At 44.7% G+C, this 190,674-nt stretch carries 216 protein-coding genes, 1 tRNA gene, 1 other RNA gene and 5 pseudogenes (1 of these 223 running past the window's edge); 149 read left to right on the top strand and 74 right to left on the bottom strand.

Going from position 1 to position 190,674, the window contains the following annotated elements:
- Positions 1-1,014 precede the first annotated feature (1,014 nt).
- The 3 genes from JaK3_RS10720 to JaK3_RS10435 are packed head-to-tail and all read right to left on the bottom strand — an operon-like array spanning position 1,015 to position 1,918.
- Positions 1,015-1,158: a hypothetical protein gene (locus JaK3_RS10720; RefSeq protein ID WP_161484720.1), complete on the bottom strand. Its 144-nt coding sequence runs from the start codon at positions 1,156-1,158 to the stop codon at positions 1,015-1,017.
- A gap of 19 nt (positions 1,159-1,177) precedes the next feature.
- Positions 1,178-1,396, bottom strand: a complete 219-nt coding sequence (locus JaK3_RS10440; RefSeq protein WP_068324604.1) for a hypothetical protein — start codon at positions 1,394-1,396, stop codon at positions 1,178-1,180.
- A 57-nt stretch (positions 1,397-1,453) separates the two neighbouring features.
- Complete coding sequence (locus tag JaK3_RS10435; protein WP_068324602.1) at positions 1,454-1,918, bottom strand: Hsp20 family protein; 465 nt, start codon at positions 1,916-1,918, stop codon at positions 1,454-1,456.
- A 227-nt stretch (positions 1,919-2,145) separates the two neighbouring features.
- Here JaK3_RS10435 and JaK3_RS10715 point away from each other — a divergent pair, with 227 nt between their 5' ends.
- The 4 genes from JaK3_RS10715 (at position 2,146) to JaK3_RS10420 (ending at position 6,475) form a co-directional block, all read left to right on the top strand.
- On the top strand, positions 2,146-2,304 hold the full coding sequence (locus JaK3_RS10715; RefSeq protein ID WP_161484719.1) for a hypothetical protein: 159 nt from the start codon (positions 2,146-2,148) through the stop codon (positions 2,302-2,304).
- A gap of 86 nt (positions 2,305-2,390) precedes the next feature.
- Positions 2,391-4,292, top strand: coding sequence for a molecular chaperone HtpG (gene htpG, locus JaK3_RS10430; RefSeq protein ID WP_068324599.1), 1,902 nt, complete (start codon positions 2,391-2,393; stop codon positions 4,290-4,292).
- Between the two features lie 22 nt (positions 4,293-4,314).
- Positions 4,315-4,389 (top strand) — tRNA-Gly (locus JaK3_RS10425).
- A gap of 196 nt (positions 4,390-4,585) precedes the next feature.
- A complete protein-coding gene (locus tag JaK3_RS10420) occupies positions 4,586-6,475 on the top strand; it encodes a carbon-nitrogen hydrolase family protein (RefSeq protein ID WP_068324596.1) in 1,890 nt (629 codons plus the stop codon).
- Between the two features lie 32 nt (positions 6,476-6,507).
- Here the strand turns inward: JaK3_RS10420 and JaK3_RS10415 are convergent, their stop codons facing one another.
- The 4 genes from JaK3_RS10415 to JaK3_RS10400 all read right to left on the bottom strand — a co-directional run bounded on the left by JaK3_RS10415 (position 6,508) and on the right by JaK3_RS10400 (position 9,230).
- Positions 6,508-7,080, bottom strand: a complete 573-nt coding sequence (locus tag JaK3_RS10415; protein ID WP_068324593.1) for a histidine phosphatase family protein — start codon at positions 7,078-7,080, stop codon at positions 6,508-6,510.
- Positions 7,081-7,193: 113 nt separating this feature from the next.
- The gene (locus tag JaK3_RS10410; protein ID WP_068324590.1) at positions 7,194-7,583 is read right to left on the bottom strand and encodes a dihydroneopterin aldolase; all 390 of its coding nucleotides are present in this window, start codon (positions 7,581-7,583) and stop codon (positions 7,194-7,196) included.
- A gap of 23 nt (positions 7,584-7,606) precedes the next feature.
- Complete coding sequence (locus JaK3_RS10405) at positions 7,607-8,611, bottom strand: NAD(P)/FAD-dependent oxidoreductase (protein ID WP_068324587.1); 1,005 nt, start codon at positions 8,609-8,611, stop codon at positions 7,607-7,609.
- Positions 8,601-9,230: an alpha-ketoglutarate-dependent dioxygenase AlkB family protein gene (locus JaK3_RS10400; RefSeq protein ID WP_068324584.1), complete on the bottom strand. Its 630-nt coding sequence runs from the start codon at positions 9,228-9,230 to the stop codon at positions 8,601-8,603. Before JaK3_RS10400 ends, JaK3_RS10405 begins: the two co-directional genes overlap by 11 nt.
- 130 nt (positions 9,231-9,360) lie before the next feature.
- Here JaK3_RS10400 and JaK3_RS10775 point away from each other — a divergent pair, with 130 nt between their 5' ends.
- Entirely contained in the window at positions 9,361-9,537 is a 177-nt protein-coding gene (locus JaK3_RS10775) for a hypothetical protein (RefSeq protein WP_167345998.1), read from the top strand.
- A gap of 315 nt (positions 9,538-9,852) precedes the next feature.
- Here JaK3_RS10775 and JaK3_RS10390 read toward each other — a convergent pair whose 3' ends face one another.
- The 3 genes from JaK3_RS10390 to JaK3_RS10380 are packed head-to-tail and all read right to left on the bottom strand — an operon-like array spanning position 9,853 to position 11,757.
- Positions 9,853-10,230: a DUF4149 domain-containing protein gene (locus JaK3_RS10390; protein WP_068324578.1), complete on the bottom strand. Its 378-nt coding sequence runs from the start codon at positions 10,228-10,230 to the stop codon at positions 9,853-9,855.
- 17 nt (positions 10,231-10,247) lie between these two features.
- Complete coding sequence (locus JaK3_RS10385) at positions 10,248-11,108, bottom strand: oxygenase MpaB family protein (RefSeq protein ID WP_068324575.1); 861 nt, start codon at positions 11,106-11,108, stop codon at positions 10,248-10,250.
- A 4-nt stretch (positions 11,109-11,112) separates the two neighbouring features.
- A complete protein-coding gene (locus JaK3_RS10380; protein ID WP_068324572.1) occupies positions 11,113-11,757 on the bottom strand; it encodes an LON peptidase substrate-binding domain-containing protein in 645 nt (214 codons plus the stop codon).
- Between the two features lie 135 nt (positions 11,758-11,892).
- Here JaK3_RS10380 and JaK3_RS10710 point away from each other — a divergent pair, with 135 nt between their 5' ends.
- Complete coding sequence (locus JaK3_RS10710) at positions 11,893-12,039, top strand: hypothetical protein (RefSeq protein WP_161484718.1); 147 nt, start codon at positions 11,893-11,895, stop codon at positions 12,037-12,039.
- A 25-nt stretch (positions 12,040-12,064) separates the two neighbouring features.
- Complete coding sequence (locus JaK3_RS10375; RefSeq protein ID WP_068324682.1) at positions 12,065-12,493, top strand: DUF2244 domain-containing protein; 429 nt, start codon at positions 12,065-12,067, stop codon at positions 12,491-12,493.
- Here JaK3_RS10375 and JaK3_RS10370 read toward each other — a convergent pair.
- Positions 12,470-12,976, bottom strand: a complete 507-nt coding sequence (locus JaK3_RS10370; RefSeq protein WP_068324569.1) for a DUF4149 domain-containing protein — start codon at positions 12,974-12,976, stop codon at positions 12,470-12,472. The two genes, JaK3_RS10375 and JaK3_RS10370, sit on opposite strands and share 24 nt — an antisense overlap.
- 88 nt (positions 12,977-13,064) lie before the next feature.
- Here JaK3_RS10370 and JaK3_RS10365 point away from each other — a divergent pair, with 88 nt between their 5' ends.
- The 3 genes from JaK3_RS10365 to JaK3_RS10355 are packed head-to-tail and all read left to right on the top strand — an operon-like array spanning position 13,065 to position 16,352.
- Positions 13,065-13,634 (top strand): RrF2 family transcriptional regulator, encoded by a 570-nt coding sequence (locus tag JaK3_RS10365; protein WP_068324566.1) that lies wholly within the window; start codon positions 13,065-13,067, stop codon positions 13,632-13,634.
- A 55-nt stretch (positions 13,635-13,689) separates the two neighbouring features.
- The gene (locus JaK3_RS10360) at positions 13,690-15,084 is read left to right on the top strand and encodes a 3'-5' exonuclease family protein (RefSeq protein WP_068324563.1); all 1,395 of its coding nucleotides are present in this window, start codon (positions 13,690-13,692) and stop codon (positions 15,082-15,084) included.
- Between the two features lie 8 nt (positions 15,085-15,092).
- Entirely contained in the window at positions 15,093-16,352 is a 1,260-nt protein-coding gene (locus JaK3_RS10355) for a DASH family cryptochrome (protein ID WP_068324560.1), read from the top strand.
- Between the two features lie 26 nt (positions 16,353-16,378).
- Here JaK3_RS10355 and JaK3_RS10350 read toward each other — a convergent pair whose 3' ends face one another.
- Positions 16,379-17,074: an SDR family NAD(P)-dependent oxidoreductase gene (locus JaK3_RS10350; RefSeq protein ID WP_068324679.1), complete on the bottom strand. Its 696-nt coding sequence runs from the start codon at positions 17,072-17,074 to the stop codon at positions 16,379-16,381.
- Positions 17,075-17,225: 151 nt separating this feature from the next.
- Here JaK3_RS10350 and JaK3_RS10345 point away from each other — a divergent pair, with 151 nt between their 5' ends.
- The 4 genes from JaK3_RS10345 (at position 17,226) to JaK3_RS10330 (ending at position 21,701) form a co-directional block, all read left to right on the top strand.
- A complete protein-coding gene (locus JaK3_RS10345) occupies positions 17,226-17,879 on the top strand; it encodes a cupin domain-containing protein (RefSeq protein WP_068324557.1) in 654 nt (217 codons plus the stop codon).
- Between the two features lie 93 nt (positions 17,880-17,972).
- Positions 17,973-20,165, top strand: a complete 2,193-nt coding sequence (locus JaK3_RS10340) for an OsmC domain/YcaO domain-containing protein (protein WP_068324555.1) — start codon at positions 17,973-17,975, stop codon at positions 20,163-20,165.
- 33 nt (positions 20,166-20,198) lie between these two features.
- Positions 20,199-20,894 carry a nitroreductase gene (locus JaK3_RS10335; protein ID WP_068324552.1) on the top strand — a complete coding sequence of 232 codons (696 nt, stop codon included), beginning with the start codon at positions 20,199-20,201 and terminating at the stop codon, positions 20,892-20,894.
- A 231-nt stretch (positions 20,895-21,125) separates the two neighbouring features.
- Complete coding sequence (locus JaK3_RS10330) at positions 21,126-21,701, top strand: phasin family protein (protein WP_068324549.1); 576 nt, start codon at positions 21,126-21,128, stop codon at positions 21,699-21,701.
- Between the two features lie 71 nt (positions 21,702-21,772).
- On the opposite strand, the gene JaK3_RS10325 is transcribed toward JaK3_RS10330, so the two are convergent.
- The 3 genes from JaK3_RS10325 to ahpC form a co-directional block, all read right to left on the bottom strand.
- Positions 21,773-22,408, bottom strand: coding sequence for an NAD(P)H-dependent oxidoreductase (locus tag JaK3_RS10325; RefSeq protein ID WP_068324545.1), 636 nt, complete (start codon positions 22,406-22,408; stop codon positions 21,773-21,775).
- A gap of 139 nt (positions 22,409-22,547) precedes the next feature.
- On the bottom strand, positions 22,548-24,125 hold the full coding sequence (ahpF, locus tag JaK3_RS10320; RefSeq protein ID WP_068324542.1) for an alkyl hydroperoxide reductase subunit F: 1,578 nt from the start codon (positions 24,123-24,125) through the stop codon (positions 22,548-22,550).
- Positions 24,126-24,225: 100 nt separating this feature from the next.
- A complete protein-coding gene (gene ahpC / locus JaK3_RS10315) occupies positions 24,226-24,789 on the bottom strand; it encodes an alkyl hydroperoxide reductase subunit C (protein WP_068324539.1) in 564 nt (187 codons plus the stop codon).
- A 286-nt stretch (positions 24,790-25,075) separates the two neighbouring features.
- Here ahpC and JaK3_RS10310 point away from each other — a divergent pair, with 286 nt between their 5' ends.
- The 3 genes from JaK3_RS10310 (at position 25,076) to JaK3_RS10300 (ending at position 28,565) form a co-directional block, all read left to right on the top strand.
- Positions 25,076-25,879, top strand: coding sequence for a hypothetical protein (locus JaK3_RS10310; protein ID WP_240480939.1), 804 nt, complete (start codon positions 25,076-25,078; stop codon positions 25,877-25,879).
- 100 nt (positions 25,880-25,979) lie between these two features.
- Positions 25,980-26,807 carry a hypothetical protein gene (locus JaK3_RS10305; RefSeq protein WP_068324535.1) on the top strand — a complete coding sequence of 276 codons (828 nt, stop codon included), beginning with the start codon at positions 25,980-25,982 and terminating at the stop codon, positions 26,805-26,807.
- Positions 26,808-26,858: 51 nt separating this feature from the next.
- Positions 26,859-28,565: an amidohydrolase gene (locus tag JaK3_RS10300; RefSeq protein ID WP_068324532.1), complete on the top strand. Its 1,707-nt coding sequence runs from the start codon at positions 26,859-26,861 to the stop codon at positions 28,563-28,565.
- A 92-nt stretch (positions 28,566-28,657) separates the two neighbouring features.
- Here JaK3_RS10300 and JaK3_RS10295 read toward each other — a convergent pair whose 3' ends face one another.
- Positions 28,658-29,335, bottom strand: a complete 678-nt coding sequence (locus tag JaK3_RS10295) for a DUF1345 domain-containing protein (RefSeq protein WP_068324529.1) — start codon at positions 29,333-29,335, stop codon at positions 28,658-28,660.
- A 113-nt stretch (positions 29,336-29,448) separates the two neighbouring features.
- Between JaK3_RS10295 and JaK3_RS10705 the strand changes: the two genes are divergently transcribed.
- Entirely contained in the window at positions 29,449-29,601 is a 153-nt protein-coding gene (locus tag JaK3_RS10705; protein WP_161484717.1) for a hypothetical protein, read from the top strand.
- 126 nt (positions 29,602-29,727) lie between these two features.
- Positions 29,728-30,279 carry a phasin family protein gene (locus JaK3_RS10290; RefSeq protein ID WP_068324527.1) on the top strand — a complete coding sequence of 184 codons (552 nt, stop codon included), beginning with the start codon at positions 29,728-29,730 and terminating at the stop codon, positions 30,277-30,279.
- Between the two features lie 17 nt (positions 30,280-30,296).
- Here the strand turns inward: JaK3_RS10290 and JaK3_RS10285 are convergent, their stop codons facing one another.
- The gene (locus tag JaK3_RS10285; RefSeq protein WP_068324524.1) at positions 30,297-31,196 is read right to left on the bottom strand and encodes a histone deacetylase family protein; all 900 of its coding nucleotides are present in this window, start codon (positions 31,194-31,196) and stop codon (positions 30,297-30,299) included.
- Complete coding sequence (locus JaK3_RS10280; RefSeq protein ID WP_068324675.1) at positions 31,193-31,567, bottom strand: DUF2237 family protein; 375 nt, start codon at positions 31,565-31,567, stop codon at positions 31,193-31,195. Before JaK3_RS10280 ends, JaK3_RS10285 begins: the two co-directional genes overlap by 4 nt.
- 61 nt (positions 31,568-31,628) lie before the next feature.
- On the opposite strand from JaK3_RS10280, the gene JaK3_RS10275 reads away from it, so the two are divergent.
- From JaK3_RS10275 to ccmI, 18 genes are all read left to right on the top strand, one after another.
- Positions 31,629-32,039, top strand: coding sequence for a thiol-disulfide oxidoreductase DCC family protein (locus tag JaK3_RS10275; protein ID WP_068324521.1), 411 nt, complete (start codon positions 31,629-31,631; stop codon positions 32,037-32,039).
- 5 nt (positions 32,040-32,044) lie between these two features.
- The gene (locus JaK3_RS10270; protein ID WP_240480938.1) at positions 32,045-32,584 is read left to right on the top strand and encodes a chalcone isomerase family protein; all 540 of its coding nucleotides are present in this window, start codon (positions 32,045-32,047) and stop codon (positions 32,582-32,584) included.
- A 3-nt stretch (positions 32,585-32,587) separates the two neighbouring features.
- Positions 32,588-33,136 carry a DUF3833 domain-containing protein gene (locus tag JaK3_RS10265; RefSeq protein ID WP_068324515.1) on the top strand — a complete coding sequence of 183 codons (549 nt, stop codon included), beginning with the start codon at positions 32,588-32,590 and terminating at the stop codon, positions 33,134-33,136.
- Positions 33,137-33,206: 70 nt separating this feature from the next.
- On the top strand, positions 33,207-33,641 hold the full coding sequence (locus tag JaK3_RS10260; protein WP_068324511.1) for a DUF2452 domain-containing protein: 435 nt from the start codon (positions 33,207-33,209) through the stop codon (positions 33,639-33,641).
- Between the two features lie 34 nt (positions 33,642-33,675).
- Positions 33,676-34,656: a quinone oxidoreductase family protein gene (locus tag JaK3_RS10255; RefSeq protein ID WP_068324508.1), complete on the top strand. Its 981-nt coding sequence runs from the start codon at positions 33,676-33,678 to the stop codon at positions 34,654-34,656.
- Between the two features lie 75 nt (positions 34,657-34,731).
- Positions 34,732-35,145 carry a hypothetical protein gene (locus JaK3_RS10250; protein ID WP_068324505.1) on the top strand — a complete coding sequence of 138 codons (414 nt, stop codon included), beginning with the start codon at positions 34,732-34,734 and terminating at the stop codon, positions 35,143-35,145.
- Between the two features lie 112 nt (positions 35,146-35,257).
- Positions 35,258-35,677, top strand: a complete 420-nt coding sequence (locus JaK3_RS10245; RefSeq protein WP_068324502.1) for a MarR family winged helix-turn-helix transcriptional regulator — start codon at positions 35,258-35,260, stop codon at positions 35,675-35,677.
- A gap of 23 nt (positions 35,678-35,700) precedes the next feature.
- The gene (locus tag JaK3_RS10240) at positions 35,701-36,111 is read left to right on the top strand and encodes a DoxX family protein (RefSeq protein ID WP_068324499.1); all 411 of its coding nucleotides are present in this window, start codon (positions 35,701-35,703) and stop codon (positions 36,109-36,111) included.
- 53 nt (positions 36,112-36,164) lie between these two features.
- The gene (locus JaK3_RS10235) at positions 36,165-36,716 is read left to right on the top strand and encodes a flavodoxin family protein (protein WP_068324496.1); all 552 of its coding nucleotides are present in this window, start codon (positions 36,165-36,167) and stop codon (positions 36,714-36,716) included.
- Positions 36,717-36,917: 201 nt separating this feature from the next.
- Positions 36,918-37,565: a cytochrome c biogenesis heme-transporting ATPase CcmA gene (ccmA, locus tag JaK3_RS10230; protein WP_240480937.1), complete on the top strand. Its 648-nt coding sequence runs from the start codon at positions 36,918-36,920 to the stop codon at positions 37,563-37,565.
- Positions 37,562-38,227: a heme exporter protein CcmB gene (ccmB, locus tag JaK3_RS10225; protein WP_068324493.1), complete on the top strand. Its 666-nt coding sequence runs from the start codon at positions 37,562-37,564 to the stop codon at positions 38,225-38,227. The genes ccmA and ccmB overlap by 4 nt, the downstream gene beginning before the upstream one ends.
- Positions 38,224-38,994 carry a heme ABC transporter permease gene (locus JaK3_RS10220; protein WP_068324490.1) on the top strand — a complete coding sequence of 257 codons (771 nt, stop codon included), beginning with the start codon at positions 38,224-38,226 and terminating at the stop codon, positions 38,992-38,994. Before ccmB ends, JaK3_RS10220 begins: the two co-directional genes overlap by 4 nt.
- On the top strand, positions 38,994-39,182 hold the full coding sequence (gene ccmD / locus JaK3_RS10215) for a heme exporter protein CcmD (RefSeq protein ID WP_068324488.1): 189 nt from the start codon (positions 38,994-38,996) through the stop codon (positions 39,180-39,182). Before JaK3_RS10220 ends, ccmD begins: the two co-directional genes overlap by 1 nt.
- Positions 39,179-39,613, top strand: a complete 435-nt coding sequence (ccmE, locus tag JaK3_RS10210; RefSeq protein ID WP_068324485.1) for a cytochrome c maturation protein CcmE — start codon at positions 39,179-39,181, stop codon at positions 39,611-39,613. The genes ccmD and ccmE overlap by 4 nt, the downstream gene beginning before the upstream one ends.
- Positions 39,610-41,529: a heme lyase CcmF/NrfE family subunit gene (locus JaK3_RS10205; protein WP_068324482.1), complete on the top strand. Its 1,920-nt coding sequence runs from the start codon at positions 39,610-39,612 to the stop codon at positions 41,527-41,529. Before ccmE ends, JaK3_RS10205 begins: the two co-directional genes overlap by 4 nt.
- On the top strand, positions 41,526-42,053 hold the full coding sequence (locus JaK3_RS10200) for a DsbE family thiol:disulfide interchange protein (RefSeq protein ID WP_068324479.1): 528 nt from the start codon (positions 41,526-41,528) through the stop codon (positions 42,051-42,053). The genes JaK3_RS10205 and JaK3_RS10200 overlap by 4 nt, the downstream gene beginning before the upstream one ends.
- Positions 42,050-42,523, top strand: coding sequence for a cytochrome c-type biogenesis protein (locus tag JaK3_RS10195; protein ID WP_082786436.1), 474 nt, complete (start codon positions 42,050-42,052; stop codon positions 42,521-42,523). The genes JaK3_RS10200 and JaK3_RS10195 overlap by 4 nt, the downstream gene beginning before the upstream one ends.
- Complete coding sequence (gene ccmI, locus JaK3_RS10190) at positions 42,520-43,719, top strand: c-type cytochrome biogenesis protein CcmI (RefSeq protein WP_068324477.1); 1,200 nt, start codon at positions 42,520-42,522, stop codon at positions 43,717-43,719. Before JaK3_RS10195 ends, ccmI begins: the two co-directional genes overlap by 4 nt.
- 14 nt (positions 43,720-43,733) lie before the next feature.
- Here ccmI and JaK3_RS10185 read toward each other — a convergent pair whose 3' ends face one another.
- Positions 43,734-44,495: an SDR family oxidoreductase gene (locus JaK3_RS10185; RefSeq protein WP_068324475.1), complete on the bottom strand. Its 762-nt coding sequence runs from the start codon at positions 44,493-44,495 to the stop codon at positions 43,734-43,736.
- Between the two features lie 116 nt (positions 44,496-44,611).
- On the opposite strand from JaK3_RS10185, the gene JaK3_RS10180 reads away from it, so the two are divergent.
- Together JaK3_RS10180 and JaK3_RS10175 are read left to right on the top strand one after the other, a co-directional pair.
- Complete coding sequence (locus tag JaK3_RS10180; RefSeq protein ID WP_068324472.1) at positions 44,612-45,913, top strand: TAXI family TRAP transporter solute-binding subunit; 1,302 nt, start codon at positions 44,612-44,614, stop codon at positions 45,911-45,913.
- A 58-nt stretch (positions 45,914-45,971) separates the two neighbouring features.
- Complete coding sequence (locus tag JaK3_RS10175; RefSeq protein ID WP_068324469.1) at positions 45,972-46,727, top strand: 2OG-Fe dioxygenase family protein; 756 nt, start codon at positions 45,972-45,974, stop codon at positions 46,725-46,727.
- Between the two features lie 10 nt (positions 46,728-46,737).
- On the opposite strand, the gene JaK3_RS10170 is transcribed toward JaK3_RS10175, so the two are convergent.
- Positions 46,738-47,721 (bottom strand): Bug family tripartite tricarboxylate transporter substrate binding protein, encoded by a 984-nt coding sequence (locus tag JaK3_RS10170; protein WP_068324466.1) that lies wholly within the window; start codon positions 47,719-47,721, stop codon positions 46,738-46,740.
- 87 nt (positions 47,722-47,808) lie between these two features.
- On the opposite strand from JaK3_RS10170, the gene JaK3_RS10165 reads away from it, so the two are divergent.
- The 10 genes from JaK3_RS10165 (at position 47,809) to JaK3_RS10120 (ending at position 57,026) form a co-directional block, all read left to right on the top strand.
- Positions 47,809-49,044, top strand: coding sequence for an MFS transporter (locus tag JaK3_RS10165; protein WP_068324463.1), 1,236 nt, complete (start codon positions 47,809-47,811; stop codon positions 49,042-49,044).
- Positions 49,045-49,052: 8 nt separating this feature from the next.
- A complete protein-coding gene (locus JaK3_RS10160) occupies positions 49,053-51,485 on the top strand; it encodes a heavy metal translocating P-type ATPase (protein WP_068324460.1) in 2,433 nt (810 codons plus the stop codon).
- Positions 51,486-51,494: 9 nt separating this feature from the next.
- The gene (ccoS, locus tag JaK3_RS10155; protein WP_068324457.1) at positions 51,495-51,674 is read left to right on the top strand and encodes a cbb3-type cytochrome oxidase assembly protein CcoS; all 180 of its coding nucleotides are present in this window, start codon (positions 51,495-51,497) and stop codon (positions 51,672-51,674) included.
- A 165-nt stretch (positions 51,675-51,839) separates the two neighbouring features.
- Positions 51,840-53,279, top strand: coding sequence for a cytochrome-c oxidase, cbb3-type subunit I (ccoN, locus tag JaK3_RS10150; RefSeq protein ID WP_068324454.1), 1,440 nt, complete (start codon positions 51,840-51,842; stop codon positions 53,277-53,279).
- A gap of 12 nt (positions 53,280-53,291) precedes the next feature.
- Positions 53,292-53,942 (top strand): cytochrome-c oxidase, cbb3-type subunit II, encoded by a 651-nt coding sequence (gene ccoO, locus JaK3_RS10145; protein WP_068324451.1) that lies wholly within the window; start codon positions 53,292-53,294, stop codon positions 53,940-53,942.
- A 34-nt stretch (positions 53,943-53,976) separates the two neighbouring features.
- The gene (locus JaK3_RS10140) at positions 53,977-54,144 is read left to right on the top strand and encodes a CcoQ/FixQ family Cbb3-type cytochrome c oxidase assembly chaperone (protein ID WP_068324448.1); all 168 of its coding nucleotides are present in this window, start codon (positions 53,977-53,979) and stop codon (positions 54,142-54,144) included.
- Positions 54,141-55,067, top strand: a complete 927-nt coding sequence (gene ccoP / locus JaK3_RS10135) for a cytochrome-c oxidase, cbb3-type subunit III (RefSeq protein WP_068324445.1) — start codon at positions 54,141-54,143, stop codon at positions 55,065-55,067. The genes JaK3_RS10140 and ccoP overlap by 4 nt, the downstream gene beginning before the upstream one ends.
- A gap of 12 nt (positions 55,068-55,079) precedes the next feature.
- Entirely contained in the window at positions 55,080-56,537 is a 1,458-nt protein-coding gene (ccoG, locus tag JaK3_RS10130; RefSeq protein WP_068324442.1) for a cytochrome c oxidase accessory protein CcoG, read from the top strand.
- A gap of 25 nt (positions 56,538-56,562) precedes the next feature.
- Positions 56,563-56,769, top strand: a complete 207-nt coding sequence (locus tag JaK3_RS10125) for a FixH family protein (protein ID WP_068324439.1) — start codon at positions 56,563-56,565, stop codon at positions 56,767-56,769.
- Positions 56,766-57,026: a hypothetical protein gene (locus tag JaK3_RS10120; RefSeq protein WP_068324436.1), complete on the top strand. Its 261-nt coding sequence runs from the start codon at positions 56,766-56,768 to the stop codon at positions 57,024-57,026. The genes JaK3_RS10125 and JaK3_RS10120 overlap by 4 nt, the downstream gene beginning before the upstream one ends.
- Here the strand turns inward: JaK3_RS10120 and fnr are convergent.
- The gene (gene fnr, locus JaK3_RS10115) at positions 57,023-57,793 is read right to left on the bottom strand and encodes a fumarate/nitrate reduction transcriptional regulator Fnr (RefSeq protein WP_068324434.1); all 771 of its coding nucleotides are present in this window, start codon (positions 57,791-57,793) and stop codon (positions 57,023-57,025) included. The genes JaK3_RS10120 and fnr overlap by 4 nt on opposite strands.
- A gap of 76 nt (positions 57,794-57,869) precedes the next feature.
- On the opposite strand from fnr, the gene JaK3_RS10110 reads away from it, so the two are divergent.
- Positions 57,870-58,589, top strand: a complete 720-nt coding sequence (locus JaK3_RS10110) for a sulfite exporter TauE/SafE family protein (RefSeq protein ID WP_068324431.1) — start codon at positions 57,870-57,872, stop codon at positions 58,587-58,589.
- A gap of 7 nt (positions 58,590-58,596) precedes the next feature.
- Here the strand turns inward: JaK3_RS10110 and JaK3_RS10105 are convergent, their stop codons facing one another.
- On the bottom strand, positions 58,597-60,222 hold the full coding sequence (locus tag JaK3_RS10105) for a SulP family inorganic anion transporter (RefSeq protein ID WP_068324428.1): 1,626 nt from the start codon (positions 60,220-60,222) through the stop codon (positions 58,597-58,599).
- 18 nt (positions 60,223-60,240) lie between these two features.
- Complete coding sequence (locus tag JaK3_RS10100) at positions 60,241-60,642, bottom strand: DUF2177 family protein (protein WP_068324425.1); 402 nt, start codon at positions 60,640-60,642, stop codon at positions 60,241-60,243.
- An 87-nt stretch (positions 60,643-60,729) separates the two neighbouring features.
- Between JaK3_RS10100 and JaK3_RS10095 the strand changes: the two genes are divergently transcribed.
- Positions 60,730-61,170: a universal stress protein gene (locus JaK3_RS10095; RefSeq protein WP_068324422.1), complete on the top strand. Its 441-nt coding sequence runs from the start codon at positions 60,730-60,732 to the stop codon at positions 61,168-61,170.
- 90 nt (positions 61,171-61,260) lie between these two features.
- Here JaK3_RS10095 and JaK3_RS10090 read toward each other — a convergent pair whose 3' ends face one another.
- Both JaK3_RS10090 and JaK3_RS10085 read right to left on the bottom strand, forming a co-directional pair.
- Positions 61,261-62,715, bottom strand: a complete 1,455-nt coding sequence (locus JaK3_RS10090; RefSeq protein ID WP_240480935.1) for a M23 family metallopeptidase — start codon at positions 62,713-62,715, stop codon at positions 61,261-61,263.
- A 65-nt stretch (positions 62,716-62,780) separates the two neighbouring features.
- Positions 62,781-63,713: a 3-hydroxyacyl-CoA dehydrogenase NAD-binding domain-containing protein gene (locus JaK3_RS10085; protein ID WP_276203359.1), complete on the bottom strand. Its 933-nt coding sequence runs from the start codon at positions 63,711-63,713 to the stop codon at positions 62,781-62,783.
- A gap of 99 nt (positions 63,714-63,812) precedes the next feature.
- Here JaK3_RS10085 and JaK3_RS10080 point away from each other — a divergent pair, with 99 nt between their 5' ends.
- Positions 63,813-64,946 (top strand): mandelate racemase/muconate lactonizing enzyme family protein, encoded by a 1,134-nt coding sequence (locus tag JaK3_RS10080; protein ID WP_068324416.1) that lies wholly within the window; start codon positions 63,813-63,815, stop codon positions 64,944-64,946.
- Positions 64,947-65,018: 72 nt separating this feature from the next.
- On the opposite strand, the gene JaK3_RS10075 is transcribed toward JaK3_RS10080, so the two are convergent.
- From JaK3_RS10075 to JaK3_RS10060, 4 genes are all read right to left on the bottom strand, one after another.
- A complete protein-coding gene (locus JaK3_RS10075; RefSeq protein WP_068324413.1) occupies positions 65,019-67,031 on the bottom strand; it encodes a TRAP transporter permease in 2,013 nt (670 codons plus the stop codon).
- An 84-nt stretch (positions 67,032-67,115) separates the two neighbouring features.
- Complete coding sequence (locus JaK3_RS10070; RefSeq protein WP_068324411.1) at positions 67,116-68,066, bottom strand: TAXI family TRAP transporter solute-binding subunit; 951 nt, start codon at positions 68,064-68,066, stop codon at positions 67,116-67,118.
- A 31-nt stretch (positions 68,067-68,097) separates the two neighbouring features.
- Positions 68,098-69,024 carry a dihydrodipicolinate synthase family protein gene (locus JaK3_RS10065; RefSeq protein WP_068324410.1) on the bottom strand — a complete coding sequence of 309 codons (927 nt, stop codon included), beginning with the start codon at positions 69,022-69,024 and terminating at the stop codon, positions 68,098-68,100.
- Between the two features lie 15 nt (positions 69,025-69,039).
- Positions 69,040-69,969: a 2-hydroxyacid dehydrogenase gene (locus JaK3_RS10060; RefSeq protein WP_068324407.1), complete on the bottom strand. Its 930-nt coding sequence runs from the start codon at positions 69,967-69,969 to the stop codon at positions 69,040-69,042.
- An 84-nt stretch (positions 69,970-70,053) separates the two neighbouring features.
- Here JaK3_RS10060 and JaK3_RS10055 point away from each other — a divergent pair, with 84 nt between their 5' ends.
- The gene (locus tag JaK3_RS10055) at positions 70,054-70,995 is read left to right on the top strand and encodes a 3-hydroxyacyl-CoA dehydrogenase family protein (RefSeq protein WP_068324404.1); all 942 of its coding nucleotides are present in this window, start codon (positions 70,054-70,056) and stop codon (positions 70,993-70,995) included.
- A 36-nt stretch (positions 70,996-71,031) separates the two neighbouring features.
- Here the strand turns inward: JaK3_RS10055 and JaK3_RS10050 are convergent, their stop codons facing one another.
- Positions 71,032-72,237, bottom strand: a complete 1,206-nt coding sequence (locus tag JaK3_RS10050) for an MFS transporter (protein WP_068324401.1) — start codon at positions 72,235-72,237, stop codon at positions 71,032-71,034.
- A 43-nt stretch (positions 72,238-72,280) separates the two neighbouring features.
- Between JaK3_RS10050 and JaK3_RS10045 the strand changes: the two genes are divergently transcribed.
- Positions 72,281-72,961 (top strand): cytochrome b/b6 domain-containing protein, encoded by a 681-nt coding sequence (locus tag JaK3_RS10045; RefSeq protein ID WP_068324664.1) that lies wholly within the window; start codon positions 72,281-72,283, stop codon positions 72,959-72,961.
- Positions 72,962-72,978: 17 nt separating this feature from the next.
- On the opposite strand, the gene JaK3_RS10040 is transcribed toward JaK3_RS10045, so the two are convergent.
- Positions 72,979-73,431, bottom strand: coding sequence for a c-type cytochrome (locus tag JaK3_RS10040; RefSeq protein WP_068324398.1), 453 nt, complete (start codon positions 73,429-73,431; stop codon positions 72,979-72,981).
- A 68-nt stretch (positions 73,432-73,499) separates the two neighbouring features.
- Positions 73,500-74,162, bottom strand: a complete 663-nt coding sequence (locus JaK3_RS10035; protein WP_068324395.1) for a site-2 protease family protein — start codon at positions 74,160-74,162, stop codon at positions 73,500-73,502.
- A gap of 28 nt (positions 74,163-74,190) precedes the next feature.
- On the opposite strand from JaK3_RS10035, the gene JaK3_RS10700 reads away from it, so the two are divergent.
- From JaK3_RS10700 to crcB, 4 genes are read left to right on the top strand one after another with little or no spacing between them, the layout of a single operon-like run.
- The gene (locus JaK3_RS10700; protein ID WP_161484716.1) at positions 74,191-74,358 is read left to right on the top strand and encodes a hypothetical protein; all 168 of its coding nucleotides are present in this window, start codon (positions 74,191-74,193) and stop codon (positions 74,356-74,358) included.
- 44 nt (positions 74,359-74,402) lie between these two features.
- Positions 74,403-74,540: a hypothetical protein gene (locus JaK3_RS10770; protein ID WP_012358215.1), complete on the top strand. Its 138-nt coding sequence runs from the start codon at positions 74,403-74,405 to the stop codon at positions 74,538-74,540.
- Between the two features lie 9 nt (positions 74,541-74,549).
- Positions 74,550-75,329 carry a 4,5-DOPA-extradiol-dioxygenase gene (gene ygiD, locus JaK3_RS10030; RefSeq protein ID WP_068324392.1) on the top strand — a complete coding sequence of 260 codons (780 nt, stop codon included), beginning with the start codon at positions 74,550-74,552 and terminating at the stop codon, positions 75,327-75,329.
- A 10-nt stretch (positions 75,330-75,339) separates the two neighbouring features.
- Positions 75,340-75,717: a fluoride efflux transporter CrcB gene (crcB, locus tag JaK3_RS10025; protein WP_068324388.1), complete on the top strand. Its 378-nt coding sequence runs from the start codon at positions 75,340-75,342 to the stop codon at positions 75,715-75,717.
- 41 nt (positions 75,718-75,758) lie between these two features.
- Here crcB and JaK3_RS10020 read toward each other — a convergent pair whose 3' ends face one another.
- The 5 genes from JaK3_RS10020 to JaK3_RS10000 are packed head-to-tail and all read right to left on the bottom strand — an operon-like array spanning position 75,759 to position 79,620.
- Positions 75,759-76,736, bottom strand: coding sequence for a Bug family tripartite tricarboxylate transporter substrate binding protein (locus JaK3_RS10020; RefSeq protein WP_068324384.1), 978 nt, complete (start codon positions 76,734-76,736; stop codon positions 75,759-75,761).
- 17 nt (positions 76,737-76,753) lie between these two features.
- A complete protein-coding gene (locus tag JaK3_RS10015) occupies positions 76,754-77,269 on the bottom strand; it encodes a chromate transporter (protein ID WP_240480934.1) in 516 nt (171 codons plus the stop codon).
- A gap of 2 nt (positions 77,270-77,271) precedes the next feature.
- Positions 77,272-77,817, bottom strand: coding sequence for a chromate transporter (locus tag JaK3_RS10010; protein ID WP_082786435.1), 546 nt, complete (start codon positions 77,815-77,817; stop codon positions 77,272-77,274).
- Positions 77,818-77,836: 19 nt separating this feature from the next.
- Positions 77,837-78,814: a D-2-hydroxyacid dehydrogenase family protein gene (locus JaK3_RS10005; RefSeq protein WP_068324378.1), complete on the bottom strand. Its 978-nt coding sequence runs from the start codon at positions 78,812-78,814 to the stop codon at positions 77,837-77,839.
- A gap of 23 nt (positions 78,815-78,837) precedes the next feature.
- The gene (locus JaK3_RS10000) at positions 78,838-79,620 is read right to left on the bottom strand and encodes a sulfurtransferase (RefSeq protein WP_068324375.1); all 783 of its coding nucleotides are present in this window, start codon (positions 79,618-79,620) and stop codon (positions 78,838-78,840) included.
- 88 nt (positions 79,621-79,708) lie between these two features.
- Here JaK3_RS10000 and JaK3_RS09995 point away from each other — a divergent pair, with 88 nt between their 5' ends.
- The 7 genes from JaK3_RS09995 to JaK3_RS09970 all read left to right on the top strand — a co-directional run bounded on the left by JaK3_RS09995 (position 79,709) and on the right by JaK3_RS09970 (position 86,412).
- Positions 79,709-80,722, top strand: coding sequence for a tripartite tricarboxylate transporter substrate binding protein (locus tag JaK3_RS09995; RefSeq protein WP_068324373.1), 1,014 nt, complete (start codon positions 79,709-79,711; stop codon positions 80,720-80,722).
- Between the two features lie 22 nt (positions 80,723-80,744).
- The gene (locus tag JaK3_RS09990; RefSeq protein WP_068324369.1) at positions 80,745-81,296 is read left to right on the top strand and encodes a carboxymuconolactone decarboxylase family protein; all 552 of its coding nucleotides are present in this window, start codon (positions 80,745-80,747) and stop codon (positions 81,294-81,296) included.
- A gap of 21 nt (positions 81,297-81,317) precedes the next feature.
- Positions 81,318-82,172: a pirin family protein gene (locus JaK3_RS09985; RefSeq protein ID WP_068324366.1), complete on the top strand. Its 855-nt coding sequence runs from the start codon at positions 81,318-81,320 to the stop codon at positions 82,170-82,172.
- Positions 82,173-83,345, top strand: coding sequence for a methyltransferase (locus JaK3_RS09980; protein ID WP_068324363.1), 1,173 nt, complete (start codon positions 82,173-82,175; stop codon positions 83,343-83,345).
- Positions 83,346-83,628: 283 nt separating this feature from the next.
- Positions 83,629-84,066 carry an energy transducer TonB gene (locus tag JaK3_RS10960; protein ID WP_082786434.1) on the top strand — a complete coding sequence of 146 codons (438 nt, stop codon included), beginning with the start codon at positions 83,629-83,631 and terminating at the stop codon, positions 84,064-84,066.
- A gap of 3 nt (positions 84,067-84,069) precedes the next feature.
- Positions 84,070-84,249 (top strand): hemin uptake protein HemP, encoded by a 180-nt coding sequence (gene hemP, locus JaK3_RS09975; protein WP_068324360.1) that lies wholly within the window; start codon positions 84,070-84,072, stop codon positions 84,247-84,249.
- A gap of 84 nt (positions 84,250-84,333) precedes the next feature.
- Positions 84,334-86,412: a TonB-dependent receptor family protein gene (locus tag JaK3_RS09970; protein ID WP_082786433.1), complete on the top strand. Its 2,079-nt coding sequence runs from the start codon at positions 84,334-84,336 to the stop codon at positions 86,410-86,412.
- Positions 86,413-86,489: 77 nt separating this feature from the next.
- Here the strand turns inward: JaK3_RS09970 and ssrA are convergent.
- From ssrA to ompA, 4 genes are all read right to left on the bottom strand, one after another.
- Positions 86,490-86,848: a transfer-messenger RNA gene (ssrA, locus tag JaK3_RS09965) on the bottom strand.
- A gap of 60 nt (positions 86,849-86,908) precedes the next feature.
- Positions 86,909-87,589, bottom strand: a complete 681-nt coding sequence (locus tag JaK3_RS09960; RefSeq protein ID WP_068324357.1) for an HAD family hydrolase — start codon at positions 87,587-87,589, stop codon at positions 86,909-86,911.
- A gap of 8 nt (positions 87,590-87,597) precedes the next feature.
- Entirely contained in the window at positions 87,598-88,287 is a 690-nt protein-coding gene (ubiG, locus tag JaK3_RS09955; RefSeq protein ID WP_068324354.1) for a bifunctional 2-polyprenyl-6-hydroxyphenol methylase/3-demethylubiquinol 3-O-methyltransferase UbiG, read from the bottom strand.
- 96 nt (positions 88,288-88,383) lie between these two features.
- Positions 88,384-88,953, bottom strand: a complete 570-nt coding sequence (gene ompA, locus JaK3_RS09950) for an outer membrane protein OmpA (RefSeq protein WP_068324352.1) — start codon at positions 88,951-88,953, stop codon at positions 88,384-88,386.
- Between the two features lie 159 nt (positions 88,954-89,112).
- Here ompA and gyrA point away from each other — a divergent pair, with 159 nt between their 5' ends.
- The 15 genes and pseudogenes from gyrA (at position 89,113) to cysM (ending at position 106,414) form a co-directional block, all read left to right on the top strand.
- Entirely contained in the window at positions 89,113-91,821 is a 2,709-nt protein-coding gene (gene gyrA, locus JaK3_RS09945; protein ID WP_068324350.1) for a DNA gyrase subunit A, read from the top strand.
- A 26-nt stretch (positions 91,822-91,847) separates the two neighbouring features.
- Entirely contained in the window at positions 91,848-92,945 is a 1,098-nt protein-coding gene (gene serC, locus JaK3_RS09940) for a 3-phosphoserine/phosphohydroxythreonine transaminase (protein ID WP_068324347.1), read from the top strand.
- Positions 92,945-94,024 carry a prephenate dehydratase gene (pheA, locus tag JaK3_RS09935; protein ID WP_068324344.1) on the top strand — a complete coding sequence of 360 codons (1,080 nt, stop codon included), beginning with the start codon at positions 92,945-92,947 and terminating at the stop codon, positions 94,022-94,024. The genes serC and pheA overlap by 1 nt, the downstream gene beginning before the upstream one ends.
- Positions 94,025-94,066: 42 nt before the next feature.
- On the top strand, positions 94,067-95,185 hold the full coding sequence (gene hisC, locus JaK3_RS09930) for a histidinol-phosphate transaminase (protein WP_068324341.1): 1,119 nt from the start codon (positions 94,067-94,069) through the stop codon (positions 95,183-95,185).
- Between the two features lie 15 nt (positions 95,186-95,200).
- A complete protein-coding gene (locus tag JaK3_RS09925; RefSeq protein WP_068324339.1) occupies positions 95,201-96,082 on the top strand; it encodes a prephenate dehydrogenase in 882 nt (293 codons plus the stop codon).
- An 8-nt stretch (positions 96,083-96,090) separates the two neighbouring features.
- Positions 96,091-97,410, top strand: a complete 1,320-nt coding sequence (aroA, locus tag JaK3_RS09920) for a 3-phosphoshikimate 1-carboxyvinyltransferase (RefSeq protein ID WP_150114271.1) — start codon at positions 96,091-96,093, stop codon at positions 97,408-97,410.
- 14 nt (positions 97,411-97,424) lie between these two features.
- Positions 97,425-98,087 (top strand): (d)CMP kinase, encoded by a 663-nt coding sequence (gene cmk, locus JaK3_RS09915; protein ID WP_068324332.1) that lies wholly within the window; start codon positions 97,425-97,427, stop codon positions 98,085-98,087.
- 143 nt (positions 98,088-98,230) lie between these two features.
- Positions 98,231-99,904: a 30S ribosomal protein S1 gene (gene rpsA, locus JaK3_RS09910; RefSeq protein ID WP_068324328.1), complete on the top strand. Its 1,674-nt coding sequence runs from the start codon at positions 98,231-98,233 to the stop codon at positions 99,902-99,904.
- A gap of 52 nt (positions 99,905-99,956) precedes the next feature.
- Positions 99,957-100,295: pseudogene (locus JaK3_RS09905) on the top strand (integration host factor subunit beta); the annotation flags it as partial.
- Positions 100,296-100,361: 66 nt separating this feature from the next.
- Positions 100,362-101,573 (top strand): lipopolysaccharide assembly protein LapB, encoded by a 1,212-nt coding sequence (gene lapB / locus JaK3_RS09900; protein WP_068324322.1) that lies wholly within the window; start codon positions 100,362-100,364, stop codon positions 101,571-101,573.
- 19 nt (positions 101,574-101,592) lie between these two features.
- The gene (locus JaK3_RS09895) at positions 101,593-102,957 is read left to right on the top strand and encodes a UDP-glucose dehydrogenase family protein (protein WP_068324319.1); all 1,365 of its coding nucleotides are present in this window, start codon (positions 101,593-101,595) and stop codon (positions 102,955-102,957) included.
- Between the two features lie 41 nt (positions 102,958-102,998).
- Positions 102,999-103,928, top strand: a complete 930-nt coding sequence (gene rfaE1 / locus JaK3_RS09890) for a D-glycero-beta-D-manno-heptose-7-phosphate kinase (protein WP_068324316.1) — start codon at positions 102,999-103,001, stop codon at positions 103,926-103,928.
- The gene (gene rfaD / locus JaK3_RS09885) at positions 103,925-104,944 is read left to right on the top strand and encodes an ADP-glyceromanno-heptose 6-epimerase (RefSeq protein WP_068324313.1); all 1,020 of its coding nucleotides are present in this window, start codon (positions 103,925-103,927) and stop codon (positions 104,942-104,944) included. Before rfaE1 ends, rfaD begins: the two co-directional genes overlap by 4 nt.
- 88 nt (positions 104,945-105,032) lie before the next feature.
- Entirely contained in the window at positions 105,033-105,461 is a 429-nt protein-coding gene (locus JaK3_RS09880; RefSeq protein WP_150114268.1) for a ComEA family DNA-binding protein, read from the top strand.
- Between the two features lie 41 nt (positions 105,462-105,502).
- The gene (gene cysM, locus JaK3_RS09875; RefSeq protein WP_068324310.1) at positions 105,503-106,414 is read left to right on the top strand and encodes a cysteine synthase CysM; all 912 of its coding nucleotides are present in this window, start codon (positions 105,503-105,505) and stop codon (positions 106,412-106,414) included.
- On the opposite strand, the gene JaK3_RS09870 is transcribed toward cysM, so the two are convergent.
- On the bottom strand, positions 106,411-107,664 hold the full coding sequence (locus JaK3_RS09870; RefSeq protein WP_068324307.1) for a lytic murein transglycosylase: 1,254 nt from the start codon (positions 107,662-107,664) through the stop codon (positions 106,411-106,413). The genes cysM and JaK3_RS09870 overlap by 4 nt on opposite strands.
- An 83-nt stretch (positions 107,665-107,747) precedes the next feature.
- Between JaK3_RS09870 and JaK3_RS09865 the strand changes: the two genes are divergently transcribed.
- The 5 genes from JaK3_RS09865 to JaK3_RS09845 all read left to right on the top strand — a co-directional run bounded on the left by JaK3_RS09865 (position 107,748) and on the right by JaK3_RS09845 (position 113,960).
- Entirely contained in the window at positions 107,748-108,668 is a 921-nt protein-coding gene (locus JaK3_RS09865; protein ID WP_068324305.1) for a histone deacetylase family protein, read from the top strand.
- Between the two features lie 42 nt (positions 108,669-108,710).
- Positions 108,711-110,363, top strand: a complete 1,653-nt coding sequence (locus tag JaK3_RS09860) for an acyl-CoA synthetase (RefSeq protein WP_068324302.1) — start codon at positions 108,711-108,713, stop codon at positions 110,361-110,363.
- Between the two features lie 55 nt (positions 110,364-110,418).
- Positions 110,419-111,174: an electron transfer flavoprotein subunit beta/FixA family protein gene (locus JaK3_RS09855; RefSeq protein ID WP_068324299.1), complete on the top strand. Its 756-nt coding sequence runs from the start codon at positions 110,419-110,421 to the stop codon at positions 111,172-111,174.
- Positions 111,175-112,110, top strand: coding sequence for an electron transfer flavoprotein subunit alpha/FixB family protein (locus JaK3_RS09850; RefSeq protein WP_068324296.1), 936 nt, complete (start codon positions 111,175-111,177; stop codon positions 112,108-112,110).
- A 62-nt stretch (positions 112,111-112,172) separates the two neighbouring features.
- Positions 112,173-113,960, top strand: coding sequence for an acyl-CoA dehydrogenase (locus JaK3_RS09845; protein ID WP_068324293.1), 1,788 nt, complete (start codon positions 112,173-112,175; stop codon positions 113,958-113,960).
- A 68-nt stretch (positions 113,961-114,028) separates the two neighbouring features.
- On the opposite strand, the gene JaK3_RS09840 is transcribed toward JaK3_RS09845, so the two are convergent.
- Positions 114,029-114,475, bottom strand: a complete 447-nt coding sequence (locus JaK3_RS09840) for a hypothetical protein (RefSeq protein ID WP_068324290.1) — start codon at positions 114,473-114,475, stop codon at positions 114,029-114,031.
- Between the two features lie 26 nt (positions 114,476-114,501).
- Positions 114,502-115,026, bottom strand: a complete 525-nt coding sequence (locus JaK3_RS09835; RefSeq protein ID WP_068324286.1) for an META domain-containing protein — start codon at positions 115,024-115,026, stop codon at positions 114,502-114,504.
- Positions 115,027-115,250: 224 nt separating this feature from the next.
- On the opposite strand from JaK3_RS09835, the gene rpsP reads away from it, so the two are divergent.
- The 6 genes from rpsP (at position 115,251) to JaK3_RS09805 (ending at position 119,212) form a co-directional block, all read left to right on the top strand.
- Positions 115,251-115,496 (top strand): 30S ribosomal protein S16, encoded by a 246-nt coding sequence (gene rpsP / locus JaK3_RS09830; RefSeq protein ID WP_011902362.1) that lies wholly within the window; start codon positions 115,251-115,253, stop codon positions 115,494-115,496.
- 92 nt (positions 115,497-115,588) lie between these two features.
- Positions 115,589-116,155, top strand: coding sequence for a ribosome maturation factor RimM (rimM, locus tag JaK3_RS09825; protein ID WP_068324283.1), 567 nt, complete (start codon positions 115,589-115,591; stop codon positions 116,153-116,155).
- A 25-nt stretch (positions 116,156-116,180) separates the two neighbouring features.
- Positions 116,181-116,927, top strand: coding sequence for a tRNA (guanosine(37)-N1)-methyltransferase TrmD (trmD, locus tag JaK3_RS09820; protein WP_068324280.1), 747 nt, complete (start codon positions 116,181-116,183; stop codon positions 116,925-116,927).
- A gap of 133 nt (positions 116,928-117,060) precedes the next feature.
- On the top strand, positions 117,061-117,456 hold the full coding sequence (gene rplS / locus JaK3_RS09815; RefSeq protein ID WP_068324277.1) for a 50S ribosomal protein L19: 396 nt from the start codon (positions 117,061-117,063) through the stop codon (positions 117,454-117,456).
- A gap of 62 nt (positions 117,457-117,518) precedes the next feature.
- Entirely contained in the window at positions 117,519-118,256 is a 738-nt protein-coding gene (locus JaK3_RS09810) for a CoA pyrophosphatase (RefSeq protein WP_082786432.1), read from the top strand.
- Positions 118,253-119,212: a CobD/CbiB family protein gene (locus JaK3_RS09805; protein WP_068324274.1), complete on the top strand. Its 960-nt coding sequence runs from the start codon at positions 118,253-118,255 to the stop codon at positions 119,210-119,212. Before JaK3_RS09810 ends, JaK3_RS09805 begins: the two co-directional genes overlap by 4 nt.
- Here the strand turns inward: JaK3_RS09805 and rsgA are convergent.
- Both rsgA and JaK3_RS09795 read right to left on the bottom strand, forming a co-directional pair.
- Positions 119,157-120,170, bottom strand: a complete 1,014-nt coding sequence (gene rsgA / locus JaK3_RS09800) for a ribosome small subunit-dependent GTPase A (RefSeq protein WP_068324271.1) — start codon at positions 120,168-120,170, stop codon at positions 119,157-119,159. The two genes, JaK3_RS09805 and rsgA, sit on opposite strands and share 56 nt — an antisense overlap.
- 2 nt (positions 120,171-120,172) lie before the next feature.
- Positions 120,173-121,426 (bottom strand): M48 family metallopeptidase, encoded by a 1,254-nt coding sequence (locus tag JaK3_RS09795; RefSeq protein ID WP_068324268.1) that lies wholly within the window; start codon positions 121,424-121,426, stop codon positions 120,173-120,175.
- A 15-nt stretch (positions 121,427-121,441) separates the two neighbouring features.
- On the opposite strand from JaK3_RS09795, the gene orn reads away from it, so the two are divergent.
- Positions 121,442-122,038: an oligoribonuclease gene (gene orn, locus JaK3_RS09790; RefSeq protein WP_068324265.1), complete on the top strand. Its 597-nt coding sequence runs from the start codon at positions 121,442-121,444 to the stop codon at positions 122,036-122,038.
- 75 nt (positions 122,039-122,113) lie between these two features.
- Here the strand turns inward: orn and mog are convergent, their stop codons facing one another.
- Entirely contained in the window at positions 122,114-122,737 is a 624-nt protein-coding gene (gene mog, locus JaK3_RS09785; protein WP_068324262.1) for a molybdopterin adenylyltransferase, read from the bottom strand.
- A 26-nt stretch (positions 122,738-122,763) separates the two neighbouring features.
- On the opposite strand from mog, the gene pmbA reads away from it, so the two are divergent.
- From pmbA to JaK3_RS09770, 3 genes are all read left to right on the top strand, one after another.
- The gene (pmbA, locus tag JaK3_RS09780; RefSeq protein WP_068324260.1) at positions 122,764-124,110 is read left to right on the top strand and encodes a metalloprotease PmbA; all 1,347 of its coding nucleotides are present in this window, start codon (positions 122,764-122,766) and stop codon (positions 124,108-124,110) included.
- 72 nt (positions 124,111-124,182) lie between these two features.
- Entirely contained in the window at positions 124,183-125,265 is a 1,083-nt protein-coding gene (locus JaK3_RS09775; protein ID WP_068324257.1) for a TRAP transporter substrate-binding protein, read from the top strand.
- 78 nt (positions 125,266-125,343) lie between these two features.
- Positions 125,344-126,129 (top strand): sulfite exporter TauE/SafE family protein, encoded by a 786-nt coding sequence (locus JaK3_RS09770; RefSeq protein ID WP_068324645.1) that lies wholly within the window; start codon positions 125,344-125,346, stop codon positions 126,127-126,129.
- On the opposite strand, the gene JaK3_RS09765 is transcribed toward JaK3_RS09770, so the two are convergent.
- Together JaK3_RS09765 and JaK3_RS09760 are read right to left on the bottom strand one after the other, a co-directional pair.
- A complete protein-coding gene (locus tag JaK3_RS09765; protein WP_068324254.1) occupies positions 126,122-126,787 on the bottom strand; it encodes an alpha/beta hydrolase in 666 nt (221 codons plus the stop codon). The two genes, JaK3_RS09770 and JaK3_RS09765, sit on opposite strands and share 8 nt — an antisense overlap.
- A 33-nt stretch (positions 126,788-126,820) precedes the next feature.
- Positions 126,821-127,462, bottom strand: coding sequence for a hypothetical protein (locus JaK3_RS09760; RefSeq protein WP_068324251.1), 642 nt, complete (start codon positions 127,460-127,462; stop codon positions 126,821-126,823).
- A 134-nt stretch (positions 127,463-127,596) separates the two neighbouring features.
- Between JaK3_RS09760 and JaK3_RS09755 the strand changes: the two are divergent.
- The 3 genes and pseudogenes from JaK3_RS09755 (at position 127,597) to JaK3_RS09745 (ending at position 129,513) form a co-directional block, all read left to right on the top strand.
- Positions 127,597-128,826: pseudogene (locus JaK3_RS09755) on the top strand (dicarboxylate/amino acid:cation symporter).
- Between the two features lie 85 nt (positions 128,827-128,911).
- Complete coding sequence (locus JaK3_RS09750; RefSeq protein ID WP_068324248.1) at positions 128,912-129,139, top strand: hypothetical protein; 228 nt, start codon at positions 128,912-128,914, stop codon at positions 129,137-129,139.
- Positions 129,139-129,513: a hypothetical protein gene (locus JaK3_RS09745; protein WP_068324245.1), complete on the top strand. Its 375-nt coding sequence runs from the start codon at positions 129,139-129,141 to the stop codon at positions 129,511-129,513. The genes JaK3_RS09750 and JaK3_RS09745 overlap by 1 nt, the downstream gene beginning before the upstream one ends.
- Before the next feature lie 8 nt (positions 129,514-129,521).
- On the opposite strand, the gene JaK3_RS09740 is transcribed toward JaK3_RS09745, so the two are convergent.
- Both JaK3_RS09740 and JaK3_RS09735 read right to left on the bottom strand, forming a co-directional pair.
- Positions 129,522-129,740: a hypothetical protein gene (locus JaK3_RS09740; RefSeq protein WP_068324242.1), complete on the bottom strand. Its 219-nt coding sequence runs from the start codon at positions 129,738-129,740 to the stop codon at positions 129,522-129,524.
- Between the two features lie 125 nt (positions 129,741-129,865).
- Positions 129,866-130,216, bottom strand: a complete 351-nt coding sequence (locus tag JaK3_RS09735; protein ID WP_068324239.1) for an HNH endonuclease — start codon at positions 130,214-130,216, stop codon at positions 129,866-129,868.
- A 76-nt stretch (positions 130,217-130,292) separates the two neighbouring features.
- Here JaK3_RS09735 and JaK3_RS09730 point away from each other — a divergent pair, with 76 nt between their 5' ends.
- The 3 genes from JaK3_RS09730 to JaK3_RS10545 are packed head-to-tail and all read left to right on the top strand — an operon-like array spanning position 130,293 to position 132,249.
- Positions 130,293-130,556 carry a TIGR03643 family protein gene (locus JaK3_RS09730; RefSeq protein ID WP_068324236.1) on the top strand — a complete coding sequence of 88 codons (264 nt, stop codon included), beginning with the start codon at positions 130,293-130,295 and terminating at the stop codon, positions 130,554-130,556.
- Positions 130,553-132,088: a cryptochrome/photolyase family protein gene (locus JaK3_RS09725; RefSeq protein ID WP_068324233.1), complete on the top strand. Its 1,536-nt coding sequence runs from the start codon at positions 130,553-130,555 to the stop codon at positions 132,086-132,088. The genes JaK3_RS09730 and JaK3_RS09725 overlap by 4 nt, the downstream gene beginning before the upstream one ends.
- Positions 132,089-132,093: 5 nt before the next feature.
- Positions 132,094-132,249 carry a DUF2256 domain-containing protein gene (locus tag JaK3_RS10545; protein WP_082786431.1) on the top strand — a complete coding sequence of 52 codons (156 nt, stop codon included), beginning with the start codon at positions 132,094-132,096 and terminating at the stop codon, positions 132,247-132,249.
- 88 nt (positions 132,250-132,337) lie between these two features.
- On the opposite strand, the gene JaK3_RS09715 is transcribed toward JaK3_RS10545, so the two are convergent.
- The gene (locus JaK3_RS09715) at positions 132,338-132,691 is read right to left on the bottom strand and encodes a Rap1a/Tai family immunity protein (RefSeq protein ID WP_068324228.1); all 354 of its coding nucleotides are present in this window, start codon (positions 132,689-132,691) and stop codon (positions 132,338-132,340) included.
- A gap of 49 nt (positions 132,692-132,740) precedes the next feature.
- On the bottom strand, positions 132,741-133,940 hold the full coding sequence (locus tag JaK3_RS09710; protein WP_068324225.1) for a DUF3300 domain-containing protein: 1,200 nt from the start codon (positions 133,938-133,940) through the stop codon (positions 132,741-132,743).
- Between the two features lie 134 nt (positions 133,941-134,074).
- Between JaK3_RS09710 and JaK3_RS09705 the strand changes: the two genes are divergently transcribed.
- Entirely contained in the window at positions 134,075-134,677 is a 603-nt protein-coding gene (locus JaK3_RS09705; RefSeq protein WP_082786430.1) for a glutathione S-transferase, read from the top strand.
- On the opposite strand, the gene JaK3_RS09700 is transcribed toward JaK3_RS09705, so the two are convergent.
- The 3 genes from JaK3_RS09700 to JaK3_RS09690 are packed head-to-tail and all read right to left on the bottom strand — an operon-like array spanning position 134,674 to position 137,412.
- Positions 134,674-135,516, bottom strand: a complete 843-nt coding sequence (locus JaK3_RS09700) for a DUF6671 family protein (protein WP_068324219.1) — start codon at positions 135,514-135,516, stop codon at positions 134,674-134,676. The genes JaK3_RS09705 and JaK3_RS09700 overlap by 4 nt on opposite strands.
- Before the next feature lie 28 nt (positions 135,517-135,544).
- Complete coding sequence (locus JaK3_RS09695; protein ID WP_068324216.1) at positions 135,545-136,513, bottom strand: sodium-dependent bicarbonate transport family permease; 969 nt, start codon at positions 136,511-136,513, stop codon at positions 135,545-135,547.
- Between the two features lie 14 nt (positions 136,514-136,527).
- Complete coding sequence (locus JaK3_RS09690) at positions 136,528-137,412, bottom strand: LysR family transcriptional regulator (protein WP_068324214.1); 885 nt, start codon at positions 137,410-137,412, stop codon at positions 136,528-136,530.
- Between the two features lie 134 nt (positions 137,413-137,546).
- Between JaK3_RS09690 and JaK3_RS10890 the strand changes: the two are divergent.
- The 7 genes and pseudogenes from JaK3_RS10890 to JaK3_RS09660 form a co-directional block, all read left to right on the top strand.
- Positions 137,547-138,215: pseudogene (locus JaK3_RS10890) on the top strand (TerC family protein); the annotation flags it as partial.
- Complete coding sequence (locus JaK3_RS10885; protein ID WP_338091705.1) at positions 138,198-138,803, top strand: universal stress protein; 606 nt, start codon at positions 138,198-138,200, stop codon at positions 138,801-138,803. The pseudogene JaK3_RS10890 and the gene JaK3_RS10885, both read left to right, overlap by 18 nt.
- 158 nt (positions 138,804-138,961) lie before the next feature.
- Complete coding sequence (locus JaK3_RS09680; RefSeq protein WP_068324210.1) at positions 138,962-139,294, top strand: hypothetical protein; 333 nt, start codon at positions 138,962-138,964, stop codon at positions 139,292-139,294.
- A gap of 295 nt (positions 139,295-139,589) precedes the next feature.
- Positions 139,590-140,855 (top strand): TolC family protein, encoded by a 1,266-nt coding sequence (locus JaK3_RS09675; RefSeq protein WP_150114267.1) that lies wholly within the window; start codon positions 139,590-139,592, stop codon positions 140,853-140,855.
- Positions 140,852-142,198, top strand: a complete 1,347-nt coding sequence (locus JaK3_RS09670; protein ID WP_082786428.1) for an efflux RND transporter periplasmic adaptor subunit — start codon at positions 140,852-140,854, stop codon at positions 142,196-142,198. The genes JaK3_RS09675 and JaK3_RS09670 overlap by 4 nt, the downstream gene beginning before the upstream one ends.
- 15 nt (positions 142,199-142,213) lie before the next feature.
- Entirely contained in the window at positions 142,214-145,309 is a 3,096-nt protein-coding gene (locus tag JaK3_RS09665; protein WP_068324204.1) for an efflux RND transporter permease subunit, read from the top strand.
- Positions 145,306-145,629: a P-II family nitrogen regulator gene (locus JaK3_RS09660; protein ID WP_068324201.1), complete on the top strand. Its 324-nt coding sequence runs from the start codon at positions 145,306-145,308 to the stop codon at positions 145,627-145,629. The genes JaK3_RS09665 and JaK3_RS09660 overlap by 4 nt, the downstream gene beginning before the upstream one ends.
- A 38-nt stretch (positions 145,630-145,667) precedes the next feature.
- Here the strand turns inward: JaK3_RS09660 and JaK3_RS09655 are convergent, their stop codons facing one another.
- The 4 genes from JaK3_RS09655 to JaK3_RS09640 form a co-directional block, all read right to left on the bottom strand.
- On the bottom strand, positions 145,668-146,204 hold the full coding sequence (locus JaK3_RS09655; RefSeq protein ID WP_068324198.1) for an isochorismatase family protein: 537 nt from the start codon (positions 146,202-146,204) through the stop codon (positions 145,668-145,670).
- Positions 146,205-146,316: 112 nt separating this feature from the next.
- Positions 146,317-146,742 (bottom strand): universal stress protein, encoded by a 426-nt coding sequence (locus JaK3_RS09650; RefSeq protein WP_068324195.1) that lies wholly within the window; start codon positions 146,740-146,742, stop codon positions 146,317-146,319.
- 78 nt (positions 146,743-146,820) lie between these two features.
- Positions 146,821-147,057 (bottom strand): hypothetical protein, encoded by a 237-nt coding sequence (locus JaK3_RS09645; RefSeq protein ID WP_068324192.1) that lies wholly within the window; start codon positions 147,055-147,057, stop codon positions 146,821-146,823.
- A gap of 83 nt (positions 147,058-147,140) precedes the next feature.
- Complete coding sequence (locus tag JaK3_RS09640; protein ID WP_068324189.1) at positions 147,141-148,043, bottom strand: LysR family transcriptional regulator; 903 nt, start codon at positions 148,041-148,043, stop codon at positions 147,141-147,143.
- A 111-nt stretch (positions 148,044-148,154) separates the two neighbouring features.
- Here JaK3_RS09640 and JaK3_RS09635 point away from each other — a divergent pair, with 111 nt between their 5' ends.
- From JaK3_RS09635 to JaK3_RS09570, 15 genes are all read left to right on the top strand, one after another.
- Positions 148,155-149,348, top strand: coding sequence for a CaiB/BaiF CoA transferase family protein (locus tag JaK3_RS09635; RefSeq protein ID WP_068324186.1), 1,194 nt, complete (start codon positions 148,155-148,157; stop codon positions 149,346-149,348).
- Positions 149,349-149,439: 91 nt separating this feature from the next.
- Positions 149,440-150,375: a hydroxymethylglutaryl-CoA lyase gene (locus JaK3_RS09630; RefSeq protein ID WP_068324183.1), complete on the top strand. Its 936-nt coding sequence runs from the start codon at positions 149,440-149,442 to the stop codon at positions 150,373-150,375.
- 15 nt (positions 150,376-150,390) lie between these two features.
- A complete protein-coding gene (locus tag JaK3_RS09625) occupies positions 150,391-150,783 on the top strand; it encodes a VOC family protein (RefSeq protein WP_068324180.1) in 393 nt (130 codons plus the stop codon).
- A gap of 2 nt (positions 150,784-150,785) precedes the next feature.
- Positions 150,786-150,977 (top strand): hypothetical protein, encoded by a 192-nt coding sequence (locus tag JaK3_RS09620; RefSeq protein WP_068324177.1) that lies wholly within the window; start codon positions 150,786-150,788, stop codon positions 150,975-150,977.
- A gap of 77 nt (positions 150,978-151,054) precedes the next feature.
- Positions 151,055-151,924, top strand: a complete 870-nt coding sequence (locus JaK3_RS09615) for an NAD(P)-dependent oxidoreductase (protein WP_068324174.1) — start codon at positions 151,055-151,057, stop codon at positions 151,922-151,924.
- 130 nt (positions 151,925-152,054) lie between these two features.
- Positions 152,055-152,453 (top strand): DUF1924 domain-containing protein, encoded by a 399-nt coding sequence (locus JaK3_RS09610; RefSeq protein WP_068324171.1) that lies wholly within the window; start codon positions 152,055-152,057, stop codon positions 152,451-152,453.
- Positions 152,454-152,460: 7 nt separating this feature from the next.
- Positions 152,461-152,919: a diheme cytochrome c gene (locus tag JaK3_RS09605; protein ID WP_240480932.1), complete on the top strand. Its 459-nt coding sequence runs from the start codon at positions 152,461-152,463 to the stop codon at positions 152,917-152,919.
- Positions 152,916-153,554 (top strand): cytochrome b/b6 domain-containing protein, encoded by a 639-nt coding sequence (locus JaK3_RS09600; RefSeq protein WP_068324168.1) that lies wholly within the window; start codon positions 152,916-152,918, stop codon positions 153,552-153,554. Before JaK3_RS09605 ends, JaK3_RS09600 begins: the two co-directional genes overlap by 4 nt.
- A 92-nt stretch (positions 153,555-153,646) precedes the next feature.
- The gene (locus JaK3_RS10645; RefSeq protein WP_150114266.1) at positions 153,647-153,940 is read left to right on the top strand and encodes a hypothetical protein; all 294 of its coding nucleotides are present in this window, start codon (positions 153,647-153,649) and stop codon (positions 153,938-153,940) included.
- Between the two features lie 129 nt (positions 153,941-154,069).
- Positions 154,070-154,690: a DUF6803 family protein gene (locus JaK3_RS09595; protein WP_082786427.1), complete on the top strand. Its 621-nt coding sequence runs from the start codon at positions 154,070-154,072 to the stop codon at positions 154,688-154,690.
- A 171-nt stretch (positions 154,691-154,861) separates the two neighbouring features.
- Complete coding sequence (locus JaK3_RS09590) at positions 154,862-155,239, top strand: carboxymuconolactone decarboxylase family protein (RefSeq protein ID WP_068324166.1); 378 nt, start codon at positions 154,862-154,864, stop codon at positions 155,237-155,239.
- Positions 155,239-156,060, top strand: a complete 822-nt coding sequence (locus JaK3_RS09585) for a M48 family metallopeptidase (RefSeq protein WP_068324162.1) — start codon at positions 155,239-155,241, stop codon at positions 156,058-156,060. Before JaK3_RS09590 ends, JaK3_RS09585 begins: the two co-directional genes overlap by 1 nt.
- A 159-nt stretch (positions 156,061-156,219) precedes the next feature.
- Entirely contained in the window at positions 156,220-156,624 is a 405-nt protein-coding gene (locus tag JaK3_RS09580; protein ID WP_150114265.1) for a hypothetical protein, read from the top strand.
- Between the two features lie 82 nt (positions 156,625-156,706).
- The gene (locus JaK3_RS09575; protein WP_068324156.1) at positions 156,707-157,036 is read left to right on the top strand and encodes a DMT family transporter; all 330 of its coding nucleotides are present in this window, start codon (positions 156,707-156,709) and stop codon (positions 157,034-157,036) included.
- Between the two features lie 24 nt (positions 157,037-157,060).
- Positions 157,061-157,384 (top strand): hypothetical protein, encoded by a 324-nt coding sequence (locus tag JaK3_RS09570; RefSeq protein ID WP_068324153.1) that lies wholly within the window; start codon positions 157,061-157,063, stop codon positions 157,382-157,384.
- A gap of 427 nt (positions 157,385-157,811) precedes the next feature.
- On the opposite strand, the gene JaK3_RS09565 is transcribed toward JaK3_RS09570, so the two are convergent.
- Both JaK3_RS09565 and JaK3_RS10935 read right to left on the bottom strand, forming a co-directional pair.
- Positions 157,812-158,222: a group III truncated hemoglobin gene (locus tag JaK3_RS09565; protein WP_068324150.1), complete on the bottom strand. Its 411-nt coding sequence runs from the start codon at positions 158,220-158,222 to the stop codon at positions 157,812-157,814.
- Entirely contained in the window at positions 158,219-158,695 is a 477-nt protein-coding gene (locus tag JaK3_RS10935; protein WP_068324145.1) for a DUF4149 domain-containing protein, read from the bottom strand. The genes JaK3_RS09565 and JaK3_RS10935 overlap by 4 nt, the downstream gene beginning before the upstream one ends.
- A 191-nt stretch (positions 158,696-158,886) precedes the next feature.
- Between JaK3_RS10935 and JaK3_RS09555 the strand changes: the two genes are divergently transcribed.
- Both JaK3_RS09555 and JaK3_RS09550 read left to right on the top strand, forming a co-directional pair.
- Positions 158,887-159,990, top strand: a complete 1,104-nt coding sequence (locus tag JaK3_RS09555) for a patatin-like phospholipase family protein (RefSeq protein WP_068324142.1) — start codon at positions 158,887-158,889, stop codon at positions 159,988-159,990.
- Between the two features lie 82 nt (positions 159,991-160,072).
- On the top strand, positions 160,073-160,693 hold the full coding sequence (locus tag JaK3_RS09550; protein ID WP_068324140.1) for an HXXEE domain-containing protein: 621 nt from the start codon (positions 160,073-160,075) through the stop codon (positions 160,691-160,693).
- Between the two features lie 193 nt (positions 160,694-160,886).
- On the opposite strand, the gene JaK3_RS09545 is transcribed toward JaK3_RS09550, so the two are convergent.
- Both JaK3_RS09545 and JaK3_RS09540 read right to left on the bottom strand, forming a co-directional pair.
- Positions 160,887-161,378 (bottom strand): Dps family protein, encoded by a 492-nt coding sequence (locus tag JaK3_RS09545; protein ID WP_068324137.1) that lies wholly within the window; start codon positions 161,376-161,378, stop codon positions 160,887-160,889.
- 27 nt (positions 161,379-161,405) lie between these two features.
- Positions 161,406-161,830, bottom strand: a pseudogene (locus JaK3_RS09540) (organic hydroperoxide resistance protein).
- Positions 161,831-162,390: 560 nt separating this feature from the next.
- On the opposite strand from JaK3_RS09540, the gene JaK3_RS09535 reads away from it, so the two are divergent.
- Positions 162,391-163,212: a cation efflux transmembrane domain-containing protein gene (locus JaK3_RS09535; RefSeq protein WP_068324135.1), complete on the top strand. Its 822-nt coding sequence runs from the start codon at positions 162,391-162,393 to the stop codon at positions 163,210-163,212.
- Between the two features lie 336 nt (positions 163,213-163,548).
- Here the strand turns inward: JaK3_RS09535 and JaK3_RS09530 are convergent, their stop codons facing one another.
- Positions 163,549-164,613 carry an ABC transporter ATP-binding protein gene (locus JaK3_RS09530; RefSeq protein WP_068324133.1) on the bottom strand — a complete coding sequence of 355 codons (1,065 nt, stop codon included), beginning with the start codon at positions 164,611-164,613 and terminating at the stop codon, positions 163,549-163,551.
- A 68-nt stretch (positions 164,614-164,681) separates the two neighbouring features.
- Between JaK3_RS09530 and JaK3_RS09525 the strand changes: the two genes are divergently transcribed.
- The 11 genes from JaK3_RS09525 (at position 164,682) to JaK3_RS09475 (ending at position 174,479) form a co-directional block, all read left to right on the top strand.
- Positions 164,682-166,250: an ABC transporter permease gene (locus JaK3_RS09525; RefSeq protein WP_068324130.1), complete on the top strand. Its 1,569-nt coding sequence runs from the start codon at positions 164,682-164,684 to the stop codon at positions 166,248-166,250.
- Between the two features lie 167 nt (positions 166,251-166,417).
- The gene (locus JaK3_RS09520; RefSeq protein ID WP_068324128.1) at positions 166,418-167,464 is read left to right on the top strand and encodes an extracellular solute-binding protein; all 1,047 of its coding nucleotides are present in this window, start codon (positions 166,418-166,420) and stop codon (positions 167,462-167,464) included.
- Between the two features lie 9 nt (positions 167,465-167,473).
- Positions 167,474-168,052 (top strand): energy transducer TonB, encoded by a 579-nt coding sequence (locus tag JaK3_RS09515; protein ID WP_068324126.1) that lies wholly within the window; start codon positions 167,474-167,476, stop codon positions 168,050-168,052.
- Positions 168,053-168,056: 4 nt separating this feature from the next.
- Complete coding sequence (locus JaK3_RS09510; protein WP_068324124.1) at positions 168,057-168,767, top strand: MotA/TolQ/ExbB proton channel family protein; 711 nt, start codon at positions 168,057-168,059, stop codon at positions 168,765-168,767.
- A 16-nt stretch (positions 168,768-168,783) separates the two neighbouring features.
- The gene (locus JaK3_RS09505; RefSeq protein ID WP_068324122.1) at positions 168,784-169,197 is read left to right on the top strand and encodes an ExbD/TolR family protein; all 414 of its coding nucleotides are present in this window, start codon (positions 168,784-168,786) and stop codon (positions 169,195-169,197) included.
- Positions 169,194-169,409, top strand: coding sequence for a hemin uptake protein HemP (hemP, locus tag JaK3_RS10955; protein WP_068324119.1), 216 nt, complete (start codon positions 169,194-169,196; stop codon positions 169,407-169,409). The genes JaK3_RS09505 and hemP (JaK3_RS10955) overlap by 4 nt, the downstream gene beginning before the upstream one ends.
- A complete protein-coding gene (locus JaK3_RS09495; RefSeq protein WP_068324117.1) occupies positions 169,409-169,621 on the top strand; it encodes a hypothetical protein in 213 nt (70 codons plus the stop codon). Before hemP (JaK3_RS10955) ends, JaK3_RS09495 begins: the two co-directional genes overlap by 1 nt.
- Positions 169,622-169,733: 112 nt before the next feature.
- The gene (locus JaK3_RS09490; RefSeq protein WP_150114264.1) at positions 169,734-171,938 is read left to right on the top strand and encodes a TonB-dependent receptor; all 2,205 of its coding nucleotides are present in this window, start codon (positions 169,734-169,736) and stop codon (positions 171,936-171,938) included.
- A 17-nt stretch (positions 171,939-171,955) separates the two neighbouring features.
- On the top strand, positions 171,956-172,639 hold the full coding sequence (locus tag JaK3_RS09485; protein WP_068324113.1) for a Fe2+-dependent dioxygenase: 684 nt from the start codon (positions 171,956-171,958) through the stop codon (positions 172,637-172,639).
- Between the two features lie 23 nt (positions 172,640-172,662).
- Positions 172,663-173,130 (top strand): ferritin-like domain-containing protein, encoded by a 468-nt coding sequence (locus JaK3_RS09480; RefSeq protein WP_068324111.1) that lies wholly within the window; start codon positions 172,663-172,665, stop codon positions 173,128-173,130.
- Positions 173,131-173,288: 158 nt separating this feature from the next.
- The gene (locus tag JaK3_RS09475) at positions 173,289-174,479 is read left to right on the top strand and encodes an ATP-grasp domain-containing protein (RefSeq protein WP_068324109.1); all 1,191 of its coding nucleotides are present in this window, start codon (positions 173,289-173,291) and stop codon (positions 174,477-174,479) included.
- A gap of 79 nt (positions 174,480-174,558) precedes the next feature.
- Here JaK3_RS09475 and JaK3_RS09470 read toward each other — a convergent pair whose 3' ends face one another.
- Complete coding sequence (locus JaK3_RS09470) at positions 174,559-175,254, bottom strand: TetR/AcrR family transcriptional regulator (RefSeq protein WP_068324106.1); 696 nt, start codon at positions 175,252-175,254, stop codon at positions 174,559-174,561.
- Between the two features lie 187 nt (positions 175,255-175,441).
- On the opposite strand from JaK3_RS09470, the gene JaK3_RS09465 reads away from it, so the two are divergent.
- From JaK3_RS09465 to JaK3_RS10640, 3 genes are all read left to right on the top strand, one after another.
- Positions 175,442-176,314 (top strand): SGNH/GDSL hydrolase family protein, encoded by an 873-nt coding sequence (locus tag JaK3_RS09465; RefSeq protein WP_150114263.1) that lies wholly within the window; start codon positions 175,442-175,444, stop codon positions 176,312-176,314.
- Entirely contained in the window at positions 176,311-178,263 is a 1,953-nt protein-coding gene (locus JaK3_RS09460; protein WP_068324102.1) for a beta strand repeat-containing protein, read from the top strand. The genes JaK3_RS09465 and JaK3_RS09460 overlap by 4 nt, the downstream gene beginning before the upstream one ends.
- Before the next feature lie 160 nt (positions 178,264-178,423).
- Positions 178,424-179,638, top strand: a complete 1,215-nt coding sequence (locus JaK3_RS10640; RefSeq protein ID WP_068324100.1) for a tyrosine-type recombinase/integrase — start codon at positions 178,424-178,426, stop codon at positions 179,636-179,638.
- Here the strand turns inward: JaK3_RS10640 and JaK3_RS09450 are convergent.
- The 7 genes from JaK3_RS09450 to JaK3_RS09420 form a co-directional block, all read right to left on the bottom strand.
- Positions 179,635-180,183, bottom strand: coding sequence for a hypothetical protein (locus JaK3_RS09450; RefSeq protein ID WP_068324097.1), 549 nt, complete (start codon positions 180,181-180,183; stop codon positions 179,635-179,637). The genes JaK3_RS10640 and JaK3_RS09450 overlap by 4 nt on opposite strands.
- A gap of 46 nt (positions 180,184-180,229) precedes the next feature.
- Positions 180,230-180,943 (bottom strand): AAA family ATPase, encoded by a 714-nt coding sequence (locus JaK3_RS09445; RefSeq protein ID WP_068324095.1) that lies wholly within the window; start codon positions 180,941-180,943, stop codon positions 180,230-180,232.
- A gap of 76 nt (positions 180,944-181,019) precedes the next feature.
- Positions 181,020-181,796, bottom strand: a complete 777-nt coding sequence (locus JaK3_RS09440; protein WP_068324093.1) for a hypothetical protein — start codon at positions 181,794-181,796, stop codon at positions 181,020-181,022.
- Positions 181,797-182,182: 386 nt separating this feature from the next.
- Positions 182,183-182,380 carry a hypothetical protein gene (locus JaK3_RS09435; protein WP_068324091.1) on the bottom strand — a complete coding sequence of 66 codons (198 nt, stop codon included), beginning with the start codon at positions 182,378-182,380 and terminating at the stop codon, positions 182,183-182,185.
- Positions 182,381-182,382: 2 nt separating this feature from the next.
- On the bottom strand, positions 182,383-182,895 hold the full coding sequence (locus JaK3_RS09430) for an ATPase (protein WP_068324637.1): 513 nt from the start codon (positions 182,893-182,895) through the stop codon (positions 182,383-182,385).
- Between the two features lie 30 nt (positions 182,896-182,925).
- A complete protein-coding gene (locus JaK3_RS09425) occupies positions 182,926-183,492 on the bottom strand; it encodes a tyrosine-type recombinase/integrase (protein ID WP_068324087.1) in 567 nt (188 codons plus the stop codon).
- 279 nt (positions 183,493-183,771) lie between these two features.
- Positions 183,772-184,305, bottom strand: coding sequence for a hypothetical protein (locus JaK3_RS09420; protein WP_068324085.1), 534 nt, complete (start codon positions 184,303-184,305; stop codon positions 183,772-183,774).
- 323 nt (positions 184,306-184,628) lie between these two features.
- Here JaK3_RS09420 and JaK3_RS09415 point away from each other — a divergent pair, with 323 nt between their 5' ends.
- From JaK3_RS09415 to panD, 8 genes and pseudogenes are all read left to right on the top strand, one after another.
- Positions 184,629-185,069 carry a DUF6641 family protein gene (locus JaK3_RS09415; RefSeq protein ID WP_068324083.1) on the top strand — a complete coding sequence of 147 codons (441 nt, stop codon included), beginning with the start codon at positions 184,629-184,631 and terminating at the stop codon, positions 185,067-185,069.
- 167 nt (positions 185,070-185,236) lie between these two features.
- A complete protein-coding gene (locus tag JaK3_RS09410) occupies positions 185,237-185,635 on the top strand; it encodes a hypothetical protein (protein WP_068324080.1) in 399 nt (132 codons plus the stop codon).
- 4 nt (positions 185,636-185,639) lie between these two features.
- On the top strand, positions 185,640-185,786 hold the full coding sequence (locus tag JaK3_RS10765; protein ID WP_167345997.1) for a hypothetical protein: 147 nt from the start codon (positions 185,640-185,642) through the stop codon (positions 185,784-185,786).
- Positions 185,787-185,788: 2 nt separating this feature from the next.
- A complete protein-coding gene (locus tag JaK3_RS10760) occupies positions 185,789-185,956 on the top strand; it encodes a hypothetical protein (RefSeq protein ID WP_167345996.1) in 168 nt (55 codons plus the stop codon).
- A gap of 55 nt (positions 185,957-186,011) precedes the next feature.
- On the top strand, positions 186,012-187,256 hold the full coding sequence (locus tag JaK3_RS09405) for a hypothetical protein (protein WP_150114262.1): 1,245 nt from the start codon (positions 186,012-186,014) through the stop codon (positions 187,254-187,256).
- Between the two features lie 433 nt (positions 187,257-187,689).
- On the top strand, positions 187,690-189,456 hold the full coding sequence (locus JaK3_RS09400) for a retron Ec67 family RNA-directed DNA polymerase/endonuclease (RefSeq protein WP_068324076.1): 1,767 nt from the start codon (positions 187,690-187,692) through the stop codon (positions 189,454-189,456).
- A 77-nt stretch (positions 189,457-189,533) separates the two neighbouring features.
- Positions 189,534-189,644 (top strand): annotated as a pseudogene (locus JaK3_RS10530) (HU family DNA-binding protein); the annotation flags it as partial.
- A 213-nt stretch (positions 189,645-189,857) separates the two neighbouring features.
- Positions 189,858-190,226: an aspartate 1-decarboxylase gene (panD, locus tag JaK3_RS09395; RefSeq protein WP_068324635.1), complete on the top strand. Its 369-nt coding sequence runs from the start codon at positions 189,858-189,860 to the stop codon at positions 190,224-190,226.
- Between the two features lie 394 nt (positions 190,227-190,620).
- Here the strand turns inward: panD and JaK3_RS09390 are convergent, their stop codons facing one another.
- Positions 190,621-190,674 carry the 3' portion of a hypothetical protein gene (locus JaK3_RS09390; protein WP_150114261.1) on the bottom strand. 873 nt of this gene lie beyond the right edge of the window, so the window shows 54 of its 927 coding nt (coding positions 874-927); its start codon lies off the right edge, out of view — the gene reads right to left on this strand; it ends in the stop codon at positions 190,621-190,623.

The following is a 190,674-nucleotide window of genomic DNA, read 5'->3' as shown; positions in this document are numbered from 1 at the left end:
TTACTTAAAGTAACGCTTATTAATCCCTCAAAAAGTACTTTGGAACAACGAAGTGTGAAATGGTTGCTATAAAAATCCTTTGGTTTTCAAAACCAAAGAGTGAGAGACTATTCCTCAAATGATTAGTTATTTCACTACACAAAACGCTACACACCGATAATCAAGCGCTGTAACCTCTTGAAATCCTAATGGTTTTCTTTGGGCTTCTGCTCTCATAATCTAATTAAGTTTTTCGATTTATTAAAATTACTTAATTAAATCAAGTAGTTACGTGTAGTAAAAGTAGTAAAAATTGCTTCTACAGTGCTTCTACACTTTTTAGACCTAGTTAATGGCCTAGCAAGTGCAGAAGTAGTGGAGCAGGTAATGTGAAGTTTTAGGGCCCATAGCTCAGTTGGTTAGAGCAGAGGACTCATAGCGTAAGTTGTGCCTTACATGTGGAAACTGTGTAAGGGATGGTGTCAAATTCGGAGAAACCTAAAGTCGTTTAAACGAATTAGTGTATTTGTTGTTAAGTACACAAATCGTTTTAAACGAATATGGCAACGCCGAGCGAAGCTTCAACATGAAAGTGTTGTTGAACGTGTAGAGACTAGACGGCACCCATCTAAGTGCGAGAGCATATGATGAAGGCATAGTCCAGGGAGTAGTGAAAGCTACACAAACCGGAATCCTTTGGTCCCAGGTTCAAGTCCTGGTGGGCCCACCAATGAAATTAACGACTTAGGGAGAAATTCCTAAGTCGTTTTTTCTTTCTGTGTAGTCGGTGTGTAGCACATAACACTACTAAACCCCAATAGATACATGACTCTGGTTTGGAGCAACAAACCGAAAGTAGATTGTTGTGACCCTTAGATTTTCTTTAAGGTCTCTAAATACTCTACAGATTTCACCTCTGGTAATTCCTTCAAAACCCATCCTATTTCGTTTGTGAGGGGTTGTGAGCTATCCCAATAAGTTATTAAGAATCCCATTAGAAAAGTAAAAATGGCAAGGCTTAGAAGATAGATTTTGTTATTTCTCATTCTTCATTTGCTTAATGGAGTTAATGCAATCAGATACGCTGTGTTTTGGAAACTTTCCAACATTCGTTTTTTTGAGAGACTGTACACAATCAGTGAGTGTGTATCTGAGTTTTATAGGGCTTACTTGCTTCATTTATTTTCTCCTAAGGCATTCATTTTTCAATGACGACTAATTCATCTGTTTTCTGTAACTCAGAGAATTTCTCCTCTGACAAAAAAGCTGGTTCACCATTGGCTTTGGTTATTTCAATGTAGCCAGACTCAAGCTTGCGCGAAAGGTAATCATTTGCCACTAACGGAGTAAATTCCACCTCAATACCCTCCGCAGGTCGTTTCTTAGCGATGATCCCGTGATTAATACGTATCCACATAAACCTAATGTTTGAGCAGTTAGCTAGCCCAGATTGATCTGAGCTAGCTAATTTTTATTAAGCCGCTTCCTTGACTTCCTCAATTACCAGTTTAGAGTTACCACCAATCAAAATCTTGCGGGGTAGCTTCTCCTCAGGAATGACATTCTCTAACTTGATAATCAGTAAGCCATTCTCGACATCGGCAGAGCGCACAATCACAGTCTCTGCCAAGGTAAAGTCATGACTAAAGTCTCGATTGGCAATTCCCTTGTGAAGGTATTCGCCAGTCTGCTCTGCTTTAACCTTACCGATAACGGTTAGCTTGTTACCTTCGGCCGTAATATCAATCTCATCATTTTTAAAGCCAGCCACAGCAATCTCAATGGCGTAGTCGCGCTCATTCTTTTTAATGATGTTGTATGGGGGGTAGCTTTGGGCCTTGCTGAGGCTCTCCCCAGAGCTCATTTCTTCCATCGCATCAATGAGGCGATCAAAACCTACAGAGCTTAGTAATACATTTCTACCAAATGGATAAGACATCGTTTTCTCCTTAAATTTAAGCAAGTTCACAATTTCCTAGACCCCTAAGGCATCTAGTTAAGCTCTATTTAAGGATGGATTTTTTGAATTTCAAGGGGCTTGAATTTCATTTTTTTTGCCCATATGTATAAGTCAAAGAACAAAAATTCCCCATTGAAATTGGGGATATTTTTCTTTTGTCACTTTTAGGTAATTTAATAGCTAACTGATTACATGGAGAAAGCAAAATGCTCGAAACTGACCATTTAGAGCTCCAGGAAAATAACCAGGAGCCCATTACTAGGCCTAAGCTCAAGCGCTTGATTTTGGAATATCTTCAAAAAAGGAGTCGTAAAGAGATTCTTGCGGAAGACCCTTGTGATGAAGGGCATTCTTCAGTCGAGTAGCCACTTAGATGGATAGTTTGCAGGTCTTGAAATACTAAAAATTATCCCCAAATAACTGAGGTTAATCTTTTCTATGGGAAATTGAAATGACTGTTACGACTAAAGAAACCCTAGGTTTTCAGGCGGAAGTAAAGCAGCTTTTACAGCTGATGATTCACTCCTTGTATTCCAATAAGGAGATTTTCCTGCGTGAGCTAATCTCAAACGCTTCTGATGCTGCTGATAAATTGCGTTTTGAAGGTATTGCTCACCCTGATTGGTATGGCGATGACCCAGAACTAAAAATCAAAGTTGAATTTGATAAAGCTGCTAGAACGGTGACTATTTCAGATAATGGAATTGGTATGAGCCGGGAAGAAGTAATCAATAACCTGGGGACGATTGCCCGTTCTGGGACTAAGGAGTTCTTTACTAAGCTATCCGGAGATCAGCAAAAAGATGCAGCCCTCATTGGCCAGTTCGGCGTAGGCTTTTACTCTGGCTTTATTGTTGCTGACCGTATTACCGTTGAGACTCGGCGTGCAGGCTTGCCTGCTTCTGATGGTGTGCGTTGGGAATCGGATGGCTCTGGCGAATTTACGATTGAGCAAATTGATCGCCCTCAACGTGGTACATCCATCACCTTGCATTTACGTGATGGAGAGGATGATTTCCTTAGCAGCTATAAGCTAAAGTCAATTATTCGTAAGTATTCAGATCATATTTCCTTGCCGATCCAGATGCGTAAAGAGGAGTGGGATACCGATAAAAAAGAGCAGGTTGTCAAAGACGAACTCGAGAGTATCAATCAATCGTCAGCATTATGGGCTCGCAATAAGTCAGAAATTACAGAAGACCAGTACAACGAATTCTATAAGCACCTATCTCATGACTATGAGAATCCATTGTGCTATTCGCTAAATCGGGTAGAGGGTAGGAGTGAATTTACCCAGTTACTCTTTGTGCCGAGCAAAGCCCCTTTTGATTTGTGGGATCGCAATAAGCGTGGCGGTATCAAGCTGTATGTCAAACGCATTTTCATTATGGATGACGCTGAAAAGCTCATGCCAATGTATCTGCGCTTTGTCACGGGCGTGATTGATTCAGTTGATTTACCACTAAACGTCTCCCGCGAAATCTTGCAAGAGTCTCGTGATATTAAAGTCATTCGCGAAAGCTCTACCAAGCGAGTGCTGAGTATGCTTGAAGAGATCGCTAATAGCGACGATGAGGCCAAGAAAGAAAAATATCGCACGTTCTGGACGCAATTTGGCCAAGTGCTCAAAGAGGGTGTTGGCGAAGATCAAGCAAATCAAGAACGTATTCTCAAGCTCCTTCGTTTTGCCAGCACCCTTACTGATTCGGCTGAGCAGACAGTATCTTTGGCTGAATATGTCTCGCGTATGAAAGAAGGCCAAGACAAGATTTATTATGTCACGGGTGAAACTTTCAACGCAGCTAAAAACAGTCCGCATTTAGAGATTTTCCGCAAGAAAGGCGTTGAAGTCCTCTTGTTATCTGACCGTGTTGATGAGTGGATGCTTTCCTTCGTTACTGAGTTTGATGGCAAGCAATTAGCATCCGTTGCTAAGGGCGGATTGGATTTAGGAAGTCTAAGTGATGAAAAAGAAAAGAAGGAGCATGAGGAAACTGAGAAGCAATTCAAAGACTTGGTTGAGCGCATGAAAAAAGTCTTGGAAGATAAGGCTAAAGATGTGCGGGTGACCTTTCGCTTAACGGATTCTCCAGCCTGTTTGATTGCAGATGAGAATGAACTGTCTGGCAACTTGCTGCGGATGCTAAAGGCTGCCGGTCAAAATGCCCCTAATATGAAGCCTATATTGGAGATTAATCCAGAGCATCCTTTGCTATCCAAGCTCAAAAGCGATGATCAGCATTTTGATGATTGGACTAATCTCCTATTTGATCAGGCTTTATTAGCAGAGGGTGGGCAGCTCAATGATCCAGCCAGTTTTGTAAAGCGCATGAATCAATTGCTGTTGAATTAAGTTTATAAGACTCGTCTCTATTGCGGGTGTCGTATAACGGCTATTACCCTAGCTTCCCAAGCTAGAGACGAGGGTTCGACTCCCTTCACCCGCTCCAGAAACTTAACAGGCGTTACACAAGATCTCGCTTGTTCATTAAGGAATGTCCATCAAGCAAAGGGATACTAGGTGGATTCACCACATATGGATAAAGCCAGCCCTCGGGTTGGCTTTTAACCGCTGAAGAAACATCTAGCCGTTACAATTTGGATATTGTTCATTAACTGTTTCTAGCTCATATTTAAGGCTTATTCATGACCAAAATCCCAGCATTTTTACTCGCAGCATTTACCTTCCTGCCATTTGCCGTACAAGCAAAAGAGATTAAAGTTGCCGCTGTTGAGTTTGCTGCAAAATCACCTGGTTTTGATGTAAACCTTCCTGGAATAGTAGATGCGGTTACAGTTGCAGCCAAAAATGGCGCAAAGTTAATTGTCTTGCCTGAAGGTGCTACAACTGGATTTGCTTACACGGATGCAAAATCTCTGATGCCTTATGCAGATACAGTGCCTGGCAAAACTACAGCCGCACTTTCAAAAGTAACCCAACAATACAATGTCTATGTAGTGGTAGGCATGATGGAGAAAGATTTAATTACCAAAAAAATCTATAACGCTGCAGTATTAATCGGGCCAAAGGGGTACATCGGCAAGTACCATAAAAATACCTTGGCAACTGGTGAGGGTGTTGCAGTAACCCCGGGTAAATTAGGTTTTCCTGTATTTGATACGGATATTGGCCGCATTGGATTAGTAATTTGCTTTGATGATACTAATCTTCAGAATCTTCTGCTGCCGGTATTAAGAGGCGCAGATATTGTGGCGCAACCAATTGGCTCTAATAAGATGGCTAGTATTTATGCTGCGAGCTATACAAATCATTCAACGATGGCCAATATGTCAACCGCAGTGAGTTGGATGGCATCAAATGTGATTTCAAGTAATTCGACTGGATCTGAGGGATTTGGTCCAGTGCAGATTGATTTTTTTGATGGAGCCTCATCCATTTGGGATAACTCAGGTAAGCGCCTAATTTCAGCGCCTCTATCTTCGCCAGCCAACCCAACCAAACCACAAACTATTTACGCAACGATTAATCTTGCTAAGAAGAGCGATCAAAAATCATACTGGTTTAAACATCGTCGTCCGGAGCTGTATCAAGATATTAATAATTACCGTTATCCAGATGATGGGGCTGCAACCTATGCCCCAAAACAGGTTTCAGCTGCGCTGATCCAATACGAGCCTAAGCTAGGTAATGTTGATGAAAACTATAAAAAGGTTGATCAACTTATTCGGGAGCGTTCTGGCGTTTTTAACTTAACAGTTCTACCATTTAACTCATTCTTGGGGCCTGTAGGTCTGAATAAAAGTAACGTAGCCCAATACGCAGAAGAGCTCAATGGCAAGAGCTATCAGATGGCTGCAAGTTTGGCAAAGAAATATAGCTCTTACGTTTTATTTTCTATGCCTGAGAAAAGGGGTGACAAGTACTATGAAACTGCCATTCTATTTAATGGAACTGGTGCACAAGTTGGCCTCTATCGTAAGTCGCATTTAAATGATGTTGAAAAATCTTGGGCAACTGCAGGAGACGAGCTCCCTATTATTAGAACCTCTGATTTTGGCAATATTGCAATCATGTTGGATGATGAAGTGCGTATTCCAGAGTTAACTCAAATGTATGGCATCTACCGAGCAGACCTCATATTGGTACCCACTGCTTATAACCAAAAAGATTATGGTGGGCCTGTTGATATACCAAAAGGTGTGGTGCTAGATGCTAGCAATAAGGGGATGTCGATGTGGTACAACATTGCGAAGTATGCTCAGGCTTACACTTTGGTGGCTAACTACATTGGTGGCGAACATCGTGATATTGGTGATAGTGCTGTTTATGCCTTGACCCCTGAAGTGGGCTACTATCCACCGAATATTGCGCCTAAAAAAGAGCTTGCTCACCTGGTTGATTTCACAACGCATGCCAATAACACCGTATACATTGATCAGGAACGTTTAATTGCTAGCCGTCGTTGGGATGAGGCAGCCCCTTTAGCTCTGGATATGGATAGCGCTTGCTTTAAAGAGTGGAGAGCAAATCCTGAAAGCAAAGAGTTATGCCCTAAGGCTATGGGCATTAAATAAGCTCTGGGTGCAAGCGACTGTCATTTAAAAAATTAAAAGCTAGGGCTTGGATAGATTTGTTGAGATAAGAACTTGCCATTTTTATCTACTTTAGCTAGCACCATATCACCAACGTTAACAACTTTCCCAGTAAAGGCTTGGATATTCACGTGGTGTGTGACTAGGATGATGGGTTTCTTGGGATTCTCGTTTAACTGAGCTTGAATGAGTTTTTCTAGATTTCGAGTTTGCTCTTTTTCCATGCTCATATCGTCAAAGAAAGAGCCGAGTGCGGGGGCGATGGTAACTTGCCCCTTGTTCAGTAGTTTTGCAGTGTCAATACAGCGACACCAGGGGCTGCTCAACACTTTTGCAGAAGTAATCCCTTGATTACTCAACCACTGGCCTATCAGTATTGCCTGCTTCTTGCCTCGATCACCCAGATTTCTTTGGGTAGAGCACCTATCTAGTTGATAGCCCGCAGGATCTCCATAGCCAGGCGCATCAGCATGACGCATCAGTAAAACATGCTGTCCATCGCTAAGGCTACTTGCAAGGTTTGCACTTGCTGGCATGGCGACAATGGCAAGTAATGCACCTATAAAGAAGTAGAAGAAAATTTTCATGATGATTAATTTTAAAGAGAATCGCTTAAGATGGTGGACATATGAAATTAGTCCGCAAAATTCGAGAGCTTTATGATGAGATTCTCAGTTTCATACGAGCTAATTTACGTTAGTCAGCTCTTATCCCTCATGCTCCTGAGGGCGGTGTTGTCTAAGGAGAGTCGAACGCCTAGTGAACCAGATCCTGCGCATACAGGCAGTTTTCTGAGTCCAATTTCAAGAGACTCAATTTCGGGGTATTTAGAGCAGGCTTGAGCGATTCGAGTCATCAGTCTTTCTTGCGTTTCATAATGACCATCGCCTGCTAATCGATCAATCTCAACGACTAAGGGGTCATAGTCAAATACATTTTCCATGGCATCTTCTGCGATAAGCACAAGTTTTGGATCTATCCAAAGAGTTAAGTCGAGAAGATGCTGTTTTGGAATAATAGCGCCTGGACCATAGGTCCCGATTTGCGTTTGCAGTTTAAGATCTTTTAATTCAATACATGCTATAGCCATCTTTTTTCCCTTTGGGTAATAGATTATTTCTGAAGTATTTCAATTTGGGAGGCTAGTTCATAGCCACTCAGCCAGGCGCCCTCGACCCTTCCTCCGCGAAGCCAGTCACCACAAAATCCTAACTTGAGATCTTGATTGATGATGGGGCAGGAGGCAGGATTAACGTGGCCACTTGCGTAACGCCAGCGATGTATAGAGACTTTAGAGTCACCAAAGTCTAGACCAAGTTTTTTTGCACAATCTAGAATCAGTTTTGCTGCTGCATCCCTATCTAACTCAATCCATTCCTGGCTCCATTGAGGATTGGCGTGAATTATCCATACTTCACGACCGATACGATTTGGCTTAGAGTTATTCCTAGAAATCCAACTAATGATCTCGTTATTGACAAACGCAGCATCAAAATCAGTATTGAGATTTTGATTAGGACTAACAATCACGGTCCAGCAGCCCTGCATATTGGCATTTGATACCCAGCCCTTAATTTTCAAGTCCATTTGTTGCGTGAGGGCTAATGCCTGAGGCGCAGGTAGCGCTAAAACAAGCCAGTCAAATTTTTTCTGAATGTCACCTCCCTCTATGCTATGCAGTGACCATTTACCTTTTTTAATGGCAATTTGATCAATAGTTTGGTTGAGCTGGATAGAGAGATTTCTGGCTAAAAATTTTCCCGGCGCAGTCATATTGGGGGTGCCAACATAGCGATTTTCAGAGCTGATACTGTCGTGCCACTGGCCTTGTTTATAAACTTTTAGACATGGATTCCAGATACTCGCTGCTTCACTCTGAATCCAGTGATTAAGCTCTTCAATGAAAAGGGGATCTCTTGCTGTGAAATATTGAGCTCCATGGTCTGCATTCCAACCATCTCCATTGCGAGTGCTCATGCGCCCACTAACTCCGCGACTTTTCTCATAGACCTCAACCTCAAACCCAAGTTTTTGTAAACGAGTAGCGCAGCTGAGGCCAGAAATACCTGCGCCGATGATGGCAATACTGATCTGCTTTGAGTGGGTTTTACTGGTCATTGGGAGTAATATTTCTGAAGGTCAGATTAATCCGAGGTTCATCAATCTTTTTGGTTTTAAGTAGGGCATGGTGCCAATGCTCTTGGGTGGGGGAATGCATGATGAGAGCGCTGCCATTTTCTAATAAAAGAGAGTGTGTTGTTTTGTCTTTCTTATGTCGAAAAGCAAACTTTCGTGTGGCGCCAAGACTAAGGGAGGCAATGGGCGATTTTGCATCCAATTCTTTTTCATCATCGCTATGCCAGCCCATGCCATCAAGGCCATCATGATAGAGATTGAGTAAGCAGGAATTAAATTTTGACTTCGTGAGATCCTCAAGTTGACCCTTAACCAAGAGTAGTTCGGCAGTCCATTTTTGGGACTGTCTCTTGATTCCAGAATAGGTATAGTCACATTTAGGGTCACCAATCCAAACTACTTTTCGACGAGTGGTTACCACTTTACCGAACATCAATAATCGATCTTCCTCCCAGGGCAGTGACTCTACGAGTTGTGTCATTAATTTAGCGCTACTGTGGTGACTTATAAATTCTGGGTAGTAATGGGCAGCCCCATCCTTAGGTAATAGGTTCTGCCTAGACTGCATTGGATCTGCACGAAATAACGAGCTTTGCTTCATTGAGGGGGTTTGACGGTAAGCGCTAATTGAATAAAAACTCTAGAATAGCGTTAATTCCTATTTGTGTTGTGGAGGCCATCAGAACCAAAACAACTTACACAATATTCGTTCTCTTAACAAAGGCTTGATTATGAAATCTCCAGATAAGCGTTGCTGTGGATCAGGCGTCTGCATTATTAATGATGCGGGTGAGTGTTGGTGTGGCCAAGTTTGGGATGGTGAAAAAATGGCAGCCCCTAGCCTGAATTTGCAGTCAGCCAAAGATAAAAGCCCAGCAACGAATTCTGATGAGCCTAAGTCTGAGTAGTAGACCCGGGTTTAAGACAGGCTTTACTGGCTGAATCTTCTGCAGATTTAAGCCATCTTGGTGATTTATTACCTTTGCTCAATTCTTCTAATTGCGTCGAGCTAAGATTGCTCACGAGTTGTTTCGCAGTGCATTCGCAATACGCTCGGAAATCATTTGGGGCAATCTCCTTAATCTTCTGATGTGCCTGAACCTGGCTTTGAATACAGCTTTCAACATAGCTTGGGTTCAAAGATTTGCCTGCATTGGTCTGAGCGCTGACCGGGCCTGCAATGATTATGGATAGCAAGGCAAAATAAATTAGATTTCGTATTTTCATGATGAGATCACCAAAAGATAGATAAAAGAAACGAGTTGGAATAGGTTGATGACAACGCTGGCGCCATGAAGCACATGAAACTGTCTATTTTGACCGCTATCTTTGGCGTGATTAATTTTTCCGGTGAGATAAAACAGAGTAAAAGCAAATAATGCCGCGCAGATTGCAAGCAATAATTTGTTGCTTGAGTCTTGTTCGGTAAAGATGCAAATTAGGGTGACGAGACCCAGAGTAGCGTAATACTTTGGGAAAAAGTTTCTAACATATTTGCTTGACCATTCCACTGGCAAAACTTTAAAAACGGTTGGCGCAACAACTACTGTAAAAAACAGCATGATGCCAACCATGCCGGACAAGAGGTAATTAGTCATCATGTTCACTTTCTAAAAAATCATCCATAAACTCTACGAAGGGAATGGGCAGCAACCCCATCCTTCAGGGCTTCACGCACAGGGTATGCGATGAGGTCGATACTCTTCCGAACTGCAAGACGCTCTAAATAAGTGGGCGTTGGTTTTTTAATAATCGGGTACACCCAGTCAGGAAGATTCAGAAACCCTGCACGACTAATGAGTTTGATAAAGGGTTTAGCTGCTACATTGCTTGGGAAATGATCGAGCAAATCAATAATGCTTTTAGCTCGGTCGCCAAAATAGAGCTCTGGTATGTAGGCTTTAATGGCGCTCTCAGTCTCCGCATAAGTGTTTGGAATACCAGTGGCGCCCATTCTTTCGCCAAGAGATTTCATTTCTAAAAAATATTGATCTTTCTCTTTTGGGCTTAATTTTTCCTTACGATAAACCTCAAAAGAGCTCATGAAGCTGCGCGTTTCTGTGAGATGCACCCAAGCTAGTAAATGTGGATCAGTGGCTGAGTATGGTTTTCCAAATTCATCGAGGCCAGTAATTTTGGTATGAATCTGATTAACCTTCTGAATGATGTTGTCTGCCATATCGGTAGGACCGTATGTAGTAGCTGCAATAAAAAAGGCCGTTCTACCAAGGCGACCCTTTAAGTCTTTTCTAAATGAGGAGTGATCCCAAACTCCGGCTAAGGCTTGTGGATGCAGAGCCTGCAAAATCAATGAGCTGATACCGCCAATCATCATGGAAATAAAGTCTGCATGTACCTTCCAGGCTATTGATTCGGGGCCAAATAAACCACGATCACCTTTGGGGGCTAAGAATGCTACTGGTGGGCCGCTACCGCCCACCATTTCTCGAATCGTTTTCCGAATCAGCTCATCCAACATGTGCTTAGTGCATCTTCAGATTTCTTAAATCATCATCCTCGATGATTTCGGTAATGAGATCGAGCCTAATCCGTGGATTGGTTTGGGCTAAGAGGTGATTCTTTTGTGCAAGAGAAATTGGTAAGAGTTCAGCAAGGCGATTGGACACCCAGCCGCAATCATCAGTCTTAAATGGCTTTTTGAAAGGGGCATCACCTAACAAGTCTTCACTTTGAATGACCGAAATAATCTCATTGAGTAATTTAGCGACCCCTTGATGTTCTTGAGGAATAGGCATGAGTGGATCTTTATCCAGCAGCTCTACTTCACCAACCCATAGACCATTGTTTTGTTGGGTGCTATTTAGTAACTTAAAGCGCTGTGTGCCGCATGATTTAGTCATGTACAGGGCGGGCTGCACAGGGTCAAAGTCTTCGATCAACGCTAGGGTCCCAATGCTGGCAAAAGTAGGGGGTTCGCTGTCATTGGCGTTATTGGTATTTTTGATGATGCTAACCACGCCAAACTCAGTCTTCTCGCGCAAGCATTGTTTAATCATGTCCAGGTAGCGGGCTTCAAAAATTTTGAGGGCGATAACGCCGTCCGGGAAAAGTACTGTGCCCAGGGGAAATAACGGGATTTTTCGTGGGGCGGAGTTAGGTTCAGTCATGTATTCAATGTAATGGATTTGGATGCTTTTTGCTGATGACCAACTCACTGCTGAAATCCCCTCATGTTTGTATCCACGGCCAGCAATAAACCCAATTTCCGTTTACATTAGACATTCAATTCTTGGAGATCCAAAATGGTTCAAAAACTACGCATTAAGCTCGCCCGCTGGATATTGGGGAAGCATTGCCCGTGCTATCAAATGGGTTACCACAGCATGGTTGATTTTCAGCAAAGAAGTGCTGACCAGCTTGCAAAAGCCCAAGAGCGAAAAAACAAATAATTCATCTCCTGTAATTGAGTTTGCTATGAAGATTTGGCAAATGCGCAGAAATTGCGCCTTGACTCCGAAGCAGCTACTGCAGTTTTACATTGTCTTGGTATGTCTATCTTTTGTAGTGGCAATTGGATTTTTATTAGCAGGCGTCTGGGTTATTCCAATTTTTACGATTGTTGAGATAGGTGCGGTAACGATCGGATTTTTGATTTATTGCAGGCATGCGCTTGATAGCGAGACGATTGAGATTGATGGCAAACGTCTGATTGTTAAAAAGTTTATCGGCTACAAAGAAAAGGTTTATGAATTCAACACTCAGTGGGCAAAAATAGAAACCCCTCTTGAGGATGCAAAAACCTTCTTTATTAGCCAATCAAACTTACGTGTGGAGATTGGCCAATTTATCAGGCAAGAGCAGCAGTTACCACTGATTGCTTCAGTAAGGCGCCACCTGGGTTGAGCGGGGTTTGCTAAGGCGCCATGCCATTAACCCGCAGCAAATCATCTGAGTGGCTACCGAGACAAAAGTTAGTCCATTCAAGATTGCAAAATAATTGGCAAACGGTGAGAGTGCTACGGGCATGCCATCTAGTAATGCAGTCTCTCGCAAGAAATCCATTCGAGGTATTAATAGAAAGCTGCTTGTTGCGGTGACTAGGATCAGTACAAGAGCCGGCATACGAATTACCCTGAGACCATATTGCTCTCTTTTGATAAGAACATTGGCAAGACTTAAAGCAATAAAAGTGCAGCCCAATATGTAATAAGACAAGTGCTGTATCAGTATGTGCGCTAGCATACCTGCTGCTTGTGAATCGCTAATGATCAAATAGGCACTTAAGCAGCTAAAAAATTGCGCAATGACTCCGCCTAACAATAGGTATGAGCTGAATCGTAAAATTCGGTAAGCTAGGCGATATTGATCTTGAAAAGTTTCAACCATGAGCTAAATAGGGTTAAGAAGTGCGCTGCAGCAAAAAAATGAATTCAGTCTGATACTAGTTGTAATCTAACATTTCTGCTAAGTTCAAATGGACCTCAATAAAGCAGCAAAAGCGGCTCTCAATACTCTGGTAGACATAGCCAGTCATTCGGTTAACGGCCAACCAGTGCCTGTTCCTGAGCTTGCTAAAAGGCAAAATTTATCCATCAGTCGGATTGAGCTTTTGTTGCGACCATTAAGGGAGTCAGGTTTTGTTAAGGGCACTAAAGGTCGCAGAGGGGGTTACGTATTATCTCAAGATCCTGGCTTGATTACGATAAAGGATATCGTACTTGCCATGAATCTCATTAAAAAGCGCAAGGTAGAGTTATCCGATATTGCCAAAGAGCTTTACCAATCCTTAGAGGCCTATATGCTCAGTTGTATGGCCAACGTCACCTTGGCATCCACTATTAAAGATTACGTTCCCAGCTTTAGCGATCTTAAAAACGCTCCCGAGCGAACTATTTACGCCCCTCTTGATCCGAAAAAAGAAAAGAGACAAAAGGGTGAGGTTCAAAAAGTGGTCAAGGCGCAATTTAAAAAAGTGGAAGATGTCCCGCGTGGGCCTAATTCTGTATTTGACTTTGCAAACTTCCTGGATCGTAGTCCAAGTTAAAGCTTAGGTTGAAGGGCTTTAATCTAGAGGCCCCATCATCCGATTCTCTGATTTTATGAATAAGCAATCGATCGATTATCCAACTCTTGCTTTTATTGATATCGAGACAACTGGTTCAAATTTTGACAGAGATCGTATTACAGAAATAGGCATTAAAACGCTTTCTAATAACGGGGTATCTATCTGGGAGAGCTTAATCAACCCCCATTTATATATTCCGCAAAATATTCAAAGACTCACTGGGATCTCCCCGCAAATGGTCTCTGACAAGCCTAGCTTTGAAGAAATTGCCAGAGACCTAAAAGCAGAGCTCGAAGGTAAGATATTTGTTGCCCACAATGCGCGCTTTGATTATGGATTTATTAAGGCCTCTTTTAAAAGAATGGGTGTGGATTTCAAGCCCAAGGTCTTATGTACCGTCAAACTCTCAAGACTCCTATTTCCCAACCAAGCTCGCCACAACCTAGACACCATCATTCGTGAGCATGGTTTGACTGTCAGTGCTAGACATAGGGCGCTTGGCGACGCAGACTTACTTTTTCAGTTTTGGCAAATTTGTGAGAGAGAAGTTGGTAAAGAGCGTTTGCTAGAGGCTCTCAATCAGTTGGTTGGAAATGCAAGTCTACCGCCAAATATCGATCAGGAATTAATTGACTCGATACCTGATACGCCTGGGTGCTACATCTTTTATGGAGAAAATAGAACCCCTTTATATATTGGGAAAAGTATTTCCCTGCGCAGTAGGGTGATGGGGCACTTTCAAGGCTCGTTAACGCAGCGCAAGGAAATGAAATTATCTTTACAGGTAAGAGATATTGACTGGATTGAAACGGGTGGAGAGCTAGGGGCTTTAATATTGGAGTCTAAGCTTATTAAAGAGCGCATGCCCAGTATGAATATTAAGCTTCGACGATCAAGAGATCTTTGTGCGTGGAGTCTCAATAAAGATGCTAATGGGGCGCTAAAGCCAACGCTTGTGAACCACAAAGATCTCATGCCGGGCCTGCAAGACAATCTTTTTGGTTTGTTTTATAACAAAAGAGAGGCTAACTCCTATCTAAAGGCGATTGCAAAAAAATATCGCTTATGCGAGGTATTGCTGGGGCTTGAGAAAGCGGTTGATGGAAAAGCCTGCTTTGGATATCAAGTGAAACAATGTAGTGGCGCATGCATAGGCATCATGCCTACTGAAATGCATAATCTGCAATTAAGGACGGCAATGGAGTTATATCGGGTGCAGGTTTGGCCTTACAAGGGCCCAATAGCCATCAAAGACAATGGAGAAATGATTGTCTTGGATAAATGGTGCTACTTGGGTACTGCCATTAATGAGGATGAGTTGACTGAACTCAAAAGTGCTGGCGATGCTGAATTCGATCTTGATATTTATAAGATCGTTAAAAAAGCATTAGCCGGACAATATCAAAACCAAGTGATTCATCTTAGTTAAGAAGCGCTATGTCTACCATCGTCTATTGGTTTAGGAATGATCTTCGTTTGGAAGATAACCCCGGTTTTAAAGAAGCATGCGCATCAGCTAAGCATCTTTTACCAATTTATATTCATCCGGATAGCAATGATGATTTAACCGGCTGGGGATTCCCTCGATTTGCTAATCACTCTAGAGAATTTTTACAGCAATCGTTAGATGAACTTCGTCATCAATTAATTGCTAGGGGCTCTAATTTGCTAGAGCTCAGTGGCGAGCCATCAAAGGTTTTTCAATTAATAAGAGACCAAACTGCATTTGACCTCATTTATTGCGAGCAAATCCAAGCGCCAGAAGAGCTTGCAGAGGTAGATGTAATCAAGAATCTGGGTTTCAATGTCAGGCAATTTTGGCAATCAAGCATGCTTGATCCCAAGGACTTGCCATTTGATTTGCAGGAGATGCCGGATGTATTTACTAAATTCCGACAGGAGGTTGAACGTAGAGGTCTTTTCTATGCGGAACCGATTTCCACTCCAGATCACATTCCTCCATTGCCGTTGATGAGTATTGCGACTAAGCCAAAGGAAGCCTTATTTCCCAAGCAAGTCGAATCGCTTTTTAGTGGTGGAGAGCTGAGTGCTTTAGCCCATTTAGATCAGTACTTTAAGAGACGCTTGCCGGATACCTACAAGCAAACTCGTAATCAATTGACCGGCATGGACTATTCCAGTAAGTTTTCTCCATGGTTGGCTTTTGGCTGTTGCTCGGGAAGAACAATCGTGCAGAAGCTAAAAAATTATGAGTCAACATACGGAGCTAATGACGGAACTTATTGGCTGTGGTTTGAATTATTGTGGAGAGACTATTTCCGTTTTCTACATTTTAAGTATGGAGACAAGCTTTATCGACCTCATGGTTTGATTGATAAAGAGATCAATAGCTTTGATAAAAAGAAATTTCAGCAATGGATTTCTGGTTGCACAGGTGAGAACTTTATTGATGCTGGCATGCGCGAGCTCCAGCAAACCGGATTTTTATCCAATCGTATGCGTCAAGTAGTGGCGAGCTATTGGATTTATGACATGAAAGGCGATTGGCGCGCTGGAGCTGCTTGGTTTGAATCTCAGTTGGTTGACTATGATGTGTATAGCAACCAGGGTAATTGGCTATACATAGCAGGAAGAGGTACAGATCCACGCGGAGGGCGCCCATTTAATGTGAAGAAGCAAGCTCAGGATCATGATCCTGATGGCGCTTATCGATCGAAGTGGTTAAATGCGCCCTAAAGTTTAAAAGGGGGGCGTTTATTCCGTTACCAAGGCAGCTTTTCACCCGAATAAGTCAGAAAGCTTCCTGTGTCTTCTTTGTTAAGTTGTTCAATCACATTAAACATCTCAGCTGCAGCTTGATCTGCAGGCCTGCCAATCTGCTCACCACGAAATGGCTTTGAGAGTCTAGAGTTCACAGTGCCGGGATGCATTGCGATTAATGCGGTATTCGGTTTTGTGCGTCCCCATTCGATCGATGTTGTCTTCACCAACATATTGAGTGCAGCCTTAGAGGCGCGATAGCTATACCAGCCGCCAAGACGGTTATCTTCAATGCTGCCTACTTTTGCTGATAGAGTCACCATGACGCTATTTTTGGGATCTAGTAATTTTGAAAAGTGACGAATGGTTAGTGCTGGCCCAATGGCATTGACTGTCATGAGTTCCATGAGTTGCTCGGCATTGAGGTCTTCTAGCCTTTTTTCAGGCATCCACTGATTCGTGTGTAAAACCCCGATGGTATTAATGATGAGTTGAAAAGGCGCCACTTGAGAGAGTGCAGTTGCACAGGATTCAATAGATTCCAGATTTTGATAATCGATTGGAAATTCAGTATGGCGATGAATGCCGACAACCTCTGAGCATGCGGGGTTGGTTTTCAAAAGATCCATGAAGGCAGAGCCTATGGTTCCGGAAGAGCCAATAACTAGTGCGCGAAAGGGGCTGGGAAGTAAGCTCATGTTGCTCTGTTGAAGAAATTCAATAAATGGGGTGGATTGAAGAGACTTTAGCGCAGATCGCGCATGAGCGTACGCGGCAAAATTTTCTTTCAAGCAAACCCTTCATTTGCTTGCTATGCTTACTCCTGTTTATAAATCAGAAATGCAATAAGTGAATATCCACTCCGATTACAGTAAGAGAGTTGTCATCAACCACCATGACCTACCTTGGGTTCCTAGCCCAGAGGTAGGGATCGAGAGACGTATGCTTGATCGCATGGGTGATGAGGTAGCAAAGGCAACCTCAATTGTTCGCTATCAACCGGGATCTAAATTTCAAACGCATACCCATGAATTTGGTGAAGAGATCTTTGTTTTAGATGGCGTCTTTAGTGACGAGACAGGCGATTATCCTGCTGGCACTTATATGATGAACCCGCCTGGATCTTCCCATGCGCCATTCAGCCAGTCTGGCTGCACTCTTTTTGTGAAGTTGCGACACCTTGGCTCAGATCAAGTCGAGCGAGAGATAGTCAATACGAAAACTGCTCCTTGGTTTCAGGGAATGGTACCCGGTCTTAATGTCATGCCGTTGATGACACAGGGTAGCGGATCGACTTTAGTGCGATGGGCGCCTCAAACTTATTTCAATCCTCATAAGCATTATGGTGGCGAGGAAATTTTTGTGGTGGATGGCGTATTTGAAGATGAGCATGGGCGCTACCCGGCTGGCTCCTGGATTAGAAGTCCGCATATGAGCCTGCATCAGCCCTTTAGTAAAGAGGGCTGCACTATTTTTGTAAAGACTGGTCATTTATTAGGCTGATTTCAGAGTCTTGATCTAGCGGCTGCGCTTGAATGGCATTGCGATGGATAATGGTGCTCACATCATTATTTGCACTATTTTGGAATCATTCCCATGGAAATTAAGGTCAATTTTCTCGACAAGCTGCGTCTTGAAGCTAAGTTCGATGACTTTACGGTAATTGCCGATCAACCCATTCGATACAAGGGTGATGGTTCTGCGCCAGGACCGTTTGATTATTTCTTAGCTTCATCGGCGTTGTGCGCCGCTTACTTTGTGAAGCTGTACTGCGAGACTCGTAATTTATCTACTGAGAATATTCGCCTATCGCAAAATAATATTGTTGATCCAGAGAATCGCTATAAACAGATTTTTAAGATTCAAGTTGAATTGCCAACAGATATTTCTGCTGCAGACCGCCAGGGTATCTTGCGTTCTATCGAGCGCTGCACAGTTAAGAAGGTAGTGCAGGAAGGGCCTGATTTTGTTATTGAAGAGGTCGCAAATCTAGAGGCCGATGCGCAGAGTCTACTGACCCTAAAACCCAATGCAGGAGCTAGCACCTATATTGTTGGTAAAGATCTTCCTTTGGAGGAGACGATTGCCAATATGTCGGCATTGCTCGCAAATCTCGGCATCAAGATTGAAATTGCCTCATGGCGCAATCTCATTCCCAATGTCTGGTCCCTACATATACGTGATGCACATTCACCAATGTGCTTTACCAATGGCAAAGGCTCAACCAAGGAAAGTGCACTGGCATCTGCTTTGGGCGAATACATTGAGCGTCTAAGTAATAACCATTTTTATGCGGGTGCTTACTGGGGTGAGGATATTGCTAATGCAGAATTTGTGCATTACCCCAACGAACAATGGTTTAAGTCTGGTAAGAAGGATGCGTTGCCGACAGAAATTTTGGATGAGTACTGTCTAAAAATCTATAACCCAGACGGTGAGTTGCGCGCATCCCATTTGGTGGATACCAATTCTGGAAATGTACAGCGCGGTATCTGTTCATTGCCTTATGTGCGTCAATCCGATGCCAAGACAGTCTACTTTCCGTCGAACTTGATTGAAAATCTCTTTGTGAGTAATGGCATGAGTGCAGGCAATACACTTGCCGAAGCCCAAGTTCAATGTCTATCAGAAATCTTTGAGAGAGCAGTTAAGCGAGAAATTCTGGAGAGTGAAATTGCGCTTCCAGATGTGCCGCAGGAGGTGTTAGCTAGGTATCCCGGCATTTTGGCGGGCATACAAAGTCTAGAAGAACAGGGCTTCCCAGTGTTGGTAAAGGATGCATCGCTTGGCGGCATCTACCCAGTGATGTGTGTCACGTTGATGAATCCCCGCACAGGCGGCGTATTTGCCTCTTTTGGTGCGCACCCTAGCTTAGAAGTTGCTCTAGAGCGAAGTTTGACGGAGTTGCTACAGGGCCGCAGCTTGGAGGGTTTGAACGATTTGCCACCACCTACATTTGCAAGTGAAGCAGTAACTGAGCCTAATAACTTTGTAGAGCATTTTATTGACTCTAGTGGCATCGTGTCCTGGCGCTTCTTCAGCGCAAAATCCGATTATGAATTTGTTGATTGGGATTTCTCGAGCAAGGGTGAGGATTCCAATGCTAAAGAAGCCGAAACTTTATTTAGCATTCTCAAAGAGCTTGGTAAAGAAGTCTATGTAGCTGAATATGACGAGTTAGGGGCAATTGCCTGCAGAATTTTGGTGCCAGGATATTCTGAGGTCTACCCAATCGAAGATCTTGTCTGGGATAACACCAACAAAGCATTGTTATTCCGTGAAGATATTCTGAATTTATCGCGCTTGGATGATGCGCGCTTAGCATCCCTGCTCGAGCGCTTAGAAAATAATGAGCTTGATGAGTATGGCGATATCGCTACGCTCATTGGAATCGAGTTTGATGAGAATACCGTTTGGGGTCAGTTAACGGTACTTGAATTAAAGCTTCTGACTCAACTCGCTTTAAAGCAATATGAAGAGGCGCATGACTTAGTGGGCGCCTTTCTGCAGTACAACGACAATACGGTCGAGCGCAAATTGTTTTACCAAGCAATGGATGCAGCCTTGGAAGTCTTGCTAGATGATGAGCTTGAAATGGCTGATTACGAAGTGAACTTCCGCCGGATGTATGGCGATGCGCGTATGGATGCTGTGCTTGGCTCTATCGATGGCAGCGTTCGCTTCTTCGGATTAACGCCAACTAGCATGCAGTTAGAAGGGCTTGATAGGCACCATCGCCTAATTGACAGCTATAGAAAGCTGCATCAGGCGCGGGCCAAGAGTCTTTAAGCAATCAATATATTTAACCTTCAAAGGTCAGTAATGAAAGAAATAACTCCAGCTGAAGCAATTACATCGCGCATGTCAGTGCGTGCATTCACAAAAGAGGGTGTTTCAAAAGACATCATTCTCAAGCTACTCAATATCTCTGCGCGCGCACCTTCTGGAACTAATACTCAACCTTGGAAAGCTTATGTCATAGAAGGGACTGCTCTCAAAGATCTATGTACAAAAGTATGTGCGGCGTATGACAGTATTGCCGCCAATCCAGAGTTAGCAAAAGAATATCAACCTGCTTATGAGTATTACCCCGCCAAATGGTTTAGCCCCTACATCGATAGGCGTCGTGAAAATGGCTGGGGCTTATATGGGTTGCTAGGAATTACTAAGGGCGATAAAGACAAGATGCATGCACAGCATCGCAAAAACTTTGAAGCATTTGGCGCTCCCGTATGTTTATTTTTCACAATCGACAAGGAGCTTGGTAGAGGCTCAATGCTTGACTATGGAATGTTCTTGCAAAACATCATGGTCGCCGCAAGAGGTGAGGGTTTGGATACTTGCCCGCAGGCAGCTTGGAATGATTACGCAAAGATCATCTTGCCCGCTATTGGCGCCAAGGAGAATGAGATGCTGGTGTGCGGTATGGCACTAGGGTATGCCGATAAAAATGCCTTGGTGAATACCTTTCACACCCCCCGAGTGGCTGCTGAGGAATTCACTACCTGGGTTAAATAGAGTTATTTAGCTCAGGAGTTCTTGCCACTGCTGGCGATTTCTGCCTAATTATTAGGCAATTAAATCTAAAGAGCTTATATCTAAGTTATTGATATACCTCATTTAAAGCCTTGAAATGCGGTTTGGTAAAAAATATGTTGCTTTGCAACAAAAATATATTGCTTTTGGAAAATGTGGCTCTTAAAATGGTGCATCGCAATAAAAAACCATTTATTAAATAAAGGATAGATCATGTTCCAAGCTCAATTAAACGACCAATTCGCTGCTGCACAAGCAAAAGCTATCGAAAACGCTAAACATTTGGCACAAGTTGCTGTTGAAAGCGCTCAAGAATTAGCTGAAATCAACCAAGCTGCTGCTAAAGACGCTTTGGTTGCTGCTCAAGATACAAGCTCACAATTGTTAGCAATCAAAGATCCACAACAATTGGCTAAATTGGCTCAGCCAGAAGCTGCTCAAGAAGCTGCTAAATACGCCGCTGCTTACCAAGCTAAAGTAAACCAAGTAGTTCGTAACGGTAACAAAGAAGTTGCTCAAGTAGTTGACGCTTCTATTGATGACGCACGCGCTGATTTGGTTAAGTTTGTTAAAGAAGCTACTAAGACAGCTCCTGCTGGTTCTGAGGCATTTGTTTCTGCATTCAAAACTGCATTTGAGTCTTCACTCCAACAGTTCGACCAAGTTCGCGCATCTGCAACTGACGCATTTGCTAACTTTGAGAAGAGTGTTGATGCTGCTATGGCAAACATTCAAGGTCAATACGCTGTTGCTAAGCCAGCTGCTAAAAGCCGTAAAGCTTCTGCTTAATTAGCTGCTTAGTTTTAGTGTTAAAAAAAGCCACCTTCGGGTGGCTTTTGTTTTTCCAGGAATGAGATTACTTATTCAATCCAAGTAATAAAACTTTCCTTGGGCTTTCTGACTTTTTTCAGGCTCACCAACCAATCCTCATCGGCTTTTCTGTAGCCTAATGGCAGCATGACCACGCTGCGCAGACCCTTTTCTTTGAGGTTTAGGATTTCATCTAGAGCTGCAGCATCAAATCCCTCCATTGGCGTGGAGTCTACTTGCTCATAGGCGGCTGCAATGAGTGCAGTCCCCAATCCAATATAGGCTTGTTTTGCTGCATGGGTGTAATTGGTTTCAGCATCACGAGAGGTGTAGCCACTGAGTAACTTTTGACGATAGATATCACCTGCTTCACTTTTGAAGTTACGAATCTTCTCGGTCATATCAAATGATTGATTAATGCGATCTGCTGTGTAGGTATCCCAGGCTGCAAAAACTAGCAAATGAGAAGAATCAACTATTTGAGTTTGGTCCCAAGCAATCGCCTTAATCTTTTCACGAATAGCTTTATTGGTAATGACTAGCACCTCATATGGCTGTAATCCGCTGGAGCTCGCAGTTAGCCGAATAGCTTCTAAAATTTGCTCAACCTTTTCTTGGGGTACGGCTTTTGTCGGATCCATTTTTTTAGTTGCGTAACGCCACTGTAGATTCTCAATTAAGCTCATTCTGATTCCTTTAAGATTGGTGAATATATAGATGGTTCAGTGTAATTTATATCTTGATAGTCTCAATAACTGGCAATTCATTTGCATGTAAAAAGGGGCCCTAAGACCCCTTTTTTAACTACAGATTCTCTTGATTCTATTAGGCAGCTAAGGCCTCTTCAGGCTCAGTAACTGATGAGCGGATCAGGTAATCAAATGCGCCGAGAGAAGCCTTGGCACCTTCGCCCATGGCGATGATGATTTGCTTGTAAGGAACAGTCGTGCAATCACCCGCTGCAAATACTCCAGGTAAAGAAGTTTCACCTTTTGCATCCACAATGACTTCGCCATGTTTTGACAAATCAAGAGTACCTTTGAGCCAATCCGTGTTTGGCAATAAACCAATTTGCACAAAGATGCCTTCAAGCTCAAGAGTATGCTCAGAATTATTGGTGCGATCTTGGTAGCGCAAGCCATTGACTTTGCCACCTGCACCCAATACCTCTTTGGTAAGAGCGCTCATGATGACGGTTACATTTGGCAGGCTAGCCATTTTCTTCTGAAGCACTGCATCAGCACGTAATTTGCTATCAAACTCAATTAAGGTGACGTGGCTCACAATGCCGGCCAAATCAATTGCAGCCTCAACGCCAGAGTTACCACCGCCAATGACGGCAACACGCTTGCCTTTGAATAAAGGGCCATCGCAGTGAGGGCAGTAGGCAACACCTTTGCCACGGTACTCTTGTTCGCCAGGAACATTCATTTCTCTCCAGCGAGCACCAGTGCTCAAGATAACGGATTTGCTTTTCAGTACCGCACCATTAACCAATTCCACTTCAAGACCATTGGCAGTTTTGCGCAATGCATTAGCACGCTGCAAATTCATGATGTCGACTTCATAGCTCTTTACATGTTGCTCAAGCGCTTGAACCAATTTAGGCCCCTCAGTCTCTTTAACAGAGATGAGGTTTTCAATGCCCATGGTATCCATGACCTGGCCGCCAAAGCGCTCTGCCACGATGCCGGTACGGATGCCTTTACGTGCTGCGTAGATTGCCGCCGCTGAACCAGCAGGTCCACCGCCGATAACTAAAACGTCATATGGATCTTTGGCGGAGAGCTTTGCAGCCTCTTCTTTAGGGCTTGCAGTATCGAGCTTAGCCACAATCTCTTCAACACTCATGCGGCCTTGTCCAAACACTTCGCCATTCAAGATCACGGTTGGTACCGCCATGATTTGGAATTGATCTACCAATTCTTGATAGAGGGCGCCGTCAACCATTTCATGGGTAACGTTTGGGTTTAGGGCAGCCATGAGATTGAGTGCTTGCACAACATCAGGACAGTTATGGCATGACAAGGAAATAAAAGTCTGGAAGTTGAGCTTGCTATCAAGCTTAATGATGCGATCAATGATCTCTTGCTCTACTTTTGCTGGATAGCCGCTGGCTTGCAAAATGGCCAAAATGAAAGAGGTCATTTCATGGCCCATTGGTAGGCCCGCAAAGATAATGCGCGCTTCTTGATCGAGCTTGCTTACAGTGAAGCTAGGAGTATGCGTAGCTTTACCATCTGTTTTGACGGTAATCTTGTCAGACTGCTCAGCCACTTCATTTAAGAGTTCAAGCATCTGCTTTGAACTGTCGCCTTCATCTAGGCTTGCTACGAGAACGATAGGGCTAACAATCTTTTCAAAATACACTTTTAACTGAGATTTGATATTGGTATCGAGCATGGTAATTTCCTTGGGTAATTTTTTTAGGTGAGTCTATTGGGCAGGATGTTGTCCTCTCCAATAGACTCTCCGAAGAGAGTCTATGGATTAGAGCTTCAGCTTAGATCTTGCCTACGAGATCCAAAGAAGGAGTCAATGTTGCGGCGCCCTCTTTCCACTTAGCTGGGCAAACTTCGCCTGGGTGTGCAGCTGTGTACTGTGCAGCTTTTAGCTTGCGCAATGTTTCAGAAACGTCACGTGCGATTTCGTTAGAGTGAATTTCTGCAGTCTTAATCACACCTTCTGGATTGATGATGAATGTGCCGCGCAATGCCAAACCTGCTTCAGGAATGTGAACGCCAAATGCATTTGTTAATGTGTGTGTTGGATCGCCAACGAGTGGGAACTTTGCTTTACCAACAGCAGGAGATGTCTCATGCCAAACTTTGTGTGAGAAATGTGTATCAGTTGTCACGATATACACTTCAGCACCCATCTTTTGGAATTCTGGATAGTTCTCAGCCGCATCTTCAATTTCTGTTGGGCAGTTGAAAGTAAATGCTGCTGGCATAAAAATCAGAACTGACCAATGACCTTTGAGGGTTTCGTCAGTAATCGTTACAAACTTGCCGTTATGGAAAGCTTCGGTTTTAAATGGTTGAACTGCAGTATTGATGATGGACATCTGTGCTCCTTGTTTTGGTTAATCAATCTTTTTAGTAGCTAATGCAACTGAGTGGATTTTGAACCTCAGTTTTTTATTTGTCTAATGAATAAATTTGATATTTATGATCGAATTTATTGATAATAGGCTCTAGGGGCTTCATTCGCCCTCAGGGTGGCCTAAATAACGCTATTTGGTGGAATTGACCTTTTGGAGTTTTAAAGGATCTAGGTACATCTTTGGGCTATAGTGCCCCATTAAAGAGATAAATGTAAAAAAGCGCCAGTATCGAGCGCCATCACCTTTTATGAAATTGTTTTTATTTTTCCTTTTCACTCTTTTCGTTTCGGCTAGCCATGCAGAAGAATTGTTTGTGCCACTCTCGCAGTTCGACAATGATTCTCAGCGCTTGACTAACAATAAGGTTCTGGAGTTTTGGGGTTATCACAATTACGACAATAACGATAATTATCAAAATGTTTTGAAGTTACGTTACTACAATCCTCTCGAAGCGGGCGATTGGCAAGGGCGTATCCGTTTAGATACTTCTTATGCCTCCAGTTACAACTCGATTTCTTCAGCCAATAATGCAGGGCAGTACAGTGCCGGTAACACCATGGTCACTATCTGGGGGCAGGACAAAACTTTTCTGAAGCCTTTGGGTGCTTTGGTTGGTGGGCGCGTCATATTTCCATTTGGCAACAATGGACAGTGGGCAGTGGGGCCGCAATTGAACTGGTCGTTTGTACCTACAGTTAATAGTCTTTTGGGTCTGACAGATTTCTCTCCGCTGATTCGGTATATGTACGGCTTTGATACCAAAAATAATAGTCTTGTTGTGAATCCAACTCAGCCAGCATTAATGCGAAGCTTGCAGCTTTATCCAACCGTTGGCTTCCAGTTATCCCCCAATACCATGCTGCGTTTTTGGGACGAAAACGGCGCTGTTTATAACTCTGCTGGCGGAGGCTGGTTTGTGCCAATTGATGCGATGGTGACACATCGTCTAACAAAAAACTGGGTATTTGCTATAGGCGGAAGCAAGCAGGTGGTACAAACCTATCGCCAGTATGACTGGTCCACCTATGCGAAGATTTCTTATAACTTTTAGGCACCAATGCTCCCTTGGATATTGGCTCTGCAGTCTATAATTTCTTTCAAAATTAGTAGTAAATATTACCCAATCAGCATCGATCCCCAATAGGGCTTTTATGAAGAAAAAAATTCTGGCGTCATTCCTCTCAGTTTCAGCAATCTTGACTACCGCGAGCGTTGCTCATGCTGATCAAGATTTATCGCCACTCCCCAAAATTGCAGATGAATGGCGCTTCGAGGTTACTCCTTATTTGTGGGGCTCCGGAGTAACCTCTTCACTCTTTTATAACGACCGCTACCTTAATACAGCCACGCTTTCTACGAGTAATGTGCTGGGTGATCTGAAATCAGGCGGCATGATTACTGCCGAAGCGCATTACGGTAAATGGGGCATCTTCGGCGATCTCGTCTCTGCAACTCTTCAAACAACAGGTAATTCAAATGTTTCTGTGAAGCCGCCTTCATTGGGTGGCGCAGTAGTACCGGTTAATGTCGCAGATAAGGTCACGTTGCAACAAAATATAATTACTGGAGCGGCAACCTATACGGTCCTCAGCAATCAGAATATTTACCTGGATGGGTTATTAGGTGCGCGCGGCATCATGGCAACTGCTACTGTCTCGGCAGACTTGTCTGCATTTGGATACTCGAGAGGTGTGGTTGACTCTAAATCTGTCTCCACTCTTGATCCCATTGTCGGCTTTAAGGGTCGCTATCGTATTGCTGACTCCACTTGGTACATTCCCTTTTATGCGGACATCGGCGGCGGTGGCGGCACTACCAATATGACTTGGCAGGGTGTTCTTGGCGTGGGTAAAACATTTGAAAAATGGGTGGACGTATCGCTTGCCTATCGTACCTTGTACTACGACATGAATGGTGATGGGCTTTTGCAGAAAACTACCTTTAAGGGTCCGCAGATAGCTGCAACATTTAAGTTTTAAATACGCCGACCACTCATACTGGATTAATCAATTAAGCGCTGGGACAAAAACATGAAACTCGCACCAAAACTACTTTCCGCACTGTTAATGGCGCAATGCGCAGTCACCTTTGCTAAAGGCAATGCCGATACGATTTTTTATGGTGGTCCCATTGTGACAGTGAATGCTAAGAACGAAGAAGTTCAGGCGCTCGCAGTACAAAATGGCAAGATTGTTGCAGTCGGCACTAAAGATGCGGTTACTAAAGAATGGCAGACTGAATCTACCAAAGTGATCGATCTAAAAGGTCAAACTTTGATGCCAGGTTTTGTAGAGCCTCATGTGCATATCCTGGTGACCTCAGTGTTCGAAGGCTTGGGCTTGAATTTAAGTAACTTTACTTTGCCTTATGACACCAAAGAAACATTGATTAAGAAAATGAAGGCCGCCCTCAAAGACGTGCCTGCTGGCGGATGGCTTTTTGGCTTTGGTGTTGATCCATCACGCACCACACCTTTTATGGCTGAGCTCACTGCGGATGATTTAGATACGGTTTCGAAAGATGTTCCCATTTTTATCGTGAATCAATCCGGTCATATTGGCTATGTAAATCACAAGGCTTTGGAGTTAGCTGGCGTTACAGATAAAACACCAAATCCTCCAGGTGGCGGTATTTATGTGAAGGATGCTAAAGGCAAGCTGACAGGCAAATTAGTAGAGCCACCTTCTTACTTGCCATTTATGGCAAAGATGCCAGCTCCTACCGAGGCTCAATTATTTGGCGCTATTCAAGGCACCATGAAAAAAATTGCCTCAACCGGTGTAACTACTGCTTCTGAAATGAGTGTTGGCGGGAATTTCGGCGTTGATAAAGAGGTTGCAATTTATAAGGCTATTTTTGCTAAAGATGCAGCACCTATTCGAGTGCGCGGCTATTTATTTAGCGAGGCTTTACCTACAGGCAAAACCTCTGTTAAGCCAAATGAGGGCGATGACAAATTGCGCTTTATTGGTATTAAATATATTTCAGATGGTTCTACTCAAGGTTTAACGGCCGCTCTAAATGCACCTTATACCTATCCAAAAAACTCCAAATGGAGCGGAGCGTTGAACTTTAAAGATGCTGAAATTTATGCGTCCATGAAGGGGTTCTTTGATCAGGGCTGGCAAATTTCTACTCACTCTAATGGTGATAAGGCAATTGATCAAACTCTTGCGAGCTATTCAAAATTACTTGCCGGTAATCCTAAGCCTCAAGATCGTCGTTTGCGTATGGAGCATTTCACTGTTAATACTGAAGCCCAAGTAAAGCAGGCAGCCAAGTTAGGAGTGGTGCCTAGCTTCACTATTGGCCACGTAGATTATTGGGGCGCTGCATTTAACGATCATATTATTGGACCAGAGCGTGCTAAGCGTATAGATCCAGCAGGAGACTTCAAACGTGCAGGCGGTAAATTTACATTGCATAGTGATTCACCCGTTTCAAATGTGGGTCCTTTGAATTACGTTAGCGAAGAAGTAACGCGCTTATGGCAGTTGCCACCCCAAAAGGTTTTAGGGCCTGATCAAGCGGTTTCGGTTGACGATGCAATACGTGCCATCACCATCGACGCTGCCTATCAAATTTTTGCAGACAATATCGTGGGCAGCTTAGAAGTAGGCAAACAAGCCGACTTAGTTATTTTGGAAAAGAATCCTCGTCAAACAGCGCCAACTGATATTCGTAATATTAAAGTAAAAGGTACGTGGATTGATGGCAAGCCAGTTAGCCTGCAGTAAATATCTCTTAATTGTTGTCGGTATTTAATAAAGACACTCGCTGATGCGGGTGTTTTTATTTGCCTACAACAACTTAGAAAACTAAACTGAGCTTAAGTAAATGCCACAACACCAGCAATAAGATTAATCGCTAGTGCAAGCAGGGAAGCGTTAAACACAAAAGCAGTCATTCCCTGGATCATGACTAAAAACCGGATTCTGGAGCTGGCAATGTTGACGTCAGCAGTCTGGCAAGTCATACCAATTACCATAGAAAAGTAAAGAAAGTCTACATAGGTAGGCCTTTGCTTGCCGGCAAATAGCAAAGGGGCTTCTTTGGTTTTCTCAAACTCTTGATAGTAGGCGTGAGCGTAATGCAGGGCAAAAGCTGTATGTACAAATAACCAAGAGATCGCATATGTGCTTAGCACTAGGCAAACGTGACGAATAGCCAAATGAATAGGAAGGGTTTTAATGCCCGAGAGAATGATCACGATAGTGATCAGGCTTGCAGCTGCTGCCAAAATAATGATGAGCAGGATGATTGCAGCGCCATCATCCTCTTTCTTTGAAAGCCACAAGATATTTTCTTGGGTTGAATAGAACATCATGATGTAGGTAAGAGCCAAGTAAAGACTTCCTGCTAGCGCCCAAGAGAGGGCTAGGCTAATGGTGGAGGAAGACTCAGAGGAGAGCAGAAAAAATGCCCCAAAGCCAGCAATGGCGACAATAATCAGTCTTGATATGGCGCTGATGTGGTGCCAGTGTTGTGTCCAGTGTGTCGCTTTCATAGTGATACTAGTATGCACTTAAAATAAAGTCTGACATCTCCAGGATTGCACTTCTTTGTGATTGAATGGTGATAGACAGTACTAACAAGCTTAATTAAGTGGAGGGCCGCAAAGTGCGTTCAAATATTAGAAGTTGGAGCTTAGTAGCGGGCGCACTCATTATTTTGGCCGCCTGCATTTTTGCTTATTTATCGACAAGGCTCGCTGAGGCTGATTTAGCAAGTTTGATTAACATGCTTACCCCATCTGTTCGCTGGGCTGCATAAGCTAGTTTATTCAAATATCTGGTGCCTATCTTGCTGCAGGGGGCTCCATCTACTGGTATTTCTCTATAGAAACCCATCCTTAGTGGAGTAGATTGGTATCTGACATTACCCATCTGAAAGGTTGATATGAGCAAGAAACCATTTGATATGAAAGCTATGCCGGGACAACAAAGTGCTGTTGATGCAACCAGAGCCGCCGGACGTGTGGCGATAGAAAGTGCTCAGGCGATTACGCAGATCAATCAGCAAGCTACACAAGAGTTGGCTGCGATGATTCAGAAGCGGGTGTCTGAGCTCATGAAGACTCAAGACCCTAAATCTGCTTTCGAGTATGTTCATGCTGAGGTATTGCAGGATGCGGCTAAAGAGATTGCTCAATATCACAATCAGTTATTGCAAGTATTAAAGAGTGGTAATCAGGAGTTGACTGATATTGCTGAAACAATGATTCAGGAATCTAAAGCAGACCTCATTCACTTTGTAAATGAAGCTACTGATAACGCGCCAGTTGGCAGCGAGGCTTATGTATCCGTATTTAAAACATCTTTCAATAACGCGTTACAGAATTTTGAATTGATTCGTGCTGCAATGGCTGACTCATTCACTAATTTTGAGAAGAGCGTTGAGAATGTCAGCAATCTTTCAAGCCAAAAAGGCTCTTCAAAAAAGAAGGGTTGAGCCTTTAAGGTTGTAGTTCAATATTGTTTCTGAAATTGCAGGGCGATTTTGATAGTCTGAAAATGAATATCGACAGTAGATTCAATTTCTTTGCCGTAGCCGCCCGCCATTGAGAATGCAATAGGCAGCTGCCGATCTAGTGCGTATTGAAACACCATTTCATCTCGCAGACGCATCCCATCCTTGCTGATATTCAGTCTTCCGAGTCGATCGCCCTCATGTGGGTCGGCGCCAGCCAAGAAAATCAGGCAATCTGCCTTAAATCGTGAATCTAATTGATCAAGGGCTGTACTCAATGAGTGCAAGTAGACTTCATCATTGCTGCCATCAGCCAGGCCCACATCCAGATCACTTTGCTCTTTCTTAAAGGGAAAATTATTTTCCCCGTGAATGGATAGAGTGAAGATGGAATCATCATTTTGCAAAATGGCTGCAGTGCCGTTTCCCTGATGAACATCCAAATCAATCACAGCAACTTTTAGGGATGGGTTAATTTCTTTTTGCAGAGTCCGTGCTGCGATAGCGGAATCATTAAATACACAAAATCCACTTCCGGTATCGCGATAGGCATGATGAGTGCCTCCAGCTAGATTGGCGGCGATACCTTCTTGGATAGCCGTTTTGGCTGCGGCTACAGTGGCGCCTGCTGAACGTCGTGAGCGCTCAACCATTTGACTGCTCCAGGGAAAGCCGATTTCTCTTTGCTCTTGTGCTGAAAGTGTTCCCTCTATCACTTTAATGAGGTAGCTTGGATCATGAGCATACAAAATTTGCGTATCTGTTACTGACGGCGCTTCAACCAGCTCAATACCTGCTTGCGATCCCACTAAATCTCGCAAGCGTGAGTACTTCTCCATCGGGAAGCGATGCCCTGCCGGTAACGGCAATACAAAATGGTCGGTATAAAAAGCCTTCAAACTTCTCTCGCGTATTCCTTGAGGATGTTCATCGGCACTGTTTCCAGCGCCTTAATGTGTGTACTTTCTAGCTTGATATATGGAGCGCAATTGGCGTTTAATGCCTCAACCCAGCGATTGATACATAAGCACCATTGGTCACCCGCAAGTAAACCAGGGAATCGATACTCTGGTCTGGGGGTAATGAGATCGTTCCCCTTTTGCAGGCTAAATTGCAAAAAGGCATCTGTAACGATGGCGCATACCAAATGACTACCCACATCTTCTTCGTTGGTTTTGCAGCAACCATCTCTAAAAAACCCTGTTAGAGGATCAAAGGAGCAGGGAATCAGTGGCTCTCCAAATACATTCAGTGCAATCTCATTTTGCATAACAACCTTAATAGTATTAGTGCCAACCAGTTTATTGAATAAGCCGTAAACTTGCTTAACCATGACTCAACTAGAGAAACTCACTTTGTTCTATGATGGCGCTTGCCCACTATGTCAGGCGGAGATTCTTTTTTTGTCAGGACGCAATCAAGCTAACTTATTGGACTTTGTTGACATTAATTCTGAGCGGTTTGACCCTCAAAAATTGGGTGTCTCATGTGAGGCTGCCCTAGCAGCCATGTATGGCCAATTTGCTAGCGGAAAATTAATACAAGGCGTTGCTGTATTTCCTGAGGCTTATCGCCGAGCGGATTTGCCGCGTCTTGCCTGGTTCTTTTCAAGAAAGTCTTTGCAGCCATTCCTAAAATTGGGGTATATGTTTTTTGCTAAAAATAGACATGCAATCTCTAGTCTTTTTGGGCCGGCCGCACTTCGTTTAGTCAAATCCAAATCAGGGGTGATTCCGTCATGAAGAGGATGCCATTATTTCTGGTACTGACTTTGTTGACCGTGTTCTTAACAAATGGCTTTGCTCGCGAGCCAATTGAATTACCTCCAAATATCAGTTCTGCAAAATTGCAGGGTAGCGGTCGACTAACTTGGTTTGGTCTCCATGTGTATGATGCCGCGTTTTATCGGGTTGGCTCACTTTCCTCGCCCGATTTCGCGTTGAATTTACGCTACCAAAAATCTTTTTCAGGAGCATCCATTGCCAATCGTAGCGCTGAAGAGATGAAACGCATTGGGGTGCCAGAGGCTCAGGCAGTGCTTTGGGGGAGAGAGTTAACTACTTTCTTGCCGAATGTTGAGTCTGGACAAACCTTAACAGCAATATATTCCCCCAAGCAAGGGACAACTTTTTATCACGACGGCAAGCAGATCGCTCAAGTACCAGGGGCTGAATTTTCAAAAGCATTTTTTGGGATTTGGCTTGACCCAAAAACAAGTGCTCCTAAGTTGCGTACTGAGTTACTTGGACAATCCTGTCCCCCACCCATTTTTAGTGAGGCTTGTTAATTCATGAAATCCCTTCTTTCCCGAATCATCACATTAGCATTCTTTGGGCTATTTTTGGTGTCATGCTCAACGCCACAAGTTTCTCAATACGCCAATGAAAAACCCGTCCTCGATTTGAGCGAATATTTTTCTGGAACGATCGATGCCTATGGCATCTTTACTGACCGCAGTGGTGAAGTAAAGAAACGCTTTACGGTATTAATCAAAGCAAATTGGACAATGGTTGATGGAAAAAAAGTAGGCACCCTAGATGAAAGCTTTGAATATTCTGATGGCACTAAGCAAAAGCGTATTTGGACACTTACAGAGCAGTCCCCGGGAAATTACATTGGTAGAGCGGATGACGTGGTGGGAGACGCGCAGGGTCAATTGGCTGGCAATGCCCTAAATTGGACTTATACCCTTGCTTTGCCAGTTGATGGCACTATTTACAACGTTCAATTTAATGATTGGATGTATCTAGTTACGCCTAAAGTAATGCTCAATAAGGCCAAAATGAGTAAGTTTGGCATTGAGCTCGGCGAAGTAACCTTGAGCTTCTACAAGCGCTAAGCAAAAGCATGGGATTTGTGTCACACTTTCCGCGAACATCATTTATTAATTTAGAAATACAGGGCATTTCATGAGAATCGAAGATACCGATCCAGCGCGCCATGCAGGGATTGAATATCCAATGGAAGTGGGTGCCCCTGTATTTGCGCCTATCAAGGTCACCGAAGAAAAAGACAAGGCTGTTAACGTAGCGCGCCAGAATGCGAAGTTGGAGTACGACCGCATTATGGAGCAAGCTGAAGTCTTAATGAAGCAAGCAAAAGCCTTGCAAGCAAGGCTTGATGCTACCGAGATGGTGCATGGTGCCAAATTTAGCTTTAATCCAATCCACGGAAAAATTTACCACCTCTATTACGACAGCAGAAATAGCGTCAATGTCTTAATTCAGAATGGTCCAAGAGAATGGAGCTGCGGTATTCCAGATGGTTGGACCTATTCGATGGCGGTGAAGAAGTTAGGTGACAGTACCTGGGCAGTAATTGAAGAAGATGCCCTTACTGTATGATTATTTTCTCTCTATAAAAACAATAAGGTGACACGTGACAAAAGCTCGAGTTGTTAGTCTGACTGAACTAGGTAGCGCAGACGTAATCAAAGTAATAGACAAAGAACTGCCTCCACCAGCAAAAGGTGAAGTGCAAATTCGTCAAACCGCGATTGGTTTTAATTTCATTGACGTTTATCAGCGCTCTGGTGTTTACCCTCTAGAGATGCCTACTGGCCTTGGCCATGAAGCTGCAGGCGTTGTTGAAGCTGTGGGTGATGGTGTCACTGACTTTAAGGTTGGCGATCACGTGGTTTATATGAACGCTGGTATCGGTGCATACGCAAGTGCACGTAATGTTGCGGCGGATAAGTTGGTGTCAATACCAAATGGTATTTCTGATGAAGTAGCTGCAGCCGTTTTCTTCAAGGCAATGACTGCGCAATATCTTGTCCAGAAAACATACAAAGTAAAAGCTGGTGATGTGGTGCTTGTGCACGCAGCTGCAGGCGGCGTTGGTCAGATTTTGGCGGGCTGGGCGAAAGCCTTAGGCGCCTTTATTGTTGGTACAGTAGGCTCTCCTGCAAAGTTTGCTGCCGCTAAAGAGGCGGGCTGCGATGCGGTTGTCGACTACTCACAGCCTAATTGGGTTGAGGAAGTCATTAAAGCGACTGGTGGCAAAAAAGCCAATGTAGTTTATGACTCTGTTGCAAAGACTACTTTCTTGGGCTCATTGGATTGTGCCGCTCCATTTGGCACAGTTGCTTTATTCGGCGCTGCATCTGGACCGGCTCCAGAGATTCAGCCAGAAATCTTAAACAAGAAAGGCTGCCTGTTTTTAACAAGACCTTCTGTGTTTCCTCACAACGCAACTGCAGCCTTATTAAAAGAAAATGCTAAGGCAGTATTTGATGCAATTGCTAAAGGGCAGGTCAAAGTACAAATTGGTGCTAAGTTTTCTTTAGAGCAAGCAGCAGATGCACATCGCGCTGCTGAAGGTAGAAAAGTTTCTGGTGCAATTGTGATGACACCATAGGCTTAAGTGTCTAACGTACAAAAGCCCCGTCTATCGGGGCTTTTTTTATAACTCAATCGGGCGTAGGATAGGAGTATGAAAACACTTTTAAAAATAATCCTATCTACCCATTTGGTTTTAATGAGTACCTTGTCTCTGGCGCAAATTCCGGAGACGCAGTACTCACAAGGAATTTCCTATATCACTGGCGGTGTTGGTGAGGGTGAGACGGTAGCCATTCTTGCTGAGGCTAAGCAATGGCCATTGCTTTTGGAGATGTCTCAAATTGAGAATGGCAGGGGCGTCTGGATATTTGGCGCAACCATCAAAATCATGAGTGCAGCTAAAAAGCAAATAGTCTTTGATGCTCAAGCAGATGGACCTTATATGCTAGTTAACCTAGTGCCTGGCGATTACCTGATTGTTGCCGTTTATGGAGGTGTAACTCAAAAGCGATCCGTCTCCATAAAGGCTGACTCAACCCAAAAGATCTCACTCTTCTGGAAATGAAATCCTTCAATTCTGCTTAAAACCCACTTAAAAGTGGGTTTTTATTGCTCACTCTTGCATTTAGTTCTTATTAGTACTAAACTAGTTCTAATTAGTACTTTATAAAAGACAAATGAACTTTTTACCAACCCTTCGTAATCTGGTTTCCGCCTACCAATCATTTGAGAGATATTCGGCTCCCGACGTCAAAGCAATGGGATTGACTACGACTCAGTTTGATGTGATTGCAACATTGGGTAATCAGCCACCAATGACATGCAAAGATTTAGGGGAAAAGACTTTGGTAACCAAGGGCACTCTTACTGGTGTGCTAGAGCGTTTAGAGGTCAAGGGAATTTTGGAGCGCAAGTTAAATCCAGAAGATGCCCGCAGTCAAATGATTGGTCTAACTAAAGAGGGGCAAGCTTTATTTGAGAGAGTTTTTCCAATGCACCTTCAGCATTTAGAAAAAGCATTTTCAAAACTATCTGAAAAAGAGTTGGCAGAAGTGACCAAGTCTTTGCAAGTGATTAACCATATTTTTACAAATTAAATTATTCAAGACGGAGAGAGAACATGAACTCAGCATCTAAACTCTTAGCCTTGGTTGCCAGAATATTAATGGCATCTATTTTTATTTCAGCGGGATTTTCCAAGGTGTTTGGATTCGATGGAGTTACTGCTTATATTGCATCCAAAGGATTGCCAATGCCAATGATCATCGCTGGGCTCACAGTTGCCTTAGAAATTCTTGGCGGTCTTGCGATCATTATTGGCTATAAAGTCCGTATTGCCGGCTTACTTCTAGGTTTATTTTCTATCCTGGCAGCCTTTATATTCCATAACTTCTGGACATTTCCTCCAGAACAGGTTTACCTGCAGAACATCATGTTTATGAAGAATCTGAGTATGGCAGGCGGTTTATTTCTGTTAACTGTATTTGGGGCTGGCGGATACTCTATTGATGCCAGACTCGAAATGAAGTAACAGCGTTTTAAAGAAAAAATGATTGACAAGTTAAATGTGAAAAGGAGATTCTGATGACAAAAATTGCAGTGGTATTTCATAGTGGCTATGGTCACACAGTAAAACAGGCGGAGGCAGTTGCAAAAGGTGCGAATGCTACATTGGTGGCAATTGATGCTGAAGGTAATTTGACGGATGCACAGTGGGTAACTTTAAATGAAGCTGATGCCATTGTTTTTGGTTCACCAACTTATATGGGAACTGTAAGCTGGCAATTTAAAAAGTTTGCTGATGCAAGTTCTAAGCAATGGTTTTCACAGCAGTGGAAAGATAAAGTATTCGGTGGCTTTACTAATTCAGCCACGATGAATGGTGATAAGCATTCCACCTTGCATTACTTCTTTACTCTAGCAATGCAGCACAATGGCATATGGGTTGGAACTGGGTTGATGCCCTCCAACTCTAAAGCTGCCAAGCGTGATGACATTAACTACGTTGGCTCATCTGCTGGAGCGATGATGCAGACCCCGTCTGACGCAAGTGCGGATGAGGTTAATGCGGGCGACTTGGAGACCGCCAGACTCTATGGCCAGCGTATTGCAGAAATTACCAGGCGCCTAAAGTGATTTCAGTGTGAGCTAAGTAATTGATTTAATAGAGAAAACCACCTTCGGGTGGTTTTTTTGTTCTTGGTCGAGTCGGTTTATAATTTCATAAGTAATTGAATTGAAAGGGATTATTCCCTTAATTCCACTTTTTCTGGTTTGTCAGCGCCAATAGGTTCTTAGACAATGCCTGGGGTGGTTTGAATCAAGCCATTGCCCTACATGACAGTCAATATATCTTCCTCCTCCAGCAATCCAGCTTTGATGCTTGAAGCGCGAGCTCTTGCATGCGTGCGTGGTGAGAGAAGATTATTTGAGGGGCTCAACTTAACAGTCTCTAGTGGAGAGTGTCTGCATGTACGTGGTGAGAATGGCGTTGGAAAAACCAGCCTACTAAGATTGTTGACGGGTTTATCTAAGCCGGAGACAGGTGAGATTTTATGGGGAGGACTATCCATTAATAAGGATGTCTCTACCTTTCATCGTGAGCTTTTATTTCTGGGGCATCGTGATGCCTTAAAGGAAGACCTCACTGCGCTAGAAAATTTACAGCTCTATGCTGCTCTAGATGATGTTCATTTGCCGGATGAGAAAGCGTTATCTGCTCTCTGGCGTTTTGGTTTGCGCGGGCGCGAACACTTGCCAGTCAGTTGCTTGTCGGCCGGTCAAAAGCGACGCGTCTTGATGGCTCGTATGTTGACGCGTCAAGCAAAGCTGTGGATTTTGGATGAACCATTCAATGCTTTGGATGTACATGCGGTACAAGCTTTGCAAGACCTTATTGCTGAGCATGTGGAATTTGGCGGCTTAGTGGTTTTGACTAGCCATCAAGAGGTAACGCTTCCTAATGTCAGGGTGCTGGATCTATGAAGGCTTTACTGGCAATCATTCACCGCGATTTGTTGTTGGTTATGCGCCGCAAGAGTGAGGTGCTGACAGCCTTATTCTTTTTTGTCGTTGTGACTAGCTTATTTCCTTTGGGGATAGGTGCTGATGCTGCCTTGTTGCGCAAAATTGCGCCGGGTGTTCTATGGGTGGCAGCCTTGCTATCTACCTTGCTGGGCTTGCATCGAATGTTTGCAGCTGACTATCAAGACGGTTCGCTAGAGCAGCTGGTTTTGTCACCTCAACCCTTGGCATTGCTCGTGACTGGAAAAATTATTGCCCACTGGATTGTGTGTGGTCTACCGCTAGTGCTCTTAGCCCCAATTATTGGCATTCAGTTTGATTTGGATGCCGGCTCTTTGTATGTGCTGATGGGCACTCTACTATTGGGTACTCCAGTGCTATCCTTGCTGGGCTCAATAGGCGCTGCATTGACCCTAGGAGTGAGGGGTGGCAGCGTGTTACTAAGCTTATTGATATTGCCTTTATTTATTCCGGTCCTTATTTTTGGTGCTGGCGCTGTATATGCTCATAGCGTTGGTTTAGATACATCAGGTCATTTTTCATTGTTGGGCGCATTATTGATTTTGGCTTTAGCATTTGTCCCTTGGGTAAGTACTGCCGCCGTAAAGATTGCAATCGAATGAGTCAGATAAATCACTTTTCTAACCACCGCTTGATTAACTGGTTTAAGTTATCGAGCCCCAGCACCTTTTATCCGGTGGCAGGTAAGCTCATCCCATTTTTCTGGGTTTTAACGTTCCTGTTTGGTGCCGTCGGTTTATGGGTTAGTTTTTTTGTTGCTCCAGTCGACGCTGTTCAAGGGCAGGGCTATCGAATAATCTTTATTCATGTGCCAGCCTCATGGATGTCGATGTTTATCTATTTAGTGATGGCTGCTTGGGCGGGGCTTGGACTTGTTTTTAATACCCGCTTGTCTGCCATGATGGCGCAGGCGCTTGCGCCAATAGGCGCCTGGATGGCATTTCTGTCTTTATGGACGGGTGCATTCTGGGGTAAGCCAATGTGGGGTACATGGTGGGTATGGGATGCACGACTCACATCAGAGCTGATTCTATTGTTTCTCTATTTGGGCTTTATTGCCCTACGAGCCTCTATTGATGATCCGCGCCGCGCTGATAAAGCTAGCGCTATCTTGGCTTTGGTAGGTGTAGTAAACGTGCCGATTATTTATTTTTCAGTGAAATGGTGGAATACCTTGCATCAAGGCGCATCCGTTTCATTGACCAAATCGCCAGCTATGGCCCAAACCATGCTCTGGGCAATGTTATTAATGGCCCTATGTTTCTGGATGTACACGATTGCAGTTACCTTAATGCGAGTGAGGGCAATCATTTTGGAGCGTGAAGCCCATGCGGATTGGGTGAGACAATCAATTGAGGTGAAAAGCTGATGTGGAATAGTCCTTCCGAGTTTTTTGCCATGGGCGGTTACGCACTTTATGTGTGGAGCAGTTTTGGCATTTGTGCCCTGGTTTTGATATTGGAGCCTCTATTTGTGCGCGCCCGCTTTAGGGCAGTAATCCGCAGATTGAAGCAACAACAACTGGCAGAGCAGTTTGATAAAGAGATTAGTAAGTGAAGCCTAGACATAAACGCGCATTGATTATTGTTGCCGCACTCCTAGCGATTGGAGTTGCTGCGATGTTGATCTTGAATGCACTTAACAGCAATATAGCTTTATATGTCACGCCAAGTGAGGTTGCGGCAGGTAAGGCGCCTCAGGGTCAAGCTTTTAGGATCGGCGGCATGGTGAAGGAGGGCTCGGTAAAACGTGACGGCCTCACTGTCCACTTTGAGATCACTGACCTTGTGAAAGACATTCCAGTCGCATACACCGGCATTCTTCCTGATTTATTCAAAGAAGGTAAGGGTGCAGTAATTCAAGGTCGCATGAATGCGAATGGTGAATTTATTGCCAGCGAAGTACTTGCGAAACATGATGAGAATTACATGCCTCCTGAAGCCAAACACGCGTTAGACCAGGCGCAAAAAAACGGAAGCGCTAAATGATTCCTGAGTTTGGGCATTACGCATTAGTTTTGGCGCTTTGTATTTCTCTCGTGCAAGGGGTTTTGCCCTTAGTAGGCGCCCACTTTGGTCGCCGAGACTGGTTAGTTCTGGCAAGACCTACCGCTCAGACTGTTTTCTTATTATTGGCGATCGCCTTCGGAATACTGGCATGGAGTTTTTACAGTAACGATTTTTCTGTGCTCTATGTTGCTGAGCATTCCAATTCACAAATGCCGGTGATCTATCGATTAGGTGCGGTATGGGGTGGTCATGAAGGATCACTGTTGCTGTGGGTTTTCTTGCTAGCTACATGGACTATATTGGTAGCGCAACTTTCTAAGGCCTTGGATGATTTCATGGTGGCCAGAGTAATTGGTGTTTTAGGACTGGTCACTAGTGGTTTGTTGTTATTTGTACTAACTACCTCAAATCCTTTTGAGCGTTTGTTGCCAGCCGCTCAAGACGGTCGATCTTTAAATCCACTTTTACAAGATCCTGGTTTGGTATTTCATCCACCAATGTTGTACATGGGTTATGTTGGTTTTTCAGTAGCTTTTGCTTTTGCAATTGCTTCTTTGTTGTCAGGCAGATTAGATGCAGCATGGGCGCGTTGGTCACGCCCATGGACAACAGCTGCCTGGGTTTTCTTGACCCTCGGTATTGCGCTGGGCTCTTGGTGGGCCTACTACGAATTAGGTTGGGGTGGTTGGTGGTTCTGGGATCCCGTTGAGAATGCTTCATTTATTCCTTGGTTAGTGGGCACCGCCTTATTGCATTCATTAGCTGTTACTGAAAAGCGTGGTGGCTTTAAAAGCTGGACCGTATTATTAGCGATTACCGCGTTCTCCTTGTCCTTGCTAGGCACCTTCCTAGTTCGATCTGGTGTATTGACCTCAGTGCATGCATTTGCAACCGATCCAAGACGCGGTATTTTCATTCTGATCTTTTTATCGTTAGTTGTTGGATCATCTTTAGCGCTTTACGCTTGGCGAGCACCAAAGAGCACTATGGGCGGTAAATTTAATTTGAGCTCTAGAGAAACATTTATCTTGCTTGGAAATGTATTTTTAGTTGTTTCAGCCGGATCTGTTTTGCTCGGCACACTCTATCCTCTATTGATAGATGCTTTGCATCTTGGCAAGATTTCTGTAGGCCCTCCTTATTTCAATAGCGTCTTTGTTCCCATCATGGTTCCTTTATTGGTATTGATGGGCATAGGCCCTTGGGCAAGCTGGAAGCAAAGCAACTTACTCAGCATCATTAAGCGCTTATGGCTTGCGGGCGCGGTTGCTTTGGTTGCGGGAGTTGCAATTCCGTTAATCATGGGACAATTTACTTGGCTTGCTGGTATGGGCTTCATGTTGGCTTTTTGGGTGATTGCATCAGGCTGCATGCAAATTGTTCGCCAAGCAAAGGCAGGTAAACCAACTCGCTCCTTTATTGGTATGCAGGTAGCCCATCTAGGTATTGCGGTATTTGTCATTGGCGTCACGATGGTAGGTGCCTACCAAGAAGAAAAAGATGTGCGCATGTCAGCTGGCGATACGGTGACGGTTGGTGGTTATCAAATTCAATTGCAGGGTGTTAACGCTGCTCGCGGCCCAAATTATCAAGCAATGCGCGGCACATTCTTATTGTCAAAAGATGGCGGTTCTCAGACCAGTCTTTATCCTGAAAAGAGAAGCTATTTTTCATCCACAATGCCAATGACTGAAGCGGCCATTGATGCTGGACTTACCCGCGATATTTATGTATCTCTTGGCGAGGAGTTGGGTGACCAGTCATGGGCCGTGCGTGTTTACTACAAACCTTTTGTTGATTGGATCTGGGGCGGCTGCTTGCTAATGGCCCTAGGTGGCGTATTGGCGATGTCGGATAAGCGTTATCGAATGAAATTAAAGAACAAGTTCGCATGAAAGCAAAATTTTTAATTCCACTCGTTTTATTTGTAGGTCTAGTAGTTTTTTTAGCTATCGGCCTCAATCGCGATCCTCATGAAGTGCCATCACCATTAATCAATAAGGCTGCCCCAGCATTTGAGGTTCCTCAATTGGCTGAGCCTAATAAAACATTTTCACCAGAAAGCATGAAGGGTCAAGTATGGGTCCTCAACGTTTGGGCATCGTGGTGCGTAGCTTGTCGTGAAGAGCACCCAGTATTGGTGGAGCTAGCAAAATCTCAAATGGCCCCAGTGATTGGTTTGGACTACAAAGACAAGCGTGAAGATGCCTTGGCAATGTTGGCAAAGCAAGGCAATCCCTACGTACTTTCTGCTTTTGATGGCAATGGCCGCGTTGGTATTGATTACGGAGTCTATGGGGTTCCCGAGACCTACATTATTGATAAAGCGGGCGTGATTCGCTTTAAGCATATTGGTCCATTGACTATGAACTTATTGAATGAAAAAATTTACCCCAAGCTGAACGAGCTTAAAAAATGATGAAGCGGATTTTTTTAGCTACATTGACCGCGTTAAGCCTTGGCAGTGTATTTGCCAGAGACGCTGCGCCTCTTGCGGATGACCCTGTAACAGAGCAGCGCTTGATTAGTATTTCAGAAGAGATGCGCTGCTTGGTATGTCAAAACGAATCCTTGGCGGGCTCGCGCTCAGATTTGGCAAATGATTTGCGCCGTGAAATTCGAATTCTGATTAGTGAAGGTAGGTCGGACGATCAAATTCGCTCTTTCATGGTTGAGCGTTACGGCGATTTCGTGCTCTATCGTCCGCCAGTTAAACCGGTGACCTGGTTGCTTTGGATTGGCCCATTCGTCATCCTGGGTATTGGCATTGCAGGCCTCTTAGTGTATTTACGCCGTCGCAACAGTAGCGTTCCTAATGTTGTTCTGACTGATGCAGACAATCAAAAAATTGATGCATTGCTCAATGCAGCCGATAAGAAAGAAGGATGAATTTAGTGACTAGCTTTTTGATTCCCGCCTTTCTACTCTTGGTTCTAGTGTTAGTGCTGGTGTTGCGACCTTTTATATTTCCTGCAAAGAGTGCAGCAACATCTCGTCGCCAGATGAATGCTGCCATTTATCGAGAAGAGCTTGATAAATTGGAAGCAGAGCATCAGGCTGGTGTAATCAATTCTGTTGACTATGAAATTGCTCATGCTGAAATGCGGCAACGTCTTTTCCAGGATACGATCGTAGAGGATGATCGTGAGGTAGCGGGTTCTACGAAAAAGACCGCTATTGGCTTATGTATTTTTATTGTCGTGCTTTCATCGGGACTCTATTTTTCATTGGGAGATGTAGTCCGTGTAGCGCAAAAAAATTCTGAGACACCGGTTACCCAAGAAGGCGTTGAAAAAATGGTGGCTGAATTTGCCATCAAGATGGAAAAAGATCCTAGCAACTTGAAGGGTTGGGCAATGCTAGCTCGCTCTTATCGTATCTTGGGTCGCAATGAGGATGCCGCTAAGGCATATGGACGTGCTGGCGACTTTATTAATTCTGATCCTCAATTATTAGCCGACTATGCAGATGTATTGGCTACCAATGCTGACGGTAACTTTGCCGGAAAGCCTTTGCAGTTAATTAATCAGGCTTTAAAGCTGGATCCTGATAATTTAATGGCGCTATGGCTTTCGGGCACTGCAGCGTATAGCTCTGGCAATTACAAAGCGGCTGTACAGACTTGGGAGAAATTAGCAAAACAGATACCAGCAGATACCGATGAAGCGCGCGCTATCCAGGGTTCGATTGCTGAGGCTCGCTCTAAGGGTGGACTTTCTTCGCAAGCTCCTACTTCAGTGGCTGGTAAATCGATTAGCGGCAAGATTGAATTAGCACCAGACCTGAAGTCTAAGATTAAGTCGGGTGATATTGTGATGGTCATTGCCCGCAAGCCTGGTGAGCGTATGCCGGTAGCCGTCTTAAAGGTTGCTATTAGTGATTTCCCAATGAGCTTTACCTTGAATGATTCTTTGGCAATGAATCCAAGCTCACCGCTCTCTCAATTATCTGAGGCGAGTATCGAAGTGCGCATCTCCAAAACTGGAATGGCTAAACCAGAGGCGGGAGACTTAATTTCATCAGCCCAGACGGTTAAGGTTGGTGCAAGTAGCGTTCGCCTGCTGATCGATCAAGTGCGCCAGTAGTCCAAAAGACTGCTTTAGCCTCTACCTACAAATGGCATATTGGTAGCCATAATTGTCATCGATAGAATATTGCTTTCTAGCGGGAGTTGAGCCATATGAAGCACGGCTTCTCCGACGTGATCAACATCCATACGCGGCTCTACTTTAGTAGATTGATCAGCTTGCAGAATGCCGGCAGCCATACGTTCAGTCATTTCGGTTGCGGCATTGCCGATATCAATTTGACCGCAGGCAATATTAAATGGACGCCCATCCAATGCAATCGTTTTAGTTAAGCCGCTGATCGCATGTTTTGTTGCGGTATATGGTGCAGACATGGGTCGTGGTGCATGAGCAGATATAGAGCCGTTGTTAATAATTCTGCCACCTTGAGGGGATTGCGCCTTCATCATGCGAATCGCTTCCTGTGAGCATAGGAATGCGCCACAAAGATTGGTATTCACGACATTCATCCACTGCTCATAGCTAAGTTCTTCCATGGGAATGGCGGGGGCGCCCATGCCAGCGTTATTAAATAAAATATCTATGCGACCAAACCGATTGCTTAGTGCGGTAAATAACTTTTTGACCTCATCTGGTTTGCCAACATCACAAGATACGGCAAGGCAGTTGCTCTGATCGCCGCCAATATCAGCAATGGCTTTTTCTAATTTATCGAGATTGCGGCCTGTCAGCACCACTTGATAGCCGCCTTTGAGTAGGGCCTTGGCAGCGGCCTTCCCGATCCCAGTTCCTGCGCCTGTCACTAGGGCCACCTTGGTTTTTGCTGAATTCATAATGGTCTTTAGGGCTTTTAAAAAGCATCATCTTATCTTGATTTGGGTGATTGGATTTGAAAGCTTTTCCTTGCGCCATGGTCGGGGCATAATGCAAAAAACATGAAGAGACTTTAATGAATTTCATCAAAAGACAGATCTATAACCCCTTGGCTCTAGCAGCCTCCTTTTTTGCGCTTTTAATTATCCTTTTTGGTGTGCTTTGGATCTTAATTCCGCCGCCGCCTAAATCGATTGAAATGGCAACGGGATTCCCGACTGGTTTGTACTACCAGTTTGGGGAACGCTTAAAGGCTGATTTAGCTAAGGAGGGTGTCAATCTCAAGGTTCGCTCTACTGGCGGAACTATTGATAACCTGGCTCTCTTAAATGATCCAAAATCTGGAGTGGATTTTGCGATGGTTCAGGGTGGTGTGGCTAACGTTAGCGATTACCCTAAATTGGTCTCAATAGCGGGCATGTTTTATGAGCCTATTTGGGTTTGGTATCGCGAAGGCGCATTTAAAAGCGATGGTGGCCAACTCAAGATATTGAGTCAGTTAAAAGGAAAAAAAGTTTCCATTGGAAATGAAGGCAGTGGTACTTTGGCTCTGACTAAAGATTTATTGCAGGCCAGCGGCATTACCGATAAAGAAATTGGCGCACAGAGACTTAAACCAGATGAAGCCATTGCCAAATTAAGTAGTGGTGAGTTAGATGCAGTATTTATCGTCGCCGCAGCTGAGGCCCCAATCCTGAGAAAGTTTTACTCTGTTCCAGGGATTCGTTTGATGAACTTTGATCAGGCAGATGCTTATACCCGCAATCTCACGTATTTGTCTAAAGTGACAGTGCCCAGAGGGTTATTGAGCATTCAGCATGATCAGCCACGTCAAGACATTCAAGTCATGGCTGCTACAGCCACATTAGTTGCGCATGAGGATATCAATCCAGCATTGGTTTCTCTGGTGCTTGGAGCTTCATACGATATTTTGAAATCGTATTCGCGCTTACAAAAAGTGGGTGAGTTTCCATCAAGCGCTGGATTGGATTTTCCTTTGCATGTAGACGCAGAAATTTATTTAAAAGATGGACCTTCATTCCTGCATCGTCATCTTCCATTTTGGACTGCAGTTTGGGCGGGTCGCTTTGTCAAAATTGTTATTCCATTGTTGGTAATTTTGATTCCGTTATTTACTTACATCCCTTCAGCCAAGAATTTCTTCTTGCGACTGAAGTTAGCTCAGGTATACGAAGAGCTTAAGGTGATTGAGAGAAATGCTCAAAACCCCGAGCTTAAGGAAAAGAACTTTAAAGATCTCGAGGCTATCGAAAGACGGGTTGGCAATATCAAGGTTTCTATGTTGGATGCCAAAGAGCTATATGACCTAAAAGGGCATGTGGGTGAGGTACGCGGGCGCTTAAATCTAGTGCATTGAGATGAAATGCTGGATAACAGGCCAAACCCGATTCTGCCATCTGCCCTAAAATAAGCAGATGACTATTGCCGGCCTTGCGCCTTCGCTGACCCCTCTTAAGCAGATTGACCAGGCTTTGCGTGAAGATGGTTTCGCGGTGGTGTCTGCTGAGACTGTGGCTCAATTTAGTCATGTGGATCTGACCAATCTTCAAAGCCTCGTCAAGTTCTGGGGGGATTTGCCCCGTGATCCTTATTTAAAGGACGGTGGTCGATATCGTTTCCGTCGCCACGCTAGTTATGAAATTAAGGGTGATGAATTGACCTTGGTGCCACATCGAGCACATTGGCAATCACTCGACTACAACGCGCTTCACGGCGGCATTGAACGTTGGTTTGAGCCCATTCAGAAGGAGTTGTTAGGTGACCCTGCTTGGCAATCGTTATTACTAGGGCTTGCACATATTTTGAATGGCTTAAAACAAGTCAATACTTGGTTTGTGGAGGCGCATCAATTTCGGATTGATACAACTGACGGTATTGGGCGTCCCACGCCTGAGGGCGCTCATCGTGATGGCGTAGATTTTGTAGCGGTCTTCTTGTTGGATCGTTCAGGTATCAAAGGTGGTGAGACCAGAATATTTGATGCTTCTGGTTCTGCGGGCCTACGCTTTACTCTCACACAGCCTTGGTCTTTGCTGTTAATGAATGATCAACGCATGATCCATGAATCAACGCCTATTCAGCCATTAGCGGATTACGGATACCGAGATACATTGGTCTTAACCTACCGCTCTAACGGTTTCCAAGACGCACCTAATCGTAGCCAGCAATAAGTCCAAGGACTTACTCTGGTTGCATACCTGCTTCTTTAATGGCCTTAGCCCATTTAGCGGTTTCAAGTTTAATTTTTTGACCGAGTGCCTCAGGCGTGCCAGGTTGTGTTTCAAAACCATTGGCAGAAAGTCTCTCAACTAAATCTTTTGATTTAGCGGCATTGTTTATGGCCTGATTGAGTTTGAGGACCGCGTCTTTGGGCATGCCGGCTGGTCCAAATGCTGCAAAGAAGGCGATAAGTTCATAGCCTTTGATGCCTAGCGCTTCATTTACAGTGGGTAATTCTGGAATCACGGGCGAGCGTTTCAAGGAGGTCACGGCGAGACCGCGAATCTTGCCTGACTGCACTTGAGGTAAGGAAACTCCAAAGTCAGATGTAAACATATTGACCTGGCCGCCGATTAAATCTGTCATGGCATTGGGTCCGCTCTTATATGACACCCCAGTCATTTGAATGTCGGCAAAGCTTGCAAGCATTTCTGAGGAAACGCGCTGCGATGTACTTGCGTAAGCAAAAGTCATTTTTCCAGGGTTTGCTTTGGCAAGCGAGACAAATCCATTCAGTGATTTTGCGGGCACATCATTGTTGATTGCAACAATCAGTGGAGCCGATCCAAAATATCCAATCGGAGTGAATGCCGTATCTTGGTTGTACGGTAAATTTTTGACTAAGCTTTTAAGTGCAGCATTGGTGCTATTGGTCCCAATCAGAATGGTGTAACCATCTGCAGGCGCTTTGGCAACAAAATCAGCACCAATTAAGCCATTGGCTCCGGGCTTATTTTCAACGACAACAGGTTGACCCAAGGTTTCTGACATCTTTGCAGCAAATGCACGTCCAATTTGATCTGTTGTGCTGCCTGGGGCAAAGGGAACAATTGCCTTTATGGGTTTGGATGGGTAGGTATCGGCAATTGCCAAGGGGCTATTAAGTCCGACAAAGAGGCTGGCGCCAATTTGCAGGAGTCTGACGGTTAGTGACTTGGTATTCATGTTGCCTCCATCTTGTTTTTTTATTAGTGTAGCGGGTCAATTTTGATCTGGGCGAGTAGAATGAGTTCACGTTTCTACTGACTATTTATGCGCTTTCGTTCAGCTGGTTATACCCCTCTTATGCTTTTGGCACAAACCTGTGCCTTATTGGGCTTTGCTTGCTACGCAGTAGTACTAACTGCCCTTCAAGAAGAGTGGCGCCTCAGTAATTTGCAATCTGGTTTGATTGCTAGTGCTTTTTTCTTTGGCTACATGCTAGCGGTTCCATTAGCAACTGCATTGACTGATCGGGTTGATGCGCGCAAAGTTTACTTAGTTGGCGGTCTTATTGCTACTTGCGGACTTCTTGGTATGGGTCTGTTGGCATATAACTTTTGGACAGCACTATTGTTTATGGCATTAAATGGGGCTGGCCTTGCTGGCACCTATATGCCGGGCCTCAAAATTTTGTCTGATCGGATTCAGTCTGGCGAACTAACACGACACATTGCTTTTTACACAGCCTTCTTTGGGATTGGTACAGGGTTTTCTTACTTATGTTCCGGTTGGATTTTGAGTGCGCTAGGTTGGCATTATGTATTTAGCCTGATTGCATTAGGCCCATTAGCTGCATTTTTGATTGTCTTGATATTTATTCCGGCATTGCAGCATGACAAGTGGAGGGGACCAATCAATATACGTCTGCACGATATCTTCCCAGTGGGTAAATGGAAACTGGTTTTGCAAGATAAAAATGCCTCTGGATTTATTTTTGGCTATACCGCTCATACATTGGAGCTCTTTGCATCTAGAAGTTGGATTGTTGCCTTTTTCGCTTTTTGTGCGGCGGCATCAGGAGAGACCTTTTTTCTAGCGGCAACGACCTTGGCTGGAGTGATTAATTTCTTTGGTGTACCTGCTTCAATATTAGGTAATGAGATTGCCTTAAGAGTCGGACGTCAGAAGTGGGTTTGTATTGTGATGCTGACTAGCGCTGTATTAGGTATTGCATTTGCTTGTTCAACGGGGCAATCATGGTGGTTGATTGTTGCTCTTGCTATTGGACATGCTATTTTCATCATGGCGGATTCATCAACACTTACCGCCGGCTTGGTCATTAGTGCCCAGGAAAATATTAAGGGCGCAGCGATGGGTTTGCACTCGCTAATGGGATTTGGCGGCGGTTTATTGGGTCCCGCAATATTTGGTTTCGTTCTAGATATATCGGGTTCGCGCTCTTCTCAAGCCGCCTGGGTTTGGGCATATGTTGCCGTGGTGATATGGGGCGTTTTGTTCGTCATTTACGAGCGTCGTAGAGGTTGGGGTGGCTCAGAGCGTGCATGAGTAATTGAATGAATAAATCGAATTCTTTAGTTTGTTATCACTGCTCAAGCCAGATCCTTCCAAGTGATTTAATTGAAGCAGAATTAGGCGGTCATATTAGATCATTTTGCTGTCCAGGTTGCATGGCTATTGCCCAAACCATCCACGGTGAGGGCTTAGAGGTTTTCTATGCCAGGCGCTCGCAGTCTGGTGAGAAGCCAGCTGCCTATCTTGCAAGTAATGAAATTCCAGAAAAACTTAAGCCTTACGATGATCCATCTTTGCGTGGTCGCTTTACTCGACCATCTGGAGATGGGGATAGTTTAGAGACCACTCTACGTTTAGAAAAAATTCGTTGCGCAGCTTGTGTATGGCTATGTGAACAGCATTTGCGTCGTAATGTAGGCGTGCGGGACGTACAAATTAATTACGTCACCCAAAAGGTGATGGTACGTTTTTCCCCAGTCAAAACAAGCTTAGCGCGATTACTATTTGAAATTGAACGCATTGGTTACGAGGCTTGGCCATTCGAGCCATCTCAATCTTTGGATAGGGCAAAAGTTGAGAGACGTAAATTGCTCATGCGCCTGGGTGTTGCAATGCTTGGCATGATGCAGGTCATGATGTATGCATGGCCAACCTATACTGGTGCTGACATTACACCTGAGTTTGAGTTATTGATGGGTTGGGCAAGTTGGGCTCTCACTGTCCCTGTAATAGTTTATTCAGCTGGACCCATATTCCAGGCATCTTGGCGCAGTATTCAGTCGGTCAAGCAGACGCATATGCTTGGGATGGATGTTCCCATAGCCTTGGCTTTAGCCTTAGCCTTTATTGCGGGCACTATTAATTTAGTAACAGGGTCTGGAAAAAGCTATTTTGACTCCATCACGATGTTTGTGGCGTTTATTTTGGCCGCAAGATATGTTGAGTTATTGGCAAGGCAAGATGCGCAGGGTGGTGCAGAGGCGTTAGCAAAACAATTGCCCGCTACCTGTGAGCGCGCATTTAATTACCCTGCAACACAAGAGATCGAAGTTGTGCCAGTAGTCAACTGCAATCCTGGTGAAGTGTTGCGAGTATCTCCGGGTGAGGTGGTTCCTGCAGATGGTGTCTTAATTGAAAATGCAAGTGCATTAGACGAGTCATTGCTCACCGGTGAATCTAAGCCGGTAGAGAAAAAAATTGGCGATCACGTATATGCAGGAACGCATAATATTCTTAACCCATTATTGATGCGAATTGAAGCAGTAGGCCAGTCAACTCGTATTGCAGGCATTGCATCTCTACTTGATCAAGCATTGCTAGCAAAGCCGGTAATGGTGAGTCTTGCAGAAAAATGGACAGCATACTTTGTCACTTTTTTATTGCTAAGTGCATTTACTTCCTCAGCAATTTGGTTTTACTTTGATCCTAGTCGCGCATGGACAGTTTTAGTTTCGGTTCTTGTTGCCAGCTGTCCTTGTGCCTTATCGTTAGCTGTACCTACTGCCATGGCAGCTGCTCAAGGCGCTGTAACTAAATTAGGCTTGCTGATCGTACGCGGACACGTGATGGAGGGCTTGGTAAGGGCAACTGATTTAGTGTTAGATAAAACCGGCACCTTAACAATGGGCCAGCCAGAGCTACAGGAAGTTATCAATTTGCGCTCCGGTTATCACCGTGAGGATGCCTTAGCATTGGCAGCGGCATTAGAGATTGGGCAGAGGCATCCATTAGCACTTTCATTGTTGCGTGCTGCAGAAAGTGAAAAACTCACACTACCTTTGTTAAGCGAACCTGTTATTAATCTTTTGGGTAGAGGTTTAAGTTCTGGACCTTATCGGCTGGGAAGCGCGCTATGGTTGGGTGTAGATCAAGGCGCTCAACAGGGGCAATATGGGCAGGTGCATTTAGCTGACGAACAAGGATTAATCGCTAGCTTTGTTTTCTTGGATACACCAAGGGTGGGTCTAGAGCAATTCTTAAAAGTAGTGAAGTCTAGAAATATTGCCGTGCATTTGGTTTCAGGTGACGATCGTGAGACGGTTGCTTGGTGGGCTCATCATGTTGGTATAGAGCACTATCAAGGCGGCTGCACCCCCGAGGATAAATATGATTACATTGAGCGCTTACAAAAAGAAGGGCGCTTTATATGGGCCATTGGCGATGGTGTAAACGATGCGCCTTTACTTGCGCGTGCAGATATCTCAATAGCTGTTGGAGCGGGTGCGCCATTAGCAGCAGCTGGAGCTGATGCCATTCTCACTGCTGCCTCACTAGAGCCTTTGGCAAAAACATTGCTATTAGCGGATAAAACGCAGGCAATTATTAAAGAGAATTTATTGTGGGCTCTGATCTATAACCTACTTGCCATTCCGGCTGCGATGATGGGCTGGGTCAATCCATGGGTTGCTGGAATCGGCATGTCACTTTCCTCGCTTGCAGTGACCTTAAATGCTTGGCGTTTGCGAAAGGCTTAGACTATAGGAATGGAAAGTCTCTATCTCCTCATCCCTTTGTCGCTGGTCCTTATTGGTCTTTTGGTCTGGATTTTGAACTGGTCGATTAAGAGTGGTCAGTTCGATGATTTGGATGGTCCAGGCCAAGCAATTTTGATGGATGACGATGTGCCTAGACCCAAAGAAGTTAGTAAGCACTCTCAAAAATAGTCATATATTTAAAGAGATCTAGGAAATAATCCATTTTCTTTCCCTGCTTCCTGAATTTGCCCCACCCTTTTTGATATAGATCAAACCCCCTTGGGGGCCTTACTTTGATAATCGATCCAGTCTATTTGGATTATGTCGCTGTTTGGTCACAAAAAAGGAGAAACCATGGGACTTACCGTGGGGAGTAATCAAGATACCTTCAATTACAAGGTTGTCAGCCAATTTGCCATTGTTACTGTGCTCTGGGGAATTGTTGGCATGCTCGTGGGAGTTATTCTCGCAGCCCAGCTCATCTGGCCTGATATCACTTTTAATATTCCTTGGTTAAGCTATGGTCGTTTGCGTCCACTGCATACCAATGCGGTGATTTTTGCTTTCGGTGGCTCGGCGCTGTTTGCAACGTCTTATTACATCGTGCAGCGCACAAGTCAGGCACGCTTATTTTGTGACAAGTTAGCGGCGTTTACTTTTTGGGGTTGGCAGGCAGTGATTGTTTTAGCTGCAGTGACATTGCCATTAGGCATTTCAACATCAAAAGAGTACGCTGAACTTGAGTGGCCAATTGATATTTTGATCACCTTAGTTTGGGTGGCCTATGCAGTAGTGTTCTTTGGCACGATCATGAAGCGCAAGACGAAACATATTTATGTTTCCAACTGGTTCTTCGGTGCTTACATTCTGACAATCGCCATTTTGCATATTTTCAATAACTTGGAAATGCCTGCGACATTGTGGAAGTCATATTCAGCATATGCTGGCGTACAAGATGCGATGGTGCAGTGGTGGTATGGCCACAACGCGGTAGGCTTCTTCTTGACTACTAGCTTCTTGGGCATGATGTACTACTTCATTCCTAAGCAAGCAGAGCGTCCAATCTATTCGTATCGTTTGTCCATTGTTCACTTCTGGGCTTTGAACTTTACTTACATGTGGGCTGGTCCTCACCATTTGCAGCACACCTCTTTGCCTGACTGGACCCAGTCTCTCGGAACCGTATTCTCTTTAATCTTGTTGGCGCCATCTTGGGGCGGCATGATTAACGGCATCATGACTTTGTCAGGCGCTTGGTACAAACTCCGTCGTGACCCTATCCTGAAATTCTTAGTTGTAGCTCTGTCCTTCTACGGTATGTCTACCTTTGAAGGTTCCATGATGTCAATTAAGACTGTAAATAGCTTGTCACATTACACAGACTGGACCATTGGCCACGTTCACTCAGGTGCTTTAGGCTGGGTTGCCATGATTACGATTGGCTCTCTCTACTATTTGATTCCACGTTTGGTTGGTCAAAAAGAGATGTACAGCACTAAGTGGATCGAATTGCATTTCTGGATCGCCACTATCGGTGTCGTTTTGTACATTGCCGCTATGTGGATTGCAGGCGTAATGCAAGGTTTGATGTGGAGAGCATTTGAGCCTGATGGGACATTGACATATAGCTTCGTTGAGTCCGTTAAAGCAACTTATCCTTTCTACATGATTCGTTTGTTGGGCGGCTTGTGCTACCTCAGCGGTATGTTCTTGATGGCGTTCAACGTCTTCAAAACTGTGCAAGGTAAAACTTTTGTAAATGCGCCTATTCCAACGGCCGTTGCTGAACACTAAAAGGAGAAGAAAATGTCTAGCGAAAATAAATTCTTTTCCCACGGAACACTTGAGAAAAACGTTGGCTGGTTAATTATTGCGACGATCATTGTTGTATCGATTGCAGGCTTAGTGCAAATCGTGCCACTCTTTTTCCAACACACTACAACTGAGCCAAGTCCTGGCGTAGAGCCATATACAGCTTTACGCTTGGCGGGACGTGATATCTATCAGCGCGAAGGTTGCGTTGGTTGCCATTCGCAACAGATTCGTACTTTGCGCTCTGAAGTTGAGCGTTATGGTCCTTATTCTTTGGCTGGCGAATCTGTCTATGATCATCCGTTCTTATGGGGTAGCAAGCGTACTGGCCCAGATTTAGCTCGTGTAGGCGCTCGTTACTCTGATGATTGGCATCGTATTCACTTGCGCAATCCGCGCGATGTGGTTCCCGAGTCCAATATGCCTGGATATCCTTGGTTGCAGAAGAATGCTGCAAATGCTTCCACTATTCAATCTCACATGATTGCGATGACTCGCCTGGGTGTTCCTTACACCGAGGAAATGATTGCTAATGCACCTAAAGAGTTAGAAGGTAAAACTGAAGAGGATGCATTGATTGCTTATCTTCAGGGCCTTGGCGTAAATCGTAGATACATCGTTGTTGATGAAGTGGTGGCCAAGTAAAGGCTGGGATTTTAATTAGAACGACATAAATCAAATGGAACAGATCACACCCTACCTCTCTGCTTTTTCTACAGTAATTGGACTTATTTTCTTTGTAGGAATTGTTTGGTGGGCTTGGTCTCCTGGTAGAAAAGAAGCAAACCAGGAATCAGCAGAACTTCCATTTGATCTTCCGGATGAATTCAGTAAGGATAAATCATGAGTGACTTTTTTAGCAGCGGTTGGAGTAGCTACATCGCCCTAGTTTCATTAGTGGGTATTGTTTGGTGTGTATGGCTATTATTTTCACAGCGTAAAGCTAAAGTTGTACATACAGCTGATGGCGCTGTAGCTGATACTGGCCATGTTTGGGATGGCGACTTACGTGAACTCAATAATCCGCTCCCACGCTGGTGGATGTGGATGTTCTTACTATCCTGCGTGTTTGGTTTGGTTTATTTGGTTTTATTCCCTGGTCTCGGCTCTTTCCCCGGTGTGTTGGGTTACAGTACCGATGGCTCGCTCATGAAATCCATGACAACTGCGAATGAAGAGTTAAAGCCCGTTTATGCTAAATACGTCACTATGGATATTGAGCAAGTTGCTGCTGATCCTAAGGCGCGTGAAATGGGTCAACGTTTGTTCTTGAATTCTTGTGCACAGTGTCATGGTTCAGATGCCGGTGGTGCTAAAGGCTTCCCGAATTTGACTGATGGCGACTGGCTCTATGGCGGCTCACCAGAAAATATCAAGACAACTCTTATTAACGGTCGTGCAGGTGTAATGCCTCCATTCCCGCAATTGGATAGCAAGCAAATTGTGGATGTTGCTAACTACGTTCGTAGCCTTTCTGGCTTACCTGCAGATGATCTCAAAGCGGCTCGCGGTTCTGAAGTTTACAAATCGAATTGCGCAGCATGTCACGGCCCAGAAGGCAAAGGCAATATTGTTTTAGGCGCTCCAAACCTTACAGATAAAGTTTGGTTATATGGTGGCTCAGAGGCAACAATTGTTGAGACTGTAACTAAGGGCCGTATGGCAATGATGCCTTCTCAAGATAAAGTCTTGAGTCCTGAGAAAATTCATTTATTAACTGCATATGTATGGGGTTTATCTAACAATAAACAACCTGCAGCGGCAAAATAAGAAAAGTATTTAGTGGCAGCTCTTCCGCCGGGTGGTAAACCTATTCCGATAGAAGTTATTGAGGAGTCTCTTTACGAGGTCCGGCGAAAGATTTACCCGCGCTCTGTTACGGGCTTATTTGCCCGTTGGCGTTTTATCCTCGTTTTTGCAACCCAGCTACTGTTTTATGGTTTACCGTGGGTTAGCTGGAATGGTCGTCAGGCCGTTCTCTTTGATTTAATTCAGCGTAAGTTTTATATCTTCGGCATTGTTTTATGGCCGCAGGATGTGATTTATCTCACACTCCTATTAATTCTTTCTGCTTTAGCACTATTCCTCTTCACTGCGATTGCTGGTCGACTATTTTGTGGGTACGCTTGTCCGCAAACGGTATATACCGAGATCTTTATGTGGATCGAGCGCAAGGTGGAGGGTGATCGTTTTGCTCGCATTCGTTTAGACGGTGAGGAGTGGCCCTGGGGGTTTAGAAAGTGGCGCCTTAAGATCACCAAACATTTCCTTTGGTTGTTGATCGCATTCTGGACTGGCTTTACTTTCATTGGTTATTTCACACCAATTAGCACTCTGGGATCTGCATTAATTCACTTGTCGTTGGGTCCTTGGCAGACTTTCTGGTTATGTTTTTATGCCTTTGCTACTTGGGGTAACGCAGGTTTTATGCGTGAACAAGTTTGTAAATACATGTGTCCCTATGCACGCTTCCAAAGTGTAATGGTGGATAAAGATACCTTCTTGGTGACATATGACAAGGTACGTGGCGAGCCTAGAGGCAGCCGTAGTAAATCTGCAGACCATGAGTCTCTGGGTTTAGGTGATTGCGTTGACTGCAGTATTTGCGTGCAAGTTTGTCCTACTGGCATTGATATTCGTGATGGCTTGCAATACATGTGTATTGGTTGTGGCGCCTGTATTGATGCATGCGATCAGGTAATGGAAAAAGTAGATTATCCAAAAGGATTGATTCGATATACGACTGAGCGAGCTATTGAGGATCGAGAATCGAATCAAAGTGCTATTCGTCATATCTTGCGCCCACGCGTTTTAATCTATACAGCTTTCATTACTGTGCTTACTGGTGCCTTCTTGGTTTCTTTGGCTACTCGTAATCCATTGAGGGTTGACGTGATGCGTGATCGCGGAGCTTTAGCACGCGAGGTTGAGGGCGTGCGAATTGAAAATATTTACCGTATTCAGATCATGAATGCATCTGAAAATAATATGAACGTGCAAGTGAAGGCCCTTGGTTTGGATGGTCTAAAAGTGCTTAATTCTCAAGGTCAGGTCGTCACTGAGATTGAGGTGGCGCCTGCAAGTAACTTGCTAATGCCAATTAAGGTGAGCACTGAAACTGGGGTAAATCAGCCGGGTAATTACCCAATTCATTTTGATGTGATTGCTCGCGAATTGTCTGGAAATGAAATAATCACCAGAACGCGTGATGAAAAATCGACTTTTATTATTCCCCGTTAAGCTAAAAGTAATGGAGAGGATGTATATGACAGAACAGCAAAATACTAAACCTTGGTTTAAACAATTGTGGCCATGGTTATTGATCAGTGGGCCGGCAGTTGCGATGATCGGTTGCATCATCACCATTTATTTGGCAATTAACTATCAAGCTGATAAACCTTTGCGCGATGGTGTAGTTAAACGCGGACTAAAGGTTGAGCAGCAGCTTAAAGATACGCAGGTTCAAAAATGAAGTACCGCTTGCTGATCTGGATTTTGTGGCCTTCCTTTTTGGTGGCTGGCATGGCAGAAGGCTTGTTGTTCACCATAGTGCATCCACAGGATTTGCTATTTTTTGGTCATCACCCAGATATCTCGGATGAGGGTATCTATACCATTGGATTTTTTGCTATTTGGATCTTTTGCGCTGCATCTAGTGCGCTGACAGCTTATATCCTGCCTGGTATTGAGTCACCAGATAGCAAAGATGTAGATCGTGGCTTAATTTAAGCCTGTTTGATCGGGATTTCTGGGGTAGAGCAGCCCTGGCGGTCAGGGTTTGGAATGCCTGCCAATTCATATAGACCGTTCATATCGATCAGTTTGATATGACGTTGCTTAATTTGAATCAGACCTGATTCAGCAAAGCGCGATAGCATGCGGCTAACAGTTTCAATTTGAATGCCAAGATAACTGCCGATGTCATTACGACTCATGCGTAAATCAAATTCATTATTCAGATATCCGCGCGCTGCTAAGCGTTGAGAGAGACTTAATAAAAATGCAGCCAATCTTTCCTCCGCACGCATTGTGCCCAGAGAAAGTAGGTGTCGTTGGTCTTGAGTCAGTTCGCGACTCATGATCTTGTGAAACTGATTTTGCAATACTGGAATTTGACGCGCTAAATCTTCAAAGGCTTCGTAGCGAATAATACAAACTTCACTCTCTTCCAATGCAATTGCATCGGATTGATAATAGCCTTCACCAATCCCATCTAAACCTAAGATTTCACCGGGAAGATGAAAGCCAATGACTTGTTGTCGACCATCTTGGAGGCAAAATTCGGTTTTGAGGGTACCAAAGCGGACGCTGTATACAGAGCTGAGTGGATCGCCATGGCGATATAAGCTTTCTCCTTTTTGTAGGTGGACTCGCTCTTTAACCAGGCTGTCAATTTTTGAGACTTCACTACTGTTTAGACCAACCGGTAGGCAAAACTGACCCAGTACACATACTGAGCATTTGCTGGTTGGGGTGTCGGTAGGTTTGTAATTCATATTGGAACTAATTATGCAGTCAGTTTATTCTATATGGGTAATGAATCCCGTTTTTTAACCTTTATTTCGATAGCGGATGCTAACTTCTAGCCTACTGATTGCCATATTTTTAGGCGCTCTTGTGAGCGGCTGGCACTGCGCCCTGATGTGCGGGGGTATAGCTGCAGCCATCGAGAGACCCATTGCTTTGGAGACCCCATTAAGGCCCAAATCCGAGCTTTTTTACCTGCAGTTAATCATGCATTTGGGACGCGTAACTACTTATGTTCTCTTGGGTGCTCTTGCCGCTGCCTTGGGGGTTGTGGTTTGGCAGCAAAATCTGATTCCCATTCAGCGACCCTTGTTTGCTCTAACCTCTCTTATTTTGATACTGATGGGCATTCGTCTTTTAAAAGCGGGCTCATCAGAAGGTTTGCTGGGAGGTAAGTGGATCAGCTCCAAAATTGCCGCTTACTGGGCTAAATACTTGGGGCGTATGGCAAGCGGTCCGTCGCGTTGGTTTAGCGGCATGCTTTGGGGTTTAGTGCCGTGTGGATTGGTCTACAGCGTTTTGCCTCTGGCGTTTTTATCAGGCGATGTGCTCACTGGTGCTGGGCTGATGTTGGCCTTTGGATTGGGGACCTTACCTAACCTATTATTGATCTCTAAATTTTCTGCAGCACTCACCCAGTTTGGACAATATCGTTGGGTGCGTTATTTAGCTGCCTCGCTTTTGCTCATTGCGGGAGGCTTTGGTTTATACCGCGCTTGGGTTTTGCCAGAAGCTTTATTAAAAGGTGGCTTCTGTATTTCTTAAGCCGCCTTTAAGTTGTCGCCGCTTCAATTCCAGAAATTAGGTCAGGGTAGAAAGAGTCAGGCGGAAGCGTAGCAATGAAGTTGCTGCGTTCAGCCATCTCAAGCGGTTGATGTGCCAAGCCACAAATGAGCAAGCGGATATCGCGAATCTTGCATAGATGCGCAAGCTCCATGATCGTATCCATGCCTGAAGTGTCGATATAGATTACATTTTTCAAATCAAGTAAGAGGGTGTCAGACGGTAAGTTTGTCTCAATCTTTTCTAGCAGTTTGACTGCGCCAAAAAAGATTGCCCCATGAATGCGGTAAGCATCAATGCGGCCTTGCTGGTTACCTAGTCCAGGGAAATCGCTCGCTAAAGCAATCTCACAGCGCGATAGGCTAGAGATCCGGTAAATAAAAGTGATAAAAGCCAAAAGCAGACCAACCTGAACGGCGATGGTGAGATCCAGTACAACTGTAAGAATAAAGACGCTGAGAATGGTGATTCGGTATGGTAGTCGGAACTGCTTGAGATCAATAAACTTTCTCCATTCACCCATATTCCAGGCGACATACATCAAGATGGCGGCAAGACTAGCTAGTGGAATATTTTTAGCGAGCGGTGCAGCAAACAAGACGATGATCAGCAAGGTTGCGGCGTGAACAAGACCGGCAATCGGAGTAGTGGCACCGCTTTCAACATTGGTAACGGTGCGCGCAATCGTGCCAGTTGCTGGCATGCCACCAAAGAAGGGGATGGTGAAATTGGCAATACCTTGCGCAACTAATTCTTGATTTGATTCATGGCGATCATGAATGAGACCATCAGCAATACGGGCACAAAGCAAAGATTCAATTGCGCCCAGTAACGCTAGTGTTAAGGCTGGTGCAACCATGTATTGCGCGTTATCCCAGCTGACCGGTAGCCATTCAAAAGAAGGAAGTCCAGAAGGGATGCCGCCAAAGCGACTGCCAATAGTATCGACCGGCAAGTTAAAAGTGCTGGTAACAATAGTCGCCACAACCATGGCTACTACTGTGCCGGGAAGATGCGATAGCCATCCCAGGCGATTCTGAAACAACTTCCAAAAGATTAATAAAGCAAGGCTGCCACTGGCCAAGCCAAGAGCTACAGGATTAAAAGTATCGGCAGCTAAATAGAGTGTATGAATAGATTGGAAAAATTGGGCAGGCATTTTTTCAATCTGGAGTCCGAAGAAATCTTTGATTTGAGATAAGCCAATCAAGAAAGCAATGCCATTCGTAAAGCCAATAATGACTGCTATAGGAATAAAGCGCACTAGCGTTCCAAGTCGAAACACACCCATCAGAAATAAAAATACTCCCGACATAGCAGTTGCTAGTAATAGATTCGGCACACCGTAGCGTTCGACGATGCCATAAACAATCACAATGAAGGCACCTGCTGGACCGCCAATTTGAACGCGGCTGCCGCCCAACAGTGAGATGAGGCCGCCAGCAATAATGGCGGTAAAAATACCGGCCTCTGGTTTGAGTCCGCTGGCAATTGCAAAGGCCATGGCTAATGGCAGCGCAACAATACCAACCGTCAGACCGGCCAGTACATCCTTGGTGAAAAGGGTGCGGTTATATCCGTTAAATGCGTCTAATAGTCGAGGGCGAAAAAACATAAGCTCAATATAAATGCACTATGAGAGACGGCTACCAACCCAGTAGGCAATACCTGAACATACAGCTGTTACAAAACTGCCCCATGCAATATCAATCAAAGCTAATTGTGTTGGAAAGTTTCTAATGACTGCAAGATTGGTAAGGTCGTACGTCATGTAGCAGAACAACCCAAAAAGGGCGCCATATTGCAGTGCATATATCAAAGATTGTTTTGAGAGCGCTGGAACTATGACAAAAATGCAGACCCCAATGGCATACAGTAGGTAGAAAGCAAGTCCAGCTATAAGCTTGGGTTCGTTAGCCATTAAGTCACCCATTTGATCTCGATAGAGATTCTTTGCAATACCTAAAAGCCATATCAAATCAATTGCGATTAGGGTGACTAAAAATGAGGCGTAGATAGCAAAATTCTTGAGCAATTAAGTTACCTTTTTTCTTTTATAGGCTAATAATAAGCATTATGATGGAAAGAATAGGTTAGTAGTCCAATTTAGGGGGAGGTAAACATGTTTAAGCATTTATTAGTACCTGTAGATGGTTCGGATGTCAGCAAAAAATCCTTGAAGAAGGTTGCTGCACTTGCTAAGGCAGATGGCGCCGCAGTAACTCTTGTTTATGTTTCTGATCCCCTGCCTCCAATGGTCTACTCAGACAGCACCATGGGCTATGGAATTTCACAAAAAGAGCATGCTAAGGTTTGCGAGGCTTATGCAAAAGATGTATTTAAGAAGGCAACGACGGCACTTGGTGCTGGTATCAAGGTAAAGAGTCTTCATATTGCAAATAGCAACCTATCCGAAGGTATTTTGGATGGGGCAAAAAAGGCGAAGGCAGATGTGATTGTGATGGCTTCCCATAAGCGTACAGGTATCAAGAGTGTCTTGTTGGGCAGCGAGACTCACGAAGTCATTGTTCACTCAAAATTACCAGTATTAGTTTTGGGTTAATCCACCCAACACTCAGTAAAAAGGGTCCGTAAGGACCCTTTTTGTTTGGCTGAAGTAAATTAAATTTAAACCACTAGCCAGCAATCTTACTTAGTTATTTTTAATGGGGCTGCCAAGTAATAATATTTCTCTGGTGAGTTGTCCACTTTCGTTATCACGCATAGACCATAAATCAAGTTGAGTCTTCGGCGCATAAGGATCAACGTATATACCATTTTTTCTCAGTTCGAAATGCAGATGCGGTCCAGTTGATCTGCCGGTAGATCCAACATAACCAATCTCTAATCCGCGACGCACTTCATTGCCTAATTCGAGCTCGACGTTGTAGTTACTTAAGTGAGCATAGTAGGTATGGTAATTGCCTGGATGCTCCAAAATAATCAAGTTACCAAATGCGCCGCTGTAGCCAATGTGAGCAACTCTGCCATTGGCGACACTAAAGACAGGCGTGCCAGTTGGCGCAGAGTAATCAATGCCCATATGGGCGCGATAACGTTGCTTAGGAGCGGGTGCGGGGGTTGCAGGCGCAGATTTGGTTGCTGCTGCAGGTGCTTTGCTACGCTTGCCTGAAGATGCTCTTACCATGCCAACGCCCCGAGAGATGCGGCGATAGCTTAAGGGGTTAGTCCAGAAAGAGCGCTCAAGAGATTCCCCTGAGCCAGTAAAAAATCCACCCGGGATGTCATTACGCTCTACCCAAAAAGCGTTTGCATAAACTTCTTTAGTGGCAGGATCAATGATTTCTGCAGCCCAAATCTGAGCCCATTTTTCACGATCACCAAAATCTACAATTAAGCGCACAACGCTATTGGTATTTTCGAGAGAATTATTTTCTTCTGGATAAATTTGTTTAATTAGAGAATTCAATTCCCAAACCAGTTCAACTGGTAGTTGGTCGCTTACTTTGCGGGGATCGTATAGAACGTCTCTTAAGGGAATGCGAATCTCCGTTAAACGCTTAGATTCATCTTTAAGTAAGTCTTGTTGAATTAAAAATCCACCAACTGCTGAGGGTGTAAATGTCCATACTTCAGTCTTACTGTCTTGAATTGGGCCATTCATGATGCTGAGCGAGTCAAAGCGATTGCGACTACCGAAAGCAACCGCATAAGGGATGCAGTCCCCACGCATGTGATCAAAAAATGTTTTGGTCTGATTCTTAAAGAATTCAGCAAATTGGTTGTTATTGATGCCAATACTTGCGGGAAGACTATCTTCGGTAAAGCTTCTTCGTAAACAACCTTGCGCTACGCGATAGTCAAGATTGGCATCGCTATCGAGCATGAGCTCATCTGGCGCTTTGCGTTGAAAGAGGGCTGGATTAAGACTCATGCTACTAGTTTTAGAGTTCGAGCCCGCAGATTTATCCTTCAATCCAACTTGCTTGGAGGTTTGAACTGTGATCTTGTTGCGGGTCTGGCCAGTACTTTGAGTTTGCTTGCTCTGTGCATAAGCTAAGCCCGGTGTTGAGCTTAGAAAGGCGCAGCCAGACAAAATAATGACAGCCCTGCTGAACAGGGAGCTAAAAGATGCTTTTGTATTCACCCCTCAATTATCTAATAATGTGAAAGCGTGGGCGAATAAATATGCTGTGCTGCAACAAATTAGATTTAATCTTGGTCTGGCGCGATCTTCAGAACTTCAAAGGCGGCTTTTAGCCTTTTTTCGTACTTCTGCTTCATTAGGTTTGCCTCATGAGTCGGCCAGTCTTTAAAGCCAGCGCCCTTAGCGATGCCAGTTTTGCCACTTTTAACTAAATTGGTCACACAGTTTGGTGGTTGAGTAATATTAGACAGGGAGGGGTATATCAATTCTGCGGCTAAGGTCATGCCTTCCCAGCCGGAGATTTCTTTTTGAGTCATGGGCCCAACTGCAGCGTAGCGAAATCCAAAGCTATAGCGAACCGCGGTATCGATATCATCAGGAGTGGCGACACCTTCTTCTACAAGCGAGAGTGCTTCACGCATTAATGCATGCTGAATGCGATTTGCCAAAAACCCCGGGATATCTTTTTTAACTAGCACCGGCTTCTTGCTGTGGGTGCGATAAAACTGACAGAGCTTTTCTGCCAAGGCTAAATCAGAACGTTTCCCTGTAACAATTTCTACCAGTGGCACGATATGTGCAGGCATAAAGTAGTGGGCATTAAACATGCGATGTGCTGTTGCTAGATCATTTGCAATATCGCTGATAGGAAAGCCAGAACTATTGCTACCAATGGGAATGTGAGGCGGAACACGTTGGTCTAGCAGGGCAAAGATGTCCTGCTTTAATTGCAGTTGCTCGGATACTGTTTCAATCACAAAATCCACATCATCCCAGTCTTGCCAGATTTCAATGTCACCGCTTTGTAATGAGAGATTTGTCTTGGACCAGTCGGTGTTAATTGAATCTGCACATGACCTAATGGAGTCGAGGCAGGACAAAGCCTTCTCTGGGGTGCGACCCAGCATGACAATGTTGGCGCCACTGGCTAAAAATCCAGCAGCAATGCCAACACCCATAGTTCCCGTTCCGATGACAACCACTTTGCTCATTTTCAACCTGCGTATGCTATTAGGAATGAGTCGATTATTCCTTATTTAGACCCCTGCCGGCAATTTAAATTCTGGATACAATCATTTTTTGATTAAGGAGTTTAGATGCCGATTATTGAATCCATCCAAGTTGCTTCTGTAGCGGTACCTTTAGACAAGGTCACCTCATTTTCTACTCGCACCGTTTCTGAGCGTCATTATTGTCTAGTGAAAGTTCGCGGCAAGGATGGAAATGAAGGGATTGGCTTTTGTTATGTTGGTAGCGCTGGCGGAGATATCGCCAAGGTTGCCGTAGAGCAATTATTGGCTCCAAAACTGATTGGTCAAAATAGTCACCGCAGTGAAGGTCTCTGGATGGAGATGTACAACGAATCCATCTTGCAGGGACGCACAGGGGCAGTAATGCGTGGAATCTCTATTTTGGATACAGCTCTGTGGGATTTAAATGCACGATCAGTGGGCTTGCCCTTGCATCAATACCTCGGTTCAGTGGTGGATGATCGCGTGCCGGCCTATGCTAGTGGCGGCTACTACCTTGAAGGAAAGACTCCGGCTAAGCTTGGCAAAGAGATGGAGTCTTACGTCAAACAGGGCTTTAAGGCAGTGAAGATGAAGGTAGGTCGCCTATCTCCATCCGAAGAGGAGGCTCGAGTTAAAGCGGCTCGTAAAGCGGTGGGTGATGATGTTTTGCTTACTTTGGACGCTAACAATGCTTGGCGTGATCTACCAACCGCTCTTGAGTACGTGCGTCGTTTTGAAGCTTATAACCCTTACTGGATCGAAGAACCTTTTTCACCAGATGCGATCGATCTGCATGCTGCATTAGCTCGTCAAACGAAGATTAACGTTGCTACTGGTGAAATGGAAGCGGGACGTTGGCGTTTTAGAGAGCTTATTGATGCAGGTGGCGCTGCTATTTTGCAATCTGATGCTGCAGTGTGTGGCGGTATTACCGAGTGGAGAAGAATCTCCGCATATGCAGATTTAAAAGGCGTCATAGTCTGCCCGCACTGGATGCATGATTTACATGCGCCCTTGGTAGCCGCTACCCCAAATGCTCGTTTTGTTGAGTTCTTTTTGGATGACCAGGTTCTCAACTTCCGTAGATTAATTAACAAGCAGCTCACCTTTAAAAATGGGGATCTGATATTGCATAAAACCCCGGGCCTAGGATTTGAGTTTGATGAAGCGGCTGTAAAGAAGTACGCAGGCAAAGCTGCTTGGACCAAGATCTCGTAAGTAGAGTTGTACCTTCTTGCTTAAAAATAAAGCCCGCTAGTGCGGGCTTTATTGTTTTCAAGAGAGAGCTTCTTAAGATGATCGCGGATTGAGTTTGAAATGCGTAATGGTTTGAGTAACCAGAACCAAACCAAATCCGATGAAGCCAATCAAGTCTGCCTCAGTAGAGGGGTAGGCAAGAGCAACTCCAGAGATCACCATAATCACGCGTTCAAAGATTTTGGTTTTCTCGATGAACCAGCCCTGTAGTCCTCCAGCCAAGCAGATGATTCCGACTACAGCTGTAAATGAGACCCAGGCGATTTGCATCCAGTCTGCTTGCTCAAGTGCAGTAGTAGATCCCATCAACAATAAGCTGACACCAGACTTGTCTAATACAAACATGAATGGCACTAGGATGGCTGGAGCAACATACTTCCAAGTTTGCAAAGTGGTCTTATAGGGATTGCCTTTGCATATCGCCGCTGCTGCAAATGGAGAGAGTGCAGTCGGTGGCGATACTTCAGAAAGTACGGCGTAATAGAAGATAAACATATGAGCAGCAAATGCAGGTACGCCCAAATTAATGAGAGCAGGCGCTGCAATCACGGCGCAAATAATGTAAGAAGCTGTCACTGGAACAGCCAGACCAACCACCCAAACCACTAAAGCGGTAAAGATCGTTGTTAGCAGAAGAGATCCGCCAGCGTACTGAATCACAATCGAGCTAAATTTCAGACCAAGACCTGTCAGAGTGACGGTACCGACGATCAAGCCAGCCCCAGCACAGGTAGCAGCAATCGCTAATACACCGGTTGATCCAGAGGCAAGCGCCTTCGTGAGGTTCGAGTTGTAGAGTCCTTTAAGAATGGGTTCTTTCCCCTTAAACCATGCCCAAGGAATGATTGCGGTATCTTCGCGCAACATGCTGGATAGTGCAGAAACTACGGTTGCCCAAAATACCGACATGACTGGAGAGAAGCCCATCAACATAAAAACGACGATGGAGATGAGTGAGAAAAAGTGGAACCAATATTTTTTAGTAAGTTGCCACGCAGTTTCGGCTGAAGAAAACTGAATGCTCTTCATGCCATATTTACGAACATCAATCTCTACCATGACAAACAAGCCAAGATAAAAGAGAATCGTTGGGATGGTTGCCATCAACAACACATCTAAATAGGAAATCTTCAAAAAGTCAGCAATCAAGAAGGCTGCTGCACCGAGTACTGGTGGTGAAATGATTGCACCTAGACCGCCAGCCGCCAAAAGTCCACCAGCTGCATTCTTTTCGTAACCCACCTTATCTAACATTGGAGCTGCAACTGAGCCAACGGTAACCGTTGTAGCAACGCCTGAGCCTGATGGGCCACCCAATAAGAATGAGGACATCACGATGGTTCTGCCTACGCCAGAAGATTTGCCGCCCATTGCTGCAAATGAGAAATCAATAAAGAATTTACCTGCGCCTGTGAATTGCAGGAAGGCGCCAAAAATGGTGAACAGAATAATGAGGGTTGCAGAGACATCTACAGCAGTGCCATAAATACCTTCTAGGGTCATATACATGTAACCCACCAAACGATCGAGGCCATAGCCTTTGTGTGTCCAGGGTGCTGGTAAGTAGTTGCCGAATAAGGCATAGAGCAAGAACAGAACAGTAACGGTCACCAACACCATGCCATTGGTTCGGCGCACGCTTTCTAGGATCAGCAAAATCAAACCGATACCAATAATCACATCAGTAGAGTTAGGAGCAGTATTTCTGTCCATGAAATCATCGCCACCGCCTAGGATGTAATAGGCGATTGCTACAGATCCAAGGGCGAATAGCACGTCCCAGATCATGAGGCGATTTTTAAAACGAGCTGCTATCGGAAAACTTAAGAAAACTAAAAATAGTACGAGGGCAACGTGAATCACACGAAGCTGCTGGGTCGGAACAATCGAGTAGGCCGCATAAAGATGAAATAAAGACATACCTACTGCAACTAGGGTGATGAACTTGGCCAGTAGACCCTTGTAGTCGTTAGAGTCGCCTTCCTCTTGCTTGATGAAGGCATCTAATTTTTCCTGGGTTTCGTTATCGATAACGTTTTGATTCATGTCTCAACCTATATATTTATATTTATGCGCTACTTTAAAACAAAAAAGGGTGAGTTTGACTCACCCCTGACTACAAATGCTGGCTTAGTTTACTTTGACACCCTTTTCCTTAAAGTACTTTAAGGCACCTGGATGGTATGGAACTGGCGTTGCATTTGCTTTTTGAGCATCCAGTTTGACGTTGCGGTATTCAGCATGTGAACGAACTAACTCGAGTTGGTTGTCAAAGACAGCTTTTACAATTTTGTAAGCCTCGTCATCTGACATAGAGGCATTTACAACCAATAGGTTTGCAACTGCAGCAACATTATTGTCTTTGGCCATGCCGCTATAAGTCTGCTTAGTAATGAGGGATGGGAAATACAAGTTGCCATATTTCTTATTCATTGCTGGAACTTCAGCTGATGTGTCGACCATGACAATTTTCATGCCAGGGCTATTGGCTAAATCAGTTACCGCTGCAGTAGGTAGGCCGCCAACCCAGAAGAATGCATCAATCTTGCGGTCCTTTACTGCGTTCACAGATTCAGCAACGCTTAAGCGCTCGCGCTTGATGTCTTTAGTTGGGTCGATGCCTGCTGCTTCAAGAAGACGGAATGCCATGACTTCTGTAGCGCTGCCAGGAGATCCAGTGCTTACGCGTTTGCCTTTGAGATCAGCCATAGTTTTGATGCCAGTCGATTCAACTGTTGCAACATGCATCAAGTTTGGATAAAGAATTAGCAAAGTACGTACTTCAATTGGCTTATCTTTGAACTTATCAACACCGCTAGTGGCATCTTTAGCAGCATCAGCCATTGAGAAACCAACATAAGGCTTGCCCGTGCCAATCAGTTTCAGGTTGTCAACAGAACCACCAGTGACTTCTGCTGTGGCAGACATGCCAGGAACTTTGCTGGAGAGTACTGAGGCAAGTCCGCCACCCATAGGGTAGTAAACACCGCCTGTACCGCCTGTTGCAATAGAAATGTTTTGAGCATTCACGCTTGCGCATAAAAAGCTCAGTGATAAAGCAATGACTTTCAGTAGTTTCATTGTTGTCTCCTAGTTAATTATATTATTTGTATTACAGGCCCGGCATGCTGAATTTGATTTGTTGCAACTCGCTGAGCAATTGAGCTTGTTGCTCGGGGGTTAGCTGCATGAGTGGTGGACGAACTCTGAGCCACTCAGGATCTTTACTGTAATGAGCGACAGCAGTCTTCATGCCAGCAATCATTTGGTATTTAGCAAAAATTCCACGTACTTGATCTAGACTGGCTTGACGCTCATCAGCATTAGACTCTCTCCAGTGCGCAGCTAAATCGGCAATTGCTTTCGGGTTCACGTTGGCAGTAGCAGAGATGCAGCCCACACCACCAGCACGCAAGGCGCGCATTAAGAATACTTCGCTACCTGCATATACGCGGAAGCCATGCGGCGCCAATAATTTAATAACAGACTCTGTATAAGACCAATCGCCAGAGCTATCTTTCATGCCAACAATGGTCTTTGGATACTCTTTTGTTAAGCGCTCTAACAAAGAGAGGCTTAAATTAATTTTGGTGACAGGTGGAATGTTGTAGATATAGATCTGTAGTGCAGCACTGCCAACTTTTTGAATCACTTCAGAGAAGTAAGCAAATAGGCCATCATCAGAAACGTCTTTGTAATAGAAGGGAGGCAACATTAATACGCCTGCACATTTATGATTTACAGCATGGCGTGTCATGTTGACTGTGGCATCGATCGATGTGGCGCCAGTTCCAGGCATCAAATGCTCAGGACTTAATCCACCCTCAATAAGTGTTGTCAGAGTGCTCATCTTCTGAGGGGCGGACATCGAGTTGGCTTCTGAATTTGTGCCAAAGATGGCCTGACCAACACCATTGGCTTCTAACCATTTACATTGCTTCAATAACTTTGGAGCATCGGGGCTGCCATCTGCCTTAAATGGTGTAAGTACAGGGGAAAGCACCGCAGGTAAGGTTGATGGGTGCAGAGAGATCGTCATGCTGGCTCCGTTTTTCTAGTTATTAACTTCCGATGGAAGAGGTTGTTGTTTAAAGAAGGCTTCTAAATTATCTACAGCTAATTGGGTCATTGCTATCCGTGTTTCCGAGGTGGCGCTACCAATATGTGGTGTCAACAATACATTATCAAGATTTAAAAAGTCTTTGTTTGGATTGGGCTCATTTTCAAAAACATCTAAAGCAGCGCCAGCAATCTTTTTATGTTGCAGTGCATATAAAAGAGCATCCTCATCCACCACGCTGCCACGAGCGATGTTAATTAAATAACCGGTAGTACCTAGAGCCTCAAGTACCGCAGCGTTCACCATCTTGTTCGTTTCAGGAGTAGCAGGACAAGCTAAAAATAGGATGTCACAGTCTTTCGCTAAATCCTTGATTTCTCGATAGTAAGTGTAAGGAAGTGATTTTTTGTTCGGCCCTGAATAGGCGATTTCTACCTTAAAAGGCTTTAAGCGTTCGGCCAAATCTTGACCAATTCGACCCATGCCTGCTATCCCCACACGCTTGCCAGCCAGGGTGGTGGTGATTCTGAAGGGCGCCTTCGACCAAGCAGCGCTCTTGACGTATTCCTGAGCCTCTGGAAGTTGGCGCAAAAGTGCAAGCATCATGCCGACTGCTAGTTCGCAAACTGCGTCGTTTAAGACGCCTGGCGTATTGCTTGCCTTAATGCCGTTTGCTTTTAAATAGTCTAGAGGAAGGTTGTCGTAACCAACACCACAGGTTGCAACCATGCGGATACTAGGGATTTGTTTAACCAGCGCTTCCGGAAGCTTCGTATTGGAGCGAATCAAAATCGCTTGAAAGTTTCCAGCAGGAGCGGGAGCTTGCGGATCGGGATGATGAATAGGGGTAAAGCGCCGATCTATCTCAGCCTGCATAATTTCAGGGAAATGGCCGACCTGCAGCACCGAATTGACGGGGATCATGTCTCACTAGCTTTTTTATTGAAATAATGACCCCATTGTAAGAGTAATTTTCAGAAAAAGTCGGCACCCTTTAGGAGAGCATTCATGTTATTTACACCAGCCGAAACCAAAGTGGTGATAGTCGGTGGCGGCACTATGGGTGCAGACGTTGCAGCAGTATGTGCGCGTGGTGGTTGTGCTGTGCAGGTAGTCGAGCCAACAACCGAAAGACGCGCGCTGTTGCCCGACTACTTCGCCAACACGATGGCTGATTTGGGATACGAGCATCGTACCCATTTACTCACTGTTGCCGGAACTCTAGAAGAGGTTGATTGGACGGACATCGATCTGGTGATTGAATGTGTGCCAGAGCGCTTAGATATTAAGCGCGAGCTATTTGCCAAGTTAGAAAAATATGCAAAGCCAGAGGCAGTATTGGCTAGCAATAGTACAAGTTTCCCTATTAGCGAAATCGCGAGCGGCTTGAGAACCTCTGCCAGAATGATCGGCCTACATTTTTTTATGCCCGCACATTTAGTGCCCTGTGTGGAAGTAGTTTATGGTCAAAAGACTTCCCCGATGGTTGGTGAGAGTCTTTCGCGATTAATGACTGCTTGCGGCATGGTGCCGGTGACTGTGAAAAAAGATCTCCCTGGATTTTTAGCAAATCGCTTGCAACACGCTTTATCGCGTGAGGCTTTTGCTATGGTTGATGAGGGAATATGTACGCCTGAAGATATTGATAAAGCTGTGCGCTTTGGCTTTGGCTTTCGTTATATTGCAGCAGGACCGGCTATGCAAAGAGATCACGCTGGTCTTGAGGTGCATGGCGCTGGCGGAGCAACAATTTACCCCACTCTAAATAATTCACCTACCATTGCGAAGTGTTTGAGCGACCGTATTGAAAGCGGAAAGTTTGGAATGAAAACTGGTGAAGGCTTTTTCACATGGACTGCTGAAACGATTAAAGCAGAGCGTGAGCGCTATCAAGATGCCCTGCGTGCTGGCCTGAAGATTATTCAGAAAGATTTGCCTGAGATTAAATAGTGGCAAGTTAGCAATTCAGTAATGCATCAAATTACTTTAAGCGATATCTTTTAAATGTAATCTACTCAGGTGTGGCGCAAGGCGATGTGTAATCAATACGATTGCAATCGTGGCCACCCCACCAAATACGATAGATGGTACTAGGCCCATCATGCTGGCGGCAATGCCAGATTCAAGTGCGCCTAATTCATTAGATGAACCAATAAAGATTCCGTTGATGGCACTAATTCTGCCGCGCATATGATCCGGTGTTGTCAGTTGCATGATGCTTCCTCGGATCACGACTGACACAGAATCAAAGCATCCAGAAATAAATAAGAAGAGGGCACATAGCCATAAATTGCTAGAGATACCAAAGGCAATGATGGCCGCTCCAAATCCAGCAACTGAGATAAGAAGATATTTGCCAGAATCCGTCAGAATCGGGCGTCGAGCTAAGTAGATTCCGGTAATCACAGCGCCTGCTGCGGGTGCGGCACGCAAAATCCCCAAGGTCTCTGGCCCCGCGTTCAAAACTTCTTTAACAAATGCGGGCAGGATAGAAACGGCGCCACCAAAGAGAACGGCAAACATGTCGAGCGCCATGATGCCCAAAATGAGCTCATGTTTTCTGACGTAATGAAAGCCCTCCAAAAAACTCTTCAAGAAGTGACCAGATAGGTTGCTGGACTTTTCTTGTAAGGCGTTAATTAAGGTGATTCCGTATAAACCGACTGCTCCACAAAATGCAGCAAGTAAGTAAGTCCATTCGAGACCCGCAAAGCCAATCATGAGTCCACCCAGTCCTGGGCCGGCCACTACACAAATCTGAAAAGCAGAGGATGCATAGGCTGTGTATCTGGGTAGTTGATCTCTTGGAATGATCTGGCCAAACAGCGCTTGATAGGATGGCCTTAAGAGGGCTCGCCCAACACCAATAAATGCAACGGCGGTGTAAATCAATGGGACTGGTGGAGAAAGCCAACCTAGCGCAATGCAGGTTAAAAATAAACCTACTGCAATATGAATCAGGCAGGCAATGGCCGCAATCCATTTGCGCGAATAGTGATCAACTGCATGTCCTGAATAAAGGGCAAGTGCAAAGTAGGGTACAAGCTCTGCAAGACCAATGAGTCCAAGTGACACCACGCTATTGGTGATTTCATAAAGATGCCAACCTACCGCTACCATCGTAATTTGGTAGCTGAGTGTTGCACCGATGCGGTACAGCAGTAAGGTTCTAAAGGCTTTGCCGGGATTCATGAATTCTCAGCATTTTAAGGGAGAAGCGAGTTATCCTTTAAACATGAAGAAAATCATTCGCGTCTGGGATTTGCCAATTCGTTTATTTCACTGGTTGTTAGTGCTCTGCATTATTGGCAGTTTTATTAGCGTCAATATAGGTGGCAATGCCATTCAATGGCACGCCTATTTTGGCTACAGCATTTTATGCTTATTGATCTTCAGAATAATCTGGGGTTTCATTGGCTCTACTCACGCGCGTTTTGTCTCCTTCTTTCCGAGTAAAAAGGCGATTCTTGCTTATTTGCAAGGGAGTTCACCTCGCGTGCTTGGTCATAATCCAGTTGGTGCATTGTCTGTGTTCGCATTGCTTTTTGTATTGTGCGTGCAAGTTACAACGGGTTTGTTTGTGGATGATGAGATTGCCTTTCAGGGTCCGCTAGCAAAATATGTATCGAGCTCGGTAAGCTCATTTCTGTCCCAGATTCATGAGGGCAATCAGGTGGTGATCTATACATTGATTGCCATTCATGTTGCGGCAATCTGGTTCTACAAAAAATTTAAAGGTGAAAATCTTATTAAACCAATGATCAGCGGCGACAAAGAAATTGACCCAAGCGAAGAGGCTAAATACTTGCCTGCTGACTTGGGTCGAGCCTCCAATGACGGAGGGCTACAGCGCGGTTTTGCTTTACTGCTCTTTAGCTTAATCGCGGTAGTAGTGGGTTACTTTATTACGAAGTAAATACCAATAAAGTTAGGTTATTTCTTTTTGAAGTCGTCATGACAACCTTTGCAAGTTGCGCCAGCTGCGCCGAAGGCTTTCTTGATACTTTCGAGATCGCCAGACTGAGCAGCTTTATTAAGATCTACTACTGCTAACTGCATCTTGTCACCTGCAGCCTTGAATTTGGCGTTATCAGACCAGACAGCTGGTTGTGCTTTGCCGCCTTCGGTGCCAGGACCAAAGGCTTGCCATGGCAAAGTAGACATCATCGCAACAATGGCAGCATTCTTAGCAACTTCATCTTTGTTGTAAGGCGCTTCGCCCTTAACAACTGCGCCAATTTTTCCAAAAGAGTTTGCCATGACCGTAAATGCGCTCTGACGATATTTAATGGCATCTTCTGGTTTTTGGAATTGCGCATAAGCTACGCCTGCGCCAATCGCCAAAACAGTTGCGGTGCCTGCTAAAACCAATTTTTGTAGTTTCATGATTGTTCTCCTAATATGAGGTGCGCTACGTGGATTCAGAATATCCCAGAAAATGCTTTTCCGCTTGCTTAAAAGATCATTCTGAGAGGGCTGGTGAGCAAAAGGATGAGCCATTCAAAAAAGCTCATCAATGGAGTCATCCATAAGGCGCTAATGACCCCAGTAAATACGAGTCCCAGCACAATAAAAAAGCCCCAAGGCTCTAACTTGCCAAGGGCAATCGACTGACGGGCAGGAAGTAGGCTTGCTAGAACGCGGCCCCCATCCAGAGGGGGTAGGGGAAACAGGTTGAATACCAATAAGCCCAAATTCCAGGTGACGCCCGCTTGAGACATGGAGATTAGAAATTTTTCAGTGACTCCAAAACCTACTAAGCAAATCAAGAGGATGAGCCAAATCAGTGCTTGAATGAAATTCGAGCCTGGACCTGCCAAGGCAACCCATATCGAGTCAATTCTGGGGTTTCTGAGGCGTCCAAAATTTACCGGAACAGGCTTGGCGTAGCCCACTAAAAATGGCGACCCAGTTAGAAGCAAGACCAGCGGGATCAAAATAGTACCAACGGGGTCTATATGTTTAGCGGGGTTAAGGCTGACTCTTCCCAGCATGTAGGCCGTGTTATCCCCAAATCGACGGGCGGCATAACCATGGGCTGCTTCGTGAATGGTGATGGCAAAAATCAGGGGAATCGCATTAATTGCGATAGCTTGGATAGAATAGTCGGTAATCATGGCAATATGATATCCATAGGAGCTCAAAGTGACTGACGAAAAGAAACCCGATTCAAAGACCCCGGCTAAGGCAGTAGTTGCCAAGCCACCAGCACGCCCACCCGTCCCAAAAGGCCCATCTGGACCTGCTGGAAGGCCTCAGGCAGGCTTTGGCGGGGGAAAAGGCATGATGCGCAAGGCTGGTCGCGGTCGATAGTGGATAATTACCCCACTCATTAATGTGTTTACAGAGGATTTAGCATGAACGAATGGCATAACGAATCAAAAGAAGAAATCAACAAAAAGATCATTACATTGATCGTGATGTTGGGCGCCGCTACTAGCTTGGCTATTTTGTTTGCTTTGGTTGCAGCACATACAGGTTACGTATTCGGTTAATCTGCATTAATGACTAGCCATCGCCAACCTGCAGTATTTGCTGGCCATGGCAGTCCGATGTATGCCATAGAGCCCAACCGCTTTACAGCGGCCTGGTCTGCTCTAGGAAAAACATTCAAACGCCCAGATGCCATATTGGTAATCTCGGCTCATTGGGTAACTCGCGGGGTATGGGTTACCGCAATGTCCAAACCTAAAACAATTCACGACTTCGGTGGATTTCCGCAAGCCCTTTTTGATATTCAATATCCTGCGCCAGGCAGTCCTGCATTAGCAGACCGCGTGCAAGAGTTATTGAATGTTCCGGTAGTGCTTGAAGAAAACGAATGGGGTATTGACCATGGTGCATGGTCAGTCCTGAAGTATCTGTACCCTGAGGCTGATGTACCGGTGGTGCAGTTGAGTCTAGACGGATCAAAGTCAGCGCGGGAGCATTACGAGTTGGCTAAGCAGTTGCGCCCATTACGTGATGAAAATATTCTCATTTTGTCGAGCGGCAATGTGGTGCATAACTTGCGCACAATTCATTGGCAAGAGGATGCTCAGCCATATCCTTGGGCAAAAGACTTCAATGATTTTTTCGTCTCGGAGATACGCGCTAATCACCATGAGTCTTTGATCGATTGGGAGCGCTATGGTGATGCTGCTCATATGTCGATACCGACCCCTGAACATTATTGGCCTGCCCTCTATACCTTAGCTTTACAAGAAGAGGGTGAGCAAGTAAAAATCTATACTGATGGCATCGAGATGAGTTCAATTAGCATGTTGGGTTTCTCTATTCAATAAAGAACAGACTATGTGGCTATCAATCTTTGCAATTTTCGTTGGCGCCGGTTTAGGGGCTTTATTGAGAGCGTCTTTTAATTTTCTAACTGTTGGTGCTGGAGCTGCTCTGCCTTTAGGGACTTTTATCTCTAATATGGTTGGTGGTTATTTGATAGGGGTTGCAGTAGCTTTTTTTGGCAATAACCCACACCTATCTCCTGAGTGGAAGCTTTTAGTTGTAACGGGTTTCTTAGGGGGTCTGACTACTTTCTCTAGTTTTTCTGCTGAAGTAGTTGGCTTTATGCAGCGCGGTGAATTTACATGGGCCTTAGGTACCGCTCTTCTGAATTTGGTTGGTTCACTCGTCCTTACCTTCTTAGGTATCCTGACTTACCAAGCGCTTAAATAAATAAAGGGGCTTCAAGCCCCTTTAATGTTTATCAATGTTCTTTACTCTGGCTTGATGTTCGCGCTTTTCACTACTGCGCTCCATTTGCTTGCTTCAGATTTAACGAGAGCAGCAAATTCTGCGGGGCTTCCCCCGCCAATCTCATTACCTTGTGCGAGCATCAGTTCACGTAGCTGAGGATCTTTGAGTGCTTCATTTGCGGCAGCATTGAGCTTGTCAATAATGGCTTTGGGTGTTCCTTTGGGCGCGATGAGACCTTGCCAGTTTAGAACCTCTACTTTTGGGTAGCCCAACTCAACAAAGCTAGGAACATTCGGAAGTAAGGGTGAGCGCTTTTTGCTAGTAATGGCGAGTGGCCGAATCTTGTCCGCCTTAATACTTGGAACCGCTGAATACATTTGATCAAACATCAGATCAACGTTGCCGGCCATTAGATCAGTCAATGCGGCAGATCCACTCTTGTAAGGTACGTGAATCATCTGAATGCCTGCGTTCAGCTCAAACAGCTCTGCAGAAAGTTGATGACTTCCGCCAATGCCGCCCGAGGAAAATGTGAGAACACCCGGCTTTGCTTTTGCTGCAACAACAATATCTTGGACTGTTTTAAAGGGGGAGTTGGGATTAACCACCAAAACCAAGGGACCTTTTTCCACTAGGATGATGGGAGTTAAATCGATCTCGGGGTCATAGCGCAAATTGCCGAAGAGGGTTTTGTTCACAGCCATTGGCGCAAAGTTACCCATGCCGATGGTGTATCCGTCAGGAGCTGCACGCACGATAGCCTCAGTGCCAATATTCCCACCGGCACCTGGTTTGTTATCAATCACAATAGGTTGCTTGAGGATCAGACTCATCTTTTGACCAAGCTGACGACTTCTCGAATCTGCACTTCCGCCTGCGCCGTAGGGAACAATAAGGTTGATCGGCTTGTTGGGGTAATTGCTTTGAGCAAATATAGGGCTTGAGAAAACAGTAAATAAACACAGCAGGAAAGCAGAAATATTTGAAATGATTCTCATATTTTTCCTTGGGGTAATTAAATAAATCCCAGCACACCCAATACTCCACCCATAGCAATTAAGTAGAGGGGATGCCAGCGAGTAAATAAAGTCAGTCCGATAGTGGTAATGGTCAAGAGATATGCAGCAACCCCGTGGTTAATTTGCAAGGCGATCTCCCATGCGGAAGATAGAACTAGCCCAATTGCCAATGCTGCTGCTGCATATTGAATCGATTTCTTTTTAACGGGATCTTTGATGCCCAAGATGAAGCGCTGTAAGAAAAAGATCAAGACAGAAGAGGGCCATACTATGGCAAAGGTGGCTACCAGTGCGCCAATGATGCCGTAGATGTGCCAACCCAACAAGGTCACTGTCATAAAGTTGGGTCCTGGCGCAGCCTGGGCTATAGCAAAATAATCGGAAAATGTTTGCAGGTCTATCCACTGCTCTTGATTGACTGCCAAATTTAATAGTTCTGGTAAAAGTGCATTGACTCCACCAAATGCAATCATGGAAAACACAGATAGCTTCAGAAATAAACTTAAGAGCATGCTCATATTCTGAGAGCCTTTTTGCGCGCCAAGAAAATAGCCAATGGCGATGCTGTTAAAACTACCCAGCCCAAGCCTAAATGAAAATAGGTAGCCGCCAGGATGGTGATCAAAACAACTAATAACATCGCCGGATACTGAAACTCATCGCGTAGCATCTTAAAACCAGTAGAGGCAATCAGCCCAACACCTACCGCAGATATGCCCCGCAAAATTCCTTGGACAGTATCAAGGTGGCTATAGTGCTCATACAGAGTTGCTAAGAGCATCACAATCGCTATCGGCCCAAGTGTGAGTCCAAGAACGGCTGCGACAGCTCCTCTAGCACCACCAAAGCGAGATCCAACACAGACAGCTAGATTCACAACGTTTGGACCTGGAACGATTTGGCATATTCCTAGGATGGCGCTAAATTCTTCTGAGGTCAGAATTTTTTCACGCTCAACCAGAGTCCGCCTTGCCCAAGGAAGTACACCGCCAAACCCAGACATGCCAATCTTGCTAAAGCCAATAAATAGCTGTTTTGGAGTCAGTGTTTTTTGCTGCATGATTGTTAACTAGTAAAGCCTACTGTGGCTTAAATGGATGCGGCACAGGCTTATTTTCTAGCCACGCTTCCAGAGTCTCAGTGATTCCTTTTGAGAAGGTGGCAAAAATAGGTTCAGCAATAAATCCAAGATGAGGTGTGACTAGTAAATTTGGAGTGTTACGTAACACATCTTTTTCTGGGAGGGGTTCAATATCAAAAACATCTACTGCAGCTTGACCTGGTCTGCCCGCTGCTAACGCTGTTTGTAAATCCGACATGTTGATCAGCGCTGAGCGTGAGGTATTTATCAAAATGGAATCTGGACGCATGAGTGCTAATTGATCTGCGCTAATGAGACCCTTGGTTCCTGGACCCGCAACTAAATGCATGGATACCACTTTGGATGTTTTCAAAAGCTCATCAAGACTCACTGCTTTTGCATTTTCAGCCGCCGCACGTTCTGGAGTCATGCGCGGACTCCAAGCTACCACTTCCATGCCAAATGCGGCGCCAACACGAGCCACTCGGCTGCCGATGGCTCCCAAACCCATGATGCCTAAACGTTCACCTGAGAGCATGGGTAAAACGGACATGGCATCACGCCAGCCGCCAGACGCAATCAATTTATTTTCTTCAATCAAACGCTTAGATGCGCCCAAAATTAATGCCCAAGTCAGTTCAGCTGTAGTTTCTTTAGAAGGGCCGCCAGGAGTGCATGCCATGGGGATATTTCTGGAAACTAAAGCGGATGCTTCCAGAGTGCCATTGCGTTCACCAGTGAACATTAAAAACTTAAGCTTTGGCAGGCGCGCAATCATGGCTTCATTAAAAGGCGATCGATCCCTGACGATAGCAATCGCATCGGCATCTTTAACAGCTTCATAGAGTGCTTCATCTCGTAAGGGCTCGTGATGAATAGTCAGCTTGGCTTGTTGATCTAACTTGTCCCAATTAGAAAAGCGGCGTAGTGCGCGCTCATAGTCTCCGAGAACAACGATATTAGGTAATGAGGTCATGAATGAATAATGCTTTCAGTGGGTTAATCTGTGGAAGAGTTCATCCGCAGTTTTTTACGAATGGAATTCTCTATAGGAATGGAGTCTAAATTAGGTTCAAGTGCTTCGCGCTCATCAAAAACAAAGCAGCTGCCTTGATAGTGGGCGGATCCCACTTCTTCAAAGTACTTGAGTATTCCGCCCTCTAATTGGTAGCTATGTTGCATACCAATCTCTCGCATATAGAGACCAGATTTTTCACAGCGAATTCCGCCAGTGCAAAAGCTAACTAAGGTCTTATCAGCAAGCTCATCTTTATGAGCGGAAATAGCCGCAGGAAATTCTGTAAATTTTTCGATATTGAAATGCAGGGCATTCTCAAAAGTGCCGTAGTCAACTTCAAAGGCATTACGTGTATCTACCATGACGACTGGGCGACCCAGATCATCGGTGCCGCGATCTAACCACTCTTGTAATTTTTTAGGGCTAATGAAGTTGGCACGACCTTCTTCTGGCCGAATGGCTGGATGGTTCATGCGAATAATTTCATTTTTCAGCTTGATCAACATCTTTTTAAAAGGTTGTTCTTCAGACCAGCTCTCTTTTGCTTGTAGAGGTGTAAAGCGAGGATCAAGACGCAACCAGTCTAAAAACCCACGAAGTGCGTCAGCTTTACCAGCAAGGAACATATTGATCCCCTCGCCAGTTAATAAGATGGTGCCTTTCAGTTGGTGTGCATTGCATTCATCGAGCATCTTGGCGCGAAGCTCTGGTAAGCCATCTAGGCTGACAAATAAATAGGCTGCAATATTTAGAATCGACTTCATTTTTCTCTCACTTAGCTACCCCACCATTATCGAGCAAATAGGCTGCAGGGGTGTTAACCTTGAGGTCTTATTTAGAGGAGAGAAATCCATGCTGGATTTAGCAAAAATGGCCAAAAGAGCCTTTAAAAACATCTTATTAAGCACATTAATGACTTTAGGCTTTAGTGGCTTTGTATGCGCCCAAACCTCGGGAGTGGGCGCTTGGCCCACCCAAAAGCCAATTCGTTTGATTGCCGTATTCCCTCCAGGCGGCTCAGTCGATCAGGTTGCCCGGGTACTGGCACCCGCTTTGCAGGCAGAGCTCAAGCAAAACGTCATTGTTGAGAATATTGGTGGTGCCTCTGGAGTAATTGGCACGTCCGCAATGACTCGTTCTGATGCAGATGGCTATACCTTTGCAGTGGTCTTCGATACGCACGGTGTGAACCCTAGCCTCAAAGACAAACTTCCCTACGACACGATTAAAGATATTGCACCTGTAGTGTTGATTGGTACCTCACCAATGGTGTTGGTAGCCAGTAAAAAATCAGGCATCACTAGCTTCAAGCAGTTGGTGGATCTTTCTAAATCAGGTAAGCAATTTAGCTATGGCTCCATCGGCATTGGTAGCTTGGGGCATTTGGCAATGGCGCGTCTAGCAAAACAGGCAGGCTTTGATTGGAATCACATTCCGTATCGTGGTGGCGGCCCGTTGATGCAAGATGCTTTAGGTGGTCAGGTGGAGTTGGCGGTAGGCTCAGAATTTTTAGTGAAGCCACACGTCGATAGTGGCGGGGTTATTCCTTTGGTGATTACTACTGCCAAGAGATCACCCTCCTTGCCTAATGTGCCAACGATTTCTGAGAGTGGCTTCCCTGGATTTAGTGCGCCTGCATGGTGGGCTGTATTAGCTCCTGGTAAAACTCCGCCAGCAGTAGTGGATGCGATGAATAAGGCTTTAAACAAGGCGCTAAAAACTCCAGCTGTTGCTGAGAAATTCAAGGCTCAAGGTATTCAAATTGTTGGTGGCACACCTGAAGCTGCGCAAGAGTTTATTGGCAAGCAAATTGGTATTTGGGGTAAGTTTGTCATTGAAAATAACATTAAAGAAACTGCTCAGTAAGCAGTATTCATAAGAGAGATTTATGTCAGAACGTTTAATTCCGTATCAGCCAATGGATTTGGCTGAACCAGCTGAGTTGGTAGATGCTATACGCAAAAGACGTGGTGGTCAGTTTATTAATTTAGACCGCATGCTCTTGCATAGCATTCCGATTGCAGAAGGCTGGAATCATTTTATTGGCGAGATTCGGAATAATTTATCTTTAGATCCCAAGTTGCGTGAATTGGCCATGTGTGGCGTGGCGGTGCTCAATGGTGCCGAGTATGAATTCTTTCACCATGCACCCCCTTTCAAGAAGGCGGGTGGCACAGAGGAACAGGTGCAAGGCTTGCGCCTCATTGGGCAACCGAATTTCCCAAAAGAGTTGTATTCACCAGTAGAAAACGATGCTGCTGAACTCACTTTTCAGATGACGCGCAATATCAAGGTAGATCCTGAGTTGATGAAACGTATACAAAAGGCGTTAGGAAGTACTGATACGGTAGAGTTGGTAACGGTCATTGCCGCTTACAACATGGTGTCCCGCTTCTTAATCGCGCTAGACGTCAATCCTGAAGATCATCCACCCGCTTAAAAGAAATATAAGACTTCGAACATGATCCGCAATATTCAAACCATTATTCCTGGCATTGCCACCTCTGATGGTGCGGGTGTGAAATTGCGCCGTAGTCTTGGTGGGCAGAATCAAGTGAGGCTAGACCCTTTTTTGATGCTCGATGAATTTTCTTCAAATGATCCAAACGACTACGTGGCAGGCTTTCCAGCCCACCCGCATCGAGGGTTTGAGACGGTGACCTATATGCTAGAAGGTCATATGCTGCATGAGGATCACCTTGGAAATCAAGGCCATCTTAAGACTGGTGGAGTGCAGTGGATGACAGCAGGGCGCGGCATCATTCATTCAGAGATGCCGCAACAGGTGAGTGGCGCTATGCGCGGCTTTCAGTTGTGGATCAACTTACCCGCCAAAGAAAAGATGAAGGCGGCTGGGTATAAAGATATTCAGATGGAAGATATTCCTAAGGTTGTTTTAGAAAGTGGTGGCTCAGTGAAAGTCATTGCCGGAGGTTATAGCCATGAAGGAAATGAAATTCAAGGTCCGATTCAGGGAATTACTACAACCCCTTTATTTTTGGATGTGCATTTGCCGTCCAATGCTGAATTTGAGCACCGCATTCCTAAAGAGCTCAATGCGTTTGTTTATGTTTACGAAGGCGATCTAGAAATTGGTGGCCCCATGAGATCCGTTCCAAAGCAGGCAGCTATTGTTCTTGGAGATGGAGATCGTTTAAAGGCGAAAGCAGGCGCTACTGGTGCGCAATTTATTGTTTTGGCAGCCTTGCCACTTCATGAGCCCATCGTTCAATACGGCCCTTTTGTTATGAATACCCGTACCGAGATTGAACAGGCTATTGATGATTATCAAAATAACCGTTTTGTGGTTTCCTAGGTGACCTCATCAACAACTCTTCATTGGGAAGATGGCGGAAAAGTACATAGCGCCAAGTGGCACTCTGAAAATGGTATTGCTCCCCATAAAAAGATTCAGATCGCAGACGACACTCTGACTGCTGATATTGCTTATCGCTTGGCTTGTGAAGGCACGGCAATGCTATACAAGGGCGACTTTCAGAATGCCCGACAGCTTTTGCAGGCTTTGGTGCGAAGAGTAGACAAGCCTTCCAAGAAATCCTCTAGAGCTAATCGGGTGGCAAAAGAGAAAACCAAAAGCCCGCTGGATACATTCAATCTTCACCGCCTTGCCCAATCACAGCGTGCTCGTATTTTGGGGATGGTATTAATTCCAGTAAATGCAGATCACAGCATTCCTTTAAGACGTGCTCCAGATGTCGCCCAAGCTTGCCTCGAAGCTTATGGTGAGCAGATTGAACCTTACGTCATTTCCCTTCGTGAATTGCTTGGCGTCATAAGCGCCCATGAATGGCGCAAAACGGGTGTGCAAGTTCTTACTAGAGATGATGAAGAGGTTCGCATTCATCCGCACTATGGCGTGTTCTCGCCTGTACGCGGTGAGTATATTGAGTTGGTATTAAAGACTCCGCTACCAGCCGCCATCAAGAAAAATTCAACTGCTTTTGATATTGGCGCGGGCACTGGTGTGCTTGCGGTTGTATTGGCTTTGCGAGGAATTCAGAAGATTGTTTGTACGGATTTAGATGAACGAGCAATCGCATGTGCACAAGAAAATATTGAACGTCTAGATTTGCAATCTCAAATAGATGTTCTTAAGACTGATTTGTTTCCATCGGGCAAGGCGGCGCTCATTGTTTGCAATCCACCATGGCTGCCAGCTAGGCCAAGTTCTTCTCTCGAGCACGCGGTATATGACCCCGAGAGTCAAATGTTAAAAGGCTTTTTGAGTAACTTAAAGAATCATTTACTCGATGACGGTGAGGGCTGGTTAATTCTGTCTGACTTGGCTGAGCATTTGGGTTTGAGATCAAGAGATGAACTTCTTCAATGGATTGAGCAAGCAAACTTAAAAGTTCTCGCACGCGTTGATACCAAGCCAACGCATCATAAGGCGTTTGATCAAACGGATGCATTACATGCAGCGCGCTCTAAAGAAGTAACTTCACTTTGGCGTTTAGAGCTAAAGTAGTAACACAACAATAGCCCTACGAACCCCGTCCCCATAGGGATTGTGGTTGTTTATCAAATGCATCATCCTTAAAATGTTTGTGAAGAGTCCGTAGGTACTGAAAGTTTTGTCAGTCCAACTACCTACTCTTTGCTTGTTTAACTTTTAAGGAAGTCATTTGCTCTGTAGTTTTCCGCCTAGAAATACTTTGATTATTTCAGGTGTAGTCACAATCCATCTTTTGGCTTTCCTATTCTTTGCACCTTCATCTTATGAGGGTGAAAGATCATTCACTTCAGAATCCATGATGGTGAATTTAGTCAATCTACGCACACATCAACCTAGTCAGCGTAAATATGCGTCAATACCTAAAACAGCCGCAATTACCTCCATAGAAAATCTCAACCCCAGCCCCTCTGAGGGATCTTCTGTAAGCAGTAGCGAGAGAGGGGGCGGCCACTCATCGAGCTTAATTGCTAGGCAAGTTCTACATAACCCCAAGCCAAACTATCCCTTGTTAAGTAGAAAGCTCAGGGAGCAGGGCTTGGTGATGATTAAGTTGTGTGTTAACCAGGGTGGTTTTGTTGATGAGGCTAGCGTTTCCAAGAGCTCGGGATTTCAAAGTTTGGATAGGTCGGCGCTCGCCACCTTGTCGCAATGGAGATTTCTACCACTTTCTTCAGCTCTCAATTCCTCTTCGCAGTGTTTTCAGGCCCCCGTTCATTTTAGTTTGGAGGGGTAGCGCTTGACCAATTACAAAACCGCAGATCTAGATTTGAAATGCATTCGCTCAGACGAGATTTTGCCAAAAACAATTTCAAGTGAGACCCTGCTTGGTCGAGGCAAGCAAATGTTTATTACGCATGACGGACACACTTATCAATTGCGCATTACTAAATTGGGAAAACTCATTCTGACGAAGTAAAAATGAAATAGCTTACTAGCCAGCAAGAGCATCTTCATATGCATATAGCCAGCGATTTTTTGTTGTTATCACTGGAGATGGTATATGAAGCATCAAGATGTTTTGCGTTATCAAAATAGGCTCGCCTGGTTGTCATCAATTGCATTGTTATGTGGGAGTGCTTTTTCAAGTTGGGTAAAAGCTCAAGATATTGAATTACCCAGAATTGATATTGTTGGTCGTGAGCAAAATGCCTCTAGCAAAATTCCTGGGACAGTCGATGTGATTGATCAAAAGAGGATGGAGGAGTTGCAGCCTCAATCATTACAGGATGTTTTAAGAACGGTTCCTGGCGTCAATATTCGAGGGGATGAGGGTGGATTTGGCGCCATTCCTAATATTGGTATTCGAGGCTTGAATCCCAGTCGTAGCTCTAAAGTGCTGCTGCTAGAGGATGGCGCTCCAATTCAGCCTAGTCTATTTATTTCCAATGCTTCCTATTACAGCCCGCCAGTTGAGCGCATTGGTGGGATTGAGGTATTAAAGGGCGCATCAGGTCTTCAGTATGGCCCCTCAAATATTGGTGGGGTCATTAACTACCTTACTAAAACACCATCACAAGGTTTTAAGTTAACCGGTAAGGTTGGTAACTATGGATATCGCTTGGCGGAGATAGAGGCCGGAGGTAAGTCATCCACTAATGGTGCAATTGGCGGAATTAACTTGATTCAGTCGGAGTCCAGCGGGTATCAAGGAAATGGTTTTAAGATGTACGACATCTTAATGAAGGGCGGCATTGAGATTGCACAGAATCAGTGGCTAAGCGTCAAGTACACCCATTACGATAACAATATCAATACATCCTATGTGGGTCTGCGCCCCACCCAGTACATCAATCGCACTAAAGATAACCCAGCGCCAAACGATCGTTTTATTACCCAAAGAAATGCCGTAGATATCAATCACTCTTTGGAAATTGATTCAGATACCAAAATCAATACTTTGCTGTATTGGAGCAAGTTATCTCGAGACTATTGGCGACAAAGTATTGTGAAACGCACTCAAGATGCCACGATTTTTAAGGCTTGTAATGTGGGTGCTGACTGTTTAGTTGGTCGTAATCGAGAGTTCCAAATGTTGGGTTTAGATTCTCGAATTAATCATGCATATAAGGCTTTGGGTATTGCCAACGAGGCAGAGTTTGGTGTGCGTTTGCACACTGAATCCCAAATCAATCAGTTGGTGAGCTCAAAAACATTAGCGTATTCCGGGCGAGTTTCGCTACATGAGGAAAATAAGGCCAACTCGATTGCCCTATATGGACAGAATAGGTTCCTGTTAACCGAAAACTTCGCTTTAATTCCAGGGGTGCGAGTTGAAAGCTATAACCAAACTCGCTCAAATGTGATCACTGGTAAATCGGGTAGCGCCAAGAATGTGGAAATTATTCCGCAAATTGGGGCGACATGGCAACTCATACCGCAGGCGCAAGCCTATGGCAGTATTTACAAAGGATTTGCACCAGCTCAATTGGCTACGGCGATTGACGATAAGGGGGTCGATCAGCAATTGGCACCAGAGCGCTCCACTAATATGGAATTAGGTTTGCGTGGACGCTCTGGCGCGTTTTCTTATGACTCCGCTGTCTTTAGTATGAACTTTAGCAATCAAATTGTGAACCAAAGTTTGGCTGCGGGAATTTCCAAAGCTAACGGGGGTAAGAGTTTGCATCAGGGGGCTGAGGCATCCCTAGGTTATGAGGTGGGCCATGGTTGGGCTATTAATGCCAACGCTACCTACATACCGGTTGCAAAGTTTGTTGGGACGAATTCTTTAGGGCGTGATGGCAATCGCATTCCTTATACCCCTAAGCTCACATCTAATCTTGGTGTGAGTTATGAAAAGAATGGTTTCAATACTTTGGTTAGCCTGAATTATGTTTCCAAGCAATATGCTGACTCAGCAAATACTGTTGCTCCAAATGCCATCGGAACTTTAGGAGAGGTGCCTGCCTTTACGACAGTCAATTGGAGTGCTAACTACGCCATTAATAAAGACTGGAAAGTATTTGGAGTAATCAATAACGTATTTGATAAGCGCTATATTTCTAGTCGCAGTCCTGATGGCATTTTTGCTGGAGCACCACTTAACTTTCAGGCTGGCATGAGTTATCAGTTTAATTAATGCATCTTATTAACTCGTTTTGAGGAAAACAAAACGCCACCTCGGTAGGTGGCGTTTGTTCGTTACAGACTTCAAATTGGTGGAACCGGCGGGAATCGAACCCGCGTCCGCAAATCCTCCACAACAAGTTCTACATACTTAGTCATATCATTTAATTTAATCAGTTAGGCACGGACTGACACGTTCCTCACTGACGATTCACTAAGTTTTCGTACTATTCTTCGTGACACAAAATAGTCTTATCTCTTGTATATGACCCTGATGTAGCTTGCGCTACCTGACCCAAGAGAGAATCAGTTCAGGGGCAACCGCAATTAAGCGGCTAGTGCGTAACGTTCGTCGTTAGCAGTTATTACATTCCCATTGATTTACGAGATAACGGGTCCTCGGTATGCCCTTGATGCTTTGTAATCCACGTCGAAACCATGTCGGTCCCAGATTGCATGCATTGGAACTTCTTATTTTAAAGCTGATAGCTTTAAATTGTTGAATATCTTTATTCCTTGTTGGGAAAGATGATTTGCAACAAATCCAGGGGATTGTTAGCGATGTAATCAGCCCCCCAAGCCTCTGGAGGCTCTTTACAGCCACAGTAGCCATAAGCGGCAGCCACAGTCTTCATCCCCGCGGCTTTACCTGCCAAAACGTCTCTAATATCGTCCCCAACATAAATTGATTTGCTTGGATCGATATTGCTAGTTCTGGCTGCGTGGAGAATCGGCTCTGGATGCGGCTTTGAGAATGGTGTTGTGTCGCCAGAAACAGTGGAAACAGCTCGCTGACGTAGACCCATGAGATCGGTTAGCGGATTGGTAAAGCGCTCACTTTTGTTGGTGATTATTCCCCAGGGCAGGCTCGCAGCATCCATTTGATCCAATAAATGGTCAATTCCATCAAATAGTTTGCTATCTACTAGGAGTGCTTTTTCATAATTACTGAAAAACTCATCACGAAGTGCAACAAAATCCTCATGATCTGGGCTGATCCCAAAGGCGCCCTCAAGTAAGCCGCGAGCTCCAGCTGAGGCATAAGGGCGCAGAAACTCATATGGTTTAGGAGTGAGGTTACGGGCAACTAACAATTTGTTGGTTGCTGCAACCAAATCTGGTGCGGTATCCGCTAGCGTGCCATCTAGATCAAAAAAGATGCCTTCATAGGGGCTGAAAAGCTTGCTCATCTATCGAATTACTTTCTGACGGCGATCATGTAGTTCACATCCACATCATCACCTAGGCTATACACCTGAGTTAGTGGGTTGTAGCTCAATCCTTTGATGCCAGCCATCTCCAGACCTGCATGACGTGTAAACGCAACTAACTCAGAAGGCTTGATGAATTTGGCGTATTCGTGAGTGCCTTTAGGAAGCAGTTTAAGAATATATTCGGCGCCAATAATCGCAAATAAGTAGGACTTAGGGCTGCGATTGAGGGTGCTAAAAAATAATGTGCCCCCAGGTTTGCAGAGTTTGGCGCAAGCACGGACTACAGATGCTGGATCAGGTACGTGCTCAAGCATTTCCATGCAGGTCACAACGTCATATTGTTCCGGTTGCTCTTCTGCAAGTGCTTCTGCAGAGATAGAGCGATATGTGAGGTTTGCACCCACTTCAAGTGCATGTAACTCAGCTACTTTGAGAGCCTTTTCAGATAAATCAATACCAGTTGTATCTGCACCTGATTGTGAAATCGACTCTGCCAATATGCCGCCACCGCAACCAATATCAACGACCTTCTTACCTTCCAGATCAACAAAGGATTTAATCCATCCTAGACGGAGAGGGTTGATAGCATGCAGGGGCTTGAATTCGCTATTAGGATCCCACCAGCGATGGGCTAGGGCGCTAAATTTGGCGATTTCTGACTGGTCGACGTTCATAATGATTGGCTATCTGTGAAGCTATTGAAGAAGTCTATGAATATAGCGGAAATAAAAAAGCCCGCTAGAAGCGGGCTTTTTTACAAGTAAAGTGAATTACTTAGCTGCTGTACCAACAACTTCGATGTCAGTACGGCGGTTCTTAGCGCGGCCTTCAGCAGTTGCATTTGATGCAACTGGATTGCTCTTGCCTTTAGATTCTGTGTAGATACGGCTACCGTCAACACCCTTGCTTACCAAGTATGCTTTAACGGATTGCGCACGACGCTGACCGAGGGCCATGTTGTATGCATCTGTACCAACGCTATCAGTATTACCAACAGCAATAATTACTTCCAACTTGATCTTGCTCAAATCTTTAGCGATCTTGTCCAAAGTAGCTTTGCCTTCTGGCTTCAATGTAGCTTTGTCAAAGTCATAAAGTGTGTCAGCTTGCAAAGTGATCTTGCTTTGGCTAACGCCAGAGGCAGCTGCTTTAGGAGCCAATGCACCATCGCAACCTTTAGCTGCAGTAGCAGGTGTCCAGTTGTTATCGCGCCAGCACAATGTGCCATCGCCGTTTTTCCAATTCAAGCCAGAGCTGTTTTCCCAGTTATCAGATGCAATTGCTGCAGTAGCAGAAACAGTGATAACAGAAGCCAGCAACACTTTTAGGGTTTTGTTCATTTTTAGTCCTCAAAAATCTCTTTTTTAATTAAAGTCAAACTTAAATGTAATTCGCCCTACCTTGATGCAAAAACTGCAAAGCGACACATCTCAATTTCGTACAAACTGACAGAATCTTAGCATAGGGCCTACCTGTCATCAAAATGATATTATTTCCAGATGGAACAAGCCGCTAAAGAAACACTACCAATATCCCTCGAAGACGAAATGCGGCGGTCCTATTTGGACTACGCAATGAGTGTCATCGTCGGCAGAGCCCTGCCAGACGTGCGTGATGGCCTCAAACCGGTTCACCGCCGGGTCTTATTCGCGATGTATGAATTAAACAACGATTGGAACCGAGCTTACAAAAAATCTGCCCGTATAGTTGGCGATGTAATCGGTAAATACCACCCGCACGGTGATTCTGCGGTGTATGACACGATCGTTCGAATGGCCCAGGATTTCTCTCTGCGCTATATGCTGGTTGACGGGCAGGGTAACTTCGGCTCCGTGGACGGCGATAACGCTGCTGCGATGCGGTATACCGAGATCCGCCTCCGCAAGATCGCTCATGAGCTTTTGGCCGATTTGGACAAGGAAACGGTCGATTTTGGGCCAAATTACGACGGTAGCGAGAAGGAACCCCTGATTCTGCCTGCCAAAGTGCCTAATTTGCTCATAAATGGCAGTTCTGGTATTGCAGTGGGTATGGCGACCAATATCCCTCCCCATAACCTGGATGAGGTGGTTACAGCCTGTCTGCACGTGCTTCACAACCCAGAATGCACGATTGATGAGCTCATTGAGATCATTCCAGCCCCCGATTTCCCTACTGCCGGCATTATTTATGGCGTTCAGGGCGTCCGTGAGGGCTACCGCACTGGCCGTGGCCGTGTGGTTATGCGAGCAAAGACTCACTTTGAAGATTTGGATAAGGGCGCGCGTCAAGCCATCATCGTTGACGAGTTGCCGTATCAAGTAAATAAAAAGAACTTGCTCGAGCGCATTGCTGAGTTAGTGAACGAGAAAAAAGTTGAAGGCATTTCTGATTTGCGTGATGAATCAGATAAATCCGGTATGCGCGTTGTGATTGAGTTAAAGCGCGGCGAAGTGCCTGAAGTTGTTCTCAATAATTTGTATAAGAGCACACAGCTACAAGATAACTTCGGTATGAACATGGTGGCATTGGTGGATAACCAACCACGCTTGTTGAACTTGAAGCAAATGCTGGAGTACTTCTTGCAGCATCGTCGTGAAGTAGTTACACGTCGTACGATTTTTGAATTACGTAAAGCGCGCGATCGTGGTCACGTCTTAGAAGGTTTGGCAGTTGCATTAGCAAACATCGATGAGTTCATCGCGATCATCAAAGCTGCTGCGAACCCGGTGATTGCTAAACAAGAGTTGATGGGTAAGGCATGGGATTCATCGATGGTGCGTGAGATGCTGGCACGTGCTGAGACTGATACGCCAGGCGGCCGTAACGCTTATCGCCCAGAAGGATTGTTGCCTGAGTACGGCATGCAAACTACTGGCTTGTATCGTCTCTCTGATAGTCAAGCGCAAGAAATTTTGCAGATGCGTTTGCAACGTTTGACTGGTCTTGAGCAAGACAAGATTGTTAACGAATACAAAGAAGTGATGGCAGAGATTTCTGACTTACTCGATTTGTTGGCAAAGCCAGAGCGTGTAACTCAAGTGATTGAAACTGAATTAAAAGAAGTTCAATCTGAGTTTGGTATTGCTGGTGGTGATACTGGTCGTCGTTCATTTATTGAAATGAATGCAACCGAACTCTTCACTGAAGATTTGATTACGCCGCAAGATTTGGTGGTGACACTTTCAAATACTGGTTATATGAAGAGTCAGCCTCTGAGTGAATACCGTGCGCAAAAACGTGGTGGACGCGGTAAGCAAGCTGCTGCTACTAAGAACGAAGATTGGATTGAAACACTCTTCGTTGCGAATACGCACGATACGATCTTGTGCTTCTCTGATCGTGGTCGCATGTATTGGCTCAAGGTCTGGGAAGTTCCACAGGGAAGTCGTACTTCCCGCGGCAAACCTATCGTCAATATGTTCCCGCTGATTGAAGGCGAGAAGATTACGGTGATTTTGCCGATTAAGGGCTACCAAGACGATCAGTATGTATTCATGGCTACTAGCTTGGGTACAGTGAAGAAGACGCGTTTGTCTGACTTCTCTAACCCACGTAAGGCCGGCATTATTGCAGTTGACTTGAATGAGAACGACTTCTTGGTTGGCGCTGCCATTACAGATGGTCAACACGACGTGATGTTGTTCTCTGACGCTGGTAAAGCAGTGCGCTTTGATGAGAACGATGTTCGTCCAATGGGCCGTACTGCACGCGGAGTGCGTGGTATGAACCTAGGCGAAGGTCATCAAGTGATAGCGATGTTAGTTGCACCAGCGGAGGCTGCAGAAGGTGTTGAAGCGGCCGTGGTTGATGCAAACGGCATTGCGATTCCAAGCAGCGTATTGACTGCTACAGAGAATGGTTATGGCAAACGTACACCAATCGCTGAATACACCCGTCATGGTCGCGGCACAAAAGGCATGATTGCCATTCAGACTTCAGAGCGTAACGGCAAAGTTGTAGCAGCCGCACTGGTTTCCCCAGAAGATCAAATCATGTTGATCACTACTGGAGGTGTCTTGGTGCGTACACGTGTTTCCGAAATCCGCGAGATGGGTCGCGCTACTCAAGGCGTGACTTTGATTAACGTGGATGAAGGTACTCGTTTGTCTGGCTTGCAACGCATTGCTGAAAGCGACACCGATGATGACGCTGATGATGCAGAAGAAGGTGATGTCACTGCGGATCCAGCAACCGACTCTACTGACGACACGGCAGGTGACGCTTAAGCGTCACCTTTAGGCTCGACCACATCATGACTTTTGACCGCCGCATTTTTAATTTCGCTGCGGGGCCTGCTACTTTGCCTGAAGAGGTATTGAAGCAGGCTGCCGATGAAATGCTGAACTGGCGTGGACTCGGAACGAGCGTGATGGAAATCAGCCATCGCAGTAAAGAGTTCATGGAAGTATATGAAGAAGTCATTCAAGACCTTCGTACGCTTATGAATATCCCTGACTCTTATGAGATCTTGCTCTTACAGGGCGGTGGTCTTGGTCAAAATGCAGCGATTCCAATGAACCTCATGCCATTGGCTAAGAATGGCCCTAAGGCTGATTTCTTGGTAACTGGTGTTTGGTCAGAAAAATCCTATAAAGAAGCGCAAAAATATGGCACAGCAAATTTAGCTGCGTCCTCTGCTGCAGAAAAATTTAATACGATTCCTGCCAGATCCACTTGGCAGCTATCAAGTGATGCTGCTTACGTGCATTACTGCGCGAATGAAACTATTGGCGGCGTAGAGTTTCCGGATGTGCCAGATGTCGGCGATATTCCACTGGTTGCCGATATCTCTAGCAACATTCTGTCTAAAGAGATGGATGTGAATAAGTGCGCCGTTTGGTTTGGTGGAGCGCAAAAGAATATTGGCCCCTCTGGTGTCACGATTGTGATTGTGCGCAAAGATTTAATTGGTCACAGCATGGGCATCACCCCAACGATTTGGGATTGGGCAGTGCAAACTAATACTCAGTCCATGATTAATACCCCGCCTACGTTCTCCATCTACATGGCTGGCTTAGGCTTTAAGTGGTTGCTCAAGCAAGGCGGCGTAAAGGCAATTGAAAAACGCAATCAAGAAAAAGCGGAATTGCTCTACAACTTCTTAGATCAAAGCAGTCTGTATGAAAATCGCGTCACCAAAGAATATCGCTCACGTATGAACGTGACTTTCTTCTTAAAAGATGAAAATCTAAACGCAGAGTTTTTGGCCCAATCAAATGCAGCTGGTTTAGTTGCCTTGCGTGGTCATAAAGCTGCGGGCGGCATGCGTGCAAGCATCTATAACGCAATGCCAATTGAGGGCGTAAAAGCCTTAGTTGAATTTATGCAGGACTTTGAAAGGCGGGCTTAATGAGTACTGAAGAACAGCGCTTAGCTCCCTTGCGCGAAAAAATTGACGCACTCGATGCGCAGATATTAGATTTACTGACTCAGCGTGCAAAAGCTGCGCAAGAAGTTGGTCATGTCAAAGGAGGATTTGCGTCACCAGTCTTCCGTCCTGAACGTGAGCGCCAAGTAGTAGCGCGTTTACAAGAAATCAATAAAGGTCCTTTACTTCCAGATGGCATCGCTGCTATTTGGCGTGAGGTGATGTCAGCTTGTAGGGCTTTAGAAGCTCGTCAAACAATTGCTTACCTTGGTCCAGTCGGAACATTTTCCGAACAGGCTGCACAAACGTATTTCGGTCACTCCATTGCAGGTTTGCCATGCGCAAGTTTGGATGAAGTATTTAAGTCAGTAGAGAAGGGCGCGGCGCAATTTGGTGTAGTGCCTGTAGAAAACTCTAGCGAAGGTGCGATTTCTCGCACATTAGATTTGTTGCTTGATTCATCAATGCGCATTAGCGGGGAAGTTGTTTTGCCAATTCGCCATCATCTTTTAACGAAGAGCGGCAATTTAGATGGCGTAACAACAGTGTGTGCGCATGCTCAGGCTTTGGCCCAATGCCAACAGTGGTTAAGTGTTCATGCTCCGCAACTTAAGCGTCAAGCAGTGAGTAGTAATGCCGAGGCAGCACGAATGGCGGCCGCAGATCCATCATTAGCTGCCATTGCAGGTGATCCTGCGCAAGAAGCTTATGGCCTTCAGGCTGTTGCTGCGCAAATTCAGGATGATCCCCATAACCGCACCCGTTTCGTTGTGGTGGGCAATTACGCATGTCAATCAACCGGCAAGGATCAAACTTCCTTAGTTCTTTCTGTAGATAACCAGCCTGGTGCTGTGCATCGTTTATTGGCGCCGCTAGCTAAGCATGGTGTTTCGATGAATCGCTTTGAATCACGCCCTGCACGCAAAGGCACTTGGGAATATCACTTCTATATTGATATTGCTGGTCATGCTGATGATGACAAAGTAGTGAAGGCACTGGAAGAGCTGAGAGGTGTCGCTGCTTTCTATAAGAATCTCGGTTCTTATCCGCACTCTGCATGATTGATACCTAAAAATAACCAAATTAAGTTAGTAAAAATTCGAATGACATCCAAGATTGGCTTAAAACACATTCATGCGATTGCCCCTTATGTTGGTGGGCGACCGATCAGTGAAGTTGCGCGCGAATATGGCTTGGATGAAAGCAAGATTGTGAAATTAGCCTCCAATGAAAATCCATTGGGTATGCCTAAATCAGCACAAGATGCCATGCTCAAAGCGGCAAGTGATCTAGGCCGTTATCCAGATTCCAATGGCTTTGAGCTAAAGAATGTCCTTGCCGCACGCCTTGGTGTTCCAACAGATTGGATTACGTTAGGTAATGGCAGTAACGATATTTTGGAATTAGCTGCGCGTGCAGTCGCTCAAGCCGGTGATGAGGTTATTTTTTCCAAACATGCTTTTGCTGTTTACCCTCTCGCCACCCAAGCTGTTGGCGCAAAGGCTGTTGAAGTTCCAGCTACTGCTATTTATGGACATGACTTGCCGGCGATGTTAGCGGCCATTAAGTCATCTGGCGATAAAGCAAAACTTGTTTTTGTAGCTAATCCAAATAATCCTACAGGCAGTTATTTGCCCGCCAAGGAGATTGAAGATTTTTTAGCGGCAGTGCCATCTAACGTGGTGGTGGTGCTTGATGAGGCTTATAACGAGTACCTCAGTCCAGAGCAGCGCTACGATGCAATTGCTTGGGTTAAGCGTTTCCCAAATATGATTTTGTCGCGCAGTTTTTCAAAAGCATATGGCTTGGCCGGCTTGCGGATTGGTTATGGAGTTGCCCAACCGCATTTGACTGATCTGCTCAATCGTATTCGTCAGCCGTTTAATGTGAATAGCCTGGCTCAAGCTGCAGCGATTGCCGCTTTTCAAGATAAGGAATTTTTGCAGCAAGGCTTCGAGTTAAACCGAGCTGGCTATATCCAACTGACAAAAGCTTTTGATGAGTTGGGTCTAAAGTATTTGCCATCCGCTGGAAATTTTGTCCTAGTGAAGGTAGGTGATGATGATCAAGCGGGTGCGCGCATCAATTTAGCCTTACTCAAGCGCGGCATTATTGTTCGTCCAGTGGGTAACTATGGATTGCCGCAGTGGTTGAGAATCTCGATTGGCTTGCCTGAAGAGAATGCTGCCTTTATCGATGCCTTAAAAGCAATCTTGGCTTAAGAATAAAAAATACTCATGACCATCATTAATCCAGCTAGCAATTACGGCACTGTCACCATTGTTGGTGTTGGTTTAATTGGCGCCTCATTAGGTTTGGCTCTAAAAAATGCTGGTGTTGTTACTAAGGTGCTTGGTGTTGGTCGCAGCAAAGAAAACTTAGATCAAGCGCAAAAGATGGGTGCGATTGATGGTGTGGTGGATTTGGTTGAAGCCGCCAAGCAATCTGATGTGATTGTGCTTTGTGTGCCGGTAGCGCAAATGCGCGCTGCTTTTGAGGTGCTTGAGCCACATCTTGAGCCGCGCACGATGATTACCGATGCCGGTAGCACTAAGGGCGATGTGATTTTGGCCGCCAAAGAAGTGTTGGGTAAAAAAGCGTGCCAATTTGTGCCTGCACACCCAATCGCTGGTGGTGCTCAGCATGGTGCAGCAGCAGCTAAGGCCGATTTATTTCAGGGTAAGCAAACCATTATTTGCCCGCTGCAAGAAAACTCACCTGAAGATACAGCTTTAATTACTGGCTTCTGGGAGTCCGTTGGGTCCGAGGTGAAGAAGATTGGCGTTGTACAGCACGATGCGATTTATGCCGCCGTATCTCACCTTCCGCATATTCTGTCTTATGCATTAATGGCTAGTGTTGTGAATTCTGAAGATGCTGAGCAAAAATTAAGTCATGTCGGAGCTGGTTTTAAAGACTTCACTCGTATTGCAGCTTCAAGCCCAGAAATGTGGCGAGATATTTGCTTAGGCAATCGCACTGCAATCCTGAAAGAGCTGGATCAGTATTTACTCATCGTGAACCATTTACGCAAACTCGTTGCAGAAAACGATGGTGCTGGTTTAGAGAAATTATTCAACAAGGCGAGCAAAGCACGTCAAGATTTGGACGCACTTTAATGAGCGGTTTGCCAGACATTACTATTGGGCCATTTAAGCGAGCGCAAGGTTCGATTGTGTTGCCGGGCTCAAAAAGCATCTCAAATCGAGCCCTCTTGTTGGCTGCTCTCTCGTCCGGAACTACCACTCTTAAGAATTTATTAGATGCTGATGATACGCAGGTGATGCGTAATGCCTTGCGTCAACTCGGCCTCTCTGTGATCGATAAAGAAAATAAGGTTTGTGTTGTCGAAGGTTGCGGTGGTCAGTTCCCTGTGCGCGAAGCAGACCTCTTTATGGGCAATGCAGGCACTGCGATACGTCCACTGACTGCTGCTTTAGCAATGCAAGGCGGTAACTACCATTTATCGGGTGTTGCACGCATGCATGAAAGACCAATTCGTGATTTAGTGGATGGCTTGCGCCAAGTGGGCGCAAAGATCGAATACGAATTACAAGAAGGTTATCCACCGATTCAGATATCTGCGGCAGATATTCAGATTAAAGATGTCGTCAAAGTACGTGGCGATGTATCGAGCCAATTCTTAACCGCCTTACTAATGGCTTTGCCCTTAGTAGCGAATGAACCAGTACGCATTGAAGTGATTGGCGAACTCATTTCTCGTCCTTATATTGATATCACTCTGAAGTTGATGGCGCGCTTTGGCGTGATTGTTGCTTGCCCTGATATGCAATCTTTTGTTATTCCGGCAAAAATTTCAGACTCTGTTTACAAGAGTCCCGGCCAGTTATCCGTTGAGGGCGATGCATCTTCAGCCTCCTATTTCTTGGCCCTAGGCGCTATTGGTGGTGGGCCTGTGAAGGTCTTGGGCGTTGGCAAGGACAGTATCCAGGGTGATGTGGCTTTTGCCGATGCACTCGCTTTAATGGGCGCAAACATTAATGCAGGCGAAGACTGGATTGAAGTTGCTGGCGTGAAAAATGCCAATGGCAAACTCAATGGCATCACGATTGACTGCACAGAAATTCCTGATGCAGCGATGACACTTGCAGTTGCTGCATTATTTGCTGAGGGTCCAACCCGATTAAACAGCATTGCTAGCTGGCGTGTTAAAGAAACGGATCGTATTGCGGCAATGGCAAAAGAATTAAAGAAGATTGGTGCAATCGTTGAAGAGGGTGCGGACTACATTGTGGTTCAAGCGCCCGCTTCACCTGGTGACTGGAAATCACCAAGCGAAGGCATTGATACATATGATGATCATCGCATGGCGATGTGTTTCTCATTGGCTGCGTTTGGCCCAAATGCACTCAAGATCAATGATCCAAATTGCGTAGCAAAAACTTTCCCAACGTATTTCGCAGAGTTTGCGAAAGTCGTGAGCTAACTCAAACCCTATTCATGAATCTTCCCCCAGTTATTGCAATTGATGGACCTACCGCCTCAGGCAAAGGTACGGTGGCTTCCTTGGTGGCGGAAAGGTTGGGATTTCATTATTTGGATAGCGGCGCCCTGTACCGCTTGGTTGCTCTTGCCAGCGAAAAACAGGGAATTGATGTCAAAAATGGCCCAGAATTGGGCCTTTTAGTCCCTAAGTTACTGATTTCATTCAAAAATAGTCAAATATTCCTCAATGGTGAGGATGTGACGGATGCCATTCGTGTTGAAAGTATTGGTCTGAGAGCCTCTGCTTTGGCAGTTCATCCAGAGGTCAGATCAGCTTTGGTGGGTCTGCAACGCAGTTTTCGCCAATCTCCGGGCTTGGTGGCCGACGGCAGGGATATGGCAAGCGTCATATTCCCAGATGCAGTTTTGAAGGTTTTCTTGACTGCGACAGCTGCTGCCAGAGCCGAGCGTCGCTATAAGCAATTGATAGCTAAGGGAATTTCTGCTAAACTTGAGGACTTGCTGCAAGATTTGCAAGAGCGCGATGCCAGAGACAGTAGTCGAGGTGCCGCCCCCTTGTTGGTTGCAGACGGTGCAAAAGTGCTTGAAACCTCAGATTTATCGATAGATCAAGCAGTTAAGACGGTTTTAGATTGGTATCAATCTGCAACCACCTAATTTTGTAAGTAGTTGTAGTGAGCTGTAAGTAGTAGTTTTGGCGTCTGAAGAAACTCCACAACGCATCCTTTTCATTAGCGTGTTTCTTTGAGACTTTTTTAACCTAACCCGTCAGGCCTTCTGGCGGCACAAAGTGAATACACATGTCTGAATCATTTGCAGAACTATTTGAAGAATCATTAACCCGATCGAATATGAAGACCGGCCAAGTTATTTCGGCTGAAGTTCTTCGCATCGACCATAACTTCGTCGTTGTTAACGCTGGCTTAAAGTCTGAAGCGTTTATTCCTGTTGAAGAATTCCATAACGACGCTGGCGAGATTGAAGTAGCTCCTGGCGATTTCGTTTCTGTTGCTATTGACGCTCTAGAGAACGGCTATGGCGACACAATCCTTTCCCGTGATAAAGCTAAGCGCTTGGCATCATGGATGAACTTGGAAAAAGCTCTCGAGCAAGCTGAGATCGTTACCGGTACTGTTACTGGTAAGGTTAAAGGCGGCTTGACTGTCATGGTTAACGGTATCCGCGCATTCTTGCCTGGATCACTCGTTGATACACGCCCAATCAAAGACACCAGCCCTTACGAAGGTAAGACGATGGAGTTCAAGGTTATCAAGCTCGACCGTAAGCGTAACAACGTAGTGTTGTCACGTCGTGCAGTTGTTGAAGCTAGCCAAGGTGAAGAGCGTGCTAAGTTGATGTCTAACCTTAAAGAAGGCGCAGTGGTTACTGGCCTCGTTAAGAACATCACTGATTACGGCGCATTCGTTGACCTCGGTGGTATCGATGGCCTCTTGCACATCACTGATTTGGCATGGCGTCGTGTGCGTCACCCGAGCGAGATGTTGACTGTTGGTCAAGAAGTTACCGCTAAGATTTTGAAGTTCGATCAAGAGAAGAACCGTGTTTCACTCGGCGTGAAACAACTTGGTGATGATCCATGGGTTGGTATCGCTCGTCGTTACCCACCAAACACCCGTTTATTTGGTAAGGTAACTAACCTGACTGACTACGGTGCATTCGTTGAAATCGAATCTGGTATCGAAGGTTTGGTACACGTTTCTGAAATGGACTGGACTAACAAGAACGTTGCTCCAAGTAAAGCTACTGCATTAGGAACCGAAGTTGAAGTAATGGTTCTGGATATTGATGAAGACAAGCGTCGTATTAGCTTGGGCATCAAGCAGTGCAAAGCTAATCCATGGGAAGAGTTCTCACGTGCCCAACAAAAAGGCGATAAGTTAACTGGCGCAATCAAGTCTATTACTGACTTTGGTGTGTTCATTGGCTTGCCTGGCGGTATCGACGGTTTAGTTCATCTCTCAGACCTCTCATGGAATGAGCCAGGCGAAGAGGCTGTTAAGAAATACAAAAAAGGTGACGAAGTTGAAGCCACTGTATTGGCAATTGATGTTGAGAAAGAGCGTATTTCTCTCGGTATCAAGCAATTGTCTGGTGACCCATTCAACAACTACACATCTGTCAGCGACAAGGGTAGCCTCGTTACTGGTACTGTGAAAGCAGTTGATGCTAAGGGTGCAACTATTCACTTGGCTGATGAAGTTGAAGCTTACTTACGTGCTTCTGAGATCTCAACAGATCGCGTTGAAGATGCGCGCAATGTATTGAAAGAAGGCGACAGCGTAACTGCAATGATCATCAACATTGATCGTAAGTCACGCGTTATCAATCTTTCAATCAAAGCAAAAGACAGCTCTGATCAACAAGATGCAATGAGCAAGCTCCAGGGTGATGCGCAGTCTGGCACAACCAATTTGGGTGCTTTGTTAAAAGCAAAATTGGACAATCAAGGCTAAATCAATATCGCCGCTTTCCACTAGGAGAGCGGCGATTTTTTATTGATAGATCATGACAGATCAAGAGCAACAAGCAATTACCCGCTCCGAACTAGTGGAGAGTCTTGCGGAACAGTTTCCGCAGCTTCTGCCTAGGGACGTGGAGTTGGCGGTAAAAACTTTGCTGGACACAATGACTCATGCCTTGGCTGAGGGCAAGCGTATCGAGCTGCGTGGCGTTGGAAGTTTCGTGCTTCATCATCGTCCTGCGCGCACCGGTCGTAATCCAAAGTCTGGTGAGAAAGTATTGATTCCAGAAAAACGCGTTCCACACTTTAAGCCTGGCAAAGAGCTGCGTGAGCGAGTAGATTACAAGCCTTTGAAGCAGGCGGGCCCCAAAGAGGGTTCTGGTGCCTAAGATTCAGGCTAAACCTCAGTGGTCCATTCGGGCCATTTTTTTATTTAAATTCTGCACATCATGATTCAGATAGCTACTGCTTGGTTATTGCTTCTGCCAGTCATGTTTGGCATCGGTTGGTTGGCTGCACGCTGGGACTTGCGTCTTGAGAACCGCATGGACGAGCGTGAGCGTATGCGTCAGCAGCGCTCTACATTTAAAGGCTTAAGTCTTTTGCTTAATGAGCAGCCTGATCAAGCAATTGAAACGCTAGTCAAAATTGCACAATTAGATCCAGAAACAATTGAACTCCATTTCTCCTTAGGTAATTTATTCCGCCGCCGTGGTGAGACTGAGCGTGCGATTAAGGTCCACCAACATTTAGCCAATCGCGACGATCTCAAGCCGCGTGATCGTGATCATGCCGCCTATGAATTAGGTCGTGACTTTTTGCGCGCTGGCTTGCTTGATCGCGCAGAGGCATCACTCAATCGTGTGGGCGCAGGTAAATATGCCGAGCCAGCAAAAGAAAGTTTGCTAGAGATGTATCAAATTGAGCATGATTGGAAAAAAGCCATCATTGCTGCAAGTGAGCTTGAGGGTCTGCAGGGTAAATCGCACCATACTGAGATTGCACAATTTCATTGTGAGCTTGGTCAAGAGGCATTGCGTCGTAAAGATTTAGTTGAGGCCGAGCAATCAATACAGCGCGCATTACAGGCTGTGCCTAATCATGCCCGTGCTTTAATTTTGCAAGGCGATTACTTGGTGGCTATGGATCGACCCACTCAAGCGATTGAGGCCTGGAGCATAGTTGCCAATTCTCATCCTGCATACATGCATTTATTGGCGGACCGCTGGATGTTGGCGCATGCAGCCATCAATAAAGAGGGTGAAGGTCTAGATCGTCTTTGCGAGTTACTTAAAACTCAGGCTACTGGTGAATTGCTGGACATTGCGCATAAGCACCTAATGAAAATTCGTGGCCCTCAAGCTGCAAATGCCATGTTGTCAGAAGTGATGCAGCATTCCCCAACTTTAATTGCTTTGTCAAAGTTAGCTGAAACTCGTCTTGCATTAGAAGAGGGCAGCGCTAATCCCGAGAGGTTGTTGGAGCTTCAGTCGATTCTGAATCTATTGCGTCAGCGCACAACTAGTTTGGCTCGTTATACATGTGGTAATTGCGGATTTAGAGCAAGAAGATTTTATTGGCAGTGCCCTGGCTGTAATCATTGGGAGGCATATTCCCCAAGACGTAGTGAGGGCGCCGCTCCAAGCGGCCCTTCAATGTAAAGAAATCTGGAGAAAAAGATTGAAAGTCACCATTATCGGTAGCGGTTATGTAGGTCTTGTTACTGGCGCTTGTTTAGCTGAGCAAGGCAATAATGTCTTTTGTGTGGACGTAGATCCGAAAAAGATAGCCATTCTCAATTCTGGTGGCGTGCCTATTTATGAGCCAGGCCTCAAAGAGATGATTGAGCGCAATCGCGCTGCAGGACGCTTGCAGTTTTCTACTGATATTGCTGCTTCAGTGGCCCATGGCGACATTCAATTCATCGCGGTAGGTACACCTCCGGATGAGGATGGTTCGGCTGATTTGCAATACGTTGTAGCGGCTGCGCGCAATATTGGCCGTCACATGACCACCCCTAAAGTCATTGTTGATAAATCGACGGTACCAGTGGGTACTGCCGATAAGGTGCAAACCGCCATTACTGAAGAATTAGAAAAAAGAGACTTATCTCCTGAGCTGTGCTCGGTAGTTTCTAATCCTGAGTTCTTAAAAGAAGGCGCTGCCGTAGAAGACTTTATGCGCCCAGACCGCATTGTGATTGGCACTGAATCGACTCCAGCAGGAATGCGTGCCAAAGAGCAAATGCGCAAACTCTATGCGCCATTTAATCGCCATCATGAGCGTACGTACTACATGGATGTCAAAAGTGCTGAGCTCACTAAATACGCAGCTAATGCGATGTTGGCAACCCGCATCTCATTTATGAACGAGTTGGCTAACTTAGCAGACTTAGTGGGCGCCGATATCGAGGCAGTGCGTCAAGGCATTGGTTCGGACTCTCGTATTGGTTTTGGCTTTTTGTATCCGGGCACTGGTTACGGCGGTTCTTGCTTTCCAAAAGATGTCTCTGCCTTATCGAAAACTGCTAAAGAGCATGGCAGAGAACTAAAGATTCTCGATGCTGTTGAAGCCGTTAATGAGCTACAAAAGTACACCTTAGTGCAAAAGATTGAAAAGCGCTTTGGTAAAGATCTCAAGGGCATGAAGTTCGCACTGTGGGGTTTGGCATTCAAACCTAATACTGACGATATGCGGGAAGCGCCTAGTCGTGTAATTATTGCTGAACTAGTAAAGCGTGGCGCCCAAGTGGTGGCCCACGATCCTGTAGCGATGCCAGAAGCAGGACATGCCTTAGAGGTAGACTTTAAAGGTAACCCTGACGGCCTGAAACAGGTCACCATGACAGATAATCCAATGACTGCTCTAGATGGTGCTGATGCCCTAGTCATCGTTACAGAGTGGAAGGCCTTTAGAAGTCCAGACTTTGAGCAAGTAATGCAAAAGCTGAAGCGCCCAGTCATTTTTGATGGTCGCAATCTCTATGAGCCACAAGCTATGAAGGAATTAGGTATTGAGTACTTCGGTATTGGGCGACATAATTAAGTGGATTTAAAAATAAAGATAAAAGCACATAAAGTATCTAAATGGAAAAAGCTAACCGAGAACAATTCTCCAAAGCCCGCCTACTGGTTGTAGGTGATGTGATGCTCGATCGCTACTGGTTTGGTGATACCAATCGTATCTCTCCAGAAGCTCCTGTACCAGTGGTGCAGGTAGGTAAGATTGATGAGCGACTGGGTGGCGCTGCTAACGTAGCTCGAAATGTGGCGGCCCTCGATGCAAAGGTAACTATTTTAGGTATTGTTGGCGATGACGAGCCTGGGAAACGTGTGGTTGAGTTATTAAAAGCAGGCGGTGTTGATAGTCAGTTAGAAATTGATTCTGATGTACCGACGATTGTGAAGTTGCGTGTGATTGCGCGCCAACAACAATTGATCCGCTTAGACTTTGAAGAAACTCCCAGTGCAAAAGCGCTCGCTCATAAGCTAGAGCGTTTTGAAAATCTGGTTGGCGATTCGGATGTCGTCATTCTGTCTGATTACGGCAAAGGTGCTTTGGGCCAAGTAGCTCATATGATTGAGCAAGCTAGGGCGCAAAACAAAATGATTTTGGTTGATCCTAAGGGCGAAGACTACGAAAAGTATCGAGGCGCCACTGTTTTGACGCCCAATCGTAGTGAGTTGCGTCAGGTAGTTGGCAGCTGGGCTAGCGAAGAAGAGTTAACTAAGAAAGCGCAGGAACTGAGAAAGTCTCTCGACTTACAAGCTCTGCTTTTGACCCGTTCCGAAGAGGGTATGAGTTTGTACACTGATGCAGGCGTGAGTCATGTGAAGGCCCAGGCGCGTGAAGTATTTGATGTGTCGGGTGCTGGTGATACTGTGATTGCGACCTTGGCTGTTGCTTTGGCTGCTAAGTGGCCATTAGAGAGGGCGATGGCTCTTGCAAACCGTGCAGGTAGCATCGTAGTTGGTAAGCTAGGTACTGCAACCGTTACTTCAGAGGAATTACAGTGACTATTATCGTAACCGGCGCGGCTGGGTTTATTGGCGCAAACATTGTTCAGGCGCTTAATGCGCGTGGCGAGAAAAACATCATTGCGGTTGATGACCTTCGTCCTGCAGATAAATATCGCAACCTCGCTGATTTAGACATCATTGATTACCTCGATAAAGATGAGTTTCTGGAGGCATTTAGAAGCGGTCGCTTTGGCAAGGTCAAGGCGGTATTTCATGAAGGCGCTTGTTCGGACACCATGGAAACTGACGGTATTTTCATGATGGCGAATAACTACCGCTACACCATGGATTTGCTGGATATCTGTACTGAGCAAAAGGTACAGTTGCTTTATGCCTCTTCAGCTGCAACTTATGGTGGCTCAGACGTTTTTGTGGAAAGCCGCGAGCATGAGAAGCCTCTCAATATTTACGGCTACTCCAAGTTCTTATTTGATCAAGTGATGCGTAAGCGCTTTGCTGAGAAAGCCAATACAGCCCAAGTGGTTGGGTTCCGCTACTTCAACGTCTATGGTCCCCGCGAGTCACACAAGGGTCGCATGGCATCCGTTGCGTTTCACCAATACCATCAGTACAAAGCAAATGGCCATGTGAAGCTCTTTGGCGAGTATGGTGGTTATGGTCCTGGTGAACAAAGCCGTGACTTTGTATCAGTTGAAGATGTGGTGAAGGTAAACCTCTTCTTCCTGGATCATCCAGAAATCAGTGGCATCTTCAATCTGGGCAGTGGTCGCGCACAACCCTTTAACGATGTTGCCCATGCAGTTGCTAATGCTATGCGTAAGCTCGATAAAGCAGCTCCTGCATCTTTACAAGAGCTCGTTAAGGAAAAAGCGATTGAGTACATTCCATTTCCGGATGCACTCAAAGGTAAATATCAGTGCTTTACCCAAGCTGATTTAACTAAGCTCAGAGCCGCCGGCTACCCCGAGCCCTTCCTTAATGTTGAGCAGGGTGTAGGAAGATATATCGAGTGGTTGGAGGCCAATTCTGGTTTCTTGGCCAACCCTTTGTAAGGTAGTCAACTAGAATAAATTCTCTTCGTTGTACATGATCCACGCGCACTTTGTGCCCGTGGATTTTTTATTTTCTAGAGGAGAAAAAATGACTCAATATTTAAAATTAGAAAAAGTACAAGGTTTTGTTAGGGCTGTAGCAGTGGCATTAACTTTCTTGACTTCAAGCACAGGCGTGAGCCATGCTTCACCGATTAACGTCAACACTGCAACCCAATCTGAGTTGGAAAGTATCAAGGGTATTGGTCCTGCCAAGGCAAAAACAATTATTGCTGAGCGTTTAGATGGCGGACATTTTCAGGATGCCAATGACTTGCAAAAGCGCGTTCGTGGCATCGGTATGAAATCAGTAGAAAAAATGGTGGATAACGGCTTAACCATTGAAGCTCCTAGCTCTTTTCGGGAGCCCAATGGTCGCACCAAAAAGGAGGGCGGGGCTTCTAGCAGACGCAATTCTCGTAATCAAGCTAGTGGTCGCAATCAGCCGGAGCGTGCGGGAGCAGGTCGCCGAAATTAAACCCTATCGCGTGTAAGGCGGCTTGTGGCTAAAATGACCTTATGAGCAAACCTTCCTACCTTACTATTTCACAGACAGTGGGCAATACCCCACTGGTTCGTTTACAGCGCATTCCTGGTCTGGAAAACGAGAATCGTAACAATGTGATTCTGGGTAAGTTGGAAGGTAATAATCCAGCGGGGTCGGTGAAGGACCGGCCTGCGCTGTCGATGATTTCTCGCGCACAAGAGCGTGGCGAAATTAAACCTGGCGACACATTAATTGAGGCAACTAGCGGTAACACTGGCATTGCGTTGGCAATGACTGCAGCGATGCTGGGTTACAAAATGATTTTAGTGATGCCAGAAAACCAAAGCATTGAACGTCGTCAGAGTATGGCTGCCTATGGCGCCGAACTCATTTTGACAGCAGCTTCTGGTGGCATGGAGTTTGCTAGAGATTATGCTCTGCAATTGCAACGAGAAGGTCGAGGTAGATTGCTCGATCAGTTTGCTAATCCAGATAATCCCAGGGCGCATATCGAAACTACCGGCCCAGAAATTTGGCGTGATACTGATGGACAAGTGACTCACTTTGTTTCGGCGATGGGAACTACCGGCACCATTACTGGAGTGTCGACTTATCTAAAGTCCATGAATCCTGCGATTCAGATTATCGGAGCGCAACCTGAGGATGGATCACAAATTCCAGGGATTCGTAAATGGGCGCCTGAGTATTTACCTAAGATCTATCAAGGCGAAAAAGTTGATCTTATTGAATATGTATCTCAAGCTGATGCTGAAGAGATGGCGCGTCGTTTGGCTGTTGAAGAAGGTATCTTCTGCGGTATATCTGCCGGCGGCGCCCTAGTAGTCGCCTTGCGCATTGCGCGTCAAGTTGAAAATGCCACGATCGTATTTATTGTCTGCGACCGCGGCGACCGCTACTTATCTACTGGGGTGTTTCCTGCTTAAGTAGATTTGGCCTTTTTCTTTTGGTTTGATTTCTTGGTCTTGGATTTTTCGGTAGCAGCTTTAGCCCCTCCATTTTTGCTTGGGCTTTCTGTTGGAGCCGCACTTTGATTCTTGTATCCCAGAGCTTCAGCAAATTCAGCAACGCTTTGCGCATAGAAGTAACTGCGGTTGTACTGAACAATCGTCAGAAAATTATTTAAGCCAACAAAATATTGCACTTCATCGGCGCCATCTTTATCAGGGTAGGGCAAGTCAATAATGAAGGCTTTGCTTTGTGGTTCTACGCCACCACTTTGTAGGTCGCCTTGTTGTTTGGTTAGGATGCCCTTATCAATTAGTTCCTGCACAGTGAATTTCAATTGCGGTTCACCATCAGCCAACTGCTTGGCGGTTTCAATGCCATTGGCTTGAACTGGAAACGAAATCGGCATGCCAGGTTGCCAGCCATGTTTTTTCATAAAACTGGCTACGCTAGCAATGGCATCCTTCGGGCTATTTTTAAGATCGATGCGCCCATCTCCATCGCCATCTACCGCAAAGTTACGAATGCTTCCAGGCATGAACTGCGGCAGACCAATGGCTCCAGCATAAGAACTGTTTTGATTTAAGCAGGAGCTAAAGATTGCACTATTGACGCCTTGGCTACTCTTCTTGGATGGCAGCTTGCCACCTGCCTCGGTCCAACAAAGCAAAATGAGTTCTTTGAGTTGGTCCTTAAAAAGCTGTTCACGCGCTGGTTTGTTTGGGGTCTCGGGGTAGCTAAAGGCGAGAGTGGAAAGTACGTCTTTCACCCTGAAGTTACCGGTTTGGCGCCCATAGATAGTTTCGATTCCAATAATTGCCACAATAATTTCGGCAGGAACCCCTGATTCTTGCTCGGTTTGGCTCAAAAAGGCCTGGTTTTGCTCCCAAAATGCCTTGCCGGCCTTGAGGCGGACTGGCTCAATAAAGCGCTTCCGGTAAGCCAGCCAATTTTTCTTAAAAGTCCCCGATGGGGGTAATACCAGTTTCCGAATCGAGGGAATCGTTTTAACATCAAAAAAGCCCATTTCTAGCGTTGGAAGCGGTATTTCTTGGGTTTGGGAGACCTGTCCGAGTAGTTCGTTGAGGTTTTGGCTAAAACGCGCCTCTGAGGCTGCATCCTCAGTCTGGTTTACGATGGCTTGTTGGGACTTTGTAGGCTGTGTGGGGGCGCTAGAACAGGCCGCTAGCGCAAGAGTCAAAAGCAAGAGGGGAATACGAAAGTTCATGCTGAAGGTATTGGATTTTCGAATATTGAACACGTTTTATCGGATTATAAAAATTATAAATTTGTGATTAAGGATTTTGAGTAATGACAACAGGATACATAACTCATCCAGACTTTCTGAAACATGAGATGGGAAGCCATCATCCAGAGTGTCCAGAACGAATTCAAGCGATTAATGACCAATTGATTCGTAGCGGTGTTGATCGCCTACTGCATCACTTGGATGCACCATTGGCAACCGAAGATCAACTAGAGTTGGTACACAGTCCTGATCACGTTTCTTTTGTGAGGGATCGCGCTCCTGAGAGTGGCTATTTCATGCTTGATGGTGACACCATCATGAACCCCCATACCTACAGAGTGGCGCTGAGAGCTGCTGGCGCTGCCATTGCTGGAGTAGATGCCGTAATGAAGGGCGAAGTAGAGAATGTCTTTTGTGCGGTGAGACCTCCAGGGCATCACGCAGAACCAACTAGATCAATGGGATTTTGTTTATTTGATAACGTGGCAATCGCCGCACGATATGCCATGGAAACCTATGGCATTGAGCGTGTAGCGATTATTGATTTTGATGTGCATCATGGCAATGGTACGGAAGCCGCTTTTTTCAATGACCCTAATGTATTGATGTGCAGTTTTTTCCAGCATCCTTTTTATCCCTATAGTGGCCTTGATCATGCAAACAATATGGTTAACGTGCCTTTACCAGCTTCCACTCGTGGTGATGTAGTTCGTTCGATTGTGGAAGAGAGATGGCTGCCTGCTTTGCGTAACTTTGAGCCTGAGCTCGTGATTATTTCAGCAGGCTTTGATGCTCATCGTGAAGATGATCTTGGTCAGATGGGTTTAGTTGAAGATGACTATGCCTGGATCACCAAGCGCTTAAAAGAAATTGCAATTGATTATGCACAAGGTCGTATTGTGAGCTGCCTAGAGGGGGGTTACAACCTCTCAGCACTAGGGCGAAGTGTCGTGGCTCACGTTAAGGCGTTAGCAGACATTTAATGCAGTAACTGTAATTTAGTAAAACGAAATCGAAAGCTGAAGATGGCAAATATTTATGAACAAGGTTTGGATCGCAATCCAGCCAATTACACCCCAATTACTCCGCTCCTCTTTTTAGAGCGCTCAGCAGAGATTTATCCGAATAAAACCGCCATTATTCATGGCAAGTTGCGCCAGACTTGGCAGCAAACATATGAACGTTGCCGTCGCTTAGCTAGTGCTTTGCAAAAACACGGTATTGGTTTGGGTGATACGGTGGCAGTAATGTTGCCCAATACCCCGCCAATGGTGGAGGCTCACTTTGGTATTCCGATGGCGGGTGCGGTATTAAATGCCCTCAATACCCGTTTAGATGCCGAATCAATTGCATTTATGCTCAACCATGGTGAAGCAAAAGTGGTCATTGTTGATCCGGAGTTTTCAGCTGTCATGAAGAAGGCTTTGGAGATCGCAAAGAAAGAATCAGGGCGTGAATTTTTAGTAATCGACGTAGAAGAAAAAGAGTTTGATGTGCCTGGTGAGAAGTTGGGCAAACTGACTTATGAAAAATTTCTTTCTGAGGGCGATCCTAGTTTTGCATGGCAAGTGCCCGCTGATGAATGGCAAGCAATTTGCTTGAACTACACCTCCGGTACTACTGGCAATCCTAAGGGAGTTGTCTATCACCATCGCGGTGCTGCAATCAACGCCGTTTCAAATGTGTTGGACTGGGATATCAATAAGCATCCGGTGTACTTGTGGACATTGCCGATGTTCCATTGCAATGGCTGGTGTTTCCCGTGGACGATTGCTGCTCGTGCAGGTGTAAACGTCTGCTTACGTCGTGTGGATGCGCAGCATATTTTTGCAGCGATTAAAGAGCATGGCGTGACTCACTATTGTGCTGCTCCTATTGTTCATAACCTCTTGGTCAATGCGCCTGATGAGCTGAAGGCTGGTGTTCCTGCGGGCGTCAAAGGCTTGATTGCAGGCGCTGCGCCACCTGCATCCATTATTGAGGGCATGGAAAAGTTAGGCTTTGACTTAACTCACGTATATGGCTTGACTGAGGTTTATGGCCCAGCGTCAGTGTGCGTCAAGCAAGATGAATGGAATGATTTGGATATCGGTGAGCGTGCTCGTTTGAATGCTCGTCAAGGCGTGCGCTATCACATGCAGCAAGCAATTGCAGTACTGGATCCAGAAACGATGAAACCAGTTCCTGCTGATGGTGAAACCATGGGCGAGATTATGTTCAAAGGCAACATCGCTATGAAGGGCTATCTTAAGAATGAGAAAGCTACTCAAGAAGCGTTTGAGGGTGGATGGTTCCATTCGGGTGACTTAGCTGTGATGAATCCTGATGGTTACGTCAAGATGAAAGACCGTAGCAAAGACATCATCATTTCTGGTGGGGAGAATATTTCTTCTGTTGAGGTGGAGGATGTTCTCTATCGCCATCCTGCAGTGAATGCCGCCGCCGTTGTTGCTAAACCAGATCCAAAGTGGGGCGAAACCCCTTGCGCCTTCCTGGAGATTAAGCCAGGGTCAGAGGTGACTCCAGAAGAGATCATTGCCCATTGCAAGCAGCATTTGGCTGGCTTCAAGGTTCCTAGGGCGATTGTGTTCTGCGAGCTACCCAAGACATCAACCGGCAAAATTCAGAAGTTTGAGTTGCGCAAGCAGGCTGGATCTGCCACTGCTATTGATGTTTAGAGATTGCTCTTCAGGGCGGATAAAATAGATCGTTAACCATTATTGAGAATTCCAAATGAAAATCTTAGTAGCTGTAAAACGTGTTGTTGATTACAACGTCAAAATTCGGGTGAAATCAGACAATTCTGGCGTGGATCTTGCTAACGTCAAAATGAGTATGAATCCCTTTGATGAAATCGCAGTTGAAGAGGCGGTGCGTTTAAAAGAAGCGGGCGTAGCAACTGAAGTGGTAGTGGTGACTGCAGGCGCAACCCAATGCCAAGAAACATTACGTACTGCTTTAGCTATTGGCGCTGATCGCGCCATCTTGGTTGAGACTGCTCCTGATGCCGACTTGCAGCCTTTGGCAGTAGCAAAGATTCTCAAGGCGCTCTCTGATAAAGAGCAGGCGCAAATCATCATCCTTGGTAAGCAAGCGATTGATGACGATAGCAATCAAACTGGTCAGATGTTGGCAAGCCTGATCGATATCCCACAAGCAACCTTTGCATCTAAGGTGGTTATTGCTGATGGCAAAGCCACTGTGACTCGTGAAGTGGATGGCGGTTTAGAAACTATTGCCCTTTCTTTGCCTGCAGTCATTACGACTGACTTGCGTCTGAATGAGCCACGTTATGTCACTTTGCCGAACATCATGAAAGCCAAGAAAAAGACCATTGATATTGTGAAGCCGGAAGATTTGGGTGTCGATATTGCCCCACGTCTTAAAACAATCAAAGTTGAAGAGCCGCCTAAGCGTAGCGCAGGTGTGATGGTTGCTGATGTAGCAGCTTTGGTAGAAAAACTCAAAAATGAAGCGAAGGTGATCTAAATGGCCGCACTTGTTATTGCTGAACACGACAATCAATCCTTAAAAGCAGCTACGCTTAATGCAGTAGCGGCTGCTTTGCAGTGCGGTCCAGAGGTGGATGTGCTGGTTGCTGGTAGCGGGGCTGATGCCGCCGCAGCTGCAGCAGCTCAAATTGCTGGTGTACGTAAAGTTATTCAAATCGATGCGGCAAATTTAGCTGATCAATTGGCCGAACCTTTGGCTGCACAGATTCTCTCAATTGCGAATGGCTATAGCCATATCTTGGCTCCAGCAACTGCTAACGGTAAGAATGTCTTGCCACGCGTTGCTGCTAAGTTGGATGTTGCTCAGCTATCTGACATTACTAAAGTATTGTCAGCAGATACTTTTGAGCGCCCAATTTACGCTGGTAATGCAATTGCAACAGTGCAATCTGTTGACCCAGTAAAAGTGATCACTGTTCGTACCACTGGTTTTGATCCAGTAGCCTCGACTGGCGGTTCAGCTGCTATTGAGAAAGCGGCAGTTGCTGACAGTAAGGCTCAATCCTCTTTTGTTGGTCGCGAGTTAACTAAGTCAGATCGCCCTGAATTGACTGCTGCCAAGATCATCGTATCTGGTGGCCGTGGTTTAGGTTCTGGTGAGAAGTATCAAGAACTCATTACGCCTTTGGCTGATAAGCTCGGAGCTGCCTTAGGGGCATCGCGCGCTGCTGTAGATGCGGGTTATGTACCAAATGACTACCAGGTTGGTCAGACCGGCAAGATTGTGGCTCCACAGTTATATATCGCTGTAGGTATCTCTGGTGCCATCCAGCACTTAGCTGGTATGAAAGATTCCAAAGTGATCGTAGCTATTAACAAAGATCCAGAAGCGCCAATCTTTGGCGTTGCGGATTATGGTTTGGTTGCAGATTTAAATACCGCTGTTCCAGAGTTAACTAAAGCTTTGGGATAAGTGGCTGGCAGCAATGCTAGTCAAACAATAGAAGTATTCAATTTGAATTAAAAGGAGTTGTAATGCCATACGTAGCCCCAGTGAAAGATATGTTGTTTGTGATGAATGAACTAGCTGGGCTATCAGATGTCGTTGCCTACCCCTCTTACGCAGAAGCGGGTGCAGATGTGGATTTAGCGCCTGCCATTTTGGAAGAGTCTGCTAAGTTCAATCAAGATGTTGTTGCACCCCTGAATTGGGCTGGAGATCAAAATCCAAGCTCATTAAAAGATGGTGTTGTTACAACCACTCCCGGCTTTAAGAATGCTTTTGAGCAATATGCTGCCGCAGGATGGCAAGGCGTTATCCATCCAGCAGAGTTTGGTGGCCAAGGTCTGCCAAAGCTAATTTCTACTGCATGTTTGGAGATGGTCAATGCAGCCAATCTTTCTTTTGCCCTTTGCCCATTACTGACTGATGGGGCTATTGAAGCCTTGTTAACAGCGGCAAGCCCAGAACTTCAGGAGCAATACGTTCCAAAAATGATTTCTGGTGAGTGGACTGGAACAATGAACCTCACCGAGCCACAGGCTGGCTCCGATTTATCGATGGTGCGTTCACGTGCCGTACCGGAGGGTGATGGCACGTACAAGATTTTTGGTACCAAAATTTACATCACCTATGGTGAGCACGATATGGCTAAGAATATTATCCATTTGGTGCTTGCAAGAACACCTGATGCGCCTGAGGGTGTAAAAGGGATTTCTTTATTCGTAGTGCCTAAGTTCTTGGTTAATGCTGATGGTTCATTAGGTGAGCGCAATGATGTGCATTGTGTATCCATTGAGCACAAGCTTGGCATCAAGGCTAGCCCAACTGCAGTACTGCAATTTGGCGACCATGGCGGAGCAATCGGCTACTTGGTTGGTGAAGAAAACCGCGGTCTGGAATATATGTTTGTAATGATGAATGCAGCTCGCTTTGCAGTAGGTATGCAAGGTGTTGCAGTTGCAGAGCGCGCTTATCAAAAGGCTGTTCAATACGCAAAAGACCGTGTCCAAAGCCGCGACTTAGCTGGCTCTCCTGGCCCTGTAGCGATCATTCATCAGCCGGATGTGAAGCGCATGCTGATGACTATGCGTGCTTATACAGAGGCATCACGTGCCCTAGCTTATTACGCTGCTTCTGCCTATGACGCACAGCACGCAGCGCCTGATGAGGCTGTACGCAAAGCTAACCAGGCCATTTATGAATTCTTAGTGCCGATCGTTAAGGGCTTCTCTACGGAGATGTCGATTGAGGTAGCAAGCTTGGGTGTTCAGGTGCATGGTGGCATGGGCTTTATTGAAGAGACTGGCGCTGCACAGCACTATCGCGATGCCCGTATCTTGACGATTTATGAGGGCACTACTGCCATTCAGGCGAATGACTTGGTCGGCAGAAAAACCGTACGTGATGGCGGCGCTATTGCAAAAGAACTTTCCCAAAGAATTGCTGCCACAGAAAAAGATTTAGCTGCTAGTGGTTCAGCGGATGCTAAAGCGGTTCTCAAGCAACTTACATTAGCTCGCGCTGCATTCGAGCAAGCGGTAGCCTATATCGTTGCAAATGCTAAGACTGATATCAAAGCGGTCTACGCTGGCAGTTTTGCCTACCTGCGCTTATCTGGTTTAGTGTTGGGTGGTTGGCAAATGGCTAGAGCACTTTTAGCAGCTGAGCGTTTGCGTGACGGTGATCCAAGTTTCTATGATGCAAAAATTGCTACAGCGCGTTTCTTTGCCGAGAACCTCATGCCTCAAGCACAAGCCCTGGCCACATCGATTGTGGAAAGCGGACACTCTACAAATGCATTAGAAGTGGAGCAGTTCTAAAGAGATTTAAAAGTGAATAAAAAAACCGCTCCAAAGAGCGGTTCTTGCAAAAGAAAAGCTATCTGCAATTACTGGGATAGCTTTTTTGCTTCGTGGATTTGAGAGATAAAGAATTGCTCGAATGAGACTGCTAAAAAAGTCATCATCACACCAGCACCAAAAACTAAAGAGAAAATCACAGTCAAGATCACCGGCCAGCCAGAGCGGCTGCGACGATGCTCTTCAATGCCGGGATTAAATTGAGCATCCCACTTTTCATCTAAGCGAAGACCGAAAGCAATCGTCGTTAACCAACTTGCTTCAATAGCAATAAACCCAAAAGTCACAAGCACCCATCCTGGCGCAGAATGAAAATGTGCGCCTTTTAAAATAACCCAACCCGCCACACCACCAATTAAGGCAAATAACTGCACCCATGCCCAAAAGGATTTGAGCCCCTGCAGATAAAAGCAGTTGAGACCGCTTCCAGGAAGGAGAAATCCCAGCGCACAAAATAGGAGTTTGGATTTTTTCATAAGTATTTCTGTAGAGTTGCCGATATTTATTTATTTGGTTTTTGAGTAAAGCTTAATACTTCACGATCCGTGCCAATCATGAGTAGTTGATCGCCATTGCGCACGATGCTGCGATAGTCGTTTAGCTGATAGAGAAAATCATTTTCTAGTTCCATACGTTGCGGACTACAAGCCATTTTGGTGCTGGCAATTTGCTTGAGAGAGAAACCGCGCGCATCTTCATCGATCGTTGCAGTGAAGCGATTACATCCTGTCGAACCACTAAGGCGTTGGCCATTGACGTCAAAAATGATTTGGATGGGATTACTAGCGTCACCTTGGGGGATTTGGCGGGCTCGAACCTCACCATTGTTGTTTGGGGGCAGGTTCCAACGGGTGAGCTCCCATTTGGTGTTTTTGAGCTCACTGCTCGGTGGGCTGATTTTGGCGCCACAAGGCGGGATAACGTTAGCGCAACCAACCAAAAAACCAAGACCTAAGCAAGAAAGCGCCAGAAATAGCCTATTTATTTGGCTTCTAAAGGCGGCTGAAACGCTGGATTTAAGGGTCATATTTTTCTAAGTTATTGTTTTTAATATACTTTTTACATCTGGCTACATTCTATTCTACTGGCTAGCCTTCTTAAATAGGTGGAAGAAGTAGGGGTTTTCGTCTAGAATATGAGGTTTTCCGCTCTACCGTATCTGTATTTGGTGAGCTGGAGCCCAAGATTTTTTGTAGAAATTTCATTGGGTTGTAATCAACCTGTTTTCATTTTAGATTTTAAGGAATAAGTATGGTCGTCATTCGACTGGCACGCGGCGGTTCTAAGAAGCGCCCTTTTTACAGCATCGTTGCTACTGATAAGCGCAACCGTCGTGACTCGAACTTTATCGAGCGTATTGGTTATTTCAACCCACAAGCAGCGGCAACTGAGCAAGCAATGCGTATTGCTCAAGACCGTTTGACTTACTGGACTGGTGTTGGTGCGCAAATCTCTCCAACAGTAGTGCGTTTGATCAAAAACAATCCAGCTGTTTAATATTCGATTACTAAAAGCTTCATCGAAGTGATGAAGCTTTTAGTGACAGAATTTCTAGTAGTTCTATTTTGGGAAAATAAGGTGTCTTACAAATGAGCGCACCTTCCCTTAATGATTTGATTGAGCTTGGCGCCATATCTGAGGCACAAGGTTTGCAGGGTCAAGTGAAGGTTAGACCTCACTCTTCAGAGCCTGTAGCACTTCTTTCTTCTAAATCAGTTTGGTTATCTCTGATCCCGCGTAGGGATGCTGGCGTTTCTGCGTCTGTAGAGCAGGCCTCATTGACGCAATACAAAGTAAAGAGTGCCAAGATGCACAGTGGTAATGTGGTGATGGCGCTTGAAGGTGTTAGCGATCGCGATCAAGCGCTTGCGTTAAAGGGTGCCAGAATATTAGTTGCGCGCGATGCCTTTCCAAAGGCCGAGAGTGATTCCTATTACTGGGTAGACCTCATTGGATGTAACGCCATCAATTTGCAAAATGAAACTCTTGGTGAGGTGATTGACGTCACTGAGAATGGTGCGCATGGTGTCATCGCAATTGGCGATGCACAAACAAAGACAATCAAATATTTGGTACCGTTTGTAAAAGAGGTGGTGCAAAACGTTGATCTGCCAAAAAAAGTGATTGCGCTTGACTGGCAATCTGACTGGCAATAAAGCTCATAGATAATTCGAGATAGATATGCGCTTTGATGTTGTAACCTTATTTCCAGAAATGTTCTCTGCTTTAACGCAGTGGGGTATTACTGGGCGCGCATGTGAACAATCTTTGGCTAGCGTCCATTTGTGGAACCCTCGAGATTTTTGTTCTGATCCTCGTAAAACGGTAGATGATCGCGCCTATGGCGGCGGCCCAGGAATGGTCATGATGGCAAAGCCATTGGAAGATGCCGTTGCTGGAATCAAGGCATCCCATGAGGCAGCTGGAATCAAAAGCGGTCCAATCTGCTTATTAGCGCCCCAAGGGGAGCGTTTTTCTCAGAAGATAGCGACAGATATCCTCAATTACGGTAATTTAAGCTTCATTTGTGGTCGATATGAGGCCGTAGATCAGCGTTTTGTCGACCGAAACGTCGATTTACAGCTTTCTATTGGCGATTTCGTGCTTTCTGGGGGTGAAATCGCCGCTATGGCCATGATGGATGCGGTAATTAGGCTTATCCCAGGAGCCCTTGGAGATGGCGAATCAGCCGCCCAGGATAGCTTTATGAACGGCCTTTTAGACTATCCGCATTACACCCGCCCTGAAATATATGAAAATTTATCCGTTCCGGACGTGCTTTTAGGCGGACATCACGCTAAAATAGCGGTTTGGCGTCGGCAGAAGTCTTTAGAGCTGACGTTGAGGTTAAGGCCGGACTTAATTGAATCGGCTAGAACCAAAGGGTTGCTAACCCGAGAAGATGAACAATTTCTTCGCTCTCTGTAAATACTTTTAGTGTGCAGTAGTGAATAGGTAGTTTAGTTTTTGGTTTAGTGAAATTGTTTTAACTGCATCCTCTATTAGGTCCGTTGATTTATATCTCGGGATTAAACGCTAATACGATGTTTAAGGATTAAAAATGAATTTAATTGAAAAAATTGAGCAAGAAGAAATTGCTCGCTTAAGTGCTAACAAAGTATTGCCAAGCTTTGCTCCTGGCGACACAGTAGTTGTTAGCGTAAACGTAGTTGAGGGTACACGTAAGCGTGCCCAGGCCTTTGAAGGCGTTGTGATTGCTAAGCGTAATCGCGGACTCAATTCCAGCTTTATCGTTCGTAAGATTTCATCTGGCGAAGGTGTAGAGCGTACATTCCAAACTTACTCACCATTGATCGCTGGTATTGAAGTGAAGCGTCGCGGTGATGTACGTCGTGCGAAGTTGTACTACTTGCGCGATCGTTCAGGTAAGTCTGCACGTATTAAAGAGAAGTTGCCTGCACGTAAGACTGCAGCAGCAGCTCCAGCCGCAGAATAAATGTCGGCTTGAAGTAAAAAAGGCGGCCTCGGTCGCCTTTTTTGTTGCCTTAGAATATGAATATGCCCAAGACACCAAGCCCTGAAGACTACGCAATGAATGTTGCAGCGCCCCCAGGATTTGATGCGCAAGCAGTTCCGATTCATGAGACATGTGCACATGAAAAAAAGGTAGCAAAAGAATTTCTTGAGCCAGCTGGTTTAAAGCTGCGCTTGCAATCTCCACCAAAATGGGAGCCAGAGATTACCGATGAAAACCGTCATGTGATTGCGGCAGATATTATTGCCAAACGTGAGTCTGCCGGAAAAGTTACTAAAGCTGCCGTACTTATTCCTCTTGTATTGAAAGAGGAGGGATTGTCAGTGCTGCTAACGCAAAGAACCAATCATTTGCGCGATCACGCAGGACAAATTAGTTTTCCAGGCGGTCGCATGGATCCGGAGGATCAAAGTCCAAATGACACTGCTTTACGTGAGAGTCAGGAAGAAATTGGACTGGATCCCAAGAGAGTTGAGATTATTGGCCACATGCCTCAGTATTTAACAGTATCTGGCTATAGCGTGACGCCAGTAGTAGGATTGGTTCAGGCTCAGGCAGAATACGTCTTAGATGAGTTTGAAGTAGCGGATGTATTTGAAGTACCCCTGAGTTTTTTACTTGATCCTGCCAACCATCAGGTTAGACTGTGGCAAAGTGAGCAGGGCGGACGACGTTTTTATTCAATGCCTTATGAGAACCGCTTTATTTGGGGTGCCACTGCGGGAATGTTGCGTAACCTTTATCATTTATTAAAAGTATGACTTTCTTTTCTATTCTCTTCGCCCTCATTGCTGAGCAATATCGCCCAGTAACTTCAAGCCATTGGATTGCGCGTGTTTGCGCCCGCTGGTTGGATTGGGTTGCTGCTGAATTCGGTGGCAAGACTGAAGAAGGTGCGAGCCCTGTAGGCGCGCGTATGGCCTGTTTGGTTGCCTTCATCTTGCCAACCTTCTTAGTGTTCATGGTGTATGTCATTTGCATGGTGACTTACCCCATCCTCGGATTTATTTGGAATATCGTCATCGCGTATTTGTTTTTTGGCTTTCGTCAGTTCAGCCATTCATTTACTGCTGTGCATGAAGCGATTGAAGCGCATGACTTGCCTGGAGCTCGTGCTGCCTTGGGTGAGTGGTACGGTCCTGAGTTAGACACTTCCAACTTAACTGAGACCGAAGTGATTTCTTTGGCGCTTGAACGTGCCATTATCGGATCACATCACCATGTCTTTGGTGTACTGTTCTGGTTCATGATGCCAATGGGTCCAGCGGGTGTTGTGCTCTATCGCTTGGCAGATATTGCTGCGCAACGTTGGTCTGAGCGTGGTGACTTCAATCTGAGTGAAGCTGCACGTCATTTCTTCTACGTCTTGGATTGGGTTCCTGCACGCATTACCGCCATGGGCTTTGCGATTGTTGGTAACTTTGAAGGCGCTGTTTATGGTTGGCGTTACCTGACACAAAAATGGTCTGATTCTTTATCGGCAGTGATCTTAGCTGCAGGTAGTGGAGCTCTAGGTGTTCGCTTAGGTGAGCCAATGAGTGAGCCTGATAGCGGTGAAGCATTGCGTATGGCGGAAGCTGGTGAGCCAGTTGTATACGAGGTAGGTCTTGAACCTACTGAGCGCACCATGCGCTCCGCAGTGGGATTGGTATGGCGTCTCGTTATCGCTTGGATGGCTTTGTTGCTAATGCTGACCATCGCTCTTTGGCTTGGCTAATTCCCTGAATTTGTACATCCGCTGTTTTTGAGTCGGAGTGTAATTGTCTAAATAGCGCCAGTCTTTCTGGCGCTATTTCGTTTCTGTCTACCGCTTCTCGTACCGCACAGTCTGGCTCAGATAAATGTGCGCAATTATGAAAGCGACACTTACCAAGCAAGTCTTTAAATTCTCTGAAGGCGTGCTGTAGTTCACTTACAGACATGTGAGCTAAACCAAATTCCTGAAAGCCAGGTGAATCAATCAGCGCACCTAACTTGCCGGTTGCATCTCTGCCCCAGGCTTCTGGCAGTTCAAAGTAACGGCATGCAGTGGTGGTGTGTTTACCAGTATCTAGACGTACTGAATACTCTTGGGTCAGCGCTGCGGCGTTGGGTATCCAGGCATTGAGTAAGCTAGATTTGCCCATACCTGATTGACCAACAAAAACAGAAATTTTGCCTTGCAAGGCTGTACGTAAGGAGTCAATCGAGGCCGGATCAAATTTGGCGGAGACTTCACTCACCTGATAGCCCATGCGCGCATAGGGCGCGATGATTTTTCGAGCATGCTCCAGGTGATCTTTGAGATCGCATTTATTGAGCAGGATATGTAGACCTATTTGATTGGCTTCTGCTGCTACTACTGCTCTGCCTAAAAGGTCTGGTGAGAAAGCCGGCTGTGTAGCGAGCACTACTAGGATTTGATCTACGTTTGAAGCAATGAGCTTGCTCTTAAATGCATCTGAGCGATAGAGAAGATTCTCTCGTGGCTCAATTTGGATGATGCGCGCTTGATCAGCCGAAGTCATTTCAAGCAACATGCGATCACCCACGGCGCCTATGTGTTGTTTGGCGGGTGTGCTTACTTGAATCAGTGGACCGCTGGGGGACTCACAGCCATTAGCATCCGTATTTAAACGCTGCGCTAAATAATGCCTTCCGTAGGAGGCAATGAGTAGCGCATGAAACTGTTCCATCCTTATGAGCTAAACCGTTGTAAGTTAGCGATGCGTAATGGCGCAGGCGGATGAGAGCTATAAAAAGCCGTATAGATTGGATCTGGCGTGAGAGTCGACGCATTGTCTTGGTACAACTTCACTAGGGCAGTAACCAAATCTTTTGCTGAAGATTTTTCAGCAGCAAAGCCGTCAGCCTCGTACTCATGTTTACGTGATGCCAAGCTAGAGAGTGGTGTGAAGAAGAAGCTAAATACTGGCGATACCAACATAAAGAGCGCCAATGCAAGTCCACCGTTATAGCCATTGAGGTTAGGCATTACGCCCAAGTCTGTGTAGAACCAAACCTTTGTGCTAATCCAACCCAAGAGAGCAAACATGGCGAAGCTCAACGCAAAGGAAACCAAGAGTCGCTTACGAATATGGTTGCATTTGTAATGACCAAGCTCGTGTGCGAGTACTGCCTCTACTTCGCCTGGATTGAGTTTCTCAATGAGGGTGTCAAAAAATACAATGCGTTTAGCTTTGCCCATGCCAGCAAAAAATGCATTGCCATGAGCGCTACGCTTACTGCCATCCATAACAAATAGACCTTGGCTGGCAAAGTCACAGCGTTTGAGAAGCGCTTCAATCTGCGTCTTTAATGGGCCTTCATCTAGGGCTTGGAATTTATTAAAGAGTGGGGCGATAAAGGTTGGGAAAACCCACTGCATTAGCAAGCTAAAGACTGTTAACACTGCCCATGCCCATAACCACCATAAATCTCCTGCTTTTTCCATCAAGGACAAAATGACCCAAAGTAGTGGGACACCAATCGCACTCCCTACCGAGATCCCTTTAAACATATCTGAGAAGAAAAGTTTTTTGGTCATCCGGTTAAAGCCAAAGCGCTCTTCTAAATGAAATTGCTTGTACCAAGAAAATGGAATATCGAGCACTCCGGAGATAAGCACAATTGAAACAAGCAGCGCCATTTGTTGGGGAATGCCTTCACCCAGAAGTTGCAGCAGTGCCATGTTTAGGATCTGCAAGCCACCCAATAAGGTAAAGCAAATTAAAATGATGGCGCTGACGCCATTTTCTATAATGCCAAGGCGTAATTTGGCGATAGTGTAGTCAGCCGCTTTTTGATGTTCAGCTAAAGTCACTTTTTCAGCGAATTCAGCAGGCACGGCATCGCGATGCTTTGCCACATAGCGAATTTGACGTTGGGACAGCCAGTGGCGTAAACCAAAACTAGCAATAAAGGCGATTAGAAAAATAATTGTGAATGTCATGAGATCATTATAGATATGAGCGAGCAAACTAACACAACAGCAGCACCGGCAGTTAAGGCGGCACCAGCCAATGAGCACCTTATTTGGGTGGATATGGAGATGTCGGGTTTAAACCCCGAAACCGAGCGGATTTTGGAGATTGCCATCATCGTTACGGACGCCCATTTGAATACTATTGCTACAGCCCCCGTCTGGGTTGTGCATCAAGAGGATGCAGTCTTAGATGCAATGGATGCTTGGAATAAGGGCACTCATGGGCGTTCAGGCTTGATCGATAAAGTGAAGGCATCCACCTTGGATGAGGCTACCGTCGAAGCTGAATGTATTGCATTTCTGAAAAAATATATTAAGGCAGGTATCGCACCGATGTGCGGCAACACGATTGGTCAAGACAGACGCTTTATGGCTAAGTACATGCCTAAGTTAGAGGCTTACTTTCATTATCGGAATATCGACGTGTCTACTCTAAAAGAGCTCTGCAAACGTTGGCATCCCGAGTTGGTTAAGGGCTTTGCTAAGAAGCAGGCTCACACAGCCTTGGCTGATATCGAGGAGTCTATCGAGGAGCTCAAATACTATCGTGAGAAATTTATCGTACCCTTGCCACAGTGATTGAATAAACACCGCACAAGCAAAAGGTCCGCAATGCGGACCTTTTTATTTGCTAACAGATGATTAGTGTTCGGATTACTTTTTAATCGCGCTCTTGGGTCTGAAGACCTTAATCACTGATTCATCGGTTTCGATGTACGGACCACCAATTAAATCGATGCAGTAGGGTACGGCAGCAAAGATGCCGGGAACGATCGATTTGCCGTTTTCATCTTTGAGGCCTTCGAGTGTTTCGGCAATCGCCTTGGGTTGTCCAGGCAAGTTAATGACCAGCGCAGCATGACCATCGACCTCCCTAAGAACAGCGGTTTGTCGAGACAGAATTGCGGTAGGGACAAAGTTCAGGCTAATTTGACGCATTTGTTCGCCAAAACCGGGCATTTCACGGGTTCCAGCATCGCGGGTAGCCTCAGGGGTGACATCTCTTCTTGATGGGCCTGTACCACCTGTGGTGAGGACTAAGTCGCAGCCTAGTTCATCTACAAGCTCAACAATGGTCTCGGTAATGACTTCGGATTCATCAGCAATCAAGCGTTCATGAAAGACGCAGGGGTTACTGATTGCTCTCATGAGCCAGGCTTGGAGTGCGGGGATGCCTTCATCTTGATAGACGCCCTTGCTGGCGCGATCCGAGATCGAAATGAGGCCAATTTTGACCTCATTTGGGCTATTTCGTTTTAGGGCTTCGGTATGCTTCATGTTTCTATTCTAGCTATTATTAGGGTATGTTTACATACACATCGAATCAGTTTCAAGAAATCATCGATTTCATGCTCAAAGAGGCCAAAAGAAGGGGTGCCTCTGATGCCGTAGCTGAGGTCTCGGAAGGGCAAGGCCTATCCGTAACCGTTCGCAAGGGTGAAGTTGAGACTATTGAGCAAAGCCTAGACAAGCAAGTAGGCGTTACATTATTTTTGGGCCATCATCGTGGTAATGCTAGTACTAGTGACTTTTCTAAAGAGTCTCTCAAGGCAACGGTAGACGCTGCGTTTCATATTGCTCAACATACTGCAGAAGATGTGTGTGCTGGTCCAGCAGAGGCTGACCTACTAGAAAAGCATCCACTGGATTTAGATTTGTTTCATCCGTGGAATATCGATGCAGCTGCTGCTGTAGAAATCGCGCGCAGTGCCGAAGGTGCGGCATTTGCCGTGAGCAAACAAATTCAAAATAGTGATGGCGCATCTGTATCAGCACATCATGCTCATTTCATGATGGGGACATCTCTCGGCTTTATGGGTGGTTATCCATTTTCTCGCCACTATATTTCTTGTGCTCCGATTGCAAGTTCAGGCGGTAAGAAAGCGCATATGCAGCGCGATGATTGGTATTCCAGTTCACGTATTCCCGGGGAGTTGGCTGATCCTGCTGCGATTGGGCGATATGCGGCTCAGCGAGCCTTATCTCGTCTCAAGGCAAGATCATTGAGTACTCGACGTTGCCCCGTGATCTTTGAAGCCCCTTTGGCTGCAGGCTTATTGGGTGGCTTGGTGCAAGCGGTTTCTGGAGGTGCTTTATATCGCCGCTCTAGCTTTTTACTAGATAGCCTAGGTAAACAAGTTTTACCAAAGCATGTCAGTTTGTATGAAGACCCACACTTAAAGTCAATGACTGGTAGCGCACCATTTGATGAAGAGGGCGTAAAAACTACCGCTCGCACAGTGGTAGACAAGGGGATACTAGAGGGCTATTTTTTATCAACCTATTCAGCTCGTAAATTGGGCATGAAGACTACCGGCAATGCAGGTGGCTCACACCATCTTACCTTACAGAGTAAAAGAACACCTAAGGGTGGTTTACCAGCCTTACTAAAAGAGATGGGTACGGGGCTATTGGTTACAGAGTTAATGGGTCAGGGCGTTAATTATGTGACGGGCGATTATTCGAGAGGTGCATTTGGTTATTGGGTTGAGAATGGCGAGATCCAATATCCTGTTGAAGAGGTCACCATTGCCGGTAATTTGCGTGATATGTTGATGGATATTCAGCTCATTGGCAGTGATACGTTGATCCGCGGGACCAAAGAAACGGGATCGATCTTGTTAGGCTCGATGACAGTTGGTGGAAAATAATTTAAGAGCTGAAGACGGTTACCAAATAAAATCTATAAACAAACTCATGATTTTTTTAAGGGGGAGCTAGCAATGCAAAGACGTTCATTTTTAAAGAAAGCCACTATTGGCGCTGGTGCTGCAGCTCTAGCTACACCGGCACTTGCGCAAAACTTACCAACTTTGAATTGGCGCTTGGTATCCAGCTTTCCTAAATCATTGGATACCTTGTTTGGTACGCCAGAAGTCTTTGCAAGTGCATTACGTAAAGCAACTGATGGAAAATTCAATGTCAAGGTATTTGCAGCAGGAGAGGTGGTTCCAGCTCTGCAAGTTTTAGACGCAGTTCAAAATGGCACAGTAGAGTGTGGACATACTGCGAGTTATTACTACTTAGGTAAAAACAGTGCTTTCATCTTTGATACTGCCGCTCCATTTGGTATGACAGCCAGACAGCAAGCTGCTTGGATGCTCCATGGCAATGGTATGAAGTTAATGCGTGAGCTCTATGCGAGTTACAACATCGTCAATTTCCTAGGTGGACAGACTGGCACGCAAATGGGTGGCTGGTTTCGCAAAGAGATTAAATCTCCAGAGGATTTAAAGGGTCTGAAATTCCGTATCGCAGGCTTTGCAGGGCAAGTGCTTGCAAAGCTAGGTGTTGTTCCACAGCAGCTACCTGCTGGTGAGATCTATTCAGCCTTAGAAAAAGGCACGATTGATGCTGCAGAATTTGTTGGCCCATACGATGATGAGAAGTTAGGCCTGGCTAAAGTAGCTAAAAATTATTATTACCCTGCGTTTTGGGAAGGCGCCGCAGGATTATCTTTCTTGGTTAATAAGAAGCAGTGGGATTCATTGCCGCCTTCTTACCAAGCGGCATGGGAAGCGGCCTGTTTTGAAGCGCATACAGACATGTGTGCCAAGTATGATGCGCTCAACCCACCAGCATTACAGCGCCTTTTACAAAATGGTGCGGTACTGCGTAAGTTCAACACTACGATCCTGGACGCATGCTTTAAAGCTAGTCAAGAAACCTACGCGGAAGAATCTGCCAAGAATCCACAATTTAAAAAGATTTTTGAGGACTACCGCGCCTTTAGGAATATGGAAGCCCAGTGGTTTAATGTGGCTGAGCAAGCGTTTTCACAATACAGTTTTAACAAGAAACTTTAACCAGAACAGCATTTAGTAATAGGGCTCCTAGTGGGCCCTATTTCTTTTTGGCGACTCTACGTTTGTTACTATCATGCCATGTTTGATTCGATTGCCTCTTCATTAGTTCAGTCTTTTCATGCGCACTCATTCATATTTTTTGTGTGTGCAGTGATTAGTGTGATCATCGTCGGGGTGTCAAAAAGCGGCTTTGGTGCGGGTCTTGGTATTCTGTCGCTACCATTGATGGCAAGCCAATCCAGTATTAACGAAGCCCTAGCAATTTTGCTGCCACTTTTAATTGCAATTGATTTAGTAGGGATGCGTAGATTTATTCGCAATGCTAACTGGCGTATTCTGAAAATTATCACGCCACCAGCAATTGTGGGTCTTCTCCTGGGGATGATTTTCTTTACCGCTATTACTCCAAAAGTATTAACGCTATCCATTGGTATTTTTACTCTTCTGTTTTTGATTCAGAATCTCGCTATGTCGCGTATGGAGTTGAAAGATACCAAGTCTTATCCATGGCTTGGGCGCGCCATGGGCATGACCTCGGGGTTCACTTCTTTTGTAGCGCATATTGGCGGTCCGCCAATTACCGTTTATATGCTTCGAGAGAATCTTTTGCCGATGGCCTACACCTCGACCTTGGGGATCTTCTTTACGGTCATTAATTTTGGCAAGCTTGGACCATATGCCTATTTAGATCTTCTCAATTACCAACAGCTAGCAACCTCAATCATCTTATTGCCCTGTGTGCCTATTGGCGTCTACTTTGGCTTTTACTTAGCCAAAAGAATCTCTATGAAATGGTATTACCGTACAGTGAGATTCTTTTTGCTAGTCGCTAGCATCAAATTAATTTCTGATGGGCTTATGTAGTTTTCAGTACTTGCTGTAAAAAGCGTGAGATATCCATCAGCTCTTCGTGATTCACTGAGTGCTCCATCGGATATTCATTCCAATCTACTTGATAACCCATGGATTCAAGCAGAGCATATGATGCTTGCGCTCGATCCAGAGTAACTACTGGATCATAAGTTCCATGCGCCATAAAGATGGGGGTAGTGGAATTTGCAGAATGTTTTTCTATATTGGCACTCATTGCGAGAGGTAGGTATCCCGATAAGGCAATAATGCCTGCCAGCTTGTGTGGAAAACGCAGGCCAATATGTAATGCCAATGCGCAGCCTTGTGAAAAGCCTGCTAGGACGATTTTTTCGTATGCAATTCCGCGACTAGCCTCTTTTTCAATAAGCTCAACTATTGCAGTTGCTGACTTCTGTATGCCGGCCGCATCTTCTTGATCCATGAGGTTTCGGCCGATGATGTCATACCAGGCAGGCATTACATAGCCGCCATTCACAGTGACGGGCATGCTGGGCGCACTAGGAAATATAAAGCGAATTCCGGGGCAACCGGTGAGTTTTAATTCTGGAATGATTGGTACGAAGTCATTGCCATCGGCGCCGAGGCCGTGGAGCCAAATAACTGCAGCGGTTGGGTTCGGGCTAGTTTCTAGTTCAATGCAAGGGAGCATATCAATTTTCTCTTAATGAATTTGAATCGATCATTATCGACTCATATAGGCTTCTTCGTTGTAGGTTGACACCCAGTGTGGTCTGAAAATAAGCAGTATGGCCAAGAGCATTCCGGACAAAGAACCTTCCATGAACGCAATAATAATAAGACCCAAGAACCATCCTTCGAAATCTAGCTGATTTGCTTCACCCATTACCAGCCTGATAACAAGCAGGAGGGTTCCCGATAGAATCACGCTCATAAAAGCAGCTACATAACCATTGCCAAGAATTAGAACAAATAAATGCTTTGGTATAAATCGTTGAATAACTTGAATGGATAGGTAAGCAAACATTGTAGGCAGCACGCACACCATTAAATAATGTTGCGAAGCGGCTTCATAGTTTCCTTGGATTGCATAGATTCCTAGAAATGCCACTGGAAATAAAATGGCAAGGGCGATTGCCGGTCCAAACATTGCTGTTAGCAGTGAGGCGCCATAAAAGTGGAAGATCAAACCATAAAACTTTCCAGCAGGTTGGCCTGGAAGGCTTGGTGAGATATTCCAGGCAATTACCAAAAAGAGAATGGTGGCTGGAGCCAACCAATTAAGGGGCGCCTTTAAAAATATGCGGGTCGGACTTGTAATCAAGGCTCCCAGAAAAATGGCTACTGCTAGGCCCAACCAAATCATATTGCCTCTATTTACTTAGGTAGGTGAATAGCTCAGTCTAACTAAAGCCTAGATAAAACCTATCGGCACTTTCACTAGGGTGGGCGCGGAACTGAGTAGAATCTCCCTATACATCCCATTTATATAGGCCACTCATGAATTCCAAAAAGCTAACCAACTTCATTTTAGGGGCGATGGTCTTGGGTGTGTTGGCAGGTTATTTGGTAAATCTGTATGGTGCCGGAACAACTTTTCCCGTCTAGTATGTAACCTATATCTCCATCTTGACGGACGTATTCTTGCGCTTGATCAAAATGATCATTGCGCCATTGGTGTTTGCAACGCTAGTTGTTGGTATTGCCAAGATGGGTGATGCCTCAACAATCGGTCGAGCGGGATTAAAAACCTTTGCATGGTTTATATCTATGTCTTTGGTATCCCTATTGCTCGGCTTGGTGATGGTGAATATCCTGCAACCAGGTGTTGGGGTGGAGTTAACTCTGCCGGAGATTGCTGCTAGTACTGGATTGAATAAGAGCAGTCTTAATCTTCCTGAATTTGTGAGACATATTTTTCCTGTCAGCATCTTTGATGCAATGGCAAAAAATGAGATCTTGCAAATTGTTGTGTTTGCCGTCTTCTTTGGTGTGGGTGCAGCTGGTATGGGTGCGCGAGCAGATGAATTCATTCGCAACCTCGATATGCTCTCCCACATCATGCTCAAGATTACAACGGCAGTGATGAAGCTTGCTCCAATAGCGGTATTCTCGGCCGTCTCATCAGTAATTGCGGAGAATGGCGTAGGCATATTAATGACCTACGGCAAGTTCATGTTGAGCTTTTATGCATCCATCTTTACGCTCTGGATAGTGATTATTCTCATCAGTTCTCTCGTTCTTAAAAAACGCACTTTGCACTTAGTAAAGATGTTGCGTGAGCCAGCATTATTGGCGTTTACAACGGCCAGCTCTGAAGCTGCTTATCCCATGACGTTAGAGAGGGTAGAGCGCTTTGGTTGTAAAAACAAAATTGCCTCATTTGTCTTGCCCGTGGGTTATTCATTTAATCTAGATGGCTCAATGATGTACTGCACTTTTGCTGCAGTCTTTATTGCACAGGTCTACGGTATTGAAATGGAGTTAAGTCAACAGCTCTTAATGCTGCTTGTATTAATGATTACATCTAAAGGTATTGCGGGTGTGCCTCGCGCCTCTTTGGTGGTTATTGCGGCAACCTTATCGCAATTTAACTTGCCTGAAGCTGGAGTGTTATTGATCCTTGGGGTTGATCATTTCTTAGATATGGCACGTTCTGCAACCAATGTTTTGGGCAATGGTTTGGCTACAGCCGTCATATCTAAATGGGAAGGTGAATTAGAGGGCTAGGTAAATCCCCTCAAATGTAGTCGTAATTTGATACATGCAGGTGTAAGATCAGTTTCATGGCTTGCTCTAGACAGAGAGGGTTGTGATGAGACCGTTTTATATCGATTACCCACAGGAAAAAATTGCAGAGCATCAGCATGCCTATCGGTGCCTGCATTGCAAGATCCCCACTACGGTTATTTTCGGCTTGCTCGAGAATCATGCTAAAGATTGTGCCTATCTAATACATCAAGGTAGATGGACCCAACTAGAGGCAAGCCTCAAGCCTACCCAAAAACATTTTGATGAACCACACATTGATGAGGTGGATTAATGAAAACATATCCTATAGCGTTAGAGCTTACTGTATGGATGGATCTTGGTCTAAATCAATATGAAGTAACGATTGATGAGGTCTCTAAGATTTCGATTAAACGAACAGACGATGTACTTCGAACAAGGGAGTTGTCCGGCAATGAGGTCAGTACTTTAATTGCTGCTATAGAATCTTTGAGGGTACCAGTCAGTGAGGAGCCAAAAGAGGTTGGAGCGAAGCCTTCTGCCAGTTACGAGTTGATTGTGGAGTCTGCCCACTTCTCCCTGGAATTTAATTGGGAGGATATGGATTTAAAAGGAGTGAGTGCAAAGGTATTTGCATCAGTAGCCGCTCTGACTGCTGTAGTAGAGAGCTTGGATTTGGCTCACTAAGATTCTTTTTAAGCTTCCACCACAATAAATTCTCCTAGGGATATTCTGTCTCTAAATTGCGAGAACGAAAAGAGCGCCTTAATTTTCCTAGTATTGATGACCTCAATTTTTCCGTCTGGTGTGAGGTTGGCAAGATAATCCCCTTCCGGAAACAGTGCTTCAGGAATACTTTCAGTATCGAGCATTTGAGCTGGCAATACTAAGCTCTTTGTTATTTTGATGCGCATGACTCATATTAAGTAATAGGAGTTAGAACGATTTTTTGAATTGCACAGTTTCTAAATCAATTGCACCAAAATAGGGGCTAACTATCTACTGCAAGGTAATAGCTTGCACAGAAGGGGTGCAATATTTATTTGCTAGATTTTAGGCGGCTACTTTTACGAGTCTTTTCATAAAAGGAATTCGGCTTATTCGAAACCCACTGGATAAACTTTTTCATTTCGGGGTGATCTCGCAAAATCTGAGCATGATGGTATTGCTGGGCGAGCTCGGTTTCGGTAAACAAGGCATGTATTTGTTTGTGGCAAATGCGATGTAGATACTCCGTAGTTTTTCCGCCCTTCGATTTTGGAATGAGGTGGTGAGCATCCCTTTGCGAGGCCGGAATGGGGCGATCACAGATAGGACAAATGATTTCAGCTGGCTTATGTAAAGCCGGCACCTCTTGAGAAATCAATTTTTGACGAATTTTTCCAATCATATGAGGGTCTTGGCTATCTTGTGGGGCAATGTCACGGGCTCAAGCTAGTTTAGTAAATAAGTCTTAAACTTGCTGGGTGCCAAAACCCATAACCCTCTCCGAACCCGACCTATCTCGCCTTATAGAAATGGCTTGGGAGGATCGCACGCCATTTGATGCCATTGAGAAAAGCTTTGGTTTGGGTGAGCCCCAGGTGATCGCCATCATGCGCAAAGAGCTCAAGCGTAGTTCATTTGAGCTCTGGCGTAAAAGAGTGACTGGACGAGCAACTAAACATAGTGCTTTGCGCAGTGAAGATGTCACTCGAGCTTACTGCCCAACTCAATATAAGAATAAATGAAGCATCCTGAGCGCCTCATTCTGATTTTGGGTGATCAGCTTGATTTGCAGAGCTCTGCCTTGCGAGATATTGATCCCAATGCGGATCAAATCATCATGATTGAGTCAGCCAATGAGGCACAGTATGTTTGGACGCATAAAGCCAAAATTGCCTTATTTCTATCTGCAATGCGTCACTTTGCAGTTGAGCTCGAAAAGCAGGGTTATCCGCTGACTTATATAAAAAGTTCGCCACTGTCTATTGTTGAGGTTCTGAGAGAGCAGATTCTAAAAAATAAAGTAAAGCGTTTGGTTTGTATTGAACCAGGCGAATGGCGACTCAAGCAGGCGCTCGAGGCGTTAGCCAAAGAACTTGGATTTAAATTAGAAATGCGGGAGGATGAGCATTTTTATTGTTCCCGCCAAGAGTTTGTAGAGTGGGCGGCAAATAAAAAAGAGTTCAGACTGGAATATTTCTATCGATTGATGCGTAAGCGGCACAATATATTGGTAGACCGTGAAGGTAATCCCGAGGGTGGGCAGTGGAACTTTGATCAAGATAACCGTAAACCCTACCCTAAAAAGGGCCCAGGCATCATCGATGCTCCAGCATCGTTTGAAGCAGACGCAATTACACAAGAAGTGCTGGATTGGGTCCAAAAGACTTACCCAGACCATCCCGGATCTTTGGATGCATTTAATTGGCCCGTTACCAGGGGGCAGGCAGTTCAAGCTTTGGAGTATTTTGTTGAGTATCGCTTAAGAAACTTTGGTGTTTATCAGGATGCGATGTGGACTGATACGCCCTTTGGATGGCACTCCATTTTATCGAGTGCACTCAACCTGAAGTTGCTTAATCCGCGCGAAGTGGTGAATGCAGTGTTAGTGGCTTGGAGAAAATATTCTTTAGATCTTTCAACTATTGAAGGCTTCATTCGGCAGATTTTAGGGTGGCGCGAGTTTGTGCGTGGCATGTATTACCTAGATATGCCAAAGATGGCGCAGGATAATTACTACCAGCATCAACGCCCATTGCCAAAATGGTACTGGAATGGCCAGACACAAATGGCTTGTATGAAAGACGCCATAGGCCAAACACTGCAATATGGCTATGCCCATCACATTCAGCGCTTAATGGTGACAGGTAACTTTGCTCTTTTAGCAGAAATTCTGCCGCAGGAAGTATGTGAGTGGTATTTGGCTATATATGTGGATGCGATTGAATGGGTTGAGCTTCCTAATACGGCAGGCATGGCCTTATTTGCTAATGGCGGTAGATTTACAAGCAAGCCTTATATAGCCAGTGGAGCCTACATTAAGCGGATGAGTAACTATTGCGGGTCTTGTAAATATAAACCTGAGGTTCGTTACGGAGAAGATGCATGCCCCATCACAACTTTGTATTGGAATTTCTTAATCAAGCATCGAGACCAATTTGAGGCTAGCCCAAGAACGAGACTCATGACCGCCAATCTGAAGCGTATAAGCGACGAAGATCAAGCAGAAATTACGCTGCATGCACAGAAAATACTAAATCACTTGGATGATCTTTGAAAATCATGACAAAGACATCGTTTAAGGGTAATAAAAGCTCTCTGCCATCGAAGATTTGCGCGGTTTGTAAAAAAGAGATGACATGGAGAAAGTCCTGGGCAAAAAACTGGGAGTCAGTGAAGTATTGCTCGGATGCCTGTAGGGCAAAAAAGACTTCATAAAGCAGTGGGTAATAATTATTTGCTGCCCACATCAAAAATAAGGCCACTCGAAAGTGGCCTTTATTGTTTTGCGAATGCAATCTTCAGATTATTTTCCGCACGGGAATTTACCCGCTAAGAATCGCAAAATAGTATCTGCTGCAGGCTCAGTAGCGTACTTGGTATTCGCATCGGCCCACTTGACGTATTCCTGAATTACTTCTTTGCGAGTTGGTGCAGGCTGCTTTACGCAAATGAATTCAGGGGCTGACTTAGGGTTGCGTGTAACCAAGTAGGTGTCATATACAGCTTGGCCATAAATCTCACAAGTAATGAAGGTGCCGTTAGTACCTTTGCAGTCCTGCAAAAGCTCTTGTGTACTAATCATATTGGCTGCTTGAGCGCCGGTTGCGAATCCTAAAACTGCGCTAGTCAATGCCATTAATAAAATCTGCTTTTTCATGATGATTCTTTCGTATTAGTCTTAAATGAAGTTTGTTATGGTCGGCTGATTAGCGTCTGCCTCTAAAGCCGCCACCGCCAAAATGTTCTCCGCCTGCGCGGGCACCGCCACCACCAAAGCGATCGCCGCCGCCATTAAATTTGGCGCCACGGGCATCACCAAAGCCGCTGGAATCATTTCTGAAATTACTAGGGTTGTTATCGCGAGCACCGGAATTGCGGTCACCTAGATTGCGATCTCCAGAGCGATCGTTTTGTCCTGGGTTGCGATCGCCATCGCGATTACTTAGGTTGCCGCGATCATCGCTGCTGATACCATTCTTTTGAAGATTTTGACGCAGCTGATCGCGTTCCGCATCACGGTTAGCGCTACCGCCACCAACGTTCGCATTGCGACGTTGCTGATCAGGCTTCCAATCGCTTGTGCCATTCTTGTTGCCGGACCAATTGCTATTGGTATTGCGGTTGAAGTTATTAAAGTTATTGTTATTCACAGTGAGTGAGCCGCCTCCATAGCCGCCACCCCAATGACATCCACCCCATAAGGCGGCACCCACTGCCATGCCAACTCCAAAAGAAAGGAGGGCGGTGCTAGCAACATAACCAGGTGGATAGTAGGCAACTGGTGGATAGGCTGGATAAGGCCATGCGCCATAAACCACTGTTGGGTTATATGAAGGTACGTACACCACTTGTGGGTTGGCTGGTTGAATCACAATGGTTTCTGAAGAACCACTTCCTTGGGTGGTTACGGTTTGCTGAGAATTGGATTGCAATGCTCCAGTCTTCTTTGCTTTGGCACGCAAAGCTTGAATCGCACTCATGGTGTCGGATTGCTGAGCTAATACAGCGTTGCCTAAATTTTGGGTCCAAGATAATTGTGAGCCCATCATTTCTAAAACCGGAGGGAACGAAACCAAAGACTTCACGCTCGCATCCCAGTTCTGTTGTTGCAATGCCGTATTCAGAGCATTACCTTTTAGATTGCTATTGGCACGTAACCAATTGGTGGCCTCAGAGACCTCTAAAGGGTAAGTTGATGCCATCAGAATTTGTGAGACCAAAGGATCTGGATATAAAGCAATTGGAGCAACGAGCGCCTCTAATTGGGCTTGAGATTGCTTGTTTGCCTGTGTTTGACTGTTGCCTTGGGCGTAAGCAACTGGAACTACTGCAGGCAAGCTGAGCGCGGTAACTAGTAACCCTGCTAGTAATTGAGAGGGAATTCCCCGTTTTTTTGGTGCCAACATTAGCGCATCCTTTTGATTGAATAGAAAATATTCTACTCAATCCTGGGTCGCATGCTTCAATTTCCAGAAAATCTACTCTCAGACATTTGAGATGATTTAAAGTCACCAGATTCGGTTTAGACGAGCGTAATTCAATGATTTTGTACTCCTATCGTAGATGTCCTTATGCAATGCGGGCGCGCATGGCTTTGAGATATGCCGGTATTGATGTTGAACATCGAGAAATTGAGTTGCGCAACAAGCCGCAATCAATGCTGCTAGCTTCCCCTAAGGGTACTGTTCCAGTGCTTTGTATAGGCGACGTAGTTTTGGATGAAAGCTTGGACATCATGCGTTGGGCAATCTCGCAATCTGATCCTGATGGGTGGGGTAGTGCTGATGATGCTATTGCTCAGGTATGGATTGCAAAAAATGATGGTCCCTTTAAAGTCCTGTTAGATCAATATAAATATCCCAACAGATTTCCGGAGTTGGATCAAGCAGCGGTTCTCCAAGAGGCATTGCAAATCATGTTGCTGCCCATAGAGCAGTCACTTCAAGCGACCCAATACTTAATGGGCGATAAGATGACTTGGGTGGATGTAGCTATCTTTCCATTTATTAGACAGTTTTCAATGGTTGATGCCAAAAAATTTGAGCAATTACCAATATCAGATACTAAGAAATGGTTGGCTCAGCATCTGGAGTCGGAATTGTTTCAATCTGTAATGTATAAGTACCCCGTCTGGCGGGATTAAGGATTGCAGTGCTTGCATTTTGAGGGATCTGCAAATTTAAATACCTTCATGCCTTCGGTTTGCTTGTGTTCACATTTAATACAGCTCCAGATTTTGGCAATCTCCTCATCTGTTGCGAGCCCACAGGCCTTGCATGGCAGGCCACGTTTTACATCTGTGATCCAAAATCCAGGAGTGTTGCACTGGGGGCAGACTGAGTTCATCTTATTTGCTAGGTCAATCGCAGCCTTACGAATATTTTCCATCCGGGTTGGATTGGCAAAGGCGCGTAAATCATTTTCGACGTAGACGATACCTTTTGAGGATAGGCTTTTTGCCCAATCAAAGGCATCCTTTAGTTCCGCTAAATCTTGAATCCCTTTTCTCGATTGCGGGTGATATTCATCAGTGGGTTTGATGACTAAGTGGTGCGATGGAAAGAGTGCGGAATCAGCAAATTTTTTGAGCTCTTCCCAATGTGTTGCGTAGCTACTCTCATTTTGGGCTGGACCACTAGCAAATCCAGTTAGTTCAAGTTGGTGTTTTTGGTCTATCAGCACAAGCAATTCATTATTCCAGGGGATAGCGCCGGTGTAAGGGTCATTCATAAACGCACCTTCATTGGCCAAGCCCAAGTCAAGCTTGAGTAATTCCATTCCGATAGCAGCTTTTTTGCGGGCTGCATCTAATTGTGAGCCGTATCGAGGCGTTTCCTGTGTAAATGTGCCCAGTAAATCAGTATCGTAGGTGTCCGTATGCTCTACAAAGCAATCTACTTCGGTATTGAGTACTTCGCCGATCACCTTTTCTTTGCCGTGCTTGGTTAATAAGCTGGCTGATCGTTTGGAAAAGATGCCCATAGGTTTCTTATTTGCTTATAAAGTATTTCTACAACAATGCTGTGGCAATCAGGGTGTAAAGCGGAATGCCCAAAATAATGTTGAACGGAAAAGTAATTCCTAAAGACATGCCCATATATAAAGCGGGGTTCACTTCGGGTAAGGCGTGACGTAAAACTGCTGGAACTGCAATATACGATGCGCTTGAGGCCAATACCATGAGGAGAATGGTGTTTCCTAAAGGGAGTCCAATGAGTTTACAAAGCACTAATGCTAAGAGTGCATGTGACAGCGGTGAGCCAATCGCGTAGAGCAAGGTAATGGGCGGTTTACCTCTTAAGCCCTTAAAGTTTCTGGCGGCCATAAGTCCCATGTCTAGCAAGAAGAAAGCTAGCATGCCTTTAAAGAGATCGATCGAAAAGGGCGCCATTAACTTTTGACCTGAGTCTCCGCTCACCAGGGCCACTACCATTGATCCCAGTAACAGTAATTGCGCTCCATCGGTAAAAGACTCATGAAGTATTTTGGAGATACCGGTAGGCTCGTTTTTTACGCTCGAGCCTGTTGACATGGCTGCCCGGGCTTTATTGGCCAAGACAATTGCCAGAATAATAGCGGGGGATTCCATCAGCGCCATCGCTGCCGCCATATGACCGCCATAAGTAATACCAAATTGATCTAAATATTGTGTGGCAGTAATGAAGGTAACAGCGCTGACCGAACCGTAAGTGGCTGCAATTGCAGCAGCATCAAATGCACTTAACTTTCTTCTGAGAATCAAGTAGCCAATGATGGGAATAATGACAGCAAGAAATATCGCCAACCCCAAAGAAAAAGCAATCTCAGTAGTAAAGCCGGACTTGTGAAGCGCAAAGCCACCTTTCAGACCAAGCGCCATTAATAAATAGAGCGAAAGAAACCTAGAGATTTGCGGAGGAATTTCTAGGTTGGATTTTACGGAGCCGGCAAAAACCCCAAAGATAAAAAACAGTATGGCGGGGTCCAGAAAATTAGTCATGGTTTAAGGATTTATTAGTTTTTTTGTTTAATAATTGCCTGCACAAGAGGGTGTTGGATTTTCTTCTCAGAGCGAATCGCATAAAAGTATTCATATATGTCATCACAGCTGCCCAGCAATTCGATGCCATAGGTATCTTTAAGATCTTTTTCAATCAGTTTGCCTGCAGGAAAGATGCCAAGCCCACTGGCAGCAAAGGTCTTTAGTAGGGCGCTATCTTCAAACTCTCCAACAATATTTGGAATAATGTCGTGTTTTTTCAGCCATTGATCAATCAGCGGGCGCACAGTAGAGTGTGCTGTAGGCAACAGTACTGGCAGATCATTTAAGCACTCCGGAAACTTTCCTTTTGCTTTTTTGGAAAGCTGCTTGGGTGCATACCAGGCGATAACTGTTTTTGTTAACTCTTCGCTATAGACGTTTAGATTTTTATTGTTCGGAGCTGGGCGGTCGGCTAATACGATGTCTAGTCGATGCAAAGCGAGGTCTGCCAGCAAATCATCAAACTCCCCTTCATGCGCAATCAATTGAACGTCTTTGTGTTTCAAGATGGGCTCGAGCATTTGCCTGGTAACAAATTTCGGCAGTCCATCAGAAACGCCAACCGTAATTTTGGTTTTAGGAGACTTGGCGGCATCTCTCACTGCTTCTGGCAGTCTCTCTCCGATAGAAAAGATTTGATCAGCAATTTCTAAGGCTGCAAATCCTGATTCAGTGAGGGCGATTCCTCTCCCGGCTGGCTTGAAGAGCATATACCCCAGCGATTTCTCTAATTCATGTACTTGAGCGCTAATGGTTTGTATAGCCATATCCAGGCGTTCTGCCGCCTTAGACATGCTGCCCTCTTTGGCAACCACCCAAAAGTAATAAAGGTGACGATAGTTGTAGGTGTTGGCCATATTCAGTTTTTTCCGAAATTACTATCAATATATATCTGCTTTTAGCTAAATACAAATAAGCCTACATTAACCCCATAGTTAGTCATGGCATTTCATGTACTGCTTATTTAATCTAAACAGATAGAGGTATTCAATTGGAACTATTTAGCCCTGAGTTTTTTTCGGCACTACTAGCGATTGTGGTGATTGATTTAGTTTTGGCAGGCGATAACGCTATTGTAATTGCGATGGCTGCCAGAAATTTACCGGCCCATTTGCAAAAGAAGGCCATTGTATGGGGAGCAGTAGGCGCAATTGCAGTCAGAAGCGCAATGACACTGGTAGTGGTGTATTTGTTAAAGATCCCTGGCTTGATGCTAATTGGCGGATTGCTCTTAGTGTGGATTGCTTACAAACTGCTAATCCCTGCAAAAGATGAGGATGGTGGTCATAGCAATGCTTCCACTAGTTTTTGGGGCGCTATGAAAACCATTGTGATTGCTGACGCAGTCATGGGTTTAGATAACGTCTTGGCGGTAGCAGGTGCATCTCATGGAAGTTATATATTGGTAGTGCTTGGTTTACTCATCAGCATTCCAATCGTAATTTGGGGTTCAACACAAATCCTGAAGTTGGTTGAGCGCTACCCATCCATTACCTATATAGGTGCTGGTGTATTGGCATGGACTGCGGCAAAGATGATGATCTCTGAGCCTATGGTTAAGGAAATGCAGTTATTCCAGAACCCTGCTTTTGGGTATGCAGTCCAGGTGCTTGTGATATTTGGTGTTCTGTTTGGTGGTTTTATGAAGAGTAGGTTGGCGTTGGAGGAGACAATTGCGCCAGCTGTAGTTGATGCAGAAGTATCCGATAAGCAGTCTTATAACGTAGGAGAAAAGGTAATGAACAAAGTTCTAATCCCAGTTGATGATTCTAGTAATGCGTTAATGGCTTTGAAACATGCAGTCAATATGTACGGTAATGATCGTCAAACACACTTTCATATCTGTAATGTGCAACCCACGCTGTACACACACATCAGAAAGTTTTTAAGTAAACAAACCATTAATGAGTGGCAAGCAGAGCGTGCTCAAACAGCCGCAAAGTCAGCATCCGAATTTTTGGAAAAAGCAGGCGCGAATTTCTCCTTCTCTTATGTGACTGGCGATAAGGGGGAAGCTTTGCGAGATGAGGCGCAGCGCTTAGAGTGCAATCGCATTGTGATTGGAACTGCTAAGAAAAATACGCTCAGCCGCTTGTTTGAAAATTCGACAACAGCCAAGCTACTGGAAATCAGTGATATTCCAGTTGAGGTAGTCACTGGCAAGTCTTTATCTACGCTTGAGCGTTGGGGCATCCCAGCACTGGGCGCTGGTGCAGCAACCGCCTTAATGGCGGCAGTAATCGACTAGTTTTACATCCTGCGGTTCTCTTTATGCCCTCTACCCGAGGGCATTTTTTTGAGCAAATACTCAGTAAATAACAGAATTATTATCAATAAACATCTGCTTTATTAAGAATAAAGATCGCCTTATATTTAATCCAAGATGTTCAACAAAGGAGATAAATCATGAATGTCATATTGGAAACAAAAGAACAAATCGAACCAGAATTTAAAACATTCACAGAGAATCGCGTGAAGTTCTCTCTGAAGAGACTCTTTTGGTTGGTAAGAAAAATTAAAGTGAAGTATTCCTCTGTAGCCCAGGCAAAAACAGGCTGTAATCAAAACTGCATTATTGAATTGCAAACTTTTGATAATCGGCAGATTGAGGTGAGCTTCACTGCAAGAGACCGGAGAACGGCTTTGGATATGGGTTTAAAGAAAGTCTATAAGCATATGCAAAAGGCTTTTAATAAGGCTCAGAAGTACGGTCGCTTATCTGGCCGAGCGTATGCTTGAGCTTGCAGATGGCTTTGTCGCTTATCTGTGATCTAATAAGATGAATAAACGGGGAGTAGCCTGCCCATTAATGGGTCTCACATATCGTCATTACGGCCTTCGCGCCCGGTATGTGAGTAATTTTTAAGGCAAGACCATTTACTATTTTCTAAATGGCCAAATATTGACTTTCCACCTCAAAAACCTTCGTTCTGGCATTCTTTTGCCCGTTTACGCCCCAAATTGGGGACGTTTTCTTGCTCTTACGCCTAGCTGGTTGGATAATTTGCGTTTAAATACTTTGCAAGTTGGACGTATGACGCGGTACCGATGGTTGGTCATTACTTTTGCTAGCACCCTGATGGTGACAAATGTCAGTGCACAATCTAAAAAAACGTTCACTATCAATGACTTGATCTCTATCTCCTTGGAGTCAAGTCCACAAGTCTTGGCTGCCCGTGATCAAGCTAAGGCAATTAAAGGACAGCTGTCGACAGCAAGAGCTATTCCGAATCCAGAGTTTGAGGTGAGTACAGGCCAGCAACGATCGGCTACCGGTCCTTTGACGGTAGGTAATGTTTCATCATGGGCCGTTACTCAGCCATTGGACATGCCTTACACCCGCTTCCCTAGGGTAAATGCTGCCGAGGCAAATTTACGTGCAGCTGAAGCAACGCGTGTTGCTTTTGAAGTTGAGACGATTTCGAGAGTGCAGCAGCGCTTTTACGAACTCATGCGCCGTGAAGCGGAACAAAAAGCTGCCGAAGAGGATATGAGTTTGACGAAACAGATTCGTGATCGTATGCAAATTCGATATGACGTTGGTGAAACAGCCCGCTTCGAATTGATTCGAGTGCAAACGGAATTTCTCAATGCGCAAATTGCTGCAGAGTCTAGTAAGTTACGCGTGGAGCAGGCTCGTAGTCAGTTACGCCAAGTGGTGGGCCATCAATTGCCTGCAGATTTTACAGTTGTAGCGGAGCAGCCAAAACCTGAGGTCTTGCCATCATTAACTCAATTGTTAAACGAGGTTCAGAGTCAAAGTCCAGAGCTGCAAAAGGCAAAGGCAGAGGTGGAGGCAACTGAATCTAAATTGAGTTTTGAAAAAAATTCACGCTTACCTCGCTTGGCATTTAAGGCATCTCAATATAACGACCCTAACTTCACTGATCGCCTTTATGGTTTGCAAGTGAGTATTCCGATTTGGGACTTTAAGGGCGGTCAGATTGCTGAGGCTGAAGCCAACGCCTCTAAAGCAAAAAATCAATTGAATGCTCAAAGCCAAACCCTAGATCAGCAAATGGAAACTGCTTATAAGCTTTATCAAATGACTAGTTACCAAGTCAAAATATTAAGCTCAGAAGTGGTTGAGTTAGCAGCTAGTGCGCGCCGCATTGCTGAGGTTTCTTATCGCTATGGTGAGCGCGGCATGCTCGAGTATTTGGATGCGCAAAGAACCTTTAGGGCAGCGCGTAATGATTTGATTAAGGCACGTTTTGATTTGGCTTCTGTGGTAACTGAGATTCAGAGATTAAGAGCGAGCCCAGAGTGGCTTGCGAAGATAGAAAGTGGAATGCAATGAACCAAGAGTTAGCAGCCATGCTGAAAAGGGTAAAAGTCTGGAAGACCTTTTTGGTGCGAAAGATTAAATTCCATAAGAAGGAATTATTCGGCCAAATTCTACAGACCCAGAACCAGTGGTATGCACAAGCCCACCAATGGCTTGGAGAGCACGTGCCTGCCGTTACCGGCCGCTATGACAAATCGCCGCATTGGTTTAAAAAGGGCATGTTTTATCTGCCTTGGTTCTGTGCATTCATCATTATTCTGAATTACTTCAACGTATTTGATAGAAGTCCTGCAGTTAAATCAGTGCAAGACCCGAATATGGTTGTAGTTAATGAAGATTTGCATAAGATGATTGCGGATGGCAAGGTTCAAGTGTCTCCTTTTGTGGAAGAGTTGCGGGCTTCTGGCCGAATTGATTTCAACGAGCGCTTTTTGGCGCGGATTGGCGCGAATGTCACGGGGCGCGTATCTGAGATACTCGCTGTGCCGGGTCAGCAAGTAAAACAAGGCGATATTCTGGCGAAAATTACCTCTACTGAATTAACTCAATCGCAACTAGCTTACTTAAAAGCGAAGAGCGCAAGTCAACTGGCTGATCAAGCCGCTAATCGCGCAAAAATTCTCTATAAAGAGGATGTGATTGCTCTTGCAGAACTGCAAAGGCGCGAAGCCGAGGCGAGTAGTGCTAAGGCAGAGTTTCGTGCTGCGAATGATCAATTAAAAGTTCAGGGGATGGATCAAGCAAACATTGATAAGCTTGCCAAAACTGGTGTGATTGAATCCATTAATAATGTGATTGCCACAATTCCAGGTGAGATTGTTGAGCGAAAGATTAATCGTGGTCAGGTTGTACAACCTTCCGATGCATTATTTACAGTGGCCGATCTGAGCACCCTATGGGCTGTTTCTGAGGTACCTGAGAGTAACTCCTATCTGATGCAAAAAGGACAAAAGGCTTCGGTCATCATTCCTGCACTTAGAAATCAAGAGATTGAAGGCGTCATTGCCCACGTTGATTCGATCGTAAATCCCCAGACTCGTACAGTGGTCGTTCGTATGGATTTGCCTAATAATAATGGCTCAATTAAGCCTGGTATGTTGGCAACCATGTTGATTGAGAGTCAGCCGGTTGAGAAGTTGGTTGTGCCCTTAGGCGCCATCGTTCGAGAAGATAACCATGACCACGTTTTTGTGAGATTGGATGATGACACTTATCGTATGGTGGCTGTCAAGCTCGGTCCAGAGGGCAAAGGATATCGTCCGGTGATATCAGGCCTCAAAGAAGGTCAAGAGATTGCTATTGAAGGTGCTTATCACTTAAACACAGAGCGTAAGCGTCAGCTTAGTGGCGGATAACAGGCGGGTAAATAAATGATTGAAAGAATCGTTCGCCTCTCGTTACAGCAACGCCTATTGGTGGTGATTATTGCCATCGTATTGCTCGTTGCCGGTCTACTGGCTACCAAACGACTTTCTGTTGATGCATTTCCGGATGTAACAAACGTTCAAGTTCAGGTTGCTGCAGAAGCCCCTGGAAAATCTCCGGAAGAGGTTGAGCGTTTTGTAACCATTCCTATTGAATTGGCGATGACCGGTTTGCCAGGTTTAATAGAGATGCGCTCTTTGAACCGTAATGGCATTTCCGTAATTACCTTAGTGTTTACTGAAAAAACCGATATCTACTTTGCTCGTCAATTAGTTACAGAGCGATTAATTGAGGTTGCTTCAAGAATGCCGGTAGGTATCACTCCTGTATTGGCGCCTCCATCTACAGGTTTGGGTGAGGTATATCAGTACACAATAGATCATCCATCCGACCGAGATCGTGAGCTTTCAGTGGACGAGCTTTCTGATCGACGTGCAGTGCAAGATTGGATTGTGCGTCCAATGCTGCGCTCTATTCCTGGTGTAGCCGAGATTAATACGCAAGGTGGTTACGCCAGAGAGTATCAAGTCTTGGTGAATCCTGAGCGCTTGCGTCACTATCAAATTAGCTTGCAAGAAGTGTACCAAGCACTTGCTAGAAATAATGCCAACTCCGGTGGCGGTCAGTTGCCAACGTATGCAGAGCGCTATCTGATTCGTGGCTTAGGCTTAATTACTAAGCCAGAAGATATTGGCAAGATTATTCTAAAAGAAGTGAAGGGTATTCCGGTATATGTGAAGAACGTTGCCGAAGTGACGATTGGTAGCGAGATTCGTCAGGGCGCCGCTATTAAGAATGGCTACACGGAAAGTGTTGCTGGCATTATTCAAATGATCCGTGGCGGCAATGCAAGAGAAGTGGTTAATCGCATCAAACTCAAAGTTGAAGAAATTAACGAAGGTAAGTTGCTGCCAGATGGCTTGCAGATCGTGCCTTTCTACGACCGTACCGATTTGGTGAATGCCGCTATGTTCAACGTGGCAAAAGTGCTGGTTGAAGGCGTGATTCTGGTGATTATTTTGTTATTCCTCTTCTTAGGGGATGTGCGCTCATCTCTGATTGTGGTTGCCACGCTGCTGCTCACGCCCTTACTCACTTTCTTGGTCATGAATCGTTATGGCATTTCAGCGAACTTGATGTCCTTGGGTGGCCTAGCCATTGCGATCGGCATTATGGTGGATGGTTCCGTTGTAGTAGTGGAGAACACGTTCGCGAAATTAGGTGAACGCCTTAAAGGCGGTGAATCCAAAAATAGGATCATCTTAGAGGCGGCCTCTGAAGTCGGTAAACCCGTACTCTTTGGTGTGGGCATCATCATTCTGGTCTTTATGCCACTGCTCTCGCTTGAGGGTATGGAAGGCAAGATGTTTGCACCGATGGCGATTACGATCGCTATTGCCTTAACGATCTCTTTGATTCTGTCATTTACTTTATCGCCAGTCTTATGTTCCTACATCTTGAAGGGTGGTGGCGAGGACGATACCAAGATAGTTAAAAAAATGCGCGCTCCCTACGAGCGTTGGTTGCATTGGTGTTTGGCTAACCCTAAATTGGTGGTCAAGCGCGCCATCATTGCTCTAGGTATTAGCTTGGTTGGGTTTGTCATGCTCGGTAAGGCCTTTATTCCAGTGATGCAAGAAGGCTCTATCACTCCTGTGATTGTCCGTGCGCCTAATATTTCATTAGACGAGTCTATTAAATTAGAGTTTGAGGCGATTAAACGCATCATGACTATTCCTGGGGTCGAGATGGCAGTCTCTCGACTTGGTAAAGGCGAGTCTCCTGCAGATCCAGGTCAGCCGAATGAGTCGGATCCGATCGTGACACTCAAGCCTTTAGGTGATAGAGATTTAAGTCAGGAAGAGATTGCGCAACAAATTCGTGAGAAGCTCAAAACCTTACCCGGCATTGAATTGGCAATCTCCCAACCGATTGCAGCTAGGGTAGATGAGATGGTTTCTGGCGTGCGCTCACAAGTAGCGGTCAAAATCTTTGGCGATGAATTACCGGTCTTGCAAAAACTCGGCTCACAAATAGGTCAAGTTTTAACTAAGATGAATGGTAGTAATGATTTACGTATTGAGCAGGCGTCTGGTCAGAACTATCTCAACATCAAGATTGATCGTGATGCGATTGCGCGCTACGGCATTAACGTTTCCGATGTGAACGAAGTTATTGAAACGGCTATTGGCGGTAAGCAAGCCAGCACTGTCTATGAAGGAGAGCGTCGCTTCCCATTGGTACTGCGCTATCCAAGCCCTTACAGAAATAATATTGACGCCATTGAGAATATTATTTTGCATTCTCCGGATGGTGCTCAAGTGCTGATGCGCGACTTGGCTGAAATTTCCTTGGTAGAGGGCCCAGCTCAAATCTCCCGTGAGTCTGGTAAACGTCGTTTGGTTGTTGGCGTGAATGTGGAAGGGCGCGACTTGGGTGGCTTTGTAAAAGAGGCCCAAGAGTTGATTGCCAAGAATGTGGAATTACCTCAAGGCTATACCTTGCAATGGGGTGGTCAGTTTGAAAACATGCAAAGAGCGATGGCTCGCCTGATGATCATCATTCCTTTGACGGTCTTGGCCATATTCTTCTTATTGTTTATGTTGTTTAAGTCACTTCGTTTGGCTGGCCTCATTATTTTGGTTCTGCCATTTGCATCGATTGGCGGCGTGTTTGGTTTATTCATTACAGGTGAGTACCTCTCGGTGCCTGCTGCGGTAGGATTTATTAACTTGTGGGGTATCGCCGTGCTGAATGGTGTGGTGCTGATCTCCTTTATTAAGCAGTTACGTGAAGATGGTTACAGTATGGAAGATGCGCTCCTTCATGGTTGCGGTCACCGGTTTAGACCGGTCATGATGACGGCATCAGTGGCGATGCTGGCTCTGGTGCCAATGCTGTTCTCAGGTGGCCCTGGATCAGAAGTGACTCGTCCCCTGGCGGCTGTGGTGATTGCAGGATTAATCACCTCAACAGCGCTGACTTTATTAGTGTTACCTGTTCTATATAGATGGTTTGAAGACAAAGAGGTGGAAGCATGATGGAAGTGAAGGCGGTTATTCGCCCCAGTAAATTACCTGCTTTACGAACAGCTCTGATGGAGACTCCTGGTTTTCCGGGAATGACGGTCGCTAAGGTGGAAGGCTGTAGTGCGCCATCCAAAACCAGTAAAGCAAATATTAAAGATGAATTGACTGACTACTCAGCAAAAGTACGCGTCGAGATTATTTGTAATGACGAAGTTGCTGAAGTGCTAATGGATCGCATTGTGACGGTATGTCAGACGGGACAAGTGGGCGATGGTGTGGTTTGGTGTACTCCAGTACCAAAAGCATTCTTTATTGCTAAATCAACTGCCTGAGTTAGCTAAAAAGGTCGGCTAACCAGGTTAAGCCAAACCTAAGATTTAATAATTGCTAATGCATCCTTAAAAGATTCATTAGAGGCGTTTCCTAGCCATTCAAAGGCTAGCATCTCAGTAGTAAGAAGTGTTGCTCCAGACGAGCCAAGACGATGAAGGGCAATGTCTCGATCCAGGGATCTACGTGACCCAACCGCATCTACCAAAATAGAAACTTTGAAGTTCTGCCGCACTAGCTCTAAGGCGGTTTGCATTACACATACGTGTGTTTCACATCCGGCAAGAATCAGATGCTCTCTGTTTTTGCATAACGCATCGATGAGGCCATCTTGGCAAGCATCAAAGTGATCTTTTGCTACGGTGGTTTTACATAACTGGGCGATTGCATCCACGTTATGCCCCAGGCTTTGTGGGCTTTGTTCAGTGCCAATAATATGAATATCTAGAAGTTTGGCGATTTTAGCGATCTTGATACATTGCTTAAGAACTTCTTCCCCTTGATGAATGACAGGCATTAATCGACTTTGTAGGTCGATTAAAACAAGGGTCGAGCGGTTTGGGTTTATCTTCACCATCTGTTATGCGATCAAGAGTCTTTGAAGGAGCTAACGCGTAGGAATAATGGTGTGATCAGGGAAGTTGGTTGCCTGTGGCAACCAACTAAGCAAGATGCGAAAAATGCTGAAATTACTTTACCAATAAAACAGGCTGCTTTGCTGAGCTAGAAACGCGCTGAGCAACTGAGCCAACGAGGACATCCAAAATACCGCTGCGACCTTTAACACCCATCACGATCATGTCAACTTTGTCTTTATTAGCCAAAGCAATGATTTCTTCTGAGATTTGACCGCGTTTAATGGCCATATTGTGTTTGACCTTGGCAGCATCTAATACTTTCTGCGCTGGTTTTAATTCTTTTTCGCTTACTTCGCGAAGGTAATCATCTACTACGCTTTTGGCTACGAATTGCTTAACGTGGCCAAGACCAATGTCATCGTGGACGCTGACTAAAGTCACCGTTACAGGGCTGCGGGAATTCTTAGCCATTTTGGCCACATATTTAGCGGCATTCAATGAGGATTTAGAGCCATCCACAGGAAGTAGTACTTTCATTTTTACCCTTTCGTTATTTATGAATTCTTTACTCAGTTTAAGTTAAATATAGAGTGCCTACAATGGTTTCAGGCTACCTTATGGCCTGTATGGCCGAACAGCTGCTTCAAGGCCAAAGGCATCCTTCTTTTCCTCAAATTCTTCGATCTGCTTGCGAAGATTGGTGACTTGCCTGCAGCTCAGTTTTCTAAGCTTTTTGGAGTCAATCCCATAGGTATCTACAAGACGTCTACGGCGAGCGCTACAGATCTGAAATCGAATAATCCAAAACAAAGCAAATAATGCTGGGGAGAGTAGTAGAAAGATAATGGTCATAAGTTCATCTTATGCCTATTTGTATGGCATGTCATGCAAATGAGCGCTTGATAAATTCACTCAAGAATTTACAAGGAGTGCTATTACCCCAGCAAGTGCTGGCTCAGTAGCTTGGTTGCTGGAGAATGGTTAATCCCCGCCTTAGTTGCCACTAATAAGTTGCGTTTTGCCCACGCATCTTCTAATTGAACTACCTTCAGACCCATAGCCTTAATTTGAGCGGCGCAGGCCTGGATAGGTAATACGCCAATGCCCAAATTGACAGCAATCATTTGGCACATCGCATCGTAGCTACGCACCTGAATACGTATACTCATTTGCTTGCCCAGCCTCTCGGCGCTACGAGATGTGAGCTCTAGTAGGGAACTTCCTCGATTCAGTCCTACAAAATCATATGCTAGACATTCTTCAAATGAAATACTTTTTCTTTTGCTGAGAGGGTGGTCTTTACTGCAGGCAATCACCAACTGGTCTTTGCCCATAATGTGAGTTTCTAGTCCGGTGGTTATAGGCCCTTCAGCAAAAACGCCGATATCGGCAATACCATCCATGAGTGCTCTCACGATGTCGCCGCTGAGTTGCTCCTCTACTTCGACTTGTATTTCTGGGTAGTCTTTTAAAAAGCTTGCTAAAGCTGATGGCAGAAACTCCGTTAGAGCAGACATATTAGCCCAAAGTCTCACATGACCTTTGACGCCTTTGGAATATTCACCCAACTCATTACTCAATTGTTCAAAACCTTGAAACAATCTCAAAGCATGCTGCATGACTGCGTGACCAGCATGTGTCAGCGTGACCCCTTTGACCGATCGATCCAGGAGAGCCATGCCGACAGTTTCTTCAAATTCAGATATCCGTCTACTGGCTGCTGAAAGGGCTAGGTTGCATTCACTTGCGCCCTTGGTAATGCTGCCAGATTGAACAATGGCGCAGAATAGCTTGAGGGTAACAAAGTCGACTCTGGCAGGGTTTAGCGGGGATTTCATGGGGTGATTCTACCCATACCTTCGCAAAATCAGAAGGATATGCCTATAAATAGCAATTTTCAGCCTTTATGAAGAAGGGTAAATTGTCATTAAAGCAATTCAGGGGAAAGTATGGAGCCGTTAGCAAAGTTAAAGGTCGTTGAGATGGGGCAGCTCATTGCTGGACCATTTGCTGCAAAAACCTTGGCGGATTTTGGAGCTGATGTCATTAAGATCGAGCCGCCTAAGGTTGGTGATGCTTTGCGTAAATGGCGACTGTTAAAAGATGGCACATCAATTTGGTGGCAAGTGCAATCGCGCAATAAGCGTTCACTCTCTTTGGATTTGAGAGAGGCAGAAGCTCAAGACATTGTCAGAACCCTGCTAAAAGAAGCGGACGTATTAATTGAAAACTTTCGCCCTGGAACATTAGAGGGTTGGGGTCTTGATCCAGAAAAATTACTCGAACTCAATCCTAAACTGATTGTTCTGCGTATAAGTGGTTATGGGCAGACTGGCCCTTACAAAGATAAGCCTGGATTTGGTGTCGTAGCAGAAGCCATGGGTGGCTTACGTCATCTCACCGCTGAGCCTGGCAGAGTTCCAGTCCGCGTAGGCATCAGTATTGGCGATACCTTGGCATCCTTGCATGGTGTGATTGGTATTTTGTTGGCACTGCAAGAGCGACACAGCAGTGGCAAAGGCCAAATCATTGATATCGCTTTATATGAGGCGGTATTTAACTGTATGGAAAGCTTGCTGCCTGAGTACAGTGCATTTGGTGAAGTGCGCCAGGCTGCTGGCAGTGCCTTGCCAGGCATTGCGCCAACCAATGCCTATCAATGTGCTGATGGCGGTTATGTATTGGTTGCTGGAAACGGCGACAGTATTTTTAGACGCCTCATGACCGTCATCGGTCGAGATGACTTAGGTAATGATCCGCAACTAGAAAATAACGATGGTCGTGTTAAACGTGTAGCCGAACTAGATCAAGCAATTGGTGAGTGGACCAAGACAGTCAGCACTACGAAGGCATTAGAGATGCTCGACTCCGTTGCAGTCCCTGCCGGCAGAATTTACACCGTTGCTGATATAGCCAGTGACCCTCATTACAAAGCCAGGGGAAATATTCAGACTATTCAGATGCAAGATGGAACTAAGGTGGATGTGCCAGGAGTTATTCCTAAGTTGTCTCGCACTCCAGGATCGATTAAGACGCTTGCCCCAGACATCGGTCAGAACACCGATGAGATCTTAAAGAGCATCGACTTAAGCAACGATCAAATCGCCTCCTTAAAAGAACGCGGCATTGCATTTACGAAGTAAATAAAGCAGTAAAAAAATAAAAAATAAGAAATAAGAAATAAGAAATAAGAAAAAGACAAAGACGCAAATAAAAATAAAGTAAAGAAAAAACATGACCAGAATTTATTTTAATGACGTAGTAATGAGGGATGGCTTGCAGATTGAAGCTAACTTTGTGCCAACAGACGATAAGGTGAAGCTAGTCGACGAACTCAGCGAATGTGGCTTTGCCAAAATTGAGGTGACCTCATTCACTTCGCCTAAGGCAATTCCTATGTTGCGTGATGCAGAGGAGGTCATGGGTCGTATTAAGCGGGTGCCAGGAGTGGAGTACACCGTATTAGTGCCCAATTTACGAGGTGCAGAGCGTGCCTTTGAGTCCAAGGCTGATGAATTTAATCTCGTGATGTCGACTTCAGAGACACATAACCTCGCTAATCTACGAATGGGTAGAGAGAAAAGCTTCGCTGGGCTTGCCGAAGTGATTAAATATGTTGATGGCAGAACACCAATCAATGTTTCACTATCGACATGCTTTGGTTGCCCTATGGAAGGTGAAGTTCCTCAAGCAGTGGTTGAGCAATTTGCACAACGCTTTGCTGATCTCGGTGTAAGGGGGTTAACGATTTGCGATACAACGGGCATGGCCAATCCCGAGCAAGTTAAACAGATGAGTGAGGCGTTGCAAAAACGTTTTCCTAATTTGCAGCTGACCTTGCATTTCCATAACACTAGAGGTATGGGTCTAGCTAATGTTTTGGCCGCAGTTCAATCTGGCATTGTGCGCTTTGATGGTTCCTTGGGCGGTCTGGGTGGTTGCCCATATGCGCCGGGAGCAAGTGGCAATATCTCTAGTGAAGATGCCATTCATATGCTTAATGCGATGGGCTATGACACTGGAATAAATATCCCCAAGTTATTGCAGCTTGCTAAGGAGTTGCCAAAGATTGTTGGGCATGAGGTACCAGGCCAAGTAGCTAAGGCGGGTAGCAGTTATACATTACATCCAGAGCCAGACTACGTAGATGAATTACGTCGTGCTCAATAAGCGGAAAAATAGATCATGATTGACCATTTAGATCACTTGGTGCTCACTACTGCTAATGAAGCAGAGTGCGTAGATTTTTATACCCGCGTTATGGGAATGAAGTTAGAGTCTTTTATTGGCGGTACGCCGCCAGTAGAGCGTAAGGCATTTAAGTTCGGCAATCAAAAAATTAACCTACACATTAAAGGTAAAGAGTTTGAGCCCAAAGCTGATATTCCAACACCTGGAGCATTGGATCTTTGTTTTATTGCTGATCGCCCACTTACGCAAGTGATTGAAAAGCTCAAAGCTGAAGCTTGGCCAATCATCGAGGGCCCTGTGATTCGTACCGGAGCAACGCAAAAGATTAACTCTGTGTATGTGCGCGATCCCGATCAAAACCTCATTGAAATTTCTGAGCTTATTTAATCATGGCCAACCACTCGAATTCAGAGCCCGAAAAAGAAGCTCCAAAGACAGAAGAGTTAGGGCAACAGCAAGCAGGTACCCCTGACCAGCAGGGCGAAATTCAGCAAAGCTCTTATAACTCCAGAAAAGCAGGTAAGAGCAAGCGCGAAATCATGGAAGAGCTATCCCGCGCGCGCTTCCCCTGGGACGAATAAACACCAATTCCCTGTAGAACAATATAATCAGCTGATACACAAATTACCTAAAAAATACTACAAAAGGGACGAAACAAATGAGCAATAAATTAAGAGTAGGCTTTATTGGCCTTGGTATCATGGGTCAAAGCATGGCGGGGCATTTGTTGGCTGCCGGGCACCCTTTAAATGTATTTAATCGTTCAAAAGCCAAGACCGATGATTTGGTTGCTAAAGGCGCTAAGTGGTTTGACACGATTGGCGATCTTGCTGCTGAGTCTGATGTCATCATCACGATGGTGGGTTACCCATCGGATGTTGAAGAGGTTTACTTTGGTGCCGGCAATATTTTGGATCGCGCCAAGAATGCCTATCTCATCGATATGACAACTTCTAGTCCATCTTTGGCTAAGAGAATTGCAGAAGAAGCAGAAAAACGTGGTTGCCATAGTTTGGATGCGCCAGTATCTGGTGGCGACATGGGCGCACGTAATGCCAAACTCTCCATCATGGTGGGCGGCAAACAGGCTGACTTTGATGCAGTGCTCCCAATTTTGAAAATCATGGGCCCGAATGTGGTGTTGCAGGGCGGCCCTGGCGCAGGACAGCACACTAAGATGTGCAACCAGATTGTGATCGCCGGAACCATCATGGGTGTAGGCGAAGGTTTGGGTTACGCTAAATCAGTGGGCCTTAACCCTGAAACAGTAATGGAATCTATTGGCGGCGGCGCTGCATCTGGCTTCCAGTTGATCAACCTAGGTGCAAAGATGATTGTTGGCGACTATGCCCCAGGTTTCTATGTAGAGCACTTCTTAAAAGACTTGGGCATAGCATTAGAAGAGGCTGAAAAGGTCAAGCTGGAATTACCAGCACTAGCCTTGGCCAAAAAACTCTACGATGAATTAGTCGCCAAAGGGTGCTCACGTGATGGAACGCAAGTTATCTATACGCGCTACATCAAGTGAGTCAGATTTAGTAGTGGTGCCTAGTTGTTAGATAAAGCCACCTTCGGGTGGCTTTATATTTAAGTTAGTTAAACCCGAGTAATTTCGTTATGTATTCGGGCTAGCCATCCTAAGGGCGCATACTTAAGCTATGAATAAAGAATTAATAGTAATTAGAATTTGTTTATTAGCCGCATCTTTGGCTTTATTTGGTTCGGTTAATGCAGCAACCCCGCAAGAGCTTTTAAAAAGCTATGAGGCTCAGTCTGGTAAAGCATCTCCAGCCAGAGGTGAGCAGTTTTTTAATGCTAAGCATGGTAAAGAGTGGAGTTGCGCTTCCTGCCACGAGAATCCACCCAATCACGACACTAAGCACATTGTTACCGGCAAGGTCATTAAGCCTTTGTCACCTAACGCTAATCCAGCACGTTTTACGGATGAAGCTAAGGCGGAAAAGTGGTTTAAGCGTAACTGCAATGATGTCCTGGGGCACGACTGTACCGCTCAAGAAAAGGCGGATGTTCTTGCCTGGCTAATGACTATTAAGTGATGCATTCATGAAAAACTTCTTTACGTTAATAGCAGCTGTTTTGGTAGCTTCTCCGGCTTTTGCGGCAAAGATGCCTATGCCATCAGATATGCCTAAGTCCTATGAAGCTGAATGTGCCAGTTGTCATATGGCCTATCCACCAGGATTGCTTGGCGAGAAGAGTTGGCAAAATGTCATGAGCGGCCTGAATAAACACTTTGGCACCGATGCAAGCCTTGATGCAAAAGATCAAAAAGAAATCTCTGTCTGGCTGCAGAATAATGCTGCCACTAAGCAAAAATATAACGTAGTAGCCCCAGAAAATCGCATCACCAAAACTTCTTGGTTTATTCGTAAGCATGATGAGATCAAGGCCGATGTTTGGAAGAGAGCGGGCGTTAAAAGCCCAGCTAACTGTGGAGCCTGTCACATCACAGCAGCTGAAGGCATCTTTAGTGAAAAAAGCATTTCTATACCCGCCAAATGAGCAATAAACAAACCATCTTGGTGTGGGACATCCCCACGCGTGTTTTTCATTGGCTGCTAGTAATTTGCTTTGCTGGCGCATGGCTTACCTCTGAGAGTGAGCGCCTGCAGATGATTCACTATGCGTTTGGCTATTCTGCTTGTGCTTTGGTGCTCTTCAGATTGTTCTGGGGAATAATGGGTACAAGATACGCGCGCTTTACCCAATTTCTCAAGGGCCCAGCAGAAATGATGAAGCACGCTAAGGGCCTTTTGAGCGGTGACCAACACAGTACACCTGGGCATAACCCAGTAGGCGGCATCGTGATGGTTGGCCTCATGCTATTGATTCTATTAATAGGTCTCACTGGCTACTTCAGTGTGAAAGAATTTTTAGGCGACTTAATGGGTGAAGCGCATGAAGCAATTGCCAGCCTAGCTTTAGCAGTAGTTGTGGTTCACGTTGCCGCTGCGATCATTATGAGCTTGCTCCAAAAAGAGAATCTAGTGAGATCTATGGTGACAGGTAAAAAGCAGGGCCTGCCAGAAGAGGCGATTCGGTTTCCTCAGTATTTGATCGGGCTCTTGCTTGTTCTAGGCTCTATCTACTGCTTTTATATGATCCTGACAGGAGCTGTTCCTAGTCTTACTCAGTAAGATCTACGGCAATAGGCTACCAGTAGGTATATCTGCTATATGGCGATATCACCTCAAGAGACAAAGCCACCAAATAGGCATAGAATTAAGAAATGAGAAAGATATGTATCGCTCTTTGCCTAAGCCTATTTGCCAGCTTGATTCATGCGGCAGTGATGCCTATTGAGCAACCCGTTTCTCAATCATCGGTTTCCCAAACCCATCATCAGGTTGCTGCGGTTGATAACTCTGCCCATCATTGTGATGATGTGGCTAGCAATGCATCGGATAGCAATAGTAAGCAGCCTTGTCATGGCGATAGTTATCAATGCTGCTTAGGATTGGTATTTATTTCCCCCCTTTGCAGTAATGGCTCCTGCGGATTTCAATGCAATACCAGTCTCTAGCTATTCTTCATTGGCACTTCAGCCGATGATCAACTACATCTACAAGCCTCCAAAATCCTAAGCTCCATTTGCATTACGCATGAGCTTGATTTGTGATTGCTAATCACACACTAATTTTGGAGAAATACTATGAATATGACTCACTACATGGAGTTATTGGCTGTTAATCAGCCTTGGAATTTAATTATCTTTATGGCCATCCCAGTCATTCTGGCGGAGACCTTGGCTATTACAGAGTTATATCTACTGTTTACCCGAAAGTTTGATGGGGCGGTTTATTACCTCAATCGATTTGCAGGCATCGCAGTAGGTATCTACTTTATTGGAATCATTTACTACATCGTAGCTAATGCCATCATCCCCATTACTAAGGCAGGTGAGTGGAGAACGATCATTGACGTAATTGCCGTATTTACTTATGTCATTGCCGGTCTTCCATTAATTTGGATTGCCTTACAAGAGTTAGGTCTTGTTAATAAAGCACTTGATCAAATGGGTAAGCTCAAAATTCATGCGATATGTGTAGCTCTATTCTTGGTATTTGGGCATATCGCTATGATTGCCGGTATGGCTGACCCTAGTATTCTTGGCTATAAGGGCGCGGGCACTCATCAAATGAGCGGGTCCAATGACTACGAGCATTGTGATCCTGCAATGCACCAACAGATGATGGGCGATCATCAAAAAATGATGAATGGAAGTGCGCCTTCTTCTCCAATGCCTATGGGAAACCAAAGCCATAAGCACTAATAGCAAGGTGCTCCGATGGACGTTAGATAACTAGATTTCTCAATAAGGCCCTCGAATGAAAGTTCGGGGGTTTTTTTCTAGTCAGTATGACTACCCATCTTTTTTTGTGGAAAAGTCTAGCCTTGATTAAGGTATATTGATTTTGATTCATTGATAAAAATAGGAGAACACATGAACCGCGAACTATTTGAAAAAGGCTTAAAAACACGTAAAGAGGTTTTGGGTGCTGAGTATGTAGAGACTTCATTAAAAAATGCAGATGACTTCAATATGCCAATGCAAGAATTGGTCACAGAGTACTGCTGGAATGAGATCTGGAATCGTCCTGGGCTTGAGAGAAAGACTCGTAGCTTCTTGAATTTGGCAATGATTGCTGCCTTGAATCGTCCGCATGAATTGAAATTACATGTTCGTGGCGCTATTAACAATGGCATTACCAAGGAAGAAATTCGAGAAGTATTTATGCAAGTAGCCATTTACTGTGGCGTACCTGCGGCTATTGATAGTTTCCGTGTGGCTAAAGAGGTCTTTAAAGAGATGGGAATCTAATGAGGCCTGTAGTTTTAAGGCTATTGTTAGTAGTAGTGATTGTTCTCTCTGGATGCGCACATCTATATAAAACGCAAATTCATGATGTCGTCTATCTGTCAGACTCTCAATTTTCTCAGATTCCTGATGGGGATGTGCGTGTCAATAGTGCAAGTGGTAAGCCTTATGTAATCACTCAACAGCATTTCCAGAACCTTCTGGCAGTTAGAAATAAGATCGTTCCTGTACAAGGGCAATATATGCAAATTGCCCTGGTTGATTCAGATTTTCATACCTTGCTATTGCTATCGCATAACGGCAAGAGTTATGTGGCAATGAGTCTTGATTTTCTCAATATCTTTGGAGCTGATGAAGAGTCTTTGGCCGCCGCCATGAGCCATCAATATGCCCATATTGCCGCTGGCGATAATGCTGATGTTCAGGATAGTAGAGAAGTAAAGTATTTCGTGACTAAAGAAATTGTCAGCACCGGGGTGTCTCTTTTTGCAACTGCTGCTGGTGGGTATGGTGCGGGCGCTGCAATTGATGAGGCAAAGCGTGTTCAGGATAAAGGGATTGAAGATCAGGTAAATCCTTTGGGTATGAAGTGGCTGATAGATGCCTCTTACTCACCATGTGGTTTCTTGAAGATTCAATATGTTATGGATAAAAATTCTGCCGTTTCTAGTGCACTTACTTATTTATATACACACCCTGGAATTGATGATCGCGTGAAGCTGGCAAATCAGTACTTAAAAGAAAATAAGCTTGAGTGCAATAACCTAACGCCTGACCCATCAGCGGGTATTGTCGGTAAATCCGGCCGACTTCCTCAGCAATAATATTAGGCAATTGTCGTAATACATTATTGGGTAGTGGTATCGGAAAATTTAAAGTGTTGCTCCCTAAAATCGCCTTTAAAGCCGCGAAATGCGATAATTGAGTTAGTTAAAATTAAATGCATTGGTAACAAGTTATCTTACTTAGAAAAAGGAATTCTGATGAAAGTGAAACTATTAAGTGTTTTAGCAGCATTGGCCCTGGCAGCTTGTGCTGCCCCAGTGACTCAGCAAGAAATTGCGCAAGCTAAGTTTTCTTCTCAACCCAATCAGGCAGCTATAGACAAAGAAGTGAATACTTATATCAAGTCTGCCGTCAATAATCCTGAAATGGCAACAAAAGAATGTTCTCCTCCACGTAAGGCATGGGCCAGGGCAATTGCTTTTGAGAAACCAAAATTTGGCTGGATGGTAGTGTGCGATGTTAAGGCAAAAGACCGCTCTAGCGGAGATACCACTATGAAAACCTATATGTTCTTGTTTACCGCTGACGGAAACTATACCTATGATCCTTCCTCATTCACAAACATCAACAACAATGTGCAGTTTTTGGATCTGATTAAGTAAGTCGATTCAGTTGATCAAATAAAACCACCCTTGGGTGGTTTTATAGTTTATAAAGTTAGAGAAACTTGCCTAGGAGCTCCTAATGGTTTGGTTTTATCTTGCTGTTGCCATAGCGGCAGAAGTTATGGCAACTACTGCCCTCAAATTTAGCGAAGGCTTTACTAAAATAATGCCATCTGCGCTTGTGGTGGTTGGATATGCTGGGGCATTTTATTGTTTATCAAAGGTCCTCAATCAAATCCCTATTTCTGTCGCGTATGCGATTTGGTCGGGTGCAGGTGTTGCGCTTGTGGGTATCGTGGGATGGATTTGGTTAGGGCAAAAACTAGATGCTGGCGCCTTGATTGGAATTGGCTTAATCATTGCTGGGGTATTGGTAATCAATATCTTTTCCCAGTCGGTAGCGCATTAATTTTTTTCCTAATTTGAGAATATCTTGAAAAAATTTCTTGAGCTTACGGATGATCAAATCAGACAAGTATTTGATATCTGCAGAAATTTGGGGATTTGTGGCGCAGTTTTTATAGCAGCCGAGTGGGAGCTTTCTCAAATTCAATCAATCTCATCAATGATTGATGTTTTTAATGCGCTAGTTTTTGTACTTCTAATCTTGGTTGGTATTTGGTTGTTTTTGATAAATCAAATCCAAGTATTCAAAAAACTTAAAGACGGAAAAATTTTTGGGGTGAAGTTGTTATTACTTGGTCATATCTATAACTTGGTAGCAATTACCCTCATTGTTTCTATATTCTTGCATTGAAGCACCGATTTTTCTGAAAAACCTTATAACTAGGTATCGCCTTTCGAGATGCACAGTCTCTACCAGCGTTCACCATCCTGACTCATTACGGTCCAATAGATTAACCATTGAGTCCAAACAGTGACCACATTTACACCAGCCCCAAAAGAAAAAGCCCCTAGATTTCTCTAGAGGCATTTGTATAACTGGTGGGTCGGGCGAGATTCGAACTCGCGACCAACGGATTAAAAGATTTGGGATTGTAGGTAAACAGTTTTTAAGACATTAATCTAAACCTGTCTAGAAAGTACCGCGATATCGGCGGCTAGTCATGTGGGTTTGATTGGCGTGAGCAGGAGGTCAATTGGTTTCGACAGGAGCGTCTCGATAAGTGACGGTTGGTGTTGATGGTTTGTCGGGTAAACCGACAAATAGGAAAGGTTGCTCATTACTCTAATGTTTTCTGTATGAGGCGATCATTTTGCATCAAAAGATTTCCTCCAATGAGTTCAACACGAGACTGCCATGCTTGTGCAAGATTGAGAGGTAGATGCTGAGAGAGGACTTCAAAAAATAGCGCCTTCCAGTCCTCTAGGAGTTCTTGTGTAAAGCCTGCAGCGAAGTGCTTATTTACTGGGTCGTACTTATATGGGCTGTTGGGTATTCCGCCTAGCACTACCCACCAAAACTCGGCAATTTTTTCTTTGTGCTCTTTCCAGTGAGTCACAATTGAAAACGGCTTAGAAAGGGTGGGATGGTTTTGAATGCGATCATAAAAATCATCAACCACCTCATCAATCGACTCCCGCCCAATTTGGTGGGCTAAAGGAGTGCGTTCTGATGGTTTAACGAGGCTCATGAGTAGAAAAATCCATGAGCGCCAAATACCGATATGACTAAGGTAGTTAGGCTGAGCACCAGAATGATCGAGTGAACAATTTGGGTTTTACGTAAGTTCATAATGCTGTGACCATCCTTGACCATGCGACCATGGTTTTTTAAGATGAATGGCTCAATTACAAAAAGCGCTACGAAGAATAGCAGCCAAACAAAAACCATTGCATGCATCCAAAAGAATTGAAGTTGTGAAAATCGACTCCAAGCATCCAATTTGTGGACCATATAAAAACCCGAAATACCTGCCAACAAAACCATTATTCTGGCTATAGAAGCGAATCGATTCTCAACAACATTAAAGATAGTTAGTCGATCCTGTTGAAATGATGATCGCCTTAATATGGGTATGAGTACTATAGTGACAAAGCTTACCCCTCCCATCCAAATGACTACACTAAGGATGTGTACCGCTCTTGCTATAGTTAAGTCGCTCATAGGCTTGATTTACATGGATATTGGAGTTTTTATTATCCCCTTCTATTGCTTGCGCTGTCTCGAAAAATCTGTCATCACTAATCACTACTTCGTTGCGGTTTATAAGGTTATCCAAGGGTAGGAAGTGTTTTGGTTTTAAGGATATGCATTTATTGCTATGATTTGCAGATCTTCTTAACAAAGGCTTTGCCATGACTCAATCTTCCCGTCGCAATTTCTTAAAAACTTCTACTGTTGGTATGGCAGCAGTTGTTAGCCCCCTAGCCCTGGCTCAAGGCGCAGTTCCATCTAAGCAGGTTATTGCGCAAGTAGAGGCATTGGTAGCCAAAGCCGATATGCAATCGACTGCTAATTGGAATGATGGTTTAGTTCATCCAGCACCCTACAAAAATCCATTTGCCCAAGGAAAAGAGCGGGGTTTGGCCTTGGGTGGTGGTGGCACACCTTTGATTGCTTGGTATGTGGGATATGCAACAGCACTAAAAAAGGGCGGTGTTGATTTGAGCAAGACTGATGTAGCTGTAGGAACTTCGGCTGGATCCATCTTTGGCGCCATGCTCACAGCGGGTCATTTGTGGCGTCTTGCTGATGAGATTGATTTGTTTGCAGACTTTCCAAAGCTGCTGGCAGAGATGATGCCAGCAGTGCAATTTAACTCCTCCCAGATTAGAGCGCAGCAAGCTGAGCTTTCTGTGCGCGATGGATCTTTAGCGTCAATTCAGAAAATTGGTAAAGCGGCCATGGCCTCATCAAATCCGGATGGCACATCAAAGCATTACAAGGTGATTGAAAAGTTATTGACCACTACAACCTGGCCTTCTGATGGCATGTTTACTACGGCAGTAGATTGCTTTACAGGACAACGCCTTCTGGTCTCTAGATCAAGCAATGTTCCCATTAATGTCGCCTGCGCTGCAAGCTCTTCTGCACCAGGTCAAGTGGGCCCTACCTTTGTAAAAGATAGGCTCTGTATGGATGGTGGAATGAGTCAAAGTAGCACCCATAGTGATGTGATCGCGGGGGTTAAGCGAGCAATTGTGATCTCACTGGGTGACGGAACTATAAACGAGCAAAAACAGGGTCTACGCTTGTCAACCTTACCTAACAACATTAATCAAGAAATAAAAGATTTAGAAAAGGGCGGCACAAAAACTAAACATATCGTTGTTGGGTTGCCGCCTGGCCTGTCAAAAGTAGAAAACTTACTAGATCCCAAGTGGATTGCACCATATCTAAAATTTGGAAATGACAGAGGTATTGCGGATATGGCAATGATGAAAACATTTTGGCTTTAGTGATCTGAGCGTCCAGAAATTAGACGTTTGAAAGGCATCAAGCTGTTTACTAGCAAATGAAGCAAATGAAGCAAAGGGCAAAATGAATTTTTTTAGATACCACTGGTTTGATATTGCTTTAGTGTTTGTGGTAATACTTTCAGTAACGCTTTTCTTAACTCAGCCAACGGGCATGTCATTGCTTCTATGGCTTAGTTTGGGCTCACTTTTTTTGCACCAAGTAGAGGAGTGGCGCTACCCAGGATACTTTCCGGGAATGGTCAATATAGCGATGTTTCATAGCGATGCGCCAGATCGTTATCCATTAAATGCTAATAGCGGAATGTTAGTAAATGTAGTTTTGGGTTGGGGCGGCTATCTCTTGGCAGCGTTACTCTGGCGGCATGCGCTTTGGCTGGCAATTGCTACTATTCTGGTTTCAGTGGGAAATATCCTGGCACATACCATCATTTTTAATATCAAAGGAAAGACTTTTTATAACCCAGGGTTAATAACCTGCTGGCTATTTTTTGCTCCCATTGTTTATATATTCTTTGATCTAGTCATTTCGCAAAATTTGGCAACACGATCTGACTGGTTCATTGGAATAGCGCTGGGTATTACTCTTAATTACTTTGGCATTTACAAAATGATCATTTGGTTGGCCGATAAAAAGACGCCTTATATCTTTCCGAGGCGCTTTCTATTAAGGGATGGCAACTAGATCTGGGCGATCGTTGATAACTCATTCAACTTGAAATCAACTATTTTCTTAGATATTTTTGATGCGAGTATCTTCAAATCACTATCTAAGTGAATTGACCTGACTCCAGGCCACCAAGAAACATTAAAACCACCAGGGGATGATTTTATATTAGTGGCGCTCGTGATGTCGTTTTAAGCGACATCAACTAGCTTTACTCCTCCAGCAAACTTCTGAGCATCCAAGCGGTTTTCTCATGGACGTCTTGCCGCTGAGTCAGCAGATCTGCTGTGGGTTGATCATTTGCTTTTTCGACTAACGGAAAAAGTTTACGAGCGGTTTTTGCGGTAGCTTCTTGCGCTTTGACAAGATGCTTGACCATATCCATTGCCTTTGGGACCCCCTCAACTTCCTTAATTGAAGTGAGTTTGGAGAATTCTTTATAAGTTCCAGGCGCAGGCTCCCCGAGCGCCCTGATGCGTTCTGCTATTAAATCGAGAGCGGTCCACTGTTCTGTATATTGAGCCATGAACATCGTGTGAAGGGTATTGAACATTGGCCCCTTCACATTCCAATGAAAGTTATGAGTCATCAAATACAGGGAATAGCTATCAGCCAAAAGCTCGGATAGTCCCTTGGCAATTGCCTTGCGATCTTTTTCGCTAATACCAATGTCTATGGCGTTCTTAGTTAATTTGGTGCTCATAATTTATCCTTCATTAGAAATGATGATTTATATAACGGTAATATTCACTTCAATATTGCCACGAGTGGCATTAGAGTAGGGGCAAACCTGATGAGCCGTATCAACTAAGTCTAGAGCAACGTTTCTTTCTAAGCCAGGTAAGGCTATAGCCAATTTGACAGCAATACCAAATCCTTGTGGGATTGGACCAATGTCAACACTAGCGTCAATAGAAGCATCATTAGGCACTTTTACTTTTTTAATCCAGCCACATGCTTAAGTGCTCCCATAAAGCAGGCCGAATAACCAGCCGCAAATAATTGCTCTGGATTAGTTGCCGTGCCGCTCCCACCCATTGCTTTTGGTGGTGCTAGATCGATATTGAGCAAGCCATCATCGCTAATTGCTTTGCCATCCCTGCCACCAGTAGTGTGAGTATGGGCGGTGTACATGACTTTTTCGAGTTTATTCATAGTGGGCTCCTTTGTTTGATGAGCTATTGTGTATCCAAAAACTGGGATGCAGCAATGGCGATACCGGCAATATTAATGATGACGCCAATGGTTAATCGAACCGGCTTAGATTTTATAAAGGCGTCCATCATCACGCTCCGTCTTCAATGATAGCGACCCCATAAAAAAGGTTGCCAAATCTTTCTCAAAGTCATGATTGAGAAAATACAAGCCCTCAGATAGGCTCTGGTGATTCTTCATTTCTTGCTCCTTTCGTTTGTTGATGCAATGGAGTCATTTTGGAGGAGGGTGGTTTATCAGTCTAATGAATAATATTGAATTTAATAATCGGTAAATTAGATGATAGTGCCTAACATCCTCTGCCCTGGTCGATTCCGTCCGGGGATCAAGAAACACCAAAACCACCGATGAGTGGTTTTATTTTGTCGGTTTTCCCGACAGGCTACTATCAAGTGTCGGTTTTCTGGACACTTAGTTGTCGGGAAAACCGACTGCATGGTGCGGGGGAAATCTTTATTAATTTGATTCAATCAATAGCGGATTGAGTTAAATTATGTTTCATGGGAATCAATCATAAAACTGTTTTTATTGAGACTACTTTCTTAGTGCCAGCCATGGACTGCCCATCAGAAGAGCAGATGATCCGTATGGCATTAAGCTCATTAGTAACACATTCTATGAGCTTTGACATTCCCAATCGGAAAGTGGTGATTTGTCATTCAGAAGATCCGATTCGGGTATTGGAGAAACTATTGCCATTGAATTTTGGGGCAAGCATTCAGAGTAATAAATCCATTGATTCAGTACCCACTCAATTTAAGAATAACGAAGAAGTAGCAAGAGAGCGACAAGTCCTAATTTGGCTGTTAGCACTCAATGGCGCCATGTTCTTTGTAGAAATAATTGCTGGTTGGCTCGCGCAATCTGCGGGATTAATGGCTGATGCCTTGGATATGTTTGCTGATGCAGCTGTTTATGGAGTAGCTTTATATGCAGTTGGAAAAGCAGCTTCTAATAAATTGAAGGCCGCAAAGCTAGCTGGAGTCGTTGAGTTGTTTCTGGCTGTTGGCGCAATTTGGCGAACCACCTATCAAATCTATACAGGGGCACAGCCCGAAGCAAATACGATGATTTGGATTTCTGTATTGGCTTTGGCCGTGAATGTGGCTTGCTTGTTCTTGATCTCTAAGCGCAAGAATGATGGGGTTCATATGCGCGCTAGCTATATTTTTTCCGCTAATGATGTATTGGCTAACATAGGCGTGATTATTGCTGGTGTATTGGTTGCTTGGTTTAACAGTCCCATTCCAGATTGGATTATTGGGTTAGCAATTGGTTTCCTGGTATTAAGTGGGGCAATTCGGATATTAAGGTTGAAATAAGATTAAACATCCTCGGATCTTGTCGATTCCGCGCCATCAGAAGCACCAAGACCACCTGCGGGTGGTTTTATTTTGTCGGTTTTCCCGATAAACCACATGCCCAAGTGTCGCGTATCGAGACGTTCGGCCTCAACCCAATACCTCCCGCTTACCAATTAAAGCTCGTATGGTTCCACATTGTTGTTAATGGTTCTTGCGGTTCTCTAGTTCAGAAAAAAAACCTCACTAATGTTAGAAGGGACTTTTGATGGAAGTAGTCCCGGCGAGGTGTGAATCGTTGGCCAACAATGCTAAATGGAAAGCTTCCTTGGGTTTATGTGATTAAAGGCACTCAATTTAAAATGTGACAACGTGATCTATGGCTAAAGCAATGCCAATTTTTTCGCCAATAGCGTGGTCATGATGGCTTGGAACAAATGCATAAATTTCAATACCAGATGCCAGCTTAAGGACGTATAAGAAATCTGCACCCCTGAAGGTCTTGCGGACAACCTCAGCCTGCATTGGGCTATGGTCATCATGTTGAATATCATCTGCGCGAAGAAGAACGTCGATTTCTTTACCAACGTCTTTCGAATGATCATTGTCAAGTTGGAGCTCACCAAGTTCAATTCTAACTTTGTTATTTGGCTGGACAATGCCTTTAACAAATACACCTCGACCAATAAAGTCGGCAACATAACGATTAACTGGTTTGTGATACAGCTCGTATGGGGTATTCCACTGCACTACTTTTCCTTCGGACATCACGCCAATCTTATCGGCAATCGCAAAGGATTCATATTGATCATGGGTAACCAGTAGGGCGGTAATGTTATTTGCCTTGAGGATCTCTCTCATCTCGCTAGCAAGACGCTCTCTAAGTTCAATATCTAAGCTGGAGAAGGGTTCATCTAACAAAATTAAATCCGGCTCTGGTGCCATTGCTCTGGCTAGAGCAACTCGCTGTTGCTGGCCACCACTTAGTTCGTGTGGGTAGGCCTCTGCCTTATCAGATAGCGATACTCTTTTGAGCCATTCCATCGCCACAGAAGATCTTTGTTGGCTGGGAAGATGTTGTAAGCCAAAAGCAATATTCTCAAGCACGTTTAAATGAGGGAAGAGGGCGAAGTCTTGAAAGACCATGCCAACTCGTCTTTGATTGGGTGGTAGGTGGAATGACAGCGAACTCACTACCTTGTCTCGCAGCTGAATTTCTCCTGCTTTAATGTGTTCAAAACCACAAATTGCACGTAAGACAGTTGACTTACCGCAACCAGATGAGCCCAGTAAGCACCCAATCTCACCTTGCCCTAGGTTCAAATAAAGGCTTTTAACGGCGGTAACGCGACCATGGCCGTCTCGACTGGGGTAGTCAATTTCCAGATCTTTAATCGAAAGCAGAGTGCGCGCGAAGTTCATCCCTATAATTTTCTCATTAATGCTAATGGTTTAATACATAGTTAGAGTCTAAACGGGTTATTGATTTTATGAATCGTATAGTGGCGCCACTTGCCCTGTTGTTATTTCTGCCGCTCTTTGGCTTGGCAGCGCCATTCTTATTTCCAGGCTTGGGTTTCAGCGATCTCCCAGTGACGGGTACTTTGAGTCACCTCTGGAACTTCGTTCTGGCTGGTTATATTGCTTCGACCTTATTGCTAATTCTTGGTGTGGGCGTGGGGGTATTTATTCTCGGAGTTGGAAACGCTTGGATCATTGCTAGTTATGATTTTCCCGGCAAAAAGGTGTTTGAGTGGGCGCTTATCTTACCCTTAGCTGTACCTACTTACGTCATGGCCTATCTCTTTGTTGATCTTTTGCAATTTTCAGGTCCGATTCAAACCACTTTACGTACTTTGCTAGGTGTGGAAGCGCTTTGGTTTTTCCCTGACCCAAGATCATTGAGTGGTGCAATTTGGTCTTTCTCGTTCTGCCTTTTTCCTTACGTATACCTAATTACTCGCACCGCATTCCTGGAGCGCAGTGATCGATTGATCGAAGTCTCTGAGACTTTGGGTTACAGCCCTTTACAGGGCTTTATGAAATTAGTATTGCCAATGGCGCGACCAGCTATCTTTGCGGGTATGGCTTTGGCATTGATGGAGGTATTGGCTGATTTTGGAGCTGTTTCTTATTTTGGGGTCCAAACGTTTGCCACAGGTATTTTCAAGGCTTGGCTCTCTTTTGGTGACCGCTTAGCTGCAGTCCAGCTGGCTCTAGGCTTGCTCAGCTTTGTATTGCTCATCTTTTATTTTGAACAAAGTAGTCGTTCTAAGCTGCGTTACGCTTCTACATCTCAGGGTAAATTCATCGCCAAAACTTTGCGGGGAAAGCTATCATTCCTCGCATTCATATTCTGCGGTCTCACATTGCTCTTTGGTTTCTTATTGCCTGGATTTGCGCTTTTGCAATTGCTTTTTAAGCAGGGTCTCAGTATTGATGGTCGCTATCTAGATTGGTTGAGTAATTCACTTTCAGTATCTCTCCTCACTGCTTTGATCTCGGTTAGTCTCGCAGTATTTTTCGCATATTCGGTGCGCATAGATACCCGCTTAAATTGGGTCAATCGATTGCTAGGATTTGGTTATGCGCTACCCGGTGCCGTCCTGGCCATTGGAATACTTTCTTTCCTAGAAATCTTTCAGTTAGCGTGGTGGATGTCAGCCAGTATTTGCGTGCTGGTTTATGCATATTTGGTACGTTTTTTATCTTCAAGCTTACAAAGTGTAGAGGCCGGCCTCTTGCGAATCACGCCTTCAATGGATGGTACTGCTGCGTTATTGGGCTTATCTCAATTTCAAATCTTAAGGAGAGTGCATTTACCGCTTCTTAATCGTAGTTTAATTACGGCGGGACTCTTTGTTTTTGTGGATGTCATGAAGGAACTCCCGGCCACTTTGCTGTTACGCCCATTTAACTTTGATACATTGGCGGTTGCCACCTACCAGTTGGCTTCTGATGAGCGTCTTGCCGAACTGGGATTGCCGGCATTAACCATTGTGCTAGTAGGCCTTATCCCTGTATTGATTCTGTCTCGGATCATTTCTCGCGCAGGCTAATTTTGCCTCTAAATCTGCTGGAGACTAAAAATTTAAGTACTCAATGAGAGTTTTAGTCATTTAATGTACATTTTTATTTTATTTCTAAATGGTAATGATTCTCATTATGATGTACACTTTCAGAAATCAACAAAATTGCGATTTCAATCTATCTAAGGCATAACAAAATGAAAAAAGTGACTTTTTTAGCGTCAGGCATTTTATTGGCTGGGTTTATCAGTAGCAATGTCTTTGCTGCTGATTCAGCTAAGGAGTTGAACTTATATTCGGCGCGCCACTATCAAACTGATGAGGCTTTGTATAGCGACTTTACTAAGAAAACGGGCATCAAAATCAATCGTATAGAAGCCGATGACAACGGTATTCTGGAGCGTCTAAAAAGCGAGGGTGACAAGAGTCAGGCGGATGTTATTTTGTTGGTTGATGCTGCCCGTTTATGGCGTGCGCAAATGCATAATCTTTTTGCGCCGATTAAATCAAAGTATTTAGAAGAGCGAATTCCTTCCAACCTGAGGGCTGCTGGTGAAGCTGGCGGCGTTCCTTGGTATGGCTACTCAACTCGTGCCCGAGTGATTGTTTATAACAAGGCTACAGTTAAAAAATCTGAAGTTGATACATATGAAAAGCTAGCTAGCCCTGATAACAAAGGAAAAGTATGCACTCGATCTGGAGCGCACCCATACATGCTATCCCTTGTTGGTGCACTTATTGAAAGGGATGGCTTGGCAGCAACTGAGGCATGGGCTAAGGGTATGGTAGCCAATATGGCTAGAAGCCCTAGGGGTGGAGATACGGATCAGATTAAGGCGGTTGCGTCAGGAGAGTGTGGCGTTGCTTTAACTAATTCGTACTATTTTGCACGCATGATGCAATCGGATAAGCCTGATGACATGGCTGCTATCTCCAAGGTTGGCTTTATTTGGCCCAATCAAAACGCGGGTGGCGTGCATATCAATATCTCGGGTGGGGGCATGGCTCGCAATGCGCCACATCCAAAAGAGGCTTTGCAATTTTTGGAATACTTGGCAAGCGATTCGGCCCAAGAGTATTTTGCCAATGGCAATAATGAATGGCCTGCCGTACCTTCGGTCAAGGTAGAGAATTCCGCCCTGAAAGCGCTTGGCAGCTTTCAGGCTGAAAAGGTATCCGTTTCCGCAATCGGTAAGAATCAAATTGCTGCGCAGAAGCTATTGGATCAGGTTGGGTACAAGTAAGTAGTTGGTATGTTTTTATCATTAGATGAGATTACTTATAGGAAGGCGGGCATTGGAGTGGCGGCACTTCACGTGCTCCTCCCCTTAATTTTGATGCTACTGGCGCTCAACTTTTCTAGAAAAGCGGAGCCTGTATTGATGATGGCGCAAATAATTGATCGGGAGTCAGTTGCCATTACGCCATCAGTCCATGTTCGGCCCGTGAAAGATAAGCAGCTTGAAAAAGACAAGGTGGTAAAGGATAGTGAGCTTCCTAAAGAGCGATCAGCAGAGAGTAAGCAAGATGGCGCTTTAGCTTCTGCACCAGTTTCAATGCCCAATTCAGAGGCATCTGAGTTAAATAATCCTAAGCCACCTTATCCGGCGATCAGCAGGAAATTGCGCGAGCAAGGTCTAGTGGTCCTTAAGGCATGTATTAGCGCCAGCGGGACATTGGATGGCCTAGAAGTTCGTCAAGGGTCAGGATATTCAAGGTTAGACCAAGTCGCATTACAAACCGTCAAGCAATGGAAATTTATTCCCGCAAAAAAGGGTAATGCGCCAATTTCGATGTGTTACGAATTACCAGTTAAATTTATTTTGGAGTAGTCATATGAATTCAGGAATGAGCCTTTTCCACCTGTGGGTTGAAGGTGGTTTTGTTATCCAGCTAACAGCGATTATTTTGTTGGGTATGTCTATTGCTTCATGGACAGTCATGATCGTAAAGGGTGGCATGATTTATAAGTCCAAGCAGCAAGCTAAACAGTTGCATGATTTTTGGCATAGTCCAGATCTCAATGATGCTCTTGAGACGCTCGAATCTAGTGATCAAAAGGTCAACCCGTTTAAAGAGCTTGCCCTAGAGGGGCAAAGTGCAATGCGTCATCACCGTAATACTGAGAAGCATTTGCATGACTCATTAGATTTAAATGATTGGATTACCAGTAGCCTTAGAAATGCCATTGATGATGCTAAGGAAAAATTTGGTTCAGGTTTGATTGTGCTTGCCTCCATTGGCTCTACTGCGCCATTTGTAGGTCTATTTGGGACGGTTTGGGGAATTTATCAGGCGCTAATCACTATTAGCGATAGCGGAATGACCAGCATTGATAAGGTTGCTGGACCTGTAGGAGAGGCGCTGGTAATGACTGCATTTGGATTGGCAGTAGCTATCCCCGCAGTGCTTGGGTATAACGCCTTGCTACGTGGTAATCAATTCATCATCAGCAAACTTAACCGCTTTGCTTATGACTTGCGGGCCTTTTATGTCATGGGTGGACGATTTAATCGCGCCAATAATGACAAAGCGTTTGCTGAATAAATCCAGGGGATCAGAAATGAGTTTTGGAAGTTTTGAAGGCAAAGAAGAGCAGTTTATTAATGAAATCAATATGACTCCCTTTGTGGATGTCATGCTGGTACTGCTCATTATTTTTATGATTACTGTGCCAGTGCTCAAGCATGCTGTCGACGTTAATTTGCCCCAAGCCACGAGTAAGCCACAGGTCAATAAGCCTGAAATATTAAATTTAAATATTGATCAATTTGGCGCATACACGCTAAATCAAAAAAGGATTGATGAGAAGTCTTTGCGTGATTTTTTGCAAGAGGCAGCCAAGTCAACAACCCAACCGGTTTTGCATATCTATGGCGATAAAAAGGTTGAGTATGACTATGTTGCTAAAGCCATGAGTATTGCCAATAGTGCCGGAATAGAGAAGGTTGGGTTTGTAACTAACCCAGGTAAATGATGGTTATCGAGCAAAAGAAGGTGCAAACGGCGGTAACCAGTTTGGCGCCAAGGATTATTCGGCAAGAAGGGGGTAGTGAAACTTCCAATGGAAGAACGATTAACTCAAAGGAATTATTTACTGATGGTAGTCAGAGTATTTTGATCGAACATGAAGGCACCATTTACTGCTTGAGAGCTACCAAATTTGGCAAATTATTGATTACCAAGTAATGGTAGGTATTTTAAAAGTGCTTGCTCTGCCGGTATTGGCGATGCAATTGTTTGCTTGTAGCGCTGGGTCAGCAGCCATCACTAAAAAAACTGCACCAGTAGAAGGTGAAGGGGTGGGTAGTAGTACGGTTTTAAATGGAAGGTTGATGGAGGAGCAAAACGCAGTTACCCCGACCGAGTTATATCGAAATGTGCCCGGGGTGAGCCGTTAGTTGTTTGTATTGTAATAAAAAGTATAGTAGCCAGCCGTACATGGGTTGATGGATTAAAGCCCACGCGATGCAGCAAGCCAATTGAAATTAACTCATATTGATTGGACTTGCTGTGAAAAAAGAAAGCATTAATCGTAGAAATCAAGGTCAAAGCCATAAGATTTCAAAAACAACATTGGGGGCGGCGGTAGCAATGATCATGGTTGGGACTAGTCAGGCAGTATTTTCTCAATCAAGTAATACCCAGACTAAGGCCATGGGTCAGGTTGAGGTGAAGGCGAAATATGATGAAGAATCCAATCGCTATAACCGGAATTACAGCAATATTGGAAAAATCACTCAGGAGATTTCAGATATTCCGCAAGCGATAACGGTAATTCCCGAGGGTTTGCTTGAGGACCAAAACGCCACCACTCTAAAAGAAGGGTTACGAAACGTACCAGGCCTTACTTTTAATGCAGGAGAGGGCGGTCGTATTGGCGACAACATGAATATCCGTGGATTTTATAGTTTCGGAGACCTTTATGTAGATGGCATACGTGATACAGCGCAGTACAACCGTGATTTGTTTAACGTAACCCAAGTTGATGTGCTTCGCGGAGCGGCCTCTATGTTATTTGGCCGAGGTCAAGCGGGTGGCGTGATTAATGAGGTTAGTAAAACCCCTTTTCTAATGAATAAGAGCAATGTAGCGGTCACGGCAGGTAGTTATGATTACTACCGTGGCACTGCCGATATGAATACGGTGCTCGATGCTGAAACAAGCACAGCTTTTCGCTTAAATGCAGTTGCTCAGGATGCAAAAAGCTCAAGGGATGTAGTTCAAAATAAAACACTGGGTTTTGCTCCTACTATTAGCTATGGCATTGGAACTAACAATCAAATTTCGTTGAGTTACTACTATCTCAATACCGATAATATCCCGGATTATGGTGTTGGAATTGTTAGAGGGGGCAAGCCGATTAACTCTGCCACGCTCTTTAGCGGAACTAACCAGGATTACGAAAAAAATACTACGCAGTTAACTACGCTTTCACAACTTTACACCTTTGATAAGGACACGTCGCTTAATACGAAGATTCGATATTCCGCCTATGATCGCTCCCTTTGGTCCAACAAAGGGGCATTAGCTTTCCCAGTTACAGCTCTAGGCTTAGCGGTTCCGAGGGGAGGGGAGGAGTCAACAACTGCTTTTCAGTCTGACTTCAATAAGAAATTTCTTACTGGTTCTATGGGGCATGAATTCTTGGCTGGAGTAGAACTCTACAAAGAAAATGCAGAACGATATAACTATGACACTACAGGTTGTAGCGCTGATGTAATTCGGAATAATGTGATTGTTAGGGATGCTTGTAAATATGGGTATGGAAATCAAGTAAGAAATCCTGCAACACAAGTAAATTATCAGGGTAATACCGCTGCTTTATATGCTCAAGATATGGTTGAGGTCATCCCTGAGTGGAAGGTCTTGGGTGGAATTCGATATGATTCATTGAGGGCCAATTACCAGGCTCCGGGGAGCGCTACTACCTTTGGCCCCTCGCGACAGGCTAATTTAAACTTTGGCGAACAAAGCTACCGAGCTGGACTTTTGCATCAGCCTAATTTAAATGCCGCATATTATTTAACTTGGAGTGATTCATTTAATCCAACTGCAGATTTATATCAACTTTCGGCCGGTACTGGATATCCTGCAGAGCGAAGTGCAGTCACCGAGCTTGGTGCCAAGTGGAACGTTACGGATGACGGGCTTGCTGTAAGAGCCGCTCTTTACCAGGCAGTTAAAAGATGGGAGCGAAATACTGATGTCACCAGTTCGAGCTCAATTGATTCGGTGAAAAGACATACGAATGGCGCGGAGATTGAGTTGACAGGCAATATTACTGATAAATGGGATATTTTTAGCGGCGCCGCATTGATGAGCTCCATTATTGATGAGCAAGGATATAGCGGAACAACTCGTCAAAACGCGAATTTAGTTGGCATGAGGGCTCGAAATGCACCACCCTGGACTTACAACATCTGGACAACCTATAAAGTGGCCCAGAACTGGAAGGTTGGCGGAGGGGTCTTTGGTGTGGGGCAACGACAGGTTTATGGTTTGACAACTACTCCTGGGGCAATTACAGCAAATCAAGTTCCTGCATATGCTCGTGTCGATGCAATGCTGCAATACGATATTAAAGAATACTCACTGAAGCTTAACGTGATGAACTTATTTAATACTACGAACTATGAATCTGTTTATGTTAACGGTGGTTTCGCTATTCCTGGGACTTTACGGTCTTATCAAGTGCAGGCAGTAGTTCGTTTTTAATTTTCTTTGGGGTTGATATGTTGTTAAGGGTACCTGGCGTTCTTTCAAAATCTCAAGTGCATGAGGTACGTAGAATTATTGATTCTGCTAATTGGGCTGATGGAGCAATTACCGCCGGGACTCAGTCGGCTAAGGCGAAGAAAAACTTTCAATTACCAGAAGATGGCCTTGAGTCACAAAATGCTCGGGTAATTATTTTGGAAGCCCTTGCAGCCAATGCCGAGTACCTTACTGGCGCACTCCCTAAAAAAATATACCCACCGCTATTTAATAAATACGAAGGTAGTAATAATCAGTTCGGCAATCATATTGATAATGCTGTGAGAACTCATGCCGCCAGCGGAAAGCATGTGCGCACTGATATTTCTTGTACTTTATTTTTGGCAGATCCCGCAGAATATGAGGGCGGGGAATTAGTGATCGAGGATACCTTTGGCGAACAGCGGATCAAATTTGATGCTGGGGATATGGTGATGTATCCAGGTTCTTCAGTGCACCGGGTTGAGCCAGTAACAAAAGGGACTCGTATTGCTTGTTTTTTTTGGACGGAAAGTATGATTCGCACAGATGAGCAAAGAAGAGTACTCTATGACTTAGATAATGCGATTTATCAATTGCGACAGGTTAAGGATGGCACCCCCGAGGTGATTCGTTTGACAGGTGTCTATCACAACCTGATGCGTATGTGGTCTGATGTATAAACAATCTTCGTAAAGGAGCGATCATGAGTAACAAGTTAGCAATTCAGGCATTAAATAATATTATGGAGTTGGAGCTAGCTGGTGTTGTGAAGTACACCCATTACTCGTTGATGGTTTATGGCTATAACCGTATCCCGATTGTGTCTTGGTTGAAAGGCAATGCAGATGAAAGCTTGGTTCATGCGCACAAAGCAGGCGAATTAGTGACGTTGCTTGGCGGCCACCCGTCCTTAAAAATTGGACCTTTGCTAGAGACTGAGCAACATGATATTGGGGATATTCTGCGAGAAAGTTTAGAGCATGAGAAGGTCGCTTTAGGCGCCTATTATGAATTATTGAGAATAGCTACAGCCTCACATTTGGGTGACTCTGGTGCACAATCGGTTTTGTTGGAAGAGTATGCGCGAGAGATGATTGTTCAAGAAGAGATGCATTTAGATGAGGTAAATAAGATGCTTCGTAGACCGGGTGATCTTGAGCCTTTTAAATGAATGTTTCTAGAGTAGCTATTCTTTGTCGGTTTTCTCGACAAGCTACTATCAAGTGTCGCGTTTCGCGACGTTGTCTAATGATTTGAGGGTGGCTATATCTTGCCAACCGCAAAAAGTAGCTATTATTTGGCATCGTCAATTCTCTCTATGAAGGTCGCTTGCAAGCACTTATTATTTCAATAGATCCCGGTCTTATTAAGGAGATTCCCAAGGTGCTAACAAGCGCCGGGTTTGATGTGGATGTACTCTGCCTAAAAAATGCAGTTTTTCCATCAAAATGGATTAACAATATCTATCGCATCTCATCTAGAGATGATCTTGTAATAAAAGCGGCTCAGGTGTATTCGGATCAATATGATCTGGTTGTGATTGGTGATGATGAGGCTCTTGGATTGATTTTGAATGGATTCATCTCAACTGCGCTGAAATTAAAACTGCTGCCAGTAACTCATGAGCGATTTTTTGATCATGTTTACTCGAAGATTGGCTTGGCTAATCGTTTAAATGAGGGCGGCATTCGAGCGCCCAAATTTTGCATCGCAGATTCAGCAATATCAGTCTATAGGCTCGCCCAAAATATGGGCTTGCCAGTAGTTCTTAAAGTCGACTCTTCGGGGGGTGGCGGAGGTGTGTATGTTTGCCATTCTGTATCTGATCTTTCGCAAGCGCTTGCAAAAATATCAAACTATCCTATTTTGATACAAGAATTTATACCGGGATCCTTAATCGATTTATCGGGTTTTTATCAACATGGCCAATTGGTTTACTTTACTTATTCCGTATTTGAGAAAACAGTAGGTGGTCCTCTAGGGCCATCCTCATTGAGGACTTATTCCCAACTAGGCGCGATTGATGACATCATTTTTGATGAGCTTACTAAGCTGGGAGAGGCTTTAGGAATCCATGGATTTGCCAATATCTCAGCCATTGAATCGAATCAGGATAATTCTCGCTATTTCATCGAGGCTGATCTGCGGCCTACCGTCTGGGTGAACTTTGGCCGCTATCTTGGTCAGGATTTATCAACTGCAATCGAGCGTTATTTTTCGAAAGGAGAGGGGTTAGGCTGGCCTGTAGCGATTAATCCAAGCTACCCTAAAACTCGGGTAATTCCATTTATCTGGCGGCTGACGTTATTTGATTTGCTGGTAAATCGTTATCAGTCGTGGCGTTATGTAGCAGAGTTATCTACCGTTGAAAAAATTCAACTATTCACCACCAGGCCAATCGCTTATCTTGAAGGCTTGGCAGTATCCAGCATTAAACCACTGCTCTCGGTAACGCTATGGAAATGTATTGCAACAAAGTATCGCGTAGCGAAAGGTCTGGTGCGGTCAATTATTCACTGAAGCATCTTTGAGCATTTGAATGGAGTGATGAAATACGATTGGGTATAAATGAATGCGCATCTATATTCAGAATATTTGCTTAGTCTTGCTTAAATAGCATTTCAAGAGCTTTGGCATAAGCATCAGCATCAATTGCTTTGTCATCCATAAACACGCTTTGCAAAGTAAAGGCCGGAATGACTAAACCAAATAAAGCCACGGACAGTTGCTGAACATGTTTGGTTTTGGCAATCTTGCCTTGAGCCATTAATACCCAGATCTTTTGCTCTAAGTTACTGCGAATACGCTCAAAGCACTCTGTCATGGTCGCTCTCACATCGGCATCGACCATGGCCAAAGACCACACATGAAAAGCCATGCCTTTACCGGGGCCCTTGGTAATTTGCTCTGCTAAGTGAGCAAGCTCATGAATGATTTGGGACAAGCTTAAATCCCGTTCAGTGAGCTCTTTAAGAACAGATTCAATGTGATCACAAAAACGACCTAGGTTCTGAGTGATGATGATCTGAACAATCTCTTCTTTGGTTTTAAAGTGGTGATAGAGGTTGCCTCTAGAAAACCCACATTCTTTCTGAATATCGGCCATGGAAGTGCCGGCAAAGCCTTGCCTTGCAAAACAACTTCTAGCCGCTATTAATACTTTTTCCCTGCCATAGATCTTGAGCTCTGATTCTTGCCCAAGCAGTCTTTTTTTGACAACACCACTTTGTCCTGTCTTTCTGACAGGGGAGTTGGACTTTGCTGTGCTTTTACGCTGCCTTAAAGCTGTTGCCATCGCTATTTTTCCTCATAAAACCGACCGCTTAGGTCAATAAAACCGACCGATTGTTGCTGATTTAGTACTTTGATTTGCATTCGGTTATAGGTAATATTCGTACAGAAACTGACAGGCTAGTCGGCTTCCTATTGGGCTGAGTGTATGGGATGTATTGAACGTGTGCAAGAGTAAGGGTAAATTGGCGGTGAATAAGTTAGTTGTCAAAATCAGCGTAAGTACCCTGGTCATGCTTTTATGCGCCCCTAATGTCTTCGCACAAAGTTTTTCCAATACGATTTTCTTTGGCGATAGCAATACGGATAATGGACGATTTCGCTACTTACCGGATCCAACTAATGGCTCGACACATACCCCGGGAGCTTTTACCACTTCACCTGGTTTAATGTGGTCACAATCCTTAGGCGCTCGATTTGGAGTCACGGTGACTCCATCTTCTGCTCCAGGTGGTGGTAATAACTACGCTGCTGGTGGAGCAACCGTGGCTACTGCCAATGGCGGTAATGGAAATGCAATCTACGCTAATCAATGGCCAGCAACCGCGCAGATTAATGCTTATCTTTCTGCGGTTGGGGGTAGGGCTGATCCCAATGCGCTTTATACGGTTTACATAGGCAATAATGACCTGAAATCATACTTCAATCTAGCCCCTGCTTTACCTAACCTGGTTGATGCAACAGTAGCGGGCGGCGCTCCAAATCCGCTAAACCTTTCGCAAAGACAAGCAGCTTTAATAGCGCTTGGTTTTCAGGTCGAGCACTTTAACTCTGCCAGCCCAAAAGTAGGCGACTTTAACTTTAAGCAATACTACGAAAGCTTAAAAGTATTGAGCTCTTCTTCCGGGAGATTGCTTGATAGTATTAGATTGGTTAATGCGGCGGATTTTGTACCTGATTTTCCATTCGGAAATACCGGCTTTGAACATGTAGGCATGCGAGCATTCTTTGAAGCTCGTTATGGCGAGGAAAAGAAAAATCATGATCCATGCTACTGCTATGGTTACGCTCTTGATGATCCAGCCGATCCGCATAATCCTGATGAAGGCGGGCCCAAAGCATGATTAAAAGCGCATTCATTTTTTTTACTTTTGCAGTATTAATAATCTTTATGGCGAGTGACCTTGCTTTAGCACAGAGCTGTGCTGGCGGCACTATTCAAAACCAGTCTAATAGTTCAACTGCGACATTGAGCGATACTGCAAATGGACAATGTTTAATTAATTCTGGAACCATATCTCCGCCATCTGGTGGATATGGACTGTATGCATCCTTCAATAATTTCAGCATGCAAAACCTGGGGTCAATCAACTTGACTGGAACGGATAGCTCCGCATTAACAACAAATGGATACAACTCTCCGCTAACTACGAGTGGTTACATTTATAACTCTGGGACTATTATTGCTTCAGGTGCTGGTAACATTTACGCTATTTGGCCTTACAACAATACTGGAACAATTAACAGCATAGTGAACAGCGGTAGTATTCAAATGAATAATACTGGGCAAAGTGTAGGTATATTTGTTTACAGCGGTAATACTGTTCTGGAGCTTACCAATAGCGGTTCAATTACCATAGTTGGCTATTATAGCGCCATTGCAAATGGCGGCACCATAGCCGCATTAAACAATAGCGGCTCAATTGTTAGCACTGGGAATGGTCAGGGTATCCAAAATAATGCCTCTATAGGAACAATAAACAATACTGGAACAATCTCAGCAACAACGTCTGGATTTTATGGAGTGTCAAACAGCGGCACAATTTCTACTCTTAACAATTCTCAGGGCACGAGCAATACTGCTCTAACTTATACAGGTGCTTTGCCTTCGAACTACAACATCATTATTAGCGGTGCCTCTAGATACGGGAAATTAGCCGCTACAAGCGCTACTGGAACTACATCATTCGGCATTTACTCTGGTTCAGCCCCAGTTAAAGGCACTTACTCTAGTGTTCTATCTGGCATCACCTCTGGCAATCTGACCGGCGCTACTTCAGGTAACTACAATGGCTTTACTTGGCGTTTAAATAATTCGTCTGGCAGTATTTGGGACTTGATTGTGACAGGCGCATCCACCGCCGACACCCAACAATCTCTCGTCAATACCGCTTCCCAGCTTCAAAACACCTATACCCTCCAAAACACGGTATTGGCCAATAGCTTTAGTTACGACTGCACAGAGTTCGGTGCTAATGGAGTTTGTATAAGCGCAGGTGGTCGTAATACTGCTGTATCAGCAAGCAATGGTTTGAATAACACCAGTGCGCTATTGATCGCTGCTTATCGCCCACATCCAAACTATCGTATTGGCGCTTATGCAGATCAGAACTTGTCAGTAAACAATGCGGGATCAACAGTAAATCTTGGCAACAACACACCGTTGATTGGTTTGTTTGGTGCATGGAATGAACGTTTGGATGGTACTGGTACAGAAGTGAAAGTGTCTGCCGCTTACGTTCAAAAGAACACAACAGTTACTCGTCAAGTAGTTGGTACTAGCGAGGCTGGCAGTGGAAGCTCAAACTTAAACAGCCAAGGTGCACAAGTGGTTGCTAAGTATGGTTTTGGTGTTGCTGATAACAATGTAATTGTTAGTCCATATGTTGGCATTCGTTACACACAGAACAATATGGGTGGTTATACAGAAAACACTTCTAGTGCTGTAACAGCACCACTCACTTATAGCGCATTGAATACAAATGCCACCACTGCATTAGCAGGTATTGGTGCTCAATACCGCTTTATGCCTAAAGCGACTGCTTTTGCTAGTGCTGGTGTAGAAACGGATACCAACACTAACAATGGCACTTACAGTGCAACAGGTATCGTTGGTTTAACTCCAATCAACTTTAACCCTAACCCCGTTAAAACAAGACCAACAGCAATGCTTGGTGCTAGTTACGATATTGAAAAGAATCAGCGTTTAGGTATTACTGGTATCTATCGTCAAGAAGCATATCAAGCCACAGCCACTACGACTGTGATGGCAACTTATACAGTGGGTTTGTAAGCAGTTAATAACGAAGTTCATGTGGCCTTCAGTAATTAACCTGCTTCGATGGGTTTTTATTGATCAATACCCGTGCTATCAGATTTTCCCGACAAACAAATAGGTCGCCCAATCCTGAAGATCAAGTTAAGCTACAAGTGTCGCGAAACGCGACACTTGAATGCAAAATCTTAACCAACTTTTCTCTAAATCCAGTACATCCCAAGCTGCAGATGTAATTCATCTCCACCGTGGTTTAGTGAGCCTCTTTAAGAGATCTGGCAGCAAGCAATGGCAATGTCGGTTTAAATTGCCCAATGATCAATGGCATTCCATAAGTACTAGTGAGGTAGGTCTTGAAGAGGCTAAACAAGCCTCAATTGCGCTCTATGAGCAAACCATGGCTAAGATTAAGCAAGAATTAAGTCTCAAATCTAAGTCATTTAAGCAGCTAGCGGAAGAAGATTTATTGGCAATGGATATTGCCAATAAAGAAGGTAATGGCAAAGCCATCTTTAAAGATTACAAGTTTGTCCTCAATAAGTACCTCATCCCGTTTTTTGGCAAATTTCAGCTAAAGGAAATCACTCCCGATCTGGTTAGGGATTTTGAATCTTGGCGCCTATCCATGATGGGTAGAGATCCACAAGCAAGCACGAAACGTACTCATGCCACCACTTATAACCGAGTCATTGCCTTAGCTAGAGAGCAAAACCTGATTGCTGATACTTATCGGGTTCCCTTATTGGATCCCCATGGGTCTCCCGGTCAAACTAGACCAGCCTTTAGTAAAGAGGAGATCGCTCAATTATTGGGCTATATGCCTAGTTGGGAAAGTGTGGGTAGATCGTCTCGAACCAAGGAGATGCGACAGTTGTGTCGATCTTATGTTGAGTTCTTGCTTTATACGGGGGCAAGGCCTGGAACGGAGTTAAAGCCCATGCGTTGGAAGCATTTGCAATGGCATTGGATTGGTGAGCAGCGGTATTTAAAGGTCTGGCTTTCCGGTAAAACAGGCCCTCGGTATTTAATTGCTAAACATTTGGTAGTGGATTGCTTGGAAAGATTAATCATTTGGCATCAGTTGCCGTATAAAGACTTAAATGAAGTGATTGAGGCTAGATTGGATAGGCTGATATTTACTTTCCCAAGAGGGGTTCAGCCCTATAACTTTAATCCCCAATTTGAAAACCTCTTAAAGGAATGCAATTTATTGAAAGATGTAGCAGGGCGTAATCGCAGTTTATATAGTCTGCGCCATACCTATGCCACATTCGCACTAGCTGAAGGTGTTGATATGCACACCTTAGCTAGGCAAATGGGTACTTCTACTTTAATGATTGAGCGTCATTACTCAAAATTGACTCCAATGATGGCAGCTGCAAAGCTAGCTTAAATCTCAAATTTTCCGATATGTAATTCCTCACATAAAAAACTTTCAATATCTGCCCTCAGTTCAACTTGCTCTTTCCCATCGATAATGTCGGAAATCAGCTGGGGGAAATCATCGTTTGATATGTGCCTGGAATCGGTTAATGCTTGATAACGATCTCTGGATTTGGTGTAGTAGTAAAGCGCCTCGTTAAATAAGGCCTCCATTTCATGAAGATCAAGCAGGGCGCTTAAAGCTGCCCGAATGCATAGAGCCGAATTCTTGTTCATGAGCCAATAAATGGAGCAATCCTTATCGGCTAGGCTAGTAGCAATAAATTCGACATGTTTAAGATTGCCAATAACCATGTAGGAGCGATTTGGTCCCGTAAAGTTGAGATACCCATCTAAAATCTTGATGGCATCAAGCTCAGAATCAATTGTCCCAATTGGTTTTGAATGCCCGCGTATGTAGATCTTCTGTGAAGATGAACTGATCATCTGAAAGTATTCTTGATCTAAACCATGGTTAGGGGTGTCAAAAACAAAGACTGTTCTAGGGTAGCGCATATTAATTCCATATAAGTACTAGCCACTGGGGCTAGTACTGGTGTGGTCAAGCAGCCATCAAGGGGTTAATGGGTTCGGGGGTAGAAGACGTCTCAATAATTCCGCCAGGATTGCTCGGGGGATTACAAACGGATCCAACAAAGTCCTCAAGACGCTCTAGGAGCTTTCTATTACTGGAGCTCACTTGCAATTGCGTGGTGAGAATCTTGAGTAATTGATCATCTGGTAGAGCAACACCTTCTTGTTGCATGATCCACTGTGCTCGGGAAAGCCAGTCTTTTGCTGTTACTGGAGGCACCATAACGCAGCTACTACGATCGCGCAAAGCAACATCGACTTGGTCAATATAGTTCGTTGTAAAGATGAACTGGGTATGACTAATCATGTCATCAATAACATCCCTAAATGCAATCGCAGCTTTAGGTGTGAAATTAATTTCATTGGAAATGATGTAATTACGCTTTTGATCATTGATCGTAAACACTTGATAAAACATCGTGTGATCTTCAAACATTTGCATGACATCGTTGATCGAATTAAATTCAACCGCTTTAAGACGGGTAACTTCAGCCTTTTTACCCTCAATTGCGTCTGGTAATAGATTGGCAATCGTGGTTTTACCAGTACCAACCCCGCCATGAAGTATTAATGGCTTTAAGTTCCGTCCGTTAATGTATTCAGCTAGCTTGTTTTTGAGAGTGATGCTACCTAAAACAACTTCATCGAGAATCTTAGGTGCATATTTGAGTGCGAAGCTCATGGTATTTCCTTTCTAATTAGGTAAAAGCAGGGGCGGTTGATCAGTCCCAAACCCCTGTCAAATAATGAACAATGACTTATGCCATCTCTTTAAAGTACGCTTGATTAGCCGCTTCGGTGACCGCCGCTTGCGCCGCGATTTCAGCTTGGGCTTTAATGTGCTCCTCGACCTTATTGAGCAGCTCTTGCGCGATCTTGCGAATCGCTTGCTCAATCATGGCGCCAGACGAGCCCGGAACAACACTTAAGACTTGTGTTTGTCCGCTAGCTAACATCTTGCCAATCAGCAAGGTGTATTCAGCGGAGTCCGCAGGGTGCGCTAAAGCGGTTTTGGGTACCAGAGCTAAGGGATGCTGCAATTGACTAACTAATAATTGCTTTACCTCTGCCACTTTAGCGTCTAACTGACCACGCTTTTTAATGGTTTCGTCGGTAACGCCTTTGGTGGAAGCGACTTCCTCGACGCCGCCTACTTTAGCTACCCATTCGGCGAAATTAGCCACTGAAACCGCCTCTTTGGCTGCTACCCTTAAAGCGCGGGAATAGCTGCTTGCGCGGCGGCGCTCGGCATTAAATACGTACTTTACGATCAAGGTCAACACCGGAGTGCTTGCTTGAACTTTAGTGCCGCGGGCTTCTAATGTGACTTTGATGCTCTCTAGCACTATTTTCTCGGCGGGACTTCCCTTGATTTCGTAATACATGCCAAGGCAATCCGAGAGAAGGGCGTAAAGCCCTTTGTTAGATTTGTCGTAAAAGTCACGTTGCCAAACTTGACGACGACTTGCTAACGCATCGAGTTTTACCAATGTCGCGCTAGCGATTTCATGCTTCTGATTTGCTGTGATTCTCATGTGCTGCTCCTTAGTTAAGTTAAGTGTCAACTCAACTTGGGTTTAAAAGGTATTGCAGCGCGCGCTTTGTTGAGTTGACGAAAGCAGTTTAATTTTTTTGGTATTTTTCATGCAAATCACCACGTTGTTTTATTTCCTTGACAGAAAAATGCGAAAAATCGGAGCCACGTGTTTATTAGCTTTGCGGGTGTTTTTGTTTTTGAAGAAAAAAATCGTAAAAAACTCTTTTTGAAAAATTATTGAAAAATGAAATCACAATTTCCGTTATGAATTTACAGAAAAATTGCTCTATATTTTTTATCTATCGTAAGTGAAAAACTGTTCTGATAAATAAAAAACCAGCCTGAAGTGGGCTGGTTAATATGAGTACAGCAGAAGGTGTTTGGTTAAGAATTAGCTTGTCTTTGCTTAATCAGTTCGGCAGCTGGGATGCGAACTACTTTACCGTTTATTGAAGTCACAATCGCGGTATTGGTTTGGATGGCTAGATCAATAGCTGCTTTGCCAGCACGTTGCATAGCATTGTAGGATCCAGCGATATCGGGATCGGGGGAATTGCGAATATCTTTAGTAGAAGTTTTCATAGTTAGCTGCAATCTACTTGCTCTGGCGGGGTGGTATCACCGTTTAACACTACCCATGAGTTTACTGCCTTTTGGTATTCGGGTAAATTCCGCAATCCAGCTGTAAAACGCCTGCGAATGACCTCTTCGGGGATATTGTGGCCACCTTGCGCCACCCGCTCTGCAACACGAGAAATTGCTAATTCTGGCGAGCTTAGGCCAATAAACCAAAGTTTGACCATATAACCCCACCTTTTCCATTCTTCAATACGCTGAAGATAATGAACACCAGATAGCGTAGTTTCAAAAGCAAAGCTCTCACCAGCTTCAGTGCATGCATCGATCTCTTGAAGCATCAACCTAGCTGCTTTAAAAGAAGCGGTTTCAGGATTAAATGGGGCTAATCCAGCAGCAATCAGATCGGCATTAATAAAGCGATAGGTATGCGCCTCTAAAGGCAAGAAGGTTTTAGCAAATGTCGTTTTGCCAGCCCCATTGGGGCCGGCAATGATGATGATTTTTTTCTCAAAATTCATGATTACCATTTTACCGCTCTATTGGAAGTCCTAGATGAGCTCAACGGCGTTTCTCTTTTGCTCATCGTTTACATCGATGTACCTTTGGGTTACAGCAATCGATCTGTGGCCTGCCAGACTGGCTAAGATTCGCACGCCGATGCCTTTATTGGCCAAAGTGGTAATAAAGAACTTTCTTCCCGAGTGACTGCTGCCGCCGCTAATGCCGACATTCTTATAAAGCTGATGAAACCAGACACATAAGCCATTAGGGCTAAAGCGTAGGCGGTGATCGGTATGGAAAAACGGGATATCTGCTCCTTTAGCGTGTCTTGTCGTTAAGTAATTGGCGAGTTCCGTTTGCAAACGCTGGGAAACGAACACAGTTCTGGGATATTTGCCCTTAGTCTGCGCTGCACTGAGGCGAATCTCATTTTTAATGGTGCCATCGGGGTTCACTACATCACCCATCGTTAAAGAGGCTATTTCGGCGACGCGAAGGCCTCCTAAAAAGCTGGTAAGAATGATGGCTCTATCGCGTAGAGCGTACTTTTTGGTGCTGACATACTCTAAAACTTGATCTAGCTCTACCTGAGTAAGTGTTTTTGCTTGTGCCATATAAATCTCCTGTCATAAATAAAAAGTGCGCTAATAAAAGCTTGTAATGCAGTATGTTTTCTTAAGGGAAAAAGGTCGACCTCAGTTTGTTTGTGAAGTGTCACGTAACAGGACAAATTGACGAGACACAGATCTTCCAAGAATCAATGACTTACAAGATCGGGTTAAGAATATGTGAATATTCTTAGCCTCTTTCTTTCTATAAGTATTTAGCTGAATCTTCTGAATATCGTGGGATTAAGACGACAAAAATCCCACGATGCTAGCAAACACCTCAAATCACTGGATAGCGTGTTTTTGTAGGTTCGCTAGTGCTTGCTTATATCCCCCGGAAAATACACCGTTTGTAGACGGTTTTTGAGGGGGATTTAGCTCGGATTGCGTAGTAGCTATCAGTGCAGGAGTAGGTTTGCCGGGAACTCTGGCAATACAACCTCTAACGGGTAGCTCCCAATACTCATTAATCCCATGGGCGGTATCGTTAATTTGTATGGTGATTCTGTTGTAGTTCATATCTAAGGCTGCGTACCCCTCAACAGCATTCTTCACCCCATTTGCGTAGTGATAAATCCAGCTCATTAAAACCCCATCTTCATTTGTGGGGATATTGTTTAAGCGTGAAGCCATTTCCACATGTATAGGGCTTTTGGGAAAGTTAAACCATGCCTCGATCTCTTCAAAATCCACTAAATACTTGGCATAGGGATCCATGATCTCTAATGTGCCGTTGTAGATGGCTTTGCGATATTGACCTTTTGCGTAGGTAGTTCCGTATAGTTTGTTTTCCCATAAGCGGGCTGTAATCTCTTTCATTTTTAATCTCCTTGAATGTTGAAAGAAGTCGCGGTGTTGCTTGAGATGCAGGGAGTAGCAGAGACAAAAGATAGTTGCTGTTGCGTGAGTTGCTGTTCAGAGCTACTCATTTGTCCCCAATACAGCAACTAACTGCAACTTATTTCTTAATCGCATCTCAATGCAACTCATTACGCGACTCGTAAATATTTAGCCCTCGTTAATAAAAACCGTATTTTTTCTGTCCAAAATTAGCCGATTTGCTTGTGATCCAAAAACAGGTCGACCAAAGCGCCATATCGAAAACACACTTAATGAGCCCATTAACTACATAGGAGAATCAAATGAGCCAATTAAGTAATCTCAAGCTAGTAGCAGTAAAAAAGCCTCGCAATATGCCAGTAATCGTTATTCGCAGGAACAAACTCGGATCAAAACTCTGGGAGCAGATCCAGTTGGCTAAGAGCCAGCTAGAAGGAACCCCATTTGTAGTCATGAAATATAAAACTGTGAAAGATCGCGAAACGGGACTACGTAAGCAAGTGGAGGTGCCTAAGCGGATTAAGCCATGGTGGTTCCAAAGTGAGGAGGGCAAGGTCTGCTTTTCGGTGAGATATGGAAGTTGCACATTAGAGCTATCTAAAGGAAAGCCTAGTGTGGAGGTAGCTAGCGGAGAGGATCTAATAAAAGCCCTTGAATCCATTAAAGCGGCAGTAGAAGCAGGGGAGCTCGACCAACAAATCGAAGTGGCCAGTAGCAGTTTACGTAGCGGCTTTAAGCGTTAGTCTCAAGGGGTGCGTTGACACCCCATTTTTTTATCAGGATTTACCCTGTTGCATCATATCTATGTAATAAGCCTGGGTTAAAGTTTGCAATAACTATTAAAAACCATAAGGGGTTTTCCATGGGCTTTTGAGGATGGGTTGGACTTATCTTTTTCACGATCGTTGGTTTGAATCTCATTCAGTGGGGTATTCGAGTCAATGATGAAGCAAAGGCTGAGGAAGAGACCAGGGCAAATCAAAAAAAGATAGCAGACGCACAAAAGGAGATGGAGCGAATCCGAAGCGAAGTTATTGGAGATTTAAACAAAAGCTGGGAAAAAAATCGCTCCGAATATGTAAATGCCCTCCAAAGCGGGGATGGCTTTTTAGCGACAGCAAAAGGTCGGGATTTTTACTCCTGCAATAGAAGGTATCGCGGGAATGGAAATCAGAGTCAAGTCATTGAAGATGAAATTCGTATTAAAAATGAAGTTGCCAAGGGAAAAGCTGAGCGTGTTAATCCTCTTGGGCTTGAGGAGCTCGATAACGAAGAGCTTAGAGATCGGCTTGAGTTTTTGACTAAATAACTTTATGAAACGATATAAAGCAACAGTCAATGCGGCAGGAATGTGGGTGGAAACAATCCTCTATGCCCAAAACCAAGCTCAGGCATATAAGTTGTTTCAAGCCATATTCGGATCTAATAATGTGCCACATCAACCACTACAGATTGGTTAATCATGCGATTTAATGAAATTGCTCCACAAAAGCCTCTAAATCCAGAACAAGCAAGACTTAAATCGATGAAAGATCGCGTCAAACGAGATCAAGAGGCTGTAAAGGCTGAGCGGGCAAGGCAAAAGATTAAGTCTGGTCAAGATGCGTTAGTGAAATCGCATCAAGTCTAGTTTTCTCTGTATTCAAAATACCAATATCAATCAAATTTACTAATAGAGGCTGAAAGTGGCTAATTGCTCTAACTGCGGTAGATTCATGGATGGCTGGGGAAGTATCTGTGGGGTTTGTAAAGATAACGCAAAGATTCAAGAGGGACAGGCTGATATGCAACGTCAGCTTCGGGAAGATGCAAGGGAGGCTGCTAGGGCGGCAGAGCGACACCTTGAGGAGGTTCGCTCAGCAAAGTGGCAGGCTAGCGCAAACCATGAAGAGGCAATGCGAGCTGAGGCTGATCGTTTAGATGAGCTCCAAAAGCAAACTCAAATCTTACTAGAGGGTCAAATTACCAATGAAGAGGCCTATCAGCGTGGGTTTGATTTAGAAGATGAGTATCTAAATTTATTGCTTACTGAAGACGGAAGAGTTTATTGGGAAATCTATGAGCCTTATTTAGTAGCCAGACTTAATGCAGCTTATGAAAAGGGTGCTCAAGATAGATTGGAAAAAGAGTTTGAATCCAACTATCCCGGATTGGAGTACATGAAGCAAGAGGCATTTGCTCATGGCTATGCAGGCAGTAGAAATTGCAGCATTGTTTACTTGCATCATCTTCTTCATATCTACCCAGCTAAGTTAGACATCCTCTCGGAAACGAGGCTAAAGCAAACCACAAATCAAGAAACGGGCAAGCTTGAGTGGCAATGGATACCCGTTTATATGAGTGAGGAGTTAAATGATGCTTATGATGCTGGCGCTCAAAAATACTTAGATGAGCAAAATACCGCTGAATTAGTAGCTGAGCGACTTGAAAAAACTAAAGCAGATATAAAACAGGCGGAAGAGTCCGCACGGCAAGAAGCAGAAGCAAATTTAGCAAGGCAACAAAATGATAAGGCGGGCTATAAAAAGAAACTTTATGCTGCATTCGCAACGTTAGTTGTTGGGCTAATTGGTTTATTTGGCTATTGGAAGTACGACGAATCTAGAACTTCATATTTGGCATTACGTGAAACACTCCAGAAAGAAGGTTGGAAGCCTTTAGTGAGGCCGCCAGTAGTAAAGAATTGGAAAAAGCCATTTCCTGAGGTGCTGTCATGTTACGAAGGCTATTGTGAATCGGAATTTGTAAACAAAAATAAGCCTAATAAAGTTCGTCAAGTTGTTTATGAGTATTGCGGTCATCCATATGGTAGTGAGTGCACGTTTCTAAATCCAAAAGACTTTATGCGCACTTACAGTGACACAATTGTTAGCAGAAAAAAGTCGGATGAAGATTACGAAACTACTCGCAAGCATTTTGAGGCATATTAGCGCTTGAATTGCTTAATGGAATAGATGAAAAAGATTGACTCAAAAATCCCAGGGAAGCCAAAACCAACGCTTGAAGACTTGCTTAAGACCAGTCAATTGGTGAAAGGGAGGGATATTCTTGAGCGTAAGCGGTTGATGGATGAGGATATTGAGTTTGAGCAGAGAAACCGCAGGAGTAGAGCGGGGAAAGCCTAGTTTGTCGGGAAACACGACACCTTGATGCGCAAAGAATTAAGTATGTTTCTCACAGACGAAATTCTTTTGGCGGGATGTTAGAATCATTACGAACCTACAAATAGACCTTTTGTCGTAGATTCGCGACATGTGAAGTAAATGGGTGGGGCTATGCCTCGTCCGTAATCTTTTCTTAGTTAACTGTGCGTACTAATGCGTCGCATATGAGTATTTGTAGGTTCTTTTTTCCAGGTGACTGATGACCTTATTGGCTGGCCTTAAGTCTGCACGTACCATTCAGGATGTGGCTCGTCTACTTAATACGAAAGCCAGTGCCCTGGCTTTCATGTTGTACAAAGAGAGCCCCGATACCTTATACACAGAATTTTCAATTCCAAAGAAGTATGGTGGTTTTAGGGCTATTGCTGCGCCCATACCAAAATTAAAGCTTGTACAGAGAAAATTGGCGGATATATTGCAAATCTGCTTACAAGAAATTAACGAGAAAGAAAATTATTCCGATAAGGTTGCGCATGGATTCAAGAGAGGCCGCTCTATCGTTACGAATGCGCAATGCCATAAAAGAAAAAGGTTGGTTTTTAACCTAGACCTAGAGGATTATTTTGGCAGCATTAATTTTGGAAGAGTGCGTGGGTTTTTTATGGCAGATAGAAACTTTCAGCTGCATCCAAGCACAGCCACTATCCTTGCTCAGATTGCATGTTACAAAAATTCGCTACCGCAAGGGAGTCCTTGTTCTCCAATTATTTCGAATTTAGTGGGCAATATATTAGATGTTCGTTTAGTGCGGCTAGCTAAGGAGAGTGGTTTAACTTATACAAGGTACGCCGACGATTTAACTTTTTCCACAAACGCTCAATCTTTTCCTGAAAGTATTGCAGTTAGTTCGGCCGACAGCCTGCATTCCTGGATGGTTGGGAAAGGTTTGAATGAATTAATTGAAAGAAGTGGTTTTAGAGTCAATTCTTCTAAAGTAAGGGTTCAATATAGACACTCAAGGCAGGAGGTAACAGGCTTAGTTGTAAACAAGAGGGTTAATATTCCTTCTACATATAGGCGCAAAGTCAGAGCAATGGTGTATTCCTTGGTGACCGAGGGATATTTTGAATTTAAAGAAATTGGTGAAAAGGATGCGGAAAGCGCCCAGCCTACTAAAAAAGGTTCTTTAAACCAGCTGCATGGTATGTTGAGTTATATATATCAGCTCGACAGTAGTAATAGGAAAGAGCTTTCAGCGGCTAATTTTAAAGATGGAGTGCCTGTATCCGAGAGGGATGTTCCATTAACCACCACAGAAAAAGTATTTCGTCGATTTCTGTTTTTTAAAAATTTTTATTCCACGCAGAAGCCTGTGATTATTTGCGAAGGGAAGACAGATAATATTTATCTGCATTACGCCTTATTAAGTCTGGCTACAAGATTCCCAAATTTAGTCGTGAAACAGGCGCAAAAATATTCATTTGCTTTTTCGCTTCACAGGTACTCCAGAAGTAGCACTGAACGCATTTTAGGTATCCAAGGCGGATCTGGAGATTTGAAGATGTTTATGCTGAATTATCTTACTTCCTATAATTTTTTTAAGGTAAAAGTTAAGAAACAGCCAGTAATATTACTAATCGATAATGATGATGGTGCAAATGATATTTTCTCTATGGCAAAGAACTATTTGGGTTATAAGCCCACTGGTCAGGAGCCATTTCTCCATGTAGACGGAAATTTGTATTTAATGCCTACGCCTTTATTAAATAGCAGAACTAAATCAACAATTGAAGATTTTTTTGATGACAAAGTTAAATCTGTTCAGGTAAGTGGCAGGAGTTTTGATCCTAAAAGGAAGCACAATGGCTCTGCCAGTACTTATGGAAAAAATGAGTTTGCCAGGGAGGTTGTTGCCAAACAGGCAAATTCAATAGATTTTTCAAAATTCTCATATGTATTTAAAAATATAGAGGACATAATTGCCGACTTTCAAAGCAAAGTGGCTGCAGGAAAAATAAAACCTTAAGTTTCTAAGTTCCCTCTAGAGAAGCTCACGGTCACCCAGCGCCTCCCATCCCCACCCAATTAACGCCTGCAAGATTCCGCATTAGCCGTAATTCAGCTACTGGCGCTGAGATTAAGATCCCTGCGGCCAAGACGGTTAAGTTCACTGCTGGCAAGGTATTTAAAGACGCTGTCAATAAACGCAAATAAGGATTTGTTGGGCACTTTGTCCAATAGTTGCTTGAGCCTTACCCCAAGCGAAGCTTGTTTTATGAGTAAATGAACAGTAGACTGTTATCCAGTCTATTCCATGACTATTTGTATCTTGTGCCCGCCATAATGGCGGGTATTTTTTTGTTCTGCTAATTTCTGATTTGCAAATCATCGGTGATAATGGGCAAAACATCTATGAGGGGTGCCACCTTGAATCGAATCATGCTGCTAGCCAAATTACATCGGGTCACTGTTACCGAAGCCGATTTGCATTACGAAGGGTCGTGTGGAATTGATGAAAACTTGCTTGAGGCTGCAGGCATGAAAGAGTTTGAGAAGATTGAGCTTTACAACATCAATAATGGCGAAAGATTTTCCACCTACATCATTAAGGCGCCTCGAAATTCAGGGGTGATTTCATTAAATGGGGCTGCCGCAAGAAGAGCGCATGTCGGTGACCATTTGATTATCTGCACTTATGGGCAAATACCCGATTCTGAGCTAATAAACTATTACCCCAAGATTGTTCTGGTGGGTGATCGAAATCAAATAGCCAGCATTAAGACTTCTGATGGCTAACCCTTGTTATCAAAATACTTAGGTTCCAACTTCAAGTCCTGGTGGGCTCACCAGAAATGAAAATACCAATCTCGGGGTAGTTTTGTTTTGTCGGTTTACCCGACGAACAGCATGACCAAGTGTCGCATTTCGCGACACTTCTACCAAATATCCTATAAATGCTTATAGTCTATACGACCCCCTGCGTCTTCCATCATATCCCATCACGGTCCAACAGATCTTCTATTGGGTGAAAACGGTGACCAACATATTCCATCCAACCAAAAGAAAAGGGACTACATTTTAATAGTTTCTCGGTATTATTGGCGGGGCGTTTAGCCGGAAGATTTGCTACAGGGATTTGCTTTAAAGGGTCTAGATCGCTCCGGCATTATGAATATTTGAGGTGGTTTAGTTAAACGCTGTAAAGGGGTGAGAATCCACCCCCAACAGTTCTCAAATTTGTTGT

It is taken from the genome of Polynucleobacter yangtzensis (assembly GCF_001595965.1).
Classification (GTDB): domain Bacteria; phylum Pseudomonadota; class Gammaproteobacteria; order Burkholderiales; family Burkholderiaceae; genus Polynucleobacter; species Polynucleobacter yangtzensis.
Note: the sequence above shows the minus strand (reverse complement) of the source record. Positions and strands in the feature narration are given on the sequence as shown.

Excerpts from the sequence above, each read along its gene's own strand:
- JaK3_RS10010 (WP_082786435.1), bottom strand. The coding sequence starts at position 77,817 with ATGCAGCAAAAAACACTGACTCCAAAACAGCTATTTATTGGCTTTAGC.
- JaK3_RS10250 (WP_068324505.1), top strand. The coding sequence starts at position 34,732 with ATGAAAACACTTTTAAAAATAATCCTATCTACCCATTTGGTTTTAATG.
- JaK3_RS10065 (WP_068324410.1), bottom strand. The coding sequence starts at position 69,024 with ATGACGATCTCTCTGCACCCATCAACCTTACCTGCGGTGCTTTCCCCT.
- JaK3_RS10410 (WP_068324590.1), bottom strand. The coding sequence starts at position 7,583 with ATGGCTATAGCATGTATTGAATTAAAAGATCTTAAACTGCAAACGCAA.
- JaK3_RS10170 (WP_068324466.1), bottom strand. The coding sequence starts at position 47,721 with ATGAATACCAAGTCACTAACCGTCAGACTCCTGCAAATTGGCGCCAGC.
- JaK3_RS09735 (WP_068324239.1), bottom strand. The coding sequence starts at position 130,216 with ATGATTGGAAAAATTCGTCAAAAATTGATTTCTCAAGAGGTGCCGGCT.
- JaK3_RS09985 (WP_068324366.1), top strand. The coding sequence starts at position 81,318 with ATGATCCGCAATATTCAAACCATTATTCCTGGCATTGCCACCTCTGAT.
- JaK3_RS10770 (WP_012358215.1), top strand. The coding sequence starts at position 74,403 with ATGAACGAATGGCATAACGAATCAAAAGAAGAAATCAACAAAAAGATC.
- htpG (WP_068324599.1), top strand. The coding sequence starts at position 2,391 with ATGACTGTTACGACTAAAGAAACCCTAGGTTTTCAGGCGGAAGTAAAG.
- JaK3_RS09585 (WP_068324162.1), top strand. The coding sequence starts at position 155,239 with ATGAGGCCTGTAGTTTTAAGGCTATTGTTAGTAGTAGTGATTGTTCTC.
- JaK3_RS10195 (WP_082786436.1), top strand. The coding sequence starts at position 42,050 with ATGATGAAGCGGATTTTTTTAGCTACATTGACCGCGTTAAGCCTTGGC.
- JaK3_RS09450 (WP_068324097.1), bottom strand. The coding sequence starts at position 180,183 with ATGCGCTACCCTAGAACAGTCTTTGTTTTTGACACCCCTAACCATGGT.
- JaK3_RS10775 (WP_167345998.1), top strand. The coding sequence starts at position 9,361 with ATGAAATCTCCAGATAAGCGTTGCTGTGGATCAGGCGTCTGCATTATT.
- JaK3_RS09880 (WP_150114268.1), top strand. The coding sequence starts at position 105,033 with ATGACTCAATATTTAAAATTAGAAAAAGTACAAGGTTTTGTTAGGGCT.
- JaK3_RS09995 (WP_068324373.1), top strand. The coding sequence starts at position 79,709 with ATGCTGGATTTAGCAAAAATGGCCAAAAGAGCCTTTAAAAACATCTTA.
- JaK3_RS10400 (WP_068324584.1), bottom strand. The coding sequence starts at position 9,230 with ATGAAGCAAAGCTCGTTATTTCGTGCAGATCCAATGCAGTCTAGGCAG.
- JaK3_RS10375 (WP_068324682.1), top strand. The coding sequence starts at position 12,065 with ATGAAGATTTGGCAAATGCGCAGAAATTGCGCCTTGACTCCGAAGCAG.
- JaK3_RS10720 (WP_161484720.1), bottom strand. The coding sequence starts at position 1,158 with ATGAAGCAAGTAAGCCCTATAAAACTCAGATACACACTCACTGATTGT.
- crcB (WP_068324388.1), top strand. The coding sequence starts at position 75,340 with ATGTGGCTATCAATCTTTGCAATTTTCGTTGGCGCCGGTTTAGGGGCT.
- rpsP (WP_011902362.1), top strand. The coding sequence starts at position 115,251 with ATGGTCGTCATTCGACTGGCACGCGGCGGTTCTAAGAAGCGCCCTTTT.
- JaK3_RS10935 (WP_068324145.1), bottom strand. The coding sequence starts at position 158,695 with ATGAGCGACTTAACTATAGCAAGAGCGGTACACATCCTTAGTGTAGTC.
- JaK3_RS09545 (WP_068324137.1), bottom strand. The coding sequence starts at position 161,378 with ATGAGCACCAAATTAACTAAGAACGCCATAGACATTGGTATTAGCGAA.
- JaK3_RS09415 (WP_068324083.1), top strand. The coding sequence starts at position 184,629 with ATGAGCCAATTAAGTAATCTCAAGCTAGTAGCAGTAAAAAAGCCTCGC.
- ccoS (WP_068324457.1), top strand. The coding sequence starts at position 51,495 with ATGGAAAGTCTCTATCTCCTCATCCCTTTGTCGCTGGTCCTTATTGGT.
- JaK3_RS09430 (WP_068324637.1), bottom strand. The coding sequence starts at position 182,895 with ATGAATTTTGAGAAAAAAATCATCATCATTGCCGGCCCCAATGGGGCT.
- JaK3_RS09775 (WP_068324257.1), top strand. The coding sequence starts at position 124,183 with ATGCAAAGACGTTCATTTTTAAAGAAAGCCACTATTGGCGCTGGTGCT.
- JaK3_RS09960 (WP_068324357.1), bottom strand. The coding sequence starts at position 87,589 with ATGAGCAAGCTTTTCAGCCCCTATGAAGGCATCTTTTTTGATCTAGAT.
- JaK3_RS09595 (WP_082786427.1), top strand. The coding sequence starts at position 154,070 with ATGAATATGACTCACTACATGGAGTTATTGGCTGTTAATCAGCCTTGG.
- JaK3_RS10120 (WP_068324436.1), top strand. The coding sequence starts at position 56,766 with ATGAAGTACCGCTTGCTGATCTGGATTTTGTGGCCTTCCTTTTTGGTG.
- JaK3_RS09665 (WP_068324204.1), top strand. The coding sequence starts at position 142,214 with ATGATTGAAAGAATCGTTCGCCTCTCGTTACAGCAACGCCTATTGGTG.
- JaK3_RS09480 (WP_068324111.1), top strand. The coding sequence starts at position 172,663 with ATGAGTAACAAGTTAGCAATTCAGGCATTAAATAATATTATGGAGTTG.
- JaK3_RS09425 (WP_068324087.1), bottom strand. The coding sequence starts at position 183,492 with ATGGCACAAGCAAAAACACTTACTCAGGTAGAGCTAGATCAAGTTTTA.
- JaK3_RS09495 (WP_068324117.1), top strand. The coding sequence starts at position 169,409 with ATGGTAGGTATTTTAAAAGTGCTTGCTCTGCCGGTATTGGCGATGCAA.
- JaK3_RS10295 (WP_068324529.1), bottom strand. The coding sequence starts at position 29,335 with ATGAAAGCGACACACTGGACACAACACTGGCACCACATCAGCGCCATA.
- JaK3_RS10300 (WP_068324532.1), top strand. The coding sequence starts at position 26,859 with ATGAAACTCGCACCAAAACTACTTTCCGCACTGTTAATGGCGCAATGC.
- JaK3_RS09850 (WP_068324296.1), top strand. The coding sequence starts at position 111,175 with ATGGCCGCACTTGTTATTGCTGAACACGACAATCAATCCTTAAAAGCA.
- JaK3_RS10050 (WP_068324401.1), bottom strand. The coding sequence starts at position 72,237 with ATGAATCCCGGCAAAGCCTTTAGAACCTTACTGCTGTACCGCATCGGT.
- JaK3_RS10760 (WP_167345996.1), top strand. The coding sequence starts at position 185,789 with ATGCGATTTAATGAAATTGCTCCACAAAAGCCTCTAAATCCAGAACAA.
- JaK3_RS10380 (WP_068324572.1), bottom strand. The coding sequence starts at position 11,757 with ATGACTGAACCTAACTCCGCCCCACGAAAAATCCCGTTATTTCCCCTG.
- JaK3_RS09580 (WP_150114265.1), top strand. The coding sequence starts at position 156,220 with ATGAAAGTGAAACTATTAAGTGTTTTAGCAGCATTGGCCCTGGCAGCT.
- ccoP (WP_068324445.1), top strand. The coding sequence starts at position 54,141 with ATGAGTGACTTTTTTAGCAGCGGTTGGAGTAGCTACATCGCCCTAGTT.
- trmD (WP_068324280.1), top strand. The coding sequence starts at position 116,181 with ATGCGCTTTGATGTTGTAACCTTATTTCCAGAAATGTTCTCTGCTTTA.
- JaK3_RS09725 (WP_068324233.1), top strand. The coding sequence starts at position 130,553 with ATGAAGCATCCTGAGCGCCTCATTCTGATTTTGGGTGATCAGCTTGAT.
- JaK3_RS10640 (WP_068324100.1), top strand. The coding sequence starts at position 178,424 with ATGCAAAATCTTAACCAACTTTTCTCTAAATCCAGTACATCCCAAGCT.
- JaK3_RS09555 (WP_068324142.1), top strand. The coding sequence starts at position 158,887 with ATGACTCAATCTTCCCGTCGCAATTTCTTAAAAACTTCTACTGTTGGT.
- JaK3_RS09795 (WP_068324268.1), bottom strand. The coding sequence starts at position 121,426 with ATGACATTCACAATTATTTTTCTAATCGCCTTTATTGCTAGTTTTGGT.
- JaK3_RS10175 (WP_068324469.1), top strand. The coding sequence starts at position 45,972 with ATGACTATTGCCGGCCTTGCGCCTTCGCTGACCCCTCTTAAGCAGATT.
- ygiD (WP_068324392.1), top strand. The coding sequence starts at position 74,550 with ATGACTAGCCATCGCCAACCTGCAGTATTTGCTGGCCATGGCAGTCCG.
- JaK3_RS10220 (WP_068324490.1), top strand. The coding sequence starts at position 38,224 with ATGAGTCAGATAAATCACTTTTCTAACCACCGCTTGATTAACTGGTTT.
- orn (WP_068324265.1), top strand. The coding sequence starts at position 121,442 with ATGAGCGAGCAAACTAACACAACAGCAGCACCGGCAGTTAAGGCGGCA.
- JaK3_RS09645 (WP_068324192.1), bottom strand. The coding sequence starts at position 147,057 with ATGACCATTATCTTTCTACTACTCTCCCCAGCATTATTTGCTTTGTTT.
- JaK3_RS10125 (WP_068324439.1), top strand. The coding sequence starts at position 56,563 with ATGACAGAACAGCAAAATACTAAACCTTGGTTTAAACAATTGTGGCCA.
- cmk (WP_068324332.1), top strand. The coding sequence starts at position 97,425 with ATGAATCTTCCCCCAGTTATTGCAATTGATGGACCTACCGCCTCAGGC.
- JaK3_RS09605 (WP_240480932.1), top strand. The coding sequence starts at position 152,461 with ATGAAAAACTTCTTTACGTTAATAGCAGCTGTTTTGGTAGCTTCTCCG.
- mog (WP_068324262.1), bottom strand. The coding sequence starts at position 122,737 with ATGAAGCATACCGAAGCCCTAAAACGAAATAGCCCAAATGAGGTCAAA.
- JaK3_RS10180 (WP_068324472.1), top strand. The coding sequence starts at position 44,612 with ATGAATTTCATCAAAAGACAGATCTATAACCCCTTGGCTCTAGCAGCC.
- JaK3_RS09970 (WP_082786433.1), top strand. The coding sequence starts at position 84,334 with ATGAAGCATCAAGATGTTTTGCGTTATCAAAATAGGCTCGCCTGGTTG.
- ccmD (WP_068324488.1), top strand. The coding sequence starts at position 38,994 with ATGTGGAATAGTCCTTCCGAGTTTTTTGCCATGGGCGGTTACGCACTT.
- JaK3_RS09515 (WP_068324126.1), top strand. The coding sequence starts at position 167,474 with ATGTTTTTATCATTAGATGAGATTACTTATAGGAAGGCGGGCATTGGA.
- JaK3_RS10260 (WP_068324511.1), top strand. The coding sequence starts at position 33,207 with ATGAGAATCGAAGATACCGATCCAGCGCGCCATGCAGGGATTGAATAT.
- JaK3_RS09460 (WP_068324102.1), top strand. The coding sequence starts at position 176,311 with ATGATTAAAAGCGCATTCATTTTTTTTACTTTTGCAGTATTAATAATC.
- gyrA (WP_068324350.1), top strand. The coding sequence starts at position 89,113 with ATGGAACAAGCCGCTAAAGAAACACTACCAATATCCCTCGAAGACGAA.
- JaK3_RS10330 (WP_068324549.1), top strand. The coding sequence starts at position 21,126 with ATGTTCCAAGCTCAATTAAACGACCAATTCGCTGCTGCACAAGCAAAA.
- ccoN (WP_068324454.1), top strand. The coding sequence starts at position 51,840 with ATGGGACTTACCGTGGGGAGTAATCAAGATACCTTCAATTACAAGGTT.
- pheA (WP_068324344.1), top strand. The coding sequence starts at position 92,945 with ATGAGTACTGAAGAACAGCGCTTAGCTCCCTTGCGCGAAAAAATTGAC.
- JaK3_RS09835 (WP_068324286.1), bottom strand. The coding sequence starts at position 115,026 with ATGACCCTTAAATCCAGCGTTTCAGCCGCCTTTAGAAGCCAAATAAAT.
- JaK3_RS10335 (WP_068324552.1), top strand. The coding sequence starts at position 20,199 with ATGAAAGAAATAACTCCAGCTGAAGCAATTACATCGCGCATGTCAGTG.
- JaK3_RS10040 (WP_068324398.1), bottom strand. The coding sequence starts at position 73,431 with ATGAAACTACAAAAATTGGTTTTAGCAGGCACCGCAACTGTTTTGGCG.
- serC (WP_068324347.1), top strand. The coding sequence starts at position 91,848 with ATGACTTTTGACCGCCGCATTTTTAATTTCGCTGCGGGGCCTGCTACT.
- JaK3_RS10060 (WP_068324407.1), bottom strand. The coding sequence starts at position 69,969 with ATGATCCCCGTCAATTCGGTGCTGCAGGTCGGCCATTTCCCTGAAATT.
- JaK3_RS09705 (WP_082786430.1), top strand. The coding sequence starts at position 134,075 with ATGATTTTGTACTCCTATCGTAGATGTCCTTATGCAATGCGGGCGCGC.
- JaK3_RS09675 (WP_150114267.1), top strand. The coding sequence starts at position 139,590 with ATGACGCGGTACCGATGGTTGGTCATTACTTTTGCTAGCACCCTGATG.
- JaK3_RS10095 (WP_068324422.1), top strand. The coding sequence starts at position 60,730 with ATGTTTAAGCATTTATTAGTACCTGTAGATGGTTCGGATGTCAGCAAA.
- ubiG (WP_068324354.1), bottom strand. The coding sequence starts at position 88,287 with ATGAACGTCGACCAGTCAGAAATCGCCAAATTTAGCGCCCTAGCCCAT.
- rsgA (WP_068324271.1), bottom strand. The coding sequence starts at position 120,170 with ATGGAACAGTTTCATGCGCTACTCATTGCCTCCTACGGAAGGCATTAT.
- JaK3_RS10015 (WP_240480934.1), bottom strand. The coding sequence starts at position 77,269 with ATGCTCTTAAGTTTATTTCTGAAGCTATCTGTGTTTTCCATGATTGCA.
- JaK3_RS09750 (WP_068324248.1), top strand. The coding sequence starts at position 128,912 with ATGAGACCGTTTTATATCGATTACCCACAGGAAAAAATTGCAGAGCAT.
- hisC (WP_068324341.1), top strand. The coding sequence starts at position 94,067 with ATGACATCCAAGATTGGCTTAAAACACATTCATGCGATTGCCCCTTAT.
- JaK3_RS10080 (WP_068324416.1), top strand. The coding sequence starts at position 63,813 with ATGCCGATTATTGAATCCATCCAAGTTGCTTCTGTAGCGGTACCTTTA.
- JaK3_RS09745 (WP_068324245.1), top strand. The coding sequence starts at position 129,139 with ATGAAAACATATCCTATAGCGTTAGAGCTTACTGTATGGATGGATCTT.
- JaK3_RS10055 (WP_068324404.1), top strand. The coding sequence starts at position 70,054 with ATGTTATTTACACCAGCCGAAACCAAAGTGGTGATAGTCGGTGGCGGC.
- JaK3_RS10340 (WP_068324555.1), top strand. The coding sequence starts at position 17,973 with ATGGAAATTAAGGTCAATTTTCTCGACAAGCTGCGTCTTGAAGCTAAG.
- JaK3_RS10545 (WP_082786431.1), top strand. The coding sequence starts at position 132,094 with ATGACAAAGACATCGTTTAAGGGTAATAAAAGCTCTCTGCCATCGAAG.
- JaK3_RS10960 (WP_082786434.1), top strand. The coding sequence starts at position 83,629 with ATGATGGTGAATTTAGTCAATCTACGCACACATCAACCTAGTCAGCGT.
- JaK3_RS10885 (WP_338091705.1), top strand. The coding sequence starts at position 138,198 with ATGAAGAGTAGGTTGGCGTTGGAGGAGACAATTGCGCCAGCTGTAGTT.
- JaK3_RS10245 (WP_068324502.1), top strand. The coding sequence starts at position 35,258 with ATGAACTTTTTACCAACCCTTCGTAATCTGGTTTCCGCCTACCAATCA.
- rfaE1 (WP_068324316.1), top strand. The coding sequence starts at position 102,999 with ATGGAAAAAGCTAACCGAGAACAATTCTCCAAAGCCCGCCTACTGGTT.
- JaK3_RS09575 (WP_068324156.1), top strand. The coding sequence starts at position 156,707 with ATGGTTTGGTTTTATCTTGCTGTTGCCATAGCGGCAGAAGTTATGGCA.
- JaK3_RS10420 (WP_068324596.1), top strand. The coding sequence starts at position 4,586 with ATGACCAAAATCCCAGCATTTTTACTCGCAGCATTTACCTTCCTGCCA.
- JaK3_RS09990 (WP_068324369.1), top strand. The coding sequence starts at position 80,745 with ATGTCAGAACGTTTAATTCCGTATCAGCCAATGGATTTGGCTGAACCA.
- JaK3_RS09710 (WP_068324225.1), bottom strand. The coding sequence starts at position 133,940 with ATGTTGGCACCAAAAAAACGGGGAATTCCCTCTCAATTACTAGCAGGG.
- JaK3_RS09655 (WP_068324198.1), bottom strand. The coding sequence starts at position 146,204 with ATGGTGAAGATAAACCCAAACCGCTCGACCCTTGTTTTAATCGACCTA.
- JaK3_RS09695 (WP_068324216.1), bottom strand. The coding sequence starts at position 136,513 with ATGACTAATTTTCTGGACCCCGCCATACTGTTTTTTATCTTTGGGGTT.
- JaK3_RS09860 (WP_068324302.1), top strand. The coding sequence starts at position 108,711 with ATGGCAAATATTTATGAACAAGGTTTGGATCGCAATCCAGCCAATTAC.
- JaK3_RS10350 (WP_068324679.1), bottom strand. The coding sequence starts at position 17,074 with ATGAGCTTACTTCCCAGCCCCTTTCGCGCACTAGTTATTGGCTCTTCC.
- JaK3_RS10385 (WP_068324575.1), bottom strand. The coding sequence starts at position 11,108 with ATGTTGGATGAGCTGATTCGGAAAACGATTCGAGAAATGGTGGGCGGT.
- JaK3_RS10000 (WP_068324375.1), bottom strand. The coding sequence starts at position 79,620 with ATGAAGTCGATTCTAAATATTGCAGCCTATTTATTTGTCAGCCTAGAT.
- JaK3_RS09510 (WP_068324124.1), top strand. The coding sequence starts at position 168,057 with ATGAATTCAGGAATGAGCCTTTTCCACCTGTGGGTTGAAGGTGGTTTT.
- JaK3_RS10365 (WP_068324566.1), top strand. The coding sequence starts at position 13,065 with ATGGACCTCAATAAAGCAGCAAAAGCGGCTCTCAATACTCTGGTAGAC.
- JaK3_RS09440 (WP_068324093.1), bottom strand. The coding sequence starts at position 181,796 with ATGAGAATCACAGCAAATCAGAAGCATGAAATCGCTAGCGCGACATTG.
- JaK3_RS09625 (WP_068324180.1), top strand. The coding sequence starts at position 150,391 with ATGATTGACCATTTAGATCACTTGGTGCTCACTACTGCTAATGAAGCA.
- JaK3_RS09650 (WP_068324195.1), bottom strand. The coding sequence starts at position 146,742 with ATGAAAGTACTACTTCCTGTGGATGGCTCTAAATCCTCATTGAATGCC.
- JaK3_RS10045 (WP_068324664.1), top strand. The coding sequence starts at position 72,281 with ATGAAGAAAATCATTCGCGTCTGGGATTTGCCAATTCGTTTATTTCAC.
- JaK3_RS10035 (WP_068324395.1), bottom strand. The coding sequence starts at position 74,162 with ATGATTACCGACTATTCTATCCAAGCTATCGCAATTAATGCGATTCCC.
- JaK3_RS09445 (WP_068324095.1), bottom strand. The coding sequence starts at position 180,943 with ATGAGCTTCGCACTCAAATATGCACCTAAGATTCTCGATGAAGTTGTT.
- JaK3_RS10290 (WP_068324527.1), top strand. The coding sequence starts at position 29,728 with ATGAGCAAGAAACCATTTGATATGAAAGCTATGCCGGGACAACAAAGT.
- JaK3_RS10390 (WP_068324578.1), bottom strand. The coding sequence starts at position 10,230 with ATGATGACTAATTACCTCTTGTCCGGCATGGTTGGCATCATGCTGTTT.
- JaK3_RS09435 (WP_068324091.1), bottom strand. The coding sequence starts at position 182,380 with ATGAAAACTTCTACTAAAGATATTCGCAATTCCCCCGATCCCGATATC.
- ccmI (WP_068324477.1), top strand. The coding sequence starts at position 42,520 with ATGAATTTAGTGACTAGCTTTTTGATTCCCGCCTTTCTACTCTTGGTT.
- JaK3_RS09925 (WP_068324339.1), top strand. The coding sequence starts at position 95,201 with ATGACCATCATTAATCCAGCTAGCAATTACGGCACTGTCACCATTGTT.
- JaK3_RS09700 (WP_068324219.1), bottom strand. The coding sequence starts at position 135,516 with ATGGGCATCTTTTCCAAACGATCAGCCAGCTTATTAACCAAGCACGGC.
- rpsA (WP_068324328.1), top strand. The coding sequence starts at position 98,231 with ATGTCTGAATCATTTGCAGAACTATTTGAAGAATCATTAACCCGATCG.
- JaK3_RS10440 (WP_068324604.1), bottom strand. The coding sequence starts at position 1,396 with ATGTGGATACGTATTAATCACGGGATCATCGCTAAGAAACGACCTGCG.
- JaK3_RS10710 (WP_161484718.1), top strand. The coding sequence starts at position 11,893 with ATGGTTCAAAAACTACGCATTAAGCTCGCCCGCTGGATATTGGGGAAG.
- fnr (WP_068324434.1), bottom strand. The coding sequence starts at position 57,793 with ATGAATTACAAACCTACCGACACCCCAACCAGCAAATGCTCAGTATGT.
- JaK3_RS10270 (WP_240480938.1), top strand. The coding sequence starts at position 32,045 with ATGCCATTATTTCTGGTACTGACTTTGTTGACCGTGTTCTTAACAAAT.
- JaK3_RS09740 (WP_068324242.1), bottom strand. The coding sequence starts at position 129,740 with ATGCGCATCAAAATAACAAAGAGCTTAGTATTGCCAGCTCAAATGCTC.
- JaK3_RS10200 (WP_068324479.1), top strand. The coding sequence starts at position 41,526 with ATGAAAGCAAAATTTTTAATTCCACTCGTTTTATTTGTAGGTCTAGTA.
- ccoO (WP_068324451.1), top strand. The coding sequence starts at position 53,292 with ATGTCTAGCGAAAATAAATTCTTTTCCCACGGAACACTTGAGAAAAAC.
- JaK3_RS09420 (WP_068324085.1), bottom strand. The coding sequence starts at position 184,305 with ATGAAAGAGATTACAGCCCGCTTATGGGAAAACAAACTATACGGAACT.
- pmbA (WP_068324260.1), top strand. The coding sequence starts at position 122,764 with ATGTTTACATACACATCGAATCAGTTTCAAGAAATCATCGATTTCATG.
- JaK3_RS09610 (WP_068324171.1), top strand. The coding sequence starts at position 152,055 with ATGAATAAAGAATTAATAGTAATTAGAATTTGTTTATTAGCCGCATCT.
- JaK3_RS10110 (WP_068324431.1), top strand. The coding sequence starts at position 57,870 with ATGCTAACTTCTAGCCTACTGATTGCCATATTTTTAGGCGCTCTTGTG.
- JaK3_RS09600 (WP_068324168.1), top strand. The coding sequence starts at position 152,916 with ATGAGCAATAAACAAACCATCTTGGTGTGGGACATCCCCACGCGTGTT.
- JaK3_RS09690 (WP_068324214.1), bottom strand. The coding sequence starts at position 137,412 with ATGGCCAACACCTACAACTATCGTCACCTTTATTACTTTTGGGTGGTT.
- JaK3_RS09485 (WP_068324113.1), top strand. The coding sequence starts at position 171,956 with ATGTTGTTAAGGGTACCTGGCGTTCTTTCAAAATCTCAAGTGCATGAG.
- JaK3_RS10415 (WP_068324593.1), bottom strand. The coding sequence starts at position 7,080 with ATGAAAATTTTCTTCTACTTCTTTATAGGTGCATTACTTGCCATTGTC.
- JaK3_RS09805 (WP_068324274.1), top strand. The coding sequence starts at position 118,253 with ATGACTTTCTTTTCTATTCTCTTCGCCCTCATTGCTGAGCAATATCGC.
- JaK3_RS10235 (WP_068324496.1), top strand. The coding sequence starts at position 36,165 with ATGACAAAAATTGCAGTGGTATTTCATAGTGGCTATGGTCACACAGTA.
- JaK3_RS09845 (WP_068324293.1), top strand. The coding sequence starts at position 112,173 with ATGCCATACGTAGCCCCAGTGAAAGATATGTTGTTTGTGATGAATGAA.
- JaK3_RS10205 (WP_068324482.1), top strand. The coding sequence starts at position 39,610 with ATGATTCCTGAGTTTGGGCATTACGCATTAGTTTTGGCGCTTTGTATT.
- JaK3_RS09550 (WP_068324140.1), top strand. The coding sequence starts at position 160,073 with ATGAATTTTTTTAGATACCACTGGTTTGATATTGCTTTAGTGTTTGTG.
- lapB (WP_068324322.1), top strand. The coding sequence starts at position 100,362 with ATGATTCAGATAGCTACTGCTTGGTTATTGCTTCTGCCAGTCATGTTT.
- JaK3_RS09520 (WP_068324128.1), top strand. The coding sequence starts at position 166,418 with ATGAAAAAAGTGACTTTTTTAGCGTCAGGCATTTTATTGGCTGGGTTT.
- JaK3_RS09810 (WP_082786432.1), top strand. The coding sequence starts at position 117,519 with ATGCCCAAGACACCAAGCCCTGAAGACTACGCAATGAATGTTGCAGCG.
- JaK3_RS10325 (WP_068324545.1), bottom strand. The coding sequence starts at position 22,408 with ATGAGCTTAATTGAGAATCTACAGTGGCGTTACGCAACTAAAAAAATG.
- JaK3_RS10765 (WP_167345997.1), top strand. The coding sequence starts at position 185,640 with ATGAAACGATATAAAGCAACAGTCAATGCGGCAGGAATGTGGGTGGAA.
- JaK3_RS09660 (WP_068324201.1), top strand. The coding sequence starts at position 145,306 with ATGATGGAAGTGAAGGCGGTTATTCGCCCCAGTAAATTACCTGCTTTA.
- JaK3_RS10305 (WP_068324535.1), top strand. The coding sequence starts at position 25,980 with ATGAAGAAAAAAATTCTGGCGTCATTCCTCTCAGTTTCAGCAATCTTG.
- ccmB (WP_068324493.1), top strand. The coding sequence starts at position 37,562 with ATGAAGGCTTTACTGGCAATCATTCACCGCGATTTGTTGTTGGTTATG.
- JaK3_RS10160 (WP_068324460.1), top strand. The coding sequence starts at position 49,053 with ATGAATAAATCGAATTCTTTAGTTTGTTATCACTGCTCAAGCCAGATC.
- JaK3_RS10645 (WP_150114266.1), top strand. The coding sequence starts at position 153,647 with ATGAGAAAGATATGTATCGCTCTTTGCCTAAGCCTATTTGCCAGCTTG.
- ccmA (WP_240480937.1), top strand. The coding sequence starts at position 36,918 with ATGACAGTCAATATATCTTCCTCCTCCAGCAATCCAGCTTTGATGCTT.
- JaK3_RS10265 (WP_068324515.1), top strand. The coding sequence starts at position 32,588 with ATGAAATCCCTTCTTTCCCGAATCATCACATTAGCATTCTTTGGGCTA.
- JaK3_RS09765 (WP_068324254.1), bottom strand. The coding sequence starts at position 126,787 with ATGCTCCCTTGCATTGAACTAGAAACTAGCCCGAACCCAACCGCTGCA.
- JaK3_RS09630 (WP_068324183.1), top strand. The coding sequence starts at position 149,440 with ATGACCAGAATTTATTTTAATGACGTAGTAATGAGGGATGGCTTGCAG.
- JaK3_RS09715 (WP_068324228.1), bottom strand. The coding sequence starts at position 132,691 with ATGAAAAAGCAGATTTTATTAATGGCATTGACTAGCGCAGTTTTAGGA.
- JaK3_RS10240 (WP_068324499.1), top strand. The coding sequence starts at position 35,701 with ATGAACTCAGCATCTAAACTCTTAGCCTTGGTTGCCAGAATATTAATG.
- JaK3_RS10715 (WP_161484719.1), top strand. The coding sequence starts at position 2,146 with ATGCTCGAAACTGACCATTTAGAGCTCCAGGAAAATAACCAGGAGCCC.
- JaK3_RS10360 (WP_068324563.1), top strand. The coding sequence starts at position 13,690 with ATGAATAAGCAATCGATCGATTATCCAACTCTTGCTTTTATTGATATC.
- JaK3_RS09615 (WP_068324174.1), top strand. The coding sequence starts at position 151,055 with ATGAGCAATAAATTAAGAGTAGGCTTTATTGGCCTTGGTATCATGGGT.
- hemP (WP_068324119.1), top strand. The coding sequence starts at position 169,194 with ATGATGGTTATCGAGCAAAAGAAGGTGCAAACGGCGGTAACCAGTTTG.
- JaK3_RS10310 (WP_240480939.1), top strand. The coding sequence starts at position 25,076 with ATGAAATTGTTTTTATTTTTCCTTTTCACTCTTTTCGTTTCGGCTAGC.
- JaK3_RS10105 (WP_068324428.1), bottom strand. The coding sequence starts at position 60,222 with ATGTTTTTTCGCCCTCGACTATTAGACGCATTTAACGGATATAACCGC.
- JaK3_RS10070 (WP_068324411.1), bottom strand. The coding sequence starts at position 68,066 with ATGAAACTACTGAAAGTCATTGCTTTATCACTGAGCTTTTTATGCGCA.
- JaK3_RS09565 (WP_068324150.1), bottom strand. The coding sequence starts at position 158,222 with ATGAGCCTCGTTAAACCATCAGAACGCACTCCTTTAGCCCACCAAATT.
- JaK3_RS10140 (WP_068324448.1), top strand. The coding sequence starts at position 53,977 with ATGGAACAGATCACACCCTACCTCTCTGCTTTTTCTACAGTAATTGGA.
- JaK3_RS09865 (WP_068324305.1), top strand. The coding sequence starts at position 107,748 with ATGACAACAGGATACATAACTCATCCAGACTTTCTGAAACATGAGATG.
- JaK3_RS10355 (WP_068324560.1), top strand. The coding sequence starts at position 15,093 with ATGTCTACCATCGTCTATTGGTTTAGGAATGATCTTCGTTTGGAAGAT.
- JaK3_RS09530 (WP_068324133.1), bottom strand. The coding sequence starts at position 164,613 with ATGAACTTCGCGCGCACTCTGCTTTCGATTAAAGATCTGGAAATTGAC.
- JaK3_RS10435 (WP_068324602.1), bottom strand. The coding sequence starts at position 1,918 with ATGTCTTATCCATTTGGTAGAAATGTATTACTAAGCTCTGTAGGTTTT.
- JaK3_RS10275 (WP_068324521.1), top strand. The coding sequence starts at position 31,629 with ATGACTCAACTAGAGAAACTCACTTTGTTCTATGATGGCGCTTGCCCA.
- JaK3_RS09855 (WP_068324299.1), top strand. The coding sequence starts at position 110,419 with ATGAAAATCTTAGTAGCTGTAAAACGTGTTGTTGATTACAACGTCAAA.
- JaK3_RS09620 (WP_068324177.1), top strand. The coding sequence starts at position 150,786 with ATGGCCAACCACTCGAATTCAGAGCCCGAAAAAGAAGCTCCAAAGACA.
- JaK3_RS09505 (WP_068324122.1), top strand. The coding sequence starts at position 168,784 with ATGAGTTTTGGAAGTTTTGAAGGCAAAGAAGAGCAGTTTATTAATGAA.
- JaK3_RS10165 (WP_068324463.1), top strand. The coding sequence starts at position 47,809 with ATGCGCTTTCGTTCAGCTGGTTATACCCCTCTTATGCTTTTGGCACAA.
- JaK3_RS10370 (WP_068324569.1), bottom strand. The coding sequence starts at position 12,976 with ATGGTTGAAACTTTTCAAGATCAATATCGCCTAGCTTACCGAATTTTA.
- JaK3_RS10405 (WP_068324587.1), bottom strand. The coding sequence starts at position 8,611 with ATGACCAGTAAAACCCACTCAAAGCAGATCAGTATTGCCATCATCGGC.
- cysM (WP_068324310.1), top strand. The coding sequence starts at position 105,503 with ATGAGCAAACCTTCCTACCTTACTATTTCACAGACAGTGGGCAATACC.
- ahpC (WP_068324539.1), bottom strand. The coding sequence starts at position 24,789 with ATGTCCATCATCAATACTGCAGTTCAACCATTTAAAACCGAAGCTTTC.
- JaK3_RS10185 (WP_068324475.1), bottom strand. The coding sequence starts at position 44,495 with ATGAATTCAGCAAAAACCAAGGTGGCCCTAGTGACAGGCGCAGGAACT.
- JaK3_RS09535 (WP_068324135.1), top strand. The coding sequence starts at position 162,391 with ATGGGAATCAATCATAAAACTGTTTTTATTGAGACTACTTTCTTAGTG.
- ahpF (WP_068324542.1), bottom strand. The coding sequence starts at position 24,125 with ATGCTCGATACCAATATCAAATCTCAGTTAAAAGTGTATTTTGAAAAG.
- JaK3_RS09870 (WP_068324307.1), bottom strand. The coding sequence starts at position 107,664 with ATGAACTTTCGTATTCCCCTCTTGCTTTTGACTCTTGCGCTAGCGGCC.
- JaK3_RS09470 (WP_068324106.1), bottom strand. The coding sequence starts at position 175,254 with ATGGCAACAGCTTTAAGGCAGCGTAAAAGCACAGCAAAGTCCAACTCC.
- ompA (WP_068324352.1), bottom strand. The coding sequence starts at position 88,953 with ATGAACAAAACCCTAAAAGTGTTGCTGGCTTCTGTTATCACTGTTTCT.
- JaK3_RS09840 (WP_068324290.1), bottom strand. The coding sequence starts at position 114,475 with ATGAAAAAATCCAAACTCCTATTTTGTGCGCTGGGATTTCTCCTTCCT.
- JaK3_RS09400 (WP_068324076.1), top strand. The coding sequence starts at position 187,690 with ATGACCTTATTGGCTGGCCTTAAGTCTGCACGTACCATTCAGGATGTG.
- JaK3_RS10280 (WP_068324675.1), bottom strand. The coding sequence starts at position 31,567 with ATGCAAAATGAGATTGCACTGAATGTATTTGGAGAGCCACTGATTCCC.
- rimM (WP_068324283.1), top strand. The coding sequence starts at position 115,589 with ATGAGCGCACCTTCCCTTAATGATTTGATTGAGCTTGGCGCCATATCT.
- JaK3_RS09770 (WP_068324645.1), top strand. The coding sequence starts at position 125,344 with ATGTTTGATTCGATTGCCTCTTCATTAGTTCAGTCTTTTCATGCGCAC.
- JaK3_RS09670 (WP_082786428.1), top strand. The coding sequence starts at position 140,852 with ATGAACCAAGAGTTAGCAGCCATGCTGAAAAGGGTAAAAGTCTGGAAG.
- rplS (WP_068324277.1), top strand. The coding sequence starts at position 117,061 with ATGAATTTAATTGAAAAAATTGAGCAAGAAGAAATTGCTCGCTTAAGT.
- JaK3_RS09760 (WP_068324251.1), bottom strand. The coding sequence starts at position 127,462 with ATGATTTGGTTGGGCCTAGCAGTAGCCATTTTTCTGGGAGCCTTGATT.
- JaK3_RS09640 (WP_068324189.1), bottom strand. The coding sequence starts at position 148,043 with ATGAAATCCCCGCTAAACCCTGCCAGAGTCGACTTTGTTACCCTCAAG.
- JaK3_RS10020 (WP_068324384.1), bottom strand. The coding sequence starts at position 76,736 with ATGAGAATCATTTCAAATATTTCTGCTTTCCTGCTGTGTTTATTTACT.
- JaK3_RS10075 (WP_068324413.1), bottom strand. The coding sequence starts at position 67,031 with ATGAATCAAAACGTTATCGATAACGAAACCCAGGAAAAATTAGATGCC.
- JaK3_RS09590 (WP_068324166.1), top strand. The coding sequence starts at position 154,862 with ATGAACCGCGAACTATTTGAAAAAGGCTTAAAAACACGTAAAGAGGTT.
- JaK3_RS09635 (WP_068324186.1), top strand. The coding sequence starts at position 148,155 with ATGGAGCCGTTAGCAAAGTTAAAGGTCGTTGAGATGGGGCAGCTCATT.
- JaK3_RS09680 (WP_068324210.1), top strand. The coding sequence starts at position 138,962 with ATGAATGTCATATTGGAAACAAAAGAACAAATCGAACCAGAATTTAAA.
- JaK3_RS10005 (WP_068324378.1), bottom strand. The coding sequence starts at position 78,814 with ATGACCTCATTACCTAATATCGTTGTTCTCGGAGACTATGAGCGCGCA.
- JaK3_RS09525 (WP_068324130.1), top strand. The coding sequence starts at position 164,682 with ATGAATCGTATAGTGGCGCCACTTGCCCTGTTGTTATTTCTGCCGCTC.